At 71.7% G+C, this 225905-nt stretch carries 200 protein-coding genes, 3 rRNA genes and 1 pseudogene (2 of these 204 only partly in view); 85 read left to right on the top strand and 119 right to left on the bottom strand.

The genetic code is table 11. From position 1 onward, the window contains the following. The 5 genes from ACQUQD_RS32470 to ACQUQD_RS32450 form a co-directional block, all read left to right on the top strand. A protein-coding gene (locus tag ACQUQD_RS32470; RefSeq protein WP_428955737.1) for a YidH family protein crosses the window boundary here: on the top strand, positions 1–236 show its 3' portion. The gene continues 157 nt to the left of window position 1, outside the view; only the last 236 of its 393 coding nucleotides appear in the window; the start codon falls outside the window, past its left edge; the stop codon is at positions 234–236. Further along, the gene (locus ACQUQD_RS32465) at positions 233–559 is read left to right on the top strand and encodes a DUF202 domain-containing protein (protein ID WP_428955736.1); all 327 of its coding nucleotides are present in this window, start codon (positions 233–235) and stop codon (positions 557–559) included. The genes ACQUQD_RS32470 and ACQUQD_RS32465 overlap by 4 nt, the downstream gene beginning before the upstream one ends. An 82-nt stretch (positions 560–641) precedes the next feature. Continuing rightward, positions 642–938 carry a hypothetical protein gene (locus tag ACQUQD_RS32460; RefSeq protein WP_428955735.1) on the top strand — a complete coding sequence of 99 codons (297 nt, stop codon included), beginning with the start codon at positions 642–644 and terminating at the stop codon, positions 936–938. Positions 939–1121: 183 nt separating this feature from the next. Further along, on the top strand, positions 1122–2150 hold the full coding sequence (locus ACQUQD_RS32455) for a phosphotransferase family protein (protein ID WP_428955734.1): 1029 nt from the start codon (positions 1122–1124) through the stop codon (positions 2148–2150). 8 nt (positions 2151–2158) lie between these two features. Next, a complete protein-coding gene (locus ACQUQD_RS32450; protein WP_428955733.1) occupies positions 2159–3373 on the top strand; it encodes an acyl-CoA dehydrogenase family protein in 1215 nt (404 codons plus the stop codon). A 1-nt stretch (position 3374) separates the two neighbouring features. Here ACQUQD_RS32450 and ACQUQD_RS32445 read toward each other — a convergent pair whose 3' ends face one another. Continuing rightward, on the bottom strand, positions 3375–3521 hold the full coding sequence (locus tag ACQUQD_RS32445) for a hypothetical protein (protein ID WP_428955732.1): 147 nt from the start codon (positions 3519–3521) through the stop codon (positions 3375–3377). 76 nt (positions 3522–3597) lie between these two features. On the opposite strand from ACQUQD_RS32445, the gene ACQUQD_RS32440 reads away from it, so the two are divergent. Then, positions 3598–4518, top strand: coding sequence for a LysR family transcriptional regulator (locus ACQUQD_RS32440; protein WP_428955731.1), 921 nt, complete (start codon positions 3598–3600; stop codon positions 4516–4518). On the opposite strand, the gene ACQUQD_RS32435 is transcribed toward ACQUQD_RS32440, so the two are convergent. The 3 genes from ACQUQD_RS32435 to ACQUQD_RS32425 are packed head-to-tail and all read right to left on the bottom strand — an operon-like array spanning position 4457 to position 7549. Beyond that, the gene (locus tag ACQUQD_RS32435) at positions 4457–5050 is read right to left on the bottom strand and encodes a TetR/AcrR family transcriptional regulator (protein WP_428955730.1); all 594 of its coding nucleotides are present in this window, start codon (positions 5048–5050) and stop codon (positions 4457–4459) included. The genes ACQUQD_RS32440 and ACQUQD_RS32435 overlap by 62 nt on opposite strands. A gap of 34 nt (positions 5051–5084) precedes the next feature. After that, a complete protein-coding gene (locus tag ACQUQD_RS32430) occupies positions 5085–6752 on the bottom strand; it encodes a class I adenylate-forming enzyme family protein (RefSeq protein ID WP_428955729.1) in 1668 nt (555 codons plus the stop codon). After that, complete coding sequence (locus ACQUQD_RS32425; RefSeq protein WP_428955728.1) at positions 6749–7549, bottom strand: SDR family oxidoreductase; 801 nt, start codon at positions 7547–7549, stop codon at positions 6749–6751. Before ACQUQD_RS32425 ends, ACQUQD_RS32430 begins: the two co-directional genes overlap by 4 nt. 214 nt (positions 7550–7763) lie before the next feature. On the opposite strand from ACQUQD_RS32425, the gene ACQUQD_RS32420 reads away from it, so the two are divergent. The 3 genes from ACQUQD_RS32420 to ACQUQD_RS32410 all read left to right on the top strand — a co-directional run bounded on the left by ACQUQD_RS32420 (position 7764) and on the right by ACQUQD_RS32410 (position 11837). Beyond that, entirely contained in the window at positions 7764–9020 is a 1257-nt protein-coding gene (locus ACQUQD_RS32420; protein ID WP_428955727.1) for an exo-beta-N-acetylmuramidase NamZ family protein, read from the top strand. 127 nt (positions 9021–9147) lie between these two features. Further along, positions 9148–10473, top strand: a complete 1326-nt coding sequence (locus ACQUQD_RS32415; RefSeq protein ID WP_428955726.1) for an MFS transporter — start codon at positions 9148–9150, stop codon at positions 10471–10473. A 92-nt stretch (positions 10474–10565) separates the two neighbouring features. Further along, a complete protein-coding gene (locus tag ACQUQD_RS32410) occupies positions 10566–11837 on the top strand; it encodes a serine-threonine protein kinase (RefSeq protein WP_428955725.1) in 1272 nt (423 codons plus the stop codon). A gap of 70 nt (positions 11838–11907) precedes the next feature. On the opposite strand, the gene ACQUQD_RS32405 is transcribed toward ACQUQD_RS32410, so the two are convergent. Continuing rightward, the gene (locus tag ACQUQD_RS32405; RefSeq protein WP_428955724.1) at positions 11908–14772 is read right to left on the bottom strand and encodes a penicillin acylase family protein; all 2865 of its coding nucleotides are present in this window, start codon (positions 14770–14772) and stop codon (positions 11908–11910) included. A 267-nt stretch (positions 14773–15039) separates the two neighbouring features. Between ACQUQD_RS32405 and ACQUQD_RS32400 the strand changes: the two genes are divergently transcribed. Continuing rightward, a complete protein-coding gene (locus ACQUQD_RS32400) occupies positions 15040–15642 on the top strand; it encodes a hypothetical protein (RefSeq protein ID WP_428955723.1) in 603 nt (200 codons plus the stop codon). Positions 15643–15743: 101 nt separating this feature from the next. Here the strand turns inward: ACQUQD_RS32400 and ACQUQD_RS32395 are convergent, their stop codons facing one another. Genes ACQUQD_RS32395 through ACQUQD_RS32380 form a run of 4 tightly spaced genes read right to left on the bottom strand, consistent with a single transcriptional unit; the run spans position 15744 to position 18826 of the window. Then, positions 15744–17468 (bottom strand): immunity 49 family protein, encoded by a 1725-nt coding sequence (locus ACQUQD_RS32395; protein WP_428955722.1) that lies wholly within the window; start codon positions 17466–17468, stop codon positions 15744–15746. Beyond that, positions 17446–17847: a DUF4180 domain-containing protein gene (locus ACQUQD_RS32390; protein ID WP_428955721.1), complete on the bottom strand. Its 402-nt coding sequence runs from the start codon at positions 17845–17847 to the stop codon at positions 17446–17448. The genes ACQUQD_RS32395 and ACQUQD_RS32390 overlap by 23 nt, the downstream gene beginning before the upstream one ends. After that, on the bottom strand, positions 17844–18275 hold the full coding sequence (locus ACQUQD_RS32385) for a helix-turn-helix domain-containing protein (protein WP_428955720.1): 432 nt from the start codon (positions 18273–18275) through the stop codon (positions 17844–17846). Before ACQUQD_RS32385 ends, ACQUQD_RS32390 begins: the two co-directional genes overlap by 4 nt. Positions 18276–18313: 38 nt before the next feature. Continuing rightward, on the bottom strand, positions 18314–18826 hold the full coding sequence (locus ACQUQD_RS32380; RefSeq protein WP_428955719.1) for a hypothetical protein: 513 nt from the start codon (positions 18824–18826) through the stop codon (positions 18314–18316). 48 nt (positions 18827–18874) lie between these two features. On the opposite strand from ACQUQD_RS32380, the gene ACQUQD_RS32375 reads away from it, so the two are divergent. Beyond that, entirely contained in the window at positions 18875–19591 is a 717-nt protein-coding gene (locus tag ACQUQD_RS32375) for a 3-keto-5-aminohexanoate cleavage protein (protein ID WP_428955718.1), read from the top strand. Positions 19592–19678: 87 nt separating this feature from the next. Then, on the top strand, positions 19679–20746 hold the full coding sequence (locus tag ACQUQD_RS32370) for an RNA ligase (ATP) (RefSeq protein ID WP_428955717.1): 1068 nt from the start codon (positions 19679–19681) through the stop codon (positions 20744–20746). 1 nt (position 20747) lies between these two features. On the opposite strand, the gene ACQUQD_RS32365 is transcribed toward ACQUQD_RS32370, so the two are convergent. Further along, complete coding sequence (locus ACQUQD_RS32365; RefSeq protein ID WP_428955716.1) at positions 20748–21260, bottom strand: helix-turn-helix domain-containing protein; 513 nt, start codon at positions 21258–21260, stop codon at positions 20748–20750. Between the two features lie 113 nt (positions 21261–21373). On the opposite strand from ACQUQD_RS32365, the gene ACQUQD_RS32360 reads away from it, so the two are divergent. Then, positions 21374–22492, top strand: a complete 1119-nt coding sequence (locus ACQUQD_RS32360) for an aryl-sulfate sulfotransferase (RefSeq protein ID WP_428955715.1) — start codon at positions 21374–21376, stop codon at positions 22490–22492. Beyond that, a complete protein-coding gene (locus ACQUQD_RS32355) occupies positions 22489–23817 on the top strand; it encodes a uracil-xanthine permease family protein (RefSeq protein ID WP_428955714.1) in 1329 nt (442 codons plus the stop codon). The genes ACQUQD_RS32360 and ACQUQD_RS32355 overlap by 4 nt, the downstream gene beginning before the upstream one ends. Here the strand turns inward: ACQUQD_RS32355 and soxR are convergent. Continuing rightward, positions 23765–24241 carry a redox-sensitive transcriptional activator SoxR gene (gene soxR, locus ACQUQD_RS32350; protein WP_428955713.1) on the bottom strand — a complete coding sequence of 159 codons (477 nt, stop codon included), beginning with the start codon at positions 24239–24241 and terminating at the stop codon, positions 23765–23767. The genes ACQUQD_RS32355 and soxR overlap by 53 nt on opposite strands. Before the next feature lie 92 nt (positions 24242–24333). Here soxR and ACQUQD_RS32345 point away from each other — a divergent pair, with 92 nt between their 5' ends. Then, entirely contained in the window at positions 24334–24795 is a 462-nt protein-coding gene (locus ACQUQD_RS32345; RefSeq protein WP_428955712.1) for a MaoC family dehydratase, read from the top strand. On the opposite strand, the gene ACQUQD_RS32340 is transcribed toward ACQUQD_RS32345, so the two are convergent. The 3 genes from ACQUQD_RS32340 to ACQUQD_RS32330 form a co-directional block, all read right to left on the bottom strand. After that, positions 24786–25427 (bottom strand): TetR/AcrR family transcriptional regulator, encoded by a 642-nt coding sequence (locus ACQUQD_RS32340; RefSeq protein ID WP_428955711.1) that lies wholly within the window; start codon positions 25425–25427, stop codon positions 24786–24788. The genes ACQUQD_RS32345 and ACQUQD_RS32340 overlap by 10 nt on opposite strands. A gap of 85 nt (positions 25428–25512) precedes the next feature. After that, entirely contained in the window at positions 25513–25803 is a 291-nt protein-coding gene (locus ACQUQD_RS32335; RefSeq protein WP_428955710.1) for a YiaA/YiaB family inner membrane protein, read from the bottom strand. Positions 25804–25896: 93 nt separating this feature from the next. Next, positions 25897–27048, bottom strand: coding sequence for an acyl-CoA dehydrogenase family protein (locus tag ACQUQD_RS32330; protein ID WP_428955709.1), 1152 nt, complete (start codon positions 27046–27048; stop codon positions 25897–25899). A gap of 81 nt (positions 27049–27129) precedes the next feature. Here ACQUQD_RS32330 and ACQUQD_RS32325 point away from each other — a divergent pair, with 81 nt between their 5' ends. The 4 genes from ACQUQD_RS32325 to ACQUQD_RS32310 all read left to right on the top strand — a co-directional run bounded on the left by ACQUQD_RS32325 (position 27130) and on the right by ACQUQD_RS32310 (position 30681). Continuing rightward, positions 27130–27780 (top strand): TetR/AcrR family transcriptional regulator, encoded by a 651-nt coding sequence (locus tag ACQUQD_RS32325; RefSeq protein WP_428955708.1) that lies wholly within the window; start codon positions 27130–27132, stop codon positions 27778–27780. A 43-nt stretch (positions 27781–27823) separates the two neighbouring features. Then, on the top strand, positions 27824–28531 hold the full coding sequence (locus tag ACQUQD_RS32320; RefSeq protein WP_428955707.1) for an ArsR/SmtB family transcription factor: 708 nt from the start codon (positions 27824–27826) through the stop codon (positions 28529–28531). A 191-nt stretch (positions 28532–28722) separates the two neighbouring features. Continuing rightward, positions 28723–29637 carry a DMT family transporter gene (locus ACQUQD_RS32315; RefSeq protein ID WP_428955706.1) on the top strand — a complete coding sequence of 305 codons (915 nt, stop codon included), beginning with the start codon at positions 28723–28725 and terminating at the stop codon, positions 29635–29637. Positions 29638–29778: 141 nt separating this feature from the next. Continuing rightward, on the top strand, positions 29779–30681 hold the full coding sequence (locus tag ACQUQD_RS32310; protein WP_428955705.1) for an urea transporter: 903 nt from the start codon (positions 29779–29781) through the stop codon (positions 30679–30681). Positions 30682–30706: 25 nt separating this feature from the next. Here ACQUQD_RS32310 and ACQUQD_RS32305 read toward each other — a convergent pair whose 3' ends face one another. Both ACQUQD_RS32305 and ACQUQD_RS32300 read right to left on the bottom strand, forming a co-directional pair. Continuing rightward, positions 30707–31789 (bottom strand): Zn-dependent alcohol dehydrogenase, encoded by a 1083-nt coding sequence (locus ACQUQD_RS32305; RefSeq protein WP_428955704.1) that lies wholly within the window; start codon positions 31787–31789, stop codon positions 30707–30709. A 39-nt stretch (positions 31790–31828) separates the two neighbouring features. Next, complete coding sequence (locus ACQUQD_RS32300) at positions 31829–33217, bottom strand: aldehyde dehydrogenase family protein (protein WP_428955703.1); 1389 nt, start codon at positions 33215–33217, stop codon at positions 31829–31831. A gap of 165 nt (positions 33218–33382) precedes the next feature. On the opposite strand from ACQUQD_RS32300, the gene ACQUQD_RS32295 reads away from it, so the two are divergent. The 3 genes from ACQUQD_RS32295 to ACQUQD_RS32285 all read left to right on the top strand — a co-directional run bounded on the left by ACQUQD_RS32295 (position 33383) and on the right by ACQUQD_RS32285 (position 42304). Next, on the top strand, positions 33383–35962 hold the full coding sequence (locus ACQUQD_RS32295; RefSeq protein ID WP_428955702.1) for a S8 family serine peptidase: 2580 nt from the start codon (positions 33383–33385) through the stop codon (positions 35960–35962). Continuing rightward, positions 35962–38922, top strand: a complete 2961-nt coding sequence (locus ACQUQD_RS32290; RefSeq protein WP_428955701.1) for an FG-GAP repeat domain-containing protein — start codon at positions 35962–35964, stop codon at positions 38920–38922. The genes ACQUQD_RS32295 and ACQUQD_RS32290 overlap by 1 nt, the downstream gene beginning before the upstream one ends. A 91-nt stretch (positions 38923–39013) precedes the next feature. Next, on the top strand, positions 39014–42304 hold the full coding sequence (locus ACQUQD_RS32285; protein ID WP_428955700.1) for an ATP-binding protein: 3291 nt from the start codon (positions 39014–39016) through the stop codon (positions 42302–42304). Here ACQUQD_RS32285 and ACQUQD_RS32280 read toward each other — a convergent pair. The 5 genes from ACQUQD_RS32280 to ACQUQD_RS32260 all read right to left on the bottom strand — a co-directional run bounded on the left by ACQUQD_RS32280 (position 42301) and on the right by ACQUQD_RS32260 (position 48574). Next, complete coding sequence (locus ACQUQD_RS32280) at positions 42301–43548, bottom strand: MFS transporter (protein ID WP_428955699.1); 1248 nt, start codon at positions 43546–43548, stop codon at positions 42301–42303. The two genes, ACQUQD_RS32285 and ACQUQD_RS32280, sit on opposite strands and share 4 nt — an antisense overlap. Before the next feature lie 4 nt (positions 43549–43552). Beyond that, on the bottom strand, positions 43553–44974 hold the full coding sequence (locus ACQUQD_RS32275) for a CitMHS family transporter (protein ID WP_428955698.1): 1422 nt from the start codon (positions 44972–44974) through the stop codon (positions 43553–43555). A gap of 136 nt (positions 44975–45110) precedes the next feature. Continuing rightward, positions 45111–47315 (bottom strand): molybdopterin oxidoreductase family protein, encoded by a 2205-nt coding sequence (locus ACQUQD_RS32270; protein ID WP_428955697.1) that lies wholly within the window; start codon positions 47313–47315, stop codon positions 45111–45113. A 106-nt stretch (positions 47316–47421) separates the two neighbouring features. Further along, positions 47422–48030 carry a TetR family transcriptional regulator gene (locus ACQUQD_RS32265; RefSeq protein ID WP_428955696.1) on the bottom strand — a complete coding sequence of 203 codons (609 nt, stop codon included), beginning with the start codon at positions 48028–48030 and terminating at the stop codon, positions 47422–47424. Between the two features lie 10 nt (positions 48031–48040). Then, positions 48041–48574 (bottom strand): hypothetical protein, encoded by a 534-nt coding sequence (locus tag ACQUQD_RS32260; protein WP_428955695.1) that lies wholly within the window; start codon positions 48572–48574, stop codon positions 48041–48043. 130 nt (positions 48575–48704) lie between these two features. Between ACQUQD_RS32260 and hmgA the strand changes: the two genes are divergently transcribed. The 3 genes from hmgA (at position 48705) to ACQUQD_RS32245 (ending at position 52137) form a co-directional block, all read left to right on the top strand. Beyond that, positions 48705–50027 carry a homogentisate 1,2-dioxygenase gene (hmgA, locus tag ACQUQD_RS32255; protein ID WP_428955694.1) on the top strand — a complete coding sequence of 441 codons (1323 nt, stop codon included), beginning with the start codon at positions 48705–48707 and terminating at the stop codon, positions 50025–50027. Positions 50028–50150: 123 nt separating this feature from the next. Continuing rightward, entirely contained in the window at positions 50151–50900 is a 750-nt protein-coding gene (locus ACQUQD_RS32250; RefSeq protein WP_428955693.1) for a GntR family transcriptional regulator, read from the top strand. Positions 50901–50922: 22 nt separating this feature from the next. Beyond that, positions 50923–52137 carry a type ISP restriction/modification enzyme gene (locus ACQUQD_RS32245; protein ID WP_428955692.1) on the top strand — a complete coding sequence of 405 codons (1215 nt, stop codon included), beginning with the start codon at positions 50923–50925 and terminating at the stop codon, positions 52135–52137. Positions 52138–52185: 48 nt separating this feature from the next. Here ACQUQD_RS32245 and ACQUQD_RS32240 read toward each other — a convergent pair whose 3' ends face one another. Beyond that, positions 52186–52911: a TetR/AcrR family transcriptional regulator gene (locus ACQUQD_RS32240; RefSeq protein WP_428955691.1), complete on the bottom strand. Its 726-nt coding sequence runs from the start codon at positions 52909–52911 to the stop codon at positions 52186–52188. A 63-nt stretch (positions 52912–52974) separates the two neighbouring features. On the opposite strand from ACQUQD_RS32240, the gene ACQUQD_RS32235 reads away from it, so the two are divergent. Beyond that, positions 52975–53946 carry an ATP-binding cassette domain-containing protein gene (locus ACQUQD_RS32235; protein ID WP_428955690.1) on the top strand — a complete coding sequence of 324 codons (972 nt, stop codon included), beginning with the start codon at positions 52975–52977 and terminating at the stop codon, positions 53944–53946. Next, entirely contained in the window at positions 53943–54728 is a 786-nt protein-coding gene (locus ACQUQD_RS32230) for an ABC transporter permease (protein WP_428955689.1), read from the top strand. Before ACQUQD_RS32235 ends, ACQUQD_RS32230 begins: the two co-directional genes overlap by 4 nt. A gap of 16 nt (positions 54729–54744) precedes the next feature. On the opposite strand, the gene ACQUQD_RS32225 is transcribed toward ACQUQD_RS32230, so the two are convergent. From ACQUQD_RS32225 to ACQUQD_RS32210, 4 genes are all read right to left on the bottom strand, one after another. Continuing rightward, on the bottom strand, positions 54745–56484 hold the full coding sequence (locus tag ACQUQD_RS32225; RefSeq protein ID WP_428955688.1) for an amidohydrolase: 1740 nt from the start codon (positions 56482–56484) through the stop codon (positions 54745–54747). A gap of 278 nt (positions 56485–56762) precedes the next feature. After that, positions 56763–57032 (bottom strand): hypothetical protein, encoded by a 270-nt coding sequence (locus tag ACQUQD_RS32220; protein ID WP_428955687.1) that lies wholly within the window; start codon positions 57030–57032, stop codon positions 56763–56765. A 126-nt stretch (positions 57033–57158) separates the two neighbouring features. Then, positions 57159–57905 (bottom strand): anti-sigma factor domain-containing protein, encoded by a 747-nt coding sequence (locus ACQUQD_RS32215; protein WP_428955686.1) that lies wholly within the window; start codon positions 57903–57905, stop codon positions 57159–57161. Further along, entirely contained in the window at positions 57902–58459 is a 558-nt protein-coding gene (locus ACQUQD_RS32210) for a sigma-70 family RNA polymerase sigma factor (protein WP_428955685.1), read from the bottom strand. Before ACQUQD_RS32210 ends, ACQUQD_RS32215 begins: the two co-directional genes overlap by 4 nt. Before the next feature lie 181 nt (positions 58460–58640). On the opposite strand from ACQUQD_RS32210, the gene ACQUQD_RS32205 reads away from it, so the two are divergent. From ACQUQD_RS32205 to ACQUQD_RS32190, 4 genes are all read left to right on the top strand, one after another. Continuing rightward, entirely contained in the window at positions 58641–60179 is a 1539-nt protein-coding gene (locus tag ACQUQD_RS32205) for a DUF4331 domain-containing protein (protein WP_428955684.1), read from the top strand. A gap of 88 nt (positions 60180–60267) precedes the next feature. Next, on the top strand, positions 60268–61575 hold the full coding sequence (locus ACQUQD_RS32200; RefSeq protein WP_428955683.1) for a hypothetical protein: 1308 nt from the start codon (positions 60268–60270) through the stop codon (positions 61573–61575). Then, entirely contained in the window at positions 61575–63047 is a 1473-nt protein-coding gene (locus ACQUQD_RS32195; RefSeq protein ID WP_428955682.1) for a nickel transporter, read from the top strand. Before ACQUQD_RS32200 ends, ACQUQD_RS32195 begins: the two co-directional genes overlap by 1 nt. Before the next feature lie 31 nt (positions 63048–63078). Further along, positions 63079–64791: a serine/threonine-protein kinase gene (locus ACQUQD_RS32190; RefSeq protein ID WP_428955681.1), complete on the top strand. Its 1713-nt coding sequence runs from the start codon at positions 63079–63081 to the stop codon at positions 64789–64791. A 16-nt stretch (positions 64792–64807) separates the two neighbouring features. On the opposite strand, the gene ACQUQD_RS32185 is transcribed toward ACQUQD_RS32190, so the two are convergent. After that, positions 64808–65617, bottom strand: a complete 810-nt coding sequence (locus ACQUQD_RS32185) for an SGNH/GDSL hydrolase family protein (protein WP_428955680.1) — start codon at positions 65615–65617, stop codon at positions 64808–64810. Positions 65618–65905: 288 nt separating this feature from the next. Between ACQUQD_RS32185 and ACQUQD_RS32180 the strand changes: the two genes are divergently transcribed. The 6 genes and pseudogenes from ACQUQD_RS32180 (at position 65906) to ACQUQD_RS32155 (ending at position 74747) form a co-directional block, all read left to right on the top strand. Further along, on the top strand, positions 65906–67123 hold the full coding sequence (locus tag ACQUQD_RS32180; RefSeq protein ID WP_428955679.1) for a S8 family peptidase: 1218 nt from the start codon (positions 65906–65908) through the stop codon (positions 67121–67123). A gap of 164 nt (positions 67124–67287) precedes the next feature. Beyond that, a complete protein-coding gene (locus ACQUQD_RS32175) occupies positions 67288–67701 on the top strand; it encodes a hypothetical protein (protein WP_428955678.1) in 414 nt (137 codons plus the stop codon). Between the two features lie 393 nt (positions 67702–68094). After that, positions 68095–68928 carry a glycosyltransferase family 2 protein gene (locus ACQUQD_RS32170; protein WP_428955677.1) on the top strand — a complete coding sequence of 278 codons (834 nt, stop codon included), beginning with the start codon at positions 68095–68097 and terminating at the stop codon, positions 68926–68928. Between the two features lie 74 nt (positions 68929–69002). Beyond that, positions 69003–70007, top strand: a pseudogene (locus ACQUQD_RS32165) (glycosyltransferase); the annotation flags it as partial. Next, positions 70004–70825, top strand: a complete 822-nt coding sequence (locus ACQUQD_RS32160) for a polysaccharide deacetylase family protein (protein ID WP_428955676.1) — start codon at positions 70004–70006, stop codon at positions 70823–70825. The pseudogene ACQUQD_RS32165 and the gene ACQUQD_RS32160, both read left to right, overlap by 4 nt. Beyond that, the gene (locus tag ACQUQD_RS32155) at positions 70818–74747 is read left to right on the top strand and encodes a lipopolysaccharide biosynthesis protein (RefSeq protein ID WP_428955675.1); all 3930 of its coding nucleotides are present in this window, start codon (positions 70818–70820) and stop codon (positions 74745–74747) included. The genes ACQUQD_RS32160 and ACQUQD_RS32155 overlap by 8 nt, the downstream gene beginning before the upstream one ends. A gap of 59 nt (positions 74748–74806) precedes the next feature. On the opposite strand, the gene ACQUQD_RS32150 is transcribed toward ACQUQD_RS32155, so the two are convergent. Next, on the bottom strand, positions 74807–76225 hold the full coding sequence (locus ACQUQD_RS32150) for a GH39 family glycosyl hydrolase (RefSeq protein ID WP_428955673.1): 1419 nt from the start codon (positions 76223–76225) through the stop codon (positions 74807–74809). Positions 76226–76414: 189 nt separating this feature from the next. On the opposite strand from ACQUQD_RS32150, the gene ACQUQD_RS32145 reads away from it, so the two are divergent. Then, positions 76415–77524 (top strand): DUF5925 domain-containing protein, encoded by a 1110-nt coding sequence (locus tag ACQUQD_RS32145; protein ID WP_428955672.1) that lies wholly within the window; start codon positions 76415–76417, stop codon positions 77522–77524. A 14-nt stretch (positions 77525–77538) separates the two neighbouring features. Here ACQUQD_RS32145 and ACQUQD_RS32140 read toward each other — a convergent pair whose 3' ends face one another. Continuing rightward, positions 77539–77904 (bottom strand): GntR family transcriptional regulator, encoded by a 366-nt coding sequence (locus tag ACQUQD_RS32140; RefSeq protein WP_428955671.1) that lies wholly within the window; start codon positions 77902–77904, stop codon positions 77539–77541. Positions 77905–77975: 71 nt separating this feature from the next. Between ACQUQD_RS32140 and ACQUQD_RS32135 the strand changes: the two genes are divergently transcribed. Together ACQUQD_RS32135 and ACQUQD_RS32130 are read left to right on the top strand one after the other, a co-directional pair. Beyond that, positions 77976–78911, top strand: coding sequence for a GNAT family N-acetyltransferase (locus ACQUQD_RS32135; protein WP_428955670.1), 936 nt, complete (start codon positions 77976–77978; stop codon positions 78909–78911). Then, on the top strand, positions 78889–79398 hold the full coding sequence (locus ACQUQD_RS32130; protein WP_428955669.1) for a DUF402 domain-containing protein: 510 nt from the start codon (positions 78889–78891) through the stop codon (positions 79396–79398). Before ACQUQD_RS32135 ends, ACQUQD_RS32130 begins: the two co-directional genes overlap by 23 nt. Positions 79399–79413: 15 nt before the next feature. Here the strand turns inward: ACQUQD_RS32130 and ACQUQD_RS32125 are convergent, their stop codons facing one another. After that, complete coding sequence (locus ACQUQD_RS32125; protein WP_428955668.1) at positions 79414–80016, bottom strand: class I SAM-dependent methyltransferase; 603 nt, start codon at positions 80014–80016, stop codon at positions 79414–79416. 108 nt (positions 80017–80124) lie between these two features. Here ACQUQD_RS32125 and ACQUQD_RS32120 point away from each other — a divergent pair, with 108 nt between their 5' ends. After that, positions 80125–80265, top strand: coding sequence for a hypothetical protein (locus ACQUQD_RS32120; protein WP_428955667.1), 141 nt, complete (start codon positions 80125–80127; stop codon positions 80263–80265). Between the two features lie 100 nt (positions 80266–80365). Here ACQUQD_RS32120 and cimA read toward each other — a convergent pair whose 3' ends face one another. From cimA to ACQUQD_RS32095, 5 genes are all read right to left on the bottom strand, one after another. After that, positions 80366–82009 (bottom strand): citramalate synthase, encoded by a 1644-nt coding sequence (gene cimA, locus ACQUQD_RS32115; protein ID WP_428955666.1) that lies wholly within the window; start codon positions 82007–82009, stop codon positions 80366–80368. A 104-nt stretch (positions 82010–82113) separates the two neighbouring features. Beyond that, a complete protein-coding gene (locus ACQUQD_RS32110) occupies positions 82114–82776 on the bottom strand; it encodes a hypothetical protein (RefSeq protein WP_428955665.1) in 663 nt (220 codons plus the stop codon). Between the two features lie 123 nt (positions 82777–82899). Next, positions 82900–84408 (bottom strand): tripartite tricarboxylate transporter permease, encoded by a 1509-nt coding sequence (locus ACQUQD_RS32105; RefSeq protein ID WP_428955664.1) that lies wholly within the window; start codon positions 84406–84408, stop codon positions 82900–82902. 4 nt (positions 84409–84412) lie between these two features. Further along, positions 84413–84943 carry a tripartite tricarboxylate transporter TctB family protein gene (locus ACQUQD_RS32100; RefSeq protein WP_428955663.1) on the bottom strand — a complete coding sequence of 177 codons (531 nt, stop codon included), beginning with the start codon at positions 84941–84943 and terminating at the stop codon, positions 84413–84415. Continuing rightward, positions 84940–85923: a Bug family tripartite tricarboxylate transporter substrate binding protein gene (locus ACQUQD_RS32095; RefSeq protein ID WP_428955662.1), complete on the bottom strand. Its 984-nt coding sequence runs from the start codon at positions 85921–85923 to the stop codon at positions 84940–84942. Before ACQUQD_RS32095 ends, ACQUQD_RS32100 begins: the two co-directional genes overlap by 4 nt. 139 nt (positions 85924–86062) lie before the next feature. Between ACQUQD_RS32095 and ACQUQD_RS32090 the strand changes: the two genes are divergently transcribed. From ACQUQD_RS32090 to ACQUQD_RS32080, 3 genes are all read left to right on the top strand, one after another. Continuing rightward, positions 86063–86752, top strand: coding sequence for a response regulator (locus ACQUQD_RS32090; protein WP_428955661.1), 690 nt, complete (start codon positions 86063–86065; stop codon positions 86750–86752). 135 nt (positions 86753–86887) lie between these two features. Next, entirely contained in the window at positions 86888–88261 is a 1374-nt protein-coding gene (locus tag ACQUQD_RS32085) for an FG-GAP and VCBS repeat-containing protein (RefSeq protein WP_428955660.1), read from the top strand. 165 nt (positions 88262–88426) lie between these two features. Continuing rightward, positions 88427–89431 (top strand): lytic polysaccharide monooxygenase, encoded by a 1005-nt coding sequence (locus ACQUQD_RS32080; RefSeq protein WP_428955659.1) that lies wholly within the window; start codon positions 88427–88429, stop codon positions 89429–89431. A 75-nt stretch (positions 89432–89506) separates the two neighbouring features. On the opposite strand, the gene ACQUQD_RS32075 is transcribed toward ACQUQD_RS32080, so the two are convergent. The 3 genes from ACQUQD_RS32075 to ACQUQD_RS32065 form a co-directional block, all read right to left on the bottom strand. After that, positions 89507–90370 carry an esterase/lipase family protein gene (locus ACQUQD_RS32075; protein ID WP_428955658.1) on the bottom strand — a complete coding sequence of 288 codons (864 nt, stop codon included), beginning with the start codon at positions 90368–90370 and terminating at the stop codon, positions 89507–89509. 235 nt (positions 90371–90605) lie between these two features. Beyond that, positions 90606–91592 carry a DNA polymerase Y family protein gene (locus ACQUQD_RS32070; RefSeq protein WP_428955657.1) on the bottom strand — a complete coding sequence of 329 codons (987 nt, stop codon included), beginning with the start codon at positions 91590–91592 and terminating at the stop codon, positions 90606–90608. Positions 91593–91597: 5 nt separating this feature from the next. Further along, on the bottom strand, positions 91598–95029 hold the full coding sequence (locus ACQUQD_RS32065) for a DNA polymerase III subunit alpha (RefSeq protein WP_428957713.1): 3432 nt from the start codon (positions 95027–95029) through the stop codon (positions 91598–91600). Positions 95030–95181: 152 nt separating this feature from the next. Between ACQUQD_RS32065 and ACQUQD_RS32060 the strand changes: the two genes are divergently transcribed. The 3 genes from ACQUQD_RS32060 to ACQUQD_RS32050 all read left to right on the top strand — a co-directional run bounded on the left by ACQUQD_RS32060 (position 95182) and on the right by ACQUQD_RS32050 (position 98089). Continuing rightward, positions 95182–96204 carry a DUF3533 domain-containing protein gene (locus tag ACQUQD_RS32060; RefSeq protein WP_428955656.1) on the top strand — a complete coding sequence of 341 codons (1023 nt, stop codon included), beginning with the start codon at positions 95182–95184 and terminating at the stop codon, positions 96202–96204. Between the two features lie 83 nt (positions 96205–96287). Continuing rightward, positions 96288–96941, top strand: a complete 654-nt coding sequence (locus ACQUQD_RS32055; RefSeq protein WP_428955655.1) for an acetate uptake transporter — start codon at positions 96288–96290, stop codon at positions 96939–96941. Further along, a complete protein-coding gene (locus ACQUQD_RS32050) occupies positions 96938–98089 on the top strand; it encodes an AAA family ATPase (RefSeq protein WP_428955654.1) in 1152 nt (383 codons plus the stop codon). The genes ACQUQD_RS32055 and ACQUQD_RS32050 overlap by 4 nt, the downstream gene beginning before the upstream one ends. On the opposite strand, the gene adhE is transcribed toward ACQUQD_RS32050, so the two are convergent. The 12 genes from adhE to ACQUQD_RS31990 form a co-directional block, all read right to left on the bottom strand. Next, positions 98090–100705, bottom strand: a complete 2616-nt coding sequence (gene adhE / locus ACQUQD_RS32045; protein WP_428955653.1) for a bifunctional acetaldehyde-CoA/alcohol dehydrogenase — start codon at positions 100703–100705, stop codon at positions 98090–98092. A gap of 251 nt (positions 100706–100956) precedes the next feature. Further along, complete coding sequence (locus ACQUQD_RS32040) at positions 100957–102039, bottom strand: S1 family peptidase (RefSeq protein WP_428955652.1); 1083 nt, start codon at positions 102037–102039, stop codon at positions 100957–100959. Between the two features lie 337 nt (positions 102040–102376). After that, positions 102377–103231 (bottom strand): slipin family protein, encoded by an 855-nt coding sequence (locus ACQUQD_RS32035; RefSeq protein ID WP_428955651.1) that lies wholly within the window; start codon positions 103229–103231, stop codon positions 102377–102379. 183 nt (positions 103232–103414) lie between these two features. Further along, entirely contained in the window at positions 103415–104320 is a 906-nt protein-coding gene (locus ACQUQD_RS32030) for a S1 family peptidase (RefSeq protein WP_428955650.1), read from the bottom strand. Between the two features lie 252 nt (positions 104321–104572). Further along, entirely contained in the window at positions 104573–105313 is a 741-nt protein-coding gene (locus ACQUQD_RS32025) for a DUF1684 domain-containing protein (RefSeq protein WP_428955649.1), read from the bottom strand. Then, entirely contained in the window at positions 105310–106623 is a 1314-nt protein-coding gene (locus ACQUQD_RS32020; protein ID WP_428955648.1) for an LLM class flavin-dependent oxidoreductase, read from the bottom strand. Before ACQUQD_RS32020 ends, ACQUQD_RS32025 begins: the two co-directional genes overlap by 4 nt. Continuing rightward, on the bottom strand, positions 106620–107699 hold the full coding sequence (locus ACQUQD_RS32015) for an LLM class flavin-dependent oxidoreductase (protein ID WP_428955647.1): 1080 nt from the start codon (positions 107697–107699) through the stop codon (positions 106620–106622). The genes ACQUQD_RS32020 and ACQUQD_RS32015 overlap by 4 nt, the downstream gene beginning before the upstream one ends. A gap of 40 nt (positions 107700–107739) precedes the next feature. Further along, positions 107740–108711 carry an ABC transporter substrate-binding protein gene (locus ACQUQD_RS32010; RefSeq protein ID WP_428955646.1) on the bottom strand — a complete coding sequence of 324 codons (972 nt, stop codon included), beginning with the start codon at positions 108709–108711 and terminating at the stop codon, positions 107740–107742. A 90-nt stretch (positions 108712–108801) separates the two neighbouring features. After that, a complete protein-coding gene (locus ACQUQD_RS32005; RefSeq protein WP_428955645.1) occupies positions 108802–109572 on the bottom strand; it encodes an amino acid ABC transporter ATP-binding protein in 771 nt (256 codons plus the stop codon). Next, positions 109569–110474, bottom strand: coding sequence for an amino acid ABC transporter permease (locus tag ACQUQD_RS32000; protein ID WP_428955644.1), 906 nt, complete (start codon positions 110472–110474; stop codon positions 109569–109571). Before ACQUQD_RS32000 ends, ACQUQD_RS32005 begins: the two co-directional genes overlap by 4 nt. 38 nt (positions 110475–110512) lie before the next feature. Next, a complete protein-coding gene (locus ACQUQD_RS31995) occupies positions 110513–112303 on the bottom strand; it encodes an FAD/NAD(P)-binding protein (RefSeq protein WP_428955643.1) in 1791 nt (596 codons plus the stop codon). After that, entirely contained in the window at positions 112300–113151 is an 852-nt protein-coding gene (locus tag ACQUQD_RS31990) for an amino acid ABC transporter permease (protein ID WP_428955642.1), read from the bottom strand. Before ACQUQD_RS31990 ends, ACQUQD_RS31995 begins: the two co-directional genes overlap by 4 nt. A 515-nt stretch (positions 113152–113666) precedes the next feature. Here ACQUQD_RS31990 and ACQUQD_RS31985 point away from each other — a divergent pair. Beyond that, complete coding sequence (locus ACQUQD_RS31985; RefSeq protein ID WP_428955641.1) at positions 113667–114608, top strand: ABC transporter substrate-binding protein; 942 nt, start codon at positions 113667–113669, stop codon at positions 114606–114608. A gap of 155 nt (positions 114609–114763) precedes the next feature. Here ACQUQD_RS31985 and ACQUQD_RS31980 read toward each other — a convergent pair whose 3' ends face one another. The 5 genes from ACQUQD_RS31980 to ACQUQD_RS31960 all read right to left on the bottom strand — a co-directional run bounded on the left by ACQUQD_RS31980 (position 114764) and on the right by ACQUQD_RS31960 (position 119927). Then, on the bottom strand, positions 114764–115357 hold the full coding sequence (locus ACQUQD_RS31980; protein WP_428955640.1) for a GTP-binding protein: 594 nt from the start codon (positions 115355–115357) through the stop codon (positions 114764–114766). Next, the gene (locus ACQUQD_RS31975; protein WP_428955639.1) at positions 115341–115697 is read right to left on the bottom strand and encodes a DUF742 domain-containing protein; all 357 of its coding nucleotides are present in this window, start codon (positions 115695–115697) and stop codon (positions 115341–115343) included. The genes ACQUQD_RS31980 and ACQUQD_RS31975 overlap by 17 nt, the downstream gene beginning before the upstream one ends. Further along, entirely contained in the window at positions 115694–116122 is a 429-nt protein-coding gene (locus ACQUQD_RS31970; RefSeq protein ID WP_428955638.1) for a roadblock/LC7 domain-containing protein, read from the bottom strand. Before ACQUQD_RS31970 ends, ACQUQD_RS31975 begins: the two co-directional genes overlap by 4 nt. Further along, complete coding sequence (locus ACQUQD_RS31965) at positions 116119–118401, bottom strand: nitrate- and nitrite sensing domain-containing protein (protein ID WP_428955637.1); 2283 nt, start codon at positions 118399–118401, stop codon at positions 116119–116121. The genes ACQUQD_RS31970 and ACQUQD_RS31965 overlap by 4 nt, the downstream gene beginning before the upstream one ends. Before the next feature lie 230 nt (positions 118402–118631). Further along, entirely contained in the window at positions 118632–119927 is a 1296-nt protein-coding gene (locus tag ACQUQD_RS31960) for a DUF5685 family protein (protein WP_428955636.1), read from the bottom strand. Between the two features lie 356 nt (positions 119928–120283). Here ACQUQD_RS31960 and ACQUQD_RS31955 point away from each other — a divergent pair, with 356 nt between their 5' ends. Continuing rightward, positions 120284–120730, top strand: a complete 447-nt coding sequence (locus tag ACQUQD_RS31955) for a cell division protein SepF (protein ID WP_428955635.1) — start codon at positions 120284–120286, stop codon at positions 120728–120730. A gap of 106 nt (positions 120731–120836) precedes the next feature. Here the strand turns inward: ACQUQD_RS31955 and ACQUQD_RS31950 are convergent, their stop codons facing one another. Continuing rightward, positions 120837–122456, bottom strand: a complete 1620-nt coding sequence (locus ACQUQD_RS31950) for an MFS transporter (protein ID WP_428955634.1) — start codon at positions 122454–122456, stop codon at positions 120837–120839. Between the two features lie 247 nt (positions 122457–122703). On the opposite strand from ACQUQD_RS31950, the gene ACQUQD_RS31945 reads away from it, so the two are divergent. Both ACQUQD_RS31945 and ACQUQD_RS31940 read left to right on the top strand, forming a co-directional pair. Continuing rightward, positions 122704–123840, top strand: coding sequence for a hypothetical protein (locus ACQUQD_RS31945; RefSeq protein ID WP_428955633.1), 1137 nt, complete (start codon positions 122704–122706; stop codon positions 123838–123840). Between the two features lie 279 nt (positions 123841–124119). Further along, on the top strand, positions 124120–125127 hold the full coding sequence (locus ACQUQD_RS31940) for a phosphatase PAP2 family protein (protein ID WP_428955632.1): 1008 nt from the start codon (positions 124120–124122) through the stop codon (positions 125125–125127). 91 nt (positions 125128–125218) lie between these two features. On the opposite strand, the gene ACQUQD_RS31935 is transcribed toward ACQUQD_RS31940, so the two are convergent. Further along, a complete protein-coding gene (locus ACQUQD_RS31935) occupies positions 125219–125434 on the bottom strand; it encodes an I78 family peptidase inhibitor (protein WP_428955631.1) in 216 nt (71 codons plus the stop codon). Positions 125435–125858: 424 nt separating this feature from the next. Here ACQUQD_RS31935 and ctaD point away from each other — a divergent pair, with 424 nt between their 5' ends. Continuing rightward, entirely contained in the window at positions 125859–127541 is a 1683-nt protein-coding gene (gene ctaD / locus ACQUQD_RS31930) for an aa3-type cytochrome oxidase subunit I (RefSeq protein WP_428955630.1), read from the top strand. 12 nt (positions 127542–127553) lie between these two features. Here ctaD and ACQUQD_RS31925 read toward each other — a convergent pair whose 3' ends face one another. The 4 genes from ACQUQD_RS31925 to ACQUQD_RS31910 form a co-directional block, all read right to left on the bottom strand. Continuing rightward, positions 127554–128390: a hypothetical protein gene (locus ACQUQD_RS31925; protein WP_428955629.1), complete on the bottom strand. Its 837-nt coding sequence runs from the start codon at positions 128388–128390 to the stop codon at positions 127554–127556. Next, positions 128387–129634 (bottom strand): glycosyltransferase family 4 protein, encoded by a 1248-nt coding sequence (locus tag ACQUQD_RS31920; protein WP_428955628.1) that lies wholly within the window; start codon positions 129632–129634, stop codon positions 128387–128389. Before ACQUQD_RS31920 ends, ACQUQD_RS31925 begins: the two co-directional genes overlap by 4 nt. Before the next feature lie 202 nt (positions 129635–129836). Next, positions 129837–131135: an ABC transporter substrate-binding protein gene (locus tag ACQUQD_RS31915; protein WP_428955627.1), complete on the bottom strand. Its 1299-nt coding sequence runs from the start codon at positions 131133–131135 to the stop codon at positions 129837–129839. Continuing rightward, positions 131110–131652, bottom strand: coding sequence for a hypothetical protein (locus ACQUQD_RS31910; protein WP_428955626.1), 543 nt, complete (start codon positions 131650–131652; stop codon positions 131110–131112). The genes ACQUQD_RS31915 and ACQUQD_RS31910 overlap by 26 nt, the downstream gene beginning before the upstream one ends. Before the next feature lie 143 nt (positions 131653–131795). Between ACQUQD_RS31910 and ACQUQD_RS31905 the strand changes: the two genes are divergently transcribed. Genes ACQUQD_RS31905 through ACQUQD_RS31895 form a run of 3 tightly spaced genes read left to right on the top strand, consistent with a single transcriptional unit; the run spans position 131796 to position 135595 of the window. Next, positions 131796–132257, top strand: coding sequence for a hypothetical protein (locus tag ACQUQD_RS31905; protein ID WP_428955625.1), 462 nt, complete (start codon positions 131796–131798; stop codon positions 132255–132257). A 3-nt stretch (positions 132258–132260) separates the two neighbouring features. Beyond that, entirely contained in the window at positions 132261–134927 is a 2667-nt protein-coding gene (locus ACQUQD_RS31900; protein WP_428955624.1) for an ABC transporter permease subunit, read from the top strand. Then, positions 134924–135595: an ATP-binding cassette domain-containing protein gene (locus tag ACQUQD_RS31895; RefSeq protein WP_428955623.1), complete on the top strand. Its 672-nt coding sequence runs from the start codon at positions 134924–134926 to the stop codon at positions 135593–135595. Before ACQUQD_RS31900 ends, ACQUQD_RS31895 begins: the two co-directional genes overlap by 4 nt. On the opposite strand, the gene ACQUQD_RS31890 is transcribed toward ACQUQD_RS31895, so the two are convergent. Continuing rightward, positions 135579–136136 (bottom strand): transglycosylase family protein, encoded by a 558-nt coding sequence (locus ACQUQD_RS31890; protein WP_428955622.1) that lies wholly within the window; start codon positions 136134–136136, stop codon positions 135579–135581. The genes ACQUQD_RS31895 and ACQUQD_RS31890 overlap by 17 nt on opposite strands. 113 nt (positions 136137–136249) lie before the next feature. Then, positions 136250–136870, bottom strand: a complete 621-nt coding sequence (locus ACQUQD_RS31885) for a transglycosylase family protein (protein WP_428955621.1) — start codon at positions 136868–136870, stop codon at positions 136250–136252. Positions 136871–137240: 370 nt separating this feature from the next. Here ACQUQD_RS31885 and ACQUQD_RS31880 point away from each other — a divergent pair, with 370 nt between their 5' ends. Continuing rightward, positions 137241–138038: a hypothetical protein gene (locus ACQUQD_RS31880; protein WP_428955620.1), complete on the top strand. Its 798-nt coding sequence runs from the start codon at positions 137241–137243 to the stop codon at positions 138036–138038. Between the two features lie 182 nt (positions 138039–138220). Then, positions 138221–138514 (top strand): hypothetical protein, encoded by a 294-nt coding sequence (locus ACQUQD_RS31875; protein ID WP_428955619.1) that lies wholly within the window; start codon positions 138221–138223, stop codon positions 138512–138514. A gap of 48 nt (positions 138515–138562) precedes the next feature. On the opposite strand, the gene der is transcribed toward ACQUQD_RS31875, so the two are convergent. The 6 genes from der to ACQUQD_RS31845 all read right to left on the bottom strand — a co-directional run bounded on the left by der (position 138563) and on the right by ACQUQD_RS31845 (position 143560). After that, positions 138563–140041, bottom strand: a complete 1479-nt coding sequence (gene der, locus ACQUQD_RS31870; RefSeq protein WP_428955618.1) for a ribosome biogenesis GTPase Der — start codon at positions 140039–140041, stop codon at positions 138563–138565. Positions 140042–140121: 80 nt separating this feature from the next. Next, positions 140122–140709 carry a lysophospholipid acyltransferase family protein gene (locus ACQUQD_RS31865; protein ID WP_428957712.1) on the bottom strand — a complete coding sequence of 196 codons (588 nt, stop codon included), beginning with the start codon at positions 140707–140709 and terminating at the stop codon, positions 140122–140124. A 59-nt stretch (positions 140710–140768) separates the two neighbouring features. Continuing rightward, positions 140769–141464, bottom strand: coding sequence for a (d)CMP kinase (gene cmk, locus ACQUQD_RS31860; RefSeq protein ID WP_428955617.1), 696 nt, complete (start codon positions 141462–141464; stop codon positions 140769–140771). 88 nt (positions 141465–141552) lie between these two features. Beyond that, positions 141553–142638, bottom strand: a complete 1086-nt coding sequence (locus tag ACQUQD_RS31855) for a prephenate dehydrogenase (protein ID WP_428955616.1) — start codon at positions 142636–142638, stop codon at positions 141553–141555. Beyond that, positions 142635–142997 (bottom strand): chorismate mutase, encoded by a 363-nt coding sequence (gene aroH, locus ACQUQD_RS31850; protein WP_428955615.1) that lies wholly within the window; start codon positions 142995–142997, stop codon positions 142635–142637. Before aroH ends, ACQUQD_RS31855 begins: the two co-directional genes overlap by 4 nt. 119 nt (positions 142998–143116) lie before the next feature. After that, entirely contained in the window at positions 143117–143560 is a 444-nt protein-coding gene (locus ACQUQD_RS31845) for a YidB family protein (RefSeq protein ID WP_428955614.1), read from the bottom strand. Between the two features lie 131 nt (positions 143561–143691). Here ACQUQD_RS31845 and ACQUQD_RS31840 point away from each other — a divergent pair, with 131 nt between their 5' ends. Genes ACQUQD_RS31840 through ACQUQD_RS31825 form a run of 4 tightly spaced genes read left to right on the top strand, consistent with a single transcriptional unit; the run spans position 143692 to position 146184 of the window. Next, positions 143692–144351 (top strand): hypothetical protein, encoded by a 660-nt coding sequence (locus ACQUQD_RS31840; protein WP_428955613.1) that lies wholly within the window; start codon positions 143692–143694, stop codon positions 144349–144351. Positions 144352–144408: 57 nt separating this feature from the next. Further along, positions 144409–144993 carry a DUF6529 family protein gene (locus ACQUQD_RS31835; RefSeq protein ID WP_428955612.1) on the top strand — a complete coding sequence of 195 codons (585 nt, stop codon included), beginning with the start codon at positions 144409–144411 and terminating at the stop codon, positions 144991–144993. After that, positions 144990–145448, top strand: a complete 459-nt coding sequence (locus tag ACQUQD_RS31830; RefSeq protein WP_428955610.1) for a Rieske (2Fe-2S) protein — start codon at positions 144990–144992, stop codon at positions 145446–145448. The genes ACQUQD_RS31835 and ACQUQD_RS31830 overlap by 4 nt, the downstream gene beginning before the upstream one ends. Positions 145449–145470: 22 nt before the next feature. Then, a complete protein-coding gene (locus tag ACQUQD_RS31825; protein WP_428955609.1) occupies positions 145471–146184 on the top strand; it encodes a nucleotidyltransferase domain-containing protein in 714 nt (237 codons plus the stop codon). Here ACQUQD_RS31825 and ACQUQD_RS31820 read toward each other — a convergent pair. The 12 genes from ACQUQD_RS31820 to ACQUQD_RS31765 form a co-directional block, all read right to left on the bottom strand. After that, entirely contained in the window at positions 146155–146916 is a 762-nt protein-coding gene (locus ACQUQD_RS31820; RefSeq protein ID WP_428955608.1) for a nucleotidyltransferase domain-containing protein, read from the bottom strand. The genes ACQUQD_RS31825 and ACQUQD_RS31820 overlap by 30 nt on opposite strands. Positions 146917–146957: 41 nt before the next feature. After that, complete coding sequence (locus ACQUQD_RS31815) at positions 146958–147971, bottom strand: ADP-ribosylglycohydrolase family protein (RefSeq protein WP_428955607.1); 1014 nt, start codon at positions 147969–147971, stop codon at positions 146958–146960. Continuing rightward, positions 147968–148702 carry an NUDIX hydrolase gene (locus ACQUQD_RS31810; RefSeq protein WP_428955606.1) on the bottom strand — a complete coding sequence of 245 codons (735 nt, stop codon included), beginning with the start codon at positions 148700–148702 and terminating at the stop codon, positions 147968–147970. Before ACQUQD_RS31810 ends, ACQUQD_RS31815 begins: the two co-directional genes overlap by 4 nt. 78 nt (positions 148703–148780) lie before the next feature. Beyond that, positions 148781–149905, bottom strand: coding sequence for a pseudouridine synthase (locus ACQUQD_RS31805; RefSeq protein ID WP_428955605.1), 1125 nt, complete (start codon positions 149903–149905; stop codon positions 148781–148783). Positions 149906–149915: 10 nt separating this feature from the next. Further along, positions 149916–150560, bottom strand: coding sequence for an SMC-Scp complex subunit ScpB (scpB, locus tag ACQUQD_RS31800; protein ID WP_428955604.1), 645 nt, complete (start codon positions 150558–150560; stop codon positions 149916–149918). Further along, positions 150557–151687, bottom strand: a complete 1131-nt coding sequence (locus ACQUQD_RS31795) for a segregation and condensation protein A (RefSeq protein WP_428955603.1) — start codon at positions 151685–151687, stop codon at positions 150557–150559. Before ACQUQD_RS31795 ends, scpB begins: the two co-directional genes overlap by 4 nt. 27 nt (positions 151688–151714) lie before the next feature. Beyond that, positions 151715–152305, bottom strand: a complete 591-nt coding sequence (locus tag ACQUQD_RS31790) for a hypothetical protein (RefSeq protein WP_428955602.1) — start codon at positions 152303–152305, stop codon at positions 151715–151717. Then, positions 152290–153471, bottom strand: a complete 1182-nt coding sequence (locus ACQUQD_RS31785; protein ID WP_428955601.1) for a ParA family protein — start codon at positions 153469–153471, stop codon at positions 152290–152292. Before ACQUQD_RS31785 ends, ACQUQD_RS31790 begins: the two co-directional genes overlap by 16 nt. A gap of 353 nt (positions 153472–153824) precedes the next feature. Beyond that, positions 153825–154940, bottom strand: coding sequence for an alanine dehydrogenase (ald, locus tag ACQUQD_RS31780; RefSeq protein WP_428955600.1), 1116 nt, complete (start codon positions 154938–154940; stop codon positions 153825–153827). Between the two features lie 145 nt (positions 154941–155085). After that, the gene (locus tag ACQUQD_RS31775; protein ID WP_428955599.1) at positions 155086–157218 is read right to left on the bottom strand and encodes a tetratricopeptide repeat protein; all 2133 of its coding nucleotides are present in this window, start codon (positions 157216–157218) and stop codon (positions 155086–155088) included. 315 nt (positions 157219–157533) lie between these two features. Next, on the bottom strand, positions 157534–158163 hold the full coding sequence (locus tag ACQUQD_RS31770) for an NUDIX domain-containing protein (protein ID WP_428955598.1): 630 nt from the start codon (positions 158161–158163) through the stop codon (positions 157534–157536). Between the two features lie 105 nt (positions 158164–158268). Beyond that, positions 158269–159942, bottom strand: coding sequence for a CTP synthase (locus ACQUQD_RS31765; RefSeq protein WP_428955597.1), 1674 nt, complete (start codon positions 159940–159942; stop codon positions 158269–158271). A gap of 575 nt (positions 159943–160517) precedes the next feature. Between ACQUQD_RS31765 and ACQUQD_RS31760 the strand changes: the two genes are divergently transcribed. Both ACQUQD_RS31760 and ACQUQD_RS31755 read left to right on the top strand, forming a co-directional pair. Further along, complete coding sequence (locus ACQUQD_RS31760) at positions 160518–162320, top strand: glycoside hydrolase family 15 protein (protein ID WP_428957711.1); 1803 nt, start codon at positions 160518–160520, stop codon at positions 162318–162320. 44 nt (positions 162321–162364) lie between these two features. Further along, positions 162365–164032 (top strand): PucR family transcriptional regulator, encoded by a 1668-nt coding sequence (locus ACQUQD_RS31755; protein WP_428955596.1) that lies wholly within the window; start codon positions 162365–162367, stop codon positions 164030–164032. A gap of 22 nt (positions 164033–164054) precedes the next feature. Here ACQUQD_RS31755 and ACQUQD_RS31750 read toward each other — a convergent pair whose 3' ends face one another. The 3 genes from ACQUQD_RS31750 to recN form a co-directional block, all read right to left on the bottom strand. Continuing rightward, positions 164055–165188, bottom strand: coding sequence for a glycosyltransferase family 4 protein (locus ACQUQD_RS31750; RefSeq protein WP_428955595.1), 1134 nt, complete (start codon positions 165186–165188; stop codon positions 164055–164057). A 124-nt stretch (positions 165189–165312) separates the two neighbouring features. After that, positions 165313–166095 carry a hypothetical protein gene (locus ACQUQD_RS31745; RefSeq protein WP_428955594.1) on the bottom strand — a complete coding sequence of 261 codons (783 nt, stop codon included), beginning with the start codon at positions 166093–166095 and terminating at the stop codon, positions 165313–165315. A 26-nt stretch (positions 166096–166121) separates the two neighbouring features. After that, positions 166122–167846, bottom strand: coding sequence for a DNA repair protein RecN (recN, locus tag ACQUQD_RS31740; protein ID WP_428957710.1), 1725 nt, complete (start codon positions 167844–167846; stop codon positions 166122–166124). 213 nt (positions 167847–168059) lie between these two features. Here recN and ACQUQD_RS31735 point away from each other — a divergent pair, with 213 nt between their 5' ends. Continuing rightward, on the top strand, positions 168060–169406 hold the full coding sequence (locus ACQUQD_RS31735) for an FtsX-like permease family protein (protein ID WP_428955593.1): 1347 nt from the start codon (positions 168060–168062) through the stop codon (positions 169404–169406). A 149-nt stretch (positions 169407–169555) separates the two neighbouring features. Here ACQUQD_RS31735 and ACQUQD_RS31730 read toward each other — a convergent pair whose 3' ends face one another. Genes ACQUQD_RS31730 through ACQUQD_RS31720 form a run of 3 tightly spaced genes read right to left on the bottom strand, consistent with a single transcriptional unit; the run spans position 169556 to position 171547 of the window. After that, complete coding sequence (locus ACQUQD_RS31730; RefSeq protein WP_428955592.1) at positions 169556–170461, bottom strand: NAD kinase; 906 nt, start codon at positions 170459–170461, stop codon at positions 169556–169558. Next, a complete protein-coding gene (locus ACQUQD_RS31725) occupies positions 170458–171273 on the bottom strand; it encodes a TlyA family RNA methyltransferase (protein WP_428955591.1) in 816 nt (271 codons plus the stop codon). The genes ACQUQD_RS31730 and ACQUQD_RS31725 overlap by 4 nt, the downstream gene beginning before the upstream one ends. A 7-nt stretch (positions 171274–171280) precedes the next feature. Next, positions 171281–171547, bottom strand: a complete 267-nt coding sequence (locus ACQUQD_RS31720; protein WP_428955590.1) for a hypothetical protein — start codon at positions 171545–171547, stop codon at positions 171281–171283. 42 nt (positions 171548–171589) lie between these two features. On the opposite strand from ACQUQD_RS31720, the gene ACQUQD_RS31715 reads away from it, so the two are divergent. Beyond that, complete coding sequence (locus ACQUQD_RS31715; protein ID WP_428955589.1) at positions 171590–171937, top strand: SCP2 sterol-binding domain-containing protein; 348 nt, start codon at positions 171590–171592, stop codon at positions 171935–171937. On the opposite strand, the gene ACQUQD_RS31710 is transcribed toward ACQUQD_RS31715, so the two are convergent. The 4 genes from ACQUQD_RS31710 to ACQUQD_RS31695 form a co-directional block, all read right to left on the bottom strand. Then, a complete protein-coding gene (locus ACQUQD_RS31710; RefSeq protein ID WP_428955588.1) occupies positions 171921–172805 on the bottom strand; it encodes an ABC transporter ATP-binding protein in 885 nt (294 codons plus the stop codon). The two genes, ACQUQD_RS31715 and ACQUQD_RS31710, sit on opposite strands and share 17 nt — an antisense overlap. Beyond that, positions 172802–173830 (bottom strand): FecCD family ABC transporter permease, encoded by a 1029-nt coding sequence (locus ACQUQD_RS31705; RefSeq protein WP_428955587.1) that lies wholly within the window; start codon positions 173828–173830, stop codon positions 172802–172804. The genes ACQUQD_RS31710 and ACQUQD_RS31705 overlap by 4 nt, the downstream gene beginning before the upstream one ends. Beyond that, positions 173827–174873, bottom strand: a complete 1047-nt coding sequence (locus ACQUQD_RS31700) for a FecCD family ABC transporter permease (RefSeq protein WP_428955586.1) — start codon at positions 174871–174873, stop codon at positions 173827–173829. Before ACQUQD_RS31700 ends, ACQUQD_RS31705 begins: the two co-directional genes overlap by 4 nt. A 272-nt stretch (positions 174874–175145) precedes the next feature. Beyond that, the gene (locus ACQUQD_RS31695) at positions 175146–176198 is read right to left on the bottom strand and encodes an HAD hydrolase-like protein (protein WP_428955585.1); all 1053 of its coding nucleotides are present in this window, start codon (positions 176196–176198) and stop codon (positions 175146–175148) included. A 71-nt stretch (positions 176199–176269) separates the two neighbouring features. On the opposite strand from ACQUQD_RS31695, the gene ACQUQD_RS31690 reads away from it, so the two are divergent. Continuing rightward, the gene (locus tag ACQUQD_RS31690) at positions 176270–177544 is read left to right on the top strand and encodes a DUF1015 family protein (protein WP_428955584.1); all 1275 of its coding nucleotides are present in this window, start codon (positions 176270–176272) and stop codon (positions 177542–177544) included. Between the two features lie 48 nt (positions 177545–177592). Here the strand turns inward: ACQUQD_RS31690 and ACQUQD_RS31685 are convergent, their stop codons facing one another. The 6 genes from ACQUQD_RS31685 to ACQUQD_RS31660 all read right to left on the bottom strand — a co-directional run bounded on the left by ACQUQD_RS31685 (position 177593) and on the right by ACQUQD_RS31660 (position 186005). Further along, positions 177593–178360, bottom strand: coding sequence for a tetratricopeptide repeat protein (locus ACQUQD_RS31685; protein WP_428957709.1), 768 nt, complete (start codon positions 178358–178360; stop codon positions 177593–177595). After that, positions 178252–179055 (bottom strand): hypothetical protein, encoded by an 804-nt coding sequence (locus tag ACQUQD_RS31680; RefSeq protein WP_428957792.1) that lies wholly within the window; start codon positions 179053–179055, stop codon positions 178252–178254. The genes ACQUQD_RS31685 and ACQUQD_RS31680 overlap by 109 nt, the downstream gene beginning before the upstream one ends. Before the next feature lie 546 nt (positions 179056–179601). Beyond that, a 5S ribosomal RNA gene (gene rrf, locus ACQUQD_RS31675) occupies positions 179602–179718 on the bottom strand. A gap of 136 nt (positions 179719–179854) precedes the next feature. Further along, positions 179855–182977: ribosomal RNA gene (locus tag ACQUQD_RS31670) — 23S ribosomal RNA — on the bottom strand. A gap of 313 nt (positions 182978–183290) precedes the next feature. Further along, positions 183291–184816 (bottom strand): 16S ribosomal RNA (locus tag ACQUQD_RS31665). Together the 16S, 23S and 5S rRNA genes form the textbook arrangement of a ribosomal RNA operon. A gap of 547 nt (positions 184817–185363) precedes the next feature. After that, positions 185364–186005, bottom strand: a complete 642-nt coding sequence (locus ACQUQD_RS31660; protein ID WP_428955583.1) for a DNA-3-methyladenine glycosylase — start codon at positions 186003–186005, stop codon at positions 185364–185366. 133 nt (positions 186006–186138) lie between these two features. Between ACQUQD_RS31660 and ACQUQD_RS31655 the strand changes: the two genes are divergently transcribed. From ACQUQD_RS31655 to ACQUQD_RS31645, 3 genes are all read left to right on the top strand, one after another. Further along, positions 186139–186921, top strand: a complete 783-nt coding sequence (locus ACQUQD_RS31655; protein ID WP_428955582.1) for a sporulation protein — start codon at positions 186139–186141, stop codon at positions 186919–186921. Between the two features lie 47 nt (positions 186922–186968). Further along, complete coding sequence (locus ACQUQD_RS31650; RefSeq protein ID WP_428955581.1) at positions 186969–187511, top strand: YbhB/YbcL family Raf kinase inhibitor-like protein; 543 nt, start codon at positions 186969–186971, stop codon at positions 187509–187511. A gap of 143 nt (positions 187512–187654) precedes the next feature. Further along, a complete protein-coding gene (locus tag ACQUQD_RS31645; RefSeq protein WP_428955580.1) occupies positions 187655–188167 on the top strand; it encodes an HNH endonuclease in 513 nt (170 codons plus the stop codon). 75 nt (positions 188168–188242) lie between these two features. On the opposite strand, the gene ACQUQD_RS31640 is transcribed toward ACQUQD_RS31645, so the two are convergent. From ACQUQD_RS31640 to ACQUQD_RS31630, 3 genes are all read right to left on the bottom strand, one after another. Beyond that, positions 188243–189181, bottom strand: coding sequence for an SPFH domain-containing protein (locus tag ACQUQD_RS31640; protein ID WP_428955579.1), 939 nt, complete (start codon positions 189179–189181; stop codon positions 188243–188245). A 126-nt stretch (positions 189182–189307) separates the two neighbouring features. Then, positions 189308–189739: an NfeD family protein gene (locus ACQUQD_RS31635; protein ID WP_428955578.1), complete on the bottom strand. Its 432-nt coding sequence runs from the start codon at positions 189737–189739 to the stop codon at positions 189308–189310. A 70-nt stretch (positions 189740–189809) separates the two neighbouring features. Next, positions 189810–190607 (bottom strand): ABC transporter ATP-binding protein, encoded by a 798-nt coding sequence (locus ACQUQD_RS31630; protein WP_428955577.1) that lies wholly within the window; start codon positions 190605–190607, stop codon positions 189810–189812. A gap of 167 nt (positions 190608–190774) precedes the next feature. Between ACQUQD_RS31630 and ACQUQD_RS31625 the strand changes: the two genes are divergently transcribed. Continuing rightward, positions 190775–191557: a hypothetical protein gene (locus ACQUQD_RS31625; RefSeq protein WP_428955576.1), complete on the top strand. Its 783-nt coding sequence runs from the start codon at positions 190775–190777 to the stop codon at positions 191555–191557. Positions 191558–191662: 105 nt separating this feature from the next. Here the strand turns inward: ACQUQD_RS31625 and ACQUQD_RS31620 are convergent, their stop codons facing one another. From ACQUQD_RS31620 to ACQUQD_RS31605, 4 genes are all read right to left on the bottom strand, one after another. Beyond that, entirely contained in the window at positions 191663–191902 is a 240-nt protein-coding gene (locus tag ACQUQD_RS31620; protein ID WP_428955575.1) for a chaplin, read from the bottom strand. A gap of 198 nt (positions 191903–192100) precedes the next feature. Beyond that, the gene (chpE, locus tag ACQUQD_RS31615) at positions 192101–192346 is read right to left on the bottom strand and encodes a chaplin ChpE (protein WP_428955574.1); all 246 of its coding nucleotides are present in this window, start codon (positions 192344–192346) and stop codon (positions 192101–192103) included. A gap of 170 nt (positions 192347–192516) precedes the next feature. Further along, positions 192517–193158: a response regulator gene (locus tag ACQUQD_RS31610; protein ID WP_428955573.1), complete on the bottom strand. Its 642-nt coding sequence runs from the start codon at positions 193156–193158 to the stop codon at positions 192517–192519. Next, positions 193151–194296, bottom strand: a complete 1146-nt coding sequence (locus tag ACQUQD_RS31605; RefSeq protein WP_428955572.1) for a GAF domain-containing sensor histidine kinase — start codon at positions 194294–194296, stop codon at positions 193151–193153. The genes ACQUQD_RS31610 and ACQUQD_RS31605 overlap by 8 nt, the downstream gene beginning before the upstream one ends. Positions 194297–194507: 211 nt before the next feature. On the opposite strand from ACQUQD_RS31605, the gene ACQUQD_RS31600 reads away from it, so the two are divergent. From ACQUQD_RS31600 to ACQUQD_RS31590, 3 genes are all read left to right on the top strand, one after another. After that, complete coding sequence (locus tag ACQUQD_RS31600; protein ID WP_428955571.1) at positions 194508–195206, top strand: SDR family NAD(P)-dependent oxidoreductase; 699 nt, start codon at positions 194508–194510, stop codon at positions 195204–195206. Further along, the gene (locus ACQUQD_RS31595) at positions 195203–196285 is read left to right on the top strand and encodes an S-adenosylmethionine:tRNA ribosyltransferase-isomerase (protein ID WP_428955570.1); all 1083 of its coding nucleotides are present in this window, start codon (positions 195203–195205) and stop codon (positions 196283–196285) included. The genes ACQUQD_RS31600 and ACQUQD_RS31595 overlap by 4 nt, the downstream gene beginning before the upstream one ends. 318 nt (positions 196286–196603) lie before the next feature. After that, a complete protein-coding gene (locus ACQUQD_RS31590) occupies positions 196604–197341 on the top strand; it encodes a transglycosylase SLT domain-containing protein (protein WP_428955569.1) in 738 nt (245 codons plus the stop codon). Between the two features lie 115 nt (positions 197342–197456). Here the strand turns inward: ACQUQD_RS31590 and ACQUQD_RS31585 are convergent, their stop codons facing one another. Beyond that, positions 197457–200000 carry an FHA domain-containing protein gene (locus ACQUQD_RS31585; protein WP_428955568.1) on the bottom strand — a complete coding sequence of 848 codons (2544 nt, stop codon included), beginning with the start codon at positions 199998–200000 and terminating at the stop codon, positions 197457–197459. 270 nt (positions 200001–200270) lie between these two features. On the opposite strand from ACQUQD_RS31585, the gene ACQUQD_RS31580 reads away from it, so the two are divergent. Then, positions 200271–202022, top strand: coding sequence for a streptophobe family protein (locus ACQUQD_RS31580; protein ID WP_428955567.1), 1752 nt, complete (start codon positions 200271–200273; stop codon positions 202020–202022). Positions 202023–202108: 86 nt separating this feature from the next. Further along, positions 202109–203362, top strand: coding sequence for a phosphoserine phosphatase SerB (serB, locus tag ACQUQD_RS31575; protein ID WP_428955566.1), 1254 nt, complete (start codon positions 202109–202111; stop codon positions 203360–203362). A 68-nt stretch (positions 203363–203430) separates the two neighbouring features. Here serB and ACQUQD_RS31570 read toward each other — a convergent pair whose 3' ends face one another. The 4 genes from ACQUQD_RS31570 to ACQUQD_RS31555 form a co-directional block, all read right to left on the bottom strand. Further along, positions 203431–203949: a SixA phosphatase family protein gene (locus ACQUQD_RS31570; RefSeq protein ID WP_428955565.1), complete on the bottom strand. Its 519-nt coding sequence runs from the start codon at positions 203947–203949 to the stop codon at positions 203431–203433. 97 nt (positions 203950–204046) lie between these two features. After that, positions 204047–204253 (bottom strand): hypothetical protein, encoded by a 207-nt coding sequence (locus tag ACQUQD_RS31565; protein ID WP_428955564.1) that lies wholly within the window; start codon positions 204251–204253, stop codon positions 204047–204049. A gap of 172 nt (positions 204254–204425) precedes the next feature. Then, on the bottom strand, positions 204426–204545 hold the full coding sequence (locus ACQUQD_RS31560) for an SGM_5486 family transporter-associated protein (protein ID WP_428955563.1): 120 nt from the start codon (positions 204543–204545) through the stop codon (positions 204426–204428). Positions 204546–204574: 29 nt separating this feature from the next. Beyond that, entirely contained in the window at positions 204575–205873 is a 1299-nt protein-coding gene (locus tag ACQUQD_RS31555) for a CynX/NimT family MFS transporter (protein ID WP_428955562.1), read from the bottom strand. 118 nt (positions 205874–205991) lie between these two features. Between ACQUQD_RS31555 and ACQUQD_RS31550 the strand changes: the two genes are divergently transcribed. Next, positions 205992–206684: a FadR/GntR family transcriptional regulator gene (locus tag ACQUQD_RS31550; RefSeq protein WP_428955561.1), complete on the top strand. Its 693-nt coding sequence runs from the start codon at positions 205992–205994 to the stop codon at positions 206682–206684. Here ACQUQD_RS31550 and ACQUQD_RS31545 read toward each other — a convergent pair. The 3 genes from ACQUQD_RS31545 to fabG all read right to left on the bottom strand — a co-directional run bounded on the left by ACQUQD_RS31545 (position 206662) and on the right by fabG (position 208600). Then, positions 206662–207024: a hypothetical protein gene (locus ACQUQD_RS31545; protein WP_428955560.1), complete on the bottom strand. Its 363-nt coding sequence runs from the start codon at positions 207022–207024 to the stop codon at positions 206662–206664. The genes ACQUQD_RS31550 and ACQUQD_RS31545 overlap by 23 nt on opposite strands. 77 nt (positions 207025–207101) lie before the next feature. Next, positions 207102–207878, bottom strand: coding sequence for an enoyl-ACP reductase FabI (gene fabI, locus ACQUQD_RS31540; protein WP_428955559.1), 777 nt, complete (start codon positions 207876–207878; stop codon positions 207102–207104). 5 nt (positions 207879–207883) lie between these two features. Next, the gene (fabG, locus tag ACQUQD_RS31535) at positions 207884–208600 is read right to left on the bottom strand and encodes a 3-oxoacyl-[acyl-carrier-protein] reductase (protein ID WP_428955558.1); all 717 of its coding nucleotides are present in this window, start codon (positions 208598–208600) and stop codon (positions 207884–207886) included. A 188-nt stretch (positions 208601–208788) separates the two neighbouring features. Between fabG and ACQUQD_RS31530 the strand changes: the two genes are divergently transcribed. From ACQUQD_RS31530 to tyrS, 3 genes are read left to right on the top strand one after another with little or no spacing between them, the layout of a single operon-like run. Beyond that, positions 208789–210312, top strand: coding sequence for a TldD/PmbA family protein (locus ACQUQD_RS31530; RefSeq protein ID WP_428955557.1), 1524 nt, complete (start codon positions 208789–208791; stop codon positions 210310–210312). Further along, entirely contained in the window at positions 210309–211703 is a 1395-nt protein-coding gene (locus tag ACQUQD_RS31525) for a metallopeptidase TldD-related protein (protein ID WP_428955556.1), read from the top strand. Before ACQUQD_RS31530 ends, ACQUQD_RS31525 begins: the two co-directional genes overlap by 4 nt. Before the next feature lie 52 nt (positions 211704–211755). Continuing rightward, entirely contained in the window at positions 211756–213027 is a 1272-nt protein-coding gene (gene tyrS / locus ACQUQD_RS31520) for a tyrosine--tRNA ligase (protein ID WP_428955555.1), read from the top strand. Between the two features lie 58 nt (positions 213028–213085). Here the strand turns inward: tyrS and ACQUQD_RS31515 are convergent, their stop codons facing one another. Next, positions 213086–213361, bottom strand: coding sequence for a GlsB/YeaQ/YmgE family stress response membrane protein (locus ACQUQD_RS31515; protein WP_428955554.1), 276 nt, complete (start codon positions 213359–213361; stop codon positions 213086–213088). Positions 213362–213586: 225 nt separating this feature from the next. Here ACQUQD_RS31515 and ACQUQD_RS31510 point away from each other — a divergent pair, with 225 nt between their 5' ends. Both ACQUQD_RS31510 and ACQUQD_RS31505 read left to right on the top strand, forming a co-directional pair. Beyond that, complete coding sequence (locus tag ACQUQD_RS31510) at positions 213587–213937, top strand: DUF3099 domain-containing protein (protein WP_428955553.1); 351 nt, start codon at positions 213587–213589, stop codon at positions 213935–213937. Between the two features lie 230 nt (positions 213938–214167). Next, entirely contained in the window at positions 214168–214416 is a 249-nt protein-coding gene (locus tag ACQUQD_RS31505) for a hypothetical protein (RefSeq protein ID WP_428955552.1), read from the top strand. Positions 214417–214440: 24 nt separating this feature from the next. On the opposite strand, the gene moaA is transcribed toward ACQUQD_RS31505, so the two are convergent. From moaA to ACQUQD_RS31490, 3 genes are all read right to left on the bottom strand, one after another. Then, positions 214441–215439: a GTP 3',8-cyclase MoaA gene (gene moaA / locus ACQUQD_RS31500; RefSeq protein WP_428955551.1), complete on the bottom strand. Its 999-nt coding sequence runs from the start codon at positions 215437–215439 to the stop codon at positions 214441–214443. A 157-nt stretch (positions 215440–215596) separates the two neighbouring features. After that, complete coding sequence (locus ACQUQD_RS31495) at positions 215597–217222, bottom strand: solute symporter family protein (RefSeq protein ID WP_428955550.1); 1626 nt, start codon at positions 217220–217222, stop codon at positions 215597–215599. Beyond that, positions 217219–217587 (bottom strand): DUF485 domain-containing protein, encoded by a 369-nt coding sequence (locus ACQUQD_RS31490; protein WP_428955549.1) that lies wholly within the window; start codon positions 217585–217587, stop codon positions 217219–217221. Before ACQUQD_RS31490 ends, ACQUQD_RS31495 begins: the two co-directional genes overlap by 4 nt. 365 nt (positions 217588–217952) lie before the next feature. On the opposite strand from ACQUQD_RS31490, the gene ACQUQD_RS31485 reads away from it, so the two are divergent. The 4 genes from ACQUQD_RS31485 to ACQUQD_RS31470 all read left to right on the top strand — a co-directional run bounded on the left by ACQUQD_RS31485 (position 217953) and on the right by ACQUQD_RS31470 (position 223726). Continuing rightward, a complete protein-coding gene (locus ACQUQD_RS31485) occupies positions 217953–219482 on the top strand; it encodes a S8 family peptidase (RefSeq protein ID WP_428955548.1) in 1530 nt (509 codons plus the stop codon). A 91-nt stretch (positions 219483–219573) separates the two neighbouring features. Continuing rightward, entirely contained in the window at positions 219574–221127 is a 1554-nt protein-coding gene (locus ACQUQD_RS31480; protein WP_428955547.1) for a S8 family serine peptidase, read from the top strand. An 89-nt stretch (positions 221128–221216) separates the two neighbouring features. Beyond that, on the top strand, positions 221217–222626 hold the full coding sequence (locus ACQUQD_RS31475) for a CoA transferase (protein ID WP_428955546.1): 1410 nt from the start codon (positions 221217–221219) through the stop codon (positions 222624–222626). 107 nt (positions 222627–222733) lie between these two features. Continuing rightward, the gene (locus ACQUQD_RS31470) at positions 222734–223726 is read left to right on the top strand and encodes a CopD family protein (RefSeq protein ID WP_428955545.1); all 993 of its coding nucleotides are present in this window, start codon (positions 222734–222736) and stop codon (positions 223724–223726) included. Between the two features lie 15 nt (positions 223727–223741). Here the strand turns inward: ACQUQD_RS31470 and ACQUQD_RS31465 are convergent, their stop codons facing one another. The 3 genes in view from ACQUQD_RS31465 to ACQUQD_RS31455 are tightly spaced (at most 40 nt apart) and all read right to left on the bottom strand, a layout consistent with a single transcriptional unit that may run on beyond the window. Continuing rightward, positions 223742–224785, bottom strand: coding sequence for a zinc-dependent alcohol dehydrogenase family protein (locus ACQUQD_RS31465; protein WP_428955544.1), 1044 nt, complete (start codon positions 224783–224785; stop codon positions 223742–223744). Positions 224786–224825: 40 nt separating this feature from the next. Further along, positions 224826–225500, bottom strand: coding sequence for a lysoplasmalogenase (locus tag ACQUQD_RS31460; RefSeq protein ID WP_428955543.1), 675 nt, complete (start codon positions 225498–225500; stop codon positions 224826–224828). Then, on the bottom strand, positions 225497–225905 hold the final stretch of the coding sequence (locus ACQUQD_RS31455) for a sterol desaturase family protein (RefSeq protein WP_428955542.1). 476 nt of this gene lie beyond the right edge of the window; only the last 409 of its 885 coding nucleotides appear in the window; its start codon lies off the right edge, out of view; its stop codon occupies positions 225497–225499. The genes ACQUQD_RS31460 and ACQUQD_RS31455 overlap by 4 nt, the downstream gene beginning before the upstream one ends.

The following is a 225905-nucleotide window of genomic DNA, read 5'->3' as shown; positions in this document are numbered from 1 at the left end:
TGGACCAGTTCCTGCCGGACCTGCGCTGGGCCTGGCGCGTCGGACTCGCGCTCGCGCTGCTCGCCGCCGGTGTCCTCTGCGCACTGCGGGCGGTGAGCCACTGGGTGCGCTGCGAGCGGGCGATGCGGCGCGGTGAGGACCTGCCGGTGTCGCGGTTCCCGGCGCTGCTGAGTCTGGTGGTCGCGCTGGTCGCCGTGGCGATGGTCGTCGTGGTGATCGTCGGCTGGGAAGGATGAGCGGGGCAAACGGGGGCGCTCGCGACCCCGGGTTGCAGCCGGCCAGGACCCGGCTGGCGTGGCGGCGGACGACGCTGTCGTGCACGGTCGCGGCCGTGCTCGCCGTGAAGACCGTGCTGCACGGCGGGACCGGGCCGCTCGGGATCGTGGCCGCGGCGCTGTGCCTGGGGGTGTGGCTGGGGTTCCTCGGGGTCGCGCACCGCCGGATCACCGGGCTCGCGCTGAACGAGGCGGCGCCGCCGCTGATGTCCCGGCGGGGTGCGACGACGGCGGCGCTGTGCACGGTGGCGCTGGCCGTGTTCGCGGCGGCACTGGTCGTGTGAAGTCACCGCATAACGCAACTATCGGGACATTCAGGTCTAGCCTGTGCGGGGTAAGCCACGGACGTCACCGAAGGTGAGCACGATGACCACCCTCCATCAGGAGCACCCCGTCCACGAGCACGCGCACGGCCCGTCCTGCGGGCACCGGGCGGTACCGCACGGGGACCACGTCGACTACGCGCACGACGGGCATCTGCACGCCGAGCACGACGGCCACTGGGACGAGTGCGAGCCCGGCCGGCACGTCGCGCACGAGGGGCATGAGCACCGGCACGGAGCGGACTGCGGGCACGAGGCGGTCCCCCACGGCGACCATGTCGACTATGTGCACGACGGCCACCGGCACGCCGAGCACGACGGGCACTGGGACGACCACTGACCCCGTACGGACACGGAAAGGGCCCGGCACCTCGTGCCGGGCCCTTTCGCTTGCCGATGCGGCAGGGCACCGTAAGAACGATCACGTTTCCGTGGGTGACTGGACGACATACCGACTGGTCGGCATGATGATGCCCGTCACTGCTTCCGTCCCCTGACCCACCCGGACCTCCGGAGGACCCCGATGAGTCACCCCCCAGGCCTCGACCTCGACCAGCTGCGCGCCCACCTCGACCGTGAGCGGCCCGGCCTGGTCGGCGGTCCGCTGTCCGGGCGGCTCATCGAGGGCGGTCGCTCCAACCTCACGTACGAGGTCAGCGACGGGACGACGAAATGGGTGGTCAGGCGGCCGCCGCTCGGGCACGTGCTGGCCACCGCGCACGACATGAAGCGCGAGCACCGGGTGATCGCCGCGCTGCACCCGACGGCCGTGCCGGTGCCGGAGCCGCTGCTGCTGTGCGAGGACGACAGCGTGCTCGGGGCGCCCTTCTACGTCATGGAGTTCGTGGACGGCACCCCGTACCGGACCGCCGAGGAGCTGGCCCCGCTCGGGGCCGGGCGGACGCGCGCGGCGGTGCTCGGGCTCGTGGACACCCTGGTCGATCTGCACGCCGTCGACCCGGCCGAGGTGGGTCTCGGTGACTTCGGGCGGCCGGAGGGCTTCCTCGACCGGCAGCTGCGCCGCTGGGGCAAGCAGCTCGACGCGTCCCGCAACCGGGACCTCGCCGGGATCGACGAGCTGCAGGCGGCGCTCGGCCGCTCGCTGCCGGATTCCCCGGCGCCGACGATCGTGCACGGCGACTACCGCCTCGACAACGTGCTCGTACGCCAGGACCCGGACGGCGTCGACCGCATCAAGGCGATCCTCGACTGGGAGATGTCGACGCTCGGCGATCCGCTGACGGACGTAGGGCTGCTCGTGATGTACAGCGCTCCGCTGGAGCTGCCCGACTCCCCCATCTCCACGACCGCCACGGCCGCCGGGCACCCCGCCCCGGCCGAGCTGGTCGAGCGCTACGCCGCGCGCTCGGGGCGCGACGTGTCCGCGGTCAACTGGTACACGGCGTTCGCCTGGTTCAAGCTCGCCGTGATCCTCGAGGGCATCCACTACCGCTACACGCTCGGCCAGACGGTCGGCGCCGGCTTCGACCGGATCGGCGAGCTGGTCCCGGTCTTCATCGAGCACGGCCTCACCACCCTCAAGGAAGGCTGATCCACCCCATGGACTTCGCATTCGACGCCCGTACGCAGGAGTTGCGGGACAAGCTGCTCGCCTTCATGGACGCGTACGTGTACCCGGCCGAGGCCGTCGCCGCCGAGCAGCGCGCCGCGCTCGACTCGCCGTGGGACACCCCGGCCGTGGTCGAGGAGCTGAAGGCCGAGGCGCGCAGGCAGGGCCTGTGGAACCTCTTCCTTCCGGACGCCGAGCACGGCGCGGGCCTGACCAACCTCCAGTACGCGCCGCTCGCCGAGATCACCGGGCGCAGCCCGCAGTTGGCGCCGACCGCGCTGAACTGCGCCGCGCCGGACACCGGGAACATGGAGGTGCTCGCCCAGTTCGGCACCGAGGCGCAGCAGAAGCAGTGGCTGGAGCCGCTGCTCGCCGGGGAGATCCGCTCGGCGTTCGCGATGACCGAGCCGGAGGTCGCCTCCTCCGACGCCACGAACATCACGACGCACATCGAACGCGACGGCGACGACTACGTCATCACGGGGCGGAAGTTCTACATCTCGGGCGCGATGAACCCGAACTGCAAGGTCTTCATCGTGATGGGCAAGACGGACCCGGACGGGCCGGACATCCGCCGCCAGCAGTCGATGGTCCTGGTGCCGCGCGACACCCCGGGCGTCGAGGTGCGCCGGGCCATGCAGGTGTACGGCTTCGAGGACCACTGGCACGGCGGGCACGCCGAGGTCGTCTTCGACCACGCGCGCGTGCCGGCGAGCAATCTGATCGGCGAGGAGGGCGGCGGCTTCGGCATCGCGCAGGCGCGCCTCGGCCCGGGCCGGATCCACCACTGCATGCGGCTGATCGGCATGGCCGAGCGCGCGATCGAGCTGATGTGCCGGCGGGCCGTGGCCCGCACCGCGTTCGGCAAGCCGCTCGCCCAGCAGGGCGTGGTGCAGGAGTGGATCGCGGACGCGCGCGTGGCCGTGGAGCAGGTGCGGCTGCTGGTCCTGAAGACGGCCTGGCTGATGGACACGGTCGGCAACCGCGGGGCCCACACGGAGATCCAGTCCATCAAGATCGCGACGCCGCGGACGGTCGTCGACATCATCGACAAGGCGGTGCAACTGCACGGCGCGGGCGGGGTGTCGCAGGACTATCCGCTGGCGGAGCTGTGGGCCGGGGCGCGGACGCTGCGCCTGGCCGACGGGCCCGATGAGGTGCACCAGCGCTCGTTGGCGCGGCGCGAGTTGAAGCGGTACCTGTAGGTCAGTATCCGCCACCGCCGACGTGGTCCATCAGGGCCAGCCTGCGCAGGAAGCAGCGTGCGCGCAGGAGTCGGCGGGCCAGGGCCCGGGTGAGCGGCGGGCGGCCGGGGGCGTGGGCGGCGGTCCAGAGAAGCGGTACGTGGTCCATGGGGTCCAGCCTTCCGCCGGCCCCCTCCCCGGGTCCAACAGATCGTTTCGCTCGCTGCCATCCATAGAATCGATGGGTGGAGATACGTCAGCTGCGCCACTTCGTGGCGGTCGTGAACGAGGGCGGTTTCACCGCGGCGGCCCGCGCCGAGCTCATCGTGCAGTCCGCGCTCAGTACGTCGGTCCGGAATCTGGAGCGCGAGCTGGGCGCGGAGCTGTTCGACCGGACGGGCCGCCGCGTCGTGCTCACGGAGGCCGGGCGGGCGCTGCTGCCCCAGGCGCGGCAGCTGCTGGCCGGGGCCGCCGCGGCGCAGCAGGCCGTGGCCCGGGTGGCCGGGCTCGGGGCGGGGCGGGTGGCGGTCGGCACCATCCAGACGCTGACCTGTGTGGACCTGGCGGCCGAACTCGCCGCTTTCCACCGGGAGTTGCCCGGCATTCAGGTGTCGGTGCGGGAGGCGCCGGTGGAGGAGCTCATCGAGGGGCTGCGGGCCGGGGAGCTGGACCTCGCGTTCCTGGCGCCGGACGCCCGTCGGCTCCCCGACGGGCTGGCCTCGTTCGGGACGTGGCAGGAGGACCTCGTCCTCGTGACGGCCCCCGGGCATCCCCTCGCCCGCGCCGGGCGCACGCTCATCAAGGATCTCGCCGACGAGCCGTTCGTCGACTTCCGGGCCGGCACGGGCCTGGAGACGGCGGTGCGGCGGCTCGCCGCGCACTGCGGCCTGGAGCGGCGGATCACCTGTGACGTGACGCAGATCGGGCTGCTCGTGGAGCTCGTACGGGCCGGGATCGGGGTGGCGATCGTGCCGCGGCGGATCGGCGAGGCGGCCGGGCTGCCCTGTGTGGCCATCCGGCAGCCCGAGCCGGGGCGCGCGATCGTCCTCGCGGGCCGGGCGCCCCGGCCGCGCAACCCGGCGGCCGAGGCGCTGCTGGACCGGCTTACGGGCGCAGCGCCCGCAGCAGCAGGTCGGCCAGCTGGTCGGCGAGCTGCTGCGGGGTGAGCGGGCCGCCCGGCCGGTACCAGGTGGACAGGTGGTGGACCGAGCCGAAGTGGTAGTCGACGACGAGGTCGGCCGGGGTGGCGGTGGAGAAGACGCCGTTCTTCTGGCCCTCCTCGATCAGCGCCCGGAACCGCTCGTGGTAGCGGCGCCGCTCGGCCCGTACCTGCTTGTTCTTCTCGGGGCTGAGGTGGTGCATGGAGCGGAAGAAGATCGCCGCGTCGTCGAGGTTGTCGATCGTCGTGACGACGACGTCCGCCGCCGCCTCGCGCAGCCGCTGCTCGACCGGCTCGTCCCGGTCGGCGAAGGCGTCGAGCCGCTCCTGCTGGAGGCGCAGGACCCGCGCGTACACCTCGTGCAGCAGGTCGTCCTTCGAGCCGAAGTAGTGGTAGAGGGCGCCCTTGGTGACGCCCGCCGCCTCCACGATCTCCTGCACCGACGTGCGGTCGTAGCCGCGCTCGGCGAACAGCCGGGTGGCGGCCGCGAGGAGTCGTTGCGGAACGGGCGTGCCGTCGCCGTCCGTCGCCTTGGGCACTGCCGCCACCTGCCTTCCGTACCTGGTGTGTCACTCAGCTCTGTACCGACGGGGAACGCAGTTCCCGCCGGAGGATCTTCCCACTTGCCGTCTTCGGCAGCTCGCGCAGGACCTCCACCTCGCGCGGGTACTTGTACGCGGCGAGCCGGTCCTTGCAGTGGGCGGACAGCTCGTCGGGGGTGGCGTCCGCGCCCGGGCGCAGGCTCACGTAGGCCTTGACGCTCTCGCCACGGTACGCGTCGGGGATGCCGACGACGGCCGCCTCGCGCACGGCGGGGTGGGTGTAGAGCACGTCCTCGACCTCGCGGGGCCAGACCTTGAAGCCGGACGCGTTGATCATGTCCTTCTTGCGGTCGACGACGTAGAGCCAGCCGTTCGCGTCCATGAAGCCGATGTCGCCGGTGCGCAGTTCGCCGTCGGGGAAGGCCTCGGCGGTGGCGTCGGGGCGGCGCCAGTAGCCCGGCACGACCTGCGGGCCGCGGACCGCGATCTCGCCCTGTTCGCCGAACGGCACCTCGTTGCCGAGGTCGTCGAGGATGCGGACGACCGAGTCGGGCCCGGGCACGCCGACCGCGAGGGTGCCGGACACCGGGTCGACGGGCGCCTCGACACCGGGCGGCACGGACGCGCAGGGCGCGGTGCACTCGGTCAGGCCGTACCCGTTGTGGATGTAGGGGCCGAAGGCGGCGCGGAACTTCTCGACCAGCGCGGGCGGCACCGGGGCGCCGCCCGAGGAGATGGAGACGAAGGACGCGAAGTGCTCGCGGGTGGCCTGCGGCTGGGCGCCGAGCGCCATGAAGGCGGTGGACGGGCCGACCGTGTAGGCGGGCCGGTGCTCGGCGAACGCGTCGAGGACGACCCCGGGTTCGAAGCGGTAGACGAGGGCCAGGGTGCCGGTGTTGGCGAAGCTCGCGACGAGTTCCGCGACCATGCCGGTGATGTGGAACAGCGGCGCCAGCGCGAAGTAGGTGGCGCCCTCGGGCAGGCCGAGTCCGGTGCGCTGCCGTTCGGCGTTGTACATGATGTTGCGGTGCAGGTTGGTGGCGCCCTTGGGGGTGCCGCTCGTGCCGGACGTGTAGCTGATCAACGCGATGTCGTCCGGGGCGAGTTCACGGTCCGCGGGGGCCGTGAGGCCCAGGCGTGCGACGGCCACGAGGTCGTCGGCGTCGGCGGGCTGCGGGGTCACGCGCTCGAACTTCAGCACCCGCTCGTCGTTGCGGGTCTGCAGGTCCAGTTCGCAGGCGGTGAGCACGACGCGGACGGAAGAGCCGGCCGCCGTCTCGCGCAGATACGAGTCCCAGGCGCGGTCCGTGCAGACCAGGCCGGTCACCTCGGCGTCGTGCAGGACGTGCCCGACCTCGCCCGACTTGTACATGGGGTTCACGGGGACCACGACCGCGCCCGCCTTGAACGCGCCGAGCAGCGCGAGCACGAAGTGCGGGGTGTTCTGCAGCATGATCGCGACGCGGTCGCCGCGGCGCAGGCCGCGGGCGGCGAGATGACCGGCCACCGAGTCCGACAGGGCGTCCACATCGGCGTACGTGAGGCGGCCGTCGAAGTAGGCGAGGGCGGCGCGGTCGGGGGCGCGGCGCACGGCGTCGGCGAAGACGTGGGCGATGGTGGCGACCGGGGTGACGGGGGCCTTCTGGGCGTCGCTGAGGACGCCGAGCCAGGGCCGGGCCGCGTAGATCGAGTCCGTCACTGTGCGGCCTCCCACTTCTGCTGGATGTGGTTCATGCCGGTCAGCCAGCGCTCGGGGGTGGCGGCGCGGGCCGCGTAGTACTCGGCGACCTCCGGGTGCGGCAGGATCAGGAAACGGTCCTCGGCGATCCCCGCGAAGAGCGCGTCGGCGACGTCCTCCGGCTCGATGGCGGTCGGCGCGAGGACCAGGTCGCCGGCCGAGCCCGCCGCCGTGAGCATGTCGGTGCGTACGCCCTGCGGACAGATCGCGTGGACCTTGAGACCGCGGTGCCGGTACGTGAGGGAGAGCCACTCGGCGAAGGCGTACGCGCCGTGCTTGGTGACGCTGTACGGCGCGGCGCCGACCATGGTGAGCAGGCCCGCGGCCGAGACCGTGGAGACGAAGCGGCCGCTGCCGCGCTCCAGCCAGCCGGGGAGCAGGGCGTGGGCGGCGCGGACGTGCGCCATGACGTTCACGTCCCAGGCCGACGCCCACACCTGCTCGGCGGCGGCCTCGGTGCCGCCCGAGGCGAGGCCGGCGTTGGCGCAGTAGATGTCGACGGTGCCGCCGAGGGCGTCCCGGGCGTCGTCGATGATCGCGGAGGCGTCGCCGGGGACGGCCGTCGCGCCGAGTTCCCCGGCGACCGCCTTCGCCTTGTCGGCGTCGAGGTCGTTGACGACGACACGGGCTCCGGCGGCCGCGAACCGGCGGGCGAGGGCGGCGCCGATGCCGCCGCCCGCGCCGGTGACGACGACTCCCTGATCCCGCAGGTCAGGCTGTCCCTGTGGCCCTTGTGGTCCCTGAGGGCTCTCCACCATCGGGTCTCCTTCGACGCGACGCGAAACACGGCTCGGTTGCCTCAGCAGACTAACCAGTCGGTATGGAGCCGGGGAAGGGGTTCCCGGGGTTGATCCGGGCCAGGTTCGTTCCCCGCCGCCGGTCCGGGCGATAGCGTGCATGGCCATGCCAGTTCCGGTGATCACGGAGCGGGCCGGCCTGGCGCACCATTCCCTTTCCAGGAGGTCGACTGCAGTGAATGTGTCCAGACGGATGCTGCTCGCGGCGAGTGCGAGCGCGGGTGCGGCGGGCGCCCTGAGCGCCGGCGCCGGGACGGCGAGCGCCTCGTCCGGCGGTGGCGGCCGGCGGCTGCGGACCGGTTTCGAACGCCTCGCGGCGGACGGCTACCGGCTGCTCGACGGCCAGAAGGTCGGCATCGTCACCAACCCGACCGGCGTCACCCGCGACGTGCGGCACATCGTCGACGTGATGCATCCCGACGAGCGGGTGAACCTGGTCGCGGTGTTCGGGCCCGAGCACGGCTTCCGGGGCACGGCCCAGGCGGGCGGTTCGGAGGGGCGCTACGACGACCCGGCGACCGGACTCCCCGTCTACGACACGTATTTGAAGAGCGGTCAGGCGCTGGCGGACATCTTCACGGCGTCCGGTGTCGACACGGTGGTCTTCGACATCCAGGACGTCGGCGCCCGCTTCTACACGTACATCTGGACGCTGTACGACTGCATGGAGGCGGCGCAGCTCGCGGGCAAGAAGTTCGTCGTCCTCGACCGGCCGAACCCGGTGACCGGCCGGGGCGCGTACGGGCCGGTCCTGCACAAGGAGTTCGCGACCTTCGTCGGCCGCCGGGAGATCTCCCAGGCGCACGGCATGACGGTCACGGAGCTGGCCCGGCTGTTCAACGGCGAGTACCTGGCGCGCCCCGTCGAGCTCGCCACCGTCACCATGACGGGCTGGAAGCGCGGCGACTTCTACGACGCCTCGGGACTGCCGTGGGTGCCGCCGAGCCCCAACATGCCGACGGTGGACAGCGCGCTGGTGTACTCCGGGACGTGCCTGTTCGAGGGCACGAACCTGTCCGAGGGGCGCGGCACGACCCGCCCGTTCGAGCTCCTCGGCGCCGACGGGATCGACGGGCGCTGGGCCGCCAGGGCCAATGAACTCGCCCTGCCCGGCGTGCACTTCAGAGAGGCGTACTTCGCGCCGACGTTCTCCAAGTTCCAGGGCAAGACGATCGGCGGCGTGCAGATCCACGTGGACGACCGGGAGACGTACGACCCGGTCCGCACCGGCATCGCGCTGCTCGTGACGGCCAAGGCGGTGTGGGGCGACTTCGCCTGGCGCTCGGACAACTGGATCGACAAGCTCACCGGTTCCACCCAGGTCCGCACGATGATCGACGCGGGGGCGTCGACGGACGAGGTGGTGGCGGGGTGGCAGAAGGAGCTGACGGCGTTCCGCACCGTGCGCCGCCGCTATCTGACCTACAAGTAGACCCGGCCGGGGGCGCGGGGAACTGCGCGGCCAGCCACCCGGCACGCGCGTACCGGCGGTCTCAGAACACGAGACGGCGCGTCCCAGGCATTGACTGCACTATGCAGCTACCGCGACAGTGCACGACGTGCTCAAAGACGACTCAACCAGGGAAGACGCGGCCCCGACGGCATCGGCGCAGGCCCCCCGCCCGGAGGGCTTGCGCCGCGTCGCCGTGGCGAGCTTCATCGGTACGGCCATCGAGTTCTACGACTTCTACGTCTACGGAACGGCCGCCGCCCTCGTCCTCAACGACGCGTTCTTCCCGAACCTCTCCTCCCTGAACGCCACCCTCGCCTCGTTCTCGACGTACGCCGTCGCGTTCGCGGCCCGCCCGATCGGCTCGCTGGTCTTCGGGCACTTCGGCGACCGGATCGGCCGCAAGTCGGTCCTGGTGGTCTCGCTGCTCCTGATGGGCCTGTCGACGGCGTGCGTCGGTCTGCTGCCCGGCTACGACACGCTGGGCGTCTGGGCGCCCCTGCTCCTCGTCCTGCTCCGGTTCCTGCAGGGCGTCGGCCTCGGCGGCGAGTGGGGCGGGGCGGCGCTGCTCGCCGTGGAGCACGCGCCGCGCGGCAGGCGCGGCATGTTCGCCGCGTTCCCCCAACTCGGCCCGTCCGTCGGCTTCTTCGCGGCGACCGGCATCTTCTGGCTGCTGTCGGAGACCCTGTCGGACGACGCGTTCCAGTCCTGGGGCTGGCGCATCCCGTTCCTGCTGTCCTTCCTCCTCGTCGCCGTCGGCCTGTTCGTACGGCTGAAGATCAGCGAGACGCCGGTCTTCGCGAAGGTGATGCGGGATCAGGAGGCCAGCAAGGCACCGGCGTTGGAGGTCTTCAAGCGCCACCCGAGGGAGATCCTGCTCGGCGCGGGCGGCATGGTCGTCGCGTACGGCCTCTTCTACACGGCCACCACCTACTGCCTCGCGTACGGCACGAAGACGCTCGGCGTGCCGCGCAGCACCATGCTCGCGGTGTCGCTGGTGGCCTGTCTGTTCCTGGCGGGCGGCACCTGGCTCGCCGCGACGCGCTCCGACGCGGGCGGCCGGCGGAAGACGGTCCTGGCCGGTTCCGGACTGGCGGTCGTGTGGGGCCTGGTGCTGTTCCCGCTGATGGACACCGAGCAGCCGGCCCTCATCGCGCTCGCGCTGGGCGGCGCCCTGTTCTGCATGGGCGTGGTGTACGGCCCGATGGGCGCGTATCTGCCGGAGCTGTTCGGCGTGCGGGTGCGCTACTCGGGCGCCTCCTTCGCGTACAACCTGGGCGGTGTGCTCGGCGGCGCGGTGGCCCCGCTGGTGGCGACCCGGTTGCAGAGCGCGTTCGGGTCGTCGTCGGTGGGCTGGTACGTGAGCGCGATGGCGGTCGTCTCGCTGCTGTGCGTGCTGGCCCTGCCGGAGACCCGGGAGCGCGAACTCTCCTGATTTCCCCGTCCTGTGACGGAGCGTATGGCCAACCCCCGGCCGCGGCAGGACGATGCGGCACACCGCACGGACGACTGCCACGGGGGTTGGCCATGGCCGTACCGGAAGTACATGTACGTCCCTACTGGGAGCTGGTGTTCGACGCCGAAGGGGACCCGGAACCGGGGCGGCGCGGCCGGCTGCTGCACGAGGTCCGCGAGCGCGGGGTCCGCGATCTCGTCGTGCTCACCCACGGCTGGAACAACGACCGGTCCATGGCGACGCGCCTCTTCGACCGCTTCTTCGCGCCGTTCCCCTCGCTCGTCCCGTCGGCCCGGCTCGGGTACGTGGGCGTGCTGTGGCCTTCCATGCGATTCACCGACGAGCCGATCCCCGACTTCGAGCCGTCGCTCGCGACCGCGTCCACGACGCCGCGCACCACCCTGGCGCGGGGCACACAGCGCGCGCTCGTCGAGGCCTTCCCGGACAGCGGCCCGGTCGTCGACGAGCTGGCCCTGCTCCTCGACCGGCAGTCCGACGAGGAGAGCGCGTTCGACCGGTTCGGCGAACTGGTCCTCCGGTTGGTCGGCGACCGTCCGACCGCCCTGGACGCGGACACCCGGTACGACAACCCGCCGGGGGCCGCTCCCGCGATGCTCCAGGAGAACACGCACGCCGTGTGCCTGGCGTTCGCCGCGGCGCTGGAGGCCGCCGAGGGCCCGGCGGCCTTCCGGCTGCCCGGCGGCCTCGCCAAGGCGTGGCAGGGCGCGCACGAACTGCTGCGCCAGGCCACGTACTACGTGATGAAGAGGCGCGCGGGAAAGGTCGGGCAGGACGGGCTCGGGCCGCTGCTGGGACGCCTCGCGCACGACGCGCCGGGCGTGCGGGTCCATCTGGTGGGCCACAGCTTCGGGGGGCGTCTCGTGTCGTTCGCGCTGCCCGGCCTCCCGGCGGCGGTCCGCGTCGTGAAGTCGGTGACGCTGCTCCAGGGCGCCTTCTCGCACTACGCGTTCGCTCCCCGCGGCGTACTCAAGGGGCAACAGGACCGGATCGACGGCCCGTTGGTGTCGTGCCACTCGCACTTCGACACGGCGTTGAGCACGATGTACCCGCTGGCGTCCCGGCTCGCCGGGGACGACCGGGGGCTCCTGGACCTCGGCGCCCGCTGGGGCGCCCAGGGCTTCGACGGCATCCTGGACGTGCCCGGCGCCGTCCGCCTCACCCTCGCGGACGCGCTGCGGGCGGGCGTCCCCGGCACGGGATGCGTGAGCGTGGACGCGGCCCAGGTCGTCCGGCGCGGGCCGCCTCCGGCGGGGGCGCACAGCGACATCTGCCACGAGGAACTGGCCCGGGTGATCCTCGCGGCGGGGCGGGTGACCGGCTGAGACGCCGCGGACGTGTCCGCCCCGGTTCCGGGCGGGCACGTCCGCGGCTGCCCCTCGGGGCACCGACGGACTACCGGTGGGCCGGGAACTCCACGACCTGCTGGTACGTCGGGCGGTTCTGCCACTGGATCCCGCGGTGCGTGATCCCGCCCAGCGCCCGGTGCACGATGGTGTCGGCGCACCACTGGTCACCGGCCTTGCAGCTGTCGTCGCCGGGATAGACCTCGGTGGCCGGTTTCGCCGCGGCGGTGGCCAGCGTGGTCAGGAGAGCGTCACGGCAGGCCGAGAGGTCCCCGGCGCCGCAGTACGTGTCCCCCAGCTTGCCCTGCACCGGCTGTCCGAGCACCGTGCGCAGATCCTTGTCGACATAGCCCCACCAGCCGTACTGGAACGAGGACCCGGCGTGCGAGCCGGTCGGTCCGTGCCCGGCCGACGGCGCCTCGTCGACGCTGAGCTGACCGGTCAGCGCCTGGTACAGGCCGTCCCCGAGCCCGGGCTTGAACTCGGCCTGCACCAGCAGCGGCCACCACGCGTCCATGATCCGCACCGCGTCCGGATGGGCGTACGTCTTCGCGCCCGCCGCCGTCTGGTTGCGCTGGGCGCCCGCCTTGCGCCAGGCCTCCAACTGCTGTACGGCCTTGGCGAGTTGCGGGTCGTCGACCGGCTTGCTGCGGATGACCTTGAGGATCTCCGGCAGCACCTGCTCACCGCGCAGGTCGGTCACGGCGGCCTCTTCCATGGCCTGGGTGAGCGAGGCCCGGGTGACGCCGCCCTCGGCGGTCAGCTTCTTCACGCGGTCGTCCAGGAGGTTGCCGCGGTGCACGGCGCCCAGACTGAAGTTGGCCGCGGTGAAGTCCTTGGCCTGCTTGTTGTTCCAGGAGATGTAGTAGTCCTGGTTCAGCGAGTTGGGGTGCTGGGACGGGGGCGTGTAGGCCGCCGTGTTGTCCTTCGGGTCGAAGTCCTGCCACTCATAGGCCTGTTCACCCTTGACCGGCAGCGACATGTCGACGTCCTTGGCCCGCACCGGGTTGTCACCGCTGTTGTAGTAGGCGACGTCGCGCGAGTCGGCGTAGAACCAGTTGAAGGCGTAGCTGATGTGCTGCGCCGCCTTCTCGAAGGTCGCGGCGTCCTTCACGTACGACGGGTCGTTCAGCATCTGGAAGCCGATGATCGAGTCGGCCTCGTGGCGGTACGTCGAGCGCAGCGACGTGTACGCGACGGGTTTGCCGTCGACCGTGGCGCGGTGCGTCACGATGCCGTACTGGGTGCGCAGGACCTGCATCCGGTAGGAGCCGGCGGCCGTCGAGTCGGCGACCGTGGGCTTCCAGGAGTTCTTCCTCTCCAGTTTCTCCATCGGGGTGCAGGTGCCCCGGTACAGGTACGAGGTCGACTGCTTGGTGGGCGTCCCGCCGCCCGGCTCGCACAGCGGCACCGCGTAGGTGTCGGTGATGTCCTGGCCGGCGGAGGTCGCCGACCAGGCGTAGTCCTGGCCGCGGCCGAGCTGGATGTACATGCCGACGCCGGCGAAGGAGACACCGCGCGCGCTGATCCCGGGGCCCTGCAGCTCCTGCATCATCAGCAGCTGTGGCGCGAAATAGCCGGTCTGCGGTCCGAACACGGCCACCGGATGGCCGGAGGCGGTGTGCTTGCCCGAGACCAGGAGGGCGTTCGACATGCCCTTCTTGGCGGCGGAGTCCTTGAACATGTCGGCGGGCAGCACCCCGTCGTCGTACATGCCCTGCAGCGGCTTGAGCCTGGCCGGGGCCGTCACGGGCTTCTTCGCGACGGTGCCGGACTTCGCCGCGGTCGCCGCGGAGCCCGTGCGGTCGTGGACGAGGGGTTCCTTCTCGACGGAGTCCTTGTCGGGGAGGGCCTGGCCGCGGGCGTTCTCCGGCTTCTCGCCGTACGGGAAGCTCGTGCCGTCGTGGATGGTGGTGACGGCCTCGGGGTCGTTGCGGCCGCGGAAGGACTCCCAGACCCGGGTGCCCTTCTCGACGCCGTACTTCTCCTGGGACTTCATGAGCGAGAGGGCCGCGTCGACCTCTCCCCCGCCGCCGTTGCCGAACAGCCCGCCGACCACCGAGGCCAGCGCGATCATGTCGGTCACCTTGAACGGCTGGATCTCGCCGATGTTCGTGATGGCGTCGATCTTGCCGGTGAGGACGTACTCGCCCGGGAAGTAGCGGCCGTTCTTGGACTTCACGCGGTAGGCGTTGAGGCCGTCGATATAGGCCTGCGCGTCGTCCATGGCCTGTTTGCCGCGCTCGCCGCCGGAGTTCTTGATGAAGTCGACCTGCTTCTGCAGGTCTTCCTCGGTGTACGGGGCCTGCGGCCAGAACTCCTGCTCGAGGCCCTGGTTCGCGAGGGCGCCGCCGGCGAACGACGTCAGCTCGCCGCGGCCGATGTGCCGGAACAGGTCGATCAGCCAGAGGCGGTCCTGACCTGCGGCGAAACCGGCGCCGAACTCGGTTCCGTAGCGCGTGGAACCTTTGATGTGGGGTACGCCGTTCTTCTTGTCACGGGTGATCGTCACATCGTCCCGGGGACGGGTGACGGAGGCCACCTGATCGTCCCGGACACCGAAGGAGGAGTCGTTGAAGAAGTTCGAGAGCGTTTCGTCCGTGAGCGACGGGTAGCCGGACGACAGGGCGTCATAAGGACCGAGTTGATCGTCGGCGTGTGCGGGCTGGGTGCCGAACAGCTTGTTGCCGAGGATCTCCGCGAGCGTGGCGCTGCCGTTCGCTCCGGGCGGCAGGATGTCCGCGCACTGTCCCTTGCAATAGTCGCTGACGGGTGCGGGTTCGTCGGCGGCCGTGGCCGTCGAGAGAGGGGAGAGCAGTCCCGCGGTGAGCACGAGCGCCGCGGCGGCCGTAAGTCTCCGCAAAGGGCTACTGGGCTTTCTGTTCAGGGTGGTTCGTGGGATGCGTCGTCGCATGCCTGGTCCTCCCGACGATGGTGAGCCGGAGGTTACCGGCGGTTAGCCAACGACAGAAGATGAACATGCGTCACGTTTTCGGAATCACCACAGGGATCACTCAGCGACTCCCCCGCCTCAGAAGGTGCCGGTGATGGCTCCCATCGGAAATCGGATGGGGCCGACCGCCCGGAAGAGGGATCCGATTCGCGTGTCGATACGTCTACTCGGCGACGTCGCTTCATGGCTGCGGCGACGCCGACGTACGTGTGACGGAGGTGCAGGGCGATGGCTGGATTCCGAAGTCTGGCGAGACAGGTGCGAGATCCGCTGAGCGATCTGGCACTGCGGCGTTACTCACTGCGCAAGTGCCTGGAGAGATTCGCTCCCTACGGCCACCGGGCGACCTGGGACCATCTGTGCTCCCGGGCCGGGTTCGGCCCCGAGGACCGCTCCCCCGACCCGGCCCGCCTGGTGGCGGCCCTGGAGGAGCTGGAAGAGGCGCGGGCCGTCTGGCTCGCGTACGAAGTCGCCTTCGCGGAGCGCAGGCGCAAGGAGAAGCACGACGGGCTGCGCCGCCCGGGCAGCGTGGACGACTGGCACCGGCTGACCTGGGGCGGCTTCGGAGTCGCCTGGTGCGACGACCCGTCGGTGCACCCCGGCGGACCGCTGGCCGACGTGCTGCGCCGGCTGATCGCGGCCCTGGAGCGCGACCCCGGCGAGACCTGCCCCGTCTGCGCGGGTACCGCCCTCGTCTGGAAGCACGACCTGGCGCACGAACCGTCGTCGGGCCCCGTCTGTTCCCACTGCGGCGTCGTGGTACCGCGCCCCGTCCTCACGCCCGCGGCGCTGGCGGAGGCCAGGCGGGCCCGGCTGCTGGTGTCCGCGTAACACTCCGCCCGGGTCGGTGCGGAGCACAGAGCACACGTAGAGAGCGCGACGGGGGTGCGGTCCGGTCATCTGCGCACCCCCGGATGCATGGTGCGCGCCCGTCAGCCGGGAATCACCTCCAGCCGTTCGCGGTTGAGCAGGTGCTTCGGCAGATACGGCGCGTCGAGCCGGACCGGGAAGTCCATGTCGTACGCGAGGCAGGCCAGCGCGAGCGGGCCGAGAGCCACGCGCGCACGCGGCGCGGCCGAGTCCCCCCAGTACGTTCCGTGCTGCGCGAGGGCCTCGGTGAGGGCCTCGCCGAAGGCGTCGTGGTCCTGGGTGAGCAGCCGGTGGAACAGGGCGACCGGCTGGTACTCGACGGAGTTCAGGAAGTCCTTCGGGGCGAGGGTCGCGGTGTCCGGGTGCGAGGTCTCCATCGTGGTGACGAGCTTCTGCACGACGTCGTCCACGGGGCGGCGCAGCCAGTGGCTCTGCAGGACGTCGATCCAGTGCAGGACGTAGTCGTCGACCGGGGTGTCGCCGCGCAGGTCGTCGAGCGGCACCTGGCACAGCCGCGTCGTGCGCTCGCGCTCGCGGGTCACCAGGGTGAGGTAGAAGGCGTCGAGCCAGGCGCGGGCGTCCGGGTGCGCCCCGGGCCCGGCGGCGGGCACGGTCAGCTCCCGCTCGCCGAGCGGGCAGGCGACGGCCTTGGTCTCGGTGAACAGGGCGGTGCCGAGCCGGAGGGCGGCCACCCAGGCGTCCCAGGTCTCGACGCGGTCGGCGTCGGGGTCGGCCGCGGCGTGCGCGTGGGCCAGGGCGACGGCGGAGGCGAAGGCGTCGCCGAGGCGGCCCGGGTCCGCTTCCAGGCCGCTGATCAAGTCGGCTGTCGTGGCCGTGAGTTCCTCGGCGCCGGACAGCGCGGTGGCCGGCGCGGCGAGGCGTCCGGCCCGGTCGAGCCCGACGAGCGCCCGCATCACGTCGAGGAGTTCGGCCGGCGGCCGCAGCGAGAACGTGCGGGTGTCGTGGTCGATCTCGGTGAGCGAGGTGAGCCGCCCCTTGTGCCACCAGTACACGCGCGGTGAGAGCGAGCCGGGGCCGTCCTCGTGGGCCTTGAAGGCGTATGTGGCCAGGTCGTTGACCGCGTCGGCGACGCCGCCGTCGACGATGGGGTGGAACGCGAGAAGGTGCCGGGTCGGTACGACCACGAGCGCGCCCGCGTCGGGCATGCGGCGGCCGGTGACCTCGGCCACCAGCTCCGGCAGGATCAGTGCCTTGGTGGAGACGAACGGCGAGTCGCCGTAGACGGAGTACAGCACGGGGTGCCCGTCGAGCCGCACTTCCTCGTACCGCAGCGGTTCCCGCACCAGGTTGCGCTGTGCCGCGGCCCAGAGCGCGTCGGCGCCCGCACGCGCCACGTCCTGGTCGGTGAGCAGGCGCACGGAGGCGGGTCCGTCGAGGGCGAGCGCGAGGTTCAGCCCCTCGGCCACCTTGCGCGTGTACTGGAACCCGTCGGCCGCGTCGGCGGGGACGGCGCCGGGCGGCACCAGGCGCAGACACGTCCGCTCCAGCAGCTCCTCGGCGCTCTCGCCGCCCCGGGACGCCGCGTCCAGGCGCGCGAAGAACTCCTCGACCAGCTCCGGCCAGGCGTCCTCGGGGGCGGTGCGGCACAGCTGCGCCAGGTTCGTCAGCGGGTGGCGGTGGCCGTCGGCCTCCGCCGTGTCACCGGTGACCGTGGGGCGCACCCCGGTGCGGGCGTGCAGTCGGTCGGCGACGAGGCCGCGCAGCCGGTCGGCCTGCGCGACGGTGAGCAGGGGCAGATGAGGGTCAGGCGCGTCGTGTGGTGTCACGCTCCGACTCTACGAGGCGCGCCTCCAACGCGTCGGTGTCGGGCAGGAACCACAGCTGGCGGCCACGGTTGCTCTCGCGGACGAAGTCGCGAAGTGCCGTACTGGCGGCGGTCCTTGTGCCGATGTCGCCGAGGATCGCGAGCCCGGTCCGGTAGGTGGCGAACTTCTGCACGATGTCGCCCGCGAGCCGCGTGCGCAGCCGGAAGAAGTCCGCGCCGCACCGCTCGGCCGGGACGGCGACCCAGGCGGCGCCTCGGTATCCGGCGTCGCCGATCAGGTCGAGGGCGGCGCGCTCGCCGTCGAGGGGCGGGCCGTCCGGGGAGCAGACGAACACGGGAACACCCGCCAACTCCCGCATCTCGTCGGTCGGTTCGGTCATCGCGAGTCCTCCACCACCACGTCGACGATCTTCAGCAGCTCGGCCGCCTCGGCCAGTCCGCCCAGCACGACGATCTTGAGCACGGCGCGCTCCTCGTCGTAGACGGTCTCCACGCGCAGCCGCCCGCCGCTCCGGTCGGCCCCGGCACTGTTGGCCGTGGCGACGACGGTGTTGCCCAGCCGCATCGCGGCCTGCGGGTCGACGCCGTCGACCTGGACGATGACGGACGCCTCGGCGTGGACCACGGCCGTCGGGACGGCCGTGGCCGGGGCGCCCGTGAAGGCCTCCAGGTCGTCGCGGGTGACGCGGTACCGGCGGCCGACCTGCGTGGCCTTCAGCCGCCCGTCGCGCACGTAGCCCCGCACGGTACGGACATGGAGACCGAGCAGTTCGGCGACCTGATCCAGGGAGAAATACTGTCGCTGCACTCCCTCAACGTACCCCTAAAAGGTAATGCGAGGTAATTTCAGGGTCGGATCACGTCGGTCTGGATCGCGAGCTTGAACTCGGCGAGGATGATCGGCACCGCGATCCCGGCGTCCCCCCGGCGGGCCGAGACCTTCAGACCGACCGGCGTTCCCGGGTGCACGAACATCTGCCAGGTGTAGGAGCGGTACTGCCCGCCGCCGGTGGCCGAGATGTCGGTGGTGGCGGTCGAGTCGTAGCGGGTGGAGAGGTTCAGCGGGTCGCGCACGAAGCGGGCGCGGTACTCGGTGGCCCGGCCGTCGGCCTTCCAGAAGACGAGCGCGGACAGGGTGCCCCAGCCGTCGTGGCTCGGCCAGATCAGTCCGGAGCGGGCGTCGGGATACTTGGAGGCGCCTGCGCCGCCGGCCGGGTCGTGCATCTTCCACGGGTCGTACGACTCCTCGCCCGCCGTGTACGGGAAGCGCACGAGGTGGTAGCCGTCGCTGTCGTAGGTGATCTTCTGCGCGCCCGAGTGCGCGGACTCGTACTTGAGTGAGCTGATCGCTACTGGCATGTCGTTTCCGGTCCCCCGTTGTCAGTGTCTGCTGGCACCATCGCCTTCATGGTGTTCGTGCAGGTGTGTCCGAACGGTGCGCGTGGTGCGCAAGACGGGGCGGCGGTGCCGCTGTCGCCCGGCGCGCTGGCGGAGGCCGCCGGTGCGGCGGTCGTGGCCGGTGCGTCGGATGTGCATGTTCACCCCAAGACCCCTTGTGGGCAAGACACGTTGTCGCCACGTTCGGTTGCGGCGACGCTGACGGCGATCCGGGCGCGGGTGGCGGTTCCCGTCGGCGTGACGACGGGCGCGTGGGCCGAGCCGGACCCGGCGGCGCGGGTGGCGCGGATCCGCGCGTGGACGGTGCTGCCCGACCACGCCTCGGTGAACTGGCACGAGGAGGGCGCGGAGGCGGTGGCCGCCGCGCTCCTGGACCGGGGCGTCGGCGTCGAGGCGGGGATCTGGTCGGGCACGGACGGGGCGGAGCGGTTCGCGGCGTCACCGCTCGCGCCGCGGGTCCTGCGGGTGCTCGCCGAGGTGACCGATCCCGGCCCCGGGACGGCCGAGGCCACGGCGCGTACGTTCCTGGACTCGCTCGGCGACACGCACGGGCGGCCGGTGCTGCTGCACGGGGAGGAGGGCGGCGCGTGGCCGGTGCTGCGGCTCGCGCTCCGGCGGGGCCTCGCGACCCGGATCGGGCTCGAGGACACGCTGCGCATGCCGGACGGATCACGGGCCGCGGGGAGCGCCGAGCTGGTGGCGGCTGCGCTGGCCGGGCGACCATAGCAGGCGGAAATCGGCTCGCTCCACCCCTTTGCGCCGCGGACAGTTGAGGCCGATGAGCCCCGACCGATCCTGAGGAGAGCCGTCGCCATGTCGACGCTGCGCGTCACCGCCGAGACCCTGATCGTCCATCCGCATCCGAACGCCGACGCGCTGGAGCTGGCGCAGGTGGGCCTGTACCGGGCCGTGGTCGCCAAGGGCGCGTACCGCACCGGGGACACCGCCGTGTACATCCCGGAGCAGTCGGTGCTGCCGGCCGGTCTGATCGAGGAGCTGGGGCTCACGGGACGGCTCGCGGGCGGGAACGCGGACCGGGTCAAGGCGGTGCGGCTGCGCGGGGAGCTGTCGCAGGGGATCGTGTGCCGCCCGGCGGCGCTCGACGGCGTGGACCTCGGTACGGCCGCCGCGGACGGGACGGACTTCGCGCCGCTGCTCGGGATCACGAAGTGGGTGCCTCCGGTGCCGCCGACGATGAACGGCGAGGTGGAGTCCGCGCCGGAGCTGTTGCCGTGGGTCGACATCGAGAACATCCGGCGCTACCCCGACGTGTTCGCGCCGGGCGAGCCGGTGGTCGTCACCGAGAAGCTGCACGGCTCGGCCTGCCTGGTGACGTTTACGGCCGCGGACGGCCGCCTGTACGTCTCCTCGAAGGGGTTCGGGGCCAAGTCCCTCGCCCTGAAGGAGGATCCGCGGAACCTGTACTGGCGTGCCGTGCGCGGGCACGGCGTCGCCGCGGTCGCCGCCCGGCTGGCGGAGCGGCTCGGCGCCTCGCGCGTCGGGATCTTCGCGGAGGTGTACGGCGCCGGGGTGCAGGATCTGACGTACGGCGCGGACGGCCGCCGGGACACGCTCGGTTATGCCGTGTTCGACGTGGCGGCCGAGATCGACGGCACGGTCCGCTGGCTGGACGCCGCCGCGCTGCTGGACGGTGAACTGCCCGTGGTGCCCGCCCTGTTCGCGGGGCCGTACGACATCGACCGCATCCTGGAGCTGGCTTCCGGGCGGGAGACCGTCTCGGGCGGCGAGCTGCATCTGCGGGAGGGTGTCGTGGTCCGTGCGGCCACCGAGCGGTACAGCCCGGTCACGGGCGGGCGGGCCGTCGTGAAGGCGGTCAGCCCCGCCTACCTGACCCGCAAGGGCGGCACCGAGTACGAGTGACCTAGGGGGCCGTGACACCCACCAGCAGCACGCGGGTGCCGGGCTCCAAAGGCCGCCAGCGGTGCGGGAGTTCGGCCGCGCAGTAGAGGGTGTCACCGCGCTCCAGGACGTAGCGCGCGCCGTCCGCCTCCACCTCCGCCGAGCCGTCGGCCACGTAGAGGATCTCGTCCCCGGCGTGCCGGTACTCGCGGCTCCAGTCGTGTTCGCCGGTGAACTCCAGGGCGTGGAGCTTCTGTTGGCCGCGCACGAGAGGGCGGACCCCGTCCGGTGTCGTGGACGGGGCCGCCGCCCGGACCACGTCGACCGGGCGCGGGGCCTCGGCCGCGGCGAGCAGGGCGACGGCCGTGGTGTCGAGCGCGTCGGCGATGCGCTGCAGCGAGCTCATGCTGGGGCGCGAGCGGCCGTTCTCGACCTGGCTCAGGAACGGGACGGAGACCTCCGCCCGCCGTGCCACGTCGGCGAGCGTCAGCTCCAGGGCGCGCCGCCTGCGCCGGATGCCCGGTCCCACGTTCATGAACTTGTAACGCCCTTTCGCTGCTCGGCCTGTTCCTGGGCACCCTATCGCCGTGCTTAACTCCTTCACCGTCACTTAAAAAAGTTAACCAACCAGCGACGGAGGGGGCCTCCATGGCTCGTGTGGACCAGAACCAGCGGCGTCGCCGCGGCACCGGACTGATCGCGCTGGACGAGGACGCGGCGTACGGCGGCTACACGCTGTTCGCGCCGCTGACCGGCACCGGCGAGGTGTATCTGATCGACCTGCGCGGCGAGATCGTGCACCGCTGGGACCTGCCCCACCGCCCCGGCCGGCACGCCCGCATCCTGGCGAACGGGAACCTCGCCTACAGCGGCGTCCTGCCGGGCGAGCCCGCACTGTTCCCGATGTGGCACAAGTACCGCGGCGGTCTGATGCAGGAGATCACCCCGGACGGCACGGTGGTGCGCGAGCACCGCGACCCGCTCCAGCACCACGACGCGCACCACTACGGCGACGGCCGGATCCTGTACACGGCCCTGGAGCCGCTGACGGGCGACGCGGCCGCGGCCGTGCGCGGCGGGGTGCCCGGTTCCGAGGCCGGCGGCGACACCGTGTGGGCGGACACGATCGTCGAGGTGGACGCCGACGGGAACCGGACCTGGGAGTGGAAGGTCTCCGAGCGGCTCGACCGGGCGGAGTTCCCGCTGCACCCCGACTACGCGCGCGAGCACTACCCCCTCATCAACAGCGTCCTGCCGCTCGCCGACGGGAACGTGCTGGCCAGCTTCCGCTCGGTGTCGGCGGTCGTCGTCATCGACCGCGCCACCGGTGACATCGTCTGGCGCTCGGAGCCGGGCGTCGTCTCGCAGCAGCACTGCCCGACCGAACTGCCGAACGGCAATTTCCTCGTCTTCGACAACGGCGTCTTCCGGCCGCGCTGGGACGTCCCGTTCAGCCGCGTCATCGAGATCGAGCGGTCGAGCGGAAAGGTCGTGTGGGAGTACCACGACCCGGCGCGCGAGTCGTTCTTCGCGCCGTTCATGGGCAGCGCCCAGCGCCTCCCGAACGGCAACACCCTCGTCACCGACTCCCCCGCGGGCCGCCTCTTCGAGGTGACCGCGGACGGCTATCTGTGCTGGGAGTACGTGGTGCCGTTCTTCGGGGGCTACGCGGAGGAAGAGGTCCGCAAGCTGTTCCCGTCCGAGCCCAACGCCGTGTTCCGCGCCTACCGCTACTCCGCGGCCGAGCTGCCCTGGCTGACCCGGTGACCGCCACGGCGGCACCACCGGTGGCGCCGGTCGACGAGCGCCTGCCGCTGCGGCGCCTCGTCCCCCTCGCCTGCCAGCACCTGCTGGCGGGCGTGGCCGCCCCCGTCTCGTCCGTCGTCCTCATCGCGACGACGCTGCGCCTCCCGGCCGGGCGGACCGCGTCGCTGCTCAGCGCGACGCTGGTGCTCTGCGGGGTCGGGGCGCTGCTGCAGTCGCTCGGCGTGCGCGTGCTGCGGGTGGGCGCGCGGCTGCCGTTCCTGATGCTGCCGGGCGGCGCCGCGGTGGCGATCTTCCTGCAGATCGCGCGCGAGTACGGACCGGCGACGGCGTCGGGCTCGGTCCTGGTCGCGGCCGCCTTCCTGCTGTGCGTCCTGCCGTTCTACGGGCGTCTGGTGCGGCTCTTCCCGCCGCTCGTGATGGGGACGACGGTGGTCCTGATCGGCATCAACATGATCAAGGTGACCGCGCCGATGGTCGCGTCGGGCCCGGCTCTCGGCTTCGCGACGCTGGGCGTGATCGCCGTCTTCTTCCTCGTCCTGCGGGGCGTGTGGCGGCAGCTGGCGGTGCTGCTGGGGCTGGTCGGCGGCACCCTGATCGCCGTCCTCACCGGCACCGGGCTGCACATCGCGCACGGCGGCACGTTCGCGCTGCCGGACCCGTTCCCGTACGGCACTCCGCACGTCGACCTCCTGGCGGCCGTCCCGCTGCTGGTCTTCGCGCTCGCCTCGCTGGCCGAGGCGACCGGGCAGACCGTCCTCAACAGCGAGGCCGTCGGCCGCGCCCCGGACCCGGGCCGGGACGTGCCGCGCATCGCCCGGGCCGACGCACTGGTCTCGCTCGGCTCCGGGATCTTCGGTACGTCGCTGATGGTGACCAGCGCCGAGAACATCGGCATCGTCCAGCTCACCCGCGTACGCAGCCGGTTCGTGACGGCGGCTGCCGGGGCGCTGCTGATCGCGTGCGGGCTGCTGACACCGCTGACCCGGCTGCTCGCGGCGATCCCCGAACCCGTGGTGGGCGCCGCCGGCCTGGTCATCTACGCGGTGATCGCGGTGATGGGCTTCGGGATGCTCGCGCGCATCGACCTGTCGGGCGGCACCGACGGCATCGTCGTCGCCCTCGCCCTGGTGGTCGGCATGCTGCCGATCGTGGCGCCGGAGATGTACGCGGGCCTGCCGTCATGGGCGCGCACCCTGTTCGGCAGCGGCGTGGCGGCCGGGGCGATCGCGGCCGTGGTGCTCGGCGCGGTGTTCCGGGGCCTGGGGCCGAGGCTCACGACGCCGTCGGACGCTCCCGGCGCTCCCCCATCAGCCGGGAGCCGGTGAGCCGGTCGCCGAAGACGTCGTCCGGGTTGGACAGCACACAGGTCTCCAGGGAGAGACAGCCGCAGCCGATGCAGTCGGTGAGGTGGTCGCGCAGGCGGCCCAACTGCTTGATGCGTTCGTCCAGTTCGGACCGCCAGGCCTGCGAGAGCCGGGCCCAGTCCTCGTGGGTCGGGGTGCGCTCCTCGGGGAGCTCGGCGAGCGCGTCCCGGATGGTGGCGAGCGGGATGCCGACGCGCTGCGCGGCCCGGACGAAGGCGACGCGGCGCAGGGTGTCGCGGCAGTAGCGGCGCTGGTTGCCGGAGGTGCGGCGGCTGGTGATCAGGCCCTTGGACTCGTAGAAGTGCAGGGCCGAGACGGCGGCGCCGCTGCGCGCCGACAGCTGGCCGACGGTGAGCTCGTGGATCTTCTCCGGGATCTGGGGCACCCGGCCGAGCCTAGCTCCCCGGCGGCCGCGTTGTTAGCATGCCAAGAGCTCTGAGCAAGCGCTTAGACATTTGGCTATGGAGGTCACGGAACATGGCGGAGCCGCGGGTTTTCAAGAATGTCGACGAGCTGAAGGCCGCCGTCGGCGAGCAGCTCGGACACAGCGACTGGGTCGAGGTCGGACAGCAGCGGATCGATCAGTTCGCCGAGGCCACCGGTGACCACCAGTGGATCCATGTCGACCCGGAGCGCGCCAAGGCCGGGCCGTTCGGCACGACCATCGCCCACGGTTATCTGACGCTGTCCCTGCTGCCCCTGTTCGGGCCGCAGCTGATCGCGGTCGAGGGCGTGAAGATGGGCGTCAACTACGGGACGAACAAGGTGCGCTTCCCCGCCCCGGTGCCGGTCGGCTCGCGACTGCGGGCGACGGGCACGATCACGTCGGTGGACGACGTGGCGGGCGGCGTGCAGGTGTCCGTGGCGTTCACCGTGGAGCGCGAGGGCGGCGACAAGCCGGTCTGCGTCGCCGAGTCGGTGTCCCGGTACTACCTCTGAGCCCGGTCGGCTCCCACCATCCTGAGGACGAGGTCGGCGTAGAGCGCGCCGACCTCGTCGGGCGTGCGGCGGCCCTCGGTGTTGAACCAGCGGGCCACGTCGATGCAGAGGGAGAGCACGGCGAGAGTGGTGCCGGGGACGTCCGGGACGTCGAACTCCCCTGCCTTCACACCATCGTTGATGATGTCGCGGACCGCGGCGTCACTCTGCCGGCGCAGGGCCACGACACCGGGGCGGTGCTCCTCGCCGAGCGAGTCCAGCTCGTACTGGACGACGCGGGCCGTCGTGTGGTGACCGGCGTGCCAGCGCACGAAGGAGCGGACGGCCTCGGCGAGGCGCTCGCTCGGGGTGCCCTCGCCGGCGGCCGCGGCGCGCAGAATGTCGAGCGCCTTCTCGTGGCCGATGCGGCTGATCCGGAGGAGGAGCTCCTCCTTGGTCTTGTAGTGGATGTACAGCGCGGCCGGACTCATCCCCGCGCGGCTCGCGATGTCGCGGGTCGTGGTGGCGTGGTAGCCGCGCTCGGCGAACGCCTCGACCGCCGCGACGAGCAGCCGCCGGGCCGCGTCGGGGGTGACCTCGGCCCACGGCATCTCGTCGAGTGCCTGGTCCTCGACCCGCTCGTCCTGCGTCATCGGTCCGCTCACATCCTCCCGGGTACCTGCGCCCACACCATACCCCCCGGGGTGAGCGGGCGCTTAGCCCGGCGGGACGGCGGCCTCAGACGACCGGCTTGAAGGGGTCGTGGTCGGCGAGGATCTTCTCCAGCCGGGCCTGGTCCACCCGGCTCACGATCTGGTCCGCCTCCTGGCGGTCCCTGATCACCTTGGCCAGGGTGAAGGCCGAGGTCGTGAGGTAGAGGACCGAGATCGCGAGGAACGCCCGGATCCAGCCGCTGGCGTCGAGGCTGTAGATCCCGACGGAGACCGCGGCGAGCGCCACGGCGAAGGATGCGACGGCCTGCCCGTAGAAGGCCGTGGTGTTGCGCTGCTTGACCGATGTCTCACTCATGGCGACAGCATGGAGCGGATGTGGCCGCAGTCACATCCGCTCCGCTACCTAGGTACGTACTCAACGGCACGGCACGTACGCGAAGGCACGTGGTCAGAACGCCGAGACCCCCGTCAGCGCACGGCCGATGATCAGCTTCTGGATCTGGCTCGTGCCCTCGTACAGGGTCATGACGCGGGCGTCGCGCAGCAGTTTGCCGACCGGGTACTCGTCGATGTAGCCGTAGCCGCCGAAGACCTGGAGGGCGTTGTTGGCGGCGCGGACCGCGGCCTCGGACGCGAAGAGCTTCGCCTTCGAGGAGGCCGTCGCGAAGTCCTCGCCGCGGTCGATGAGATCGGCGACGCGCCAGGTGAGCAGGCGGGCCGCGTCCACGTCCACCGCGATGTCGCTGATCAGCTCCTGGACCAGCTGGTACGAGGCGATGGACTTGCCGAACTGCTCGCGCTCGCCCGCGTAGCCGACCGCGGCGTCGAGCGCCGCCTGGGCGATGCCGACGCAGCCGGCGGCCACCGACATCCGGCCCTTGGCCAGGGCGGACATCGCCACGGAGAAGCCCTTGCCCTCGGGGCCGAGCATCGCCGAGGCGGGGACGCGGACGTCCTCCAGGACCAGTTCGGCCGTCGCCTGGCCGCGCAGGCCGAGCTTGCCGTGGATCGTGCGACGGGTCAGACCGGGGGTGTCGGTGGGGACGAGGAACGCCGATACGCCCTTGTGGCCGGGGGCGTCCGTGGAGCGGGCGAAGAGGAGGACGACGTCGGCCCAGGTGCCGTTCGTGATGAACATCTTGGAGCCGTTGATCACGTAGTCGTCGCCGTCCCGCACGGCCCGCGTCGTCAGACTGCCCGCGTCCGAACCGGTGCCGGGCTCGGTGAGGCCGAAGCAGCCGAGGGCCTCGCCCGCCGTCAGCCGCGGCAGCCACTCCCGCTTCTGCTCCTCGGTGCCGTACGACTGGATCGTCTTGGTGACCAGACCAAGGGAGACCGAGACGATGCCGCGGACCGAGGAGTCGCCGCGCCCCAGCTCCTCGGTGACCAGGCAGTACGCGAGGTGGTCGCCGCCGGAGCCGCCGTACTCCTCGTCGATGGTGAGCCCGAGGAACCCGACCTCGCCGAGCTTCTTGACGACTGCGCGGTCCACCTCTTCGGCGCGGTCCCACGCCACCACGTTCGGCGCGATCTCACGGTCCACGAAGTCCTTGGCCAGCCGGCGGACAGCCGTCTGCTCCTCGCTCAGCTCCAGATTCATGGACGACTCCCCAGGCACGTGCGGCAGATACCTTTAAATTAGCACTGCTAGTTTTCGGCGGACAGCCCTACTATGTGCCGCATGGCCCGACCGCGCAAGCCCCTGCTGAGCACCGACCGCATCGTCGACGCGGCCCGCGCCCTCGTCGACGCCGAGGGGCTCGCGGCCGTCTCCACACGGCGGCTCGCGGCCGAGCTCGGGGTGAGCGGCCCGTCCCTGTACAACCACTTCCGTACGAAGGACCAGATCCTGGAGGCGGTCGCCGACTCGGTGAGCGCGCAGGTCGATCTGTCGATGTTCGACGCCGGCGATCCGCGGGACTGGCGGACCGCGCTGCACGACTGGGCCGTCTCCTACCGGGCCGCCCTGCGCGAGCACCCGAACATCGTTCCCGTGCTGGCCCAGGGGCCGGGGCGGCGGCCCGCCGGACTGCGGCTCGCCGACGCCGTGTTCGGGTCGATGACCGACGCCGGGTGGCCGCCCGCGCAGGCCACGTCGATCGGCGCGCTCATGCGGTACTTCGTGATGGGCTCCGCGCTCGGCTCGTTCGCCGGCGGGTTCGTCGACGACGAGACGGCGTACGACCCGGCGGACTATCCGCACCTCGGCCAGGCCCATCTGCTCGCGGAGCGGCAGGACATCGTCGACGACCGGGCGTTCGAGACCGGGCTCGCGGCGCTGCTCGACGGGCTCTCCGTCCAGTACGCGCAGGTCGCGGCGGCCACGCACTGATACTTCGGCCGCCGCCGAACCGTACCCGGCGCATCCTTGGGTCATGGCTGCTTCCAAGGAACCGGGCGCCCCGCGGCTCGCCGCGCTCGCCGCGCTGATCGCCGACGAGACCCGCGCCGCCTGTCTGCTCGTGCTGCTCGACGGGCGGGCCTGGACGGCGGGCGAACTCGCCCGGCACGCGGGCGTCGCCGCGTCCACCGCCAGCGAGCATCTCGGCAAGCTCGTCGCGGGCGGGCTGCTCGCGGAGGAACGGCAGGGCAGGCACCGGTACGTGCGCCTGGCCGACGGGCAGGTCGCACAGCTCGTGGAAGGGCTCGCCGCGTACGCCGCGCCCGGCGGCGGCGAGCGGCCCGCCACCCTGCGGGCGTCATCGGCGCGCGATGCGATGGCGCGGGGCCGCACCTGTTACGACCATCTCGCGGGGCGGCTCGGGATCGCCGTGACCGACGGGATGGCGCAGCGGGGGCTGTTGCGGGTCGACGCCGGGTTCGCGCTCACGGACGCGGGGCTCGGCTGGTTCCGGGGGCTCGGGGTCGTGCTCGACACGGGCGGGCGACGGCCGGTCGCGCGCGGGTGCCTGGACTGGACGGAGCGGCGGGTCCATCTGGCCGGGGTGGCGGGGGCGGCGCTGTGCCGCCACGCGTTCGCCTCCGGCTGGGTGGAGCGGATCGGGTCCGAGCGGGCGGTTCGGGTGACCGGGGCCGGGGCCGGGTTCTTCTCGGCGGAGCTGGGGGTGCGTGCCCCTCTTTGAGCCGCCCGCCTCCTCGCCTGCCGGATCCGTTCCGGTCGGCGAGTGCCGCTCTCGTCGTGGGAGGCGGCAGCGAAGCTGCATGCCTCAGGGGCGCGGGGAACTGCGCGAGAAGCCCCATCGGCCCGCACCCGCCGACGACGCAAACCCCCACCCACACCTCCCCCACACACCCACACCTTGGAGAAGACCTCATGCCGACCTCTCGTTCCGGCACCGCAGCGGCCGGCGTCACGGTGCTGCTCTGGGCCTCCGCCTTCGTGGGCATCCGGAGCGCGGGTGCCCACTACTCCCCCGGCGCCCTCGCCCTGGGCCGGCTGCTCGCGGGAGCCCTGGTGCTCGGGGCCGTCTGCGCCGTGCGGCGCGAGGGGTGGCCGCCCCGTGAGGCCTGGCGCGGCATCGTCGTGTCGGGTGTGCTCTGGTTCGGGGTGTACATGGTCGCCCTCAACTGGGGCGAGCAGCAGGTCGACGCGGGCACGGCCGCGCTGGTCGTGAACATCGGCCCGATCCTGGTCGCGCTGCTCTCCGCCCGCTTCCTCGGCGATCCGCTGCCGCCGCGGCTGCTGGCCGGGATGGCGGTGTCGTTCGCGGGGGCGGTCGCCGTCGGGTCCTCCATGTCCGGCGACGGGAGGGCGTCCGTCGTGGGCGTGCTGCTGTGCGTGATCGCCGCGATCGGGTACGCCTGCGGGGTCGTGGCGCAGAAGCCGGCGCTGGCGCGGGCGAGCGCCTTGCAGGTGACGACGTTCGGGTGCCTCATCGGGGCGGTGGCGTGCCTGCCGTTCGCCGGGCGGCTGGTGCACGACGTGGCGCACGCGCCCGCCTCCGCGACGCTCAACATGGTGTACCTGGGGGTGTTCCCGACCGCGCTCGCCTTCACGACCTGGGCGTACGCCCTGGCCCGTACGACCGCGAGCCGCATGGGCGCGACCACGTACGCCGTGCCCGCCCTGGTCGTCCTGATGTCCTGGCTCGTCCTCGACGAGGTGCCGGGGCTCGTCACGCTCGGCGGGGGCGCGCTGTGCCTGGCCGGGGTGGCCGTGGCGCGTTCCCGACCCCGGAAAACGGTGGAATCGGTACCCGCGCCCGTCCCGTCCGGGAAGGAGCTGTAAGGTCCGTCCGCCGGGTGGGGAAACATCGTCGTAACGCGGGAGCGGCGGATGGTGCAGGTGGCTGGGGCCGCAATTCGTCCTGAAACGGGGCGTAGTCGGACGGGCGATTGTAGGCAGTTCGGGCTGCGGGTGCTGCGCGGGATGGGGCAGGTGACGTTCCTGCCGCGGGCGCTCACCGGGGCGCTGTTCGCTCTCGCGCTGTTCGCCGCCGGGTGGGAGTACGGGCTCTACGGGGTCGGCGGCGCGGCCGTCGGTACCGCGGTCGCGTGGCTGCTCGGGGTGGAGCCGGAGCGGCTGGCCCAGGGCATGGAGGGGTTCAACGCGTGCCTGGTGGGCCTGAGTTGTGCGGTGTTCCTCGGGGCCGGCCGTGCGTCCACCGTGCTCGTCGCGCTGCTCGGCTGCGCCGTCGTCACCGTGGCCACGGCCGCGGCGGGGCGGGCGTTCGGGGCGTGGGGGCTGCCCGCGCTGACGCTGCCGTTCTGCGCCGTGGCGAGCGCGATCACGCTGGCCGCGCCGGGGCTGGGGCGGGTGTGGGGCGCGGGCGGGGCCGGGCTCACCGCCCTGCCCAAGCCGGTGGAGGGCGCCGCCATGGGGCTCCAACCGACCGACGCCGCCCGGGGGTTCCTCGCCGGTTTCGGCCAGATCTTTCTGATGCCGCAGTGGTACGTGGGGGCGCTGGTGCTCGCCGGGCTGCTCGTGGCGGGCCCGCGCGTGGCGGGGGTGGCCTGTCTCGGGAACGTGGCGGGGATGACGGCCGCGTGGCTGCTCGGGGTGCCCGCGGTGCAGGTCGCCGACGGGACGACCGGGTACAACGCGGTGCTCGTCGCGCTCGCGTTGTGCGGGGTCTTCCTGCACGGAGGGGTGCGTACGCTGGTGTACGCGCTGGTGGGGTCCGTCGTGGCGACGGTCTTCGCGCCGGCGTTCGGCGCGCTGGTCGCGCCCGTCGGCGGGCATGTCCTCACCTGGCCGTTCGTGGTGACGACCCTGGTCTTTCTGGTGGGGGCGCGCTCGTTCCCCCGGCTGGCGGCGCCGCCCCGCGGATGAGGCGGAGCGGCGCGCACAAGAACCTCTAGAAGACCACCAGCGCCCGGCCGCCCTTGCCCGCGACCATGTTCTCGAACGCGGCGGGGATCCCGTCCAGCGCGATGCGTTCCGTCACCAGCGCGCCGGGGTCGAGGCGGCCCGCGCGGATGTGGTCGGCGAGGACCGGGAGGTCCCGGGCCGGGTCGCAGTTGCCGTAGACGCAGCCGGCGAGCGTGCGGCCCCAGTGGAAGATCTCCAGGGCGTTGAAGGTGACCTGCTGGTCCTTGCCGCCGATGCCGACGACCGTGGTGCGGCCGCCGCGGCGGGTGGACTCCCAGGCCGTGCGGATCGTCACCGCGCGCCCGACGCACTCGACCGCCACGTCCACACCCTGCTTGCCGGTGAGGGCGCGGATCTCCCGGGCGGTGTTCTCGGAGGCGACCACGTAGTCCGTGGCGCCCGCCTGGCGGGCCAGCTCCTCCTTCTCCGGGGAGACGTCGACCGCGATGATCTTCGAGGCGCCGGCGATGCGTGCGGCCTGGAGCGTGGCGAGGCCGACGCCGCCGACGCCGTACACCGCGACGGTCTCGCCCTCGCGGACCTGCGCGGAGTGGTGGATCGCGCCGTAGCCGGTGAGCACGGCGCAGCCGAGCAGCGCCGCGTCGGTGAGCGGGACACCGGCCGGGGCCGGCAGGACGCAGTTCGCGGCGACGACGGTCTCCTCGGCGAACGCGGCGACGTTCAGTCCGGGGTGCAGGTCGGAGCCGTCGGACGAACGGCGCGCGTACACGTTCCCGGCGCCGGCCAGCGCGTTGGCGCAGAGCCAGACCTCGCCGAGCGCGCACGCGGGGCAGCTGCCGCACGCGGGCGCCCAGTTGAGGACGACGTCGTCGCCGGGCCCGACGTGCGTGACGCCCTCGCCGACGGAGACCACGGTGCCCGCGCCCTCGTGGCCGAGGACGGCGGGGACCGGCACGCGCATGGTGCCGTTGGTCAGGGACAGGTCGGAGTGGCAGACCCCGGCTGCGGCGAGCTCGACGCGGACCTGGCCGGGGCCCGGCTCGGGCAGGTCGATGTCGGCGATCTCCAGCGGTGAGCCGACGGCGGGCAGTACAGCGGCGCGGACCATGATGGGCATAACTCCCTGCGGGACTGGCTGCGAACGGACTCAGAACTGGAGGGACTTGGTCTGGAGGTACTCGGACAGGCCGTGGGAGCCCAGCTCGCGGCCGACGCCCGACTGCTTGTAGCCGCCGAACGGAGCCAGGGGGTTGAAGCGGCCGCCGTTGATGTCGACCTGTCCGGTGTCCATCCGGCGCGCGAAGGCGACGGCCTCCGCCTCCTCGCCCGCCCAGACCGCGCCCGCGAGTCCGTACACGGTGCCGTTGGCGATGCGCAGGGCGTCGTCCTCGTCCTCGTAGCGGATGAGCGAGACGACGGGGCCGAAGATCTCCTCCTGGGCGATGGTCATCTCCGGGGTGACGTCGGCGAAGACGGTGGGCTGCACGAAGTAGCCCTGCTCGCGCGGGGCTTCGGGGCCGCCCGCCACGATGCGTGCGCCCTCGGCGACGCCCTTCTCGATGTAGCCGCGCACGCGCGCCTGCTGCTTGGCGTTGACGAGCGGGCCGATGCGGTCGCCGTACTTCGCGGCGGCGGCCGCGGCGAGCTCCACGGCCTCGTCGTACTGGTCCGTGTGGACGAGCATCCTGGTCCAGGCGCTGCACGTCTGGCCGGAGTTGCCCATGACGTTCGCGACGCCGACGTTCACGGCCTTGGCGAGGTCGGCGGACGGCAGGATGACGTTGGCGGACTTGCCGCCGAGTTCGAGGGCTACGCGCTTGACGGCGGCGCCCGCCGTCGCGCCGATCTGCCGGCCGACCGCGGTGGAGCCGGTGAAGGACACCAGGTCGACGTCGGCGTGCTCGGCGAGCGCCTGGCCCGCGACCGCGCCGATGCCGGTGACCAGGTTGAAGACACCGGCCGGGAGGCCCGCCTCGTGGACGGCCTCCGCGAAGAGCTGGGCGGTCAGCGGGGTGTCCTCGGCGGGCTTGAGCACGACCGTGCAGCCCGCGGCGAGGGCCGGGGCGACCTTCGCGACGATCTGGTGGAGCGGGTAGTTCCAGGGCGTGATGGCGCCGACGACGCCGACCGGCTCGGCGTAGACGGTCGAGTTCCCGACCTTCTCCTCGAAGGGGTACGAGGCCGCCAGTTCGGCGTACGAGCCGGACACCAGGATCGGTACGCCCGCGTGCACCGTCTGCGAGAACGGCAGCGGGGCGCCCAGCTCGGCCGTCACCGTCTCGGCGACCTCGTCCTTGCGCGCCACCAGTACGTCCCGCAGCGCGGCGATCCGTGCGGCGCGCTCGGCGGGCGGGGTCGCGGCCCAGCCGGGGAAGGCGGCGCGGGCGGCGCGCACGGCCGTGTCGACGTCCTCGGCGGTGCCCGCGGGGACATGGCCGATCACCTGCTCGTCGACCGGGTTGACGACGGCGATGGTGTCGCCGCCCGCGGCGGCCCGCCACTCTCCGCCGATGTACATCCCCTCGTGGGCCTTCATGACTCTCCTCCGCACTGCCTGGTCACTGCTGTCGTCCTGGCACCCAAACTAGCGGTGATAGTTTTCGGGCGCCAGAGACCCCCGTCACGCTGCCGGTAATTCCTCAGTAACGGCGGCTTTCTAGCGTGCGGACTCCCCCGTACCGTTCCCGGAGGAGCACCCCCGATGCACCTGCCCCGACCGCCACGGCGCAGATCAGCCGTTTGGGCGGCGGCCGCGTTCACCGCGACCGCACTGGCCGCCGGCGTCATGCCGGCCGTCGCCGCCGACACCCCGCCCGCCGCCACCGCGAAGATCGACTCGTCGCTGAGCAGCGCCGTCGCCAAGGGTGGCGACGCGACGTTCTTCGTCACGCTGAAGGACCAGGCGGACCTGTCCGGCGCCAAGAAGCAGAAGACGCACGCCAAGAAGGCCACGGCTGCCTACAAGGAGTTGCGCTCCCACGCTGCCGACAGCCAGGCGTCACTGAAGTCCTTCCTCGACAAGAAGAAGGCCGGCCACAAGGACTACTGGATCGCCAACACGATCCGGGTCACCGGCGACCAGGACCTCGTCAACGAGCTCGCCAAGCGCTCGGACGTCGCCTCGATCGTCAAGGCGCGCAGGTACAAGCTCGACGACATCGAGACGTCCGACGCCAAGGTCACCAAGTCGCGCACCTCGGCGAAGACCGACTCCTCCGCCGACGGGGACGACACCCCCGAGTGGGGCATCTCCGACATCAAGGCCGACCAGGTCTGGGACCAGTACAAGGACCGCGGCGAGGGCATCGTCGTCGCCAGCGTCGACTCCGGCGTGCAGTACGACCACCCGGACCTGGTGCAGCAGTACCGCGGCAACAACGGTGACGGCACCTTCACCGACGACTACAACTTCTACGACGCGTCGGGCGACTGCCCCACGACCGCTCCGTGTGACACCCAGGGCCACGGCACCCACACGATGGGCACGATGGTCGCCAAGAACGGCATCGGTGTCGCGCCGAACGCGAAGTGGATGGCCGCCAAGGCCTGCGACTCGGCCGGCTACTGCTACGACGACCAGCTGCTCGCCGCCGGCCAGTGGATCCTCGCGCCGACCGACCACAACGGGCAGAACCCGCGCCCGGACCTCGCCCCGAACATCGTCAACAACTCCTGGGGCAGCGACGGCGACACCACCTTCTACACGGACATCCTCAACGCCTGGAACTCCGCGGGCATCTTCGAGGCGTTCGCGGCCGGCAACGACGGCGACGGCACGACCTGTTCGACGACTCACCCGCCGGGCTCGCAGGCCGAGTCCTACGGTGTCGGCGCCTACGACGCGAACGGCAAGATCGCACCGTTCTCCGGCTTCGGTCCCTCGCCGATGGACGGCTCGGCCAAGCCGAACATCTCCGCCCCGGGTGTCAACATCGAGTCCACCTGGCCCGGTTCCTCGTACAACACCGAGCAGGGCACGTCGATGGCGACCCCGCACGTCGCGGGCGCGGTCGCGCTGCTGTGGTCGGCGGCCCCCTCGCTGATCGGCAAGATCGACGAGACCCGCGAGCTCCTCAACGAGGGCGCCCGTGACGTCGACGACACGCACTGCGGCGGCACCGCCGGCATGAACAACGTGTGGGGCAACGGCAAGCTCGACATCCTCGCCTCCGTCGACAAGGCCCCGCACACCGCGGCCACCGTCACCGGCAAGGTCTCCGACAAGGCGACCGGCGCGGCCCTGAACAACATCACCGTGACGGCCACCGACACCGCCGGCTCCGTCCGCACGGTCAAGACCGGCGCCGACGGCACCTACCGTCTGCCGCTGGCCCCGGGCACGTACTCCTTCGCCTTCAGCGGCTACGGCTACGCGAACGGCTCGACGACCGGTGTCACGCTCACCGAGCAGCAGGCCTACACCCAGGACATCGCGCTGACCGCGGTCGCCTCGCACAAGATCTCCGGCACCGTCCTCGACGTCACCGGCACGGCTCTGGCGGGCGCGAAGGTCGAGCTGACGGGCACCCCGCTGGACGCCGTCACCACCGACGCCAAGGGCAAGTACACCTTCGCCAAGGTTTCCGAGGGCTCCTACGGCGTGACGATAAAGCCGGCCGCCCCGGTCCTGTGCAACGGCGTCTACAACGGCTCCGCCACCGTCGCCTCGGCCGACCTGACGAAGAACGTCCAGGTCCCGAACCGCACGGACAACTCCGGCAACACCTGCGCCCCGGCCACCTACGCGTGGATCGCCGGCTCCAAGAAGGTCGCCCTGTCCGGTGACGAGGACTCCGCCTCCGTCGCCCTGCCGTTCTCGGTGAAGCTGTACGGCGTCTCGTACTCCTCGGCCTCGGTCACCACCGACGGCCTGGTCAACTTCCTGTCCTCGCGTGTCGGCGACTTCGACAACACCGCGCTGGCGACGACCGGTGTGAACGGCGTCAAGGGCATCGTCGCCCCGCTGTGGGACGACCTCACCCTCGACAAGAAGTCGTCCGTGCAGACGGCCACCACCGGCACCAAGGGCAGCCGCACGTTCGCCATCGTGTGGAACAACGCCGCCTACGCGAACGGGACTTCGGGCCGCGCCACCTTCGAGGCCGTCTTCGACGAGGCCACCGGCGCCGTGACCCTGCAGTACCGGTCCGTCGCGGACAAGGGCGCGGGTGCCACCGTCGGCATCGCGAACCAGTCCGGCACCGACGCCCTCCAGTACTCCTACAACCAGTCCGTGCTCGCCGACGGCACCGCCGTCCGCTTCACGCAGGGAGCCAAGTGATGAGAGCCCACCACTCGCGGCGGGCCCTGGCGCTCGCCTCCGGCCTGGTCGCGGCGGGCCTGTGCCTGACCGCCGTGCCGCAGGCCCTGGCCGCCGACGGCGACAGCGGTTCGGCGATGAAGCTGACCAGCACCGAGGCGAAGAAGCTCGCCGCCAACGTGTCCCTCGACCCGTGGGTCTCGGCCGAGGACACGGCTGCGGACACGACCGGCGCGAAGAAGGACGACGCCTCCGCGGCGACGGACTCCGGTTCCGGCTCCGCCGACGGTTCGTCGTCGACCGACGCCTCCACCGCCGTCGACCCGACCACCAAGGTCACCATGACCGCGAAGTCCACGCTGGAAGGCGTGCGCGGCATGGGTGCCACGGTCCCGGTCGGCAAGAACGGCGACTACTACTCCGTCAACAGCATGGGCTACGTGCAGCTCCACGCCGCCGACGGCAGCGCGAAGTGGGAGCGCACCAGCAGCTCGTTCTACCCGGACTGGCAGGTCAAGCCGCTCCAGGTGTGGCGGACCGAGCCGTACCCGGCGCAGATCCTCATGGGCTACAACGCGGTCTCGCCCTTCGCGCCCAACTCGGACTCCGGGTATTCGGCGGGCGACCTGACCGGCGACGGCGTCCCGGACCTGGTGTTCTCGGCGCAGGTCGGCACGCCCCCGTACCCGCGTGCCTTCACCTCCCCGGGCTCGTCGCTCACCACCGGCACGTTCGTGACGGTCCTCGACGGCAGGACCGGCACCACGGTCTGGTCGAAGCTGTACAACCACGCCTCCATGGTGAAGATCGTCGACGGCACCCTGCTGGTCGCCGACGCGCCCCGGATGAGCGGCGACGCGAAGGTCCCGGCCGACGCGACGCTCACCCTGACGGGCATGCGCTTCTCGGCCGGCTCGGACGGCAAGCTGACCCCGGCCTCCACGTGGACGTACGACTCCAAGGAAGCCCGGTACGCGAACTGGGGCGACATCCAGGACCTCGGCAAGGGCAAGATCGCCGTCTCCTGGAACCTGGAGAAGGACGACGGGGTCGACGCGCGCGGCCGCACGCTCGTGCTCGACATCGCCGACGGCTCTGTCACCTGGCAGACCGACAGCATGCTGTACGCCCGCAAGATGCGTCTGGACGCCGGCCGCAAGCGGATCGTCGCGATCGAGCAGACGGACGCCGCGGACGGTGTGCGCTACGAGGTCGCCTCGTACGACCTGAAGACCGGTCACCGCACCACCCTGCAGAGCCGGGAGAACGTGGTCCCCACCGCGCTGACGGTCGGTGACCTCGGTGGCAGGGCCGGCGACGAGTACGCGGTCGCGGAGTCCTCGTTCGACGAGAACTTCTACGTCAACGCCAGCACCGTCCGCGTCGTGGGCGGCGACAGCGCGGACACGCTCCGGTGGTCGAACTCGGTCAAGCGGGACGACGACGACGGCAACAGCGCGCCGAACACGTTCGGTCTCTCGGTGGCCGACGGCAAGCTGATCGCTGCCGGCCAGGACAACGACGGGTTCGACGTGCCCGAGAACCGGGGCGGCACCCGGTACGCCTCGCTGACCGTGTTCTCCGGCAAGGGCGACCTCGCGTGGCAGTCCAAGGGCGTCGCCGGCACGGCGATGTACACGGACCTCTACAGCAACGCCCAGGGCACGCACCTGCGCGTGATCGACCCGGGGCAGAACATCCGGACGTTCAAGCTCACCAACGGCAAGGCCGAGAGCGTCACGCCGCTGCAGGGCGACATCTCCTACGCCAAGAGCGCCGATCTGAACAAGGACGGCAAGAACGACCTGATCATGGGCGGCTCGTCGAACGGCCTGTGGGCGTACTCGGGACCGTCGCTCGTGAACGGTGCCAAGCCGGAGAAGCTGTGGCAGGCCACGCTGCCCGGCGCGGTCCACGACATCGAGATCGGCGACGTCAACGGCGACGGCAAGGACGAGATCGTCGTCGCGGCCGACACCGCGACGGTCGTGCTCAACGGCAGGACCGGCAAGACGCTCGCCACGATCGACGGCGGCGGCCAGTACGTCCGCACGGCGACCCTGGCCGACCTCGACGGCGACGGCGAGCAGGACATCCTCGTCCCGACCGACGCGTTGCACGCCTACTACGGCGACGGCCACGCCATCTGGACGTACAACGCCCCGAAGGACGCGGGCGACGTGCGCTTCGCCGACCCGTCGGTGAACGACGGCCGGGTCTACGCCTCGTACGCCAGCCACAACGCGGTCGAGCTGACCTCGCCCGTGACGAGCGCGGTCGCGCTGAACGCCAAGACCGGCAGGACCAAGTGGTCGGCCGCGCCGAAGGCACCGAGCGGCGCGACCAGCGGGATCCGCACCCTCTCCCCGAACGAGGGCGTCCTCGCCTCCAAGGAGATCCCGTACGCCGACGGGCACGCGGTGGCCTACGTGTGGGACGTCGACGCGCCCCTCACCGTCGCCGGCACCACCTCGATCGTCACGCAGAACATGATCGAGATCCGCGACGGCCGCACCGGTGAGGTGCTGCACACCTCGCTCAGTGGCGGTCTGTGGACGCACAACAGCCTCTTCGCCAAGGACGGGGCACTGTACGAGGGCGGTGTCGCCTCGTTCCGGCGGTTCCGCGCCAACGGCGACGACACGGAGCAGGGCGTCTTCCCGATGTCGTACGGCGGCGGTTTCCTGACCGGGCCCGGCGGCCGTCAGCTGCTGTTCGCCGGTACGGACGGCGGCCTGTACCTGTGGGACCCGAGCATCTTCGAGTCCGAGGACTCATGGGCCGGGGCCGTCGGCCAGATCCCGACCCTCATGGGCGCCCACAACGCCTTCGCGGGCGACCTCGACGGGGACGGTGTCGACGAGGCGCTGTCCCTCAACGACGACCTCAACGGCCGCGACCGTCTCGTCGGTGAGTTCGGCGGCGGGTACTACTCGGGCAGCTACGCCATCCACCAGGTGACGACGTACAAGCTGTCGTGACCTGAGCCGTACTGCGGTACTGACGCACTGACGGAACCCCCTGGGCCTCGCCCAGGGGGTTCTCAGTCTGCTCGGTTAGAGTTGCGCCCTCATGAACGAGCAGCAGCCAGACAGTACGATTCCGGCCACTCCGCTGCTGCGCCTGCACCTTTTCGGCGGTTTCACGGCGACTCGTGACAACGGGCCCGCGCCCGCCGGACGTTGGACCCGGCCCAGCGCCCAGACCCTGGTCAAACTGCTCGCCGTCGTCCCCGACCACCAGCTCCACCGCGAGCAGGCCATGGACATCTGCTGGCCGGACGCCGACCAGCAGTCCGCGACCGGAAGTCTGCGGGTCGCCCTGCACGCCGCGCGCCGCGCCCTCGAACCCGAACTCGCACCGCGCGCCAGCTCCTCGTACCTGATATCCGACGGCGCCCTGCTGCGGCTCGATCCGGCCACCGTGCGGATCGACGCCGACGAGGCCGAGGCGGCGGCGCGGGCCGCGCTCGGCTCCCGCGACGCGGGCGAACTGGCCGCCGCTCTGGAGCTGTTCGCCGGAGAGCTGCTGCCCGAGGACCGGTACGCGACCTGGGCGCAGGCCCGCCGCGAGGAGCTCGTCGCCCTGCGCGCGGAGGTGCTGCTCGCGCTCGCCGCCGCGCACATGGCTCAGGGGTCCCACGCCGAGGCGGTCACCGTGGCCGAGCGGATTCTGGCCACCGCTCCCGCCGAGGAGGCCGCCCACCGGATCCTGATGGAGTCGTATCTGCGCCAGGGCCTTCGGCGGCTCGCGGTGCGCCAGTACCACCTGTGCCGGGAGGCGCTCGACGCCGAGCTGGGCGTGCGGCCCGACCCGGAGACCGAGCGGCTGCACCGGCTCGCGCTGACCGACTCCCCCGCGCCCGCCCTGAGCGCACCCGCGCCGCCCGCCCCGCTGCGCGCGCCGACGGAGGGTCCGCTGCGCGGCCGTGACAACGTTCTCCAGCGGCTGCTCACCGCCGACCGGCCGCCGGTCACCCTGCTCACCGGCGAGGCCGGCGTCGGCAAGACCAGCCTCGCCGCGGAGGCCGCCCGGCGGGCCGCCGCGGCCGGGACCGCCGTCCTGTGGGGCGGCGGGCACGACGCCGAAGGACACACGCCGTACGGGGCGTTCGCCGAGGCCCTCGACGGCTGGCTCGCCGAGTGGGACGCCGGGGAGCGGGCCCGGGTGAGCACCGAGTATCCCGAACTGGCGGCGTTCCTGCCGTCGTTGGGGCGCGTCAGGATCGAGGGCGAGCGGTCACCGGAGGAGGAGCGGGACCGGCTGTTCCGGGCGGCGGGCGCGCTGCTCGGTGAACTCGCCGCCACCCGGCCCGTGTTGGTGGTCCTGGACGATCTGCACGCGGCCGACGAGGGCTCGTTCCAGTTGCTGAGCCATCTGGCCCGGCGGGCCGCGGGCGACGGCCCGAACGTGCGGTTCCTGGTGACGTACCGGGACGAGGAGGTGCCCGACGGCGACCCGCGCCGGTCGGCGCTCGCCGCGCTGCGGCGTGCGCGGCTTTCCGTGCGCGAGGACGTGGGGCGGCTCGACCGGGACGCCTGTCTGGCCGTGGCGCGGGACGGCGGCGCCCCGGCGCAGCGGCTCGGCCGGGTCTGGGAACTCTCCCTCGGCAACCCGCTGTTCGCCCTGGAACTCGCCCGGGGCCCCGTCGGCGAGGAAGCGCCCGACGGGGTACGGCAGCTGGTGGGCGAGCGGCTCGGCCGGCTCGGGCGCGGGACCCGGCGGGTCGTGGAGGCGCTGTCCGTCGCGGGCGGCGAGGCCGCGCTGGCCGAGCTCCTCGACGTGGCCGCGCACGGGCTGCGGCCCGCGGTCGACGCGGCGGCCGCCGCCGACGCGATCGAGGACGCCATCGGTGCCGCGCTCGTCGAGGAACGCAAGGTCGTCGTCGCGGGCCGGGCGGAGGCCGGACTCGCCTTCCGGCATCCGCTGGTCCGCCTCACCTGCTACGAGCAGCTGAGCGACGTACGCCGACAGCAGCTGCACGCCGCGTTCGCACGGACGGTGCTGCGTCGCCGGCCCGACGCCGTGGACACGCTCGCCGCACACTTCGCACGGGCCGACGATCCGCGCGCCGCCGAGTATCTGCGCCGGGCCGCCGAACGGGCCGCCGCCGTGTACGCGAACGACACCGCCGACCGCTACTACCGCGACCTGGTCGCGCGGCTCGACGTGGACGCGGCGCGGGCCCGGCTCGCGCACGCCCAGGTCCTGCGCCGCATGGGCCACTTCGCGCAGGCGGCCGACGTGCTGCGGCGCGCGCTCGCCGAGTTCGTGCGGCGCGGCGACCACGACGACACGGTGCTCGCGGCGGCCCGGCTCGCGGAGACCCTCGTCAAGTCCGAGGACACGGACGCGGCCCATCGGGTCCTTGCCGCGCATCCGCCCACCGCGCACACCGCGCCCGAACCGACGGCCTCCCATCATCTGGCGCGGGCGGTGGTGCTGAGCGTCCAGGGACGGTACGCGGACGGGTACGCGGCGGCCCGGCAGGCACTCGCGCCCACCCTGCGGGTGCCCGGGCTGACCGGCCAGGGGCTCCTGGCGCGCTGCCGCTCCGGGCAGGCAACGAATCTGGCGCTCGCGGGCCGGTTCAACGAGGCGCGTGAGGCCGCCGATCTGGCCCTCGCGCCCGCCCGCGCGTACGGGGACTCGGCGTTGCTCGGCTCGGTGCTGTCCGTGCTGCGGGAGAACGCGCGGCGCAGCGGGCGGCTGCGCGAGGCCGTCGGCACCGGGCTGCGGGCGCTCGACCTCGCGGAGGAGTCGGGCGATCCGACGGCGGCCGCGTTCGAACGGGCCAATCTGGCCGAGCTGCGGCTGCTCCTGGAGGAGTTCGGCGCGGCGCGGGAGCTGGCCGAGGCGGCGGTGTCGGGGGCCGACCCGGACGACTCGTGGTCGCTGCCGTACGCGCTGGCCGCGCTGGCCCGGGTGCGGATGCGGGACGACGCCCCGGAGCGGGCGGCCCCGCTGCTCGACCGGGCCGAGCGGGTGGCCGGCACGCACCGGGACCGGCAGGCCCGTTTCGAAGTGCGCACCGCCCGCGCCGAACTGGCGCTGCTCCAGGGGAATCCCGGGCACGTGGCCGCGCTGTTGCCGGACGACGAGGCCCCGGTCCTCGCGGCGTGGGGGCGGCTCCTCGCCGGGGACCCGGAACGGGGGCGGAGGGTCGCGGCCGCCGAGGTGGACCGGGCCCTGGGCACCGGGGAGCGGCTCGCGGAGGTGGAGGCGCGGGTCGTGCACGCGGTGTCCCTGCCGGGGGTGTCCGGGCGGGCGGCACTCGCCGAGGCGGAGGCTCTGGCGCTGGCCCTGCCGTACCCTGCGGGGCTTCGGCGGGTCGAGCGGGCTCGGGGGCTTCTTCGGGCCTAGGCCCCGTTGCCGGAGGGCGATTCGCCGGCGGGCACGGCTCGGGGGTGGTTGCTCGCGCCGTTCGCCGCGCTCCTTGCGGGGCTGCCCTTGCCGGGGCCCCGGAATCCCAGGGTCGCCGCCAGCAGCAGCAACCCGCCCAGCATCACGAACGGGGCCGCCGTGCCGGCCACGCCCGCGATCAGGCCCGCCGACGCGGGCGCCGCGACCTGGCCGAGGCGGTTGCCGGTCAGGCGCAGGGCCAGGGCCGTGGAGCGGGCGTCCGGTGGGGCCGCCTGGACGACCGTGGTCATCGACAGGGGCTGGCCCACGCCCAGGCAGAAGCCGAGCAGGACCAGCATCACGCCGAGGGCCCACACGGGGACGGGAAGCGCGATGCCCGCGCACAGCAGGGCGGCCAGCAGGCAGGTCGTGGCGATCAGCGCGGACCGGCCGAGCCAGGTGATGAGCGGGGTCATCACCAGACGGCAGGCGATCGTGGCGCCCGCGCGCAGGCTCAGCAGGACGCCGATGACGGACGGCGCGATGCCCCGGTGCTCGCCGACCACCGGCAGGTAGGCGGTGAGGATGTCGGTGGCCGACAGCACGGCGAGGCTGATGAAGATGCCGCCGGGGACGCCGCGGGTGCGCAGGATGCGGTGCACGGGGACGCGCGGCGCCCGTTGCCGCGGGCCCGGACTCGTGGGCGTACGGGGGGATTCGATGCGCCAGAGCGAGGTGAGGGCCACCGCGCACACGCCGGCCGACACCAGCAGCGCCAGCGCGCTCGTGCCCGCCATGTCCGGGCCGCCGATCAGGGCGCCCGCGGCGATCGGGCCGACGAGCTGGCCCAGTGACGCGCCGATCGTGAAGTGGCCGAAGTTGCGGTCCTGTTCGTCGGGCCCGGACTGCCGGGCCACGATCGACTGGGCGCCGATGACGAAGCAGAGGTGGCCGAGGCCCATCACGCCGCTCCACGCGGCCATCCAGGCGAGGGAGTCCGCGGTGCCGCTCAGCGCGCAGCCGCCGGCGATCAGCACGACGCCGGCCGGAAGGAGCGGAGCGCAGCGGCCGTGGTCCGTGCGGCGGCCGAGCGGGACCGCCGCGAACAGCGGGAGCAGGGCGTAGACGCCCGCGACGACGCCGACCGCCCGCTCGTCGGCGCCGAGCGCGAGGGCCCGGTAGGAGACGGCGGGCCGCGCCATCGACACCGCCCCCTGCGCGAAGCTGAAGGCGATGACGAGGCGCAGCAGCCATGTCCGGCTCATCCGGTCACACGATCCCGAACAGCAGGCCCGCGCCGAGGACCGCCAGGGCGGTCAGCGCGGCCCATTTCACGGTGAACTTGGTGTGGTCGCCGAACTCGACCTTGGCCATGCCGACGAGGACGTACACGGCGGGCACCAGCGGGCTCGACATGTGCAGGGGCTGGCCGACGAGGGAGGCGCGGGCGATCTCCAGGGTGGAGACGCCGTGCGCGTTCCCCGCCTCGGCGAGGACCGGCACGATGCCGAAGTAGAAGCCGTCGTTCGACATGAAGTACGTGAACGGGATGGAGAGCACGCCCGTGACCAGGGCCATGTGCGGGCCCATCCAGTCGGGGATGCCGCCGACGACCCACTTCGCCATGTGGTCGACCATGCCGGTGCCCTGCAGGACGCCGGTGAAGACGGCGGCGGCGAAGACCATGCCGGAGACGTTGAGGACGTTCTCGGCGTGCGCGCCGATGCGGGCCTTCTGGTCGGCCATGTGCGGGAAGTTGACGGAGAGGGCGAGCGCGGCGCCGAGCATGAACAGCACCGGGATCGGCAGCCATTCCATGATCATGGCGGTCAGCAGCACGACCGTGAGCAGTGCGTTGAACCAGTACAGCTTCGGGCGCAGGGTGGCGCGGTCCGGGTCGAGGCCGGCGAAGGTCTCGCCGTCCTCGTTCTCGTACGAGGAGGCGGCGTGGTCGCCCCCGCCGGTGGCCGCCCTGCCGCCGCCGGAGCCGCTGCCGCCTCCGGCACCGACCAGGACCTTCTCGTCGGCGGTCTCGGTGACGGTCTCGGCGTCGTCGACCAGGGTGTCCAGCGAGAGATAGCCGAGCCGCTTGCGCTCGCGGCGGCCGAGGACGTACGCGAGGGCGAGGACGAAGACCAGGCCGACGCCGAGCGCCGGGATCATCGGTACGAAGATGTCGCTGGCGTCGACCTTGAGGGCGGTGGCGGCGCGGGCCGTCGGGCCGCCCCAGGGCAGGGTGTTCATGACGCCGTTGGCGGTCGCGGCGACGCCGGTCATCACGATGAGGCTCATCTTGAGGCGCTTGTACAGCGGGTACATCGCCGACACGGTGATCATGAAGGTGGTGGAGCCGTCGCCGTCGAGGGAGACGATCGCGGCGAGCACGGCCGTACCGACGACGATGCGCACCGGGTCGGCCTTCGCGAAGCGCAGGATGGCGCGCACGATCGGGTCGAAGAGGCCGACGTCGATCATCACGCCGAAGTAGACGATCGCGAACATCAGCATGGCGGCGGTGGGCGCCAGGTCACCGATGCCGGCGATGACGTAGTCACCGAGGTGCGCCCCCTTGCCCACCAGGACGCAGAACAGCGCCGGGATGAGCACGAGCGCCGCGATCGGCGACACCTTCTTCATCATGATCAGCACCAGGAAGGTGGCGATCATGCCGAATCCGAGGATGGTCAGCATGGAGTGGGTCCCTCACGTTCGCCCTTGAACTGCCGCCCGGGGGTGGCGGTCAGCGAGACGTTAGGGGCCCGTCGATCGCGTTAACAAGATGTTGACGTGTGAGCAATAAGCGCAAAACTCCAGGTCACGGCTTTGCTCAGGGGTGGGCCCTGACGTCGACGGGGATGCCGTTGAGGACGGCGGTGCCGGAGAGCGGGTCGAGGAGGGTGCCGTCGAGGAGCTGGTTGACGTTGACGCCGGGGGTCCGCGCGGCGACGCCGAGGCGGGTGCCGGGCCGGTCGTGGCCCCAGCCGTGCGGCAGGCTGACGACGCCGGGCCGCACCTCGTCGGTGACCTCGACGGGGACGCGGACCTCTCCCCCGGCGGCCACGACGAGCGCGTCGGCTCCGTCGGCGAGGCCGAGCCGGGCCGCGTCGTCGGGATGCAGGTGCAGGGTGCACCGGTTGGTGCCGCCGACGAGGGCGGGGATGTTGTGCATCCAGCTGTTGTTGGAGCGCAGATGGCGCCGCCCGACGAGCACGAGGTCCTCGGCGGGTGCGTGGAGCGCGCGGCGCAGCCGGGGCAGGTCGTCGGCGATCGGTGCGGGGAGCAGTTCGACGCGGCCGCTGCGGGTCCTGAGGTTGCCGGGCAGCCGCGGCCGCAGCGGGCCCAGGTCGACGCCGTGCGGCTGGTCGACGAGCCGCTCCAGGGTGAGGTCGTAGGGGCCGAGGCGGAGCATCATGTCGAGGCGCCGCTCGGCTCCGGTGGCACCGGTCAGCGAGCGGGCGATCTCCTCGGGGTCGGCGCCGTGGACGGGTGAGTGGGGCGTCGTCACGGCCTTGGCGAGGGTGGTGCGGATGACGAGGTCGTCGACGGCGCCGGCCGGCGCCCCGTGCTGCCCGCCGACGGCGAGGATCAGCCGGGCGTGGATCTCGCACTCGTCCGGCCGCCCGGCGTCGAGCGGGATCGCGGCCGGGCTGTACCGGGCCTGGTTGCGCACGGCGAAGGAGTTGAACGCGAAGTCGTAGTGGGGGCTGCGGGACGGCGGGGGCGGCGGCAGGACGACGTGCGCGTGCCGGGAGGTCTCGTTGAGGTAGGGGTCGACGCTGACCATGAAGTCGAGGGAGGCGAGCGCCTTGTCGAGGCGGTCTCCGTCGGGGGCGGAGAGGACCGGGTTGGCGGCGATGGCGACGACGGCCCGCAGGGCGCCCTCGCCGGGGGTGTCGATCTCCTCCGCGAGCGCCGCGAGCGGCAACTCGCCCTTGGCCTCCGGATGCCGGGACACGCGGCTGGTCCAGCGCCCGAGCGTGAAGCCCTTGCCGGGGCCGGCCGTGGTGCGGGGTGCGGGCACGGTGGCGGACAGCGGGAACAGGGCGCCGCCGGGCCGGTCCAGGTTGCCGGTGAGCACGTTCAGGACGTCGACGAGCCAGCTCGCGTGCGTGCCGAAGGCGACGGTGGTGCTGCCGATGCGGCCGTAGACGGCGGCAGTGGGCGCGGCGGCGAGTTCGCGGGCCAGGGTGCGGATGGTGGCGGCGTCCACGTCGCAGCGCGCGGCGACGGCTTCCGGCGTGAACTCCCGCAGGGCGTGGGCGAGTTCGTCGAGCCCTTCGACATGCTCCGCCAGATGGTCCCCTACGTCGACGAGCTTCTCCTCGAAGAGGGTGCGGGCCATCGCGGCCAGCAGCAGGGCGTCCGTGCCGGGCCGGATGGCGACGTGCCGGTCGGCCAGCCTGGCGGTGCGCGTGCGGCGCGGGTCGACCACGGTGACGGTGCCGCCGCGCCTGCGGATCGCGCGGAGCCTGCCGGGGAAGTCGGGGGCGGTGCACAGGCTGCCGTTGGACTCGAAGGGGTTGGCGCCGAGCAGCAGGAGGTGGTCGGTGCGGTCGAGGTCGGGCACGGGGATGGCGTTCGGGTCGCCGAAGAGGAGCCCGCTGGAGACGTGCTTGGGCATCTGGTCGACGGTGGAGGCGGTGAACAGGGCGCGGGTGCGCAGGGTCTTGAGGAGGACGGGCGGGTAGAGGGCGCCGGCCATGGTGTGCACGTTCGGGTTGCCGAGCACGACGCCGACGACGCCCGGCCCGTGCTGTTCGACGAGCGGCGCGATCCCGGCCGCCACGGCGTCGAACGCCTCGTCCCAACTGGCTTCCCGCAGCCGTCCGTCGCGGCGCACGAGCGGCCCGGTGAGCCGGTCGGGGTCGCTGTCGACGGCGCCGAAGGAGGCGCCCTTGGGGCAGATGAACCCCTGGCTGAAGACGTCGTCGCGGTCCCCGCGGGCGCCGGTGACCCGGCCCTCCTCCACGGTGACGGTGAGCCCGCAGGTGGCTTCGCACAGGGGGCAGATGCGCAGGGCGGTGCGGGGCATGCGGGTCTCCCAGGGCGACGGCGGCGCGGGCGCGTTGAGCATACCGACCGGTATGCATGAAGGGGAGGGGGTCGGCGGAACCGTTCGCCGGGCGGGGCGGCGGGCCTCAGTCCAGCACGCGCGCCAGATAGGCCCGGAGCAGCTCCCGCGTCTCCCCGATGATCGCCTCGTCGCCCGCCGGGTCCGTCCGGAAGGCGAGGCGGACCAGCGCGTCGGCGGACTCCACGGCGACCAGGAAGGTGCGGCGCAGGGCGGCGTCGGGGGTGCGGCCCAGATGAGGCGCGAGGAGGTCGGTGAGGGTGTCGGCGACGTGCTGATTGGGGTCGGCGTCGGGGTCGCCGACGGGGATCTGGGTGCCGAAGTCGACGAGGGAGAAGCCGGGCGCGGTGCGCTTCATGGCGAGGTACTCGTCGAGGACGGCGTCCATGGCGCCGCGCCAGTCGTCGGCCGGGATGGCCGCGAGCCGTTCGGCGACGCGCTCGGCGTAGCGCTCCAGGTTGCGCTGGGCCAGCGCGTCGACCATGGCGCGCTTGTTGCTGAAGAAGCGGTAGACGGAGCCGATGGGGACGTCGGCGCGGGTCGCGACGGCCCGGGTGCTGAGATCGTCGTAGCCCGCCTCGTCGAGGAGCTCGGCACAGGCGTCGAGGATCCGGCTCAGCCGCTCGGCGCTGCGCTGCTGAACGGGCGTACGCCGCAGGGGCGTCGGGTGGGGCATGGCGGTCAGCCTAGGGCCTTCCGGCGAGGGGCGAGACCTGCGCGGGGGACGTGGTCTCGGCGCCGGAGGCGGTGAGGTCGGCGGTGGCCTCGACCGGTCTGCCGTCGACGGCCCAGACCGTGTGGTCGTCGGCGTAGAGGCGGGCGGTGAGGTGGTGCGTGCCGCGCGTGACGCGGCCGCCGGGCAGCCGGTAGCCGGCGGCGCGGAGCCGGGCGAGGCGCTTGCCGTCGAGATAGAGCTGGACGTAGCCACGGCCGTGCACGGCGTCGGCCGGGGCGTCCTGGGGGCTGAGGCGGAAGTGGCGTACGCGGATCCGGACGTCCCAGCCGCCGGACGGGGCCGCGTCCGGCTGGACGACGATGCCGATCTCCGGTGCGCCCTCCGCGGGGACCTGCCGGTACCGGCGGCCCTGGTCGTCGGTGCGGTCGAGGACCGTGCCGATCCGCCGCGGCCCTTCGCCGTCGTCCCCGCATCCGGCGAGCCCGGCGAGCAGGGCGCACGTCAGGAGGACGGCGACTGTGCGGGCCTGCGGGCGTCTGGGCATGCTCAGGACAGTAGAGGAACCCTCACGTTCGCGGATCCGTCTCGAGGAGGACGCCTTGGGAGGGACTTCTTGCGCGGGGTCCCGCCGAATCCTACGGTTGAGCATAGGAATCAGGGACGAGGGAGCGCTGATGAGCGGGGACGCACGCAAGACGGCCGAGGGTCTGGCCTATCTGTCCGGTTTCGGGAACGAGCACGGCTCGGAAGCGGTGCCGGGCGCCCTGCCCGAGGGGCGGAACTCCCCGCAGCGCGCCCCGCTCGGCCTGTACGCGGAGCAGCTCAGCGGCACCGCCTTCACCGAGCCCCGCGCGCACAACCGCCGCTCCTGGCTGTACCGGATCCGCCCGTCGGCGGCGCACCCGGAGTTCACCCGCGCGGACAACGGCGCGCTGCGCTCCGCCCCGTTCACCGAGACCGTCGCCGACCCGAACCGGCGCCGCTGGAATCCGCTGCCCGCGCCCGCCCCCGGCACGGACTGGCTGGCCGGCCTGTGGACCCTGGGCGGCAACGGCGACGTGACGCAGCGCGCCGGCATGGCCGTGCACCTCTACCACGCCGATTCCTCCATGACGGACCGGGTGTTCAGCGACGCCGACGGGGAACTGCTGATCGTGCCGGAGCACGGCGGACTGCTGCTGCGCACGGAGTTCGGGCTGCTCGCGGCGGAGCCGGGCGAGGTCGCGCTGATCCCGCGCGGGGTGCGCTTTCGGGTCGAGCTCCTCGGCGACACGGCCCGGGGCTACGTCTGCGAGAACTACGGCGCCCCCTTCCGTCTCCCCGACCTCGGCCCGATCGGCGCCAACGGCCTGGCGAACGCGCGGGACTTCAGGGCGCCGACCGCGGCGTACGAAGAGGTCGAGGGCCCGGTCGAGGTCGTCAACAAGTTCTGCGGCAACCTCTGGACGGCCACCTACGACCACTCCCCGCTCGACGTCGTCGCCTGGCACGGCAACCACGTCCCGTACGTGTACGACCTGCGGCGCTTCAACGTCATCGGGACGATCTCCTACGACCACCCGGACCCGTCGATCTTCACGGTGCTCACGTCGCCGTCGGACACCCCCGGACTCGCGGGCGTGGACTTCGTCGTCTTCGCGCCGCGCTGGCTGGTCGGCGAGGACACGTTCCGGCCGCCGTACTTCCACCGGAACGTGATGAGCGAGTACATGGGGCTCATCGAGGGCGCCTACGACGCGAAGACCGCAGGAAAGGGGGGCTTCGTGCCCGGCGGTGGCTCGCTGCACAACATGATGTCGGCGCACGGCCCCGACCGGGAGACGTTCGACAGGGCGAGCGCCGCCGAGCTCGTGCCGCAACGGGTGGACGACGGGTTGGCGTTCATGTTCGAGACACGCTGGCCGATCATGGCCACCGCCCAGGCGGCCGGAGCGGGTCACTTGCAGCGGGCCTACGACGAGGTGTGGCGGGGCCTGGAACGCCATTTCAGGGTGTGACCGGCTCGCCGTGGAAGGTTGCGGCTTCGCCGCAGCCGCCCGCCCGGTGGAAACGGCAGACGAGAAGGCGCCCCCGCCCAGGCCGCCATTGCATCCCAGCCCCGCGACCGATACGGATAGCCCGTGACGTCATTCGCCCCGGACTCGATCGTCCTGAACCGCAAATTGCCGCTCTGGTATCAGGTGTCGCAGTCCCTGCGCGCCTCCATACTCGGCCGGTCACCGCAGGACCCGCTCCGGCTGCCCACCGAGGAACAACTCGCGGGCCACTACGGGGTGTCCGTCCTCACCATGCGGCAGGCCCTGAAGGAGCTGGAGGACGAGGGGCTGATCACCCGGCACCGGCGCCGCGGCACGTTCATCGAGCCGACGGCCCAGCAGGGCGCGCCGGTGCGCCTGCTGGGCTCCGTCGACGCGATCGTGGCGCAGCAGTCCGGGATGACGACGGAGCTGCTCGGGCACGGCACGTCACCGGTTCCGGTGGCGTACGCCGAGCTGTTCCCCGGGACCGGGTCCGTCGCGATGTACCACCGGCTGCGCAGCGACGAGAAGACCGGCGAGCCCACGAACCACGCCCGCAACTACATCCGGCCCGAGCTGGGCGAGCAGGTCGACGTGGCGGATCTGGCGCGCTGGCCGATGACGAAAGTGCTGCGGGACGTGGTCGGCGTGCGGATCAGCCGGATCACGGACTCGGTGGAGGCGCGCCTCGCGGACCCGGAGACGGCCCGGCTGCTCCAGGTCCCGCTGCTCAGTCCGATCCTGCACTACACGGGCATCACCTACGACGAGGAGGGGAAGGTGCTCGACGTGGCGGTCATCCACTACCGCGGGGACCGCTTCTCGTTCACGGTGACGCTGGACGCCCACTGACCTCGCGCGCGAGGGACGTAGCATGCCGGGCGTGACGAACGACGGGCCGCTCCTCGACACCTTGCCGCTCCCGGACCTCATGCCGTGGTCCGTGGCGCCCCTGCGCCTGGGCCGCGGCTGGCCCGTCGCGCCGGACGCCGCGTCGCTGAAGGCCCGTTGGGACGCGTTCGTGCGCTCCCCCCAGGACCGGCGCGAGGCGCTGCTCGAACCGTCGCGGTCCCGGACCCTGCACACGGCCGCCGCCCAACTGCCCGGTCAGCGCGCGGGGACGGAGCCGCTGGCGCACGCCGAGGGGGCGTGCCCGGAGCCGGTGCGGGTGCTGCACGGGCCGTTCGACGAGCAGTGGCTGATCCCGGACCAGCGGCTGATCGACGCGGCCCGGCCCGAGCTGTGGCGGGTGGCGGACGAGCGGCAGCTGTTCCTCGTGGAGCAGGGGTACGTGCCCGAGGCCGGCGGTCCCGCGGTGATCGCCTGCGCCGTCCTGCCCGAGGGCCGCTCCCCCGCCGGACGGCCGGGCCGGATCCGCCCGTTGTACCGCCGCCCCGGCGGCGCCGAGCCGAACGTCGCCCCGGGTCTGCTCATGCACCTGTCGGGCACGTACGGCCAAGAGGTGCGCCCCGAGGACCTGTTGGCCTGGGTGCTGGCGGCGGGCGATCGGGACGCCAAGGGGTGCCGGGTGCCGCTGCCGGCCGACCCGGAGGTCTGGGCGCGGGGCGTCGCACTGGGCCGCCGCGCGCTGTGGCTGCACCGGCGCGGCGTGGGCGCCGACCGGCCCAAGCTGCCCGGCGGCCGCCGCCCCTACGTCCGCGCCCCGCTGCCGGCCCGCCCGGCCGAGCTGCTCTACGACCGCGAGGAGGAGGCCCTTCTCGTCGGCGACGGCCGCATCTCGCCGGTCCCGGCCGCGGCCTGGGACTTCCACGTCAGCGGGGTCCGGGTGCTGGAGCAGTGGTTCGCGCGTCGCACCGCGCCGGCCGAGCCCGGCACCCTGGCGGCGGTGCGCCCGGCGACGTGGCCGCAGCCGTGGACGTCGGAGCTGCTCGAACTCGTCGCGGCGCTGGCCCTGCTGGCGCAACTGGGCCCGCTGCAGGACGAGTTGCGGGCCGGCCTGGGGGATCTGATCGGCCCGGACGAGCTGCGGCGGGCGCGCGTCCTGCCGGTGCCGGAGAGCGCACGCCGCCCGGCGTCGGTCCTGGATCTCCCCGAGGAAGGCCCCGGGGGCCAGTTCGCCCTGCTCTGACAGGGGCGCCCGCGAGGGGCACCGCCGCACGGGCGTGCGGCGCCCCGGTCAGCCATCCTCCGTCGGCGGCGCGACGAACCCGTCCAGCGTGCGCCGCAGCGCCCGCTCGAACACCGCCTCCAGATCGATCGGCCCGGCGTCCTCCGCGAAGGCCGCCGCGAGCCGCGGATAGCGCCCGGACGCCACCTGACCGCCCAAGTAGGCGATCCGCACCGCCTGTTCCTGCTCCTCGCTCCACGGCAGTGAACGGGTGCGCTCGGCGGTGGCGATCTCGTTGGCGACGTAGGTCGTCACCACGCTCGTCACGGAGGCGATCAGCTCCAGCTTCGCTCCGTAGGGCCGCTCCAGCGGGTCCAGGCAGGACAGGCAGTACTCCAGGTACCTGAGCGCGTTCGGGCTGAAGCCGTACACCGGCGACATCAGCCGGGGCATCCACGGATGCCGGTGCATCAGCCCTCTGGCCTGCCGGGCCAGGCCCAGAACGTCCTCGCGCCAGTCCCCGGTCGGCTCCGGATACGTGTACTCCGCGCTGACGGCGTCGACCATCAGCTCGTACAGGTCCTCCTTGCGCGGCACGTAGTTGTAGAGCGACATCGTGCCCATGTCGAGCTCGGCGGCGATCTTCCGCATGGAGACCGCGTCGATGCCCTCTGCGTCGGCCACGCGCACGGCCGCGGCCGCGATGTCGGCCCTGCTGTGCGCGGGCCGGGGGCCTCGTCCGGTGCGCTCGGGGCGCGCCCAGATCACCTCGGGTACGGCCGGTCGGACCGCCATTGATCATCACCTCGCGAACCATCCTAGTTACGTACGGCGTACGTAGTGCGCTAGGGTGAGGCCATGACTTCTACGTACGCTGTACTTAGTGAAGGTCTGGAGAAGCGCTTCGGCTCAGGCGCCAAAGCCGTGCACGCGGTGCGTGGCCTCGATCTGGCGGTGCGCGAGGGCACGGTGTGCGGTCTGCTCGGGCCGAACGGGGCGGGGAAGACGACCGCGGTCCGGCTGCTCGCCACGCTGCTGGGCCCGGACGCCGGCACCGCGCGTGTCGCGGGGCACGACATCACGCGCGCCCCGGACGCCGTCCGGCGGAGCATCGGGGTCACGGGGCAGTACGCGTCGGTCGACGGGGACCTGACCGGCCGGGAGAACCTGCGCCTGTTCGCCCGGCTGCTGCGCGCGCCCCGGTCCCGGGCCGACGAGCTGATCGAGCGGTTCGCCCTGGCCGACGCCGCCGACCGGCCGGCGCGCACGTACTCCGGCGGTATGCGCCGCCGCCTCGACCTGGCGTCGAGCCTCATCACCCGGCCCACGGTCCTCTTCCTCGACGAGCCGACGACCGGCCTCGACCCGCACAGCAGGAACGCCATCTGGGACGCGGTGCGCGAGCTGGCCCGGGCGGGCACGACCGTGCTGCTGACCACGCAGTACCTGGAGGAGGCCGACCAACTGGCGGACGAGATCGTGCTGATCGACGAGGGCCGCGCCGCGCACTCGGGCACGCCGGCCGAACTCAAGGCGCAGATCGGGCACTACGCGGAGGTCGTCGTCCCGGACGACGCGGGCGAGCAGGCGCTGCACGCCGCCGCCGTGGTCCTCGACCAGCTCACCGGAGCGCGGCCCGAGCTGGACGCCGAGCGGCGCACGGTCGGTGCGGTCGTCCTCGACCCGGCCGTCACGCTCCCCCGTGTCGTCCGTGAACTCGACGCGTCCGGCGTCCCGTTGACGGACGTCACCCTGCGCCCGCCGACGCTGGACGAGGTGTTCCTGCGCCTGACCCGCACCCACCACAAGAGCCGGGAGGTCGCCGCATGAGCACCGCGATCCTGTACGACGGCACGGCGATGCTGGGCCGCCATCTCCAGCGCGTCCGGCACGCCCCGGCGATCCTGATCATGACGCAGACGATGCCGATCGTGTTCCTGCTGTTCTTCGGGTACGTCTTCGGCAGCGCGCTGGCCATGCCGGGCGCCGACTACCGGGCCTTCCTGGTGCCGGGCATGCTGGTGGCGACGGCGGCCAACGGCATCATGACCGGCATGTTCACGGCCGCGCAGGACTCGCACCGCGGCGTGATGGACCGGTTCCGCACGCTGCCGATGAGCCGGGCAGCGGTGCCGCTCGGGCAGGCCGTCGCCGATCTCCTGACGACCGCGGTGGGGCTGGTGCCGCTGGTGCTCGTCGGCCTCGCGATGGGGTGGCGGATCGAGGGCGGGGTGCCGGACGCGCTGGCCGCGTTCGGGCTGCTCCTGCTCTTCCGGTTCGCGACGACCTGGGTGGGGATCCTGCTCGGCCTCGCGTCGCAGAGCGAGGAGGCGGCGGGCCAGTTGGGCAGCGCGACGTTCATGCTGCCGCTGCTGTCGAACGCGTACATCCCGACCGACGGGATGCCCGGCTGGGTGCGCACGCTGGCCGAGTGGAACCCGATCAGCGCCGTGTGCACGGCGGTGCGCGATCTGTTCGGCAACGCACCGGTGCCGCACGGTGCCTCGTGGCCGGTGACGCACCCGGTGGCCGGTTCGCTCGCCTGGTGCGCGGTGCTGCTCGCGCTGTGCGTGCCGCTCGCCGTCCGCCGCTACGCACGCGGCGAACGGTGAGCGGGACATCGGCCCCTCAGGTCTGGGGCGCCAGTTCCGGCCCCAGCGAGGAGAACTTCTCCTTCGACACGACCCGCTGCGGCGGCCAGGTGATGTTGTTCGGGGGCCACTTCTGCCCGGTCTTCTTCAGGAACCAGGCCGGCGGTTCGTACATGGGCGGCTCGTAGCCCTCCGGCAGCGCCGTCTTCCACTCGACGCCCTTGGTCCGCTCCTTGAACTCGTCCTTGACGGCCTTGAGCCGGGCGGGCTGGGTGATCAGGTCCATCGCCGTCGCCGCCAGGTACTTGGCGGCGGCCACGACCGCCGCCTGTCCCGGGGCGGCCGCGGCGCAGGACGCGGTGGACCAGGTGTGCATCTTGGTGCCGATCGGGGCGAGCGCCGCGCCCATCGACACGGTCGGCACGTTCCAGCTGATGTCGGCGACATCGGTCGAACCGCCGCCGAGGAAGGCCGGGTTGGGCGGGGTGAGGTCGCCGATCCTGGCGTGCATGCCCTGCTGCGGCAGGCCGAGCGACTCCTGCAGCTCCTTGGCCAGCGTGTGCGCCTCGTCCGGGAATGCGGGCGGTCCGATCTGCCGCATGTTCTCGTGCAGCAGTTCGGCGAAGGACTTGGACGGCAGCTGGTTCCAGCACGCGGAGGTGATCCGGTGCTGCACCTTGGTCTGCGAGGCCTTGGCGGCGGCCTCGGCGACGGCGACGACCTTGTCCAGCAGGACCTGGACGCGGGCCGGGCTGCCCTCGCGGACGTAGTAGGAGATCTCCGCGATCTCCGGGGTCACGTTCGGGATGTCGCCGCCGTTGTTGATGACCCAGTGCAGGCGGCCCGACGGCGCGAGGTTCTCCTCGCGCAGGAACTCCGACATCGTCGCCATCATCACGGCCGCGTCGAGCGCCGACTTGTTGCCGAGCGGGGTGCCGCCGTGGCCCGCGACACCGAGGAAGGTGAAGGTCACGGCGGTCATGGCGGTCGTCGTGCCCCAGCCCGTGGCGTTGGCCGTGGAGGGGTGCCAGTCGAGGAACGCGTCGAGCCCCTTGTACACGCCCCGGCTGACCGCGTACGTCTTGCCGATCAGGGTCTCCTCGGCCGTGGAGCCGAAGAACTTCACGGTGACCGGCAGCTTGTGCTTCTTGGCCGCCTGGGCGACGGCGGCGGCCGCGGCGGCCGCCGCCGTGCCGAGCGCGCTGTGCCCGCAGCCGTGCCCCGGACCGTAGCCGGGGGCGAAGGGGTCGTGGACGTACTCGCGCGGATCGTGGTGCCCGACGCCCTTGTTCTGGGAGAGGCCGGGCAGCGCGTCGTACTCGCCGCTGAAGCCGAGGACCGGTCCGCCGCTGCCGTACGAGAAGGTCGCGGTGAACGCCGTCGGGAAGCCGGCCGTCCCGAACCGCACGTCGAATCCGGCCCGTTCGAGGAACTGCGCCTCGGCGATCGACGACTTCCACTCGCGCAGCGACAGCTCCGCGTTCTCCCAGATCTCGGCATTCAGTCCGGTGATGCGGGAGGTGTTCGAGGTGATCCAGGCGAGGGCGGCGGCCTTGCCCGGGCTGTCCTCGGCGAGACCTTCGGGCGCCCGGTACGCGGCGGGGGCCTCGTCCGCGCTCTCGGACGCCGCGGCCATCGCGGGGTCGGCCTCGGCGGTCATGGCGGCGGCGGTCACTCCGGCCGCGCCGAGCAGCTGCATGATGCGGCGCCGGCTGAGCTGTGGGCCCGACGCCATCAGCGCCGTGTTGTGCTCGTGCTGGTCGTGCAGGTCACACACGCGCACCTCCGGGGGTGAGGTTGGTGTAGCTGTATCGGCCATCGACGATCAGGCGACACACTGGACCCCAGAAGTTGCTCCGTCAACATCCTTGCATGACAGGGGTGTTACGGCGATCACGCGAGCCCCGCACGGAACCGGAAAGGCCCGCACCCGACTCCCCCGCCGGGACGCCCGCCGCATGCCGTGGGGATGACGGTCGCGGAGATGCGCAGCGGTACGCCGGACGGCGCGGAGGTCGGATACGGGCCTGAGCCCTTGCTGGACGGGCGGCCGGTCTAGTGGCCGCCGAACAGCGAGCGGCGCAGCCGTCGCAGAGGTGCGAACAGCGAGACCCGCCGCACGCGTGCGCCCCTGCCGCTGCGCTCGTGCGCGGTGTCACGCGCGGTCAGCTCACGCATCAGTGTCGTCGCCTCGACCGTCTCGCGCTGCGGGACGGCAGGGCCGCCGAGCACCGAGAGATGGCGGTCGAGCCGCGAACTGGTCGCGCTGCTCCCGCAGGTGATCGCAGGCACACGAGGCCTGCTGCGCACTGTTATCTGTTCCATGTCACTCCCCACCCGTACGAGGGCACCCGGCCCGGGCAGGTTAACCCTATCGCCCCAGCGCGACACTCGTGTATCCCGGTCCGGGGATTCACCTACCCCGTAGGGAGGTTGACGTACCCCTGATGGTTACTCTCCGAATCCGACTGATTCCAGGGCGAGTTGGACAAGCGGGGCACTTGTGGGGTGCGCGGAGCCGCCGTCCGGCTCGGTCGTGACAGCGAGTGAGGAAGCCGTCGAGGTCAAGCCGGAGGCGACCATGGGCGTGTCGGGGCCCTGGTCGGGCAGCACGGCGAGGGAACGCGGCGGTGCCGAGGCGGACATCAGCCAGAGCTGGTGGTCGCTGCCGCGCGGCGGGGCGGGGGGATCCGTGACGGTGATCACGGCGCTGCGGCGCTCGGCCGAGGCGACGACGGACAGCCCGTCGGCGCGCGCCGCGCGGGCGTCCGGCGCGGCGAGAACGTGGGCGATCTCACGTGCCGCGGACCGCTCCGCGTCGAGCCTGTCCTGAGTGCGGGTCAGTTCGGCCCCGAGCAGCGCCGCCGCGACGAGCGCGAGAACGGCGGCGCCCGCGGCGAGCGGCACGAGGAGGGCGCGGCGCGGCCGGGCCACCGGGGCCGACCGTGCGGGGGCCGGTTCCTGTTCCAGGACGCGTGCGGCGGCCAGGACGCGGTCGCGCAGGCCGGGCGGGGCCGGGGCCGCACTCGCGCGGGCGAGCCGCAGGGCGCCGGCGGCGTGCTCCCGCACCTCGGCGGAGCAGGGCTCGCAGCGGGCCAGATGCCGTTCGAAGCGGGCGAGTTCGCGCGGGGCGAGCGCGTCGAGGGCGTACGGGGCCGCCAGTGAGTGGAGGCCACGCGGCCGGAAGGGGCGGCTCACGCCGCGGCCCCTTCCAGGCAGGCGCGCAGGCGCAGCAGCCCGTCGCGCATCCGGGTCTTGACGGTGCCGAGCGGCACGGACAGACGGCGGGCGACCTCGGTGTAGGTGTAGCCGTCGTAGTAGGCGAGGGTGACGGCCTGGCGCTGGAGGTCGGTGAGGCGGCCGAGGCAGCGGCGCACCCAGTCCCGCTCGAGGCGGCTCTCGACCTCCTCGGCGACCTGGTCGAAGGCGGGGGTGTCCGCGCGTCGGGCGACGCGCTGCTCGCGCTCCCCCGCGGCGCGCACGCTGCGCACCCGGTCGACGGCCCTGCGGTGGGCGAGCGTGAGGACCCAGGAGAGGGCGGCGCCGCGGGCGGGGTCGTAGCGGCCGGCGGTGCGCCACAGTTCGAGGAGCACCTCCTGCGTCACCTCCTCGGACTGCGCGGGGTCGCGCAGCACCCGCCGTACGAGCCCGAACACGGGGCCCGACACCTTCTCGTACAGCTCCTCGAAGGCGCGGTGGTCGCCGCGTCCGACCCGGACGAGCAGTTCGTCGGTGGTGTCCACCCCGTCCATGCGGTCCCCCATCGTTCCCGTCCGCGCACACAGTCTGCCGCCGGAGGTGGTTCGGAGGCAGGGGTACGGGCGGATGGGTGCGGCTCGCCGGAATCCCGGACCAATCCGTCGCGCCCCCGGTCCCGAATGGCCGTCGAGAGGCTCGCGCGGTGCGGGCGCCGAGTACGGAGGATCGGACGCGATGAAGTCAACTACCGCGAATCGCCGGGGAGTTCGTTCCCTGGCCGCGCTCGTCACCGGCGCCCTGGCCGCAGGGGGGCTGGCGGCCGCCGGGTCGACCGCACTGCGGCCCGGGACGGCCCACGCCTCCAGTCACCGGGAGGCCCCGTTGATCTCGGGGGACCCGCAGCACGACAACACGGACGTGTACGCGTTCGTCAGCCCCGACAGGCCGGACACGACGACGCTCGTCGCGAACTGGCTGCCGTTCGAGGAACCCGCGGGCGGACCGAACTTCTATCCGTTCGCCGAGGAGTCCCAGCACGACATCCACATCGACAGCGACGGCGACGGGCAGGGCGATCTGATCTACCGCTGGACGTTCGACACCCGGACGAAGAACGGCGACACGTTCCTCTACAACACGGGCCCGGTCACCGGCCTCGACGACCCGGACCTCAACGTCACGCAGACCTACGCCATCGACCTCCTGAAGCTCAAGGACCAGAAGGTGGTGTCCACTTCGAGGGTCGCGCACGACGTGCCGGTCGCGCCGTCGAACGTGGGCAAGGCCTCGATGCCGGACTACAAGACGCTGCGCGACCAGGCGATACGCCCGGTCAAGGGCGGCGGCACCGCGTTCGCCGGGCAGGCCGACGACCCCTTCTTCCTCGACCTGCGGGTGTTCGACCTGCTCTACGGCGGCAATCTGTCGGAGGTCGGCCGCGACACCCTCGCCGGCTACAACGTCAACACGATCGCGCTCCAGGTCCCGACGGCGTCCCTGCGGCAGTCGGCGCGGCAGCCGGTCATCGGCGTCTGGTCGACGACCCAGCGCAAGAACGCGAAGGGCGGCTGGACCCAGGTGTCCCGGCTCGGCTCGCCGCTGGTCAACGAGCTGGTGATCCCGCAGAAGGACAAGGACGAGTTCAACGCCTCGCACCCGTGGAACGACGCGGACTTCCTGCCCTACGTCACCAAGCCCGAGCTGCCGAGGCTCCTGGAGTCCGTCTACAAGCTGAAGGCCCCGGCCGAGCCCCGCGACGACCTGGTGTCGGTGTTCCTCACCGGCGTGAAGGGCCTGACGCAGCCGCCGGGCGTGCGGCCCGCCGAGATGCTCCGGCTCAACACATCTGTCGAACCGGCGAGTTCGCCCAAGCGGCTCGGTGTGCTCGACGGGGACAACGCAGGGTTCCCGAACGGGCGCCGGCTCACCGACGACGTCGTCGACATCGAACTGCAGGCCGTCGAGGGCGAACTCCTCGGGAACAAGAACGACCTGGGCGACGCGGTGAACACCAACGACCGGAAGTTCGGCGACTCCTTCCCGTACGTGGCACTGCCCGCATCCGGGTCGCGCGGCCCGCTGGCCACGCGGCGCAGCGGCGACGAGACGGGCCGCAGCGCCCTCAACGGCGGTGCCCTGAGCGGGACTTCGACGTCCGACGACGACGGCACCCTGGTGCTCGCGTCGGCCGCGGCCGGGGTCGCGGGCGTGCTGCTCGTCGGGCTCGGGCTCGCGTGGTGGCGGGCACGGGGGCGGCGGCGCACCGCCGGCTGACCCCTCCACATACGGCGCGGTCCGTGTGAGGTCCCCCCGCGGGCCGCGTCTTCCCCTCCTTCGCGGATCACACAGAAAGGCTCGGTCCATGGCTCCGCGCTTGTCAGGACGCACCGCCGTCGCCGCGTGCGCGCTGGCGCTCGCGCTCACCGGGGGCGCGGTGGCGATCGGCGGGAGCGGCGGACAGCCCTCCGCGCCCGCCGCCGTCGCGCCCGCCGCACCGCTGCCGGGCCTCGGCACCGGCGGACTCGACGAGGGCGTGCGCGCGTTGCAGGCCCGGCTGCGCTCCCAGCCCCGGGACTTCGCCGGATGGGCGGCCCTGGGCACGGCGTACGTCGAACAGGCCCGCACCCAGGGCGACCCGTCGCGGTACGCGGAGGCGGACCGGGCCCTGGCCCGCTCCCTGAAGCTGCGCCGCGACGACAACGACGCCGCCCTCGCCGGACGCGCCGCCCTCGCCGCGGCCCGGCACGACTTCCAGGGGGCGCTGCGCGAGTCCCGCCGGGCGCTCGCCGTGAATCCGTACGGCGAGCGCGCCCTGTCCACCCGGATCGACGCGCTCGTCGAGCTGGGCCGGTACGCGGAGGCGGAGCATGCCGCGGACGAGGCGGACGCGCGGCGGCCCGGGGTCCCCGTCCTCACCCGCTTCTCCTACGTACGCGAACTGCGCGGCGACGTGGCCGGGGCGCGGCGCGCGCTGGAGCGGGCCCTCGCCGGGGCGACGGCGCCCGGCGATGTCGCGTACGTCGCGACCTCCCTGGGTCAGCTCGCCTGGCGCCAGGGCGACACCGGCACGGCGCTGCGCCAGTGCGGTCGGGCCTTGCGCGCGGACCCGGGGTACGTGGCGGCGCTGGAGTGCCGGGCGCGGGCGCGGGCCGGGCGGGGTGACACGGCCGGCGCGGTGCGGGACCTGCGGGACGTGGTGGCGCGGTACCCGCTGCCGGGCCCGCTGGTCGCGCTCGGCGAACTGTACGAGGCGCGGGGCGAGAGGGCGTCGGCCCGGGAGCAGTACGCGCTGGTGTCGGCGTGGACCGGGCTGGCCCGGGCCAACGGCGTGGACGTCGACCTCGACACGGCGCTCGCCGCGGCGGACCACGGGGACCGGGCCGCCGCGCTGCGGGCCGCGCGGGCCGAGTGGGACCGGCGGCACACCGTGCACACGGCGGACGCGCTGGCGTGGGCGCTGCATGTGAACGGGCGGGACGGCGAGGCCCTGCGCTACGCCCGCATCGCCACGCGGACCGGGTTCCGCGAGGCGTCCTTCTTCTACCACCGCGGCGTGGTCGCGCGGGGTGCGGAGCGGCGGGAGTGGCTGGGCCGTGCGGTGCGGCTGAACCCCGGGTTCTCGCCGGTGGGGGCCGTCGAGGCGCGTCGTCTGCTGCGGGGTGCGTCGTGATGTCGTCGCTCCCGCCTGGGGGCCGAAGGAGGCGTCCGCCGGGGTGGGCCGCCCTCACCCTCGTCGCCGCCCTCACCCTCCTCCTGCTGCTCCCCGCCGCCCCCGAGGCGCACGCCCACCCCCTCGGGAACTTCACCACCAATACGTACGACGGCCTCGTCACGGCCCCCGGCCGGCTCCGCGTCAGCCACGTCGAGGACCTCGCCGAGATCCCCGCGACGCAGGCCGGACCGGCCATCGAGCGCTCGGGAACGGCGAGTTGGGCCCGGGAACGGTGTCTGGCCGCGGTCCGGGACACCCGCCTCCGCGTCGACGGCAGCCGCACGCCCGTCGCGCTGCGCTCCAGCCGCGCCACGTACCGCCCCGGCCAGGCCGGCCTGCGCACCCTCCGCGTGGAGTGCGAGGCGACCGCCCCGCTGCCCCGGGACCGGGACGCCACGGCCGTCTCCTTCCGAGCGCCGCCGCGGCCGGGTCCCGGCTGGCACGAGATCACCGCCCGCGGCGACCGCACCACCCTCAGCCGCAGCGACGTCCCCCGCGTCTCCGTCTCGCAGCGCCTCACCCGCTACCCGCGGGACCTGCTGAACTCGCCGCCGCGGACCACCGCGGCCGCGCTGCGCGTCACCCCCGGTGGACCGGCACTGCGCGACGGCGGACCGGACGGGCCCGCGGCGACGAACGTGCTGCCACGCGGCGCCGACCGGTGGACGAGCGCGCTGACCGGGCTCGTCGCCCGCCACGACCTCACTCCGGGGTTCGCCGCGCTCGCGCTGGCCGCCGCCCTCGTGCTGGGCGCCCTGCACGCGCTGGCACCGGGCCACGGCAAGACCCTGATGGCGGCGACGGCGGCCGCCCGCGGCCGGGCCCGGCTGCGCGACGTCCTCCCGCTGGCCGCCTCGGTCACGGTGACGCACACCCTCGGCGTGGTCGCCCTCGGCGCCCTGGTCGTCGGCGGCTCGGCGGCGGCACCGTCCGTCGTGGCCTGGCTCGGTGTCGCCAGCGGCGTCCTGGTGTCGGCGGCGGGCGTGACGCTCGTCCGCAGGGCCTGGCGCAACAGGAGCCGTCCGCACGGCCCTTCACACCCGCACGGTCACCACCATGACCATGATCACGGCCATGCGCACCACCACCCCTCGGGGCCCGGCCTGCGCGGCGCGCTCTTCCTCGGCTTCGCCGGTGGTCTCGTCCCCAGCCCGTCCGCCGTCGTCGTACTGGTCGGCGCCGCCGCGCTGGGGCAGGCCTGGTTCGGGCTGCTGCTCGTGGTCGCGTACGGGGCCGGGCTCGCGGTCACGCTGACCGCGGCCGGGTTCGTCGTCGTGCGGGCGGGGGCGTTCGCGGCCCGCAGGATCGCTGGGACCCGCACACGCACCCGTCGGGCGGCGCAGCGCCTCGTGCCCTTCGGCTCGGCGTGTGTCGTCCTCGCCCTCGGGTGCGGATTGGTCTTCAAGGGGGCTGCAACGGCGCTCGGTTGAGCTACTTTTGTTCAGACTTGTCTTGCCGCGAATGGGGGCACCCGTGGGTGAGCGTGTGGTCGCGGGGCGGTACCGGCTGTTCGACCCGCTCGGCGAGGGCGGGATGGGCACCGTGTGGCGGGCCCGCGACGAGGTGCTCGGGCGCGAGGTCGCCGTGAAGGAGGTGCGGGCCCCGCACGGGCTGCCGACGGCCGATGTCGAGCGGATGTACGCGCGGCTGGAACGGGAGGCGTGGGCCGCCGCCCGTGTCGCGCACCGGAACGTGGTGACGCTGTACGACGTCGCCACCGAGGACGGCCGGCCGTGGATCGTCATGGAGCTGGTGCGCGGGGTCTCGCTCGCCGACCAGCTCGACGCCGAGGGTCCCGTGTCCCCGCAGCGCGCCGCGCACATCGGCGCCGAGGTCCTGGCCGCGCTGCGCGCCGCGCACGACGCGGGCGTGCTGCACCGCGACGTGAAGCCCGGGAACGTCCTGCTGTCGAACGACGGCCGGATCGTGCTCACCGACTTCGGCATCGCCATGGTCGAGGGCACCCAGGCCCTGACCATGACCGGGGAGGTCATCGGATCGCCCGAATTCCTCGCTCCGGAGCGGGCGTTGGGGCGTACCCCGGGCCCCGAGTCCGACCTGTGGTCCCTGGGGGTGCTGCTGTACGCGGCCGTGGAGGGGCATTCGCCGTTCCGGCAGGACACACCGCTGAGCACACTGCGGGCGGTCGTCGACGAGGAACTGCCGCCGCCGCGCCGGGCGGGGGCGCTCACGCCGGTCATCGAGGGCCTGCTGCGCAAGGATCCGGCCGAGCGGACCTCCGCGGCGGACGCGGAGCGCGACCTGCGGGTCATCGGCGCGGGCGGGACCCTGCGCGGGGGCCCGGTGCAGGCGTCGCCCACGGCGGGCATGCCGACGGTGACCTCGCTGCGGCGGCCGACGCTCCCGCCGCCCGGGCCGGTCGCGGCGCCGCTCGGCGCCGGGGCGGCGACCACCGCGACGACGGACACCGCCGACACGGCTCAGCGCTCCGCGCGGCGCGCCTCGCTCGCCCTCATGTCCGGCATCGTGGTCCTGCTGCTCGCCATCGGCGGCCTCACGTACGCGCTGGTCAACCGGGACGACGGCGGCGGAGGGACCGGCGGGGGCACGTCGGACGGGGGCGGCAGCGGCGGCTCCGGCGGGGGCGGTTCGAGCGGCGGCGGGAGCTCCGGCGGCGGCTCGGGCGGCGGGAGCTCCGGCGGCGGCTCGGGCGGCGGCAGCTCCGGTTCCGCCGACGGCAGCGGCGGCTCGGGGGGCGGCACCAGCGGTTCCGGCGGGAGCAGTTCGAGCGGGAGCGGTGCGAGCGGGGGCGGGCACACCACGACCCCGGCCCAGTCCGTGCGGGTCAGCGTCAGCGCGGTGCGGGACAGCTACTCCGGGGCGTGTCCGCCACCGGCGGCGCAGGCACCGGCGTTCGCGGCGACGATCACGGTGGGGCGCACTCCGGCCGTGGTCGAGTACCGGTGGGTCACGAAGAGCGGGGAGCCGTCGGAGCCGGGCTGGAAGACCTTGCGTCTCGGCTCGGGCGACGCGCGGAGCCGTACGGTCGACACCACGGAGACGGCGTACGAGGTGGGCGGGACGCTGCGCAACCAGATCGGCGTCGAGGTACGCAGCCCGGTCGCCGCCACCTCCAACTATGTTGCCTATTCCGTCACTTGTGAGGTGGTGACCCCGTCGACCGGAGCCACCACCGGTTCACCCGGTTACTAGGGCGCGCGCACGGATCTCAGGCAGCGGACGTGAGCACGGGCAGGTAGCCGCCCGACTGTCCCGCGGCGGTCGGGTGGTAGGACTCGCCGATGTTCGTCCAGTTCACGCTGTGCAGCCAGGAGCTGCCGGAGCAGATCTCGTGGCCGCTGAATTTGGCGGCCACGTCGCCGAAGGTGAAGCCGTGGTCGGCGGCGCGCTTGGCGGTGGTGGAGTTGAGCAGGTCGGCGGCCGAGTTGATCGCCGAGCGCTCCGCCTCGGACAGGCCCGCGATGCAGGACCCGCCGAGCTTGTAGAAGCGGGGGTAGCCGAGCACCACCACGTGGGCGGCCGGGGCCTTCGCGGTGATCGCCGAGTACACCTTGTCGAGGTTGCCGGGCAGGGTCGACGTGACGTACGAGCGCGCCTGGTTGACGCGGTTGATGCAGGTGGACTCGGACTGCAGGACACAGGTCGTCATGACGTCGGCGAAACCGGCGTCGTTGCCTCCGATGCTGATGGAGACGAGGCCGGTGCCGGAGCCGAGCGGGCCGAGCTGACCGGAGAGAACATCACCCGTACGAGCGCCCGAGCACGCGGTGAAGTTGAAGCTGGAGGGTGAGTGGGCCGCCGCCCACAGGGCCGGATACGCCTTGGTGGAGCGTTTGCAGTCGCCGCTGCCGCTGTCGTAACTGCCGGACCCGACCCCGGAGGAGTACGAGTCACCGAGGGCCACATAGCCGGTGGCGGCGGCACTTCCGGCCGCCTGCGCGGCCGTCGCCCCGGTGAGGGCGGCGGTCGCGGCGAAGAGGAACGAGGTCACGTATGCCGCAAGTCGGAAACGTCTCATGGAACCTCCCTTAGCAGGATTTCTGCCACAACTGTGGTAGCACGTCACACAGTTACCGGGAAGTACCTTTGACGGACATTCGTCGATCGTTCAATTGCAGGTACATGTCAGGGTTATGACATACCCTCAATTTCCTTGAGCTACGCCCGTAGACACCGGGAGTCTGCTGATCGGGCCGGGAACGGAACACCGCACTCCCACGGCCCGTGCGCGCCACCCAGCGCGCACCCCCCACTGACGTGCGCCGGTCGCCCGGCGCGCGCCGCCCATGAGGAGGACTCCCTCGTAATGGCACTCTCCAAAGCACTCGTGACCGCGGCCGCTTCCACCGCGGCGGCCGTCGGCCTGCTCGGCTCGCTGACCGCCCTGCCCGCCCAGGCCGCCGCCCCGGCCACGGGCAAGGTCCTCACGGCGGGCTCCGCCGAGGCGGTCAAGGGCAGCTACATCGTCACGCTTCGCAAGCCCGCGCAGAGCCCGGCCGGCGTCACGGCGGCCTCGGCCGACGGCAAGGACCTGATATCCGGGTACGGCGGCACGGTGAGGAAGACCTTCCGCACCGCCCTCAACGGCTACTCCGTCAGCGGTCTGTCGGCGGCCGAGGCCGGCAGACTCGCGGCCGACCCGGCCGTCGCCTCCGTCGAGCAGAACCAGCGCGTGCACGTGGACGCCACCCAGTCCGGCGCGCCCTGGGGCCTGGACCGCATCGACCAGAGCGCCCTGCCGCTGTCCGGCACGTACACCTACCCGGACTCGGCGGGCAGCGGCGTGACGGCGTACGTCATCGACACGGGCGTACGGATCACGCACTCCCAGATCAGCGGGCGCGCCTCGAACGGCTACGACGCCGTCGACGGGGACAACGTCGCCCAGGACGGCAACGGCCACGGCACCCATGTGGCCACCACCATCGCGGGCACCACCTACGGCGTCGCCAAGAAGGCGAAGATCGTGGCGGTGCGCGTGCTCGACAACAACGGATCGGGCACGACCGCGGGCGTCATCGCCGGCATCGACTGGGTCACCAAGAACCACAGCGGACCGTCCGTCGCCAATCTGTCGCTCGGCGGCGGCACCAGCACCACCCTCGACACGGCGGTGCGCAACTCCATCGCCAGTGGCGTCACGTACGCGATCGCGGCCGGCAACTCCGGTGCCAACGCGTCCACCTCGTCGCCCGCCCGCGTCACCGAGGCCATCACCGTCGGTGCCACGAGCAACACCGACGCGAAGGCCTCGTGGTCCAACTACGGCTCCGTGCTCGACCTGTTCGCGCCCGGCGTCTCGATCACCGCGGGCTGGAACACCAGCGACACCGCGACCAACACCATCTCCGGCACGTCGATGGCCACACCGCACGTCGCGGGCGCGGCCGCGGTCTATCTGGCGGGCCACACCAGTGCCACGCCCGCCCAGGTCGCCGCGGCGCTGGTGAACGGCGCCACCTCGGGCGTCGTCACCAGCCCGGGCTCCGGATCGCCGAACAAGCTGCTGAAGATCGTCCAGTAGTCGCGGCTGAGGATCCGTCAACTGAACTATGACGTAAGGGAGTTCCCCGGAGGCATCCGACGCCTCCGGGGAACTCCGCACATACCCGCCGCATCTTGACGCCGCCCCCGCCGCTGCGCGACATTGAAGCCCGGCATCCGGCGCGTCGGGGGGCAAAGTCGCCAATGCAGACCATAGGGATCAAGCAACCGTCGTCCGACGGTGCGGGGGAAGCGCCGTCCGGCAGAGACGCGCTGCACCTGCTCGCGGGAGCGGGCGTCGTCGCGGGAGGCGCGGGCCTCGTCCTGGCGCTCTCGGGCGCGCAATCACCGCTGCGCGGACCGCTCACGCTCTTCTTCCTGCTCGCCGCGCCCGGCGCCGCGTTCGCCGCGGCCCTGCGCGGCTTCGACCCATGGGCCCGATGTCTCGTTTCCGCCGCCGGCGCGATCGCCGTGGTGATGCTCGTGGCCCAGGGCATGCTCGCGACCCATCACTGGTCGGTCGACGGCGGGGTGATCGCCGTGGGGGCGTCGAGCGCCCTCGCCTTCCTCCTTCAATGGAGTTTCCGATTCCGTAAACGAATGGGCAAATTCCACTAGAGGTACAGCAGTTCAGGTAAAGGTCAAAACAACAAAAACGTGAGGCCTCGTTCCAGGTCTTGCCATACAGTCTCAATCATCAATACCGTCTTACATCCACCCGCATCGGTCCATCACGCAATGCGATCTAGGGGAGGGCTCAAGATCGCGACGGTCCGGCGCGGGGCGCGGTAGGGGGGTGCCGTGCTCGGTGAGCCGCTCATCTCAGCTGTGTGGGTCGTCGAGTCGCGTGCCGCGCGACCGGTCCAACCAACCGGTGTGTTTTGCCAGCTCACCCGGCGTGCGCGGAGAGTCGTTCCGCCATGGCCGTAAGTGAGAACCCCCCTTTCGAACCGGACTTCCAGCCGGACCGCCCGGGGGCGGGCGGTCCACCGGACGAGAGGGACCAGACTCATGACCAGTTCCGTTGTGCGCCCGGAGATCCCTGACGGGACCGCTCCGTCGCCGTCGCGCATACCCGCCCAGTACCGGGCTATCTCCACGCACCTGGCCATCGCGCCACGGGTCAGCGTGGTCATTCCCGCCATGAACGAGGCGGAGAATCTTCCCTACGTTTTCAAGACACTGCCGGAATGGATCCACGAAGTCGTTCTCGTGGACGGGAATTCCACCGACGACACCGTCGAGGTCGCCCGCGATCTGTGGCCCGAGGTCGTCGTCGTGCCGCAGAGCGGGAAGGGCAAGGGGGATGCCCTGATCACCGGCTTCGAGGCCTGCTCCGGCGACATCATCGTGATGGTCGACGCGGACGGCTCCGCCGACGGCCAGGAGATCGTCTCCTATGTGTCGGCGCTGGTGTCCGGCGCCGACTTCGCCAAGGGCTCGCGGTTCGCCAACGGCGGCGGCACGGACGACATGACCCCGATCCGCAAGCTCGGCAACTGGGCGCTGTGCTCGGTCGTCAACGCCAAGTTCGGGGCGCGCTACACCGACCTGTGCTACGGGTACAACGCGTTCTGGCGGCACTGCCTCGACGAGATCGACCTCGACTGCACCGGGTTCGAGGTGGAGACCCTGATGAACATCCGGGTCGTCAAGGCGGGCCTGCGGGTCCAGGAGATCCCGAGCCACGAGTACCTCCGCATCCACGGCGCCAGCAATCTGCGCGCCGTGCGGGACGGGCTGCGCGTGCTGAAGGTGATCCTCAAGGAGCGGTCGAACCGCCGGGCCCTGCGCCGGCGCTCCGCTCCGGGTCAGCTCAACCTGGCCCGGGGGGAAGGGTCTTGACGGACAGTCATGGGGCGAGGTCGCGGGGCGCCGCCCCGGACCCCGCTCCTCCCCCGCCGCGGAGGCCTGATCCGCCGACCGTCTCCGTCGTCATCTGTGTGTACACCGAGGACCGCTGGACCGACATCCTCGCCGCCGTCGACTCCGTCCGCGCCCAGTCGTACCCGGCGCTGGAGACCCTGCTCGTCGTCGATCACAACCAGGCGCTGCTCGACCGCCTCGTCAAGGAGTACAAGGAGACGGCAGGCGTCCGGGTGCTGGCGAACGCGGGGCCGCGCGGCCTGTCCGCCGGGCGCAACACCGGCATCGCCGTCTCGGCCGGGGAGATCGTCGCGTTCCTCGACGACGACGCGGTGGCCGAGCGGAACTGGCTGCGGCATTTCGCCGACGGGTACAGCGACCCGCGGGTCATGGCGGTCGGCGGGCGCACCGAGCCCATCTGGGCGTCGGGGCGCCGGCCGGTCTGGTTCCCCGAGGAGTTCGACTGGGTCGTGGGCTGCACCTACAAGGGGCTGCCGCGCGGCAAGGTCGAGGTGCGCAACGTGCTGGGCGGCAACGCGTCGTTCCGGCGCACCGCCTTCGATGCGGCGGGCGGCTTCGCCACGGGCATCGGCCGGGACGGCGACAAGCGCCCGCTGGGCTGCGAGGAGACGGAACTGTGCATCCGTCTCAGCCGGGCAAGACCGGACGCGGTGCTGCTGATCGACGACCGCGCCGTGATCCATCACCGGGTGCCGGCCGGGCGGGAGCGGTTCGCCTACTTCCGTACGCGGACCTACGCCGAGGGCCTGTCGAAGGCCCTGGTGGCCCGAAGTGTCGGCGCGGACAAGGGACTTGAGTCCGAGCGTGCGTACACCACACGGGTACTGCCGTCCGGTGTGGCCCGCGGGGTGCGCGACTTCGTGCTCGCCCGGCCGGGCGGCGCGGGACGGGCCGGGGCCATCGTGGCCGGAGTGGCGGCGGCGGCCGGTGGGTACGTTCTCGGGAGTTTTCGGGCGCGCAAGGGGGGCGCGAGCTTCTCCGTGGTGGAGATCGGCGGGGACGCCGAGGGGAGAGCGGAAGCGGAGGCGACGGCATGAGTGGGCGGCGGACGGCGGACGGGGCGCCCGTCCCGATCCTGATGTACCACACGGTCGCCGACGAGCCGAGCCTCGCGACCCGCGGGCTCTCCGTCTCCCCCGGCCAGTTCGCCGAGCAGATGGAGATCCTGGCCGATCACCGGTGCACCCCGCTGACCACCGCCGACCTCGCCGCGATCTGGCGCGGCGGCGGCCGGGTGCTGCCCGACCGGCCCGTCCTGATCACTTTCGACGACGGGTACGAGGGCGTGCACCGCCACGCCCTGCCCGTCCTCGCCAAGCACGGCTTCGCGTCCACTCTGTTCGTCTCGACGGGATGGCTGCGCGGCACGTACGACACCGGCGGCGGGCTCGACACGATGCTCGACTGGGACCAGGTGCGGGCACTGGCCGCGCAGGGCACGGAGATCGGCGGCCACAGCCACACCCATCCGCAGCTCGACCAACTCGATGACGCGGAGCTGGAGTTCGAGCTACGGCGGTGCAAGGAGATCGTCGACGGGGAGCTGGGCGCGCCGCCCGTCTCCTTCGCGTACCCGTACGGTCACTCCGACCGCCGGGTGCGGCAGGCGGTGCGCGCCCGGGGCTTCGCCCAGTCGCTCGCCGTCGGCAACGGTCTCGCCCGCCGCCGTCAGGGCCCCTACGCCCTGGAGCGCGTCACCGTGCGCCGGTCCACCGGCCCCGCCGAGTTCGAGCGGCTGGTCGAGGGCCGCGCGATCGGCCGCACCTTCGCCAAGGACCGTGCCCTCACCAAGGGGTACGCCCTGGTCCGCAGAGCCCGACAGACCCGCCGGAAGGCAATCCGTACCCGTGTCTGACACGACGACCACCGCCGAGGCCGCGTCGGCCGCGCCGACGAAAACCACGACCGAGCCGCAGGCACCGCCCGGTCGCAGACTCAGGCTGCCCGGCATGGGCCGCGGCAGGAAGGGCAACAAGGACGCCATGGGGCAGGGGGGCGGTAACCAGCTGTTCCGCAACGCCTATGCGCTGATGCTGAACACCGGCATCTCCGGCGTCCTGGGCGTCGGCTTCTGGCTGGCCGCCGCGCACTACTACTCGGCGGACTCGGTCGGCCAGGGCTCCGCCGCGATCGCGGCGATGAAGTTCCTCGCGGGCCTCACCGCCGTGACGCTGACCGGCGCGCTCGCCCGCTTCATCCCGATCGCCGGACGCGCCACCGGCAGATTCATCTTCCGTACGTACGCGGGCAGTTCGCTCGCCGTCGCGTGCGCGGCGCTGGTCTTCCTGCTCACCCTCGACATGTGGGGGCCGTCCTACCGGTTCCTGCACGGTCCGGTGAACGGGATCGGGTTCATCGCGGCCGTCATGGCCTGGTCGCTGCTCACGCTCCAGGACGGGGTACTGACGGGGCTGCGCAGCGCGCTGTGGGTGCCCGTCGGCAACACCGTGTTCTCGACGGTGAAGCTGGGCCTGCTCGTGGCGTTCGCCGTGGCCGTACCGACGACCGGCGTGTTCGTGTCGTGGGTCGTCGCGATCGCGTTCTCCGTGGTGCCGCTGGGCTGGCTCGTCTTCCGGCGGCTCGTGCCCCGGCACATCAAGGCCACCGACGGCAAGGCCGATCCGCCGACGCTGCGCGAGATGGGGCGTTTCCTCGCGGGCGACTACACGGGCTCGCTGTTCTCGCTGGCCGTGGTCTATCTCGTGCCCGTGCTCATCGCCTCGCAGGTCAGCTCCGCCGACAACGCGTACTTCTACATCACCACCACGATCGGCGGCACGGTCAATCTGCTGGCGATCAACATGGGTGCGTCGCTGACCGTGGAGGGCTCGCACGACCCGGCGCAGCTCGCCGCGAACACCCGGGCCGCGCTGCGCCGGATGGCCCGCATCATGATCCCGATCTGCGTGCTGCTGTTCGTCCTCGCGCCGTACGTGCTGCACGTGTTCGGGCGGGACTACGCGGAGGCGGCGACGCCGCTGCTGCGCTGGTTCGCGGTCGGCGCGGCGCTGCGCGTGGTCATGGAGACGTACTTCGCGGTGCTGCGCGCGCAGAGCCGGACGTCCGGACTCGCCTGGCTGCAGGGCCTGTTGTGCGTGCTGGTGCTCGGTCTGACGCTGCTGCTCCTGCCCCGGATGGGGCTGACGGGGGCGGGCGTCGCGGAGATCTCGTCGCTGGCCGTGATCGTGGCGATCGCGGCGCCCCGGCTGTGGCGCGTCGTGCGCACCGCTCCCGCCCCGTCGCCGCTCGCCGACGACGCGGCGCCCGACGGCGACCTGGCCGATCTGGGCACCCCGAAGGTACCGGCGGGCCCGGCGGAGAAGCACGGCCCCAAGTGGGCCCTGCGGAACGCGATGGACTCGGACACCCTGCAACTCGCGGTGCAGCTCAACCTGGACCATCAGGAGCGCCGCCCGGACATCCGGCCGGGCCCGGTCACCCCGGCCCGCGGCACGCACCGGCCGACCTGGGCGGTCACGTCACCGCTGCCGGAGCGCGCTACGGCGTCGCCGGACGAGCCCGCCTCGGCGTCACAAGCGTCGCAGGCGTCGAGCGGCGGGCACAGCGAGGGCGGGTCCGGGGGGCCGGGGGCGCGGGACACCGTGCATCTGTCGGCGGGCCGGGTCACCGAGGACCCCGGGCCGGACGAGGGCGTCGACGCACCGTTCACCACGGAGAAACCGGCGGAGCCCGCGTCCGGTCTCCCCGCGGAGCCGGCCGAAGCCGTCGAACCGGCCGGACCGGACCGCCGCGGCGCCCGGCTGACCCCGGCCGTCGCCGTCCTGGCGCTGCTGCTGGTCGCGGCGCTCGGCCTGTACTGGGGTCCGGTCCTCGGGATGAGCGACGCGGACCTGGACGAGATGGGCGGGCTCGGCCTGATCTCGGTCCTGTCCCCGGTGACGCTGCTCGGCGCCGCGCTGCTCATCGGCGTCTTCGCGTCCCTGCTCTGGCTCGAACGCCCGCACAAGCGGCTGTTGTTGCTGACGCTGCTCGCGACGGTCGTGTCGCTGCACGCGCTGCCCGCCGTCATCGAGACGGAGCCGCGGTTCGCGACGGCCTGGCAGCACCTGGGCTTCATGGACTACATCGACCGGACCGGCTCGGCGGTCCCCGACCTGGACGCCCGCTGGAGCTGGCCCGGCTTCTTCGCGGCGGCCGCGTTCCTGGCGAAGGCGTGCGGCGTCAGCGATCTGGGCGAGGTCATCCGCTGGTGGCCGCTGGCCATCCAACTCCTCTACCTGGCACCGATGTTCCTGTTGCTGCGCTCGGTCCGGGCGAGCTGGCGGGCCAAGTGGAGCGGCCTGTGGATCTTCGTGCTGAGCGGCTGGGTGGGCCAGGACTACTTCTCGCCGCAGGGCTTCACGTACCTCCTGTACCTGGTGTTCGTGGCCGTCCTGCTCGTGTGGTTCCGGGCGCCGCGCGTGCTGTGGACCAAGCGGCGGCCGGGCGAGACGGAGGTCGCGCCGACGGACCGCCGGCAGCGTGCGGTGCTGCTCGTCGTGCTCGTCGCCCTGTTCGCCGCGACGGTCCCGGCGCACCAGCTCACTCCGTTCGTGATGCTGGGCGTCCTCGCGGTGCTGGTCCTGGTGGGCCGCTGTGAACTGCGCGGTCTGCCCCTGCTGTTCGGCGTCATCGTCGTCGTCTGGCTCGGGTTCCTCGCGGAGCCGTACTGGTCGGGCCACTTCAACGATCTCTTCGGCGGTGTCGGCGGCGTGGGCGGCAATGTCTCGTCCTCCGTCTCCGGCCGGATCCAGGGCGGCAGTTCGACCCACAAGCTCGTCCTGTACACCCGGGTGCTCCTCGCCGGCGGTGTGATGGCGTTCGCCTGCTACGGCTGGTGGCGGCGGCGCGACTGGAAGTACCGCGAGCGGTCACTGGTCGTGCTGACCTTCGTCCCGTTCCTGGGCTTCGGCATGCAGTCGTACGGCGGCGAGATGGCACTGCGGGTCTTCATGTTCGCCCTGCCCGGCGCCGCGCTCCTGGCCGGCCTCGCGCTCTTCCCGCGCACCGGCGCGACCTCGAAGGAGCGCGACCGGGACCGGGTCAGTCTCGCCCCGCTGGCCGCGCTGATGGCGGGGCTGCTGCTGATGGGCGGCTTCCTGGTGGCCCGCTGGGGCAACGAGCCGTTCGAGCGGATCCGGCCCGGCGAGGTCGCGGCGATGGACTACGTCTACGCCCACGACAAGCCGACCGTACGGCTGCTGTGGATGAGCAACGACACCGTCGAGAACGTGACGCCGTCGCTGCCGTGGGGCGCCCGCGACATGGAGCGGGTCCAGTACGTGCCGACGCTGGCTCCCGTCGATCCGGTCCTGGTCGGCGGCCTGGTGAAGGCGCTCAAGAACGCCGGCCCGAACTCGTACCTGATGATCAACAAGAGCCAGGTCGTCTATCTGCAGCTGGACGTCGGCTACTCGAAGACGTGGCAGACCCGGCTCGTCCAGAACCTCGACGGGCGGCGGGAGCTGAAGAAGGTCTACGTCAACGAGGACGTGACCATGTACCAGCTGCGCACGGAGCCGTCCGGCGCGGTCGAGAAGGCCGACCCGGGCCCGGTCGGCCCCCAGATCACCTGGACGCCGTGGTCGGTGGTGGGCGGCCTCGCCGCGCTCGCCCTGATCGTGCTGCTGACGGCGCGCGAGGTGGTCCGGGTGGCGGCGCGTCCGAGTGTGCGTCGACTGCGCTGGCTGCAGAGCACGTTCTGGTTCTCGCTGCCGCTGCTCGCGGTGGTCCTGGCGTCGCTGATCCAGCGGTTCCTCACGATGGGCCTGCAGTAGGCCGGTCCGGCGGTGGGGCCGGACGCCTCACCGCCGCAGCGGTTGTGCGGCCGGACGCCTCACCGCCGCAGCCACTTCACCTCGTACCCCTGCATCTGGAACCGTCTGCCGTCGACCTTCGCGCTGATGGCCCGGTTCAGGGTGTTCACCACCAGGACGGCTTTGTCGTCGGCGAGGACCCGCACGTTGGGCCGGTCGTCGGCGGCGACCTTCACGCTCTCGTACCTCGTCCCCGGTCCGAACTCCTCGTTGAACCGCGACACCAGGTCGTACATGGGAAGCGGTCCGCCCCCGGAGGCGCGGTCCGTGGGCCGCCACATGCATCCGGCGCACGAACCGCCCTTCTCCGTCTCGGGGTTCCAGTAGAACCCGGAGACGGCGCCGCCCTTGGCCATGGCCATCAGGCCGGCCGCCTGGACGGCGACGCGGTGCGGCTCGCTCCAGCCCTTGCGGTCGTCGTTGCTGTCGGCGGGTTCCACGTAGTACTCGGCCCACCACAGCGGCAGGTTCCCGGTCTCCCGCTCGATCCACTTGCCGACCGCCGTGAACTTGTCGGTGGCCGCGAACTCGTCGGGCAGCATCTCGTCGTCGTTCGTGTAGCTGGAGCCGTCGACGACGACGAAGTCGGCGCCCGCCTTGTTCTTGTTCCAGTAGTCGAAGGCGTCGACGATCCGCCGGTCCATGCGCCCCCAGGCGCCCTTCGCGACGTCGGACGTGCCCTCGGTCTGCTTCGGGCTGAGGCTGTCCATCACCAGGTAGGGGCCGCCGACGTTGATGTCCTTGTCGACCTTCTTCAGCGCTCTGTGGACCAGGTTGTAGAGCTTGGTGTAGCCCTCGTAGTCCCAGCGGTCCTCGTCGTCGTTCCAGAAGCCCTTGAACTCGTTCCACACGATGAAGTGCCGTACGTCGGGGTAGCGCTTGGCGACCGTGGCCGCGAGGTTCGCGTAGTCCTGGAAGTGCTCGGGGTCGGGAGCCTTCTCCAGATTCGACTGGCTCCAGTTCGTGTGGTCGACGCCGGATCTGCCGCCCTTCATCCAGTCCGGCGCGCAGCACAACGTCATCACCGGAGTGCCGCCGGAGTTGCGGATGAAGGCCATCCGGCTGTCCAGCGCATCGAAGTCGTATCTCCCCTTCACCGGCTCGGGGTTGTCCGCTCCCCAGCCCATGATGGCCTCGTTCTGCGGCAGCGGCCGTTCACCGAGCAGCTTCTGGGCGCGCTCGGTGGCCGCGCCGGAGCCCTCGTCGGCGGAGTGCTCGGTGTGGGTGAAGCCCCATCCGACCGCGGGGCCCGTCGCGGAGGGCACGGCCGGCGTGCCGTACACCTTGTCGCCGTCGGGCGTGGTGCCCGCGATGCTGCCCTGGTTGTCAGGAAGGGTGCTGATCACCGTCAGCACCAGAGCCAGAGCGGCCGCCCCCACGCCGAGCAGAGCGGCGAGCCGCCACCGCCCTACCCCCGAATTCCACTCATGACGTCCCATCAAGGGCAAGGGTAACGAGACCAGTTGACGGAGGAACAGGCTCCGTTGCAACAGGATCGTCACAGGCCGCCCGCGGACGCCGCCCCCGGGTGCGATCGTCACGCCGGTGCGTGCGTCGTGCCGCGGTGCGCCTGTGACGCGCTGCGCAATTCCCGTGCGAGCGGGCCGTTCGTGCCGGATCATGGCGGCATGTCTGCGAACCCATTCGACGCGCTCCCGGTCAGGCTGGGCGTCGACGACAGCGACTCGCCCGCCGATGTCGTCGACGCGCTGTTCCTCGGCCGCTTCGCCACGGGCGAGCAGCCCCACTCGCACGCGGTGAACATCGACCGGGTCCGGTCCGGGGTCACGCTGCTCCCGCCGGACGCCCGCATCCTGCGCTCCGCGCGCGACGACGACCGCAGCGCGACGCTCGCCGAGGGCGACGGCTGGACCCTGCTGATCTCCCGGTGGAACCGCGGCGCGGACGTCACCGTGACGGCGACGACGCCCGAGCTCGCGGAGAAGGTCCTCGGGCAGGCGACGGACGGCGCGACCGACGAGCCGGAACCGCAGCCGGAGAACGTGACGATGGGGTTCTGGTACGTGTCACCGCGGCGCGGCCCGCACCGCACGACCCGGCAGATCTCGGCGGGCACGTGGGACGAGGTGCGGTCCAACTACACGCAGCCGGTCGCCGAGGCCATGGGCCGGCTGATGAAGACGCGGCCGGACGACATCGCGGGCCGGCTGCTGTTGCTGCACGGCCCGCCGGGCACGGGCAAGACGTCCGCGCTGCGCACGCTGGCCCGCTCCTGGCGCGACTGGTGCCAGGTCGACTGCGTGCTCGACCCCGAGCGGCTGTTCTCCGACGTCGGCTACCTGATGGACATCGCGATCGGCGAGGACGACGGGACGGCGAAGGGCCGCTGGCGGCTGCTGCTCCTGGAGGACTGCGACGAGCTGATCCGCGGCGAGGCGAAGCACACGGCGGGCCAGGCGCTCTCCCGGCTGCTGAACCTGACGGACGGCCTGCTCGGCCAGGGACGCAACGTCCTGGTGGGCGTCACCACCAACGAGGACCTGGAGCGCCTGCACCCCGCCGTGGTCCGCCCCGGCCGCTGCCTGGCCCGCATCGAGGTGGGTTCGCTGACCCGCCGCGAGGCGCTGGACTGGCTGGGCGAGGACGTGCCCGGCCGGGAGGAGGCCGTCGGCCGCGACGGCGCGACCCTCGCCGAGCTGTACGCGCTGCGCCGGGGCGTCTCCCCGACGGCGGTGCCGGACCAGCGGGGCGGGGCGGACGCGGGGCTGTACCTGTAGCCGCCGGACACGGCCTAGGAGTAGGCCGCGCGCACCGCGTCCCGGGCCGCGGCCAGTGCCGCCGCCTCGGACAGGCCGAGGCGGCGGGCCCGTTCGGCGTAGGCCTGCGCGGCGGCCGACGCCTCGCGCTCGGCGGCGTCCCCGGCGGCGGCGACGAACGTGCCGTTGCGCCCGCGCGTCTCGATCACCCCGTCCGCCTCCAGCGCCCGGTACGCCTTGGCCACGGTGTTCGCGGCGAGTCCCAGCTCCTCGGCGAGGCCGCGGACGGTGGGCAGCTTGTAGCCGACGGGCAGGGCACCGGCCCTGGCCTGCTCGGAGATCTGGGCCCGCACCTGCTCGTAGGGTGCGGCGCTGTCGTCAATGCGGATCTTCAGGGTCACGCGCCCGATTGTCCCGCAGCGCCGGAAAATGAGAGGCACCCGGGCGGGGACGGCGCGTAGCGTGCGACGCCATGACCGTGATCGTCCGCGCCCTGCGCCCCGACGACCCGGCGGACACCGGGGCCTTCGCCCGGATCCGCCGCGCCTGTCTGCCGTGCATGCTCGCCACTCCCGCCTCCGTCGCGCACGACGCGGCGCACACTCACCCCGGCGCCCGCTACCTTCAGCTGGTGGCGGTGGCCGACGACGGCGGGCCGATCGGGACGGCGCAGGTCGGTGTCGCGCACGACAGCCCGGAGCCGGGCCAGGGCTACGCCAACGTGTACGTGGACCCGCGGCACGAGGGCCGCGGCGCGGGCAGCCTGTTGCTGCGGACCGCGGAGGAGCACCTCGCTCGGCACGGTGCGACGCGGGTGTACTGCTGGTCCCTGGACGGCCCGCGGAACCTGGCGTGGGCGGCGGCCCGCGGTTACCGCAGGAGCCGCTCGGCGCACTTCCTCCGCCTCGATCTGACGGCGGACGCCCTGCCGCCCCTGCAACCCGCGCCGCCGGGCGTCGAGTTGCGTACGGCGGCGGACTTCGCGGCCGACCCGCGCCCGCTGTTCGCGCTGGACGCGGAGACGGTGGCGGACGAGCCGAGCGACCTCGGGGCCGAACCGGCCGACTACGAGGACTGGTTGACGCACACCTGGCGCCATCCTCTGTTCAGCCCCGGGCTGACGACGGTGGCGGTGGTGGACGGCCGCCCGGCCGCGTTCACGCTGGCCCGTACGGACGGCGAGGGCCGCTACGCGACCGGGATGACCGGCACGGCCCGCGCCTTCCGCGGCCGGGGCCTGGCCAAGCTCGCCAAGAACGACTCGCTGCACCGGGCCCGCGCGGCCGGCTGCGCGGTGGCGTACACGGGCAATGACGCGGGCAACGAGCCGATGCTCGCGATCAACCGATGGTTCGGCTACGAGATCGACGCGACGGAGGTTCGCCATGTTCGCACCCTCGACTCCTGATCCGGTTCCCGGGCCGGTGAAGGTGACGCTCGTCAAGGCGGGCCGCACGAAGATCGGTTATCCGGCGGAGCTGTTGTCGGACGACGGCACGCACATCGCCGTGCGCGCCGCCTGGGCGGGCGAGGGCGTACGGGACTTCGGCTTCGTGCGCTTCGAGCCGGGCGATGTGTTCACGGAGCACTACTGGCGCGACCGCTGGTACGCGGTCAAGGAGGTGCGGGCGGGCGACGGCACGGTGAAGGGCTGGTACTGCGACATCACCCGCCCCGCGGTCCGCGACGGCAGCGGTGACATCGTCTGCGAGGACCTGGACCTCGACCTGTGGGTGTCCGCCGACGGCACGCGGGTGATCCGGCTGGACGAGGACGAGTTCGCGGACAGCGGCCTCGCCGAGCGGGACCCGGCGGCCGCCGCCGCGGCGACGCGGGCCCTGGACGAGCTGGAACTCCTCGCGCAGGGCGAGGAGTTCACTGCGCTGCTGCGCTGAGCGGACCGTGGCCGGTCAGCGCACGGTGGCGACGACCGCGTACCGCTCGTCCGTCACCGGTGCGCCCCACAGGCGCGCGTCCGCCGACAGCGCCTCGTGCCGTACGTCGCCGGCCACGTCCCGCACCAGGCCGGTCAGCCGGGTCGCCGGGATCCCGGTCGGGTCCAGCCGCCCCCACACCCCCTCAACCAGTACGAGCCGTCCCCCGGGCCGCAGCAGCGTCGCCCAGTGGCGCAGGGCGGCCGCCGGGTCCGGCAGGGCCCACAGCACGTGCCGGGCGAGCACCACGTCGTACGAGCCCGTCGGCACCGGTGGTGACGCCGCGTCCCCGAGGAGGAACGCGGCGTCATGGCCGGCCAGCTTGCGGCGGGCCCGCTCCAGCATGTTCGGCGCGAAGTCCACGCCGGTCACGCGGTGTCCGCGCTCGGCCGCGAGGAGCGACAGCGTGCCGGTGCCGCAGCCCAGGTCGAGCACTTCGCCCGGTGCCTCGGGCAGCCAGTCCGCGAGGCGGGCGGCCCAGGCGGCACGGACCTCCGGGTCCCGCATGCCGTGGTCGGGTTCGTCGTCGAATGCGGCCGCCGCCGCATCCCATTCGGCGCTGGCCTGTGAGTACGTCATCCCCTCATCGTGACAACCGCCACTGACAATTGCGCTTCGATGAGCGACCCTCCGGGAACAGGTCTACAACGGCACCACGTTGGATTCCGTGTAGGTACAGGAGGCACGATGCGCCGAGTGACCATGCACAAGCCCACCGGAGCGAGCACCGTCACGCGCCGGCTGCGGGAAGAGGCGGCCGCCGAGCGCGTGCGGGAGCGCCCGGAGGTCCGTAAGGACGTGCGCAAGACGTGGTGGCCGGACGAGTAGGCGGGCGGGTCGCATGAGAGCCAGACGCTCGCGGTAGCGGATGCGGTCGCCGGGGCGCCGCTCGGGCGCTCCGCGGCCTCGTGTCCGTACCGCGGACGGATCAGCTGCCGGGCGAGGTGAACGCGGGCTCCGCGAGCTGCTCCGCCCCGGATTCCGTCACCGGCCCGGCGCTGTCGCGCAGCGTGTACCGGAACGCGTCCAGCAGTGCGTGCCACGAGGCGGTGACGAGGTTGTCGTCGACGCCGACGGTGCGCCAGCGCCGCCGGCCGTCGAAGAAGGTGGCCAGGACCCGGGCGGGGGCGGCGGTGCCGCGCTCGCCGGTGGGGATCCGCACCTGGTAGTCGGTGAGTTCCAGCCCGGCCAGTGCGGGGAAGAGCGTGTCGAGGGCCTGGTGCAGCGCGCGGTCCAGCGCGTTGACCGGTCCGCTGCCCTCGCCCACGGCCACGACCGGCTCGCCGCCGGGGATCCGCAGCCGTACGCGGGCCTCGGTCGCGGCGTCGGCGGAGCCCTGCTCGACGGTGACGCGCCAGTGGTCGACGGCGAACGGCTGTCCGGCGGCCGCCTCCCCGAACAGCACGTCGCGCAGCAGCAGTTCGAAGGAGGCGTCGGCGGATTCGAAGCTGTAGCCCTTGTTCTCCAGTTCCTTGACGCGCGCCGAGGCGCGGGCCACTGGCTCGGAACCGGCCGCCACCGTGTAGCCGAGTTCGCGGGCCTTCAGTTCGACGGACGAGCGGCCGCCCATGTCGGAGACGAGGGTGCGCATCCGGTTGCCCACGACGGCCGGGTCGATGTGCTGGTACAGATCCGGGTCCACCCGGAGCGCCGACGCGTGCAGGCCCGCCTTGTGGGTGAAGGCGGAGGACCCGACGTAGGGGTCGGCCGGCCGGCCCGGGTGGCCGGTGAGCTCACTGATCGCCCGCGCCGTGTCGGCCATCCCGGCGAGCCGCGTGGCCGGCATGGCCTCGATGCCCCGCTTGAGCACGAGGTCGGCGGCGACGGTGAACAGGTTCGCGTTGCCGCACCGTTCGCCGTATCCGTGGGCGGTGCCCTGCACATGGGTCGCGCCCGCGTCGACGGCGGCGAGGGTGTTGGCGACGGCGCAGCCGGTGTCGTCGTGGCAGTGGATGCCGAGCCGGGCGCCGGTCTGCTCCAGTGTGTCGGCCACGGCCGCGTGGATCTGGTCCGGCAGCGAGCCGCCGTTGGTGTCGCACAGCACGACGGCGTCGGCGCCGGCCTCCGCCGCCGCGCGCACGCATTCATGCGCGTAGGCGCGGTTCACGCGGTGGGCGTCGAAGTAGTGCTCGGCGTCGACGAACACCCGCCGGCCCGCGTGGACGAGGTGCCGCACGGTGCTGGAGATCATGGCCAGGTTCTCGGCGAGCGAGGTCCGCAGCGCCCGTTCCACGTGCCGGACATCCGTCTTGGCGACCAGGGTGATCACGGGCGCGCCCGAGGCGAGCAGGGCCTGTACCTGGGGGTCCGTGGCGGCCGCGCCGCCGGGGCGTCGCGTCGCCCCGAATGCGGCCAACTCCGCTGTTTCCAGGGTGAGTTCGGTGCGGGCACGACGGAAGAACTCGGTGTCCTTGGGTACCGCGCCCGGCCATCCGCCCTCGATGAACCCGACGCCGAAGGCATCCAGGTGGCGCGCGACGGCCAGCTTGTCCTGCACCGTCAGCACCATTCCCTCCTGCTGGGTGCCGTCTCGCAGAGTGGTGTCGTAGAGCTCCACGCCTTGCACTGCCATCACCGTGACCCTCCTGGATAGCTCACTGGGGCGCCACGGTCCGGCAGAGTCCTCAAGAATCGCTTGACCGGTGCCTGTCGGCACCGGCGGAGCGTGTCCGGCGGCTATTTCAGGAGGGACATTTCCACGTCCACATAAAGGGATCCCCCATTGTCCTTTCTGTCTTTCTCCACCTTCAGCAACACGTAGTCGTCTTCTGTCGTCTTGACGCAGACGTATTCCCCTGGGCGCAGATTCACCCTTCCCGGTCCCGCTTCCCCTCCGAGGCCCTCTTTGCATTGCCCGGGTGTCGGCGGATCGAGTCCCATGCCCTTGACCCGCGACGGGTGCGCCGTGTCGGACGATCCGGACAGCCTGTGCCCCGTGACCTCAATGTCCTTGAAATCGAGCGCATAGGGCGACCAGAGGGTGTCCACGTCGTAATTGTTGCTGTACAGCCCCACCGTTACGGGATCGCTCCAGGCTCCCGCCGTGAGAGTGGGCGACGAGGACGGAGGAGGCGCGTTGGCGTTTCCGTTGGCCTCCTGATCGGCACCCCCTTTCCCCTTCGGCTCGGAGGTCTGTTTGCCCGGAGGGTCCGGACGGTCGTCGCCGCTCTGCCAGAACGCCGCGATAAGGGCCGCCGCGACGGTGGCCGCCGCGCCGATCAGGGCCGTGACGACGACCCAGAGGGGGCGATGCGAAGGGTCGGACGGCGCAGGATGGTCATCAGGTGTCCCCGCGTCCGGAGGGTTCGGCGGTTCACCGCCCGGATCCTGCTGTGACACTGCGTCCTCCAGCGGCTTTCCACGGCGTGCTGCCGTCTTCGACCGTAGCGACACCGGCGGCGGGTGCGCTGCGGCCGAGAACCGACGATCCACACCATTTCGAGCCGCGGCGTACAGCGCCGCTCACGCCGTCCTGTCCGCGTCGCTCCTTCCGCCCCGCACCACCAGCTTCTTCACCAGCGGCCACGCCACGATGACCAGCACGACCGCGTACACGGTCACGGAGAAGGGCGTGTCGACGAGGCCGCCGACGCTGCCGTCGCTGATCTGGAGGGCGCGGCGCAGTTGTTGTTCGGCGTTCGGGCCGAGGATGACGCCGATGACGGCGGGCAGGACGGGCAGTCCGTAGCGGCGCATGCCGAAGCCGATGAGGCCGATGATCAGCAGGATGACGAGGTCGACGGCCTCGCCGCCGACGGCGTACGCGCCGACCGCCGCGAAGAAGAGGATGCCCGCGTAGAGGTAGGGGCGGGGGATGCGCAGGAGCTTCGCCCAGACCGGGGCCAGCGGCAGGTTCAGGGCCAGGAGCAGCACCATGCCGACGAAGAGGGACGCGATCAGGCCCCAGACCAGCTCCGGTTCGCGTTCGAACAGGAGGGGGCCCGGCTGGATGCCGTACTGCTGGAACGCGGCGAGCATGACGGCGGCGACGGCCGTGGTGGGCAGGCCGAGCGTCAGCATGGAGACGAGGGTGCCGGCCGCCGACGCCGAGGACGCCGACTCGGGTCCCGCGACGCCCTCGATGGCGCCCTTGCCCCACTCGTCCTTGTGCTTCGACAGGCGCTTCTCGGTGACGTAGGAGAGGAAGGTGGGGATCTCGGCGCCGCCCGCGGGGATCGCGCCGAACGGGAAACCGATGAGCGGGCCGCGCAGCCAGGACTTCCAGGTGCGCTTCACGTCGGAGCGGCCGAGCCAGGGGCGGCCGACGGGGATGGCCTCGCCGCTGGTGCGGCGCAGGTGCGCGGCGACCCACAGGGCCTCGCCGATCGCGAAGAGTCCGACGGCGACGATGACGACGTCCACGCCGTCGGCGAGCTGCAACGAGCCGAAGGTGAGGCGTTGTTGGCCGGTCATCTGGTCGAGGCCGACCAGGCCGATGGTGAGGCCGATGAGGAGCGAGGCGAGGCCGCGCACACGGGACGAGCCGAGGACGGACGTCACCGCGATGAACGCGAGGACCATGATGGCGAAGTAGTCGGGCGCGCCGATGTCGACGGCGAGCGAGGCCACCTTGGGCGCGAGCGCGACGAGCAGCACCGTGCCGATCATGCCGCCCGCGAAGTGCCCGATGGCGGCGGCCGCGAGGGCCTGCGCCCCGCGCCCGGACTTCGCCATCGGATTGCCTTCCATGGCGGCGACGACGGCGGCGCTCTCCCCCGGGGTGTTGAGCAGGATGGAGGTCGTCGAGCCGCCGAACATGGCGCCGTAGTAGATGCCCGCGAACATGATGAACGCGCCGGTGGGTTCGAGTCCGTACGTCACCGGGAGCAGCAGCGCGACGGCCATGGCGGGGCCGATGCCGGGCAGCACGCCGATGGCCGTGCCGAGCAGGACGCCGACGGCGGCCCACAGGAGGTTGATCGGGGTGAGGGCCGTACCGAAGCCGTCCAGAAGGGAGTTGAAGGCATTCATGGCGTCACAGCACTCCCATCAGGGGGCCGCCCGGCAGCGGGACGCCGAGCAGGTTGTTGAAGACGACGAAGGTGAGCAGGGACAGGCCCGCGGCGATCAGGGGGTCGCGCCGCGGGTGGCGGCTGCCGAGCGCGTACGCGGCGCCCCAGAACAGCAGGGCGCCCGCGACCGGGAAGCCGAGCGGTTCGATGAGGACGGCGGTGGCGAGGAAGACGCCGGCGAGCAGCAGTACGGTGCGCCAGTCGGCGGGTTCGGAGAGGTCGATGTCCTCGCCGCCCTCGGCCTCGCCGCGGCCGCCGCGCAGCACGTCGACGGCGAGGAGCACCGCGACGACGAGCAGGCCGGTGCCGACCACGATCGGTACGGTTCTCGGTCCGACGGGTCCGCGCTGGGTCAGGTCGACGTCCATGGTGAGCGCGTCGGTGAGGACGAGCGCGCCGAGCGCCAGCAGCAGGACGCAGACGCCGAGTTCGGAGTGTTCGCGCAGCCAGGACGTCCGGGTCGTGGGGCGGTCCCGGTTTTCGGGGAGGGTCACAGTCCCAGCTCCTTCAGTACGGAGACCACGCGCTTGTCCTGGGCGTCGAGGAACGTCCCGAAGTCGTCGCCGACGAGGAACGCGTCGTCCCAGCCGTTCTTCTTCAGGGACTGCTTCCATTCGTCGGAGGCGTGCAACTTCCTTACGAGGTGGGTGAGTTTGTCGCGCTGGGTGCCGGAGAGGCCGGGCGGGGCGACGATGCCGCGCCAGTTGGTGAAGTCGACGTCGTAGCCGGACTCCTTGAGCGTGGGGCCGTCGAGGCCGGGGACGCGCTCGGGGCCGGTGACGGCGAGGAGGCGCAGTTCGCCGCTCTTGATCTGGTCGAGGTACTCGCCGACGCCGGAGACGCCGAAGGCGACCTTGTTGCCGAGGATGGAGGCGAGGAGTTCGCCGCCGCCGTCGAAGGGGATGTAGTTGACCTTCTTCGGCGCGATGCCGGCGGCGCGCGCCATCAGCATCGGGGCGAGGTGGTCGGGCCCGCCGGGCGAGGAGCCGCCGCCCACCGGGAGCTTGCCGGGGTTCTTCTTCCAGGCGTCGACGAGCTGCCCGATGTCCTTGTACGGGGAGTCCTTGGCGACCACGACGACGTCCGCCTCCTCGGTGAGGCGGGCGATGGGCGTGGTGTCGGCGAGGGTCGTCGGGGCGTGGTTGGAGCGGGCGGCGCCGACCACGCCGAGCCCCATGGACATCGCGAGCTTGCCGTTGCCGTGTTCGCCGACGAGCCGGGTCAGGCCGACGGTGCCGCCGGCGCCGGGCAGGTTGAACACCTCGATGGTGTGGGTGAGTCCGGCGTCCTCGGCGTTCTTCGCGGCGGTGCGCGCCGTGATGTCGTAACCGCCGCCGGGCGTGTTGGGGACCATGAGGCGCAGGCCGGGGATCTGGGTGCCGGCGTCGGCGCCGCTGCCCGTGGTGAGCAGCGGCGGCCCCACCAGGACGAGCAGCGCGGCCCCGAGCAGGGCGAGGGGTGTGCGCAGGCGCACGGGTGCCACCACCTGTCGAGATACGGAGGGTCAGGGGGTTGTGAGGTGGCCCACATGTTGCCTACGCGTTAACGAGCTGTCTCTCTTCCGCGCTTAAGGAACGTTGTGGTCCTTGTGGTCGCGCCCCTACCCTGCGCCAGTGACGAAAGTGCTGGTCGTGGACGACGACTTCATGGTCGCCAAGCTGCACAGTCGGTACGTGTCCGGCCTTGACGGATTCGTGGTGGCCGGCGTGGCGCACAGCGGCGCCGAGGCGTTGCGCGCGGCCGAGGCGGTACGTCCCGATCTGGTGCTCCTCGATGTGTATCTGCCGGACATGGACGGGATCGAGGTGCTGCGGGAGCTGCGGTCGGCGGAGGAGCGGGATCCTTCGCGTGCGCCGGTGGACGCGCTGTTCATCACGGCGGCGCGGGACGCGGAGGTCGTGCGGGCCGCGCTGCGGGCCGGGGCGCTGCACTACCTGATCAAGCCGTTCAACCAGGCGGCGCTGCAGGAGCAGTTGCGGCACGTGGCGGCGCTGCGGGCACGCCTCGACGACCTCGACGAGGCGCGGCAGGAGGACGTCGACCAGATCTTCGGTGCGCGTCCGCCGGGTTCCAGGGAACTCCCGAAGGGCCTCGCCGCGCACACGGCGGATCTCGTCGAGCGCACCCTGCGCGCGCACCCGGAGGGCCTGTCGGCCGCGGAGTGCGCCGAGCGGGCGGGCTCGCTGTCCCGGGTGAGCGCGCGGCGGTACCTGGAGTTCTTCGCGGGGACGGGGCGGGCGCGGGTGTCGCTCCGCTATGGGGGCACGGGGCGGCCGGAGCGCCGTTACCGGTGGGTGGCCTAGGGGCCGGCCGGCGGTTCAGGTCGCGTCCGGGTGGCCCGTGCTGTTCTGTGCCGGATCCCGCGCCCGCGGCCGGATCCGCCGGACAGGCCCCTGGGGCAGGTCGGCTCGGAGGGGGCTGGAGTGCGAGGAACGATCATGAGCGCCGCGGCGGCGCTGGCGGCCGTGCTGGTGGCGACGGTGTGCGTCGCCGACCGGCCGGCCGGTGGCGGCGGGGAGCGGCCGGTGTCCGGGGCCCAGCGGCCGCCGGCCGGAACGCCTTCGGCGCATCCCCGGCCCGGGGACCTGAACGGCGACGGCTACGACGACTTCGCCGTGGAGGCGGGCGACCACTTGGTGGTGGTGTACGGGTCGGCGGACGGCCTGGATCCCCGGCTGCGTACGGTCGTCGCGACGCCGCCCTCGAAGTGGAGCGAACAGCGGCGGCTGCTGCGCGTCGACCTGGACCACGACGGCTTCACCGATCTGGTGCGGGCCCCGGAGATCAGCCGCCCGGCCGTCCTGTGGGGCGGGCCGCGCGGGCTGAGCGCCCCGCGGCCGCTCACCGGTGCGTCCAGGAGCCCGGCGGCCACCGGCGACTTCGACGGGGACGGCAACGCAGATCTGTTCGTCCCGGGCGGGGCCGAGGGTCCGCAGGGCACGGTCTGGTACGGGCCCGTCGGGCGGGACGGCACCCCGGCCCGCCGCCAGGAACTGACCGACGGGCACGCCCGGGACTCGATCCCCGACCGGTTCCTCGCCGGCGACTTCGACGGCGACGGGGCGACCGATCTGGCCCTGTGGTTCGTCTGGACCGACCCGGAGATGGAGGGCGACGGCGACGTCTCCGTCCGGGGCGCGCACTATCTGCGCGGCGGCCCGCGCGGGCTCCGGCTCGTCGAGCGCCGCGAGCAGCCGGACATCGGCCTGGAGGGACAGCCCGGGGACGTGGACGGCGACGGCATCGACGACCTGTACTCGGCGAACTTCGGTGCGTACGAAGGGAAGCTGGGGGCGGGGTACTGGCTCAGCACCCGCTCGGGACCCGAGACCGGCGAGAAGGGAGGCGTGGGCACCGGCTCCCCGCCGGGGCTCGGGGACGCGCCCGACTACGGCGGCATGGGCGGCACGGCCCTCGGCGATGTGACCGGCGACGGCAGGGCGGATCTGGTCACCTCGGCGACCGGTGCCGACGACAACAACGGCGCGGTCTGGCTGATCCCGGATCTGCTCGGGGCGCGGGCCGCGGACATCCGGGCGGTGACCCTCGACAGTCCGGGCGTCCCGGGCAGCAACACGCCCTCCCCCGGCCGCGGTCCGACGCGCAACCGCATCACCGTCGAGGGCCCGCTGCTCGACACCGACGGCGACAGGCACCTGGACGTGGTGTTCAGCGCCTCGGGCTACGTGCGGCGGAACGGACGGGACCCGGACGCGTTCTGGGTACTGCGGGGCACCGACACGGGGATGCGGTACCAGCGGCATTTCACGTCCGAGGACCTCGACCGAGGCCGCGCGCAGCACGTTCTCTGATCACAGCCTGAGCCCGGCCTTAAGTGCGCCATAAAGATCGACTCAGGACGCCCACAGGGGCCGACCGGGGCTGTTTCCCGGGCTAACTTGCATGTCACCGGGGCCCGTTCACCTGACGGAACGGAGCTTCCCCCCACCCCTGTCGTCCCACCGAGGAGATCCCCCATGCCCGCACGCCGCAAGGTCGCCGCTCTCGCCGCCACCGGCGTCGTCCCGCTCGCCCTGACCGCCCTGTCCGCCTCGCCCGCCGCGGCGCACGGCACGCTCGGCGACCCGGTCAGCCGGGTCGCGGCCTGCTACGCCGAGGGCGCCGAGAGCCCCACGTCGGCGGCGTGCAAGGCGGCGGTCGCGGCGGGCGGCTCGCAGGCCCTGTACGACTGGAACGGCATCCGGGACGGCGAGGCCGGCGGCAAGTCCGAGGAGCGCATCCCCGACGGCAAGCTGTGCTCGGCGAACTCCGACGAGTTCAAGGGCATGGACCTGGCCCGCGCCGACTGGCCGGCCACGAAGGTCTCGGCGGGCTCGTACACCTTCAAGTACAAGGTGACCGCCCCGCACAAGGGCACCTTCAAGCTCTACATGACGAAGCAGGGCTACGACGCGTCGAAGCCGCTGGCCTGGTCGGACCTGGACCTGCAGAACCCGGTGGCGACGAGCACCGACCCGGCGGCCGAGGGCGGCTTCTACACCTTCTCCGGCAAGCTTCCCGAGCGCACCGGCCGCCAGCTGATCTACGGCGTCTGGCAGCGTTCGGACAGCCCGGAGGCGTTCTACTCCTGCTCGGACGTGACGTACGGCGGCAGCTCGTCCGCGGGCGCGGCCCCGGCGGCGTCGGCGCCGTCCGACGAGCAGATCGAGCAGGACGCCGACAAGTCGACGATCGACCACAGCGGCATGGACATGGGCGACGGCTCCGCGACGCACGAGGGCCACGAGTCGGCGGCCCCGGCGGCGCAGGACGCCGGCACCCCCAACGCCCCCGAGGTCAACGGCGGCGGCAGCAAGGAGCTGGCGGGCCAGGACGCTTCGGAGAACCTCGCCGAGACCGGTGGTGACTCCACCACCCCGTACATCGCGATGGGCGGCGCGGCCGCGCTGGCGATCGGCGCGGCGGGCCTGTTCGCCTCGGTGCGGCGCCGCGCGGTGACGGGCGGCCGGCACGGCCGCTGATCCCGCACGCACGACCGGACCGCCGTCTCCCTGCCCTGCGGGAGGCGGCGGTCCTCAACTGCATCCGAGGGAATGTCAGTTGAAGCAGTCGGTCGGGGTGGCGTGCGCGGGGTCGAGGGCGTTGGCGACCTCGTGGTACGCGACGAGGTCGACGGTCCCGATGGTCACGTGCTCGGAGAGGTCGGCGGGGCACAGGTCCTGCACGACGACGTTGCGCACGTCGGGCCCGTCGAGGAACTGGGTCCGGTAGGGGGTGACGACCTCGTCGTACTTGGTGGCGATGACGGTGTAGTGGACGCCGGGCACGGTGTCGCCGCCCGCGTTGAGCTTCTTGACGAAGTCCGATCCGGCGATCTGGTCGGCGAGGGACGGTGTCGCGAGCGTCAGCAGCGGCTCGATGCCCGGGAAGTAGGGCAGGAGTTTGGTGAGTCCGCTCAGGGTGGTGCCGTGGTTGTCGGGCGCGATGCCGACGAGGGCGTTCACCTCGGCGGCGCCGCCGAGGAACTTCAGGTAGTAGCGCGGCATCATGCCGCCCTGTGAGTGCCCGACGAGGTCGACCTTGGCGACGCCGGTGGCGCCGCGCACCTTGTCGACGAAGGCGTCCAGCTGCTCGGCGGACTTGGCGATCGGACCGAGCCCGTTGAAGAGGGGGACGCCGGGCAACTGTCCGTAGTCCAAAGAGAAGACGCAGTACCCGCGCTTGACCAGGTACGGCGCGAGGACGAGCCAGTTGTCGACGGAGTTGCCGAACGTGCCGTGGACGAGGACGACGGGCCTCGGGTGCGCGGCCGACGGCTTGCAGGAGTAGTCGTTCCAGCCGCTGCTCGGCGCGGCGGCCGTGGCGTGGGCTGCGGTGAGGGGGGTCGCGGTGGCGGCGAACAGGGCGGCGGCGACGGTCACGGCGCGCAGTGCCCGCCTCCATCTGTTTCTGGGCAGCATCGTGAATCTCCTCGCGGCTCAAGGGAGTTGCACGGAGCTTGCTGTGCCCATGCCAAGTTACGCGTGAGTAGTAGAGGCGTGAAGTTACGCGTCGGTAAAAATTTCTAGCACGGATTGCGGGTGACAGTCCTGATGGGGTGTCACCAGAGGGGCCGGATGGGCGCGTCGGGCGCCAACGCCCGGCCGCACACCACCCGCAGAAGCGATCTTGGCCCGCGCCCCACGGCGAGCGGGCTCACGCGGCCAGCGAGGCCGGCACGATGACCCCGGCCCCGAACTTCGCCCGGGCCCGGTCGGCCACCGCCTCCAGCACCCGGGCCCGCTCGTCCACCGGGTCGAAGGTCAGCTGCCGGGCGGCCCCTTCGGCCGGCCCGAGCCCCTCCGCCCGCAGGGAGACGCCCCGCACCCTGGCCCGCTGCAGTCCCAGTGCCTCGTACATCCGGTACGCGGCCCCGGCCAGGGAGACGGAGTGGGCGGTCGGCTCGGGGAGCACCCGGCTGCGTACGGTCGAGGACCGGTCGGCGTAGCGCACCGTGAGGGTGAGCGAGCGGCACACCTGCTCCTCGTCGCGCATCCGGGCGCCCAGCTCGTCGGCCACGGCCAGCAGGGCGCGCCGGTGCCGGAACGGGTCCAGCTCGTCGCGCACGAAGGACCGTTCGGCGGCGAGTGAGCGCGCGGCCGCGTTCGGGGTGACCCGGGCCCGGTCGATGCCGCGCGCCTTGTCGTGCAGCTCGCGCCCGACGCGTGCCGTGGTGAGGCGCTGCAGGGTGGACAGCGGCGCGGCGGCGAGCCGGCCGACCGTGTCGAGCCCGTACTCGCACAGGGTCCGCGCGGTGGCGGCGCCGACCCCGGGGAGCGCGCCGACGGGCTGTCCGTCGAGGAACTCCGGTACGTCCCGCACCACTTCGGTCACGCCGGTCGCGGCCCCGCGCGCCGCCATCCGCGCGACCATCGGCCCGGGTCCGGCCCCGATCACGCACTCCACGCCGTACAGGGCGACGGCCCGCACCCGGATCACCGAGGCGATCCGGCGCGCGTCCCAGCCGAAGTAGCGCACGGCACCGCGCAGGTCGACCAGCGCGGAGTCCGGCGGCAGCGCCTCGACGACCGGGCTGAACTCGCCGAGCAGGGAGAGCAGTTGTGCCAGGTACGCCTCGTGGGCGGGCGGCAGCAGGAACCGCACGCACAGCACACCGCCCAGCTCGTCACGTTCATGTTCCACCGAACTCACCCCGCACTTCCCGGACTGCGATGCCACAACTTGCGCTGACTGCCCGGCACTCCGTCGCCGGCCGGTTTCAGGTCGGCCCACGGGTGCATCTCGTAACCGGTGGACAACCGGATCCGCCGCCCGTCCGCGCCGTCCGGCGCCGGGTCCTCCTCCGGTCCCGGCGCGGCCATCCGCCGCGCCACCTCGTCGAGCCCTTTCTCCCGGTACACCTCCGTCAACTCCGCGAGATTCCATGCCGCTTCCCCCACGACGCTCAGGCTGCGCGGCCCGCGCCGCTGCACGGTGCCGCGCACGAGCAGCAGCCACGAGTGGAAGACGGTGTGCGCGCAGGCGGCGTGCGCCTCGTCGAAGAACGCGAGGTCGACGAGGCCCGTACCGTCGTCGAGGGTGGTGAAGACGACCCGCTTCCCGGACCGGATCGGCGGGGTCTGCGTGGCCGCCTTGGCCCCGGCCACCAGCACGGTCCGGCCATGCTCGGCCTCCCGCAGCCGCCGCGCCGACACGACCCCGAGCTCCCGCAGGAACTGCTCGTAGTCGCCCATGAGATGCCGCGACGCGTCCATCCCGAGCACCCCGAGCTCGGCGCTGAGCCGTTCCGTGTCGCCGAGGTCGGGCAGCCCGGCCGGGGCCGTGTGCCGCCCGCCGGCCAGGGGCAGCTGCGCGCCGCGCGCGCCCCGCCCGGAGCGCTGCAGCTCCGCCAGGTGCAGTTGCAGATCACGGCGGTTGGCGCCGAACGCGTCGAGCGCGCCGACCTGTGCGAGCCGGGTGGCGAGCGGGCGGCTCGGCCGGGCCCGCTCCCAGAAGTCGAGCAGCGAGGCGTACGGCTGCCCCGCCTCGATCCGGGCGGCCTCCGCCTCACTGATCCCGTACACATCGGACAGGGCGAGCCGTACGCCCCATACGTCCCGTTCGTCATCAGACACCAGTTCGATACGGTGGGCGACCGCGGACCGGTTCACGTCCAGCGGGAGCACCGGCACCCCCCGCCGCCGCGCGTCGGCGAGCAGCAGCCGTTTCGGGTACATCCCGGGATCGTGCGTGAGCAGCCCGGCATAGAACGCCGCCGGGTGATGGGCCTTCAGCCACGCCGACTGGTAGGTGGGGACGGCGAAGGCCACGGCGTGCGCCTTGCAGAAGCCGTAACTGCCGAACGCCTCGACGATCTCCCAGGTCCGCGCGACGGTCTCGGCGTCGTAGCCGCGCGCCGTCGCGTGCTGTGCGAACCAGAACCGGATGCGCCCCTGCGACTCGGGGTCGGAGAGCCCTCTGCGCACCCGGTCGGCCTCGTCGCGCCCGCAGCCCGTCATGATGTCGACGATCTTGATGATCTGTTCGTGGAAGACGACGACGCCGTAGGTCTCCTTCAGCGCGTCCGCCAGGTCCGGGTGCGGGTAGCGGATCGGCGCGCGTCCGTGCCGCGCCTCGATGAAGGGCCGCACCATGTCGGCGGCGACGGGCCCGGGGCGGAACAGCGAGATGTCCACGACCAGGTCGTGGAAGGTGGCGGGCTGCAGCCGCCCCACCAGGTCCCGCTGGCCCGGCGACTCGATCTGGAAGCAGCCCAGCGTCTCGGCGGACTTGATGAGCCGGTACGTCTCCGGGTCGCCCGGCGGTACCGCGTCGAGGTCCACGGAGGTACCGGTCGCCCGCTCGATCTCGCCCGCGGCGTGCGCCATCGCCGACTGCATCCGCACACCGAGCACGTCCAGTTTGAGCAGCCCGAGGTCCTCCACGTCCTCCTTGTCGAACTGGGACATGGGGAAGCCCTCGCCGCTGGTCGGCACGACCGGGGTGCGGGCGAGCAGCGAGGCGTCGGAGAGCAGTACCCCGCACGGATGCATGGCGACGCCGCGCGGCAGCGCGTCGAGCGCCTCGACCAGGTCCCACAGGCGGGTCTTGTCACCGAACTCCCCGGCGATCTCCTTGAGTTCGGGCAGTTCCGCCATGGCCGAGCGGGCGTCGCGCGCCCGGATGTGCGGGAACGCCTTGGCGATCCGGTCGATGTCGGCGGGGTCCATGGACAGGGCCGCGCCGACGTCGCGTATCGCGTGGCGCACCCGGTAGGTCTCCGGCATCGCGACGGTGGCGACGCGCTCGGCGCCGAACCGGTCGAGGATCGCGCGGTAGACCTCCAGGCGGCGCGCGGACTCGACGTCGATGTCGATGTCGGGCAGGACGGAGCGCCGCTTGGACAGGAAGCGCTCCATGAGCAGGCCGTGCTCGACGGGGTCGGCGTTGGCGATGCCGAGCAGGTAGTTGACGAGGGATCCGGCGCCGGATCCCCGGGCCGCGACCCGGATGCCCATGTCCTTCACGTCGTCGACGACCTGAGCGACCGTCAGGAAGTAGGAGGCGAAGTCGTAGTGGGCGATGATGTCCAGCTCGCGGTGCAGCCGCTCCCAGTGGGCACGGTCGTCCGCGTGGCCGAGGCGGACCATGCCGGCCGTCGCGCGCGAGGCGAGGACGCGCTGCGCGGTGCGCCGCCCGGCGCCGACGAGGTGCGGTTCGGGGAAGCGCACGGAGCCGATGCCCAGGTCGTCCTCGGGGTCGACGCGGCAGGCGGCGGCCGTGTCCCGGGTCTGTTCGAGCAGCCGGTGGGCGGTGTCGCGGCGGAACCCGGCCGCCTCCACGACCCGCTCGGCCTCGCGCAGCATGGCGTCGGTGTCCTTCAGCCAGCGTTCGCCGCTGTCGAGTTCCTTGGTCGGGTCGACGGGCACGAGGCGGCGCGCGGCGTCCAGCACGTCGGCGACGGGGCCCGCGCCCGGGTCGGCGTACCGGACGTCGTTGGTCAGGACGGGGCGCACGCCCTGCTCGGCGGCGAAGCCCACGGTGCGGGCGGCGAGGCGCAGCGAGCCGGGCCCGGTGCCCTTCCTGCCGTGGTGGACGGCTTCGAGGCGCAGGGCGTCGCCGTGGATCTCGCGCCAGGGCGCGAGCAGCACGGCCGCCTTGTCGGGGCGTCCGGCGGCGAGCGCGCGGCCCACGTCGGAGGCGGGCCCGAGCAGCACGGTGAGGCCCTCGCCGTGGTTCTCCTCCCACGGCAGCCGTACGTCCTGGGAGCCGTCGGCGTGCGCGGCGGTGATCATGCGGCAGAGTTCGGCCCAGCCGCGCGCCCCGTCCCGGGCGAGGAAGGTGACCCGGGGGGTCGACTCGTCGATGAAGGCGCCGCCGCGCACCGGTGGCCTGCGCCGGCCGCCGTCCCGTCGAAGGACCGGCGTGCCGACCGCGAGCTCCGCGCCGAACAGCGGGCGCACCCCGTGCTTGGCGCACGCCTTGGCGAACCGGACGCTGCCGGCGACGGTGTCCCGGTCGGTGAGGGCGAGGGCGTCCATGCCCCGCTCGGCGGCGCGCTCGGCCAGCCGCTCCGGGTGGGTGGCGCCGTAGCGCACGGAGAACCCGGACACGGTGTGCAGATGCGTGAAGCCCGGCACACGCACCTCCAGCACACCTCGAGCCAATCGGATCTCACCTCCCCCACCTCCACCATAGACCAACTTTCGAACGCGTGTACGACAGTGAGCGAGGGGCACCCGTTCGGCCCACCCCGACTGCATGACAGGGACCGCCACCGGACCGTGGGGGCATGAAGTTCGCCGACGAGTTCAAGAACGCCGTCACTCCCCGAGCCGCGCTCCTCGTCATCGGCGTGCTCGCCCTCCAGCTGCTGTTCATCGCCTCGTACGTGGGGGCGCTGCACAACCCGAAACCGAAGGACGTGCCGTTCGGCGTCGTCGCCCCGGTGCCCGCGGTCGCGCAGCAGACCGAGCAGCAGCTGTCGAAACTGCCGGGCTCCCCGCTGGACCCGCGGGTGGTCACCGACGAGAAGACGGCGCGGCAGCAGATCATGGACCGCACGATCGACGGCGCCCTGGTCGTCGACCCGCGGGGCACCAAGGACACCCTGCTCGTCGCGTCCGGCGGCGGCACCGTGCTGGCCAGCGCGCTGGAGACGCTCGCCACCAAGGTCGACGGCGCCGAGCAGCGGACCGTCCGGACCGTCGACGTGGCGCCCGCGTCCGCGCAGGACTTCGACGGGCTCTCGGCGTTCTATCTCGTCGTCGGCTGGTGCGTCGGCGGATACCTGTGCGCCTCGATCATGTCGATCAGCGCCGGGTCCAGGCCCGCGAGCCCGCAGCGCGCGGCGATCCGGCTCGGCGCCATGGCGCTCGTCGCGATCGTCGGCGGCATCGGCGGCTCGCTCATCATCGGCGACTCGATCCTGGGCGCGCTGCCCGGCTCCTTCTGGGCGCTGGCCGGGCTCGGCGCGCTGGTCACCTTCGCGGTCGGCGCGATCACGCTCGCCCTGGAGGAGCTGACCGGCATCGTCGGCATCGGCCTGGCCGTGCTGCTGATCGTCGTCGCGGGCAACCCGAGCGCGGGCGGCGCGTTCCCGCTGCCGATGCTGCCGCCGTTCTGGCAGGCGATCGGGCCCTGGCTGCCGCCGGGCGCGGGCACCTGGGTGGCGCGCTCCATCGCGTACTTCCAGGGCAACGACGTCACGAAGTCGCTGCTGGTCCTCTCCGCGTGGGCGGTGGTCGGTGTGGCGGTGACGCTGCTGGTGTCGGGCCTGCGCGACAGACGACGCAGGGTGAGTACGGCTCCCTAGGGGCGCGGGGAACCGCGCGACCGGCCAGCGACACCCCGCACCCGCGCATCCGGACAGACCAGGCAGACGAGAGGGCGCCCCCGTTGAACTTCCCGCACCGCTCAGGACCGGCGGCCCAGGCCGTCTCCGTCAAGCGCATGGAGCCGACCGCGCAGGCCCAGCTCGGCCCGCTCGGGCTGACCGGCTTCATCGTCGTCACGATGATCGCCACCGGAATCGACGCGGGCATCTTCCCCGAGAAGCTGGCCGCCGCCGACGTCCCGGTGGTCGGCTTCTTCATCGGCGGCCTCGCGCAGCTGCTCGCCGGGCTCTTCCAGGCCCAGCGCGGCGACACCTGGCACGCCACGGTCTTCGGCGGCTTCGGCCTGTTCTGGATGGCGAAGGCGCTCATGCTGCTGTGGGTGCTCCCCTCCCTCGATCCCTCGCTGCGCGGCGACGCGATGGGCCTGTTCACGCTGCCCTGGGTGTTCGTCGTCTTCGTGCTGTGGCTGGCGAGCTGGCGCATCCATCTGGTGCTGTTGCTGACGTTCAGCTGTGTGCTCGTCGTGTTCGTCGCGATGACCTGCAACGGCTTCACGGGCCTGGTCGGCTGGAACCGGGTCGCGGGCTGGTTCGGGCTCGGCGCGACGCTGGGGGCGCTGTATCTGCTCGCCGGGCAGGTCATGGCGTCGACGTGGGGGCGGCCCGTGCTGCCGATGGGCCGGTTCCTGGCCCCGCCCGACCCCACCGAGTCGTGATCACCACTCTCGCCGTCGAGAACTACCGCTCCCTGCGGCGGCTGATCGTCCCGCTGGACCGGCTGAACGTGATCACCGGCGCCAACGGCACCGGGAAGTCCAGCCTGTACCGGGCGCTGCGGCTGCTCGCCGCGTCGGCACGCGGCGGCGCGGTCGCGGCGCTCGCGCAGGAGGGCGGTCTGCCGTCGGTGCTGTGGGCCGGCGAGCGCGACGCGGGCCCGGTCGGCCTCCGGCTCGGTTTCGCGGGCGACGAGTTCGGCTACGCGGTCGACTTCGGACTGCCCCAGTCCAGCGGCTCCCGGCCCGGCGGCGGGCAGTCCATGTTCCGGCTCGACCCGGAGATCAAGCGCGAGTGCACCTGGGCGGGCCCGGTGCTCCGCCCCGCCGCCCTGCTCTGCGACCGCGCGGGCCCCGCCGTACGCAGCCGGACCGCCGACGGCGGCTGGCACCGCACGCAGGGCCTGCGCCCGTACGACAGCATGCTCAGTGAGATCGCCGACCCGCAGCTGGCCCCCGACCTGCTGCGGCTGCGGGAACTGATCCGGTCCTGGCGGTTCTACGACCATGTGCGCACCGACGCCGACGCCCCGGCCCGTGCCGCCCGCATCGGCACCCGGACCCCGGTCCTCGCGTCCGACGGCGCGGACCTGGCGGCCGCCCTCCAGACGATCCGCGAGACCGGCGACGACGAGGCGCTGGACGAGGCCGTCGCGGACGCGTTCCCCGGCAGCCGGGTGCGGGTCGTGGACGGTACGGGCGGCCGGTTCGAGATCCAGCTCACGCAGCGCGGCCTGAAGCGTCCGCTGGGCCCGGCCGAGCTCTCCGACGGCACCCTGCGCTATCTGCTGTGGGCGGCCGCGCTGCTCACCCCGCGCCCGCCCGGGCTGCTGGTCCTCAACGAGCCGGAGACCAGCCTGCATCCCGAACTCCTCGCCCCGCTGGCCCACTTGGTCCTCGCCGCGGCCAAGGACTCCCAGGTCGTCGTGGTCACGCACGCCCGGCCGCTGGCCGACGCGCTGGCACGCGAAGCGCCCCGCCACCGTGTCGACCTGAACTCCGTGGAACTGCTCAAGGAGTCCGGCCGGACGACGGTGGCGGGGCGTGAGGGACTGCTGGACGAACCGCTCTGGTACTGGCCCAAGCGGTGATCAGCCCTGCGGGGCACCCTCCGGGTTCCCGTAGTACGCCTGCCGCATCAGCTGCTTCATGTCGTCGATCATCGGCATCCGCGGGTTGGCGGGCGCGCACTGGTCGGCGTAGGCGTTCATGGCCTGCTGCGGCAGGGCCTCGATGAACGCGGCCTCCTCGACGCCCTCCGCCTGGAAGGAGGCCGGGATGCCGCAGCGGTCGCGGAGTTCCTCGACGGCCCGGGCGTACGACTCCACGCCCTCGGCCGGGGTCGCGGCCGGCAGGCCCAGCATCCTCGCGATCTCCTGGAGCCGCTCGGGCGCCCGGTAGGTCTCGGCCTTCGGCCACGGGGTGGCCTTGTGGGAGACGGTGCCGTTGTGCCGGATGACGTGCGGCAGGAGCAGCGCGTTGGTGCGGCCGTGGGCGACGTGGAAGGTGTTGCCCAGGGTGTGCGCCATGGCGTGCACCAGACCGAGGAAGGCGTTGGCGAAGGCCATGCCCGCGATGGTCGACGCGTTGTGCATCTTCTCGCGCGCCTCGGGGTTCTTCGCGCCGTCCGTCACGCACGCTTCCAGGTTCTCGAAGATGAGCTTGATGGCCTGGAGGCACTGGCCGTCGGTGAAGTCGTTGGCGTAGACGGAGACGTACGCCTCGGTGGCGTGGGTCAGCGCGTCGAAGCCGGAGTCGGCGGTGACGGTCGGCGGCAGGTTCATCGGCAGCATCGGGTCGACGATGGCGACGTTCGGGGTGAGCGCGTAGTCCGCGAGGGGGTACTTCTGGGCGGCGGCCGGGTCGGAGATGACGGCGAACGGCGTGACCTCGGAGCCGGTGCCCGAGGTGGTCGGGACGGCGACGAGCTTGGCCTTCTGGCCCAGCTGCGGGAACGTGTAGGCCCGCTTGCGGATGTCGAAGAACTTCTCCTTGGTGTCCGCGAACTCGATCTCCGGGTGCTCGTACATCAGCCACATGATCTTCGCGGCGTCCATCGGGGAGCCGCCGCCGAGCGCGACGATCGTGTCGGGGCGGAAGTCCCGCATCGCGGCGGCACCGGCCTGCACGGTGGCCAGCTCCGGGTTGGGCTCGACGGTGTCGATGACCTGCAGAGTGACCGGCTCCTGGCGGGAGTTGAGGATGTCGGTGACCTTCTGGACGAAGCCGATCCGTCCCATGGTCCTGTCGGTGACGATCGTGACCCGGCTGACGCCGTCCATCTCGCCGAGGTACTTGATGGCGTTGCGCTCGAAGTAGATCTTCGGCGGGATCTTGTACCACTGCATGTTGGTGTTGCGCCGCCCGATCCGCTTGATGTTGAGGAGGTTGACCGCCGAGACGTTGTTGGACACCGAGTTGTGGCCGTAGGAGCCGCAGCCCAGGGTCAGCGACGGGAGGAAGGCGTTGTAGACGTCGCCGATGCCGCCGAAGGTGGAGGGCGAGTTGACGATGACACGGACCGCCTTGACGCGCCGGCCGAACTCCTCGGCGAGGGCCTCGTCCTCGGTGTGGATGGCGGCGGAGTGCCCGAGCCCGTTGAACTCGACCATCTGCGCGGCGAGTTCGAGGCCGTGCTCGGTGTCGCGCGCCTTCAGGGCGGCCAGGATCGGGGAGAGCTTCTCGCGGGTGAGGGGCTCGCCGGGGCCGACCTCGGCGCACTCGGCGACGAGGACCGCGGTGCCGGCGGGCACTTCGAAGCCGGCCTGCTCGGCGATCCACTCCGGCGACCTGCCGACGACCGCCGCGTTGAGCTTGGCGCCCGCGCAGTCGGTCCCGTAGGCGGTCGTGCCGAAGACGAACTCCTCCAGCTTGGTCTTCTCGGCGGCCGTCAGGATGTGGGCGTTCAGCCGCTTCAGCTCGGCGATGCCGTCCTCGTAGATCTCCTGGTCGAAGATCACGGCCTGTTCGGAGGCGCAGATCATGCCGTTGTCGAAGGCCTTGGAGAGGACGATGTCGTGGACGGCGCGCTGCAGTTTGGCGTCCTTGGCGACGTAGGCGGGGACGTTGCCCGCGCCGACGCCGAGGGCGGGCTTGCCGCAGGAGTAGGCGGCCTTGACCATGGCGTTGCCGCCGGTGGCGAGGATGGTGGAGACGCCCGGGTGGTTCATGAGGAGGCCGGTGGCCTCCATCGAGGGCTGCTCGATCCACTGCACGCAGTTCTCCGGGGCTCCGGCCTCGACCGCGGCGTCACGGACGATGCGGGCGGCCTCGGCGGAGCACTGCTGGGCGCTGGGGTGGAAGGCGAAGACGATCGGGTTGCGGGTCTTCAGGGCGATCAGCGCCTTGAAGATCGTCGTCGAGGTGGGGTTGGTGACGGGGGTCATCGCGCAGATGACGCCGACCGGCTCGGCGATCTCGGTGATGCCGTTGATCTCGTCGCGGGCGACGACACCGGCCGTCTTCAGGCCGCGCATCGAGTTCACGACGTGCTCGCACGCGAAGAGGTTCTTGACCGCCTTGTCCTCGAACAGACCGCGCCCGGTCTCCTCGACGGCGGCCTTCGCCAGGTCCCCGTGGTGGGAGAGCGCCGCGAGCGACGCCTTCTTGACGATGTGATCCACCTGCTCCTGGTCGAACGTCTCGAACCGGGCGAGCGCCGCCCGCGCCGCTGCGACCAGTTCGTCGACCTTGCCCTCGGTTTCCACGGCAGGCTCCCTTTTTCGCGCCCTTTTCGCTGATGGTTCAATTCCACACCTCAGCGCTTCGCCTGTGGGGCCGAAAAGGGCCTGACCAGGCAGGCACAAGGTCCCTTCAAGATCACGGCACGCCCTCTCGAACCCTCCCCCACCTGCGGCGATTCACAGGGACCAAAGCCCCTTGCGAGCTTGTGAAAACTTTCACAAGAATTTCCGCGAAAAAGGGCACCCCGTGGATACGGGGTGCCCTCAGACGTGGATCAGCCGATTTCGGCGCCGAACGTGGAGAGCGCTTCCGGCACCGGCTGGAAGAACGTCTCGCCGCCCGACGTGCAGTCGCCGCTGCCGCCGGAGGTGAGGCCGAGCGCCGTGTCGCCGGCGAAGAGCGAGCCGCCGCTGTCACCGGGCTCGGCGCAGACGTCGGTCTGGATGAGACCGTTGACGATGTCGCCGTTGCCGTAGTTGACCGTGGCGTCCAGGCCGGTCACCGTGCCGTCGTGGACCTGGGTGGTGGACCCGGAGCGGGTCACCTGCTGGCCGACGGTCGCGTCACCGGCCTTGGTGATCTGCTGCGAGGAGCCGTTGTAGAGGTTGACCTCGCTCGGGTGCGCGACGTCCGCGGTGTACTTCACGAGACCGAAGTCGTTGTCCGGGAAGCTGGACTGCTCGTTCGTGCCGATCTCCTGGCCGCTGGAGTCGGACCAGGTGGAGATCGCCTCGGTGCAGTGTCCCGCCGTGATGAAGTACGGCTCGCCGCCCTTGACCACGTTGAAGCCGAGGGAGCAGCGGCCACCGCCGCCGCTGATGGCGTCGCCGCCCGCGACGAAGGGCTTGAACTCGCCCTGGGTGCGCTTGAGTTCGGCCTTGGCGCCGAGGCCGTCGACGACCTTGCTCAGCTTGTCCCAGGACGCGCCCTTGACCGTACGGTCGGCGGTGACGACCACCTTGTTGGTGGCCGGGTCGGTGGCCCAGGACGTGCCGGGGATGGTGGCGTCCTTCTTCAGCGTCGTGCGGGCGCTCTTGAGCGCGGAGAGCGAGTTCTCCACGACTCTGGCCTTCGCGCCGGCCGCCTCGACCGCCTGTGCGGCGTCCGCGTTCAGGACGTTGACCACGAGGTGCTTGGCGCGGGCGTCGTAGTAGCTGCCCGCCGAGTCCGCGCCGAGGTCCTTCGTCAGGGTCGAGGCGAGATTTCCGGCCTTCGCGACGGAGAGGGTCCGCGGCGCGACATCCGGCGTATCCGTACTGGCGTTCGCAGTCTGGAAGGTGATGCCCGCGGCGACCAGGGCGGTGATTCCCGCTCCGACCACGGCGGCGCGCCGCTTGGGTATGCGTCGGTGCTTCAACTCACGTCCTCCTGTGGGGGGTTAGGAACAGGCCCGATGTGGGGGTGGGCCGGATCCGTGAGGCTGACGCGCCCACTATCCCGAGCGTCACAGGGGGCACACAAGGTCGACTTCAGGACGCGCGTACGACAACCCCCGGGCGCCCCTGCCCGCCGGACAGCCACCGCTGCACCGCACGTCGATCCCCTTTGCAAACACCCTGTGCACAGGGGAACCTCCAGGGGGTGAGGACTAGTCCTGTCCGGTAATCGCCCCTTGCCAAAGGCGCGGAACTGCGCCGCCGCAGGCTCCGTCCAGGGGCACGGGACGAGGGAGACACCGGCGTACGCGGGTGTTCCTACGGTGCGTCTCTCTTCTCGGGCCGGGGCTCCTTGTCCAGGTCGAGCTCCGTCAACTGCTGGACGGCCGCCTCGGCGGCGCGCCCCGCGTCGCCGGGAGCGGCCCGCTCCAGGAAGCGCAGCAGCTCCACCGGGAAGGGCAGCACCAGCGTCGAGTTCTTCTCTGCGGCGACCGCCACCACGGTCTGGAGCAGCCGGAGTTGCAGCGCGGCGGGCTGATCGGACATGACCCCGGCGGCCTCGGCGAGCTTCTTCGACGCCTGCAGTTCGGCGTCTGCGTTGATGACGCGGGCCCGCCGTTCCCGGTCGGCCTCCGCCTGCCGGGCCATCGACCGCTTCATGGTCTCCGGCAGCGACACGTCCTTGATCTCGACGCGGTCGATCTGCACGCCCCAGCCGATGGCCGGACTGTCGATCATCAGCTCCAGGCCCTGGTTGAGCTTCTCGCGGTTGGAGAGCAGGTCGTCGAGGTCGCTCTTGCCGATGATCGACCGCAGCGAGGTCTGCGCCATCTGCGAGACGGCGAACCGGTAGTCCTCCACCTGCACCACGGCCTCGGCGGCGTCGACGACCTTGAAGTAGATGACGGCGTCCACCCGCACGGTGACGTTGTCCCGCGTGATGCCGTCCTGCGCGGGCACCGGCATCGTCACGATCTGCATGTTGACCTTGTGGAGCCGGTCCACCAGCGGCACGATCATCGTGAACCCCGGCCCGCGCACGGCCGGCCGGAGTCTGCCGAGCCGGAACACCACACCGCGCTCGTACTGCCGGACCACTCTGGCCGCGGCCATCCCGTACACCGCTCCGGCACAGACGACGGCCACTCCCGCGGCCACGAGCTCCTCGACCATCTCACGGCCCCCCAGGGTCCGAAGTGGGCGCAACCGGCCTCTGCTTCGACCGTAACCCCGCCGGGGGCCGGGGCGGGAGAGCCGGGTGACGGGAGAAGCCCCCGCCGGACGGATCGGCCGGCGGGGGCTTCCTGCTGCTGGCTGCGGTTCAGTGACGTACGTGACGGCTCACGGACGGCGGGGTCAGTAGACGTGCACCCCGTACGCGCTGAGCGCCTCGGTGACCGGCTGGAAGAAGGTCGTGCCGCCGGACGTGCAGTTGCCGCTGCCGCCGGAGGTCAGGCCGTACGCGGTGTTGCCGCCGTACAGCGGGCCGCCGGAGTCGCCGGGCTCGGCACAGACCGTGGTCTGGATGAGGCCGGAGACGATGTCGCCGCCGCCGTAGTTGACGGTGGCGTTCAGGGCGGTGACCCGGCCGCTGTGGATGCCGGTGGTGGAGCCGCGCCGGGTGACCGTGGTGCCCACGGACGGCGTGGCGGCGCGCGTGATGTCCACGCTGCCGACGGTGCCGGACTTGGTCACCGAGCTGTTGGTGTACTTCACGAGGCCGTAGTCGTTGCCGGGGAAGCTGGACCCGGAGGTGGTGCCCAGGGTCGTCGTGTGCCCCGAGTTGGACCACCAGGTACCCGCACCGTCGGTGCAGTGACCGGCCGTCAGGAAGTAGTAGTTCCCGCTGTTGTCCTGGACGTTGAAGCCGAGCGAGCAGCGCCAGCTACTCGCATAGATGGCGTCGCCGCCGGAGATCAGCTTCTTGAAGGTGCCCGCCGTGCGCTCGATCTTGAGCGCGCCCGCGGTGGCGCCGGCCTCCTTCTGGATGCGGCTGATCTCGGCCTGCGAGACCGAGTCGTCGACGGTGACGACGACCTGCTTGGTCTTCGCGTCGACGGCCCACGCGGTACCGGCGATGTCGGCGCTGCGCACCGCGTCGCTGGTCTGCGTGAGTTCGGCGGCGCTGAAGGCCTGGGGCGCTTCGGCGGCGTGGGCCGAGGGGACGGCGAAAGCTGCCGCGGCAAGGAAGCCGGAACCTGCGGCGATCAGCCTGGTCCGTCTCGCTATGCCGGAGCGGGGGGTGGTGCGCTTGATCCTCACTGCTCGTTCCTCCCGAGGGGAAGTCGGGGGCCCGCGTGGGGTCGGGGCCCGTGAGGCGCAGCCAGGATGACGGCGGAATCCGGATTCCGGACACGCCGTGCTCCTGACAAGCGCTGTTCGGGAGTATTCAGAGGGTCAACTGATCGGCACAAGAGTGCCTTTCGGACTTCCGCCAGATCTCCGCATCCACGACGGCATGCCCCGACGGCTTCCCACGTACGTTCCGTACGCCGCCGGGGCTGGGCTCCTGTGTCAGACGGCGACGGGCCCCGTCAGGTTCCGTTCGCCCGCCTCGACGCCCACGGAAAGCGTGTTGCCCGGGGGCGGGAACGGGCAGATGAAGTGGTCCGCGAAGGCGCAGTTGGGGAGCACCGCGCGGTTCAGGTCGACGGTGGTGCGGCCCTGTGCGTCGGGCGCCGGCGGATACAGGAAGCGGAACCGGAAGGTGGTGCTTCCGCCGGTGGTGTCGGCGAACACGGCCCACAGCCGGCCGTCGCCCTGCCGCGCCACCTTCAGCACGTGTTCCCGCCCCTCCAGCGTGAAGGCCAGCTCCCCGGCGAGGCCGAGTCCGCGCTCGACCCCGTCGGCGTTCTCGACACGGACCTCCCGTGCTGTGTCGTACGGGGTGAAGCGGCCCTCGACCGACCAGCGCGGGTCGTAGGGGCTGGTGTCGATGCCGGTGAAGGCGGTGCGGGCGGGCGCGGCCGGGTCGAAATCCCGTACCGCCCACAGGCCTTCGCGCGCGATGACGACGAGCCTGCGCTCACCGAGCGCCACGACGTCATCGGCGGCGAGCCGCGTCTGCTGTCCGTCCAGGGTGTGCACGACCGCGTCGCCGTCCACGCGCCACTGGCCGGGGATGGCCGGAAGTCGGCCCTCCGGATGATCCTCGAGCCAGTGGGTGCCGACGAGCGAGAGGGGCCCGTGGGGCGCGGAGACGGCGGCGATCCTCTCTTCGTGCCACTGCTTCCAGAGGTCGGCGGCGTCACTCATGCCGTGGTCCTTTCGTGGTGCGGTGCGGGTGTGGGCAGTCCCAGGTGGGAGCGGAGCGTGCTGCCCTCGTATTCCGTGCGGAACGCGCCACGTTCCTGGAGCAGCGGAACGACCTTGTCGACGAAGTCGTCGAGCCCGCCGGGCGTCAGATGCGGGACGAGGATGAAGCCGTCGGCGGCGTCGCCCTGCACGAACGCGTCCAACTCGGCGGCGACGGCGTCGGGCGTCCCGATGAACGACTGGCGGGTGGTCGTCTCGATGACGGTCTGCCGGATGGACAGGCCCTTGGCGCGGGACAGCTCCCGCCACTTCTCGGCGACGGCGAGCACGTCGCCGCGGTGCGTACGCCCCTGGGACAGGCCGGAGCCGACGACCGGGTCGATGTCGGGCAGCGGTCCGTCCGGGTCGTACGAGGAGAGGTCGACGCCCCAGATCTGTTCCAGGGCGAGGATCGCGTTCTGCGGGGAGACCTGCTGCCGGCGGATCTCGGCGGCCTTCTCCTGCGCCTCGGCGGCGGTGTCGCCGAGCACGAACGTGACGCCCGGCATGATCTTGAGGTCGTCCGCCCGGCGCCCGTACTGCGCGAGCCGCGCCTTCACGTCGGCGTAGAAGACCCGTCCCGCCTCCAGGGTGCCGTGCCGGGTGAAGATGACGTCGGCGGCGGACGCGGCGAACTCGCGGCCCTCGTCGGAGTCGCCCGCCTGGATGACGACGGGGTGTCCCTGGGGCGGGCGCGGGACGGTGAAGTTCCCTTCGACGGTGAAGTGCTGTCCGTCGTACCGGAACGGACGCTCGGTGCCCGCGTCCCACAACTCCCGTGCCACGGCGACGAATTCGGCGGCCCGGGTGTAGCGGTCGGCCCGGTCGAGGTAGCCGCCGCGGCGGAAGTTCTCGCCGGTGAACGCGTCGGAGGAGGTCACCACGTTCCAGGCGGCGCGGCCCGCGCTGAGGTGGTCGAGGGAGGCGAAGCGGCGGGCGGTCTCGTACGGCTCGTTGAAGGTGGCGTTGACGGTGGCGGCGAGCCCGAGCCGGTCGGTGACGGCGGCGAGGGCGTTGAGGACGGTGAGGGACTCGGGCCGGCCGACCACGTCCAGGTCGTGGATGCGTCCCTTGTGCTCGCGCAGCCGCAGCCCTTCCGCGAGGAAGAAGAAGTCGAACAGGCCGCGTTCCGCGGTGCGGGCGAGGTGTTCGAAGGACGCGAAGTCGATCTGGGACTTCGACCGGGGGTCGGCCCAGACGGTGGTGTTGTTGACGCCCGGGAAGTGGGCGGCGAGGTGGATCTGCCGGCGTGCGGACTGGGTGGAGGTCATGACGGGTCCCCCGCGAGGGCTGCGAACTGGTTGACGGGCCGGGCGAGCCCCAGGTGCTCCCTGAGCGTGCTGCCCGGGTAGAACGTGCGGAACAGGGCGCGGTGCTGGAGCAGTGGCACGGTGCCGTTGACCAGGCGCTCCAGGTCACGGCGGGGATCGAGCGGCGTCAGGTGGAAGCCGTCGACGGCGCCCGAGCGGTGCCAGTCGGTGATGAGTTCGGCGAGGTCGACGGGGCCGCCGCGGTACAGCGGGCCGTCCTCGGTGGGCAGCGGGCCGCCGCCGTGGCCGGGCTGGGCGGCGTGCTCGCCGCTGCCGAGGTCGATCCGCAGGGCGGCGAGGACGCGCAGGCCGTCGGGGTCGCGGCCGTGCTCGGCGGCGCGGCGACGCAGCCCGGAGCGGGCGGCGGCGAGCTGCGCGGGTTCGGCGACGCCGACGAGGGCGACGTCGGCGTGCCGGGCCGCGACGTCGTACGCGTACGGCTGGGTGGCGTCGACCACGACGACGGGGTTGCCCTGCGGCGGGCGCGGCACGATGGACGGGCCGCGCACGGAGAACGTCCGCCCTTCGAAGTCGGCGTGGTGGAGCTTGCCGCGGTCGACGAACCGTCCGGTGGCGACGTCCCGGATCTCGGCGTCGTCCTCCCAGCTGTCCCACAACTTCCGTGCGGCGTCGACGACTTCACCGGCCTCGCGCCAGAGGTCGGCGGGGGCGGCGGCGTCCCTGCGCCCGAAGAGGCGGGCTTCCTCGTCGCTCGTCGAGACGTCGGGCCGCCAGCCGGCCCGGCCGCGGCTCACCCAGTCGAGCGTGGCGACGGCGGCCTGCACGTGGAAGGGCTCGGTGTGGGTGGTGGTGACGGTCGGCACGAGCCCGATGCGCGAGGTGTGCGGGGCGATCCTGGACAGCACGGAGAGGCCGTCCAGGCCCGGCGCGGCGAAGGTGTCGTGGAGCGTGACGAAGTCGAGGGCGCCGTGCTCGGCGAGCCGGGCCAGCTGGAGGTAGGGCTCGGCGTCATGGGTGCCGGGCAGGTCGACGGCCGCGGCGAGGTGCAGCAGACCCCGGCCGGGTTGGCTGGTCATGGGTGAGTAACCTTTCGGCAGGACAGACGAGTTGAGGGCCCTACGGCTTGGGCAGGCCCTTGGGGTTGATCTCGGACTTCGGCACGGCCTCGCTCGACAGGCCCCAGCGCTTGAGCACGCGCGCGTACGAGCCGTCCTCGATCACGTGGTTCAGCGCGGCGGCGTACGCGTCGACGAGCCCGCTGTCCTTCTTCGTGGTCGCCGCGATCTTGCCCTGCACCAGGTCGCCGCCGCCGGAGATGGTGCCGATGATCTGCGACTGCCCGGCGGACGCCACGTGGTAGGCGGCGGACGGGTTCGGGCCGAGGTAGGCGTCGATGCGGCCGGACTGGAGCGCCAGATAGTAGTCCGTGTCCTTCTGGAAGTACTTGATGGTGACGGGCTTCAGGCCCGCCTTCTCGTCCTGCTTGCTCCAGTCGACGAGGATCTTCTCCTGGTTGGTGCCGGAGGACACGGCGATGGTCTTGCCCGCGACGTCCTTGGGCCCCTTGACCCGCCAGCTCGTGACCTTCTTCGCCTCGAAGGCGATGTTGTCGAGCCGGTACGTCGCGAAGTCGTACTTCTCCTTGCGCTCCTCGGTCACCGTCACGTTCGAGAAGACCGCGTCGAACTTGCCGCTGTCGAGGCCGACGAACAGGTTCTCCCAACTCACCTGCTCCGGCTGGAGCTTGAGGCCGAGCGTGTCGGCGACGAGCGTGGCGATGTCCAGCTCGGAGCCGATCCGGGTCTTGTCGTCGGTGGCGAAGAAGCCGAGCGGTGGCGAGGCGTCGGCGCTGCCGCCGAGCCGCAGCGTGCCGCGCTCGCGGATCGCCTCGGGCACCAGGGCGGCGATCTTGTCGACCTTCTTGCCGCGGATGCGGTTCTGGTCGGGGCCGATGTTGATGTTCCCGACCTTCTTCGTGCCGGCGCCGCCGGTGGTCGTGGCGGCGTCGCTGTCACCTCCGCAGGCGGCGAGCAGCGGGGCGACGGCGAGCGCGGCGACGGAGGCGGCGAGGGTACGACGGGACAGCATGGGAGTACTCCTGAGGTGCTCGGTGTGCGGGCGGGGTGACGGGGGGGGACGAGGGGGGAACCAGGGGGGACGAGAGGGGACGAGGGGAGCTCAGAGGACCTTCGACAGGAACGCCTTGGTGCGCTCCTCGCGCGGGGCGTCCAGTACGTCGCCGGGGGCGCCCTGCTCGACGATGCGGCCCTCGTCCATGAAGACGACGGTGTCGGCGACCTCGCGGGCGAAGCCGATCTCGTGGGTGACGACGATCATCGTGGTGCCCTGGTGCGCCAGGTCCTTGATGACGTCGAGGACCTCGCCGACCAGTTCGGGGTCGAGCGCGGACGTCGGCTCGTCGAACAGCAGCAGCTTCGGCTCCAGGGCGAGCGCACGGGCGATGGCGACGCGCTGCTGCTGGCCGCCGGAGAGCTGGCGGGGGTAGGTGTCGGCCTTGTCGCCGAGCCCGACCCGGTCGAGGAGCCGGCGGGCGCTCTCGACGGCCTCGGCCCGGGGCCGCTTGAGCGCGGCGACCGGGGCCTCGATGACGTTCTCCAGGACCGTCAGGTGCGGGAAGAGGTTGAAGTTCTGGAAGACGAAGCCGATGTGGGTGCGCTGCTTGAGGATCTCGCGTTCGCGCAGCTCGTACAGCTTGTCGCCGGACCTGCGGTAGCCGACGAGGGCTCCGTCGACGCTGATCCAGCCGCTGTCGACCTTCTCCAGATGGTTGATGGTGCGCAGCAGCGTCGACTTGCCGGAGCCGGACGGGCCGAGCACGACGGTGACCTCGCCGGTGCGCACCTCCAGGTCGATGCCGCGCAGCACCTCCAGCGGTCCGAAGCTCTTGTGGACGGCCTTGATGTCGACCATGGCGGGGGCGGCGCTCATCGGGTCGTGCCTTTCGCGAAGTGGCGCTCCACGTAGTACTGGAGTACGGAGAGCGCGCTGGTCAGGAGGATGTACCAGGCGGTGGCGACCATGAGGAGGGGCACCACGCGGCCGTTGCGGCCGTAGATGACCTGCACCTGGTAGAAGAGTTCGCCGATCGCCATGACGGAGACGATCGAGGTGCCCTTGAAGAGGGAGATGACCTCGTTGGCGGCGTTCGGCAGGATCGAGCGCATCGCCTGCGGCAGCACGATGCGGCGGATCTGCCGAAGGCGCGGGATGCCGAGCGCGGCCGCGGCCTCCAACTGGCCGCTGTCCACGGCGAGTACGCCGCCGCGCACGATCTCCGCGGCGTACGCGGCCTGGTGCAGGGCGAGCCCGAGGACGGCGGCGCTCATCGCTCCGACGAGCCCCATCGTGTCGAAGGAGAAGAAGCCGGGCCCGAAGGGGATGCCGAACTGCAGCTCCTTGTAGAGGTAGGCCAGGTTGAACCAGAACAGCAGCTGCACGATCAGCGGGATCGAGCGGAACGCCCAGATGTAGCCGAAGGCCACCGCCTTCAGGAACCGGCTCTGCGACAGCCGCATGAAGGCGATGACGATGCCGAGCGCGAAGCCGAGGGCCGTGCCGTAGAAGGTGAGCTGAAGGGTCGTCCAGACGGCCTTGAGGATGACGTCCGCGGTGAAGAACTCGCCGAACACCTCCCATTCCCAGCCGGAGTTGGTGACCAGGCCGTGGACGAACTGGGCGAGCAGCACCGCGGTCGCGGCGATGGCGACCCAGCGCCACGGGTGGCGTACGGGGACGACTTTCAGCTGGGCGTGATCGGCGGCGGGCGGTGCGGTGGCGGCTGCATCGACTGTGGCGCCTTTGTTGACGGGTGGGTCACTGGTCAGGGACATAGGGGTACCTCATGAGGGAGTCGAGGGAAGGGCGCTGCTCAGGCCGCGGTGGCGCGACAGGACAGGTCGCGCAGGAACGCGAGGACCGCGCGCGCGGTGGCGTCGTTCTGCCGCAGCGACGGGCTGTTCGTCCGGGGCCGGGTGAAGGCCCCGGCGCCGCGCGCGTTGGTGTGCGGGCCGAGCGCGAAGCGTCGCGGGTGGGCGCTGCCGTCGCGGTGCAGGACGCGTCCGTCGTCCGGGTGGACGGCGAGCAGGCCGGCGGCGGTGGACAGGGCGCCCTCCTCGTACAGCTCGCGCAGCAGGCGGTCGCGGGTGCGGGCGAGGGTGGGCTCCGGCAGGCGGGCCTCGACCAGCGCGCGGGCCTCGACGACGGCGCCCGGCACGGTAGCGCCGGTGGCGCGGAAGACCCCGTCCTCGGCGCTGACCCGCATGTCGGCGCCGAGGAACTTCACGACGCCCGCGCGGGACAGCGCGAGCAGCTGCCGCAGCCGCGGTCCGGGCGGCCCGGACGCCAGGTAGCTGAAGTAGCCGTGCCACCAGGTGCCGATGTCGCCGAGCCGGACGAGCTGTCCGTACACGGAGAGCAGCCCGAGGAAGACGGCGAGGTCGGGGCTGTGCGCGGGGTCGTGGCGGCGCTCCAGATCAGCGGTGATGTACCCGCGCAGCCCTTCCTGGAGTTCCTCGTGCGAGGTGTACCGGATGCCGTCGAGGGGGTGGTCGAGGGCGGTGAGGTCGAGCCGGTCGGCGGGGTCGGGCACGGCGGACGCGACGAGGGCCCGCAGGTCGGCGCCGAGCGGTGCGGCGGCGGCATACTTCTCCTCGAAGTCGGCCCAGGCGACGGTGGTGCGCTCGGGGTGCGCGGTGAACAGGCGGTGGTAGTGCGCGTAGCCGAGTTCCTTGTCGATGAGCGGCCACACGTCGGCCCGGAAGTCGAACCCGCCTTCCCTGCCCAGGAGTTCGTCGATCTGCCGCGGTCCGAGGAAGCGGGGCAGCGGCGGCCGCTCCCCCGCCGCCGCGTCCCAGTCGTAGCCGATCTTCGAGTGGTACGGGACGCCGCGCCGCGATCCGACGTGCAGCACGGGCTCGCGCCCCGACGGGATGTACCGGTCCCCCTCGTACCGTCCGCCGCGCCCTTCCGTGAGGAGCACCATCAGGTCGACGAAGGCGAGTCCGAAGCCGCGGACGAGGACGTCCTGGCCGGGGGCGAGCGCGCTCAGGTCCGTGTCCGCGGTGAAGTCCGGCGGCAGGTGGACGAGCCCGTGCAGCTCCGCGTAGGCACTCAACTCGCGCTGTTCCTGGTCCAGTTCGGCGTCGAGGTGACCCTGGGCGAGGATCACGGCATCGCCGAGCAGCGGCCTCGGGCGGTCCTCCAGCCACACCTGCTGGCGTCCGTGGCGCGGCCCGCTGACCCGCAGCGCGCGCCGCGCGTGGTGGTGGACGACGACACCGGCGGGCAGGTCCGCGACGGCCTTCTCGTAGACCCAGCGCAGATAGCGGCCCTGGCTTCGCCGGTCGGCGAAGGTGCGCCCGTCGATCCCGGCCCACTCGTGCAGCGCGGGTCCGGGCAGCACGGGCCCCTCGGCCTCCACGGTGTCGTCGGTGAACAGGGTGACGTCCTGGGCCTGCGAGTTCATCCACAGCAGCGGCGACTGCTCGCGCCGCCAGATGCGTCCGCCGCCCGGCGGGTACGGGTCGACGAGATGGATGTCGAGCTCCAACGGCCCCTGCTCGTCACCAGTGTTGGCGGCGATGCGTTCGAGGATGCCGGTCCCCCGCGGCCCGGCGCCCACGATCACCAGGGACTGCCGCCCGGGGCGCCCGGAGCTCATCGGGTGGTCCCGCGGGCGTAGTGCCGCTCGATGTAGTACTGGCCGACGCTGAGCAGCGAGGTGACGACGATGTACCAGATGGTGGCGACCAGGAGCAGCGGGATGACCTGGTACGTGCGGTGGTACACGAGCTGCACCGAGTACAGCAGGTCCTGTACGGCGATGACGCTGACGATGGAGGTGCCCTTGAGGGTGCCGATCAGCATGTTCCCGGCCGGCGGCACGATGGCGCGCATGGCCTGCGGGAGGACGATCCGGCGCCAGCGCCGCAGCCGGCTGAGCCCGAGCGCCTGGGCGGCCTCGATCTGGCCGCGCTCGACGGAGAGGATCCCGCCGCGCACGACCTCGGCGGCGTACGCGGCCTCGTGCAGGGTCAGTCCGATGATGGCGACGGTGACGGGGCCGAACAGGTCGACGGTCTTCACGCCGAGGACCGTCGGGTACAGGGCGCCGATGTTGAACCAGAACAGCAGCTGCACCAGGATCGGCATCGACCGGAACAGCCACACATAGCCCCAACTCACGGCGCGGAGAACGGGGTTGGCGGAAAGCCGCATGACGGCGAGCAGCGTGCCGAGGGCGAAGCCGAGCGCCATGACGAGGGCCGTCAGCCACAGCGTGAGCCCGAGTCCGCGCAGCACGGACGTCGAGGTGAAGTACTCCGCGACGACGCCCCATTGGAACGCCTCGTTGCGGAGCACCGAGTTCACGGCGAGGCCGAGCAGGACGAGGACGAGGCCCGCGGCGATCCACTGGCCGGCCCGGCGCTGCGGGACGATGCGCGGCACGGCGGCGTCGGCGGGCGGGGCGGCCGAGGGCGGGACTTTGGCGAGGGTGTCTGAGGACATGGGAAGGCTCCGTGAGGCTGGAAGTCCAGCACGGCCTTGCCTTCACACCTGTTGTTCGCGCGTTGTGCGCGGTAGTTCGGCACCGGAGCCCCTCAGCAGCGGTACCGCCACTGAGAGTACGGGGCGGTTCGCGTGCCCTGTCAAGGGTGTCCAGAGTGTGAGCCGTACGTCTCAAGTGAGTTGACGCGGAAACGGATGCCTGTTCCACTTGGCCCATGCATCCGCAGCAGTGGCTGGTCACGCGCTCCCACATCGACTTCGGTCGAGTGTGGTCCGCGTCTTGTTGATGCCCTTCTGACGCCTTCTGCGCGCGTCACCTCTCTTGTTTTTCCCCGCTTCACTTCCCCGCGTCCCGGTGCGCGCTGTCCCGCGTACCCGTCCGCGCCTTCACCCTGCTGCCCCCTCCCCTCGCCGTACCCGCGTTTCTGCGTACCTGCGTTTCTCCGTACCTGTGCGCCTGGTCGCACCGCTGCACCCTGCGTTCTTGTCGTCACCGAAGGGCAGAACCCCACGCCATGCGCACCACATCCCTGACTTCCGCGTTCGCGCTGATCACCGTCGCCGCCCTGGGTCTGACCGCCTGCGGCTCCGGGGACGGGACGGGCGCCGCGGCGCCCGCCGCCGCCAAGAACGCCAAGATCCCCACGACGGACGTGGTGTCCGCCGTCGCCAAGGACCCCGCGGCGGCGAAGCTGCTGCCCGCGGACGTCCGCGAGAGCGGCAGCCTCAAGATCGCGGTGAGTGTCGGCGGCAGCCCGCCCAACTCCACGTATCTGCCCGACGGAAAGACGATCGTCGGCCAGGACATCGACTTCGCGAACGCGGTCGCCAAGGTGCTCGGGATCACGCTGGACCAGCAGGTCGCGAGCTTCGAGGCGATCCTGCCGGCCCTGGACAGCGGCAAGTACGACCTCGGCACCGGGAACTTCGGAGTCACCGACGAGCGCCGCAGGACGATCGACTTCGTCACCTACATCAACGACGGCCAGGGCTTCGCCGTCCGCAAGGACAGCGACCTGAAGAAGGTCACCGACCTCAAGCAGCTGTGCGGGCTGAACGTGGCGACGGGCGCGGGCACGACCTTCGAGGCCACGCTGGAGGAGAACAAGGGGGCCTGCAAGGCGGCGGGCAAGAAGGCGTACGACGTCAAGACGTACTCCGAGCCGAGCGCCATCTGGTCCTCGCTCCAGCAGGGCCGCTCCGACGTGGTGATGAGCACGATCAACGGCCTGCGGTACGCGGTGGCGCAGCAGGAGGGCCTGAAGTTCCTCAACGAGTTCCACCGCCTGGACGTCGGCTTCGCCTTCAAGAAGGGCACGCCCCTGGCCCCCGCGTTCCGGGCCGCGGTGAACGAGCTGATCAAGAACGGGACGTACGCGAAGATCCTGAAGAAGTGGGGCACGGCCCCGTCGGCGATCGACACGTCCCGGATCTCGCCGCCCGAGATCAAGGACTAGGGCCTGCCGGTCGGGGCGGGTCCTTCGGGTGCGGGTTGGGTGGGGGCCGCAGTTCCCCGCGGGCCTGAGACGGCGCACGCAGTGCGCGTCTCAGGGGCGCGGGGAACTGCGCGAGAAGCTCCACCGGACCCGCAGCCGCCCACCCTCAAGAACCCCTACGGCGATCCGACGAGCCGCCGCGACCGCGTCCGCACCCCGATGACCTGATCCATCAGGGCCCCGAGCACATCCCGCACCGAGCCGCGCGCCCGCGCGTCGCACTCGACGACCGGCACCTCGTCCCCGATCCCCAGCGCCTCCCGGATCTCGCCGAGGTCGAACCGCTCCGCCCCGTCGAACCGGTTCACGGCGAGCACGAACGGCGCCCCTTGCGTCTCGAAGTAGTCGAGCGCGGGGAAGCACTCCTCGATGCGCCGGGTGTCGACCAGCACGACGGTGCCGAGGGCGCCCTCCACCAGGTCGTCCCAGAGGAACGAGAACCGGTCCTGCCCGGGGGTGCCGAACAGATACAGCGCCAGCGTCGGATCGAGCGTGATCCGCCCGAAGTCGAGCGCGACGGTCGTGGTCGTCTTGCCCTCCACCCCGTCCAGCGAGTCGACGCCCACCGAGACCTGCGTGATCGCGGCCTCCGTGTCCAGCGGTTCGATCTCCGAGACCGCCCCGATGAAGGTGGTCTTGCCGACCCCGAGCCCGCCGCTGACCACGATCTTGACGGCCAGCGGCGCGAGGCGTTCAGAGCGCCCTGACATGGTCCCTGATCCTTTCGAGCGTGTGGAGCGACAGCTCCGCGGGTTGCGAGCACGACAGCCGGCCGCCGACCACGAGGTCGGCGACGAGCACCTTGGCGACACCGAGCGGCACCCCCACCGCCTCCGCGATCTGCGCGACGTTGGTGGGCTCCTGACACAGCGTCACGATGCGCTGGTGCTCGAGCGCGAGCGGCGCGGCCCCCTCCGCCGCGTCGAGCGCGACGACGAGGGTCTCCAGGCGCAGATCGGCCTGCGCGGGCAGCGCGCGGCCGCCGGTGATGATGAACGGGCGGACGAACTGGGCGTCCGCCGTGTCCTCCGCCTCCGATGGTCCACTCATCGCGGCAGCGTCTCCCGCAGATCGGCGATGAGCGCCGGGGTGAGCAGATCGCCCGCGCGCTCGGCGAGCACGGCCATCTCGTAGCCCACGAGGCCGAGTTCACCGCTGCTGTCGGCGAGCACGCCGAGGCAGGAGCCGTCCCGGATCGCGGAGACGAGCAGGAACCCGCGCCCCATCTCGATCATGATGAGCTTGACGCCGTCGAAGCTGTACCGCTTGGACGCGCTGCGCGCGAGACTCGACAGGCCCGACACGATGGCGGACAGATGGTCCGCCTCGGTGCGCCCCAGTCCGTCCGAGACCGCGATGAGCAGCCCGTCGGAGGAGACGGCGACGGCGTCGCGCACCCCGTCGGTGCTGCGCACGAAGTTGGCGAGCAGCCAGTTGAAGGTCTGCGAGTCGCCCCGCGTGTCGACGGTGGTCACTTGTCGTCCTGCCCCTCGGTGCTCTTGTCCGTGCCGTTGTCGGCGGCGGCCCGTTCCTTCTCCACGCTGATGGCGCCGCGCATATGGGCGCTGCGCAGACCCGCGAGCATCCCGGACACACCCTCGGGGGTGCGTTCGACGGCGGGTCCTTCGGGCGCGGGCCGCCGGGGCGCGTCGGACTCGTGCACGGCCTTCGAGATGGCGCTCCGCTGCGGGCGCTTGACCAGCCCGTTGCGGGTGCGGGCGGCGGACGAGCCGGACGCGGGCCGCCCCTTGGGCTCGGCCGCGGCGGCGGCCAGCGGCTCCTGCTCCTTGCGCGGGGCGGGCAGCCTGGCGGGCTCCTCGGCTGCGGCCCTGGTCCCGGCCGGCGCCGCTGCCGCGACGGCCGGCTCGGTGAGCAGCGCGGCCGGGACGAGCACGCGGGCGACGACGCCGGCGGCGGGCGCCTCCCCGAGCCGTACCTCGATGCCGCACTTGCGGGCGAGCGCGCCCACCACGAAGTGACCGAGGAACTTGGTGGGTTCGGCCATGAAGCTGGCGGTGCCGGACAGTCGTACGTTGGCCTCGGCGAGGGCCTGGGTGTCCATGCCGAGCCCGTGGTCGACGATGGCGATGAGGTACCCGGCGCTGGTGCGGCGCCCCTCGACCTCCACATCGGAGTCCGGCGGCGAGAAGCTGAGCGCGTTCTCCACCAACTCGGCGAGCAGGTGGGCGAGTTCGGCGACGACGGCGCCGCTGACGTGCGCGGGCTCGACCCGTCGCAGCGTGACGCGGCGGTACTCCTCGACCTCGGACAGCGAGGCCCGCAGCACATCGGTCACGGACAGGGGGGTCGACCAGGTGCGCGGGCTGGACTCACCGGCCAGCACGAGGAGCGACTCGGCGTTGCGGCGCATACGGGTGGCCAGGTGGTCGAGTTCGAAGAGGTTGGCGAGGGTGTCCGGGTCGGCGTCCTCGTGCTCCAGCTTGTTGATGAAGCCGATCTGGCGGCGCACCAGGTTCTGGTTGCGGCGGCCGAGGCTGACCAGCGACTCGGTGGCGTTCCTGCGCAGCACGGCCTGCTCGGTGGCGAGGTCGAACGCGGCGCGCTGCACCCGGTCGAAAGCCTCGGCCACGTCCCGGACCTCGGCCCCGGCGCGGCGGTCGAGGGCGAGCGGTGCGGGCGGCGCGGGCGCCTCTCCGGCGGCGGCCTGCACCGCGGCGACGGCCTGCGGAAGGCGCGCTCCGGCGACCTCGCGGGCCTCCTCGGCGAGCCCGCTGAGCGGTGCGGAGACGGAGCGTACGCAGTCGTAGGCGAGGGCGCCGAGCGCGGCGATCACGGCGAGCGCCAGCAGCAGGAACAGCAGGAGGTCGCGCTGAGCGGCGCTCTCCAGTTCCGCGGCGCGGTTCTCGACGTCGGCGCCGATGGAGATCTGCACGTCCCGCAGGCCGTTGATGGTCGACGTCATCGTGTCCCACCAGGCCATGGGCGGCACGTCGCGGGAGGCGAGCCGGCCGGCGCCGCGCACGGCGGTCGACTCGTAGCCGAGGGCCCGTTCGGCGTCGGGCGTGGCGAGGGCGTCGGCCAGACGGCGCCGCTGCGCGTCGCTCGCGGTGCGCGGGAACGTGTCGAGCGAGGCGAGCCGGCCCGAGCGGATCTCCATGAAGCGGCTGTAGTCGTCGCCGCGGAAGCGGCCGCCGGCTCGCACGGAGCCGAGCACGATGGCCCGCTCCTCTCCCATGAACTCCTTGGCGTTGCCGAGGACCTGAAGGCTCTGGTAGGCGTCGCGCAGCCGTCCGTCGCGCACGTCGTCGAGGCCGAGGCCGAGCCGGTCGAGGCCGGTGATGGTGGTGGTGAAGTAGTCGAAGGTGGCCTTCACCTGGCCGCTGCCGTCGTCCGCGCTCTTGCGGATCCCGGCGAGCCCGCCGAGCCGCCCGAGCGACGCGCGCACCGAGTCGGCGGCGGCGTCGTCGCGCCCGGCGAGCGCCTCGTCGAGGGCAGTGCGGGCGGTGTCGGTGGCCTTGCGCTGCGCGGGCAGTTTGGCGCTGAACTGCTGGACGCCGCCGACGTACCCGGTGGTGAGACCGCGCTCCTTCTGGAGCTCGTGGACGAGGCCCTGAAGGGTGATCTCCAGGCGGGCGTCGGCGGCGGTCGCGGAGGCGTTGCGGTAGTCGGAGCCCTGCTCGGCCGCGAAGACGCCGAGCAGGGCGAGCAGCACGGTGAGGGCCAGACCGAGGATGCGCAGCAGCCGGGTCCGGATGGTTCTGGTACGGGCGGGGCCGCTGACGGTGGCCGCCACCGGGGAGAGTGAGCGAACAGAGGAGAGGAGATCCACGGAAATGCCTTATGGAGAGGGCGAGTTGACGGGGCAGAAACGGTGCATCTGCGCCCGGCCAACGAGCCCTCTCCGACCCCGGTCACCGGATCATGTGCGTGTTTTACGCCCCGGAAACCGCGCCCGCCCAACGGGCCAGGTGGCCCGTCGTCACTCCTTCGGGGCATCGCCCGGCCGTATACAGGGCCAGCGCCTCACAGCCCGCAGTCACAGCACGAGCAGCATTCGCAGCACGAGCACGCCTCGCAGCACGAGCAGTCACAGTTGCAGTCGCCGCACCCGTTGCAGGCGCCCTCGCGCTTCTTGCGGGACCAGGGCCCCTCGAACTCGTCGGCGCAGCAGACCTTGCAGGTGCAGCAGAGCCCGATCGCGACGGCGCACCCGGCGAGGAAGCCGCGCTTGCCGGGCTTGGGCGGCTGGAAGGACGGCCCGCCGCCGAACCCGCCCGGACCGCCGGGCCCACCGGGGCCGCCGGGATGCCCGCCCCCGTAGGGATTGTTGGAGGTGTACGCACCCGAGCCGGTCGGCGCGTACGGGCTGCCCGGCGCACCGGTCGGCGCCCAGCCGTCCCGGCCGCCGCCCTGCTGGGGCGTGGACGCCGCACCGGCGTGCGCGCCGTGCCCGCTCGCGCAGGCGCCGGTCCCGAACGCGCGGTCCACCGACCGGCCCAGCTCGTGCGCGAGCAGCAGATGCGCCAGCTTTCCGTCCACGAAGTCGACCTCGCGCAGCGCGAGCCGGATGCCGTGCACGGCGTCGTCGGCGAGCCGGCGGGCCTCGACGAGCGGGGTACCGGTGGCGGTCAGCGGGTTCCAGGCCCCGGCGGCGGCATCGGCGCTCCGGTCCTCCACGGCGTCCAGGAGGTGGGCGAGCCGCCCGAACAGGCGGCCCGCCTCGGCGAGCGGCTCGGCGTTGTGCGGCCGTCCGGCGAGCCGGGCGGTGTGCGCGAACGCGGCGGCGGTCGCGGTCTCGGTCGGCTCGGTCACGGTCAGCACGGAGGTGCCGGGCCCGGCCAGCGCCTCGATCCCGGCCTGCCGCTCGACGGCGTCGACGAGCACCGCGGTGTCGAACCCGACGTCGGAGCCGGTACGGGCCCCGGCCCGGCCCCAGCTCGCGGCGACCTTCCGCGCGGCGGCGGCCACCGGGCGGCGGGCGAACAGGCCGTCCCGGTCGTCGACATGGTCACGCACCTTCGCCGACGCGAGCACCAGCGAGACGGCGGCGGCGAGGCGTGCGCCCTCGCCCTGCGCGACGGACGCGGTGCGCATCCCGCGCAGGGGGCAGGGCCCCGCCTGCCTGCGCCCGCCGCCGGACCGCTCGGTCTGAGCCTCCGTCAGAACCGAGACCAGCAAACCGTCGTAGTTCGTGACGACCCGGGCGAACTGCCCGTGGTCGCCGCGCAGGGCCAGGCACAGCCCGCAGAGATGGGCCATCCACTGGGTCTTGAGGCCCTCACCGAGCCGATGACTGCAGGGCCGGACAATTCCGAACAAGGCGACTCCCCCGTACACCGGATGACGGTCCGTCAACAAGCCGACACGCTGCGTCAACCCGTCATTGACCGAGAACGTCGGCATGCTATCGAGCCGCCCCGAACGCCCCCTCGTTCACCCGTACGCACCGCACATCACCCAAACGCCGTGAAGAATCATATTTCACTCACTGTCAGCAGCCGTACCCCGTACAGCCCTTGGGAACTCCGGGGCAACACCGTGTTGACTGTGCACCAGTACCGTCACGAAAACCCCGCGCGGCGACTATCCACTTGGCGCGGGATCCGCATCATGGATGAACATTGGGGATGCAGGACATGCGGAACGCAGAGGAACCGCTGTGAGAGGAGGCGTCCATGGGATCGGTGCGCAAGGCGAGTGCCTGGCTTGGCCTCGTCGACGACAACGATGACGAGCGTTACTACGACGACGACTACGACGAGGGGCCCGAGCCCGCTGCAGGAGCAGCCGCCTGGGTGACGGATCCGCGCGTGAAGGTTGCCGCGGAGGAGGCCGAGCAGGAGGGCCGCCGGATCGGCACCGTGACCCCGGACAGCTTCCGGGACGCGCGGCGGATCGGTGAGATGTTCCGGGACGGCACCCCGGTCATCATGAACCTCACCTCCATGGAGCCGTCCGACGCCAAGCGCGTCGTCGACTTCGCGGCGGGGCTCATCTTCGGTCTGCGCGGCTCGATCGACCGGGTCGCCACCCGGGTGTTCCTGCTGACCCCCGCGGACACGCAGATCGTCTCGGGCCGCGAGGCCGGGACCCAGCCGGATGGTTTCTTCAACCAGAGCTGAGACGCTCCGCAAGGGGTGCTGCCCCTCCCGTCCATCCGACGGTGGAACCGGTGGGCGGGAGGGGTAGCACCGCTCGGCCGCAGGCCGGGCGCACCACCACGGTCGGTCAGACGACCGACGACTCCGCCCGGGACGGCTGCCGCTGCGCGGCCACGTCCGCATCGCCCGCCGCGGGCGCCTCGCACTCCATCCGGAGCGGCAGTCGCAGCGCGGCCACCGCGCCGAGGAACAGCAGTACGGCGCTGACGATCAGGGTCACGTGCAGCCCGTGCACGAACGCGGCCCGCGCGGCGTCCCGCAGCGCCCCGCCCGCCGCGCCCCCGAGCTGCGCGGCGACCTGGTACGCCTCCCCCAGCGAGTGCCCGGCGGCCTCGCTCGCCGTGCCGGACACACCGGTCACATGGGCGAGCCCGGGCGCGTACGCCGCGTTCATGACGGATCCGAGCAGCGCGATGCCCATGCCCGCGCCGAGCTGGTACGAGGTCTCGCCGATCGCGGCGGCGCCGCCGGCGTCGTCGGCCGGCGCCTCGGTGAGCATCGACTCGTAGGCCCCGAACAGCGTGGTCTGGAAGCCGAAGCCGAGCAGTATGAACCCGGTGCCGAGCAGCCACGGCCGGTCGTGCTCGCCCATCAGACAGAGCAGCAGGACGGCGCAGGCGGTGAGCGCGAAGCCGCAGGCGACCATGGCGCGCGGCCCGAACCGTCGCAGGTTCGCGGAGCCCATCACGCCCGCGACCATCGCGGCGAAGGTCAGCGGCAGCATCCGCAGACCGGTCTCCAGCGGGCTGAGCTCCAGCACCAGCTGCAGGTACTGGACGGCGATGAGTTCGAGTCCGACCAGCGCCAGCATCGCGATGACGATGCAGCCGACGGACGTGGAGAACGCGGCGCGGGAGAACAGCCGCATGTCGATCAGCGGGTGCTCGCGCCGGCGCTGCCGGCGCACGAACAGCGCGAGGAGCACGATGCCCGCGAGGAACGGCAGCACGGCGCCCGCGTCGAGCAGATCGCGGTCGATGCCCAGTTCCTTGATGCCGTAGACGACGCCGAGGACGCCGAGCGCGGCGAGGACCGCGCCGAACAGGTCCCACGGCCCGTCCGCGCGCCCCTTGGACTCGCGCACGAGGATCCGGCACAGCGGCAGCATGACCGCCATCAGCGGGATGTTGATGAGGAAGACGGAGCCCCACCAGAAGTGCTCGACGAGGAAGCCGCCGAGGACGGGTCCGGTGGCGGCGCCGATCGCGGCGACCGCCGTCCACACGCCGATGGCGACGGCCCGCTCGTGCCGGTCCGGGAAGACGTCCCGCAGGATCGACAGGGTCGCGGGCATGATCATCGCGCCGCCGATGCCGAGCAGGGCGCGGGCCAGGATCAGCACCTGGGCGGTGTCGGCGAAGACGGCGAGCGCGGAGGCCGCGCCGAACAGCGCGTAGCCGAGCAGGAGGATCCGTCTGCGGCCGACGCGGTCGCCGAGTGTGCCGAAGAGGATCAGCAGCGAGGCGCAGACCAGCGGGTAGGCGTCGCCGATCCAGAGGAGCTCGACGGAGGTGGGCTTCAGGTCCTCGGTGACCGAGGGCAGGGCGACGTAGAGGATGGTCGAGTCGAGCGCGACCAGAAGCAGGCTTGTGCACAGGACGACGAGGACGACCCAGCGGTTCGTGCGGACCCCCGTGGCGGCCAGCCGATGACGCAGGCGTCCGGCGGCCGTGCTCGTCCCGGACATGTGCGAACCTCCCAGTGGTCCTCGCGTTCGGCGGATCCGGGGGCTGGGGATGCCCATGGTCTCCGGCTCGGGAGGAGCGGCCTCCCGGCCCCGCTACGAAAGGCGAGTGAGCCGTCAGAGTACGCGAGTTCAGGCCAGTCTCACGTGGCGGACCTCTCACGAATTCCCTGGACCCGTGTGGTGTATGCCACTCGCGCGCCGAGGGCGGCGGACGGATCCGCCGGGGCCGACGCCGATAATCGGGGCCGTGAACGACGTCGACCGACAAGACCGGCCGCCCTCCCTGCGGCGGGCGCTGCCCGCGCTGCTCGGCTACGCGGGGGTGCGGGCGCTCGGGCTGCTCGCGCTCGCCCTGTGGAGCGCCGCCGCGGACAAGAGCCCGCACACGCTGCTGACCGCGCGCTGGGACTCCCTCTGGTACACGCGGGTCGCCGGGCACGGGTACGGCTGGTCGGTGACCCTGCCGGACGGCAGCGTCCACTCGAACCTCGCGTTCTTCCCGCTGCTGCCCTGGCTGGAGCGCCTGGTCGCCGCGGTGAGTCCGCTGTCGTACGCCGATGCGGGTCTGGTCGTGAGCTGGCTCGCCTCGCTCGCGGCGGCCTGGGGGACCTTCGCCGTCGGTGACCGGCTGTACGGGCGCCGGGCCGGAGTGTGTCTGGCCGTGCTGTGGGGCGCGCTGCCCGTCGGGATCGTGGCGTCGATGGCGTACAGCGAGGCCCTGTTCACGGCGCTGGCGGCGTGGGGACTGTACGCGGTCGTGCGCAAGCACTGGGTGAGCGCCGGTCTGCTGGCCTCGCTGGCGGGTCTGACCCGGCCGATCGGCGCGGCCGTCGTGGCGGCGGTGTGGGTGGCGGCGGCGCTGTGGATCGCGCGCGAGCGCAGCGCGCCCTGGCGTCCGGTGCTGGGCGTGCTGCTGGCGCCGGTGGGGGCGGCGGCGTACGTGCTGTGGGTCGGGCACCGGACCGGCGGCGGACTGTTCGGCTATCTCGACGTGCAGGGGCAGTGGGGGAACGGGTTCGACGGCGGCGCTGCGTTCGCCCGCTTCATCGGCGACAAGTTCACGTCACCGGCCGGCGCGCCGGCCGGGATCGGGCTGATCGTCGCAGTGGCGCTGGTGCTCTGGCTGTACGTGGCCGGGGTGCGGCAGCGACAGCCGGTGCCGCTGCTCGTCTACACCGGCATCGTCGTCGTGCTTGCCCTGTGCGCTTCGGGGTACTTCGGATCCAAGCCGCGTCTGCTGCTGCCCGCGTTCCCCCTGCTGCTGCCGATCGCGGTGGCACTGGCCCGGTGGCGTACCGGCAGGTCGGCGTGGCTGCTCGGCACACTGGCCCTGGCCTCGGCGGTCTACGGGGCGTTCTGGCTGAACGGGTCCGGCCCTCCGTGACCGGCCCCGCGCGACCTTGATCGACCTTGATCGACCTTGATCGACACCGACGGGCCCGATGAGCGGACGGAGAATTCCGTGCCAGCAAGCGGTGAACGCATTCCCCATCGCGCCAAAACCGGCCCTCGGAAACGATCAGTGAATTCGCAAGGACTTCCGTTACCGGTTACCGGAATCCCGGGAATAGATGGAGTCCTGAGATCAATCCCACATCACATCGTCATCACAAAGCCACTGTTTCGTCCTGGTCCGCAGCGCGCCCGCTGTAGCGTCGATTGGGTGCGTACCGAACGAAACCTGACCCGCCGCCTCGAGCGGGTCTTCGCCCGGCTCGACCGCGAGCCCGAACGACCGGTCAACCTGGACATGCCCAGGATGAGCCGGCACCGGGTCGTGCTCTTCGGGCTGACCCTGTCCTTCTACCTCGCCATCGTGGTGGCGGTCCTGGCCACGACGTGGCTGGTCACCTTCGACTGGCAGGTCATGTTCTTCCGGCCCTACCAGCAGTGGCCCGAGGTGCACGCCTTCCTCGACTACTGGGTCGTCCTCGGCCAGCGCGGCCCGACCGCGGTCATGGTGATGGCGTGGCTGGGGTGGCGTTCGTGGCGGCAGCACACGCTGCGCCCGCTGCTGATGTTCGGTACCGCACTGCTCCTGCTCAACGCCACGGTGGGCGCCGCCAAGTACGGCATGGGCCGCGCGGGCCCGCACTACGCCACCGTCATCGGCTCGAACGAGATGTGGAAGAACGGGGATATATTTCCCTCCGGCCACACCGCGAACGCGGTGGTGACCTGGGGCATCCTCGCCTACCTGGCCTCCACGCCGCGCGCCCGCCGCTGGCTGTCCGCCGTCTCCGCGGTGATCTCCCTGAGCGTCGGCCTGACCACCGTCTACCTCGGTACGCACTGGCTGAGCGACGTGCTTCTCGGCTGGGCCGCGGGCCTGCTCATCCTGCTCGCGCTGCCCTGGTTCGAGCCGCTGGTCGCCCGGGTCGAGGCCGTCGTCCTCGCGGTCCGCGCGCGCCTGCGCGACCGCCGCACCGGTGCCACCGCGCCCGCGCCCGTCCCGGCGCCCGCGCGGGTCCGCACCCCGGTTCCCGCCGACGACGGGGTCCGGGCGCGCGAGCCGGTGAGCACGGGACGCTCCACGGTCCGCCCCTCGACGCTGCTCGCGCCGGGGCCGCACACCCCGCGCGGCGAGCGCACGCCGGTCACCCCGGCCGGCAGCCGCCGCCCGGCGACCGAGAGGCTCCCCCGCACCGCACCGACGGCCAGGCCTCTCTAGGTCCCACGATCAGCGGGGCCGGTACGCACAACCACCCCGCACGGCGAAGGGCCCCGGAACCTCCCAGAGGTTCCGGGGCCCTTCGCCGTGCTCAGCCCTTCCAGCAGCGCGTCACCGTGCCGTTCGTGACCTCGAAGTTCAGCCGTCCCGCGCGGTACTCCATGGTGATGATCGCCCCCGGCGGCAGCTGCCGGACGCTCGACCAGCCGCGGCCGTGCGCCTGCCGCTCGGCTCGCTCGGCGTCGAGTCCGACGTACGTGTCGGGGCTGTCCTGGGGTTCTGCGGGCGGGGTCGGAATGGGTGCCATACGGCCACCGTAGGCCGTGCGCACAGGTGACGCCAGGCCCGCTCGCCCAGCCCGCCGCGCTCTTGTACGGTCACGCTTTCGTCACAAGATCACGACAGTTGTTTCTGCCGAACTTCCTCACACGATCGAGGGGCTCCTTACTTCTTACGCCGTTCTTACATGCACCCACCGATGCCCGGCGCGCGAAATTCCGGATTCCTTCGGGACCCCTTCTTCGCCCCGCGCGTCCCTTTACCGGGAGCACCTCGCACGAATTCTTCGCCCATTCCGAATCCGGCGGCGCGGCACGCGAGTTGAGATCGTCCGGGAATTGCCTGTCCATGCCACAAAGAGCCGTTCGCCCCCTGTCGCGGCGACGGCTGCGCGCGCATCATGGCGGGAGTTCGGAAGCAGGCCCGAGGCGCGCGCAGCGAGGGGGCAAGCGATGGGAACCACCGGGGTGCGGGCCGGGCCCGCGGCGGCCGGACCGGCCCGGGACCGGCGACCCGGCCGCGTGATCGTGGACTGGCTGACCACCACGGACCACAAGAAGATCGGCCACCTCTACCTGATCACGGCCTTCGGATTCTTCCTGGCCGGCGGGCTGATGGCGCTGGTGATGCGGGCCGAACTCGCCCGTCCCGGCCTCCAGATCGTCAGCAGCGAGGAGTACAACCAGCTGTTCACGATGCACGGCACGATCATGCTGCTGCTCTTCGCGACGCCCACGTTCGCCGGCTTCGCCAACGAGATCATGCCGCTGCAGATCGGCTCGCCCGACGTCGCGTTCCCGCGTCTGAACATGCTCTCGTACTGGCTGTTCCTCTTCGGCGGCCTGATCGTGCTCGGCTCGCTCGTGGTGCCCGGCGGGGCCGCGGACTTCGGCTGGTTCGCCTACGCGCCGCTGAACAGCTTGACCCGCTCCCCCGGCATCGGCGCCGACATGTGGATCATGGGCCTCGCGCTGTCCGGGTTCGGCACGATCCTCGGCTCGGTGAACTTCCTGACCACGATCATCGGGATGCGGGCGCCCGGCATGACGATGTTCCGGATGCCGATCTTCACGTGGAACACGCTGTTCACGTCGATCCTCGTGCTGCTCGCGTTCCCGGTCCTGGCGGCCGCGCTGCTCTGCCTGGAGGCGGACCGGCGGTTCGGCTCGGTGGTCTTCGAGGCCCAGTACGGGGGCGCGCTGCTGTGGCAGCACCTCTTCTGGTTCTTCGGGCATCCCGAGGTCTACATCATCGCCCTGCCGTTCTTCGGCATCATCAGCGAGATCCTGCCGGTCTTCAGCCGCAAGCCGATCTGGGGCTACACGATGCTGGTCGGCGCGACCATGGCGATCACGGGTCTCTCGGTCGTCGTGTGGGCGCACCACATGTTCGTGACGGGCGGCGTGCTGCTGCCGTTCTTCTCGTTCATGTCCTTCCTCATCGCGGTGCCGACCGGGGTGAAGTTCTTCAACTGGACGGGCACGATGCTGAAGGGCTCGCTGTCCTTCGAGACGCCGATGCTGTGGTCCGTCGGCTTCCTGGTCACGTTCCTGTTCGGCGGCCTGACGGGCGTCATCCTGGCCTCGCCGCCGATGGACTTCCACGTCTCGGACACGTACTTCGTCGTGGCGCACTTCCACTACGTGGTGTTCGGCACGGTCGCCTTCGCGACGTTCGCCGGGTTCTACTTCTGGTGGCCGAAGCTGACCGGGAAGATGCTCGACGAACGGCTCGGCAAGATCCACTTCTGGACGCTGTTCGTCGGCTTCCACACCACGTTCCTGGTGCAGCACTGGCTGGGCGCGGAGGGCATGCCGCGCCGGTACGCCGACTACCTCACGGCGGACGGCTTCACGGCCCTCAACAGCATCTCGACCATGGGCTCGTTCCTGGTCGGGCTGTCGACCCTGCCGTTCCTCTACAACATCTGGAGGACGGCCAGGTACGGCACGCCGGTCGAGGTCGACGATCCTTGGGGCTTCGGCCGCTCCCTGGAGTGGGCGACGTCGTGTCCGCCGCCCCGCCACAACTTCACGACGCTGCCGAGGATCCGCTCGGAATCCCCGGCGTTCGACCTGCACCACCCCGAGTTCGCCGCGTTCGAGGACCGCCCCCTCAAGGCCGCGGACACCTGAGCCGCCGGGCGCTCAGACCGAAGTGACGTGTACCGAAAGGTCGTTGTCGACGGTGTAGTACGGCTCGGCCGACAGGTCCCGGCCGGCGACGGTCACCTGGACGACCGGATACGCGAAGATCGGCTTCTTGTCGGCGATGTCGTCGAGGATCCGGGCCACCCGCACCTCGGGCCCGTCGTCCCCGCCGGGCCGCACCCACAGGTCCCAACGGCCCTCGGAGAACTCGTCGTACCCGATCCGCAGAGTGAACTCGGGTCCGTCGACGGCCAATTCCGCCCGAAGCGCCGGACCGGAGACGGCGCGGGAACGTATCTCCGCGTACGCCTTGGCCGTGAACTGCGTGCCGTAGACCCGCCCGTGCACGGTCAACTCACCGTCCACGATGCGCAGTTCACCGGCCTCCGCGTGCGGCGTCCGCAGCCAGCTGCGCACGGTGAGATTGCCGTGCTTGGTGGCGTACGGGATCCGCACGGCGACATGGCCGCGCGATCCGCTGGGCGCGCGGTCGACCAGCGAGCGCAGATCGTTCACGCCCGGCATGAGCCGCACCGGCTCGTCCCCGGCGACCTGCGCGTACGTGTCCCAGCGCCCCTCGGGCAGGCCCACGCTGATCGGCAGCGAGGCGCGCAGGCGCCCGTCGCCCATCGGCGTGAGCGGCAGCCGGACCTCCTCCCCGGTGGCCCGGTCGATCAGCACGAGGTGGGCCGGGTCCGTCGAGACCCCGTGGTCGGTGACGTCGAAGGTGAGGCCGCCGGCGGAGTCGGCGATGCAGTCGGCGCTGGGTGCCATACGGACGGTCCTGTCGTCAGGCGCGGGCAGCGGTGCGGGCGTGGCCAGCGGCGTCGTCATGCGGTGCGCCCCTTTCCCGGGGACTTGAAGGCGTCCCGCACGGCGTGGGCGCCGCCCAGCAGGGTTCCGCGGGCCCGGTTCAGCAGTCCTACGGAGCCGCCACGGCCGGTGAGCGAACCGAAGAGGTCCTCGTAGCGCTCGGCGATCCGCGCGGGATCGAAGCGCTCGGAGTGCGTGAGGGCGCGCGCCGCCATCTGCCGGCGCAGCGGTTCGTTGTTGATGAGTTCGAGCAGGCCGCCGGCGATCGCGTCGACGTTGCCGACCTCGACGAGGCGCCCGTCGACACCGTTGTCGATGATCTCGCCGGGGCCGTGCGGGCAGTCGGTGGAGACGACGGGCAGACCGCACCGCATCGCCTCGACGATCGTCATGCCGAACGACTCGAAGGTCGACGTCACCGCGGCGACGGAACCTTTCGCCCACTCCGGTTCGATGGGGTTGGCGGGTCCCATGAGGAACACGTGGTTGTACAGGCCGAGCTGATCGATGAGGCGGCGCAGCTTGTCCTTCTGCTTGCCGCCGCCGTAGATCCGCAGGCGCCAGTCGGGGCGCTCGGCGCGCACCTTGTCGAAGGCCCTGATCAGCAGGTCGTACCGCTTCACGGGCGCGAGCCGCCCCGCGGCCACGACCCACTTGCCGCTGCCGTCGGCCGGCGCGACACCGGGCGCGGGCACCGGGTTGGGCATGGCCTCGATGCGCACGCCGGGCAGCCGCATCCGGTCGCGGTAGGCGTGGGCGTCGGCCTCGGTGGTGGTGGTGAGGGCGTCGAGCCGCGGGTAGACGCTTTGCAGTTCGCGGCGCAGCCCCACGGAGTGCGTGTCCAGCGTGAGGTGCTCCTGGCCGACGCGCAGCGGGCCGCGCCTGGTCTGCCGGGCGAGGTGCACGTTGAGGCCGGGCCGCGTTCCGACGACCACGTCCGTCTCGACACCGGCCAGGTACTCGGCGATGCGCCGGTCGGTGAGCGCGCTGTACTGGTCGTAGCGCCCCTCCTGCCGGGGGAAGACCGAGGCGGCCTGCTCGGCCTCGGGATCGTCGCCCTCGTACCCTGCGGAGCCCTTGCGCAGATCCACGAGGTGACGGAGCCGTACGCGCTGGTCAGGCGCGAAGACCGGCTCGTCACGGTGCCGGAACACGGAGACGACTTCCACGTCGTGCTGCTCGGCCAGGGTGTTGGCGAGGTTGTACGTGGTGCGGATCGTCCCTCCGATCCCGTACGCATTGTGAATCAGGAAAGAAATCTGCATGCGTCCCCGTATCCCACCATTCCTCGCGGACAGTCCGGACAGTCTGAAACGGTCTGAACAGCCCGGGTGCTCCGCCTACCGGATGGTTAGACAGAGATGCCCCGGCGAGGGTTGTTCTTCATCATCATCTTGTTCCAGAACAGTTGCCGTATTGGTAGGCAATATCGGGAACCCTTTGGCCATTTAGTCCATCGGAGCCACGTCACGGCTGGTAGGAGAGCTGCGGAACGTCAAAGCAGGTACGGCTCATGTCACCGTTCTGGGTGACCCAGCCCCGGCTGTCCCTCCACCGTGCCACCGAGAGGCACGTTCTTCGGGTCGCGGGCGGCTCGGCGAGGGTGCGGTACGTCACGGGCAGCAGGAGTCCGTCGGCCGTGTAGGGGGTGCCGCGCGTCATGAAGCGGTCGAGGCACGCGCGCGTGACGTCGTCCCCGTCCTCGGCGCAGGAGCGCGCGGCGTCGGTGAACCACATCGCGGCGGCCCAGCCCTCCAGCTGCCACTGCGTGTGGGTTCCCAGCGACGCGGTCGCGGCGCGGAAGGCGCGCACGGCGGGGTGCCCGGTGTCCTCGAAGTTGCGGCTCGCGCCGGTCACCCACAGGGACGCGCGGCAGTGCGGCGCGTCCTTGTAGTCGGCGGCGACGGACGACGTCCAGTTCTGCACGTTCGTGACCTTCGCGGTGACGCGGGCCCCGACCTGGTCCATGGCCCGGCACAGCCGTGCGTTGCCGTGCGCGTCGATGGCGTCGAGGACCAGGTCGACACCCTGGTCCTTGAGGTCCGCGGCGACGGCGCGGAAGTTCGGCAGGGCGAAGTCGACCTGCTCGGTGATCACCCGATAGCCCTCGGCCTCCAGGCCGCGCCGCACGAGCCGCGCGTACGCCGCCGAGGCCGCCTGGTTGTACGAGACGACGGCGGCGGTGCGGGCGCCCCGCTCCCGCTTGAAGTAGCGGTAGACCTCCGTGCCGCCGTACAGCTTCCCGTCCCAGCCGGGCGTGCCGTCGCGGGGCGCGAGGCTGCCGTAGATCCCGTACAGGTGCGGGTACGTGTCGTACGCGGCGCCGATCGGCTGGCCGCCGATGTCGGGCACGCGCGCGTGGGAGACCTGTTCCGCGCCCGCGTAGTCCAGGGACGTGGTGGCGACCAGCGCGACGACCTTCTCCTCGTCGATCAGTTTGTGCACGCATTCGTTGTTGCCGACGCCGCTGCCCCCGTCGTCGCACAGGCGGACGTCGACACGGCGCCCTTGGATGCCGCCCCTGTCGTTCAGGTTCCGGAAGTACGCCTGTGCGCCGTCGCGGGTGTCGGTGAAGGTGGCGCCGCCGACGGGGCTCGTCGCGCTCGTGATGATCCCGACGCGGATCGGCGCCGCCGCGTTCACAGGCGCACGCCGCGGCGCCCCGTCCCCGAAGTCGCTCTCCGGCAGCCGCGAGCCGCAGCCGGTGAGCACGAGGAGGGCGAGTCCCGTGGCGAGCGCCTCAGCAGCCCGGGCCCGGCGACGCATTGCCGCTCAGCTGCACCAGCGCGCACAGGGTCTTGACGGACACCTTCCATGTGCCGCCCTGCTCGACGGAGGTGCCCTTGGCGCCGGGCAGCACCGTGGCGCCCTTCAGGGCCAGCGAGTACGTGACGTCGGCGGCGGTCGGCGAGGTGAAGGTGACGGTGTCGACGTTCGCCTCGACCTGGCCGCCGCGCTTGTCGCCGTTGAAGCTCTCCAGGACCGGCCGCATCGCGGCGCCGTTCTCCAGGACGTCCTGCTTCTCCTTCACGGGCACGTCCGGATCGAAGAACTTCTTCCAGTTCGCCGTGATCTCCTTCTTCGCCGCGGCCTCGTCCGCGGGCCCGGTCGGCGCGGGCTCCTTCGAGGAGGGCCCCTGCGAGCTGGGGGTGGGCGGGTCGCTCTCGTTGCCGCCGCTGTCGTCGCCGCATGCGGTCACGGCCGTGCCGAGCGCCAGGACCGCGGCGAGGGCGAGGGCCGCACTCCGCCCGCGACCCGTCCCGATCTTGTTCCCGAGAACCATCTGGCTCACCACCGGATGTCGGTCCGGACCCCAACTGCGCCCGGAGTTTTCAGGGTTGGCCTCCAGAAGGCATAGTGCAAGCGATCGGCCGACAAGACCAGACACACAGACAGACACACGACATCACGACGTGGGGGCCACCGATGCGGACTGTCCGGCTACGAACCGTGGGCCCCGTCCTGTGGGCGGGCCTCGCCGCCCTCACCGCGGGTGCCGTGCTGTGCGTGGTCGGATGGTACGGGATGTCCGGCGAGCGCTTCGCCGAGCGCCAACTGCCCTATCTCGCCTCGTGCACGGTGCCCGGAGCGGCCCTGATCATCGCGGGCGCGGTGCTGCTCACGTACGGCAGGAGCGCCCTGGCCAGGTCCCGGGTGGAGGAGCTGTACGCGCTCCTGGTCACCGTCGACCCGCCGGCGGCGCCCCGGGCGGCCGCCCCGCTCGCCGTCGACGGCACCCTCCTCATGGTCCCCGGCGGCACGCTGTGGCACCGCGCGGACTGCCCGCTCGTCGAGGGCAAGCCGGAGGCCGTGCCCGCCGACGCCGGGGCCGTCGCGGCCGGCGGTCTCGGGCCGTGCCCCATCTGCGAGCCGCCCGCGGGGAGTTGAGGCGTGGCCTCCCTGACGTACGACCTCACGCTGGCCGGCCTCTCGGTGGGTGCGGCGGCGGCGCTCACCGGGACCGGCCTGATCGTCACGTACCGGGCGACCGGCGTCCTGAACTTCGCGCACGGAGCGATCGCGATGCTCTGCGCGTATCTGCTGCGGCAGTGCGTGGTGGTGTGGTCCTGGCCGCTGTGGGCGGGCGCGGCGCTGGTCCTCCTGGTCGTCGCCCCGGCGCTCGGACTGGCGCTGGAACGCGGGGTGTTCAGGCCGCTCGCGACGGCGGGGAGCGACCCGGCCCGCACCCTCGTCGCCTCGCTCGGCGTCTTCGTGCTGCTGGTCGGGGCGGCGGCCCTGTTGTGGGGCACGGGGGCACGGGAGGACGCGCCGACGCTGATCGCGGCCGATCCGTGGGGGCAGCTCGCGGTGGCCTGCGCGATCGCGGTGACGGTGTGGGCGGTGACCCGGTGGACCCGGTTCGGCGGGGAGCTGCGGGCCGTCGTCGACAACCGCCCGCTCGCCGTGCTCGGCGGCATCGACGCGGACCGGGTCGCGGCGGCGGGCTGGGCCTTCGGCGCGTTCACGGCGGGCCTGACCGGAGTGCTGCTGGCCCCCTATGTGCGCCTCGACCCGTACGGGCTGCCGCTGCTGGTGATGGAGGTCGTGGCGGTCGCGGTCGCGGCGCGGATGCGGTTCCTGTCGGTGGCCGTGCCGGTGGCGCTGGCGATCGGGGTGGCGCAGAGCCAGCTGACCCGGCTGCACCCGGGCGGCCGGGCGGAGCCGCTGCTGCAGGCGGTCGGGGCGAACCTGTTCGTGGTGGCGCTGCTGGTCGCGGCGCTCGCCCTGCCGGGGATCGGCGGGCGCGGGGCACTGCCGCGGGCGGTGACCCGGCGGGTGGTGCCGGCGCCGCCGGGCGCGTGGCCGGTGGCGGCGGTGCTGTTCCTGCTGCCGTTGGGCTTCGCGGGCTCGGACCTGCATACGTCGGTCCAGGTGCCCGCGCTGGCGCTGATCCTGCTGTCGCTGGTCGTCGTGACCGGCCGTGCGGGCCAACTGGCGCTGGGACAGGGGGCGTTCGCGGGACTGGGCGCCCTGTTCGCGACATTGGCAGCACTGGGTCGCTTCCCGGGAATCCCCCAACTCCCCGGTTTGGTGGCGCTGTTGCTGGCGGTGGTCCTGGTGGCGCCCCTGGGGCTGCTGACGGCCGTGCCCGCGATCGGCCGGCACGGTCTCGCCCTGGCCCTCGCCACGTTCGCCGTCGGGGTGGGGGTGAGCCGGTTCGTGTTCGCGCAGCCGTACGCGGCCTCGGGCCTGGCACCGGGCAGGCCGGCCGGATTCGCCGGGGACCGGGCGTACTACCTCCTCGAACTCTGCTTGCTGAGCGGCGCGTTGGTGCTCGTATGGGCGCTGCGCCGGGGCCGGGTCGGCCGGGCACTGGCAGCCGTGCGGGACCACGAGGCCGGGGCGTCGGCGGCCGGGGTGCGGGTGTCCGCGCTCAAGGCCGCCGCCTTCGTGGTGGGGGCCGGGCTCGCGGCGCTGGGCGGCGGGCTGCTGGCGTTCGGGGTGCGGTCGTTCGACCCCGGGGCGTACGACCCGGTGCGCGGGCTGCTGTGGTTCGCGGCGATCGTGGCCCTCGGGGCGGACAGCCTGCTCGCCGCGCCGGCCGGGGCGGCGCTGCTGGTCGGCCTGGACGCGGGGACGCGCGGCGGGGTCGCGGCGGCGGCCGTCGGGGTGCTGGCGCTGCTGGTGGGACGGTTCCCGGAGGGGCCGTACGAGGCGGCTCGGGGCCTCGTCGCACGGGTACGGGGGCCTCGGCGGCCGACCGCGCGGGGCGCCGCGGTGCGGGATGCGCTGCGCCGGGGCGAGCGCCGTCCCGGTCCGGCGCCCTCGGACGGGCTTGATGAGCCCGCCGGCCCGGGGAGTGCCCCGGCGCCGAGGCGGACCCGGAGGGCGAGAGCGGGCGGACCGCCCCAGGCGGCCGGACGACCCTCACCGCCGCCCGTGCTGTCCGGCGCGCGCCTCACCGTCTCCTTCGACGGCCACCCCGTTCTGCACGGCGTCGACATCGCCGTGCCGCCCGGCCGGATCGTCGCCGTCGTCGGGCCCAACGGCGCGGGCAAGAGCACGCTGTTCCACTGCCTCGCCGGGACGGTGCGGCCGGACGCGGGGCGCGTACGGCTCGGGGACCGGGACATCACGGCACTCCCCGCCCACGCACGGACCCGGCTCGGCGTGGCCCGCACGTTCCAACAGCTCGCCGTCTTCCCGTCGTTGACCGTGGCCGAGAACATTCGCGTCGGCGCCGAGCAGGGCCGCGTACGGGACCGGCACGCCACGCGGCGTCTGCTCAGGCTGTTCGGCCTGCGGGGCGGGCGGTTCCCCGCCGATCTGCCCACGGGGACGCTGCGCCGCGTCGAACTGGCCCGGGCCCTCGCGGGCCGACCGCACGTCCTGCTGCTCGACGAACCGGCGGCGGGCCTCGACGACGCCGAAGTCGCCGCTCTGGCACGCCTGCTGAAGGCGCTGGCCGGAGACGGGACGGGCCTGCTCGTCGTCGAGCACGACCTGGACCTGGTGACGGAGCTGGCCGACACGGTGCACGTGATGACGGCGGGCCGCATCGTGGCGTCGGGTCCACCGGCGGCGGTCCTCGACCGCACGGCCGGAGCGCGCCCGTGAAGCACGGCATCGAACTGCGCGCGGCACACGTCCGCTACGGGCCTCTCGAAGCACTCCACGGCATCAGCCTCGCCGCACCCACCGCGGCGGTCACCGTCCTGCTGGGCCGCAACGGATCCGGCCGCACCACCGCCCTGCGCGCCCTCGCGGGCACCGCCCCGCTCACCACCGGGACCGTCGTGTGGGACGGCATCGACGTCACCCGGCAGACGCCCCGCGCCCGCGCGGCCGCGGGCCTGTGTCTCGTCCCCGACCGGCAGGCCGTCTTCGCCGCGCTCGGGGTCGCCGAGAACCTCCGCCTCGCCGCGCCCGACGGCGACATCGCCCCGGCGCTCGACGCCTATCCGGAGCTCCGCCCGCTCCTCGCCCGCCGCGCCGGCACGCTCTCCGGCGGCGAACAGCGGATGCTCGCCGTCTCCCGCGCCCTGCTCTGCCGGGCCCGCGTGGTCCTGGTCGACGAGCCCGCCCAGGGCATGTCATCCGGGGTGGCCGCCCGCACGTACGCCCTGCTGAGCGGGCTCGACGCCTGCGTGGTCCTCGCCGAGCAGCGGCTGCCGCCGGGCCTGCGCCCGTCCGGCCCGGGCGGGGCGACGGTGCTGGTGTACGAACTCGGGCGCGGCGCCGTGGTGTTCAGGGGCGAGGCCGGCGAGGTCACGCCGTCGGGATGACCAGCTGGGTGCCGGCGTTGAGCCGGTCCGGGTGCGGGCCGATCATCTGCCGGTTGGCCTTGTACAGCGCCTCCCAGCCACCCTTGACCTTGAAGCGGCGGGCGATCGAGGTCAGGGTCTCGCCGCGCTGCACCACGTGGACGCGGCCGGCGAGCCGCAGCTTCTTCGAGCACGCGGGCCAGGCCCGCCAGCCCTGGCTGCGCAGGACGTTCTCGGCGACCTTGATCTGCTCGGCGCGGGTCGCGAGATCGGCGCGGGGCGCGTACTTCAGGCCGCCGTGCTCCTCCCAGGTGGGCTGCCAGAACTGGAGCCCGCCGTAGAAGGAGTTGCCGGTGTTCGCGTTCCAGCGGCCGCCGCTCTCGCACTCGGCGAGGCAGGACCACGGCCACTGGTCGCGTGCGCAGTCGTAGGGCTTGCGGGCGGCGCTCCCGCTGCCGGGGGCGGCGGACGCGGCGGGCGGCGTGAGGACCAGGGCGAGCAGCCCGCCCAGGAGGGCCACCGCCCACATGTGCATCTTCGGCTTCGTGGGCATCAGGTGCATCGCGTCACGCTAAGCAGCGGGTACCGGCCTCTCCCGGCGCCGCGCCGCAGTGACCGCGGCCCCACCCGGTCGGCGCACCGGGCAGGACCGCGGGGCATCGCCGCGGCCGGGGCCTACCCGACCAGCAGCCGCTGTCCCGGGAGGATCAGGTCCGGGTCGCCGCCGATCACCGCTTTGTTGACGGCGTACAGGCGCTGCCAGCTGGTGCCGTGGGCCGCCGCGATGCGTCCCAGGGTGTCGCCGCTGCGGACGACGTAGCCGCCGCTCCGGGCAGTCCCGCGGCCCGCGCCCGACGAGGCGCGCTCCACCGGGGCGGACTTCGGTTCGGCCGACCGGGGCGCGGCGGAGCGGGGCTCGGCGGCGGCCGCCGCCGGTGCGCCGCCGTACGCGCCCGCCCGCGCCGAGCAGACGGGCCAGGCGCCCCAGCCCTGCCCGCGCTGCACCTTCGTGGCCACGGCGATCTGCTGGCCCTTCGTGGCCCGGTCGGCCGTGGCGGCGTAGGCCCCTCCGCCGTACGCGCGCCAGGTGCCGGCGGTGAACTGGAGCCCGCCGTAGTAACCGTTGCCGGTGTTGATGTGCCAGTTGCCGCCGCTCTCGCAGCGTGCGATGCGGTCCCAGACGCCGGAGTCCGCCGCGTGGGCGGAGCCGCCGGACGCGAGGAGGCCGAGGGGGGCGAGGAGAACCGCCCCGGCGATCACCGCTGTCGTGCGAGCCGTACGAATCGGCACGGACATGAGAATCCCTCTCGTGGACTGCTGCTCGGTGCAGACGGCGGTGGAATCTAGGCAGCCCGAGAGGTTTGCATCAACCAAGTCCCTGTCACTCCAGGCCAGTTGGCCGTTACCGAAAGTAGTGATGAAAACGCGCCACCCACTTCATTCGCTGATTTCATGATTTGTCGACCTGCCACCTCGGTGATCTGTGACCCACTTCACCCCCTCAACTTGCTCGGAGTACCTACAAGTTGGCGTGGAGTGACAGATTCCGGGTTCCTTCTCACGGTGCGCTTCGGATGAGTGAATTCCGTTCGCCTTCGGGCGTGACTCCCGCCACAGATCACCCGTTGTTCCTTCATAAGTACGCATCCGATCCAGAGGAGCCCCCGTGTCGCGCTTGCTCGACGTCAGTGACGACGTACGCGCCGAGATCGGCGACGAAGAAGCCGACCGGCTGCTCGCCGGTGAGAACGCCCCCGGCGGTTACGACTGCACGTCCTGCCGCACGCCGGGCGACTCCGCGCAGGAACGCACCAGCACGGTCCTGTTCGTCGGCGACGAGACCGCCGTGCTCGCCTTCGCCCATGCCGCCTGCCTGCCCTCGCAGGTCGTCCAGGTCGCCGAGGACCAGCTCCAGGGCGCCGTCCGGTCCATGACCGGGTCCCCGGACGCGCCGGCCGGCGGCGGGCCGCAGGTGGCCGCCCCGACCCAGGCCGTGCTCGGGGTGACCAGCGGCCTGCTGCTGATCGCGGGCGAGCTGCACCCCGCGCTCGTCGTCGAACCGACCGGTCCCATCTCCCGTCCCGGCGCCGAGCCCGGCGGTGGCGACGACTTCCTGCCGCTCCTGATCGAGCAGGGCTTCATGCCGGTCAGCGAGCTCAACGAGGCACCGCGCGTGCTGCCCGGCTGGTCGGTGCTGCTCGCCATGGGCCAGCTGCACGCCGTGCTGCAGCCCGGCACCGGCGGCACCTCCTCCCAGGTCGCCTGGTGGCAGGCGCACCAGGCGCTCCAGGTCACCGACGGCTGGCGGGCCGCGGCCAACAAGACGCACACCGTGCTCGTCCTGGCCGCCCCCGTCGGTTCGATCGGCCGGCAGCCCCGCGAGGACCTGCTGCGCGACGCCCTCGACAAGGCCGCGGCGAACGGCCGGCTGGTCGCCGCCGCGATGCCGCTCGCGGGCACCTGAGCCGACGGGTCCCCTTCCGGACCCCCGACGAATGCGCCGGTCATCCTCCTGACGCCTCGCATAAGCCGAGGCCAAGGGCGCATCCGTCGGGGGTCCGGGTCGTTGGCACAGACGTGCACCCATACGACCCCACCTCATCCCCCTCCGGGCGGCGTCAGCCGTATCCGACCCCCATTCCGGCCATGCGTCCCGCGGAGGACCATGCGGGCAACCGCTCGGCGACTCCGATCTACGACGCCCTGTACGCGGAGTACCGCCGGTCCTTCCGGGCCCTGCCCGGCGACCGCAGCGGCGAGGAGGATCTGGGGTTCACGGCCTTCGGGACGGGGCCCTACGGGGCACGGCAGCACACCCCGCACTACCCGGCGGCGGTCCAGCACCACCAGTACTCCTACTGGCAGACGAACGGGCGGCAGCACGCCCAGGGAGGTCATCTCCCGGCCGCGCTGCCGCCCGCACCGCGCCGCGAGCACTGAACCCGCGGCGCCTGGACCGTCGTAGCGGTACGGCTGTCCCGTACCGCTCTACTTCTTCTTCCCGCGCTTCTCCCGCACGCGCACGGAAATGTGGATCGGCGTCCCCTCGAACCCGAACTCCTCGCGCAGACGCCGCTCCACATAGCGCCGGTAGCCGTGCTCGATGAACCCGGAGGCGAAGAGCACGAACCGCGGCGGCTTGGTGCCGGCCTGCGTACCGAAGAGGATGCGGGGCTGCTTGCCGCCGCGGATGGGGTGCGGGTGGGAGGCGACGAGCTCACCGAGGAACGCGTTCAGGCGCCCGGTCGGGACGCGGGTCTCCCAGCCCGCCAGGGCCGTCTCGATGGCCGGGACCAGCTTCTCCATGTGGCGGCCGGTGCGCGCCGACACGTTCACTCGCGGCGCCCACGCGATCTGACCGAGCTCGGTCTCGATCTCGCGCTCCAGGTAGTAGCGGCGCTCCTCGTCGAGGGTGTCCCACTTGTTGAACGCGACGACGATCGCGCGGCCCGCCTCGACCGCCATCGTGACGATCCGCTGGTCCTGCACGGAGATCGTCTCGGAGGAGTCGATCAGGATGACCGCGACCTCCGCCTTCTCGACGGCGGCGGCCGTGCGCAGCGAGGCGTAGTAGTCGGCGCCCTGCTGGAGGTGGACGCGCTTGCGGATACCGGCGGTGTCGACGAACTTCCAGGTGACGCCGCCCAGTTCGATGAGCTCGTCGACCGGGTCGCGGGTGGTGCCCGCCAGCTCGTTCACGACGACGCGGTCCTCGTTCGCCACCTTGTTCAGGAGCGAGGACTTGCCGACGTTCGGACGGCCGATCAGGGCGATGCGGCGCGGGCCGCCGACGGCGGTGCCGAAGGTCTGCGCGGGCGCCTCGGGCAGCGCCTCCAGGACGGCGTCGAGCATGTCGCCGGTGCCGCGGCCGTGCAGCGAGGAGACCGGGTGCGGCTCGCCGATGCCGAGGGACCACAGGGCGGTGGCGTCGGCCTCGCCGCTGGGGCCGTCGACCTTGTTGGCGCAGAGCACCACCGGCTTGTTGGCCTTGCGCAGCAGGCGGACCACGGCCTCGTCGGTGTCGGTGACGCCGACCGTGGAGTCGACCACGAAGACGACCGCGTCGGCGGTCTCGATCGCGTACTCGGCCTGCGCGGCCACCGACGCGTCGATGCCGAGCACGTCCTGCTCCCAGCCGCCGGTGTCGACGACCTTGAAGCGGCGGCCCGCCCACTCGGCCTCGTAGGTGACGCGGTCGCGGGTGACGCCCGGCTTGTCCTCGACGACGGCCTCGCGGCGGCCGATGATGCGGTTCACCAGGGTCGACTTGCCGACGTTCGGGCGGCCGACGACGGCGAGGACGGGCAGCGGACCGTGGCCGGCGGCCTCGATCGCGCCCTCGACGTCCTCGATGTCGAAGCCCTCTTCCGCGGCGAGCTCCATGAACTCCGCGTACTCGGCATCGCCAAGCGCCCCGTGGTCGTGCTCGGCGAAGCCGTCATCCTCGGGCTGGATCTGGTCGTTCATGAAGTCCGTACCTCGTCGTTCATTCGTGGTGATCGGTGCGCCCGCCTCGGTCAAGGCCGGTGCACTACTGAAAGTCTCGCTCAGCGCCCGGTCAGGCGCCTGGCGTCCGCCAGGTGGGCGGTGAGCCGCTCCTGGATGCGCACGGTCGCCGCGTCGAGCGCCTTGCGCGTACGCCGCCCGCTGCCGTCGCCCGCTTCGAAGGGGTCCCCGAAGACGACGTCGACCCGGCTGCGCAGCGGAGGCAGCGCCTTTATCAACCGTCCGGGCCGCTCCGTGCTTCCCAGTACGGCGACCGGAACGATCGGCGCCCCGCCGCGCACCGCGAAGTACGCGAGGCCGGCCCGCAGCGACGCGAAGTCGCCGTCGCCGCGCGTGCCCTCGGGGAAGATGCCGAGCACTCCCCCGTCACGCAGGACGTCGAGGGCCCGCGTGATGGCCGTCCGGTCCGCGCTGGTCCGGTCCACCTTGAGCTGTCCGATGCCTTCGAGGAAGGTGCCGAGCGGCCCGACGAACGCCTCCTGCTTGATCAGGAAGTGCGTCGGGCGCGGGGCGACGCCCATGACCATGGGGCCGTCGATGTTGTGGGAGTGGTTGACCGCGAGGATCACCGGGCCGGTCGCGGGGACCCGCCAGGACCCGAGCACACGCGGCTTCCACAGCCCGTACATCAGGCCGACGCCGATGCGCCGCCCGACCTCGGCCCCACGTTCCGGAGGGCTGACAGGACTCACTTGGAGGCCCGCTTCTCCTCGACGAGGGTCACGACGCACTCGATGACCTGCTGCAGCGTGAGCTCCGTGGTGTCGACCTCGACGGCGTCGCCGGCCTTGGCGAGCGGCGACGTCTTGCGGCTGGAGTCGGCCTGGTCGCGCTTGATCAGGGCCTCCTGCGTGGCCTTGACGTCGGCGCCCTTCAGCTCGCCGGAGCGGCGGGCGGCACGGGCCTCGGGCGAGGCGGTGAGGAAGATCTTCAGGTCGGCGTCGGGCAGCACGGTCGTCCCGATGTCCCGGCCCTCGACGACGATGCCCGGGCCCTCGGCGGCGGCAGCGGTCGCGATGGAACGCTGCAGCTCGGTGATGAGGGCGCGCACCTCGGGGACGGCGCTGACGGCGCTGACCTTGGAGGTGACCTCGGTGGTCCGGATCGGGCCCGCGACATCGGTGCCGTCGACGGTGATGGTGGGCGCGGACGGGTCGGTGCCGGAGACGATCTCGGCCTTGCCGGCGACCGCGGCGACGGCGGACGGGTCGGTGAGGTCGATCCCGTTGTTCACCATCCACCAGGTGATCGCCCGGTACTGGGCGCCGGTGTCGAGGTAGTTCAGGCCGAGCTGGGCGGCGACGGCCTTCGAGGTGCTCGACTTGCCCGTGCCGGAGGGTCCGTCGATGGCGACGATCACAGCTGCCGGGGCGGCGGTTTCCACGGTGACGGACACCTTTCTGAGTACACGGGGCAGGAGTGCGGGGCGCGAAAGCACCCCGCACAAGGTTACTGGCTCCCGCAGGCGCCTCTTACTGCCGCATGGCCCAGCCGCGCTCGCGCAGCGCCGCCGCCAGTTTCGGGGCCGCCGCGGGCTGCACCATGAGCTGCACGAAACCGGCCTGCTGCCCGGTCGCGTGCTCGATCCGCACGTCCTCGACGTTGACGCCGGCGGCGCCCGCGTCCGCGAAGATGCGGGCCAGCTCGCCGGGCTGGTCGGAGATGAGGACGGCCACGATCTCGTACGCCGCCGGGGCCGCGCCGTGCTTGCCGGGGACCCGGCTCTGGCCCGCGTTGCCCCGGCGCAGCATCGTCTCGACGCCGGCGACGCCCTCGCGGCGCTTGGCGTCGTCGGCGGACTGCAGGGAGCGCAGGGCCTGGACCGTCTCGTCGAGGTCGGCGGAGACCGCCGAGAGCAGGTCGGCGACCGGTCCCGGGTTCGCGGAGAGGATGTCGATCCACATGCCCGGGTCCGAGGCCGCGATCCGGGTCACGTCGCGGATGCCCTGCCCGCACAGGCGGACGGCGCTCTCCTCGGCGTTCTCCAGACGGGCCGCGACCATGCTGGAGACCAGGTGCGGCATGTGCGAGACGAGCGCGACCGCCCGGTCGTGGGCGTCGGCGTCCATGACGACGGGGACGGCGCGGCACAGGGCGACGAGTTCGAGGGCGAGGTTCAGGACCTCGGTGTCGGTGTCGCGGGTCGGGGTCAGCACCCACGGCCGGCCCTCGAAGAGGTCAGCGGTCGCGGCGAGCGGGCCGCTGCGCTCGCGGCCGCTCATCGGATGCGTGCCGATGTACGCCGTGAGGTCCAGGCCCAGCGCTTCGAGGTCGCGGCGCGGGCCGCCCTTGACGCTGGCGACGTCGAGGTAGGCGCGGGCCGTGCCGCGCCGCATCGTGTCGGCGAGGGTCGCGGCGACGTGCGCGGGCGGCACGGCGACGACGCAGAGGTCGACGGTGCCCTCCGGGGCCTCGTCGGTGCCGGCGCCGAGCGCGGCGGCGGTGCGGGCCTGCGCCGTGTCGTGGTCGGCGAGGTGCACGGTGACACCGCGCGAGGCGAGGGCGAGGGCGGCGGAGGTGCCGATGAGGCCGGTGCCGATGACGAGTGCGGTTCTCACTGGGCGATGTCCTTGCGCAGGGTGGCCGCGGCGCCGAGGTAGACGTGGGCGACCTCGGACTTGGGCAGCTCGGTCTCGACGTGCGCGAGGACGCGGACGACGCGCGGCATGGCGCCCGCGATGTCCAGCTCCTGAGCGCAGATCAGCGGTACGTCGACGATGCCGAGCTTGCGGGCGGCGGCCGCCGGGAAGTCGGAGTGCAGATCGGGCGTGGCCGTGAACCAGATCGATATCAGGTCGTCGGAGGTCAGCTCGTTCCGCTCGAGGACGGCGGTGAGCAGGGCGCTGACCTGCTCGTCCATGTGCCCGGCCTCGTCCCGTTCGAGTTGGACGGCGCCCCGGACCGCTCGTACCGCCACGGTGTCACTCCTTGATCATGTCCGTACGTCTGCCGGCGTCCAGCGTAGTTGGGGCGGTACGCGCGGGTGCGCGGCGCCCGTCCTTCGAGACGGCCGCCGCGCACCCGGTGACGTACGGATCAGAGCTGCTGCTGCTTGATCAGGTCCTCCAGGGAGCCGCTGCTGGGCACCTGTCCCTCGGGGGTCAGCTTGTCGACGACCTGAGGCAGCTGCTGCGCCACCTCCTGGGCCACCTGGTCGCGGCTGACGCCCGCGTCGGTGGCGACCTTGTCGAGGGTCTCGTCGGGGACTGCTTCCTTGACCTGGTCGGGGGTGAGCGGTTGGTTGTCGCCCTTGCCGACCCAGGAGTCGAGCTGGTCCTGGCTGACCAGGCCGGACTTCGTGATCATGTCCATCAGGCCGCCGAGCGGATTCGAGCCTCCGCCGGATCCGGCCGCGCCGCCCGCGCCGCCGAGCAGGCCGCCCAGGATCTTTCCGAGGTCGAGACCCCCGCCGGAGGCCCCGTTCTGGCCGCCTCCGCCCAGGAGACCGCCGAGCAGACTGCCCAGATCGTTACCCGCCATGGTCACGCGCCTTTCGGACATTCGGAAAACCCGTTTCACCTCAATGTCACCCCATTCGCCCCCTGTCGCCACTCGGCCGGAACTGCTTGCATGGATGGCGCCATCGTGTGCTGCCTCGGGGGAGGCCCGCCATGAAGTCCTCAGGACCCCTCTACACGCTGTTCGCCGGTCTGGCTCTGGGCCTGGTCATGCTGTCGCTGAACGCGACGACGGGTGAAGGTGCCTCTCCGTCCGGTGGTGCGCCGGCCGCCACGGCGATCCCGTCGCCCGCGCCGACCCGTACGACGGCGGGCCCGAGCACCGGTCCGAGCCCGTCGAAGCCGGCCGCTGCGAAGACCAGCTACGCGGGCCGTACCGACGACGACACCGCGGCCGTCTCCGTCTCCGTACGCGACGACAAGGCGGTGGCCTACTTCTGCGACGGCCGTTCCAAGGAGTCCTGGCTGAAGGGGGACGTCGAGGACGACGGCTCGATGAAGCTCAGCGGCAAGCACGGTGCCGAGCTCACGGGCACCCTCGCCGACGAGCGGATCCGCGGCACCGTCGAGATCGAGGACCGCCCGTACGCCTTCACGGCACGCAAGGCCGTCAAGCCGTCCGGCCTGTACCGGGCCACCACCGAGGTGCGCGGCGCGGAGATCGACGGCGGCTGGATCGTGCTGCCCGACGGCCGTCAGGTCGGCATCGTCACGCGGGACGACGAGCCGTCGAAGGCACCTCCCATCGATCCGGAGACCGGCGCCGTCACGGTCGACGGCGAGCACGTGACCGCGCGCCCCGTCGTGCCCTGACCTGTGTGGAGGGGTTGCCATGACCGTCGACCCGATGACCTGTGTGGAGGGGTTGTCATGACCGTCGATCCGAATGCCGCCACCCAGAGCTTCCCCGGCCCCGATCCCGGTCACCGCCGCCCGCACCCGGCCCGCTATCTGGTGCCCGCCGCCGTCGCGGCGCTGGTGGCCGTGGCGCTCGGGGCGTACGGCAAGGTCCACGACCCGGCGGGCACGGCCTTCAACCTGGCGGGGTTCTCCAGTACGAGCGCGGTGAAGTCCTGGCTCGCGACGGTGGCCTTCGTCTTCGCGCTGGTGCAGGTCGTCTCGGCCTTCATGGTGTACGGGAAGCTGCGCGGCCCGTCCTGGGCGCCCGCCCTGCACCGCTGGTCGGGCCGGATCGCGTTCCTGGTGGCGGTGCCGGTCGCGGTGCACTGCCTCTACGGGCTCGGCTACCAGACGTACTCGGACCGCGTCATGTGGCACTCGTTCCTCGGCTGCTTCTTCTTCGGCGCGTTCAGCGCCAAGATGCTGCTGCTGCGCGCGGAGCGGCTGCCCGGCTGGCTGCTGCCGGTGGTGGGCGGCCTGGTGTTCGCGGTCCTGACGCTGCTGTGGCTGACGTCCGCTCTGTGGTTCTTCCGGACGGTGGGGGTGACGACATGAAGCCTGCGGCGACCCGACGCAGCGTGCTCCTCGCGGGCGCGGCCTCGCTCATGGCGGGGTGCAGCAAGTACGGCGACGAGAACGGCGGGGACGGCGACACGGCTCGGCCGCAGCCGTCGCCGACCGGGTCCGGCACGCCCACGAAGCGGTCCCAGGAGCCACCCGCGGCAGCCGAGCTGGCGAAGACGTCCGATGTCCCGGTCGGCGGCGGGAAGGTCTTCGCCGACAAGAAGGTCGTGGTGACGCAGCCGGCGCAGGGCGACTTCAAGGCGTTCTCCGCGGTCTGCACGCATGAGGGCTGCACGGTCGGGTCGGTGTCGGACGGCACGATCAACTGCCCGTGCCACGGTTCGAAGTACCGGATCGCGGACGCCTCGGTGGCGGGCGGCCCGGCGCCGCGCCCGCTGCCGCCGCAGAAGATCACGGTCACCGGAAATTCGATCTCGCTCGGCTGAGGGCACGCCTTACGCTCCCCGCATGGAACCGGAACACCCGCGGCCGCACGACCTGGTGCGCGACCACACGGTCTACTCCTGCGTGATGGGCTCGCGCGCCTTCGGTCTGGCCACGGACGCCAGTGACACGGACCGCCGCGGCGTGTACCTGGCGCCGACGCCCCTGTACTGGCGGTTCGAGAAGCCGCCCACGCACGTCGAGGGCCCGGCGCAGGAGCAGTTCTCCTGGGAGCTGGAGCGCTTCTGCGAGCTGGCCCTGCGCGCCAACCCGAACATCCTGGAGTGCCTGCACTCCCCGCTCGTCGAGCAGGTCACGGACACCGGCCGCGAGCTCCTCGCCCTGCGCGGGGCGTTCCTGTCGCGCCGGGCGCACGAGACGTTCGCGCGGTACGCGGCCGGCCAGCGCAGGAAGCTGGAGGCCGATGTCCGCACCCACGGCGCCCCGCGCTGGAAGCACGCGATGCACCTGCTGCGGCTCCTGATGTCCTGCCGCGATCTGCTGCGCACCGGCGAGCTGACGATCGACGTGGGCGATCAGCGCGAGGCGCTCCTCGCGGTCAAGCGCGGCGAGGTGGCGTGGCCGGAGGTGGAGGCCCGGATGGAGCGGCTCGCGGCCGAGGCCGAGAAGGCGGCGGCCCGCACCCCGCTCCCCCTCGAACCGGACCGGGCCCGCGTCGAGGACTTCCTGATCCGCACCCGCCGCGGCTCAGCCCTCCAGGCGGGCCCTGACCACTAGGTCGTGCAGGGCGTCGTGGGCGTGGGGCTCGTCGGGCAGCTTCGACGCGGTCTGCGCCGCGTCCAGCTCGGCGTGCAGCGCCTCGATGTCGGCGGCCACGCGCGCGTGCTCCACGTCGGCACCGCCGTGCTCGGCGGCCGCCTTGGCCTCGATGAGGTCGGGCAGATAGGCCGGCGCCGTCAACTCCCCGAGGAGCGTGGGCAGATGGGCCTGGACCTCGCCGCTGCGCATCAGATGGACTCCGGTGAGCAGCACGCGGAACGCGTACAGCAGCGGCTTGAGCTCGCGGGTCTTCTCGTAGAGCCGCCACTGGGTGCCGGCGAACCCGCGGTAGTGATGGGCGTGGTGCCGGGTGACGACGTCCGGCGCGAGCGCGACGAGTGCGCGGTGGGTGTCCGTGGTGTGCACGACGAGCGGTGACAGCAGCTGCTCCAGCACATAGCCGTTGCGCCGCAGCATCAGCCGTACGAACTTCCGCAGGTCGTGGGTGACGAGGTCCATCTCGACGCCGTCGGTGAACCACATCCGCGACCGGGTCTCCTCCGGCGCGCGCAGCCCGAGGAGCGCGGCGGCGGGCAGCAGGTGGACGCCGCGCAGGTCCACGTCGGAGTCGCGGGAGGGGAACCCGTACAGGTGGGCGCCGGAGACCGTGGCGAACAGCAGCGGGTCGGGCTCGTCCGCGACGACCGAGGTCAGGTCGACGGAGGCGGGCAGGTGCGCGTCGGCGATCATCCGGCCATACTGCCGGACCGCGCCGCCGCGCACCCGCGCATTCACGCGTCCCAGCCGGCGCCGAACGCGATCAGCTCGTCCCGGTGCTCGATGCGCTCCACCCACTTCGCGGGCCAGGCGTCGGCCCCGAGGTGGGCGCCCGCGAAGGCGCCGGCGAGCGCGGCGATCGAGTCCGAGTCGCCGGAGGTGCAGGCGGCTCTGCGCAGCGCGAGCACCGGCTCGTCCACGAAGAGCAGGAAGCACTGCAGGGCGGTGGCGAGCGCCTCCTCGGCGATCCAGCCCGCGCCGGTGGCGAGGCACGGGTCGGTCTCCGGCGAGGGGGACGCGAGGGCGTCGCGCAGCCGGTCGAGCACGTCGAGGCACTCGTCCCAGCCGGCCGCGGCGAACGCCTCGGGCGTGGCCGCGCCGCCGCGCGTCCACAGGTCGCCGAGCCACCGCTCGTGGTAGGTCTCGCGGTTCTCGTACGCGTACGAGCGCAGCAGTCCCACGAGCCCGGTCGGTTCGGCACCCTCGGCGAGGAGGCGTACGGCGTGCGCGGTGAGGTCGGAGGCGGCGAGCGCGGTCGGGTGGCCGTGGGTGAGTCCGGCCTGCAACTGGGCGGCGCCCGCCCGCTGTTCGTCGCTCAGGCCGGGGACGAGGCCGAGCGGGGTGACCCGCATGTTGGCGCCGCACCCCTTGGACCGCGGCTGACTGGCGTCCTGCCAGGCCCGGTCCTCGGCCTTGAGCAGGTTGCACGCGCGCAGGCAGGTGTTGCCGGGCGCGCGGTTGTTGTCCGGCGACTGATACCAGTCCACGAACTCCTCGCGCAGCGGCCGCTCGAACCGCTGCGGGTCGAGCGGGCCCCGCCCCATGGCGGTGCGCAGGCCGCGCGAGACGGCGAGTGCCATCTGGGTGTCGTCCGTGATGTGGGCGACGGGGGGTCCCGGCAGTTCCATCTCCCGCCAGGGCCCGCACTTGGCGAGGATCGCCGGTACGTCGTCGAACTCCGTCGGGAATCCGAGCGCGTCCCCGAGGGCGAGCCCGAGGAGCGATCCGGTCGCGGGACGCTTGGTCATGAGCGGGTTCCTTCCGAGGGGTCGGGCGCGGGCCTGAGCAGCGGCGGGAGCAGGGCGTCCGCGCCGCCGGCCCGGTACAGCGCGGCGGGCTTGCCGCGGCCGCCGGTCAGCCGGGACGCGCCGGGCACCTGCTCGACGAAGCCGGGGGTGGCCAGCACCTTGCGCCGGAAGTTCGCCGGGTCGAGCTCGGCCCCCCACACGACCTCGTAGACCTGGCGCAGCTCGCCGAGCGTGAACTCGGGCGGGCAGAAGGCCGTGGCCAGACAGGTGTACTCGAGCTTGCCGCCGATCCGCTCGTAGGCGTCGGCGAGGATCAGGTCGTGGTCGAAGGCGAGCGGGCCGTGCGCGCCGGAGGCGTGCGGCAGCCACGCGGCGCGGGCGGCGTCACCGCCGCCCCGGGCCTGCGGCGCGTCCGGGACGAGCGCGGCGAAGGCGACGGAGACGATCCGCATCCGGGGGTCGCGGTCCGGTTCGCTGTAGGTGCGCAGCTGCTCCAGGTGCAGTCCGGCGACATCGCTCAGTCCGGTCTCCTCGGCGAGCTCGCGCCGGGCCGCGGTCTCCGCGGACTCGTCGGGCTCCAGGAATCCCCCCGGCAGCGCCCAGCGCCCCGCGTACGGGTCCTGGCCGCGCTCGACGAGCAGGATGTGCAGCCGGCCCGCGCGGATGGTGAAGACCGCGAGATCGACGGTGACGGCGAAGGGCTCATAGGCGTGCTTGTCGTAGCCGTGCATGCGACAGCCCCCTCCTTTATTGGTCTAAGCGACCTTAAAAGGAGGGGGCCGGAGCGCACAAGCCCTGCGCGGGGCGACCTACAGGTCGACTTCCTTCATCAGCATGCCGACCTCGGTGTTCGACAGCCGGCGCAGCCAGCCCGACTTCTGGTCGCCGAGCGTGATCGGCCCGAAGGCCACCCGCACCAGCTTGTCGACGGGGAACCCGGCCTCGGCCAGCATCCGCCGCACGATGTGCTTGCGGCCCTCGTGCAGGGTCACCTCGACCAGGTAGTTCTTGCCGGTCTGCTCGACGACGCGGAAGTGGTCCGCCTTCGCGTACCCGTCCTCCAGCTGGATGCCGTCCTTGAGCTGCTTGCCCAGGTCGCGCGGGATCGGCCCGACGATGTGCGCGAGGTAGACCTTCTTCACGCCGTACTTGGGGTGGGTCAGCCGGTGCGCCAGCTCGCCGTGGTTGGTGAGCAGGATGACGCCCTCGGTCTCGGTGTCGAGCCGCCCGACGTGGAACAGCCGCGTCTCACGGTTGTTCGTGTAGTCGCCGAGGCACTGCCGGCCTTCGTTGTCCTCCATCGTGGAGACGACGCCGGCCGGCTTGTTCAGCGAGAAGAACTGGTACGACTGCGTGGCCACGGTCAGCCCGTCGACCTTGATCTCGTCCTTCTCGGTGTCGACACGCAGACCCTGCTCCAGCACGATCTCGCCGTTGACCTCGACGCGGGCCTGGTCGACCAGCTCCTCACAGGCGCGCCGCGAGCCGTAGCCGGCGCGGGCGAGCACCTTCTGCAGCCGCTCGCCCTCCTGCTCGGCACCCGGGAACGTCTTCGGGAGCTTCACTTCCTTCTTGCCCGCGTACCGGTCGCGGTTGCGCTCCTCGGTCCGCGTCTCGTACTCACGGGAGCGCGAGGGGGCCGTCCGGCCGCCGGACTGCTGGCCGCGCCTGGGGCCGCCCTTGGCGCCGCCGCGCGCCGAGGCGCCGCGGCCCGACTTCGGGCCGTCCTGGGTGCCGCCGGGGCCCACGTCGTAACGCCGCTCCTCCGGACGCGGCTTCTTCGGACGGCCGCTGCCGCCCTGCTTGTCGTCGCGGTTGTTGCCGGCCCCGCGGTGGTTACCGCGGCCGCCGCTGTTCCCGCCGCGGCCGCCGCTGTTGCCACCACGGCTCCCGCCGTTGTTTCCGCTGCTGTTCCTGCCGCTGCTGCTTCGCATCAAGTTTCCGTTAGTCGGCTGTGTACTCGGTGTACTCGGCACCCGGCGCATCGGGTGCGTCCGGGTCGAACGACGGAACCCCTTCCAGCGTGTCCGCCTCGATCGCGTCCGCCTCGGGGAGGAAGGGCGCGAGCTCCGGCAGCTCGTCCAGGCCGCGCAGGCCCATCCGCTCCAGAAAGTAGTTCGTCGTCCTGTACAGGATCGCACCTGTTTCGGGTTCCGCGCCCGCCTCCTCCACCAGACCGCGCTGGAGCAGGGTTCGCATGACCCCGTCACAGTTCACTCCGCGCACGGCGGAGACCCGCGATCGGCTCACCGGCTGGCGGTACGCGACGACCGCCAGGGTCTCCAGGGCCGCCTGGGTGAGCCGGGCGACCTGCCCGTCGAGCACGAAGCCCTCGACGGCGGCGGCGTACTCGGGCCGCGTGTAGAACCGCCAGCCACCGGCGACGAGCCGCAGCTCGAAGCCGCGGCCCTGCACGGTGTACTCGTCGGCCAGCTCCCGCAGCGCGTCCGCGACGGCCCGTCGGGGCCGCTCCAGGATCCTGGCGAGGTGCTCCTCGGTGGCGGGCTCGTCGACGACCATGAGGACGGCTTCGAGGGCGGGCTTGAGCGCGAGCCCGGCCACGGCGGTGCTGTCCGTCTCGGCGCTCATACCGCGCCCTCCTTCTGCTGGTCCTTGTCGCCGCCCGGCACCTCGGGGGCCCGGTCGAACTCGTCCGTCACGACGGGCTCCGTCGCGTCCTCGCCGCCGGTCCAGCGCACGAGGAGCTCGCCGAGCGCGGTCTCCTGGTCCAGGGCGACGGCCTTCTCGCGGTACAGCTCGAGCAGCGCCAGGAACCGGGCCACGACGGTCAGGGTGTCGTCGGTGTCCGCCACCAGGTCCCGGAAACTGGCCTCGCCGAGCTCCCGCAGCCTGGCCACCACCACGCCGGCCTGCTCCTGCACGCTGACCAGCGGGGCGTGGATGTGGTCGACGTAGACCTGCGGCTTGGGCCGGGGCTGCATCGCCTTCACGGCGAGCTCGGCGAACCCTTCCGCCCCGATGCTGATGACGACGTCGGGCAGCAGGTCGGCATGGTGCGGCTCCAGGCCGACGGTCCGCGGGTAGCGCCGCGCCTCCGCGTCGAGCCGTTCGCTGAAGATGTCGGCGATCCGCTTGTACGCGCGGTACTGCAGCAGCCGCGCGAACAGCAGGTCACGGGCCTCCAGGAGCGCGAGGTCGGCCTCGTCCTCCACCTCGGCGGCGGGCAGCAGCCGGGCCGCCTTCAGATCGAGCAGTGTCGCGGCGACGACGAGGAACTCGGTGGTCTGGTCGAGGTCCCAGTCCGGCCCCATGGCCCGGATGTGGGCCATGAACTCGTCGGTCACCTTGGACAGCGCGACCTCGGTGACGTCGAGCTTGTGCTTCGAGATGAGCTGAAGCAGCAGGTCGAAGGGCCCCTCGAAGTTGGCGAGCCGCACTTTGAAGCGCCCGTCGTCGACCTCGGGCTCACCCTCCGGATCAGCCACCGCCTCCGGACCGGCTTCGGCTTCGGCTTCGGCTTCGGCTTCGGCTTCGGCTTCGGCTTCGGCTTCGGCTTCGGCTTCGGCTTCGGGCGGAGCATGCGGCTCGGGCGCAGCCACCGCTTCCGGCTCGGGCGGAGCCTCGGGTCCGTCCCCGGCAGCCTCCGGATCCGGGGCCACGGGAGCGTCCGGTTCGACCGGCGGAGCCACCCCGCGGCCCAGCACACGCCGACGTGCGCCCCGGCCGGGCGGAAGGGAGGAATCGTTCACGGGCATCAACGCCGGAGGCTACCGCGAACGGTGCTAGCGCCCGCGCAGCCGGCGTACGAGAATGCTCGCGTCCCCGCGGGACTCCAGATCGGCCAGGACCACGGCGACCGCCTCACGGACGATGCGGCCCCGGTCGACGGCGAGCCCGTGCTCCCCGCGCAGCACCAGCCGCGCGTGCTCGAGGTCCATCAGCTCCTCGGCGGAGACGTACACGGTGATCTTCTCGTCGTGCCGCTCACGCCCGCTGGGGCGCCGGTTGGCGGCGCGGGACCGGCGCCGGGCGGCCGCGGTCGAGCCGCGCCCACTGCCAGAACCTTCCTGCGCGCCACCGGAGGAACGCCGGGCCGGCTTCTCCCCGTTCTCCGCGGCGGCGGCCCGGCTGCGCGAGCCGGCGTCCGACTCGGCCTCGGCGGCCGTGTGCTCGGGGGACGGCGCCGACGCGGTGTCCGCGTCGCCCTCCTCCGCGGCGGGTGACGCGGCGGCGGCCTCGTCGCTCTCGCCGGCCGGACCCGGCACCCGTGCCTCACCGTTCGCCGGACGTCTCGGCGACGACGACTGCAGTGCCATTCCCCCGGTCGTACGGAACAGTTCGTCGGCCCCGGGCAGACTCACTCGGCGTGACACCGGGCGAGCACCTCCCTGGCGAGCTGACGATAGGCCGCGGCACCGACCGAGTTCGAGGCGTACGTGGTGATCGGCTCGCCGGCGACCGTGGTCTCCGGGAAGCGGACCGTGCGCCCGATGACCGTGTGGTAGACGTGATCGTCGAAGGCCTCGACGACGCGCGCCAGCACCTCACGGCTGTGCACCGTGCGGGAGTCGTACATCGTGGCGAGGATGCCGTCGAGCTCCAGCTCCGGGTTGAGCCGCTCCTGGACCTTCTCGATGGTCTCGGTGAGCAGGGCCACACCGCGCAGCGCGAAGAACTCGCACTCCAGCGGCACGATCACCTTGTGAGCGGCCGTCAGGGCGTTCACCGTGAGCAGACCGAGCGAGGGCTGACAGTCGATCACGATGTAGTCGTAGTCGGCCATCAGCGGCTTCAGCGCCCGCTGCAGCGTGGACTCGCGCGCGACCTCGCTGACCAACTGCACCTCGGCAGCGGACAGGTCGATGTTGCTGGGGAGCAGGTCCATGTTCGGGACGGCGGTCTTGAGGAGGACCTCGTCGGCCGACATGCCCCGCTCCATGAGCAGGTTGTAGACCGTGAGGTCGAGCTCCATCGGGTTCACACCCAGGCCCACCGACAGCGCGCCCTGCGGGTCGAAGTCGACGAGCAGGACCCGGCGGCCGTACTCGGCGAGCGCGGCACCCAGGTTGATGGTCGACGTGGTCTTGCCGACGCCGCCCTTCTGGTTGCACATCGCGATGATCTTCGCCGGGCCGTGGTCGGTCAGCGGTCCTGGAATCGGGAAGTACGGCAGCGGACGCCCGGTGGGGCCGACGCGCTCGCGGCGCTGACGGGCAGCGTCCGGGGCGAGCGTGGCCGCGTACTCGGGGTCGGGCTCGTATTCGGCGTCGGGGTCGTAGAAGTGCCCCTCGGGGGACAGTTCGTCGTAGTCGGCGAAGTGGCTGTGTGTGTCGCCGCTTCGGTCGCCGGCCATGGCGTTCACGTGATGGCCATCCATGCTCTGGTGTGCTGTCTGCGTCGGCTTCTGCTGGGGGCTGCTCTGGTAGCCGCTCTGGTGGGCCGCGAAGGTACGCACAGCGACGGAGCCGACAGCTTGAAGCCCCGTGGGTCCCTGTCCACCTGGCTGGCCACCTCCGGGAGTAAATGTCGACTCATTCACAAGTCGTCTTACCTCCTTGGATGTGACCAGGAACATTTATCGATAGGTCAGCGTGGCACCATGCCGACGGTTGGCGACTCTATGGCGTGTCACCACTCCGCAGCAACACAATCCGCCGGACCCGGCACGATGTGTCGGCACTTCAGCGACTGCGGAACACCCTCATGTCAAGGGCGTGCGACGGTTCTTCGGCGCGTTTCGCGGGTGCGCGAATCGGTTAAAGGGTTACGTTCAAGGCGAGTTGACCAAGTCCGGATGCATGCGCCTACGGCCGGACCCCTCGCAAGGTCCGGCCGTAGGCGTGAGATTGACGACTTTCGTTGACGTCGCCCCGGATTGTGCGCCGGGCGGGCTCAGCCGAGCAGCGTCTCCAGCTCGACGTGCTCCAGGCCGTGCGCCTCGGCGACCTCCTTGTAAACGACCTTGCCGTCATGGGTGTTGAGGCCCAGGGCGAGCGCGGGGTCGCGGCGCAGGGCCTCGGCCCAGCCGCGGTTGGCCAGCTCGACGATGTACGGGAGCGTGGCGTTGGTCAGCGCGTACGTCGAGGTGTTGGGCACGGCGCCGGGCATGTTGGCGACGCAGTAGAAGACCGAGTTGTGGACCGGGAAGGTCGGCTCGGCGTGCGTCGTCGGGTGCGAGTCCTCGAAGCAACCGCCCTGGTCGATCGCGATGTCGACAAGGACACTTCCCGGCTTCATGCGCGAGACGAGCTCGTTGGTGACGAGCTTCGGGGCCTTGGCGCCCGGGATGAGGACGGCGCCGATGACGAGGTCGGCCTCGAGGCAGGCCTTCTCGAGCTCGAAGGCGTTGGAGACGACGGTCTGGATCTTCGTGCCGAAGATCTTGTCGGCTTCCTTGAGCTTGTTGATGTCCTTGTCGAGCAGGGTCACGTGGAAGCCCATGCCGATGGCGATCTGCGCCGCGTTCCAGCCGGAGACGCCGCCGCCGATGACGACGGCCTTGCCGGCCGCGACACCCGGGACACCGCCGGGCAGCACACCGCGGCCGCCGTTGGCGGCCATCAGGTGGTAGGCGCCGACCTGCGGGGCGAGGCGGCCCGCGACCTCGGACATCGGGGCGAGCAGCGGGAGCGCGCGGTTCGCGGTCTCGACCGTCTCGTAGGCGATGGCGGTGGTGCCCGACTCCAGGAGCGCGTCCGTGCACTCCTTGGACGCGGCCAGGTGCAGGTAGGTGAAGAGCGTCTGGTCCTTGCGGAGGCGGTGGTACTCCTCCGCGATCGGCTCCTTGACCTTCAGGAGCAGGTCGGCGGTGGCCCACACCTCGTCGGCGGTACCGAGGATCTGCGCGCCCGCGGCGACGTACTCGGCGTCCGTGATCGAGGAACCCACACCGGCGTTCTGCTCGACGAGGACCTGGTGGCCGTGGCGCACGAGCTCATGCACGCCGGCGGGGGTGATGGCCACCCGGAACTCGTTGTTCTTGACCTCGCGGGGGATGCCGACCTTCATCGTCGATCACGGTCCTTGGCTCAGGGGATATCTCGGGCAATGCACTACATACCAGTGCGCAGACAGACACACCGGGAGACGCCACGGAAGGACGCGGCGGAGCCAGTCTAATGAAGGTTTTCTAGCTGTCTAGCCTTTCGATGCATCAATCTTCCGCAGAAGCACTACGGATTTCGCAGGTGTTAGTGGCTTGTTCCGAAGGGATTGCTGTCTCCGGGGGGCCACCACCCGCCCCGCCGGGCATCTCCTCTCCCAGCATGCGCTCGGCCGCACCCCTGTGCAGCTTGGCCGCGGCCGGGTCGCCGAGCCGCTCCAGCGTGTCGGCGAGCCGCAGCTGGAGCGCGGCCTGCAGCCGTACGTCCTTGGCCTGCCTGGCCCACTCGACGGCCTCCTGACAGGTCCGCAGCGAGTCCTCGGGCCGCCCCGCGTACTCCTGCACCCGGGCCAGCTCGCTCAACGCCCGTGCCTGGGCCGGGACATCGCCCTCCTTGCGGTATCCGGCCACGGCCGAGCGCCAGCCGCGCAGCGCCTCGCCGTAGCGGCCCGCGTACGTGTGGACGGCGGCGATCCGCCCGTGCAGGCGCGCCGCGTCGGCCCGCTCGCCCCGGGCGAGCCGCTGGGCGAGGGCCCGGCCGTACCAGTCGGCGGCCCGCTGCCAGTCCCCCAGCTCCTGATAGGCGCCGCCTACGGATTCCATCGCGCGGCCGGTCGCGTACGGGTCCTGCGCGGCCCGTCCGGCGTCCAGCGCGGCCCGGTACCGGGCGAGCGCCTCCTGGGTCCGCCCGGTCCCGGCGTCGAGGTCGGCGAGGTTCAGCAGTGCGGCGGCCTTCTCCCGCGGCAGGTCCCGGCGCTCGGCCACGTCGAGAACCAGCCGGTGGATCCCGTACAGCTCGGGCGCGGCGGCCTCGGTGCCCCGGTGGACCACCATGGCCCGCACCAGCGCGGCCATCAGCCGCCGGGCCAGGGTGTCCAGCTCCCCGTCCGCCACGGCGAGCCGGGCCGCGGCGAGCAGCGCGGGCTGCCGCACGCGCAGCCACTCGGCGCCCGCCTCCGGGTCCGCGAACCGCAGGGCGCTGGGCAGCCCCGCGAGCTTCTTGCGGGCCGGGGAGCCGTCGGGCTCGGTGATCGCGCGGCAGGAGGTGAGCAGCCGGACGGTCCGCTCCAGCATCCGGGCGCGGGCCAGCTGCACCTCGGCGGGCCGGTCCAGCGTCTCGGTGAGCCCGCGCAGCAGCGGCACCAGGGAGCCCGGCACCTCGTACTGCGGCAGCTCCGACTCGACGGCCCGGACCAGGCCCAGGGTGACGAAGTCGTCGAGGGTGGTGCGGGCGGCGGACACGGAGCAGCCGGCCAGCGCGGACGCGGTGTGCGGGTCGACGTAGCCCTCGGGGGCCAGCGACAGATATCGCAGTATCCGCGCGGCGGGCCCGGGGAGCGTGGCGTAGGAGTGCCGGAAGACCCGGGCGAGGGCGGGGCCGTCCCCGGCGTCCTCGGCGGAGTGCAGCTGCTTGGCCAGGTCGGCCACGGACTCCTTGGGGCGCGCGGCGAGCCAGCCGCCGGCGATCTCCAGGGCGGCGGGTTCGGCTCCGCACAGCTCGACCAGGGACTCGGCGGAGCGCGGGTCGCAGGTGATCCGGACGGACCCGGTGTGCCGCGTCAGGAGTTCGAGCGCGGACTTGGTGTCGAGCCCGCCGAGCGTGCAGGGCCGCACGTCCGGGATGCCGGTGAGCGGTCCCTCGGCCACGGCCACGACCAGGCAGTCCGGGGTGTCGGGCAGCAGCGGGTCGACGTTCTCGGCGTCGCCCGCGTCGTCGAGCAGCAGCACGACCCGCCGCACGGACAGGCCCTCGCGCAGCCGCTCGGTCAGGTCGTCGGCCGACTCGCCGGGGGGCGCTGGCAGTTCGAGCGCGTTCAGCAGGTCGCGGGCGACGCGCTCGGTCGGCACGGGGGTGCCGTCGGGGGCGGTGAGCCGGGTGCGCAGCGCCCCGTCCGGGTACTGGTCGGCGACCTGGCCCAGGAGTTCCTCGGCGAGGGCGGTGCGGCCGGTGCCGGGGCGGCCCGCGATCAGCAGGACGCGGGCCCGGGGTGCCTTGCGGCCGGACAGGGTGTCGAGCCCGGCCCGCTCGATGTCGGACCGCAGCTCCTTCAACTCGAGCCTGCGCCCCAGGAACTGATGCTCCGTCACATCCTGGCCCCGGCGGGTGCGGCGCCGTTTGCGGGACGACCCCGAGGACGCCTCGACCGCCGTCACGTCGTCCGACTCGACCGCCTGATCCGTCACGGGCCACGCTCCGTCTCACCCAGCCCCTCCGGGGGTCGGCAGGGGCGGTGCCGAGCCTAGTTCAGCGGGTGCCGGTGCCCTTGGCGAGCGGCGCGCGCGAGTCCCCTGATCGGATCAGCGGATCGTCGCATTAAGCGGCTGTTCGTGGCTGGTTTCGTCGGCTGTCTCGTTGGCGGCTGCGGGCCGGTGGGGCTTCTCGCGCGGTTCCCCGCGCGGCGAAGCCGCGTGCTTCCAGGGTGCGGGGAACTGCGCGACCGGCCACGACGAAAGCCGCAGCCGCCGACGAGACATCAACGAGGCGGACGAGTAAGCGGATCAGGCCTCGAACGGCCGCGCAGGCCACTCCGCCTCAGCCGGACGCAGACCGTCGACCCCGTCACCCGCGAGCGCCGCGGCCAGCGAAAGCGCCCCCACGACAAGGCAGTTGTTGTGCAGGTCACCGGCGAGCGCACCCCGGACCAGCTCGGCCAGCGGTACCCGCGCGAACTCCATGTCGGCCTCTTCGTCCTCCACCTCGAAGCGCTCCCCCTCCGCCTCGGAGAGGTCCCGCGCGAGGAAGACGCGGACGGCCTCGGAGCAGCCGCCCGGGGTCGTGTACACATCAGTGAGGACCCGCCAGTCCTCGGCCTTGACGTGCGCCTCCTCGTACAGCTCGCGCTGCGCGGCGTGCAGCGGGTTCTCCCCGGGGATGTCGAGGAGCCCGGCCGGGATCTCCCAGAGCTTCATGCCGACGGGGTGACGGTACTGCTTGAGCACCAGCACCCGGCCCTGGTCGTCCAGGGCGAGCACGGCCACCGAACCCGGGTGGACCTGGTAGTCGCGGCGGGCCACCGACCCGTCCGGCATGACGACGTCGTCCGTGCGCACCGAGGTCTTGTTCCCGACGAACGGGGTCTCGGTCGCCCGGACCTCCCACGCCTCGGCGGTGTCCTTGATCGTCGTCATGTCGACACGTCCTCCCACGCACACGAAAGAAACCGGGGCACGTGCCGCATAAGGCACGCACCCCGGTAACCGTACATCGCTTGTGTTACAAGCCCCTCAGAGCCCTTACTTGGCCTTCTTGGCCCCTGCGGCGGCCGCGACCTTGCGCTCCACGGCGGCCTTCACCAGACCGGCGAACAGCGGGTGCGGACGCGTCGGGCGCGAGCGCAGCTCCGGGTGCGCCTGGGTGGCGACCAGGTAGGGGTGGACCTCGCGCGGGTACTCGACGTACTCGACGAGCTTGCCGTCCGGGGAGAGGCCGGAGAACTGCAGACCGGCCTTCTTCTCCAGCTCGGAGCGGTACGCGTTGTTCACCTCGTAGCGGTGACGGTGGCGCTCCTCGACGTACTCCTTGCCGTCGTACACCTCGCGCACGATGGAGCCCTCGGCGAGCTTGGCCGGGTACATGCCCAGGCGCATCGTGCCGCCCATGTCGCCCTCACCGGCGACGATGTCGAGCTGCTCGGCCATGGTGGAGATGACCGGGTGGGCGGTGGCGGCGTCGAACTCGGTGGAGTTGGCGTCCGGGATGCCGGCCAGGTTCCGCGCGGCCTCGATCACCGTGCACTGCAGGCCGAGGCAGAGGCCGAGCAGCGGGATCTTGTTCTCGCGGGCGAACTGGATGGCGCCGACCTTGCCGGACACACCGCGGTCGCCGAAGCCGCCGGGGATGCAGATCGCGTCGACGTCGCCGAGCTGCTTCTTGGCGCCGGCCGGCGTCTTGCAGTCGTCCGACGTGACCCACTTGATCTTGACGCGGGCCTTGTTGGCGAAGCCGCCGGCGCGCAGCGCCTCGGTCACCGACAGGTAGGCGTCGGGCAGGTCGATGTACTTGCCGACCAGGGCCATGACGATCTCGTGGTCGGGGTTGTGGACGCGGTCGAGCAGGTCGTCCCAGGTCGTCCAGTCCACGTCGCGGAACGGCAGGTCCAGCTTGCGGACGACGTACGCGTCCAGGCCCTCGCCGTGCACGGTCTTCGGGATGTCGTAGATCGAGCGGGCGTCGGGGCAGGCCACGACGGCGTCCTCGTCGACGTCGCACATCAGGCTGATCTTGCGCTTGATGGCGGTGGGGACCTCACGGTCGCAGCGCAGCACGATGGCGTCCGGCTGGATACCGATGTTGCGCAGGGCCGCGACACTGTGCTGGGTGGGCTTGGTCTTCAGCTCGCCGGAGGGGCCGATGTAGGGCAGCAGCGAGATGTGGACCACGAACACGTTGTCCCGGCCGACCTCGTGGCGGACCTGGCGGACCGTCTCCAGGAACGGCAGCGACTCGATGTCGCCGACCGTGCCGCCGACCTCGGTGATCACGACGTCGACCTCGTCCGTCGCCATGCGGCGGATGCGGTGCTTGATCTCGTTCGTGATGTGCGGGATGACCTGGACCGTGTCGCCGAGGTACTCGCCGCGCCGCTCCTTGGCGATGACCTGCGAGTACACCTGGCCTGTAGTGACATTGGCGCTGCCGTCCAAGTCACGGTCGAGGAAGCGCTCGTAGTGTCCGATGTCCAGGTCCGTCTCGGCGCCGTCGTTCGTGACGAACACCTCGCCGTGCTGGAAGGGGTTCATCGTGCCGGGGTCGACGTTCAGGTACGGGTCGAGCTTCTGCATGACGACGCGGAGGCCCCGTGCCTTGAGCAGCATCCCGAGGCTGGAGGCGGTGAGGCCCTTGCCGAGGGAGGAAGCGACACCCCCGGTGACGAAGATGTGCTTGGTCGTCGTGGATTTGGGCGTCATGGCCAAGAGGGGGCTCCCGTGGTCGCGGTCTGGGGGTGCGTACCGGCGTGCTCTCCTGACTTTCGGGGGGAGGCGCCGTCGCTGCGGTTCGGGGGTTCTAGGACCACCGGCTCACGGGCTACCAGGGTATCAGCGACGGGACGAGGGTGCTTCCGGCCACGCTCCGCGCACGCGTCACCACGGGCACACGACATCGTCACCCGGCGCTCACTCGTTCGGCTCAGGCACGTTGCCAGGAGGGGCGCGCAGATCACTTGGCCGCGTCGTATCCTGCTCGGACACTCGGCTGGCGAGTCACACAGGAAAACGGCACCACAACGGCAACACCCCCGTCCGTTCGAGACCGTTCACCGGAACACGAAGTCCGATCGCCGGTGCCGCAGCCGGAACAACCGGCTCGTCAGTTCGTTTGACAACGACGTATCAGGACGACGTATCAAGACGATCCGTTGACCCCCCTTTGACCGTTGACCGATCTAGACCGTTGACCGCTGAGACCGCATTGCGATCGCCCCTCGACACACTGTCGCAGTTCAGGTTCAGGGGCGTACGTGGCCGTTCGACTGGAGATGCACGTGGCCGGGCGCATCGAGGATTACGCACTTATCGGAGACATGCAGACCGCCGCCCTGGTCTGCCGGGACGGCACCGTCGACTGGCTGTGCCTGCCCCGCTTCGACTCGCATGCCATTTTCGCCGGACTGCTCGGCACCGAGGACCACGGGTTCTGGCGCCTCGGCCCGGCGCACGCCGCAGACGCGGAGCCACCGACGGCGGCCCGCCGCCGTTATGTCGGTGACTCGCTGATCCTCGAATCCGAGTGGGACACCCCGCGCGGCACCGTCCGCGTCACCGATTTCATGCCGCCGCGCGACGGCGCGCCCCAGCTGACCCGGATCGTGGAGGGCGTCAGCGGGCGCGTCCCGATGCGCTCGGTGCTGCGTATGCGTTTCTCGTACGGGCGCATCACGCCGTGGGTGCACAAGGTGGACGGGCGTACGGTCGCGGTGGCCGGTCCCGACTCCGTGTGGCTGGACTCGGAGGCGGAGACGTACGGCAAGGACCTGACGACGTACTCCGACTTCACGGTGGCCCCCGGTGACCGGGTCGCGTTCACCATCCAGTGGCAGCCCTCGCACAAGGACCAGCCGCCGCTGCCGGACCCGCAGGGCTCCCTGGCGGCGACGCGGGACTTCTGGCGCGAGTGGGTCGAGCACTGTACGTACCACGGCCCCTACCGCGAGGCCGTGGTGCGCTCGCTGATCACGCTGAAGGCGCTGACGTACGCGCCGACCGGCGGCATCGTCGCCGCGCCCACCACGTCGCTGCCGGAGGAGATCGGCGGCGTCCGCAACTGGGACTACCGGTACACGTGGCTGCGTGACGCGGCGATCACGCTGTCCTCGCTGCTGCGCACCGGGTACCGCGAGGAGGCCCGCGCCTGGCGCGAGTGGCTGCTGCGGGCCGTGGCCGGTGACCCGGAGAACCTGCAGATCATGTATGGCATCGCGGGCGAGCGGGAGCTCGGCGAGGCGGAGCTCGACTGGCTGCCGGGGTACGAGAACTCGGCGCCGGTGCGCGTCGGCAACGGGGCGGCGCACCAGCTCCAGCTCGACGTGTACGGCGAGGTCACCGAGGCCCTGCACCTCGCGCACATGACGGGCCTGGCCCGCAACGACTACGCCTCCCTGCTCCAGCTGAAGCTCATCCGCTACCTCGAAGGTCACTGGGACGAGCCGGACGAGGGCATCTGGGAGGTGCGCGGCCCGCGCCGCCACTTCGTGCACTCGAAGGTCATGGCCTGGGTGGCGGTCGACCGCACCATCAAGCTCATCGAGTCCGGTGACGCGGACGGCCCGCTGGAGAAGTGGCGCGAGCTGCGCGACGACATCCACCGGGACGTCTGCGAGAAGGGCTACGACAAGGAGCGCAACACCTTCACGCAGTCCTACGGCAGCAAGGAGCTCGACGCGTCGCTGCTGCTGATTCCGCAGATGGGCTTCCTGCCGCCCGACGACAAGCGCGTCATCGGCACCATCGAGGCGATCCAGCGGGAGCTGTCGACGACGGACGGCTTCATCCTCCGGTACCCGACGGACGGCGACAACGCCGGTGTGGACGGGCTTCCGGGCGACGAGGGGGCGTTCCTCGCCTGCTCGTTCTGGATGGCGGACGACCTGGCGATGATCGGCCGGGTCGACGAGGCCCGCAAGCTCTTCGAGAAGCTGCTCGCGCTCCGCAACGACCTGGGGCTGCTCGCCGAGGAGTGGGACCCGCGCCTGCAGCGTCAGGTCGGCAACTTCCCGCAGGCCTTCAGCCATGTCCCGCTGATCGACACCGCCCTGCGGCTGACCGCTTCGGGGGCGTACGCCGGCTGACCCCGGGATGCCGCCGGGGCGGGCGCGCCGGTACCGTCCGCTGCATGGACAGCGCCACCCCCACCCCGTCGGCCTCGCAGAACACCCCAGGCGGCATCACCGTGCAGCGCGCCCTGGAGCTGCCGGGGCTGCGCAGCGGGCTGCCCGAGGTGGTGGCGGGCGGGGACCGGCTGCAGCGGACGGTGCGCTGGGTGCACGCGGGCGAGGTGCCGAACATCGCGTCGCTGCTCAAGGGCGGCGAGCTGCTGCTGACCACGGGGTACGGCATCGGGACGCGGCCCGCCGAGCAGCGGGCGTTCGTGCGCAAGCTGGCCGAGCGGGGCATCGCGGCGCTGGTGATCGAGCTGGGGCAGCGGTTCGCGCGGCTGCCCGCGGCGTTGGTGGAGACGGCGCGGACGGCGGGCCTGCCGCTGGTGCAGCTGCACCGCGAGGTGCCGTTCGTGACGGTCACCGAGGAGATCCACACCGAGATCGTCAATGGGCACTATGCCCTGCTGCAGCGCGCCGAGGAGGTGCACCGGCGGTGCACGGACGCCCTCCTCGGCGGTGGCGGTGTCCCTCAAGTGCTGCGCATTCTCGCCGAGTTCAGCGGCAACCCGGTGTTCCTGGAGACCGCCGACGGGCAGCTCCTGTACGCGGCCGGGGTGGAGGCCGACGTGGCCGATCCGCTCCAGGTGTGGGAGGGCATGCGCGGTACGCACAAGGACGAGCCGCCCGTCGGGGCGGTCCTCGTGGACGTACCGGGCGGCGGTCCCGGGGCCGGTTCGGTGCGGGCGCGGCTCGTGCTGCTGCCGGTGTCGGCGCCGCTCGCGCCGGTGCACCGGATCGCGGCCGAGCGGGCGGCCGGTTCGCTCGCCGTGGTGCTGATGCAGGCGCGGCAGGAGGAGGAGCTGGCGGCGCGCGGGCGCGGTGACTTCCTCACGGACCTCGCCGAGGGCCGGATCACGCCGGAGGACGCCCCGGCGCAGGCCCGGGTCCTCGGTTTCAGGCCGACCGGTCAGGGGCCGCTGCTGCCGGTGGTGATGCGGCTGCCGGAGGCGTCGGCCGGATCGGTGGGCCTGTCCCCCGGCGGCGGCTGGGCCGTCCTCGCGCGGGCCGTGTCGGAGGAGCTGGCGTCGGTCGGCGTCCCGGTCCTGCTCGGCGTGCGCCCTGTCGAGGGGAGGGTGCCGCTGCTGCTCGGGCTGCGCTCGGAGTCGGAGCGCACGGCGGTCGCGGACCGGGTCGCGGCGGCGCTGCGGGCCGGGGTGGAACGGGCCGGGATGCAGCGGGCGGGGACCCTGCCGCCGGTCGTGGTGGTCGGCGGGGCGGGCGGCTGGGCCGCGGCGGCCGCCGGTCTGCGGCACGCGGCGGAGACGGCGACGGCGGCGCAGGGCCTGGACGACCGGCCGTGGTACGACGCGCGGCGCCTGGACATCGATCTGCTGCTGTGGCGGCTGCGCGACCATCCGGATCTGGCGGCGTTCGTGGAGCGGGCGATCGGTCCGCTCCAGGACCACGACAAGCGCGCGAAGCCGCCGCTGCTGCCCACGCTCCAGACGTATCTGGCACACGCGGGCCGCAAGGCGGAGACGGCGCGCGAGCTGCATCTGAACCGGCAGACCCTCTACAACCGCCTGGCCCGTATAGGGGAGTTGCTCGGCACGGACCTCGATGACCCGCAGACGGTGCTGGCGCTGAGCCTGGCGCTGCGGGCCCGCCGTCACGTGCCGTGACCGAGGAGCGGTCCGCGGACGGTCAGACGGCTCCGGTCAACTCGTCGTAGACGCTGAGGACTTGGGCGATGGTCGCGTCCTCGGTCGGCCAGGACGCGGCCTGTGCGCTGCCCAGGTCCTTGAGTTCGGCGCGGCGCCCGGGATCGGACAACAGCCGCTCGACGGCGCGGGCCAGCGCCGGGGCGTCCCCGTACGGCACCAACTCGGCCGCTTCCCCGACGAGTTCGGGGATGCCGCCGACCTCGGTCGCCACCAGCGGCACCCGGGCGTGCAGCGCCTCCTGCGCGAGCAGCGAGCGCGACTCCCAGCTGCTGGGCAGTACCGCGACGTCGGCGGCGGGCAGCAGTTCGGCGACGTCGTCCCGCCGGCCCGCGAGCCGCACCGGCAGCCCCTCGCTCTCGATGCGCCGCTGGAGCGCGGCCCGCTCGGGCCCCTCACCGGCGATGACGAGCAGCGGCGCGGGGTCGAGGGCCATCCAGGCGTGGGCGGCGTCGAGCAGTACGTCGTAGCCCCGGTGCCGCTGCAGGCTGCCCACGGCCATCAGCAACGGGCGGTCCACGGCGCCGAGTTCGGCCCGGGTCTTGAGGCGGGCGCGCTCGGCGTCGGCATCGTCGAAGGGCTCGGGGTGGCGCGGCAGCGGGAAGGAGACGGCGGCGAGCCGGGCGTCGCGGGCGCCGCGCGTCCGGGCCCGGTCCACCAGGTCGGAGGAGGTGCCGAGGACCACGGACGCGGCCCGGGCGACGCGTCGCTCCAGCATGCGCAGCAGGTGGGCGCGGGCCCCTTCCGCGTACCCGCGGGTGTGCCAGGTGACGACGAGCGGGATGCGGCGGCCGCTGAGCGCGAGGGAGGCGCGCAGCGCGGCGTGCAGGCCGTGCGCGTGCACCAGGTCGGCGTCGGCGCAGGCCACCCGGAGCGCGGCGACGGACGCCGGGTCGCTGCTGCGCGGCACGGCGAGATGGTGGGCGCCGACGTCGCCGAACCCGTACGCACGCTCGGCCTCGGACGGCGCGCACACCGTGACGCGCACCCCGCGGGCCACCAACCCGGCGGCCAGCGAACGGACATGGGCGCTGCTGCCCGCACTGCCGCCGCCCAGCACCTGCACGGTGCGCAGCGGCGTCTGTCCGTTCGATGAGTGGCTGCTCACGTGGCTCACGCGGCCGGGCTCCTGGTGGTCGGTTCGAGTGGTCTGGGCCAAGGATGCCAGTCCGTACGGTCGTTCCGGCACCGGCCACGGTCCCCCACCGCGCGGCGACGGGCAACACGGCGCACCGGACCACTCACACGGGTGAGTTGGCCGCCTGCTTCGAATCCTTGCGGGCCCATGCGCTCACGCGCTCCCCGTAGGCGGCCGCCGCCACGAGTCCGGCGGCGTGCGCGAGGAGCCCGGCCCTCGTGTTTCCCGCGACGATCGCCACGCCGAGCGCGGCGCCGAGGGCGTGCGCCCCGGTGTCGCCGAGCATGCCGCGTTCGGCGAGGTCGTCGGGGAGCACGGCCGCGGCGGCGCCCATCGGCGCGGCCGCGAGGGACCCGCGCAGCAGGCCGGGAGCGCCCAGCGCGAGGACCGCCTGGGCCGCGCGGCCGGGGCGTACGTCGACGAGGTTGACGAAGTGGGCCGTGCCCGCGATGACGACACCCGCGAGCGCCCGGTCGACATGGCGCTCCTTCAGCAGCGCGCCCGCGACGAGCCCGGCGGCTGAAATACCGAACAACTTCACGGCGCCGCTGGTGAGTTCGCCGTTCCGCAGCGCTCCGAGGTGTGCGCGGAAGCCGCGTCGCTCGTCGCCCGCTCCGGCCACGTCGTCGTACGCGCCGCAGGCCCCGGCGGCGAGCGTGGCGACGAGGGCGGCGCCCCGTGTGCCGGGGTCCGCGGCGAGCGCGCCCGCCGCGACGCCCAGCGCGGCGGCCGGGCCGGGGCACAGGTCGACACCGCGACCCGCGTGGTTCTTGCGGTCCCACGACCCCGCGCCGCCCGGCTTCGTGCGGCGCAGGGCGGTGCGGGCGACTCCGGTGACGCTCGCGGCGAGCGCGGCGGAACGGAGGGCGCGGGTGACGTCGGTCATGCGGTCACCCTAGGGCCCATGGGGACCTAGGCGTCGGTCCGGGCCGCAGCGAGGAGTTCCTCCGCGTGGGCGCGCGCCGTCTCCGAGTCCTCCTGTCCCGCAAGCATGCGCGACAACTCCCGTACCCGGTCCTCGCCTTCGAGCACCGTGACGCCGGAGCGCGTCACGGTCCCGTCGTTCGTCTTCTCGACCAGCAGCTGCCGGTCGGCGAACGCCGCGACCTGCGGCAGGTGCGTGACGACCACGACCTGCGCGGACCGGGCGAGCTTGGCGAGGCGCCGGCCGATCTCGACGGCCGCCTTGCCGCCGACACCGGCGTCGACCTCGTCGAAGAGGTACGTGGGGACGGGGTCGGTGCCCGCGAAGACGACTTCCACCGCGAGCATGACCCGGGACAGCTCACCGCCGGACGCGCCCTTGGCGATGGGCCGGGGCGGCGCCCCGGGGTGCGGCGCGAGCAGCAGTTCGACCTCGTCGACCCCGCTGGGCCCGCACGCCACGGTCCGCCCGTCGACCTCGACGCCGTCGGCCGCGTCGGTCTCCGTCTGCCGGATGTCGAAGGAGACGCGGGCGTGCGGCATGGCGAGCGAGGCCAGCTCGTCGGTGACGGCGGCCGCGAACCGGGAGGCGGCCTCGGTCCTGGCGTTGGTCAGTTCCTGCGCCAGTGAGCCCAGTTCGCCGCGGAGCGACGCCAGCTCGGCGGTCAGCTCGCCGATCCGCTCGTCGTCGCCGTCGAGTTCGAGGAGCCGGGCGGCGCTCGACTCGGCCCAGGCGAGCACGCTCGCGATGTCCTCGCCGTACTTCCGCGTCAGCTGGGTGAGCGCGGCGCGGCGCTCCTCGACGGCCGACAGCCGCAGCGGGTCGGCGTCCAGGTCGTCGGCGTATCCGGCGAGTTCGGCGGCGACGTCGGTGAGCAGGATCGACACCTCGCCGATCCGCTCGGCGAGCGTGGCGAGGGACGGGTCGTGGGAACGGACGGCTTCGAGGGCCCGGTGCGCGCCGCCGACCAGCGTCGTGGCGTCGACTCCCTCCGGGTCCTCGGGGTTCCCGGCGAGCGCGGCGTGCGCGGCGGCGGCCGCCGAGGCGAGCGCCTCCGCGTGTCCGAGCCGCGAGGCCTCCTCGGCCAGCTCGACGTCCTCACCGGCGCGCGGCTCGACCGCGGCGATCTCGTCGAGCCCGAACCGCAGCAGATCCGCCTCCTGCGCCCGCTCCCGGGCGCGCGTGGTGATCTCCTCCAGCTCGGCGCTGACGCTTCTCAACCGCTTGTACACGGCCGCGTACTTGGCGAGCGGCTTGGCGACGGCGTCCCCGGCGTACCGGTCGAGCGCCTGCCGCTGCCGCCCGAGCTTGAGAAGGCCCTGCTGGTCGGTCTGTCCGTGCACGGCGACGAGTTCGTCGGCGAGCTCGGCGAGGACTCCGACCGGTACGGACCGCCCGCCCAGATGCGCCCGCGAGCGCCCCTCGGCGGAAACGGTACGGCTGACGAGCAGCACCCCGTCGTCCAGCTCGGCCCCGGCCTCTTCCGCGCGGGCCAGCGCGCCCGAGCCGGCGGGCACGGCGACGCGCCCCTCGACCACCGCGTTCTTCGCGCCGATCCGCACGAGCGCGGGGTCGGCCCGCCCACCGAGCAGCAGCCCGAGGCTGGTGACGACCATCGTCTTGCCCGCGCCGGTCTCGCCGGTCACCGCCGTGAATCCGGGTGACAGCTCGACCACCGCGTCGTCGATGACTCCGAGCGACCGTATCCGCATCTCCTCCAACACGGACACGACCTTACGAGGTCGGGGGCCACCTGTGCGACGGGCCCTGGTCCAGTGGACCGAATCGGCAGGTGGCGTGGGGCCGGTGTGAAGGCCTTGTCACCCTCCCGAGTGCCCGTCGCGTCCGCGGTGGGGTTGTCCCCCGCACGCATCGACCGGTCCGCCCCATGGGGCGGCGTGCCCGGCGCCGGAACACTGGATCACATGAGTACGGCACTGGCACGGGCAGCGCTCACGGCCCACCGTCCGGCGTTCGTGGGGACGGCGGTGGCCGCGCTGTTCGCGGCCGTGGTGGTGAGCGCCTCCACCATGGTGCTCGCGGCGACGGGCACGCACGAGATCCCGGCCGCGGACCGCCGCCGCATCACGGCGAACGGCGTCGGCGACATCGCCGCCGTGCTCCTCATCGGCTCGGTCTACATGTCGATCTTCGTGGTGGTCTCGACCCTGGGCACGGCCGTCGCCCAGCAGAACCGCGAACTGGCCCTGGCCCGCGCGATCGGCGCCCGTCCGCGGCAGGTGCGCCGCGCGGTGGCGGTTCAGGCGCTGGCGGCCTCCGTGCCGGCGGCCCTGATCGGTTTCGCGGCGGGCGGCGCGCTGGCCCGGTTCTGGTTCGGCGGCATGGTGGCCCACGGTCTGGTCCCGGCCGGGGTCCCGTTCCGCTTCTCCTGGCTCGCCCTGCCGGTCTGTCTGGCGGTCGCGGGGGTGACGTCCACGGTGGCCGGGCTGCTGGCCTCGCTCCGCTTCTCGCTGCTCAGGCCGGCCCGCGCCCTGGACGAGGCCGCGGCGGGCCGGCGCTCCCTGGGGCCGCTGCGCGCGCCGCTGGGGGTGCTGGCGGTCGGGGGCGCGACGCTCCTGTCCGCGCTGCTGGCCCGGCAGCCGGCGGAGGACGCGAACGCGGGCGCGTTCCTGGTCCTGATCCTGTTCTGCGTGGGGGTGGGCCTGCTCGGGCCGCGTCTCGTCGGCCCGGCGGCCTGGCTGGTCTCCACGCTGATCGGGCGGATCGGGCCGACCGCGCGGCTGGCGATGCTCAATGTCCGTTCGCAGCCGCGCCGTTTCTCCGCCGCGGTGGTGCCGCTCGTCCTGGTCGTCGGCTTCGGCGTCACGAAGATCGCCCAGCACACGACGGCCGAGCACGTGACGGGCTCGGCCGGCAGCACCGGCGAGGTGTGGCTGGACTACATGGGGACGGCCCTGTACGCGGGCTTCGCCGCCATCGCCTCGGCCAACACGCTGGCGATGATCTCGCTGGAGCGCCGCCGCGACGTGGCCCTGCTGCGTGTGGTCGGCTCGCAGCGCCGCCAGATCCGCGCGATGGCGTTCTGGGAGGCCCTGGTGGTGGCCGGCACGGCACTCCTCCTCGGCTCCCTGATCGCCCTGGCGACACTGGCCCCGATCCTCGACAGCGCCTTCGGCTCACCGCTGCCGTACGTGCCGTGGCCGCTGGGGGTGGCGGTGGTCCTGGCGACGGTGGCGCTGACGGCCATGTCGACGGGGGTGCCGGTGCGCAGGGGGATGCGCGGTCCGGCGATCACCGTGGTGAGGGAGTGAGCGGGTCGTGCCCCGGGTGCGGGGCTGCACCCGAGGACCGGGCCTCAGGCCTGTCCGGCGGATCGTGTCGCGGGCGCGGGGCCCGGCACGCCGACCTGCACAGATCGGCGCGGGCCACCCGGACGCGGCCTGAATCCGCCGGACTGGCCCTAGTGCGGCGCCCCGCGCCACCCGGCGACGGGCAGGGCGAACTTGGCGACCAGCCGGTCGGTGAACACGGCATGGTGCAGCCGCGCCAGCCGCACCGGCACGGCACCGCGCCGTACTTCGACCCGCGCTCCGGCCGGCAGTTCCACGGTCCGCCGCCCGTCGCACCACAGCACCCCGTGCGGTGTGTGCGGCTGCACCTCGACGGCGAGCACCGACTCCGGTGACGTCACCAGCGGCTTGGCGAACAGCGCGTGCGCGCTGATCGGCACCATCAGCAGCGCCTCGACCTCGGGCCACACCACGGGCCCGCCCGCCGAGAACGCGTACGCCGTCGATCCGGTCGGCGTCGCGCACACGATCCCGTCGCAGCCGAACCCGGTGACGGGCCGCCCGTCGATCTCCAGGACGACCTCGAGCATCCGCTCGGGCTCGGTCTTCTGCACGGCGGCCTCGTTCAGGGCCCAGTCGCGGTGCACGACATCGCCGTTGCGGTGCACGACGACGTCGATCGTCATGCGCTCCTCGACCTCGTACTCCTTGGTGACGACCCGGTCGACGACCTTGTCCAGGTCGTCGCGCTCGGCCTCGGCCAGGAACCCGACACGGCCCAGGTTCACGCCGAGCATCGGCACCCCGGAGGCCCGGGCGAACTCGGCGCCGCGCAGCAGCGTCCCGTCACCGCCCAGCACGATGAGCAGCTCGCATCCGTCGAGGCAGGCCGGGGTGGCCTCCTTCACCAGCTCCACGGAGGACGGCAGCGGCAGATCGGCCGCCTCCGACTCCAGGACCCGCACGCCGAGGCCGCTGCGCAGCAGCCCCTGGACGACGAGTTCGGCGCTGCGGATGGCCGCGGGCCGCCCCGTGTGCGCGAGCAGGAAAACAGTACGAGCTCGGGTCTGTGTCAACGCGGCCCCTCCGCCACTGCACGGTCGATGTCGGCCGGGTCCGGTTCGGGTGCCCCGGCACGCAGCCACAGAAAGTACTCGACATTTCCGGAGGGCCCGGGCAGGGGGCTCGCGGTCACCCCGCGCACGCCGAGCCCGAGCTTCCACGCCTGCGCGGCGACCCCGCGCACCGCTTCGGCCCGCAGCTCGGGGCTGCGCACGACGCCGCCGCTGCCGAGCCGCTCCTTGCCGACCTCGAACTGCGGCTTGACCATCAGCACGAGGTCCGCGTCCGGCGCCGCGCACCGCGCGAGGGCGGGCAGCACCAGGCCGAGCGGGATGAAGGAGAGGTCCCCGACCACGATGTCCACGGGGACGTCATCGATCGCCTCCAGCGTCAGTTCGCGTACGTTCGTACGGTCCTTGACGGTGACGCGTTCATCGCTCTGCAGTGACCACGCGAGCTGCCCGTACCCGACGTCGACGGCGACGACGTGCGCGACACCGGCCCGCAGCAGCACATCGGTGAAGCCGCCGGTCGACGCCCCGGCGTCCAGCGCCCGCCGGCCCTCGACCACGAGCCCCTGCGGGACGAACGCGGCCAGCGCGCCCGCGAGCTTGTGCCCGCCGCGCGAGACGTACTCGGGATCCCCGTCGTCCTGCGCGACGACGATCGCCGCGGCCGTCTCCACCTGCGTCGCGGGCTTGGTCGCGACGGTCTTGCCGACGCTGACCCGCCCCGCGGCGATCAGCTGGCTGGCGTGCTCGCGCGAGCGGGCCAGCTTGCGGCGGACGAGTTCGGCGTCGAGGCGGCGACGTGCCACACCTGCCACGGTCGGTTCAGCTCCTGTGGTCGTACGAGGGCGAAGGCTGGGGCCGTGCGTCGAGCGCGGTCAGCGCGCCACGCAGGCCCTGATGTACATCCTCGTACACCTCGACGTGCCCGTCCGCCGCGAGGTGGTCCACATCGCCGAGCCGCTCCAGCTGGGCGTCCACGTCGGCGTTGCCGGTGGGGGTCCGCTCGATGCCGAGGGGGGCGGGGGCCGCGGGCTCGTACGACGGTTCGTCCGGGGCCGGGACCTCGGCTTCGGCGGGAGTCTCACTCATGCCCAGACGCTACCTCGGAAGGCCGGTGTACCGTCGATCACGATGGCCACGATGGAGGAGTGCCGGGCGGCACTCGAGAAACTCTCGGACAACATGGCGGGCGCCGACGGGGACGTCCGCGCCGCCGCGGCGCTCGACCGCTCGCTGAGCTGCCGCATCACGGACCTGGACGTCACGTTCTCCGGCCGTCTCGCCGACGGCCGGATCGAGGTGCTGGACACCCGCCCCGGGCCGCCCGTCGAGAAGGCGCAGATCCGCCTCTCGATGACGGGCGACGACCTGGTGGCGATGGTGGACGGCCGGCTGAACTTCGCGAAGGCCTGGGCCGCGGGCCGGGTCAGGCTGGAGGCCTCGTTCCGCGACCTGCTGCGTCTCAGGACGCTGCTTTAGCCACGGCCGGGGTCTTCTGCCGCGCCTTCCGCGCCGCCGGCACCACCAGCGGGGTGCCCGTCTCCGGGTCGTCGATGACCTGGCACTTCATTCCGAAGAGCCGCTCGACGAGGTCGGCGGTCACGATGTCCTTCGGGGCCCCTTCGGCGATCACCTCGCCGCCGCGCAGCGCGATGAGGTGGGTCGCGTACCGGGCCGCGTGGTTGAGGTCGTGCAGGACGGCGACGAGCGTGCGGCCCTGCTCCTCGTGCAGCTCCGCGCACAGGTCGAGGACGTCGATCTGGTGCTGGATGTCGAGGAACGTGGTCGGCTCGTCGAGCAGCAGCAGCGGCGTCTGCTGGGCGAGCGCCATGGCGATCCACACCCGCTGGCGCTGACCGCCGGAGAGCTCGTCGACGTACCGGTCGGCGAGTTCGGCGACGCCGGTGGACTCCATGGACTCCCGTACGACCTGCTCGTCCTGCGGCGACCACTGGCGCAGCAGGCCCTGGTGCGGGTAGCGGCCGCGGGCCACCAGGTCGCCGACGGTGATGCCGTCGGGCGCGACGGACGACTGGGGCAGCAGGCCGAGCGTCTTGGCGACCTTCTTCGCGGGCATCGACTGGATGACGCTGCCGTCGAGCAGGACCCGGCCGGCGCTCGGCTTGAGCATCCGCGACAGGGCGCGCAGCAGCGTGGACTTGCCGCAGGCGTTCGGGCCGACGATCACCGTGAAGGAGTTGTCGGGGATCTCCACGGACAGCTTCTCGGCGATGACGCGCTGGTCGTACCCGAGCGTCACGTCGTCGGCTATCAGCCTGTTCACAGCGGTGCTCCTTCGGTTCTGGTGCGGCTGGTCCGCCTGGGAGGTGTGCGTGCGGGCGCTCATATCCGGCCCGCCTTGCGCTCGGTGACGAGCAGCCACAGGAGATAGGCGCCGCCGACCACGCCGGTCACCACGCCGACGGGCAGCTGGTCCGCGCCGAACATCCGCTGCGAGGCCAGGTCGGCGACGATCAGCAGCGTCGCGCCCATCCAGGTGGCGGCCATCAGGTTCGGGCCGGGCGACTTGGTCAGGCGCCGGGCGATCTGCGGGGCGGTCAGCGCCACGAAGGTGACCGGGCCGGCCGCTGCGGTCGCGGCGGCGGTCAGGAAGACGGAGGCGGTGAGCAGCAGCAGCCGGGTGCGCTCGACGCGGATGCCGAGTGCGCCGGCCGAGTCGTCGCCCATCTCCAGCATGCGCAGCGGACGCCCGAACGCGGCGACGACCGGGGCGAGGACGGCGAACAGGATCAGCAGCGGCCACACCTGCTCCCAGCCGCGGCCGTTCAGCGACCCGGTCATCCACACGGTGGCGCGGGCGGCGTCCACGAAGTCGGCCTTGGTGAGCAGATAGCCGTTGACGGCCGTGACGAACGCGGAGACGCCGATGCCGACGAGGACGAGCCGGTAGCCGTGCACGCCCCGCTTCCAGGCGAGGACGTAGATCGCGAAGCCGGTGACGAGGCCGCCGACGAGCGCGCCGAGCGCGACCTGCGCGGCGCTGCCGCCGAAGATCACGATCATCACGAGCGCGCCGGCGGTCGAGCCCTGCCCGAGTCCGAGCACGTCCGGGCTGCCCAGCGGATTGCGGGAGATGGACTGGAAGAGCGCGCCGGACAGGCCGAGCGCGCCGCCGACCAGGAGGCCGACCAGGACCCGCGGCAGCCGCAGGTCGTTGATGATGAACTCCTGCCCGGCGTCGCCGTGGCCGGTCAGGGTGCGCAGCACGTCGAGAGCCGGGATCGGGAAGTCGCCGGTGCCGATGAGGACGACGCTCGCGACGAGCGCGGCCACGACCAGGATCCCGACGACGACGGTCGCGCGGACGTCGAGCCGGACGGAGAGCCCGCCCGGGGTGCGTATCGCCTTCACAGCTGGGCCAACTTTCGGCGTCGTACGAGAACGATGAAGACCGGGGCGCCGATGATGGCGGTGACGATGCCGACCTGGAGTTCGGCCGGGCGGGCCACGATCCGGCCGACGACATCGGCGCCGAGGAGCAGGACGGGCGACAGGACCGCCGCGTACGGCAGGATCCAGCGCATGTCGGGGCCGGTGAACGAGCGCACGATGTGCGGCACCATCAGGCCGACGAAGACGATGGGGCCGCAGGCCGCGGTGGCGGCGCCGCACAGCAGGGTCGCGGCGGCCATGCTCAGGGCGCGGGTGCGGCCGAGGTGGGCGCCGAGGGCGCGGGCCGTGTCGTCGCCCATGCCCATCGCGTTGAGCGGCCGGGCCAGGCCGAGGGCGAGCACGGCGCCGACGGCGATGAACGGCAGCACCTGCTGGATCGTGTCCATCTTGGCGCTGGCCAGCGAGCCGACCTGCCAGAACCGCATGCGGTTGAGCGCGACGTCGTCGGTGATCATCACCGCGTAGACGTAGCCGGACAGGGCCGCGGTGATCGCGGTACCGGCGAGGGCGAGCCGCACGGGGGTCGCGCTGCGCGTGCCGCCGAGCACGTACACGAGCGCACCGACCGCGGCCGCGCCGAAGAAGGCGAACCACACATAGCCGCTGAGCGAGGTCACCCCGAAGACACTGATGGCGGTGACGACGGCGGCGGAGGCGCCCATGTTGATGCCGAGGATGCCGGGGTCGGCCAGCGGGTTGCGGGTCAGCGCCTGGAGGACGGCGCCGGCGAGGCCGAGCGCGAGTCCGGCGAGCAGACCGAGCAGCGTCCGTGAGACGCGCTCGCCCACGACGATGTCCGCGTACGCACCGGTGTCATGGAACAGCCCGTGCCAGACCTGGTCCAGGGAGAGCGGCTTGGCTCCGACCGCGATGCTCGCCACGAGGACGACGAGCAGCACGAGAGCCGCGGCGAGGAGTCCGGCCGTGCGTATCGCCGCACGGCGGCCGGGGGGCGCGGGAGCGGTGTCCGCGCTCGTTTCTGGGGGACTGTCGACCAACACTCGGTTAGGTTAGCCTACCCTCCGATTCGGTCACATCCGCGCTGCGCTGAGAGAAGCGTCTCCCCCGTCTCCCGTGCCGCCCGCCGCTCCGCCCGCGGACTTCTGGCGACCGGCGGAGCGATCGGTCCCGGTGCACTGCTCACCGCGTATGGCGACGGCAAACCTCCGGCACGGTCAAGTCGATCCACCGCCACTTGGTGGCGGCCCCCGGGATCGACCGCAATCGCGTCAAGTTCCCGGGGACACCGGCGCGGGCCCCCGCCGCGCCGTCGCTACAGCTCCAGCCGCGCCAGCGCCTTCGCCGCGTCCAGCGCACACGTCCCGTCGCCGGCCGCCGTCCACGCGGCAGCGCACAGCGCGCGCAGCCCGTCGAGCGCGTCCCCGTCCCCCTCCAGTTCCAGGCGCTCGTCACCGGCCACGGCGGTCCACCCGCCGCACCGGAACCCGTCCCGCTCCTCGGTCACCTCCGGCTGCCCGGTCAGCACCCCGCGCAGATCCCGGTCCACATACGTGGGCCGGTGCTGCGGCGGCGCGGCGAGCAGCTGCGCCCCGTCCGTGACGCCGGTCAGCACGAGCAGCGAGTCCACTCCCCCGTTGAACGCGCCCTCGATGTCGGTGTCCAGCCGGTCCCCCACGACCAGCGGCGTCTTCGCCCCGGTGCGCAGAATGGTCTCCCGGTGCATGGGCGGCAACGGCTTCCCCGCGATCTGCGGCTCCGCCCCCGTCGCGATGCGCACGACCTCCACCGCCGCCCCGTTCCCGGGAGCGATGCCCCGGGCACTCGGAATGGTCAGGTCAGTGTTGGAGGCGAACCACGGCACACCCCGGGCGATCGCGTAACAGGCCTCGGCGAACCGCCCCCATGCCATGTCGGGCCCGCCGTACCCCTGAGCGACCGCGACGGGATCGTCGTCCGCGGAATCGACGGGCACCAGCCCCCGCTCCCGCAGCGCGACCCGCAGCCCTTCCCCGCCGATCACCAACACTCGCGCCCCTTCGGGCACTTGGTCGCTGATGAGCCGAGCGACGGCCTGCGCCGACGTGATGACGTCGCCCGCCTCGGTCGGGATCCCGAGCTCGGTCAGATGCCCGGCGACGGCGTCCGGGGTCCGCAGCGCGTTGTTGGTGACGTACGCCAGCCCCATCCCCCCGTCCCGCGCGACGGCCAGCGACTCGACGGCGTGCGCGATGGCCCGCCCACCCGCGTAGACGACGCCGTCCAGGTCCAGCAGCGCGGTGTCGTACGCCTCGCTCAACGCCCGCGCACTGCCGTCGGGCCGCACCCGCGGCCCGTCGCCGACCGCACCACTCGCACTCTGGCTCATTCCGTATCGCCCTTCCTCGATCGCACTCCCCCGATCATCCCCCACGCCACCGACACTCGTACGATGCACGGATGAACCCTGCAGGTGACGGCTTGGATCTGCGCCCCTTCCACGGGGTGCGCTACGTCCCCGGGCGCATCGGCAGCCTCGCCGCCGTCACGTCGCCCCCGTACGACGTCGTCGTCCGCCCGGACGGCCTGCTGCACCTGGAGAGCGCGGATCCGCACAACATCGTCCGGCTGATCCTCCCGCAGGCCACGTCCCCGCAGTCGCGCAACGACCAGGCGGCCGACACGCTGCACCGCTGGCTCACCGAGGGCATCCTCGCCCACGACCCCGAACCGGCTCTCTACGTGTACGAACAGCGCAGCGGCGACCTGCTGCAGCGCGGCCTCATCGGCGCCCTGCGCCTCTCGGAGGCCTCCGCAGGCGTGGTGCTGCCCCACGAGGACGTCATGCCGCACGTGGTCGAGGACCGCGCCGGCCTGATGCGCACCACGGCGGCGAACTTCGAACCGCTCCTGCTCACCTACCGCGGCAACGGCGACGCGACGGGCGCCAACGCCGTCATCGAGGAGACGGTCCGCCGTGCTCCGCTCCTGTCGACGACCACGGAGGACGGCTACAGCCACCGTCTGTGGTCCCTCACGGATCCGGCGGAGGTGCGCAAGGTCCACGACGACCTGGCCCACCACCAGGCGCTGATCGCCGACGGCCATCACCGCTGGGCGACCTATCTGCGGCTGCGCGCCGAGCATCCGTCGCCCACCCCGTGGGACCACGGCCTGGTCCTCCTCGTCGACACGGCCCGCTACCCGTTGCGCGTCCGCGCCATCCACCGCCTCCTCAACCGTCTCCCGATCGACCAGGCGCTGGCGGCCGCCGCCCCCTTCTTCCGTGTACGGGAAGTCGCGGGTCCTGTGACGCGGGCACTGGAGTCCCTCGCGGACGCCGCGAACGACGGCAACGCCTTCCTCCTGACCGGCGCCGCCGACACGTACCACCTGGTCGACCGTCCGGACCCGGCCCTGCTGGACCGTACGATCCCGACGGGCCGCCCGGAGGCCTGGCGCACCCTGGACGCGACGGTCCTGCACTCCACGCTCCTCGGCCATGTCTGGGGCATCCCCGAGGACTCGCCCGCCGACATCGCGTACATCCATGACACGGAGGCGACGGTCGAGAAGGCACGGCGTGACGGCGGCACGGCGGTCCTCATGCACCCGGTCCGCGAGGAAGTGGTGCGTGAGCTGGCCCAGCAGGGTGTGACGATGCCCCGCAAGTCGACGTCGTTCGGCCCGAAGCCCGCCACGGGCCTGGTCCTGCGGACGCTGACGAACGACTGACGGGCGGGTCCCGAAGGAACCCGCCCGTCACCTCACGCGAGGTCCGGCCTACTTCTCGCCCGCCTCTTCGCCTTCTTCGTCGTCATCGGCTGCGTCGACGGCCGGCGCCGCGACCTCGTCGGCGGCGTCGTCATCGTCGTCGAAGGCATCGACGAACTCGACGCCGTCCAGCTCGGCCAGCCGGTCCGACGCGTCGGTGCTGCCGTCCTTGTCGGACTCCACGGCCTTGGCGAACCACTCGCGGGCCTCGTCCTCGCGCCCGGCGGCCAGCAGCGCGTCGGCGTACGCGTACCGCAGGCGCGCGGTCCACGGCTGTACGGAGCTGGAGGCCAGCTCGGGGCTCTGCAGCGTCACGATGGCGGCGTCCAGCTGCCCCATGTCGCGCCGGGCGCCGGCGGCGACGAGCCGCATCTCGACCTGTCCGGCCTTGTCGAGCTTCTGCACCTCGGGCGCCCCGGCCATGTCGAGGGCCTTCTCGGGCCGCTCGAGCCCGCGCTCGCAGTCGGCCATCACGGGCCACAGCTCGACGTTGCCGGTCATGCGCCGCGCGGCCCGGAACTCGGCCAGGGCCTCGCTGTACTTCTGGTTCGCGTACGCGGCGAATCCGGCGGCCTCCCGCACGGCGGCGACGCGGGACGCGAGCCGCAGCGCGACCTTCGAGTACCCGTAGGCACCCTCGGGGTCCTCATCGATCAGCCGGGCCACCATCACCAGGTTCTTGGCGACGTCCTCCGCAAGCCCCTTCGGCAGGGACTGGAGCTCCTGCTGCACGTCCTTGTCGAGCTCGAAGCCGGAGACGTCCTCGGGGATCGGCAGCCGCTTGATCGGCTCGCGATCCCGCTCGTCCCGGAACCGGCCGCCACCACGGCGGTCGTCCCGCCGGTCATCACGCCGATCGTCCCGCCCGCGGTATCCGCCACCCGGTCGCCCGCCCCGGTCGTCGCGCCCACGGAAGCCGCCGCCACGGTTGTCATCGCGCCGGTCGTCGCGGCCACGGAAACCGCCGCCACCACGGTTGTCGTCACGCCGGAAGCCGCCACCGCGGTTGTCATCACGGCGGTCGTCACGGCCACGGAAGCCACCGCCACGGTTGTCATCGCGCCGGTCGTCACGACGGAACGGGGGACGGTCACCATCACGACGCGGCCCACGATCCCGGTCACGGTCGCCGCCACCGTACGGACGGTCATCGCGCCGGTCGTCGCGGCCACGGAAACCGCCGCCACCACGGTTGTCGTCACGCCGGAAGCCGCCACCGCGGTTGTCATCACGGCGGTCGTCACGACGGAACGGGGGACGGTCACCATCACGACGCGGCCCACGATCCCGGTCACGGTCGCCGCCACCGTACGGACGGTCATCGCGCCGGTCGTCACGACGGAAGCCGCCACCGCGGTTGTCGTCCCGACGGTCATCGCGCCCGCGGAAACCGCCGCCACCACGGTTGTCGTCACGCCGGTCGTCACGGCCACGGAAGCCGCCACCGCGGTTGTCATCGCGCCGGTCGTCACGACGGAACGGGGGACGGTCACCATCGCGACGCGGCCCACGATCCCGATCGCGGTCGCCGCCACCGTACGGACGATCGTCCCGGCGGAAGCCACCGCCGCGGTTGTCGTCACGGCGGTCATCGCGCCCGCGGAAACCGCCGCCGCGGTTGTCGTCACGGCGGTCGTCCCGGCCACGGAAGCCGCCACCGCGGTTGTCGTCCCGACGGTCGTCCCGACGGAAGCCGCCGCCACGGTTGTCATCACGGCGGTCGTCACGACGGAACGGGGGACGGTCACCATCACGACGCGGCCCACGATCCCGATCGCGGTCACCCCGCGGAGCGCCACCGCTGCGGTAGCCGCCCCGGTCACCACTGTCCCGGCGGCGCTGCTCGCGCTCCGGTCGCTCGTCGGGAGAGTTGGGGGACATCGGTGACTCCTGTCTTCGGTACCGCAGTCATTCTCGCGCAGCCGGGGTGCCGGCGCGCTCCGAGAAGAGCTCTGAAAATACAAAAAGGACCTTTGGTCCCAGCATGTGTGCCGGGACCAAAGGTCCTCTCAATAATAGTTCGGCGGCGTCCTACTCTCCCACAGGGTCCCCCCTGCAGTACCATCGGCGCTGTAAGGCTTAGCTTCCGGGTTCGGAATGTAACCGGGCGTTTCCCTCACGCTATGACCACCGAAACCCTTTCAGACATCCCTCATGAAGGGACGTAAGAACAGGGCGGCGAACTAGCACACTCTTCAATTGATTAGTGAAACTGTTCAGCCAGCACAAACTGTTCGTTGTCTGGGAACAACACAGTGGACGCGAGCAACTGAGGACAAGCCCTCGGCCTATTAGTACCAGTCACCTCCACACCTTACGGTGCTTCCAGATCTGGCCTATCAACCCAGTCGTCTACTGGGAGCCTTAACCCCTCAAAGGGGGTGGGAGTCCTCATCTTGAAGCAGGCTTCCCGCTTAGATGCTTTCAGCGGTTATCCTTTCCGAACGTAGCCAACCAGCCATGCCCTTGGCAGGACAACTGGCACACCAGAGGTTCGTCCGTCCCGGTCCTCTCGTACTAGGGACAGCCCTTCTCAAGACTCCTACGCGCACAGCGGATAGGGACCGAACTGTCTCACGACGTTCTAAACCCAGCTCGCGTACCGCTTTAATGGGCGAACAGCCCAACCCTTGGGACCGACTCCAGCCCCAGGATGCGACGAGCCGACATCGAGGTGCCAAACCATCCCGTCGATATGGACTCTTGGGGAAGATCAGCCTGTTATCCCCGGGGTACCTTTTATCCGTTGAGCGACGGCGCTTCCACAAGCCACCGCCGGATCACTAGTCCCGACTTTCGTCCCTGCTCGACCCGTCGGTCTCACAGTCAAGCTCCCTTGTGCACTTACACTCAACACCTGATTACCAACCAGGCTGAGGGAACCTTTGGGCGCCTCCGTTACCCTTTGGGAGGCAACCGCCCCAGTTAAACTACCCATCAGACACTGTCCCTGATCCGGATCACGGACCCAGGTTAGACATCCAGCACGACCAGAGTGGTATTTCAACGACGACTCCCCCTGAACTGGCGTCCAGAGTTCACAGTCTCCCACCTATCCTACACAAGCCGAACCGAACACCAATATCAAACTGTAGTAAAGGTCCCGGGGTCTTTCCGTCCTGCTGCGCGAAACGAGCATCTTTACTCGTAGTGCAATTTCACCGGGCCTATGGTTGAGACAGTCGAGAAGTCGTTACGCCATTCGTGCAGGTCGGAACTTACCCGACAAGGAATTTCGCTACCTTAGGATGGTTATAGTTACCACCGCCGTTTACTGGCGCTTAAGTTCTCAGCTTCGCCAAGACGAATCTTGACTAACCGGTCCCCTTAACGTTCCAGCACCGGGCAGGCGTCAGTCCGTATACATCGCCTTACGGCTTCGCACGGACCTGTGTTTTTAGTAAACAGTCGCTTCTCGCTGGTCTCTGCGGCCACCCCCAGCTCAGAGTGCAAGACTCATCACCAGGAATGGCCCCCCTTCTCCCGAAGTTACGGGGGCATTTTGCCGAGTTCCTTAACCATAGTTCACCCGAACGCCTCGGTATTCTCTACCTGACCACCTGAGTCGGTTTAGGGTACGGGCCGCCATGAAACTCGCTAGAGGCTTTTCTCGACAGCATAGGATCATCCACTTCACCACAATCGGCTCGGCATCAGGTCTCAGACTCATGTGAACCGGATTTACCTGGATCACGTCCTACACCCTTACCCCGGGACAACCACCGCCCGGGCTGGACTACCTTCCTGCGTCACCCCATCACTCACCTACTACCAACTTGGGCCGGCGGCTCCACCACTTTCCATTCCCCGAAGGGTCCGGAACGGCTTCACGGCCTTAGCATCACTGGATTCGATGTTTGACGCTTCACAGCGGGTACCGGAATATCAACCGGTTATCCATCGACTACGCCTGTCGGCCTCGCCTTAGGTCCCGACTTACCCTGGGCAGATCAGCTTGACCCAGGAACCCTTAGTCAATCGGCGCACACGTTTCTCACGTGTGTATCGCTACTCATGCCTGCATTCTCACTCGTGAACCGTCCACCACTAGCTTCCGCTGCAGCTTCACCCGGCACACGACGCTCCCCTACCCATCACAGCAGGCGTTGGCCCTCTTGCTGCAATGACACGACTTCGGCGGTACGCTTGAGCCCCGCTACATTGTCGGCGCGGAATCACTAGACCAGTGAGCTATTACGCACTCTTTCAAGGGTGGCTGCTTCTAAGCCAACCTCCTGGTTGTCTCTGCGACTCCACATCCTTTCCCACTTAGCGTACGCTTAGGGGCCTTAGTCGATGCTCTGGGCTGTTTCCCTCTCGACCATGGAGCTTATCCCCCACAGTCTCACTGCCGCGCTCTCACTTACCGGCATTCGGAGTTTGGCTAAGGTCAGTAACCCGGTAGGGCCCATCGCCTATCCAGTGCTCTACCTCCGGCAAGAAACACACGACGCTGCACCTAAATGCATTTCGGGGAGAACCAGCTATCACGGAGTTTGATTGGCCTTTCACCCCTAACCACAGGTCATCCCCCAGGTTTTCAACCCTGGTGGGTTCGGTCCTCCACGAAGTCTTACCTCCGCTTCAACCTGCCCATGGCTAGATCACTCCGCTTCGGGTCTTGAGCGCGCTACTGAATCGCCCTATTCGGACTCGCTTTCGCTACGGCTTCCCCACACGGGTTAACCTCGCAACACACCGCAAACTCGCAGGCTCATTCTTCAAAAGGCACGCAGTCACGAGATGAAGCACAAGTGCTCCATCCGACGCTCCCACGGCTTGTAGGCACACGGTTTCAGGTACTATTTCACTCCGCTCCCGCGGTACTTTTCACCATTCCCTCACGGTACTATCCGCTATCGGTCACCAGGGAATATTTAGGCTTAACGGGTGGTCCCGCCAGATTCACACGGGATTTCTCGGGCCCCGTGCTACTTGGGTGTCTCTTAAACGAGCCGCTGACGTTTCGACTACGGGGGTCTTACCCTCTACGCCGGACCTTTCGCATGTCCTTCGCCTACATCAACGGTTTCTGACTCGTCCCACGGCCGGCAGACCGTGGAAAAGAGATCCCACAACCCCCACGACGCAACCCCTGCCGGGTCTCACACGCCGTAGGTTTGGCCTCATCCAGTTTCGCTCGCCACTACTCCCGGAATCACGGTTGTTTTCTCTTCCTGCGGGTACTGAGATGTTTCACTTCCCCGCGTTCCCTCCACACTGCCTATGTGTTCAGCAGCGGGTGACAGCCCATGACGACTGCCGGGTTTCCCCATTCGGAAACCCCCGGATCAAAGCCTGGTTGACGACTCCCCGGGGACTATCGTGGCCTCCCACGTCCTTCATCGGTTCCTGGTGCCAAGGCATCCACCGTGCGCCCTTAAAAACTTGGCCACAGATGCTCGCGTCCACTGTGCAGTTCTCAAACAACGACCAACCACCCATCACCCCGAACCAGTAGTCCGAGTGCACTGGGGCCGGCATTGAGGTCGGGAACAAGTCCGTACCCTCAGATACCCAACAGCGTGCCCGACACCCTCGCCCCTCGTGGTCTGCGTTCCACGCTCCGAAGAGCAGTACTTGCAGCCCGAGTTGACTGACGGTGCCGAATAATCAACGTTCCACCCATGAGCAACCACCGTCGAACGTTTGCCGACGTAATGGCCCTGGACCACCGAGCAAGCCCGGCGGCCTAGATGCTCCTTAGAAAGGAGGTGATCCAGCCGCACCTTCCGGTACGGCTACCTTGTTACGACTTCGTCCCAATCGCCAGTCCCACCTTCGACAGCTCCCTCCCACAAGGGGTTGGGCCACCGGCTTCGGGTGTTACCGACTTTCGTGACGTGACGGGCGGTGTGTACAAGGCCCGGGAACGTATTCACCGCAGCAATGCTGATCTGCGATTACTAGCAACTCCAACTTCATGGGGTCGAGTTGCAGACCCCAATCCGAACTGAGACAGGCTTTTTGAGATTCGCTCCACCTCGCGGTATCGCAGCTCATTGTACCTGCCATTGTAGCACGTGTGCAGCCCAAGACATAAGGGGCATGATGACTTGACGTCGTCCCCACCTTCCTCCGAGTTGACCCCGGCGGTCTCCTGTGAGTCCCCATCACCCCGAAGGGCATGCTGGCAACACAGAACAAGGGTTGCGCTCGTTGCGGGACTTAACCCAACATCTCACGACACGAGCTGACGACAGCCATGCACCACCTGTACACCGACCACAAGGGGGGCACTATCTCTAATGCTTTCCGGTGTATGTCAAGCCTTGGTAAGGTTCTTCGCGTTGCGTCGAATTAAGCCACATGCTCCGCTGCTTGTGCGGGCCCCCGTCAATTCCTTTGAGTTTTAGCCTTGCGGCCGTACTCCCCAGGCGGGGCACTTAATGCGTTAGCTGCGGCACGGACAACGTGGAATGTTGCCCACACCTAGTGCCCACCGTTTACGGCGTGGACTACCAGGGTATCTAATCCTGTTCGCTCCCCACGCTTTCGCTCCTCAGCGTCAGTATCGGCCCAGAGATCCGCCTTCGCCACCGGTGTTCCTCCTGATATCTGCGCATTTCACCGCTACACCAGGAATTCCGATCTCCCCTACCGAACTCTAGCCTGCCCGTATCGACTGCAGACCCGGGGTTAAGCCCCGGGCTTTCACAACCGACGCGACAAGCCGCCTACGAGCTCTTTACGCCCAATAATTCCGGACAACGCTTGCGCCCTACGTATTACCGCGGCTGCTGGCACGTAGTTAGCCGGCGCTTCTTCTGCAGGTACCGTCACTTTCGCTTCTTCCCTGCTGAAAGAGGTTTACAACCCGAAGGCCGTCATCCCTCACGCGGCGTCGCTGCATCAGGCTTTCGCCCATTGTGCAATATTCCCCACTGCTGCCTCCCGTAGGAGTCTGGGCCGTGTCTCAGTCCCAGTGTGGCCGGTCGCCCTCTCAGGCCGGCTACCCGTCGTCGCCTTGGTGAGCCACTACCTCACCAACAAGCTGATAGGCCGCGGGCTCATCCTGCACCGCCGGAGCTTTCAACCCCCTCAGATGCCTGAAGGAGTGTCATCCGGTATTAGACCCCGTTTCCAGGGCTTGTCCCAGAGTGCAGGGCAGATTGCCCACGTGTTACTCACCCGTTCGCCACTAATCCACCCCGAAGGGCTTCATCGTTCGACTTGCATGTGTTAAGCACGCCGCCAGCGTTCGTCCTGAGCCAGGATCAAACTCTCCGTGAATGTTTCCCCGTACTCGGGGTGACACCACGAGAGCGGAACAAGGAGAGGAATAATCTCCCTGTTCACAGCGTCCTCGCTGTGCGCCTACCAGCCACCAGGACCGGCAGGACTTTTTCAAAGGAACCTCAACTCACCGAAGTGAGTCGGGGTATCAACATATCTGGCGTTGATTTTTGGCACGCTGTTGAGTTCTCAAGGAACGGACGCTTCCTTTGTACTCACCCTCTCGGGCTTTCCTCCGGGCGCTTCCCTTCGATATTTCGTGTTTCCAACCTTACCAGATCCGTTTTCCCGTTCCGTTTCCGGTTCGGAATTCATTTCCGGTGGCCGTTGGAGGGCCTTTGCCTTTCGGCGTGTCCACTACGTTAGCCGATTCCCTTGGCAACTCATAATCGAGTTCCGCGAGTTCGAATTTCGACATGCGGGCACGTCGAAAAGATCCCGCTCAGGGAGGTTGTAGATAGTGGTTTGGCCGCTTCCGGTTGTTGGCTGAAGGCCGGACCCGGTTCAACGGCTCGGGCTACATTACGGATCCCGCAGCACCGCGTCAAGTTCGGCGCCGGCGCGGGGTGTGGGCCCGATAGGGGCTCACCGTCGGGTCGTTGGCGATCCAGAAGCGCCACGGGTGGACCGCGCCGTCGCCGGAGACTCCGGTTCGTGGGCCGTTGAGCACCTCGTCGGCGGAGGCCGGGGTGCCGTACAGGATCGTCAGTGGGGAGTCCGCGGGGGCGCAGGCGTCCGTGCCGTCGAGGGCCCGGTCCACTCCCAGGGCTGTGGCCAGGCGCGCAGGGCCCTTGGCCAGTTCCCTGTCGGTGCGGGCCGAGAGTCGACGCTTGCGGGCGAGTTCGGCGCCTTCGATGATCTCGCCGGCCCGCAGGAGGACTCCGCTTGCCGTGCCCGAGGGACCGCACACCAGGTTCATGCAGTGCCACATGCCGTACGTGAAGTAGACGTACACGTGTCCTGGCGGACCGAACATCACGCCGTTGCGAGCCGTGCGTCCTCTATAGGCGTGGGAGCCGGGGTCGTTCGCCCCGTCGTACGCCTCGACCTCCGTGAGGCGGAGCTCGATCGGGCCGTCGGCGGTCCGGCGCACCACGGTGCGCCCCAGAAGGCCGGGGGCGACCTCCAGAACGGGTCGGTCGAAGAACTCCCGCGTGAGGGGCGTACGGTCAGGGGCCGCGATCATGCCGTCCGAGGGTAGTGGAGCGGGCGGCGGGGCAGGCGCGGAACCGGGCGCGGCTGTCCCGCGTTTGTAGTCAGCAGGACCAGCGGGTCCGGTCATCGCGAGATCACGGTTCACCGACGGAGGAGATCGAGTCATGGGCTTCAAGCGACTGTTGGCAAGTCTTGGTGCGGGCGGGGCGTCCGTCGAGACGGTGCTCACCGAGGCCAATGTCGTGCCCGGTGGTGTCGTCCAGGGTGAGGTGCGGATCCAGGGCGGGTCCGTCGACCAGGAGATCGAGGGCCTGTCCGTCGGGCTCCAGGCGCGGGTCGAGGTCGAGGGCGCCGACCAGGAGACCAAGCAGGACATCGAGTTCACCAAGGTGCGGCTCGGTGGTGCCTTCGAGCTGAAGGCGAACGCGGTGCACGCGGTGCCGTTCGGGCTCGAGATCCCGTGGGAGACGCCGGTCACGACGATCGACGGTCAGCAGCTGCGGGGCATGAACATCGGCGTCACGACCGAGTTGGAAATCGCCCGGGCCGTCGACTCCGGGGACCTGGACCCCATCAACGTGCACCCGCTGCCGTCGCAGCAGGCGATCCTCGACGCGTTCATCGGGCTCGGGTTCCGCTTCAAGAGTGCGGACATGGAGCGCGGGCACATCCGGGGTACGCGGCAGAAGCTGCCGTTCTACCAGGAGATCGAGTTCTTCCCGCCGCAGCAGTACCGGGGGCTCAACCAGGTCGAGTTGAGCTTCGTGGCCGACGACCGGGAGATGGACGTCGTCCTGGAGATGGACAAGAAGCCGGGGCTCTTCAGCGAGGGCAGCGACACGTTCCGCTCGTTCGTCGTCGGGCACCACGACTTCCAGGGGACCGACTGGTCGGCGTATCTGCACCAGTGGCTGTCGGAGGTCGGCAGCCGCAAGAACTGGTTCTAGGGTTTCAGGGTCAGGCTCTGTAGCCCCGTGATCCAGGAGGTGCCGTCGTGACCGAGCAGCCCAAGAGGGCGCCGCTACCGCATGACTTTCATCCGCAGGTGCCGTCGTTCACCGTCGTGAGCGAGGACTTCGAGCCGGGTGGGGTGCTCGACGACGCTCAGGTCCTCGCGGCCGGGAACACTTCGCCGCATCTGCGGTGGGAGGGTTTCCCGGCGGGGACCAAGAGCTTCGCCGTGTCGTGCTTCGACCCGGACGCGCCGACGGGCAGTGGGTTCTGGCACTGGTCCGTGTTCGACATCCCGGTCTCGGTGACCGAGCTGGCGACGGGTGCGGGCAGCGGCACGTTCGAGGGGCTCCCCGAGGGTGCCGTGCAGGTGCGCAACGACTACGGGTCCAAGGAGTTCGGTGGCGCCGCGCCGCCGCCCGGGGACCCCGCGCACCGTTATGTCTTCACCGTGTACGCGGTCGATCAGGAGAAGCTCGGCCCCGATTCCGACGCGTCGCCGGCCGTCGTCGGGTTCAACCTGCGGTTCCACACGCTCGCGCGGGCGCAGGTCCTCGCCGAGTACGCGGCTCCCGCGGAGAGTTAGCGTTCACAGAAAGTTTGCCCGCCTCTGGTCTTGGAAGTGATCAGGGGCGGGCATTTTTATTGCGTTGTCCATCTCGGCGTGCACGGCCAGAGTTGACGCACGGACGCCGAGGGGTGATCCGCTGCGTACGGGAGGTGGGCAGGGTGCGGGACACATTGGTGCTGAACGCGAGCTTCGAGCCGCTCTCGACGGTGACGCTGAACCGAGCCGTCGTGCTGGTGCTTACGGACAAGGCCGTCGTCGAGCAGGCCCACCCCGATCTGCGCATGCGCGGTGTCGCGGTCGACATACCGGTGCCACGGGTGATCAGGCTCTGCAGGTACGTCCGGGTGCCGTTCCGAAGACGTGCGCCGTGGTCGAGGCGGGGTGTGCTCGTGAGGGACCAGCACCGGTGCGCGTACTGCGGGCGGCGGGCGACGACCGTGGACCACGTGGTGCCGCGGTCGCAGGGTGGCGCGGACTCCTGGCTGAACACGGTGGCGTCCTGCGCCGAGGACAATCACCGCAAGGCGAACCGGACACCGGAGCAGGCGGCGATGCCGCTGCTCAGGCAGCCGTTCGAGCCGACGCCCGCCGACGCGATGCTGCTGTCGCTGGGGGCGGACGGTCGTGAGGCGCTGCCGGTGTGGCTGGGCCAGCAGAAGGCGGCGGCGTAGGCCGACCGACACGGATGTGACAGAGCGGGCCCGCCGACCTCGAGGTCGGCGGGCCCGCTCCGCTGTCTGCCGGGCTCACTCGATGGGAGGCTGCTCCCTGCGCTCCTTCGGCGTCGCCGACGGGGTCGGGGCACCCGCCATCGGGCCGAAGTTCCCGATGGCACCGGAGAGGCCCTTGAGCGCGTCGCCGATCTCGCTGGGGACGATCCAGAGCTTGTTGGCGTCGCCCTCGGCGATCTTCGGGAGCATCTGGAGGTACTGGTACGAGAGCAGCTTCTGGTCCGGGTCGCCTGCGTGGATGGACTCGAAGACCGTACGGATCGCCTGGGCCTCGCCCTCCGCGCGGAGGGCTGCCGCCTTGGCCTCACCCTCGGCCCGTAGGATCGCGGACTGCTTCTCGCCCTCGGCCGTGAGGATCTGGGACTGGCGGATGCCTTCGGCGGTGAGGATCGCGGCGCGCTTGTCACGGTCGGCGCGCATCTGCTTCTCCATCGAGTCCTGGATGGAGGTGGGCGGCTCGATCGCCTTGAGCTCGACCCGGTTGACGCGGATGCCCCACTTGCCGGTGGCCTCGTCGAGGACTCCGCGCAGGGCCGCGTTGATCTCCTCGCGGGAGGTCAGGGTCCGCTCGAGGTCCATGCCACCGATGATGTTGCGCAGGGTGGTCACCGTGAGCTGCTCGATGGCCTGGATGTAGCTGGCCACTTCGTAGGTGGCCGCCCTGGCGTCGGTGACCTGGTAGTAGATGACGGTGTCGATGTTGACGACCAGGTTGTCCTGGGTGATCACCGGCTGCGGCGGGAACGGCACGACCTGCTCGCGCAGGTCGATGCGGTTGCGGATCGAGTCGATGAAGGGGACGACGATGTTCAGGCCCGCGTTCAGCGTGCGCGTGTAGCGGCCGAAGCGCTCCACGATGGCGGCGCTGGCCTGTGGGATGACCTGGATGGTCTTGATCAGGGCGATGAAGACCAACACCACCAGAATGATCAGGACGATGATGATCGCTGACATCGCGTCTCCTGTGCCCTTCGTGCCGTTGTCCTTCCGGCGCCGTCCCGCCGGAAGATCATGGGATCTTGCTCGTCGAGTCTGTCAGAACAGCCCATGTGGTGTGGGGGGTTCGGATCACCTGCGGGCTCATATGACGATCGCGGTGGCTCCCTCGATGTCGACGACGTCGACCTGGCGGCCCGGTTCGTACTCCGCGTCGCCGTCGAGCGTGCGGGCGGACCAGATCTCGCCGCCGAGCTTGATCCGGCCGCCGCTGCCGTCGACGCGCTCGACCACGACGGCCTGTTTGCCCTTCAGGGCGTCGATGCCCGTGGCCAGTGCCGGTTTCTGCGCGCGTTGCCGTGCGGCGATGGGGCGTACGACGGCGATCAGCGCGCACGAGACGACGGCGAAGACCAGGACCTGAAGGATCACTCCGCCACCGAGTCCGGCCGTCACGGCGCCGGCGACGGCGCCCACGGACAGCATGCCCAACTCGGGCATGGCGGTGATGACAAGAGGAATTCCGAGCGCGGCCGCCCCGATCAGCCACCACACCCATGCGTCGATGTCTGCCACACGGTCATGGTAGATCCGCGGGCGGTCGTGCGGACAGGGGACGATCGGCCCGCACGACCGGACGAACGCGTCAGCTCAGCGGGAGGCCCGTGGCCGTCCAGCGGTCGTTCTTCTGCTCGACGACCAGCGGGAGGCCGAAGCAGCGGGAGAGGTTGCGGGAGGTGAGCTCCAGCTCCAGGGGGCCCGCGGCGAGGACCTTGCCCTGGCGGATCATCAGGACGTGCGTGAAGCCCGGGGCGATCTCCTCGACGTGGTGCGTCACCATGATCATCGAGGGGGCGATCGGGTCGCGGGCGAGACGGCCGAGGCGGCGGACGAGGTCCTCGCGGCCGCCGAGGTCGAGGCCCGCGGCGGGCTCGTCCAGGAGCAGCAGCTCGGGGTCGGTCATCAGGGCGCGGGCGATCAGGGTGCGCTTGCGCTCGCCCTCGGAGAGCGTGCCGAACTTACGGTCCAGGTACTCGCTCATGCCGAGGCGGTCGAGGAAGGCCCGGGCGCGCTGCTCGTCGATGTCCTCGTACTCCTCCTGCCAGCCGGCCGTCATGCCGTACGCGGCGGTGAGCACGGTCTGCAGGACGGTCTGGCGCTTGGGCAGCTTCTCGGCGAGGCCGTTGCCGGCGACGCCGATGCGCGGGCGCAGCTCGAAGACGTCCGTGCCCGGCCTGCCGAGGGTCTCGCCGAGGATCGTGGCGGTGCCGCTGCTCGGGAAGAGATAGCTCGAGGCGATGTTCAGGAGGGTGGTCTTGCCCGCGCCGTTGGGTCCGAGGATGACCCAGCGCTCCCCCTCCTTCACCGACCAGGAGACCTGGTCCACCAGAGCCCGGCCCTCGCGGACCACGGATACGTCCTCCAGCTCCAGCACATCGCTCATGAGCGCGTTGTCTCCCATTGCAGTCTCGGCCGTCTCGCGTGCGTCCGTAGAGGTTCGGCTTGTTTGTCGCTGAACGCAGCCCCCAGGGAAAACCTACGCCACTGGTCCGGTGGTCCATTCCATCGGTCGGGGTTTTGGCACCGTCGGGTGCTTCTAAGGTGGGGCCCATGCTCTCGGAACCACGCTCTGGACGGCTCGCGGCCTGGGGAAATGCCCTTCTTGCCGGTTTTGTTGCACCTGATGACGCGGTGCTGGCGATTGTCGGGGACGACGCGCTGCACCGGGTCGAGGGGATCCCCGGGGAGACGGGCCCGGTCGGGCTGACGCTGGCGCTCGGGCGGCTGCGGGCGCTCGGGGTGGGCGGGCTGCGGGTCGCGCTGCCCGCGCCGGGGCATCCGCTGGGGTTGAGCGGGCCGCCAGAGTTCAACGCGCGGGCCGTGGAGGCCGAGGAGGCGGTCGTGTGTTCCGGGGCGGCGCTCGGGCTGGTTCCCGAGGTGTACGAGGCCGGGCCCGACGGTGACGTCCACGTCGAGGTGCTGTGGCACTGCCTGCCGGTGCGGGAGGCGCCGCCCGCGGACGTGCCGTCGCTGGGTGAGGCGGAGCGGGAGCTGGCGGAGGCGCTGCGGGAGGCGACGGAGGTGCTGACGCGGCTGGACGTGGCCGGGTCGGGGCCGGTGGCCGAGGCCGCCGTCGACGCGTACCGGGCCCGCGCCGAGCGGGGGCGGGAGGCGCTGGCGCCCGGGTATCCGCCGCGGGCCGTGCGCGTGCTGGAGCTGGCGCAGCGGGTGGGGCTGCTGGTGGACGTGGCGTACGAGAGCGGGCACGGCGGGGCCGTGAGCGCGTCGGAGATGGGAGCCCGGGCGGTGGCGCTCAGACCGGTGGAGCGGACGGCCCGGCGGGCCCAGGTCGCCGCCTACAACGCGTTCGTGGAGGAACGGGAGCGGGGGTGACCCCGGTCCGCTCCGGCATATGAGGAGCGGCTCCCGGGAGGTGCATGACGAGGCCCCCACGGACGGTGTCCGTGGGGGCCTCGCACTGCCTGTGCGGCGGGAACGTCAGAGGTTCGACGCGGTGTTGCCGAAGGCCGGGTTCAGCACGCCGATCACGTTGGCGGAGTTGCCCGAGAGGTTGACCGGGATGTGGATCGGCAGCTGCGCCTGGTTGCCGGAGGCGACACCCGGGGACTGCGCGGCCGCGCCCTCGGCCTCGGAGTCGGCGAAGGCGGCACCGGAGGAGGCGCCCGCGGCGATACCGGCGACGGCGACGGCCAGGGCGGCCTTCTTTGCGATGTTCATGTGAAGTGTTCCTCCAGATAGGGCGTTTCCGACCCCAGCCGCGGGGTCGCACGCTGAGAACGCTTGGGCCAGGTGGACGACACGGGGTGACCCGGCGATACGCCCGTTTGGATCAATGGGCCGAAGGGGCCGCGCAAACGGACCGGCCCCTCGGGGAGTACCCGAGGGGCCGGTGGTCCTGGGGACCCTGAGCTTGTGTCAGCCGTTGAAGCCGGCGTTGCCGAAGGCCGGGTTCAGCACGCCGATGACGTTCACGCTGTTGCCCACCGCGTTCACGGGGATGTGGATCGGGGCCTGGACCAGGTTGCCCGAGCCGACGCCGGGCGAGTGCACGGCCTTGCCGTCCGCGTGCGCACCGTCAGTGGCAGAGGCGAGACCGGAACCGGCGGCGATGAGCCCGCCGGCGACGAGGGTGACAGCCGCGGCCTTCTTCAGGTTCTTCACTTCGTGATCCTCCTAGCGATTGCCACGGCCAGCCGCCGCAGCACGCACTGGAGAACGCGGCCCCGTCCGGCGGGATACGCCGGACGGGGGACGAATACACGACAGTATGAATCTACGAACGGAGTGGAACCTTCCGTGTTGTCGTGCAGTAGTGCGCCGGAGCACTCGGGTCAGCCCGCGGCGCCGTGCCGTACGGCCCACAGGGCGGCCTGGGTGCGGTCCGCCAGGTCGAGCTTCATCAGGATGTTCGACACATGGGTCTTCACCGTCTTCTCGGAGAGGACGAGAGCACGGGCGATCTCCCGGTTCGACCGGCCGTCCGCGATCAGACCGAGGACCTCGCGCTCCCGCTCGGTGAGCGAACCGCCCCTGCCCTGGCCGCTGTTGGCCTCTTCCTGGGAGAGCAGGGCGCCGGCCACCTCGGGCTGGAGCAGGATGTGGCCCGCGTGGACGGAGCGGATGGCGCCGGCCAGCGCGTCGGGGTCCACGTCCTTGTAGACGTATCCGGCGGCTCCGGCGCGCAGGGCCGGGACCACCGTGCGCTGCTCGGTGAAGCTGGTCACGATCAACACCCGTGCGGGGTTGTCCAGTTCACGGAGTCTGCGCAGCGCGTCGACGCCGTCCATGCCCGGCATCTTGACGTCCATGAGGACGACATCGGGCTGCAGTTCCTCGGCGCGGGCGACTCCTTCGGCGCCGTCCGCCGCCTCGCCGACGACTTCGATGTCGTCCTGGACCTCCAGGAACGTGCGCAGACCCCGGCGGACCACTTGGTGGTCGTCGACCAGAAGCACCTTGATTGCGTCAGCCACCGGGGACCTCCATGTCGATCGTGGTGCCCTTGCCGGGCTCCGATTCCACTGTGAGCCGGCCGCCGACGCCGCCGGCCCGGTCGCGCATGGAGACCAGGCCCAGATGGCGCCCGGCGCGGCGGATCGCCTTCGGGTCGAAGCCGGTGCCGTCGTCGGTGACGCGGAGCGCGGCGCCCGCGCCCCGCTTGTCGACCGTCACCTGGACGTGCTCCGCGCCGGAGTGGCGCAGCGCGTTGTGCAGTGCTTCCTGGGCGACGCGCAGCATCGCCTCCTCCTGTGCGGCGGGCAGGGCTCTGAGGCCGCCAGTGGCGAAGGTGACGTGGGCGGAGTGGGCGCGGTCCAGGACCTGGATCTGGGTGCGGAGCGTGGCGACGAGGCCGTCCTCGTCGAGGGCGGCGGGGCGCAGCTCCACGACGGCGGCGCGCAGTTCGTCCGCGGCCTCCGCGGCGAGCTCCACGACGTGCTGCAGCTCGCCCTTGGCGCGGGCGGGGTCGCGGTCCATGAGCTTGGCGGCGGCCTGGGCGGTCAGACGCAGCGAGAACAGCTTCTGGCTGACGGCGTCGTGCAGTTCGTGGGCGAGCCGGGAGCGCTCCTCGGCGATGGTGAGCTCGCGGCTGCGCTCGTACAGCCGCGCGTTCGTCAGGGCGATCGCCGCGTGCTGGGCGAGGATCCCGAGCAGTTCCTCGTCGTCCTCCGTGAAGCCGCAGCCTCCGGCCGGCCCGGGGCACCGCTTGTTGGCGAGGAAGAGCGCGCCGATGACCTCGTCGCCGTCCTTGATGGGCAGGCCCAGGAAGTCGGACATGTCCGGGTGGGCCGACGGCCAGCCCTCGAAGCGGGGATCCTTGCGGACGTCGGTGAGGCGCTCCGTCCGGGCCTCGCGCAGCATCGCGGCGAGGATGCCGTGCTGGCGCGGGAGCGGGCCGATGGCCTTCCACTGCTCCTCGGTGACGCCGTCGACGACGAACTGGGCGAAGCCGCCGTGGTCGTCGGGCACCCCGAGCGCCGCGTACTCGGCGTCGAGCAGCTCGCGGGCCGAGGCGACGATCGTCTTGAGGACGTCGCGCACCTCGAGATGCCTGCTCATGGCCAGCAGCGCGGCGCTCACCGCGGCCAGGCCTGTCCGTGGACCGTGACTCATGGCCTCACGGTACCGGCGGGGTGTGACAGGGCGTATCCGACCTGTGGCGGCTGCCGCCTAGGGCCGTGGGCCTAGGCCGGAAGGCCCTGGGGCCGTGGGCGTACGCCGAAGGGCCCGAGGGGGTTGCGGCCCGCGCACGAGGTGCTCGGGGCCCTCGCGTTCCTACGTTGAGGGCAGTACGCGGGAACGGCTGATCAAGGGGACGGTTGCCATGGCAGTAGCGATCATCACGGGGGCGTCGCGGGGGTTCGGGCGGGCGCTGGCCACGGCGCTGGCCGAGCGGGGGTGGGACCTCGTACTGGATGCGCGGGCCGCGGAGCCGCTGGAGGACGTCGCGGCCGCGCTGCGCAAGCACGGCGGGGCGGTGACGGCGCTTCCGGGGGATGTGGCCGAGGGCGGGCACCGGGTCGAGCTGATCTCGGCCGCCTGGGAGCTCGGCGGGCTCGATCTGCTGGTGAACAACGCGGGGGTGCTGGGCGCCGCTCCCCTGGTTCCGCTGGAGCAGCAGGCGCTGAACGACTTCCGGGCGGCGCTGGAGATCAATGTGGTGGCGCCGCTGGGCCTGCTCCAAGAGGCGCTTCCGCTGCTGCGCGCGGCGCCGGCCGGGGCGGTGATCAACATGAGTTCGGACGCTGCGTCGGAGGCGTACCGCACCTGGGGCGGCTACGGGGCGACGAAGGCGGCGCTCGACCAGCTGTCGGCGGTGCTCGCGGTCGAGGAGCCGGGGCTGCGGGTGTGGGCGGTGGATCCGGGCGGGATGCGGACGGACATGCTGGCGGCGGCCGAGCCGGACGAGGACCTGAGCGGGGTGCCGCGCCCCGAGGACGTGGTCCCCGCCTTCCTGCGCCTGCTGGAGCGGCGGCCCGCGTCCGGGCGTTACGCGGCTCCTTCTCTGCTGGAGGCGCGATGACGCTCGCACTGCGGGTCCCGCAGGAGCTGTCGGCCCGGGTGCCGGCCGAGCAGCGGGGCCCGGGCCGGGACAGATCGTCCGTGCGTCTGCTGGTGTCGCACGGCACGGAGGTCGCGCACCGTCGGTTCGCCGAGCTGCCGGATGTGCTGCGGGCCGGGGACCTGCTCGTGGTGAACACCTCTCCCACGCTGGCTGCCGCGGTCGACGGGACGACCGGGGACGCGCGCGTGGTCGTGCATGTCTCGACGCGGGGCGACGACGGGCGCTGGGCCGTCGAGATGCGGGATCCGGACGGCCGGGGTACCACGCGCCCGCGCCCGGGCGGGCCCGCGGGTTCAGTGGTGTCGCTGCCCGGCTGCGTGCTCCTCGTGCACGAGGAGCCGGTCGAGGCCGGGAGCGAGCGGCTGTGGTGGGTGCGGGCGACCGGGGACGTGCCGGCGCTGCTGCGGCGGCACGGGCGGCCGATCCGTTACGCGTACACGGAGCGGGACCAGCCGCTGTCCGCCTACCAGACCGTGTTCGCGCTGCCGTACGCGGACGGGGCGGGCAGCGCCGAGATGCCGAGTGCGGCGCGGCCGTTCACGGAGGCGATGGTGGCGGGGCTGGTGAGCCGGGGTGTGCAGTTCGCGCCGATCACGCTGCACACCGGGGTGGCGTCCGCCGAGGCGCACGAGCCGCCGTACGCGGAGTGGTACGAGGTGCCGGAGCCGTCGGCCCGGCTCATCAATGCGGCGCGGGCGGGCGGGGGCCGGGTCGTCGCCGTCGGGACGACGGCCGTGCGGGCCGTCGAGTCGGCGGCCGGCGACGACGGGGTGGTGCGGGCGGCGCGCGGCCGGACCGAACTCGTCGTGACGCCGGAGCGCGGAGTGCGGGTGGTGGACGGCCTGCTGACCGGGCTGCACGAGCCGGCGGCCTCCCATCTTCTGATGCTGGAGGCGATCGCGGGGCGGGCCGCCGTGAGCCGCACGTACGAGGAGGCGCTGCGGGGGCTCTACCTGTGGCACGAGTTCGGGGACGTGCACCTCATCCTTCCGAAGGAGGGGCCTCACGCTGCGCGTTGCAGTGGCAACTACAGGTGAGATCAGCAGTGACCCGATGTGACGCCGCGCATAGGGCGCAGGTCACGTACGAAGGTCCCTAGTGGAGAGATAAGGGACTTAAGTCCCGAGGCTGTGCGGGGGCTGGGAGTCGAGAGCCGACTTCTGGCCCCCTTTTCCGTGCGCCCGATCCACTACCCGACTTCGTACGTCACACCTTTGCCACGGAATTTTGCTGCCGCTAAGAATGGCCCCCGTTGCTCGGCGCCGACGGGTTCTACCCGCGGCGTTCGTGTCCCAAACACGGCCCGTCCGAATCGGTCGGCGAGCGACTTCCCGCTTCGAGAGGTCCCCGTCTCCATGTCCAAGCACAGCATCCCCGGCCATAGTCAGCTGACCCGCACCCACAAGTTCTCGATGGCCGGTGTCGCCGCCCTCGGTGCCGCCGCCCTCGCGGTGACGCTGGTGCCGGGTCACGACACGCAGGCGCAGGCCGAGCAGGTCTCCGCCGCTCCGGTCGCGTTCACCACGAACGCGGGTGCGCAGCAGATCAAGGACGTGCAGGCGAGCGTCACCGACCAGCAGGCCAGCGCGTCGGAGAAGGCCAAGGCCGTCGCCGCGAAGCTGAAGGCCCAGCAGGCGGCCGAGGCGAAGAAGAAGGCGGACGCGGAGGCCAAGGCCAAGGCCGAGGCGCAGGCCCAGGCGGACGCCAAGGCGAAGAAGGAGCGCGAGGCCAAGGAGGCCGCCTCCCGCGCCGCCGCCCGCAAGCCGGTCTACGCGAACAACCTGGACGGCTGGATCAAGCAGTCCCTGGACATCATGAAGTCCAAGGGCATCCCGGGCACCTACAACGGGCTCTACAGCAACATCATGCGTGAGTCCACGGGCAACCCGAACGCCATGAACGGCTGGGACGTCAACGCCCAGAACGGCACGCCGTCGATCGGCCTGCTGCAGGTCATCCAGCCGACGTTCAACGCGTACCACGTCGAGGGCACGTCGACGAACATCTACGACCCGGTCGCCAACATCACGGCCGCCGCGAACTACGCGGCCGACAAGTACGGCTCGATCGACAACGTGAACAGCGCGTACTGAGACTCATTGACGGGACCTCTGAGTCCGGAGCACGCTGACCCCCACGACGGAGAAGGGCGGCACCCCCGCGGGTGCCGCCCTTCTCCGTCGTTCGTGTCCCTCGTCCGTGACAGGACTACTTGCGCATGACCTCGGGCTCGTGGCGGCGCAGCAGGCGGGCGACCGCGAAGCCGCAGATCACGCCGAGCGCGACCAGGACCGTGAGGTTGATGCCCCACTGGCTGACCGAGTGCTCCCAGAGCGGGTCGAGGTCGTTCGGCTTCTTCGGGTCCCACGGCGGCATCAGGTGCGCCAGGTCCAGCGTGGCGCCGGCCGCGCCGATCGCCCAGCGGGACGGCATCAGCCAGGCGAACTGCTCCAGGCCGATCGAGCCGTAGATCTGGAAGAGGACGCCGGTGAAGACGACCTGGACGATCGCGAACATGACCAGCAGCGGCATCGTCTTCTCGGAGGTCTTCACCAGCGAGGAGATCACGAGGCCGAACATCATCGATGTGAAGCCCAGCGCGATGATCGAGACGCACAGCTCGATCGCCGGCGGCATCAGAAGACCTTCCTCGGGAAGGTCGCGCGGCGCGAAGGCGATGGCGCAGATGATGACGCCCTGGACGGCCGTGATCACGCCGAGGACGATGACCTTGGACATCAGGTACGCGGAGCGGGACAGGCCGGTCGCCCGTTCCCGTTCGTAGATGACGCGTTCCTTGATCAGCTCACGGACCGAGTTGGCCGCGGCCGAGAAGCACATGCCGACGGCGACGATCAGCATGATCGTGCCCGCGTCGCCGTTGAACTTGGACGGCGGTTTGGGCGGTGCCAGGCCGAAGTCGGCGGGGATGACCACGGAGACGACGCCCAGGACCGCGGGCAGGATCACCATCAGCCCCATGAAGCCCTTGTCGGACGCGATCACCGACACATAGCGGCGGATCAGCGTGATGAGCTGGGCGCCCCAGGGCTGCGGCTTGGGCGGTTTGATCGCGGCGGGCGGCGGCATCTGCACCGACTGCGCGGCCACGGCGTCGATGTCGGCCGCGTACATCTGGTAGTGCTGCGAGCCCTTCCAGCGGCCCGCCCAGTCGTAGTCGCGGTAGTTCTCGAACGCCGAGAAGACGTCGGCCCAGGTCTCGTAGCCGAAGAAGTTGAGGGCTTCCTCCGGCGGGCCGAAGTACGCGACGGAGCCGCCCGGCGCCATCACGAGCAGCTTGTCGCAGATCGCCAGCTCGGCCACGGAGTGGGTGACGACGAGGACCGTGCGGCCGTCGTCGGCGAGGCCGCGCAGCAGCTGCATGACGTCGCGGTCCATGCCCGGGTCGAGGCCGGAGGTGGGCTCGTCCAGGAAGATGAGCGACGGCTTGGTCAGCAGCTCCAGGGCCACGGAGACGCGCTTGCGCTGGCCACCGGAGAGGGAGGTGACCTTCTTCTCCTTGTGGATGTCCAGCTTGAGCTCGCGCAGCACCTCGTCGATGCGCTGCTGGCGCTCCTGCTCGCTGGTGTCCGCGGGGAAGCGGAGCTTGGCCGCGTACTTCAGGGCCTTCTTGACGGTCAGCTCCTTGTGCAGGATGTCGTCCTGCGGGACCAGACCGATGCGCTGGCGCAGCTCGGCGAACTGCTTGTACAGGTTCCGGTTGTCGTAGAGGACGTCACCCTGGTCGGCGGGGCGGTAGCCCGTGAGCGCCTTGAGGAGCGTCGACTTGCCGGAGCCCGAGGGGCCGATGACGGCGATCAGCGACTTCTCCGGGACGCCGAAGGAGACGTCCTTGAGGATCTGCTTGCCGCCGTCGACGGTGACCGTCAGGTGGCGCGCGGAGAAGGAGACCTCACCGGTGTCGACGAACTCTTCGAGCCGGTCGCCGACGAGGCGGAACGTGGAGTGGCCGACGCCGACGATGTCGTTCGGGCCGAGCAGGGCGCTGCCGCCCTTGGGGATCGGCTGGCCGTTGACGTACGTGCCGTTGTGCGAGCCGAGGTCACGGATCTCGAAGCGGCCGTCGGGCGTCGCGTGGAACTCGGCGTGCAGGCGCGAGACCTGGAGGTCGGAGACGACCAGCTCGTTCTCCAGCGCACGGCCGATGCGCATGACGCGGCCGAGCGAGAACTGGTGGAACGTCGTCGGGCTGCGGTCCCCGTAGACCGGCGGAGCCCCCGCGACGCCGCCGGGTCCCTGCTGGTTCGGCACCTTCTGGGGCTGAGGCTGCTGGTGCTGCTGCCACGCCTGTTGCTGCTGAGGCATCTGCGACTGCTGCGGCGCCTGCTGCTGCCAGCTCGGCGCACCGCTCTGCGGCTGCTGCTGCGGCGGTGGCTGCTGCGCCAGGCCGGCGGCCTGCTGCTGCGCCTGCTGCGGCGTCGCCACGGCGGCGGCCTGGGCGCTGCCCTGCACGTTCACGCGCGGGCCGTCGGTCGAGTTGCCCAGGTGCACGGACGAGCCGGGGCCGATCTCCATCTGATGGATCCGCTGGCCCTGGACGAACGTGCCGTTGGTCGAGCCGTGGTCCTCGATGACCCAACTGCGGCCGCCCCAGCTGATCGTGGCGTGACGCCAGGACACCCTGGCGTCGTCGAGCACGACGTCTCCCCCCGGATCGCGTCCGAGGGTGTACGACCGGGACGGATCGAGCGTCCAGGTCCTGCCATTCAATTCCAGTACGAGTTCAGGCACTCCATGCCCCACTGAGTTGTCCCCCGAGTATTGCCCCCGTCATGGGGAGTCTAGGGATGTCGAACATCGTGAGGAACTATTTCAGGAACGCCCCCGTGACCGAAAGTCGGGCCTTGCGGCTTAGGTTGTGAAGACTTCCGGTCGGCGCCCCCGCCCGCGCCGTTGACGGGGCAGATACAGCCCCGGAGAGTAGTAAGCGCCCACAACTCCCAACGGATCATGAGCAAATGGGATATCCGGGGCGTTGCGGTACGGATCAGGGGGGGCCTGATGAAGACCGGCCACGACACGACTCGGCGCGGCGGCGTGCCCGTCGGCGATGTGCTGCTCTCGGCCATCGCCGCGGTGAGCTGGGCATTCATCGGGATGGCGGGTGTCGCGGCGCTCGGTCTGCATCTGCTGGAGGCGGATTCGGCGGGTTCGCTCGGACCGATGACGGCCGCCGTCGTGGCGATCGGGGTCGGCGGGCGCGTGACGCCGTCCGGCGACGTGTCCGCCTTCGGTCTGGACGGCGCGCAGGCGCACACCGCCATCGATGTCGCGCCGCTGGGCGTGGGCCTGGTGGGCGCGGTGCTGATGAGCTGGTTCTTCCTACGGTCCTTGCGTGCGGCGGGAGTTGAGATCTCTCCGGGCGAGCTGATGGCACGTGCGGGGGCCGTGGTGGTGCTCTTCGTGGCGATGCTGGGCGGGCTCGTCTGGGCGGGTCACGACATCATCACGATTGACGGTTCGAAGCTGGGGCTGAACGACATTCCGGGCGCAGGCGGGCTGCCGGACGACATCGGGGACAAGCTTCCCGGCGGCATCGGGGGGCTGCTCCCCGACCGGCTCGGGGACCTCGTGAACGCGAAGGCGTCGGTCGGGTTCACGGTGCAGACGGGCGCCACGCTGCTCGGCGGCGCGGCCTTCGTGACCGGGGTGCTGCTGATCGCGCTGCTCGCGTCGCGGCGCACTCCCCTGCCGCGCGCCCTCGCTCCGGTGCACCGGGTGGTGCGGCCCGCGGCGTCGGCGCTGGTGACAGTCCTGCTGGTGACGGTCGTCGCGGGCCTGGCCGCGGCGGCGTACGCCATGATCGGCGACGACCACCCGAAGCGCATCGCGGGCGCGGCACTGCTCGGCGCGCCCAACGGGGCATGGCTGGCGGTGCCCCTGGGCCTGTTCGTGCCCTGGGACGGGCAGGCGACGGGAGAGCTCGCGAAGCTGCTGCCCGATCCGCTGGACGATCTGCTCAGGGTCTCGTCGGACCAGCCCGTGACGCTGGCCCGGCTGGCCGAACTCGACGGCAGGGTATGGCTGTTGGCCGTCGCGACGGCCCTGATGATGCTGTTCGCCGGGGTGCTCACGGCGGTGCGGACGCCGTCGGCACAGGGGCAGGGAGCGGTGGGTTTCGCGGGGCGCTGCGCGCTGCGGCTCGGCGTCGTGACGGCGCTCGCGCTGCCGCTCCTGGTCCGGCTGACGGACGTCTCGGCGGACGCGTCCCTGTCGGTGCTGGGCTTCGACGCGTTCGGCGCGGGCATCGAACTGCACGGGCACCTCGGCATGGCCCTGCTGCTGGGCGCGGCGTGGGGCGCCGCGGCCGGGGCGCTCGGTGCGCTCCTCGCCCGTGCGACCGGGGCCGCCGGTGGGCGGGTGTCCCCGCTGGCCGCCGGGGCGGGCGTGCCGGAGCCGCCTTCTTCCGCGCCGGCCGGCCCGTACCGCCCGAGCCGCCCGTACCGTCCCTCCAACGCGGACACGAACCCGTACCTGAAGGCGTACGACGCCAGGCAGTACGAGGAGACCGTGCACGGCCAGGATGCGTACGACCGGGATGTTCAGGACGGCGCTGCGTACGGCCGGAATCCGTACCGCGACCCGTCGCACGACGGCATGCCCGGTGCCCCCACGATCGCGGGACCGCTGCGGCCCGAGCAGCCCCGTCCTCGCGGCAAGGAGGGCGGGCCGCCGCCTCCACCGCCACCGCCGCCGGCTCCGGGGCGGGACAAGGAGAGGCGACGCCGGAGGGACGACCGGGGCGGGCGCTGACGCGGGGGGCCCGACGGCGGCCTCCCTGTCCGGTACGCGGACCGCGGCCGCGTGCCCGTGCAGGAGCCCGATACCGTAAGGGCATCATGAGCGCTCCGCAGCCCCAGCACCCCGCTGATGCCCCGAACGTCGACGGACACGTGTCCGTGCCGGCCGACGTCCCGACCCTTCTGGTCAAGATCTTCGGCAAGGACCGGCCCGGTATCACCGCCGGGCTCTTCGACACCCTCGCCGCCTACTCCGTCGACGTCGTCGACATCGAGCAGGTCGTCACGCGCGGCCGTATCGTGCTCTGCGCCCTGGTGACCGAGCCGCCGGCCGGTCTGGAGGGGGACCTGCGGGCCACCGTCCACAGCTGGGCGGAGTCCATGAGGATGCAGGCCGAGATCATCTCGGGCATCGGTGACAACCGGCCGCGCGGCCTGGGCCGTTCCCTGGTGACCGTGCTCGGGCACCCGCTGACCGCCGAGTCGACCGCCTCGATCGCCGCCACCATCACCGGGACCGGCGGCAACATCGACCGCATCTTCCGGCTCGCCAAGTACCCCGTCACCGCGGTCGAGTTCGCGGTGTCCGGCACCGGGACGGAGACGCTGCGCACCGCGCTCGCCACCGAGGCCGCGAAGCTGGGCGTGGACATGGCCGTCGTCGCGGCCGGTCTGCACCGGCGCGCACAGCGGCTCGTCGTGATGGACGTCGACTCGACGCTCATCCAGGACGAGGTGATCGAGCTGTTCGCGGCGCACGCGGGCTGCGAGGACAAGGTCGCCGAGGTGACGGCGGCGGCGATGCGCGGCGAGCTGGACTTCGAGCAGTCGCTGCACGCGCGCGTGGCGCTGCTCGCGGGGCTCGACGCGTCGGTCGTGGACAAGGTCAGGAGCGAGGTACGGCTCACGCCGGGTGCCCGCACCCTGATCCGTACGCTCAAGCGGCTCGGCTACCAAGTGGGCGTCGTCTCCGGCGGGTTCACGCAGGTGACGGACGATCTGCAGGAGCGGCTCGGGCTCGACTTCGCGCAGGCCAACACGCTGGAGATCGTCGACGGGAAGCTGACCGGCAGGGTCACCGGCGAGATCGTGGACCGTGCGGGCAAGGCGCGGCTCCTGCGGCGGTTCGCCGGGGAGGCGGGGGTCCCGCTCGCGCAGACCGTGGCGATCGGCGACGGCGCGAACGACCTCGACATGCTGAACGCGGCCGGGCTCGGCGTCGCCTTCAACGCCAAGCCGGTGGTCCGCGAGGCCGCGCACACCGCGGTGAACGTGCCGTTCCTCGACACCGTGCTGTATCTGCTGGGCATCACGCGCGAAGAGGTCGAGGCGGCGGACGCCCAGGAGGTCTGAGCCACACAGCGGGGCCCGGCACCGGCCTTCGGTACCGGGCCTTTGCTGTGTGCGGATCCGGCCGCTCGTCAGTCGTTCGGCGACCAGTAGTCGGTCAGGGTGGCGGTGCCCGGCTCCAGGGACTTCCAGGAACCGGTGAAGGACAGGACCGCGAACGCGGCGGTCGGGAAGCCGCCCCGGTTCATCCGCCGGAGCGCGTCCGCCTCGCCGTCACCGGCCAGGACCTCGGCGAGTCCGTGCACTCCGGGGTTGTGGCCGATCAGGACGGCGTCCCGGACGTCGTCCGGCGTCTCGTTGAGCACGGCGATCAGCTCGCCGGGGGACGCCTCGTAGATCCGCTCCTCGTAGACGGTCCGGGGCCGCTCAGGCAGTTCGGAGACAGCCAGCTTCCACGTCTCGCGGGTGCGCGCGGCGGTCGAGCAGAGGGCCAGGTCGAGGGCGATGCCGGAGTCGGCCAGCTTGCGGCCGGCGATCGGGGCGTCCTTGCGCCCTCGCTCGGCGAGCGGCCGCTCGTGATCGGACACCTGAGGCCAGTCCGCCTTGGCATGCCGGAAAAGGACAATCCTGCGGGGTTCTGCGACGCTCATGGGTCCCAGCTTCGCACGAAATCTGCCATGGGGCGCTGGGAGTTGACGGGCTCGCCCGGCACGGGTGAACGCGGGCCGAAAGCTGCCGGGAGAGGGGCTAGCGGAGCACCAGTTCCTTGGCGCGCTCCAGGAGGTGGCCGATGGTCGGGTCGGCGGTGGCGGCCTGGGCGTCGACCGGGTTGAGGATCAGCAGCAGGAGCGCCACGAAGGCGACGGCCGGCAGCGCGATCGCCCACCAGGGCAGCCGGATGTCGACGCCGCCCGTGGCTGCCGGGTGGGTCCGGGGGTGCGTGGGGGCCGACATGGCTTCCTCCGTGGTCCGTCGTCCTCGTCGGTGCGCCGACGGTCTCGGCGACACTTCGAAGGTACGGATCCGGCGGCCCCCGGCCCATCCGGTGATCCACCCACTCGACCCTGACACTGGCCCCCTAGGGGACGGTGGAGTTAACCCCACCCCCGGGTCCGGGGCGCGGGTGTCAGGGGGAGGCGATGGTCGCGATGATGGCCACGATCACGGTGACGGCCATCATCGCGCCGAACACGAGGAGGAGCTTCTTCTGACTGTTCTGGGGGTTCGGCTCGAGCACAGGCGACATGCCGCAAGTGTCGCACCCGTCCCCGGTCGTCAGGACGCCGGGGCGGCGGCGGCCGCCTGTTCCGCCTCGTCCTCGATCGTGCGCTTGCGGCCCGCGAAGACGCCGACCACGATCTGCGGCACCATCAGCGCGGCCATCAGGGCGATGGGCACGCCCCAGCCGTCGGTGGCCTGGTAGAGGACGCCGACGAGCAGCGGCCCCGGGATCGAGATCAGGTAGCCGGTGGACTGGGCGAACGCGGAGAGCTGGGCGACACCGGCGCCGGTGCGGGCCCGCATGCCGACCATCGTGAGGGCGAGCGGGAAGGCGCAGTTGGAGATGCCGAGCAGGACCGCCCAGGCCCAGGCGCCGGAGGACGGCGCGAAGTACAGGCCCGCGTAGCCGGCGAGTCCGCACACTCCGAGGGCGATCACGATCGGGCCCTGGCTGGGCAGCCGCGCCGCGACGCGCGGGATGACGAAGCCCAGCGGCACGCCCATCACCATGGTGACGGCCAGCAGCACGCCGGCGGTCGACGCGGAGACCCCGGAGTCGCGGAAGATCTGCGCCATCCACCCCATCGTGATGTACGCGGCCGTGGCCTGGAGCCCGAAGAAGACGGCGAGCGCCCAGGCGGTGCGGCTGCGGGCGATGCGCAGTCCGTCGCCCTCGGACGAGGCCCGGGCCGGTTCGGCGGAGGCGGCGCTCCGGTCGCGGACGAGCGGGAGCCAGGGCAGCACGGCGGCGGCGCCGAGCGCGGCCCACACGGCGAGGCCGGTCTGCCAACTGCCGCCCAGGGCCTCGGTCATGGGCACGGTCGCGGCGGCCGCGAGGGAGGTGCCGGCCGCGAGGGCCATCGAGTACAGGCCGGTCATGGAGCCGACGCGGTCGGGGAACCAGCGCTTGACGATGACCGGCATCAGCACGTTGCTGACGGCGATGCCCATCAGGGCGAGGGCGCTGGCCACCAGGAAGCCGACGGTGCCGCCCGCGTAGGGGCGGATGATCAGGCCGGCGGCGATCGCGGCCATGCCGGCGCAGACGACGGTGCTCGCGCCGAAGCGCTTGGCGAGCCGCGGGGCCATCACGCCGAAGACCGCGAAGCACAGCGGGGGCACGGAGGTGAGCAGTCCGGCGACGCTGCCGCTCATGCCGAGCCCGTCGCGGACCTCTTCGAGGAGGGCCCCGAGGCTGGTGATCGCGGGCCGCAGGTTCAGGGCGGCGAGGACGATGCCGACGATCACCAGGCGTACGGCCCACGCGCCGGGGGCGGCGCTCTTCCCGGTGGGTGTCGGGGGCTCCGCGGTCGGTGGTGCCATCGTCGGGGTCGGGGTTTCCTCACTAGCCATGAGACCCATCTTAGAATCATGGGATGATTGGCTGTCCAATCCGTTTGCGTCACACTGTTGCCGACCGCCCCGCACACCCCGCGTCACGTCACGTACGAGCAAGGACGAAGGACCGTCGATGCCACTGACCTCCCCCCGCCGCTCGGCCCTGTCCGAGCAGGTCATCTCCGCCCTGCGTGCCCAGATCTCCTCGGGCGAGTGGCCGGTGGGGTCCCGGATCCCCACGGAGCCGGAGCTCGTCGAGCAGCTGGGCGTCGCCCGGAACACGGTGCGGGAGGCGGTGCGCGCCCTCGCGCACAACGGGCTGCTCGACATCCGGCAGGGCTCGGGCACGTACGTCGTGGCGACGAGCGAGCTCGCCGGGGTGATGCAGCGCCGGTTCGCCGAGGCCGATCCGCGGCACATCGCCGAGCTGCGCTCCACGCTGGAGTCGAGCGCGGCGAAGCTGGCCGCCGAGCGGCGCACCGAGCGCGATCTGAAGCAGCTGGACGCCCTCCTCGTACGCCGTGAGGAGGCGTGGGAGTCGGGTGACGCGGAGGCGTTCGTGACGGCGGACGCGACGTTCCACATGGCCGTGGTGGCGGCGTCGCACAACGACGTGATGACGGCGATGTACGCGGATCTGGGCGAGGTCCTGCGGGACTGGCTGCGGGACGACGTGCGCGGCGGGCTCACCGCCGAGAACCACATGGACCACACGCGGCTGGTCGACGCGATCCGGGAGGGGGACACGGAGGCGGCCGCGACCGAGGCGGCGGGCTATCCGTTCCTGTGCCGTCCGAGCCGGTTCACGGCGCCTTCCGGTGACTGACCCAGGCGATCCGCACGTCCTTCCAGCACCGCCCGTCGAGGCGCACGGTCTGGGCCGGGCCGACCTCGGCCGGCGCCGAGTCCGTGTCGATGTCCCACCACGGGTCGCACTCGATGTGCAGGGCGACCCGGTCGACCTCGGGGTACTGGTTGTGACAGGTGGCGCTCACCCGCGTCCCGTCGACGCGGACCCGGCATCCGGCTCCGAAGGGTCCGGGCTTCTTGGCGGCCACGCGCGCGTGGCCGGATTTCTCGGGGGTGTCGGACGCCGCGTCGTACGGCAGCGCGACCAGCAGGACCAACGCGGTGAGGGCGGGGGCTATGCGGTGGGTCAGGCGCACAAAGGGACCTCCTCGCACCCAGCGTGCGTGAAGGTCCCTTCGCCTCGCCCGGCCGGTGGGCCGAACGAGCTACGTATCTAGGCGCCGATCGCGTGCAGGCCGCCGTCGACGTGGATGATCTCGCCGGTGGTCTTCGGGAACCAGTCCGACAGCAGGGCGACGATGCCCCGGCCCGCCGGCTCGGGGTCGGCGAGGTTCCACTCCAGCGGGGAGCGGCTGTCCCACACCGCGGCGAGCTCGGTGAAGCCGGGGATCGACTTCGCGGCCATGGAACCGAGCGGGCCCGCCGAGATCAGGTTGCAGCGGACGTTCTGCTTGCCGAGGTCACGCGCGATGTAGCGGCTGGTGGCCTCCAGGGCGGCCTTGGTCGGGCCCATCCAGTCGTACTGCGGCCAGGCGAACTTGGCGTCGAAGGTGAGGCCGACGACGGACCCGCCGTCGCTCATCAGCGGCAGCAGCGCCATCGTCAGCGACTTCAGCGAGAAGGCCGAGACGTGCATGGCGGTGGCCACGGACTCGAACGGAGTGTTCAGGAAGTTGCCGCCGAGCGCGTCCTGCGGCGCGAAGCCGATGGAGTGCACGACGCCGTCGAGCCGGTCGCCCAGCTGCTCACGGACCTGGCCCTCCAGGCGGGCGAGGTGCTCGTCGTTCGAGACGTCGAGCTCCAGGACCTTGACCTTGTCGGGCTGGGGCAGCTTCTTGGCGATGCGCTCGGTGAGCGTCGGCCGCGGCCACGCGGTGAGGATGATCTCCGCGCCCTGCTCCTGGGCCAGCTTCGCGGTGTGGAAGGCGATGGAGGACTCCATCAGCACACCGGTGATGAGGATCTTCTTGCCCTCGAGGATTCCAGCCATGGTGTTCAGTGACCCATTCCCAGTCCGCCGTCAACCGGAATGACGGCACCAGTGATGTACGAAGCGTCGTCGGAGGCGAGGAACGTCACCGCCGAGGCGATCTCCTCGACCTGCGCGTACCGGCCGAGCGGCACCTGCGACATGATGTTCGCGCGCTGCTCGTCCGTGAGCGCCTGGGTCATGTCGGTGTCGACGAAACCGGGCGCGACGACGTTGAAGGTGATGTTGCGCGACCCGAGCTCACGGGCCAGGGAGCGCGCGAAGCCGACGAGGCCCGCCTTCGAGGCGGCGTAGTTCGCCTGTCCCGCCGAGCCGAGCAGGCCGACGACGGAGGAGATCAGCACGACGCGGCCCTTCTTGGCGCGCAGCATGCCGCGGTTGGCGCGCTTCACGACCCGGAAGGTGCCGGTGAGGTTGGTGTCGAGGACGGACGTGAAGTCCTCCTCGGACATGCGCAGCAGGAGCTGGTCCTTGGTGACGCCGGCGTTGGCGATCAGGACCTCGACGTTGCCGTGCTTCTCCTCGATCTCCTTGTAGGCCTGCTCCACCTGCTCGGCGTCCGTGATGTCGCACTTGACGGCCAGGAAGCCCAGCTTTTCGAACTCTGCCGGGTCACCCGAGCGGTACGTGATCGCGACCTTGTCGCCGGCCTCTGCGAACGCGCGGGCGATGGCGAGGCCGATGCCCCGGTTTCCTCCGGTGACGAGAACCGAGCGGCTCAACGGATCACCCTTTCGATAGCAGTGGTGGTACTTCGAAAACCTATCGGTACGACCCTGGGTACGGAGAATCGACCACCGACAGTGGCGTACTCGACTCGCTGTCGGGTCCCTACAGAAAACTCTGGCCGCGCACCCCCGCCGCGCGACATGATCGGGGCGACGACGTGACGGACGACAGGGAGACATTCGTGCCTCATACGATCGATGAAGCCTTCACGGCGCTCCCGCTGAGGGCCCTCGCCGACGCGGCCCTCGCCCGCGCGCGGGCGCTGGGCGCCGAGCACGCGGACTTCCGCCTGGAGCGGGTGCGCGGCGGGGCGGTGCGGCTGCGGGACGCCCGGCCGGCCGGGTCGTCGGACACCACGGACCTCGGGTACGCGGTGCGCGTGGTGCACGGGGGCACGTGGGGGTTCGCGTCCGGCGTCGACCTGACCATGGACGCCGCGGCGAAGGTGGCGTCCCAGGCCGTGGCGATGGCGAAGCTGAGCGCACAGGTCATCGAGGCGGCCGGCTCGGACGAGCGCGTTCAGCTGGCGGACGAGCCGGTGCACGCGGACCGGACGTGGATCTCCTCCTACGAGATCGACCCCTTCTCCGTGCCCGAGGAGGAGCGCTTCGCGCTGCTGGCCGACTGGAGCGCGCGGCTGCTCGCGGCCGACGGGGTCAGCCACGTGGACGCCTCGCTGCTCTGCGTCCACGAGAACAAGTTCTACGCGGACACCGCGGGCACGGTCACGACGCAGCAGCGGGTGCGGCTGCATCCACAGCTGACGGCGGTGGCCGTGGACGACTCGAGCGGCGAGTTCGACTCGATGCGCACCATCGCGCCGCCGGTCGGCCGGGGCTGGGAGTACCTGACCGGAACCGGCTGGGACTGGGAGGGCGAGCTCGCGCGGATCCCCGAGCTGCTCGCGGAGAAGATGCGGGCGCCGAGTGTGCGGGCGGGCTCGTACGACCTGGTCGTGGACCCGTCCAATCTGTGGCTGACGATCCACGAGTCGATCGGGCACGCGACCGAGCTGGACCGCGCGCTCGGCTACGAGGCGGCGTACGCGGGCACGTCCTTCGCCACGTTCGACCAGCTGGGCAAGCTCAAGTACGGCTCCGAGATCATGAACGTCACGGGCGACCGCACCGCCGAGCACGGGCTCGCGACCATCGGCTACGACGACGAGGGCGTGGCCGGGCAGTCCTGGGACCTGGTGAAGGACGGGACACTGGTGGGGTATCAACTCGACCGCCGGATCGCGAAGTTGACGGGTTTCGAGCGGTCCAACGGGTGCGCCTACGCCGACTCCCCCGGGCACGTCCCCGTACAGCGGATGGCGAACGTGTCGCTGCAGCCGGATCCGGGCGGGCTCTCGACGGAGGATCTGATCGCCGGGGTCGACCGCGGGATCTACGTCGTCGGGGACCGGTCCTGGTCGATCGACATGCAGAGGTACAACTTCCAGTTCACCGGGCAGCGCTTCTTCAAGATCGAGAACGGGCGGCTCGCCGGGCAGCTGCGCGATGTCGCCTACCAGGCGACCACCACCGACTTCTGGGGTTCGATGGCGGCGGTCGGCGGCCCCCAGACCTACGTCCTCGGCGGCGCCTTCAACTGCGGCAAGGCCCAGCCGGGCCAGGTCGCGGCCGTCTCCCACGGCTGCCCCTCGGCCCTCTTCAAGGGCGTCAACATTCTCAACACGACGCAGGAGGCGGGTCGATGAGCCCTCGTCAGAACAAGCCGCACGAGATCGTCGAGCGCGCTCTCGAACTGTCCCGGGCCGACGGCTGCGTCGTCATCGCCGACGAGTCGTCCAGCGCCAACCTGCGCTGGGCGGGCAACGCGCTCACCACGAACGGCGTGACCCGCGGCCGCACCCTGACCGTCGTCGCGACCGTCGACGGGAAGGAGGGCACCGCGTCCGGCGTCGTGTCCCGGTCGGCCGTGACCGCCGACGACCTGGAGCCGCTGGTGCGGGCCGCGGAGGAGGCCGCCGCGAAGGCCGGGCCCGCCGAGGACGCGCAGCCGCTCGTCGACGGCGTACCGCACTCCCCCGACTTCACGGACGCGCCCGCCGAGACCTCCTCGACCGTCTTCGCGGACTTCGCGCCCGCGCTCGGCGAGGCCTTCGCCCGGGCCCGGGCCGGCGGACGCGAGCTGTACGGCTTCGCGAACCACGAGCTGACGTCGAGCTACCTCGGTACGTCGACGGGCCTGCGGCTGCGCCACGACCAGCCCAACGGGACGCTGGAGCTGAACGCGAAGTCGCCGGACCGCAAGCGTTCGGCATGGGCGGGGCGCTCCACCCGGGACTTCAAGGACGTCGACCCGGCGGCGCTCGACGCGGACCTGGCGACGCGGCTCGGCTGGGCCGAGCGGCGCATCGATCTGCCGGCCGGGCGCTACGAGACGCTGCTGCCGCCGACGGCCGTGGCGGACCTGCTGATCTACCAGCTGTGGTCGGCGGGGGCGCGGGACGCGGCCGAGGGCCGGACCGTGTTCTCGAAGCCGGGCGGCGGGACCCGGGTGGGCGAGCGGCTGAGCGAGCTGCCGCTGTCGCTGCGCAGCGACCCGCACGAGCCGGGCCTGGAGTCGTCGCCGTTCGTGCTCGCGCACTCCTCCGGGGACGACGCGTCCGTCTTCGACAACGGGCTGCCGATCGGTGCGACCGAGTGGATCGCGGGCGGCGAGCTGAAGCACCTGACGACCACCCGGCACAGCGCGGGGCTCACCGGCCTGCCGGTCGCGCCGGCCGGCGACAACCTGATCCTCGACGGGGGCTCCGGGAAGTCGCTGGACGAGATGGTCGCCGCCACCGGGCGCGGACTGCTGCTGACCTGCCTCTGGTACATCCGCGAGGTCGACCCGGCGACGCTGCTGCTGACCGGGCTGACCCGGGACGGCGTGTACCTCGTGGAGAACGGCGAGGTCGTCGGCGAGGTGAACAACTTCCGGTTCAACGAGTCGCCGGTCGACCTGCTGAAGCGGGCCACCGAGGCCGGGCGGACGGAGAAGACGCTGCCCAGGGAGTGGGGCGACTGGTTCACCAGGGCCGCCATGCCGGCCCTGCGGGTGCCGGACTTCAACATGAGCTCGGTCAGCCAGGGCGTGTGACGCCCATAGACTGGCAGGGACCCATCAGCACTGTTCAAGGAGACACGGCACCGTGACCGACATCGTCGACGAGCTGAAGTGGCGCGGCCTGTGGGCCCAGTCCACTGACGAGGACGCCCTGCGCAAGGCGCTCGCGGACGGTCCGGTCACGTTCTATTGCGGCTTCGACCCGACCGCCGCCTCCCTGCACGTCGGCCACCTGGTCCAGGTCCTGACGATGCGCCGCCTCCAGCAGGCGGGCCTGCGCCCGCTGGCGCTGGTCGGCGGCGCGACGGGCCAGATCGGTGACCCGCGCCCGACGGCGGAGCGCACGCTGAACGATCCGGAGACGATCGCGAACTGGGTGACCCGGCTGCGCTCGCAGATCGAGCCCTTCCTCGACTTCGAGGGCGAGAACGCGGCGGTCATGGTGAACAACCTGGACTGGACCGCCGGGATGTCCGCGATCGAGTTCCTGCGCGACATCGGCAAGCATTTCCGCGTGAACAAGATGCTGACCAAGGACTCGGTCGCGCGGCGCCTGGAGTCGCAGGAGGGCATCAGCTACACGGAGTTCAGCTACCAGCTGCTGCAGGGCATGGACTTCCTGGAGCTGTACCGGCGCTACGGCTGCACGCTCCAGCAGGGCGGCTCCGACCAGTGGGGCAACCTCACGGCCGGGCTCGACCTGATCCACCGCCTGGAGCCGGAGGCGTCGGCGCACTGCATCGCGACGCCGCTGATGGTGAAGGCGGACGGCACCAAGTTCGGCAAGACCGAGGGCGGCGCCGTCTGGCTGGACCCGGAGATGACGTCGCCGTACGCGTTCTACCAGTTCTGGCTGAACGTGGACGACCGGGACATCTCGACGTACATGCGGATCCTGTCCTTCCAGTCCCGTGCGGAACTGGAAGCGCTGGAGGCGCAGACCGCGGAGCGGCCGCAGGCCCGCGCCGCGCAGCGCGCGCTGGCCGAGGAGCTGACGACGCTGGTGCACGGCGCCGACCAGACGGCCGCCGTGATCTCGGCGTCGAAGGCGCTGTTCGGGCAGGGCGACGGGAACCTGGCGGACCTGGACGAGGCGACGCTGGCCGCGGCGCTGTCCGAGCTGCCGAAGGTCCAGGTCGCCGAGCTCGGTCCGGTCATCGACCTGTTCGCCGAGGTCGGTCTGGTCGCCAGCAAGTCCGCGGCGCGTCGGACCGTGAAGGAGGGCGGCGCGTACGTGAACAACGTCAAGGTCGCCGCCGAGGACTTCGTCCCGGGCGCCGACGAGCTGCTGCACGGGCGGTGGCTGGTGCTGCGGCGCGGCAAGAAGAACCTGGCCGCGGTCGAGGTCACGGCCTGACCCGGACGCCCCGAAGGGGGCCACGTCCCGTCCGGGACGTGGCCCCCTTCGTCCGTTCCTAGGCTTTCTTCTTGTTGCCGCGCAGGGCCACCCAGGCCATGTCGCCCACGCCGACCACCACCAGGGCACCGATCAGCTGGAGCAGATGGCGGGTCCAGTCGATGCCCCTGGTGTCGTTGACGCCGAGGCCGGTGGCCGCCCAGTTGCCCAGCACGCTGCCGAGGATTCCGAAGACCGTCGTCAGCCACAGCGGGATCTGCTGCTTGCCCGGCAGGATCGCCTTCGCGATCAGTCCGAGCACGAATCCCACGATGATCGCCCACAACCAACTCATGCCGTCGCCTCCTCATGCGGCGTGAGGGTGCGCGCCTGCGCACCGTGCGTTCAGTCTCGGTCCGTACGCCATACGGCGCATGTCGGGCAGCTCCATACGTGGTGGGGCGCAGGCCACACGCCCGGCCGGGACCCGCCCCGGTCTCGTAGCCGACGCACCCCGGGCGTAACGTGGAGGCAGTCCGGTCCGGGGAGAGTCCGGCGAATGGTCGGGTGGTGGAATGTGATGCGGAAGCGCAGCAGCAACGGCGGAGCACAGGTTTTCCGGATCACAGGGGCCCGGCAGGGGCTCGCCGAGGATGTGCGCGCACGGCAGCGCAAGTACGTCATCTCGATGTCGGTCCGCACCCTTTCGGTGATCCTCACGGCGGTGCTGTGGAACGTCGAGCGGCACGTCGCCATCGTGACACTGGTGCTCGGCGCCCTGCTCCCCTATGTCGCCGTGGTCATCGCCAACGCGGGCCGGGAGAACGCGCCGGGGCTGCCGTCGACGTTCGTACCTGCGCCGTCGCGCCCGATGATCGCGCCCACCCCGGCGACCGGTCCGGCGGAACCGGCACCGGAGGACCGCGCCTGAGCGGCGCCTGCGCGGACGCCCGGAGCAGGCCCGGGCAACCGGTCCACAAAGCTCAAGAAAAGCTCAGATCAATCATGTAGTTGAGGTGCCGGGTAGCGGGTCCCGCGTGACATACTGCGTACGCGCTCCGCATCCCCCGTCGGAGCGACGGACCGACGCCGGGCAGCTCCCCCCGTGGCTGCTCGGCGTCGCCATTTCCAGGGCTTTTTCCGGGCGTCTAAGGTTGACGCGTGAACCTCGCGAACCTCTCCGGATCCCCGTCGCAGTCCCCCACGACACCCCAGTGCTCGGCCAAGGGCTGCCGTGCCGACGCGGTGTGGGTGCTCGCGTGGAACAACCCGAAGCTGCACACGCCGGAGCGCCGCAAGACGTGGCTCGCGTGCGAGGAACACCGTGAGCATCTGACCCAGTTCCTCGGCGTGCGCGGGTTCCTGAAGGATGTCGTGACGCTGGCGGAGTGGGACGCCCGCGAGGCGTGAGCCACGCGGGTCCGATGTCGGGGGTCAGCCGCCGATCGCCGACATGGGGCGGTCGGGCTGCAGGAACGACGGGTCGTCCAGGCCCGAGCCGGCCTTCTTGCCCCACATGGCGAGCTTCCAGATACGGGCGATGTTCTCGTCGGTGCTCTCGGGGCCCTCGGCCCTGAGCGCCGCGCGCAGGTCCGTCTCCTCCGTGGCGAACAGGCAGGTGCGGACCTGTCCGTCGGCGGTGAGCCGGGTGCGGTCGCAGGCCGAGCAGAACGGGCGGGTGACCGAGGCGATGACGCCGACCCGGTGCGGGCCGCCGTCGACGACCCAGCGCTCGGCCGGGGCGGAGCCCCGCTCCTCGGAGCCCTCGGCGGTGAGCTCGAAGCGCGTACGCAGGGAGGCCAGGATGTCGCCCGCGGTGATCATGCCGTCGCGCTTCCAGCCGTGCTGGGCGTCGAGCGGCATCTGCTCGATGAAGCGCAGCTCGTAGTCGTGCTCGACCGCCCAGGCCAGGAGGTCGGGGGCCTCGTCCTCGTTCAGCCCCGGCATCAGGACCGAGTTGATCTTCACCGGGGTGAGGCCCGCCTCGTGGGCGGCGGCGAGACCCTCGATGACGTCCTTGTGGCGGTCGCGGCGGGTCAGGGTCTTGAAGACGTCGGCCCGAAGGGTGTCGAGAGAGACATTCACCCGGTCCAGGCCGGCTTCCTTCAGGGCCTTCGCGGTGCGCTTGAGCCCGATCCCGTTCGTCGTCAGGGACATCTTGGGGCGGGGGTCGAGCGCGGCGACCCGCTCGACGATGCCCACCAGGCCGGGGCGCAGCAGGGGCTCGCCACCGGTGAAGCGGATCTCGGTGATGCCGAGGTGCGTGACGGCGATGCGGATGAGGCGGACGATCTCGTCGTCCGTGAGCAGGTCGGGCTTGGCCAGCCACTGGAGGCCCTCTTCGGGCATGCAGTACGTGCACCGCAGATTGCACCGGTCGGTCAGTGAAACCCGCAGGTCGGTGGCGACCCGGCCGTAGGTGTCGATGAGCACGTGGGCCCCCTCCCTCATACGTGTTCTGCCTTCTACCGACCGAGCCTACGTGACGGGTCCGACAGAGGCAGGCCGGTGATCCCACGAGTGTGCCGCGCCCCCGTCGTAGAGAGCTACGAGCGCTCTGCGACGGGGGCTCGGGGCGGAGGAACCGCGGTCAGTGGGCTCCGGTGCCGGTGAGCGAGCGCACTTCCAGCTCCGCGTACTTGCCCTTGTCGGCCTTCTCCCTGGCGACGTACGTGCCGATGATGCCGAACAGGAAGCCGACCGGGATCGAGATGATGCCGGGGTTCTCCAGCGGGAACCAGTGGAAGTCGACGCCCTTGAACATGGAGGTCTTCGGGTTGCCGGAGACGACCGGGGAGAACAGGACGAGGAAGACGGCGGTGAAGAGGCCGCCGTAGATCGACCACAGGGCGCCGTTGGTGTTGAACCGCTTCCAGAAGAGGCTGTAGAGGATCGTCGGCAGGTTCGCGGACGCGGCGACGGCGAACGCGAGGGCGACCAGGCCCGCCACGTTCAGGTCGCGGGCGAGCGCGCCGAGCCCGATCGAGACGATGCCGATGAAGACGGTGGCCCAGCGGGCGGCCTTCATCTCGTCCTTCTCGGACGCCTTGCCCTTCTTGATGACGTTCGCGTAGATGTCGTGTGCGAACGAGGAGGACGAGGCGAGGGTGAGGCCCGCGACGACCGCGAGGATCGTGGCGAACGCGACGGCCGAGATGGACGCCAGCAGGATCGCGCCCCAGTTGGAGTCGACGCCGCCGAGATGGAGGGCGAGCAGCGGGGCCGCCGTGTTGCCCGCCGGGTTCGAGGCGATGATCTCGGCCGGCTTGATGAGGGCCGCGGCGCCGAAGCCGAGCGCGATCGTCATCAGGTAGAAGGCGCCGATGATGCCGATGGCCCAGTTGACCGACTTACGGGCGGCCTTGGCGGTCGGCACCGTGTAGAAGCGGATCAGGATGTGCGGCAGGCCCGCGGTGCCGAGCACCAGGGCGATGCCGAGCGAGATGAAGTCGATCTTCGAGGTGGCCGTGGCCCCGTACTTGAGGCCCGGCTCCAGGAACGGGGCGCCCTTGCCGCTGTTCTCGGCGGCGGTGCCGAGCAGGTCGGACACGTTGAAGTCGAACTTCAGCAGCACCAGGAAGGTCAGCAGGATGGCGCCGGCGATCAGCAGGACCGCCTTGACCATCTGCACCCAGGTGGTGCCCTTCATGCCCCCGATGGTGACGTAGACGATCATCAGGACGCCGACGAGGGCGACGATGAGGATCTTGCCCGCGTCGGAGGTGATGCCGAGCAGCAGCGAGACGAGGACGCCGGCGCCGGCCATCTGCGCGAGCAGGTAGAAGATCGAGACGACGATCGTGGAGGTGCCGGCCGCGGTGCGGACCGGGCGCTGGCGCATGCGGTAGGCGAGGACGTCGCCCATCGTGTAGCGGCCGGAGTTGCGCAGCGGTTCGGCGACCAGGAGGAGCGCCACGAGCCAGGCGACCAGGAAGCCGATCGAGTAGAGGAAGCCGTCGTAGCCGAAGAGGGCGATGGCGCCCGCGATGCCGAGGAACGACGCGGCGGACATGTAGTCGCCGGAGACCGCGAGGCCGTTCTGGAAGGCGGTGAACTGGCGGCCGCCCGCGTAGAAGTCGGAGGCGCTCTTGGTCTGGCGGCCGGCCCAGACGGTGATGACGAGGGTCGCGAGCACGAAGACCGCGAACAGGCTGATGATCAGCGGCCGGTGCTCGCTGGCCTCCTGGGCCGCGAGCACGTTCAGTGCGGGGCTCATGCGCCGCCCTCCATACGGGACTTGATGGCCTCGGCCTTGGGGTCGAGCTTCGCGGCGGCGTGCCGCGAGTACCACCAGGCGATGAGGAACGTGGTCAGGAACTGGGCGAGGCCGAGGATGAAGGCGACATTGACGTTGCCGAAGACCTTGGTGCCCATGAAGTCGCCCGCGTAGTTGGAGAGCAGGACGTAGAGCAGGTACCAGGCGATGAACGCGATGGTGAGCGGGAAGGCGAACGAGCGGTGCGCGCGGCGCAGTTCGCCGAACTCCTCGCTCTGCTGCACCTCGATGAACTCCTCGGTCGAGGGCAGTGCGGGACCGGCGTCCGTGCTGCCCTTCTGGGGTGGTGGTGCGTCGGTGGCCACGGAGTCTCCTCGCGATGCGGGTGCGGTCGGGGACGGGGGTGGGGGGCCGGCGGGGGTGCCGGGTGGTGCGGACATACGGGTTCTCGACTCTCACAGTGACGTGGATCACGTGAGCCGGGTCGCGATGGTAGAGCTCCCCGACCTGATCCAACAGGGGGCCGGATCGTGCACGTGCCCCCTTGCACAACGTCACGGGGACACGGGCGCCGTGGTTCAACTCCCCTGATTTCTTTCGGAACTCGTTGATGACCTGCGGCGACTAGAGATACGTTCGCAGCGCACCACGCGTCATGTACCTGCCCGAGCACCACTCGTGTTCGGGCTTTTCCGTATTCGCCCTTCACGACGGATGATGTGGAGATCCCATGGCTCATCTGCCTGCCAGACGCCGCCTGGCCCTCGCCCTGCCGATCGGCATCGCACTGACGGCCTCCTTCGGCTTCCTGCCGTCCGCGGCCGCCGTGCCCGCCGACTCCCCGGCGGTGACGGCCGGTTCGACGGATTCGGCGGCGCTCGCGTACGTGGTGAACACGCGCAGCACCGACGGCCGCACCCTCGCCTCCGTGCAGAAGGCGATATCCGCGGCCGGCGGCACCACGGTCGAGACGTACGGGAAGATCGGCGTCATCGTCGTGCATGCGTCGAACCCCGACTTCGGCAAGCAGATACGGGCCGCGCGCGGCGTGGCCTCGGCGGGCGCGACCCGCACCGCCCCGCTCAGCCTCGCCGGCACCACCGACGAGGGCGCCGTGCAGAAGCTCTCGAAGGCCGACGCGAAGTCCCTTGCGGCGAAGGCCGGTTCGGGCCAGGAGCCGCTCGAGGCGGACCAGTGGGACCTGCGGGCGATCGGCGCCGACAAGGCCGCCACGGTCAACCCGGGCAGCAAGCGCGTCACCGTCGGCGTGATCGACACCGGCGTCGACGACACCCACCCCGACCTCGCCGCGAACTTCTCGGCGTCGCAGTCGGCGAGCTGTGTCGGCGGCAAGGCGGACACCTCGCCGGGGGCCTGGCGGCCCGCGAACCCGGACCACTACCACGGCACGCACGTCGCCGGTGAGATCGCCGCCGCGCGCAACGGGGTCGGCGTCGCGGGGGTCGCGCCCGGCGTGAAGGTCGCGGGCATCAAGGTGGCCGACCCGGTCAGCGAGCTGTTCTACCCGGAGAGCGTCGTGTGCGCCTTCGTGTTCGCCGCCGACCACGGCATCGAGGTCACCAACAACAGCTATTACGTGGACCCGTGGATGTACAACTGCATGGACGACCCGGACCAGCGGGCCATCGTCGACGCGGTGAACCGGGCCCAGCTGTACGCCCAGAAGAAGGGCACCCTGAGCTTCGCCTCCGCGGGCAACTCCAACCACGACCTCGACTCCGACGCGATCCTGGACGACTCCAGCCCGGACGACTCGACCGCGGTGGAGCGCACCATCGACCCGCACACCTGCCTCGACGTGCCGACCCAGCTGCCGGGTGTCGTCACGGTCAGCTCGACCGGTGTGACCAAGTCCAAGGCGTACTACTCCAGTTACGGCAACAACGTCATCGACATCGCGGCGCCGGGCGGCGACAAGTACCAGATCCCCTCGGACACCCCGTCGAAGAACGGCCGCATCCTGTCCACGCTGCCGAACGGCGAGTACGGCTGGCTCCAGGGCACCTCGATGGCGTCGCCGCACGCCGCCGGCGTCGCCGCGCTCCTCAAGTCGACGCACCCGTGGGCGTCCCCGGCGCAGCTGCAGGCGCTGATGAAGGCGCAGGCGAACGAGGAGGTCTGCCCGGCCTCCTACGACGGTGACGGGGACGGCGTCGTCGACGCCACCTGCGAGGGCGGCAAGCAGCGCAACGGCTTCTACGGCTACGGCATCGTCGACGCCCTCAAGGCCGTCAAGTAGCCCTCCGCCGACGTCGAGCAGTCACCGCGCGGGCCGTCCGACGGCCCGCGCGGCTCCGGCCTCACGCATCCTCGAACGAACGGGAGATCCCATGACGGCGCCTCATCCGCGTCCCCGGAGCGCGCGGCGCTCCCTGTCCGTGCCGCTCGGCATCGCCGCCGCCACGGCCCTGGCCTTCCTGCCGAACGCGGCCGCCTCCGCGGCGCCCGCCGTGGAGACCGCCGGCGGCGCCTCCGTCGCCGCGACGGACGGCCCCGATCTCAGCTATGTCGTCAACGTCCGCCCCGGAAAGGGTGGTTCGGCCGACGTACGGAAGGCCATCGGCAAGGCCGGCGGCACCGTCGTCATCGCGTACGACAAGATCGGCGTCATCGTCGTCCACTCGAAGAACCCGGACTTCGCGAAGACGATCCGCACCGCGCGCGGCGTCCAGTCGGCCGGCGCCACGCGCACCGCGCCGTTGGCCGCGCAGTCCAGCGACGACCTCGACACCGAGCAGGTGCTGACCGCCGCCGAGGTCAAGAAGGCCTCCGCGGCGGCGACTTCGGCGCAGGACCCGCTGGAGCCACTGCAGTGGGACCTGCCCGCCATCAAGGCGGACCGGGCCCACGAGAAGTCGCTGGGCAGCTCCAAGGTGACCGTCGGCGTGCTCGACTCGGGCGTGGACGACACCCACCCCGACATCGCGCCGAACTTCGACAAGAACGCGTCGGCCAGCTGCCTGGGCGGCGTGCCCGTGCAGAAGGACAGCGCGTGGCGCCCGGTGGCCGGCGAGTCCGACCACGGCATGCACGTGGCGGGCACCATCGCCGCCGCGAAGAACGGGGTCGGTGTCACCGGCGTCGCCCCCGGTGTGAAGGTGGCGAGCCTGAAGGTGGCCGAGCCGGCCACCGGCATGTACTACACGGAGGCCGTGGTCTGCGGCTTCATGTGGGCGGCCGACCACGGTGTGGACGTCACCAACTCCAGCTATTACACGGACCCCTGGCTGTTCAACTGCAAGACGGACGCCGACCAGAAGGCGCTCGTCACGGCGGTCACGCGGGCCACCCAGTACGCGGAGCACAAGGGCGCCGTGAACGTCGCGGCGGCCGGCAACGCGGCGACGGACCTCGCGCAGGACGAGATAGTCGACGACTCGTCGCCCGACGACACCACGCCGGTGCCGCGGACCATCAGGACCAAGGACTGCTTCGACATCCCGTCGCAGCTGCCCGGCGTGGTCACGGTCTCGGCGACGGGCGCCAAGGGCATCAAGGCGTCGTACTCGAACTGGGGCAGGAACGTCATCGACATCGCCGCGCCGGGCGGTGACAGCACCGCCTACCAGACGCCCGCTCCCCCGGCGACCAGCGGACTGATCCTGTCGACGCTGCCGGGCGGCAAGTACGGCTACAAGGCCGGTACATCGATGGCGTCGCCGCACGTCGCGGGGGTCGCCGCGCTCATCAGGTCGACGCACCCGCACGCCTCGGCGGCGCAGGTGAAGGCGCTTCTCTACAAGGAGGCCGACGCGACGCCGTGCACCGACCCGTACGACATCGACGGCGACGGCACGGTCGACGCGGTGTGCGAGGGAGGCAAGAACAAGAACAGCTTCTACGGAGCGGGGACGGCGGACGCGCTGGACGCCGTGACCAAGTAGGCGGCTGACGGACGTTCACCGGGGGCGAGTGGCGCAGGCCACTCGCCCCTTCCGCGTGCGGTGGCCCGGACCTGCGCGATAGTGCCTGCATGACACACACACCGGGTACGGCGACCGCCTGGCAGGCGCTCGGCGGCGATCCCGTCCTGCTGTCCCGTATCTCCGCCCTCACGCGCGCGGGTGCGCTGCCCGCGCGTCTGCCCGTGATCGAACTGGCCCGCGCCTGCGTCGGCGCGTGCGCCCTCGCGGCAGCGGAACTGGGCGCCACGCGCGCGAGGCGCCCGGTCCGCGACGTACAGGTGCGGGTCGACGACGGGGCGGTCGCGACTGCCTTCACGAGCGAGCGGCACCTGCTCGTCGACGGACGCGAGCCCGTCGCCTTCGCGCCGCTGTCGCGGTTCTGGCGCACCGCGGACGGCTGGCTGCGCACCCACGCGAACTACCCGCACCACCGGGCGCGGTTGCGCGCGGCGCTCGGTGTCGGCGCGGACGCGACGGCGCAGGACGTGGCGGAGCTGCTCGCCGGACGGTCGGCGCACGAGGTCGAGGAGACGGTGTATGCGGCCGGGGGCCTGGCCGTCGCGCTGCGCACGCCCGAGGAGTGGGCGGCGCATCCGCAGGGCGCCGCGGTGGCCCGGCACCCGCTCCTGACCCGGGAACGGCCGGACGCGGCCGCCCCGCGCTCCTGGTCCACGGATTCCGGGCTGCCCGCGGCCGGTGTCCGCGTCCTCGACCTGACCCGGGTCATCGCGGGCCCCGTCGCCACCCGCACGCTGGCGCTGCTCGGCGCGGACGTGCTGCGGGTGGACGCCCCGCAGTTGCCGGAGGACCCGGACGCGCACGCCGACACCGGTTTCGGCAAGCGCTCGACGCGGCTCGACCTGACGGCGGGCGCGGACCGGCGGACCTTCGAGGAACTGCTGGCCGGCGCCGACGTGGTGGTCACGGGCTACCGGCCGGGCGCGCTCGACCGGTTCGGGCTGAGCCCGCGGGCGCTGGTCGAGCGGCGTCCGGGGCTCGTGGTGGCGTCCCTGTCGGCGTGGGGCGCGTACGGGCCGTGGGGCGGGCGGCGCGGATTCGACAGCCTCGTCCAGGTCGCGACCGGGATCGCGGCGGTCGAGGGCGCGGTGGACGAGCCGGGTGCCCTGCCCGCGCAGGCCCTCGACCACGGCACCGGCTATCTGCTGGCGGCGGGGGTGCTGCGCGCCCTCACGGAGCAGACGCGGGAGGGCTCGTCCCGGGTGCTGCGGTACGCGCTCGCCCAGACGGCGCACTGGCTGGTCGACGGGCTGGGCCGGGCGGACGACGGGCAGCAGGGAGAGCCGTACGACGCGCGGGATCCGGCCGCCTGGCTCAGCACGGCCGACGGGCCGACGGACCGGCTGCGGTACGCGCTGCCGCCGCTGTCGTTCGCCGGGGGCCCGGCCGACTGGGCGCGTCCGCCCGGGCGTTGGGGCGCGGACGCGGCCGCGTGGACGGACCGGGCCGCGCCGGTCTGATCCGGCAACGTCCGGATCGCTCTGCTCCAGTTGTTCCTCTGGACTTGCCCTGCTCTGTCCCGGCTGGTGAAGATCCAACAGTGAGTTCGATACCACCCTCCACCGAGATGTCCGCACCCGCGGGGGCGGACGTGTCCGTTCGCAGACCCGGCGCCGGGTCTGCCGTCGCCGTGCTCGTGCTCGTCGCCGCCGCCGCGCTGATCCCGCTGTTCGGGCCGCGGGCGGCGCTCGACGGCACGGGTGAGGCGGCGGCGCCCGGCGTCGGGGGGATCGCGCTGCTGCGCACGGTGCTGTTCGCTGCGTTGAGCGTGCAGGCCGGCGAGGTGTTCGCCGGGCTCCTCGCGCGCAGGGCGGCGCCCGCGCAGGAGGCGCCGCGCGCCTGGTCGGCGTACGCGGCCTGGTCGGGGTTCGCGGCCGCGCTCGGGCTGGCCGCCGTGGTGGCCTCCGGGAACCTGATCCCGCACAGCCTCGCCGCCCTGGACATCGGCGGCCTGTACGGGACGCGGGACGGCACGCTCGCCCTGGTGGAGGTCAACGCCTTCCTGGTGGCCGCCTTGTGCGCCCGCTCGCGCCGCCCGGCGACCGCGCTGCTGCCGCTGGCTGCCGTGGCCGTCGGGGAGGCGCTGCGCGCCCATCCGCCCGTCGAGGACACCCCGCTCGTCGGGTCGGGGCTCACCCTCGTCCATCTGACGTGCGCCGCGCTGTGGGCGGGCGGCCTGCTGTATGTGCTGCGCACGCTGCGTGCCTGGCGTTCGACCGCCCCGGAAGCGGGCACGGCGCTGCTCGGCCGCTACGCGTGCGTGGCCGCGCTGCTGCTCGCGGCGATCTCCGCGACGGGGGTGTGCAGCACGCTGCGCCGGATGCCGCCGGGCACCGTCCTCGACCAGCTGACGACGACGGCCTACGGGCGCACCCTGCTGGCGAAGGTGCTGCTCGTGGCCGTCGTCGCGGTGCTCGCCCTGGTGGCGCGGCTGCGCCTGCGCGGGGCGCGGGACCGCACGAGTGCGTACGTTCCCGCGCGCGCGGAGGTCGTGGTGCTGGCGGTCGTCGTGGCGGTGTCGGCGGTGCTCACGGCGCTGCCGCTGCCGATCCGCTGGTGAGCCGCCGGTCCGGGCTCAGTTGGTGACGAGGACCTTCAGGGCGGTGCGCTCGTCCATCGCCTTGTAGCCGTCCGGGACGCCTTCGACGTCGACGGTCATGTCGAAGACGGGCGAGGGGTCGATGGTGCCGTCGAGGACGTCGGGCAGCAGTTCCGGGATGTAGCTGCGGACGGGGGCGACGCCGCCGCGCAGCGCGATGTTCCGGTCGAACATGACGCTCAGGTCGAGGCCGGTGCCGCTGCCGTGCGGGACGCCGACGAAACCGATGGCGCCGCCGTCGCGGGTGATGTTCACGGCGGTGTTCATGGACTGCTCGGTGCCGACGGCCTCGATCACGGCGTGCGCGCCCTGGCCGCCGGTGAGTTCACGGATCGCCGCGACGGCCGCGTCGCCGCGCTCGGCGACGACGTCGGTCGCGCCGAAGCGCCGGGCGATGTCCGTACGCACCTCGTGGCGCCCGAGCGCGATGATCCGCTCGGCGCCGAGCCGCTTGGCCGCGAGGACGCCGCACAGGCCCACCGCGCCGTCCCCGACGACGGCGACGGTCGCGCCCTTGCGCACACCCGCGCCGAGCGCCGCGTGGTGGCCGGTGCCCATCACGTCGGAGAGCGTGAGGAGGGCGGAGAGCAGGTGGTCGTCGGAGGCCGCGTCGGCGGGCAGCTGCACGAGGGTGCCGTCGGCGTACGGGACGCGTACGGCCTCGCCCTGTCCGCCGTCGTGGCCGACCGCGCCCCAGAAGCCGCCGTGCTCGCAGGACGTGGTCAGGCCCTCGCGGCAGTAGTCGCACACGCCGTCCGACCACATGAAGGGCGCGACGACCAGGTCGCCGCGCCTGAGCGTGGACACCTCGGAGCCCGTCTCCTCGACGATGCCGAGGAACTCGTGCCCGATGCGCTGGCCCGGCTGCCGGGCGGCCTCGCCCCGGTAGGCCCACAGGTCGCTGCCGCAGATGCAGGCGCGCAGCACGCGGACGACGGCGTCCGTGGGCAGTTCGACGACGGGCTCGGGGACGTCCTCCACCCGCATGTCGTACGGGGCGTGGATGGTGGTGGCGCGCATGGGGGTGGTCCTTTGTGCAGATCAGTGCAGTAGGTGCAGGTCAGTGATGGGTGCGCCGGGTCTCGGCGCGCCCTTCACGGTACGCCGCATCCGGCACGGCCCGCTCCCCGAGCACGCCCCGGGCCAGCAGGTACTGGGCCGCCACGTACGTCAGCATGATCCAGAAGTCGGCCGGCGGCAGGCGCGGCCAGTCGGCGATGCCCATCGCGATGAGCGCGTCGGAGAGCAGGAAGAGGGCGCCGCCGACGCCCGCGACCGTTCCGAGCCGCGAGGCGCCGTACGCCATGGCGGTCAGCAGCACGCTGTACGCGGCGACGGGCCCTCGCATGCCCGCGGGCAGGTCCGGCCACAGCGACCCGATCATGGCGACGAGCACGACGGCGTACCCGGCGCCGAGCAGGCGGCCACGCGCGCGTGGCCGGCCGTGCCGCCGGAAGAGCACGAGGTAGCAGACGTGCCCGGCGGCGAAGCAGCCCATGCCGGCGAGGAACGCGGCGTCCTGGTCGAACAGCAGCAGGACGTCGCCGCCCCACCCGCACAGCAGGGCGGCCCACAGCAGCCGGGGTCCGCCACTGGCGACGACGTAGGCGACGAGGACGAGCATGAGCAGCGGCTTGACGGCGGTGTGCACCGCGTCCGCTCCGGCGAGGAGCGCGCCGAGATCGACGGCGCACACGGCGAGGAAACCGGCGCGCAGAGCCCGGGACAGGGTCACGCGGCGCCCTCGGTGACCTTCTGCGGGGCGTTCGGCGTGCTCAGGGGCTCCGGCTGCCAGCCGGGACCGCGGAAGACCCGCCCGGCGCGCTCGCGCCAACTGGTCGCCGCCTTCAGGTCCTTGGCGATCGCCGCGTACTCGTGGGTGGCGACGCGCAGCGGGTTGTAGGTGCTGATGTTCTTGGTGAGCCCGAACACCGGCCGCTCGGCCTCGCCCACCCACGACTTGAAGAGGCGGTCCCACACGATGAGGATGCCGCCGAAGTTCCGGTCCAGGTAGCCGCCCTGGGAGGCGTGGTGGACGCGGTGGTGGGAGGGCGTGTTGAAGACGTACTCGATCGGGCGGGGCAGCTTGTCGATGCGCTCGGTGTGGATCCAGAACTGGTAGACGAGGTTGGCCGACGAG

It is taken from the genome of Streptomyces sp. cg35 (assembly GCF_050410835.1).
GTDB lineage: Bacteria > Actinomycetota > Actinomycetes > Streptomycetales > Streptomycetaceae > Streptomyces.
The sequence above is the reverse complement of the archived record's forward strand: the minus strand, read 5'-3'. Positions and strand labels throughout refer to the sequence as shown.

Coding starts and splice junctions, on each gene's coding strand:
- ACQUQD_RS32245 (WP_428955692.1), top strand. CDS start 50,923: ATGCCGGGCGTGACGAACGACGGGCCGCTCCTCGACACCTTGCCGCTC.
- ACQUQD_RS32390 (WP_428955721.1), bottom strand. CDS start 17,847: ATGACCGAACCGACCGACGAGATGCGGGAGTTGGCGGGTGTTCCCGTG.
- ctaD (WP_428955630.1), top strand. CDS start 125,859: ATGGGAACCACCGGGGTGCGGGCCGGGCCCGCGGCGGCCGGACCGGCC.
- ACQUQD_RS32105 (WP_428955664.1), bottom strand. CDS start 84,408: ATGAATGCCTTCAACTCCCTTCTGGACGGCTTCGGTACGGCCCTCACC.
- ACQUQD_RS31820 (WP_428955608.1), bottom strand. CDS start 146,916: ATGATCGCCGACGCGCACCTGCCCGCCTCCGTCGACCTGACCTCGGTC.
- ACQUQD_RS32340 (WP_428955711.1), bottom strand. CDS start 25,427: ATGACGCAGGACGAGCGGGTCGAGGACCAGGCACTCGACGAGATGCCG.
- ACQUQD_RS31485 (WP_428955548.1), top strand. CDS start 217,953: ATGGCTCATCTGCCTGCCAGACGCCGCCTGGCCCTCGCCCTGCCGATC.
- ACQUQD_RS32330 (WP_428955709.1), bottom strand. CDS start 27,048: ATGAATCTGGAGCTGAGCGAGGAGCAGACGGCTGTCCGCCGGCTGGCC.
- ACQUQD_RS31925 (WP_428955629.1), bottom strand. CDS start 128,390: ATGACGACGCCGCTGGCCACGCCCGCACCGCTGCCCGCGCCTGACGAC.
- scpB (WP_428955604.1), bottom strand. CDS start 150,560: ATGAGCGCCGAGACGGACAGCACCGCCGTGGCCGGGCTCGCGCTCAAG.
- ACQUQD_RS31655 (WP_428955582.1), top strand. CDS start 186,139: ATGGGCTTCAAGCGACTGTTGGCAAGTCTTGGTGCGGGCGGGGCGTCC.
- ACQUQD_RS31735 (WP_428955593.1), top strand. CDS start 168,060: ATGAGTACGGCACTGGCACGGGCAGCGCTCACGGCCCACCGTCCGGCG.
- recN (WP_428957710.1), bottom strand. CDS start 167,846: ATGCGGATACGGTCGCTCGGAGTCATCGACGACGCGGTGGTCGAGCTG.
- ACQUQD_RS32290 (WP_428955701.1), top strand. CDS start 35,962: ATGAGAGCCCACCACTCGCGGCGGGCCCTGGCGCTCGCCTCCGGCCTG.
- ACQUQD_RS31550 (WP_428955561.1), top strand. CDS start 205,992: ATGCCACTGACCTCCCCCCGCCGCTCGGCCCTGTCCGAGCAGGTCATC.
- ACQUQD_RS31875 (WP_428955619.1), top strand. CDS start 138,221: ATGCGTCCCGCGGAGGACCATGCGGGCAACCGCTCGGCGACTCCGATC.
- fabI (WP_428955559.1), bottom strand. CDS start 207,878: ATGGCTGGAATCCTCGAGGGCAAGAAGATCCTCATCACCGGTGTGCTG.
- ACQUQD_RS32120 (WP_428955667.1), top strand. CDS start 80,125: ATGCGCCGAGTGACCATGCACAAGCCCACCGGAGCGAGCACCGTCACG.
- ACQUQD_RS31525 (WP_428955556.1), top strand. CDS start 210,309: ATGAGCCCTCGTCAGAACAAGCCGCACGAGATCGTCGAGCGCGCTCTC.
- ACQUQD_RS31470 (WP_428955545.1), top strand. CDS start 222,734: ATGTCCGCACCCGCGGGGGCGGACGTGTCCGTTCGCAGACCCGGCGCC.
- ACQUQD_RS32235 (WP_428955690.1), top strand. CDS start 52,975: ATGACTTCTACGTACGCTGTACTTAGTGAAGGTCTGGAGAAGCGCTTC.
- ACQUQD_RS32205 (WP_428955684.1), top strand. CDS start 58,641: ATGAAGTCAACTACCGCGAATCGCCGGGGAGTTCGTTCCCTGGCCGCG.
- ACQUQD_RS32000 (WP_428955644.1), bottom strand. CDS start 110,474: ATGTCCCTGACCAGTGACCCACCCGTCAACAAAGGCGCCACAGTCGAT.
- ACQUQD_RS32465 (WP_428955736.1), top strand. CDS start 233: ATGAGCGGGGCAAACGGGGGCGCTCGCGACCCCGGGTTGCAGCCGGCC.
- ACQUQD_RS32445 (WP_428955732.1), bottom strand. CDS start 3,521: ATGGACCACGTACCGCTTCTCTGGACCGCCGCCCACGCCCCCGGCCGC.
- ACQUQD_RS31890 (WP_428955622.1), bottom strand. CDS start 136,136: ATGCACCTGATGCCCACGAAGCCGAAGATGCACATGTGGGCGGTGGCC.
- ACQUQD_RS32015 (WP_428955647.1), bottom strand. CDS start 107,699: ATGACCAGCCAACCCGGCCGGGGTCTGCTGCACCTCGCCGCGGCCGTC.
- ACQUQD_RS31845 (WP_428955614.1), bottom strand. CDS start 143,560: ATGGCGGGTAACGATCTGGGCAGTCTGCTCGGCGGTCTCCTGGGCGGA.
- ACQUQD_RS31955 (WP_428955635.1), top strand. CDS start 120,284: ATGGGATCGGTGCGCAAGGCGAGTGCCTGGCTTGGCCTCGTCGACGAC.
- der (WP_428955618.1), bottom strand. CDS start 140,041: ATGAACGACCAGATCCAGCCCGAGGATGACGGCTTCGCCGAGCACGAC.
- ACQUQD_RS32270 (WP_428955697.1), bottom strand. CDS start 47,315: ATGCCCCGCACCGCCCTGCGCATCTGCCCCCTGTGCGAAGCCACCTGC.
- ACQUQD_RS31825 (WP_428955609.1), top strand. CDS start 145,471: ATGGAACCGGAACACCCGCGGCCGCACGACCTGGTGCGCGACCACACG.
- ACQUQD_RS32315 (WP_428955706.1), top strand. CDS start 28,723: ATGCCGACCTCTCGTTCCGGCACCGCAGCGGCCGGCGTCACGGTGCTG.
- ACQUQD_RS31495 (WP_428955550.1), bottom strand. CDS start 217,222: ATGAGCCCCGCACTGAACGTGCTCGCGGCCCAGGAGGCCAGCGAGCAC.
- ald (WP_428955600.1), bottom strand. CDS start 154,940: ATGAAGGTCGGCATCCCCCGCGAGGTCAAGAACAACGAGTTCCGGGTG.
- ACQUQD_RS31475 (WP_428955546.1), top strand. CDS start 221,217: ATGACACACACACCGGGTACGGCGACCGCCTGGCAGGCGCTCGGCGGC.
- ACQUQD_RS31815 (WP_428955607.1), bottom strand. CDS start 147,971: ATGACCAAGCGTCCCGCGACCGGATCGCTCCTCGGGCTCGCCCTCGGG.
- ACQUQD_RS31910 (WP_428955626.1), bottom strand. CDS start 131,652: ATGGTTCTCGGGAACAAGATCGGGACGGGTCGCGGGCGGAGTGCGGCC.
- ACQUQD_RS32345 (WP_428955712.1), top strand. CDS start 24,334: ATGGCGGAGCCGCGGGTTTTCAAGAATGTCGACGAGCTGAAGGCCGCC.
- ACQUQD_RS31565 (WP_428955564.1), bottom strand. CDS start 204,253: ATGTCGGCCCCCACGCACCCCCGGACCCACCCGGCAGCCACGGGCGGC.
- ACQUQD_RS31595 (WP_428955570.1), top strand. CDS start 195,203: ATGACGCTCGCACTGCGGGTCCCGCAGGAGCTGTCGGCCCGGGTGCCG.
- ACQUQD_RS31590 (WP_428955569.1), top strand. CDS start 196,604: ATGTCCAAGCACAGCATCCCCGGCCATAGTCAGCTGACCCGCACCCAC.
- cimA (WP_428955666.1), bottom strand. CDS start 82,009: ATGGCAGTGCAAGGCGTGGAGCTCTACGACACCACTCTGCGAGACGGC.
- ACQUQD_RS31630 (WP_428955577.1), bottom strand. CDS start 190,607: ATGAGCGATGTGCTGGAGCTGGAGGACGTATCCGTGGTCCGCGAGGGC.
- ACQUQD_RS31695 (WP_428955585.1), bottom strand. CDS start 176,198: ATGAGCCAGAGTGCGAGTGGTGCGGTCGGCGACGGGCCGCGGGTGCGG.
- ACQUQD_RS31710 (WP_428955588.1), bottom strand. CDS start 172,805: ATGAGCGCCCGCACGCACACCTCCCAGGCGGACCAGCCGCACCAGAAC.
- ACQUQD_RS31975 (WP_428955639.1), bottom strand. CDS start 115,697: ATGAGTGGACCATCGGAGGCGGAGGACACGGCGGACGCCCAGTTCGTC.
- ACQUQD_RS31690 (WP_428955584.1), top strand. CDS start 176,270: ATGAACCCTGCAGGTGACGGCTTGGATCTGCGCCCCTTCCACGGGGTG.
- ACQUQD_RS32150 (WP_428955673.1), bottom strand. CDS start 76,225: ATGGGACGTCATGAGTGGAATTCGGGGGTAGGGCGGTGGCGGCTCGCC.
- ACQUQD_RS31480 (WP_428955547.1), top strand. CDS start 219,574: ATGACGGCGCCTCATCCGCGTCCCCGGAGCGCGCGGCGCTCCCTGTCC.
- hmgA (WP_428955694.1), top strand. CDS start 48,705: ATGAGCGGGGACGCACGCAAGACGGCCGAGGGTCTGGCCTATCTGTCC.
- ACQUQD_RS31660 (WP_428955583.1), bottom strand. CDS start 186,005: ATGATCGCGGCCCCTGACCGTACGCCCCTCACGCGGGAGTTCTTCGAC.
- ACQUQD_RS32060 (WP_428955656.1), top strand. CDS start 95,182: ATGAAGTTCGCCGACGAGTTCAAGAACGCCGTCACTCCCCGAGCCGCG.
- ACQUQD_RS32325 (WP_428955708.1), top strand. CDS start 27,130: ATGGCCCGACCGCGCAAGCCCCTGCTGAGCACCGACCGCATCGTCGAC.
- ACQUQD_RS32240 (WP_428955691.1), bottom strand. CDS start 52,911: ATGGCGGTCCGACCGGCCGTACCCGAGGTGATCTGGGCGCGCCCCGAG.
- ACQUQD_RS31765 (WP_428955597.1), bottom strand. CDS start 159,942: ATGACGCCCAAATCCACGACGACCAAGCACATCTTCGTCACCGGGGGT.
- ACQUQD_RS32135 (WP_428955670.1), top strand. CDS start 77,976: ATGACCGTGATCGTCCGCGCCCTGCGCCCCGACGACCCGGCGGACACC.
- ACQUQD_RS32075 (WP_428955658.1), bottom strand. CDS start 90,370: ATGCTGCCCAGAAACAGATGGAGGCGGGCACTGCGCGCCGTGACCGTC.
- ACQUQD_RS31805 (WP_428955605.1), bottom strand. CDS start 149,905: ATGCGAAGCAGCAGCGGCAGGAACAGCAGCGGAAACAACGGCGGGAGC.
- ACQUQD_RS31770 (WP_428955598.1), bottom strand. CDS start 158,163: ATGACGACGATCAAGGACACCGCCGAGGCGTGGGAGGTCCGGGCGACC.
- ACQUQD_RS32160 (WP_428955676.1), top strand. CDS start 70,004: ATGAGTGGGCGGCGGACGGCGGACGGGGCGCCCGTCCCGATCCTGATG.
- ACQUQD_RS31795 (WP_428955603.1), bottom strand. CDS start 151,687: ATGCCCGTGAACGATTCCTCCCTTCCGCCCGGCCGGGGCGCACGTCGG.
- ACQUQD_RS32360 (WP_428955715.1), top strand. CDS start 21,374: ATGGCTCGTGTGGACCAGAACCAGCGGCGTCGCCGCGGCACCGGACTG.
- ACQUQD_RS31990 (WP_428955642.1), bottom strand. CDS start 113,151: ATGTCCTCAGACACCCTCGCCAAAGTCCCGCCCTCGGCCGCCCCGCCC.
- ACQUQD_RS32010 (WP_428955646.1), bottom strand. CDS start 108,711: ATGCTGTCCCGTCGTACCCTCGCCGCCTCCGTCGCCGCGCTCGCCGTC.
- ACQUQD_RS31830 (WP_428955610.1), top strand. CDS start 144,990: ATGAAGCCTGCGGCGACCCGACGCAGCGTGCTCCTCGCGGGCGCGGCC.
- ACQUQD_RS31620 (WP_428955575.1), bottom strand. CDS start 191,902: ATGAACATCGCAAAGAAGGCCGCCCTGGCCGTCGCCGTCGCCGGTATC.
- ACQUQD_RS32220 (WP_428955687.1), bottom strand. CDS start 57,032: ATGGAACAGATAACAGTGCGCAGCAGGCCTCGTGTGCCTGCGATCACC.
- ACQUQD_RS32455 (WP_428955734.1), top strand. CDS start 1,122: ATGAGTCACCCCCCAGGCCTCGACCTCGACCAGCTGCGCGCCCACCTC.
- ACQUQD_RS32370 (WP_428955717.1), top strand. CDS start 19,679: ATGTCGACGCTGCGCGTCACCGCCGAGACCCTGATCGTCCATCCGCAT.
- ACQUQD_RS31640 (WP_428955579.1), bottom strand. CDS start 189,181: ATGTCAGCGATCATCATCGTCCTGATCATTCTGGTGGTGTTGGTCTTC.
- ACQUQD_RS32460 (WP_428955735.1), top strand. CDS start 642: ATGACCACCCTCCATCAGGAGCACCCCGTCCACGAGCACGCGCACGGC.
- serB (WP_428955566.1), top strand. CDS start 202,109: ATGAGCGCTCCGCAGCCCCAGCACCCCGCTGATGCCCCGAACGTCGAC.
- ACQUQD_RS31555 (WP_428955562.1), bottom strand. CDS start 205,873: ATGGCTAGTGAGGAAACCCCGACCCCGACGATGGCACCACCGACCGCG.
- ACQUQD_RS32320 (WP_428955707.1), top strand. CDS start 27,824: ATGGCTGCTTCCAAGGAACCGGGCGCCCCGCGGCTCGCCGCGCTCGCC.
- ACQUQD_RS31865 (WP_428957712.1), bottom strand. CDS start 140,709: ATGTACGGGCTGTGGAAGCCGCGTGTGCTCGGGTCCTGGCGGGTCCCC.
- ACQUQD_RS32380 (WP_428955719.1), bottom strand. CDS start 18,826: ATGCCAGTAGCGATCAGCTCACTCAAGTACGAGTCCGCGCACTCGGGC.
- ACQUQD_RS31625 (WP_428955576.1), top strand. CDS start 190,775: ATGCTCTCGGAACCACGCTCTGGACGGCTCGCGGCCTGGGGAAATGCC.
- ACQUQD_RS31885 (WP_428955621.1), bottom strand. CDS start 136,870: ATGTCCGTGCCGATTCGTACGGCTCGCACGACAGCGGTGATCGCCGGG.
- ACQUQD_RS32280 (WP_428955699.1), bottom strand. CDS start 43,548: ATGAGCCGGACATGGCTGCTGCGCCTCGTCATCGCCTTCAGCTTCGCG.
- ACQUQD_RS31510 (WP_428955553.1), top strand. CDS start 213,587: ATGCGGAAGCGCAGCAGCAACGGCGGAGCACAGGTTTTCCGGATCACA.
- ACQUQD_RS32020 (WP_428955648.1), bottom strand. CDS start 106,623: ATGACCTCCACCCAGTCCGCACGCCGGCAGATCCACCTCGCCGCCCAC.
- ACQUQD_RS32400 (WP_428955723.1), top strand. CDS start 15,040: ATGGCTGGATTCCGAAGTCTGGCGAGACAGGTGCGAGATCCGCTGAGC.
- ACQUQD_RS31465 (WP_428955544.1), bottom strand. CDS start 224,785: ATGCGCGCCACCACCATCCACGCCCCGTACGACATGCGGGTGGAGGAC.
- ACQUQD_RS31560 (WP_428955563.1), bottom strand. CDS start 204,545: ATGTCGCCTGTGCTCGAGCCGAACCCCCAGAACAGTCAGAAGAAGCTC.
- ACQUQD_RS31580 (WP_428955567.1), top strand. CDS start 200,271: ATGAAGACCGGCCACGACACGACTCGGCGCGGCGGCGTGCCCGTCGGC.
- ACQUQD_RS32125 (WP_428955668.1), bottom strand. CDS start 80,016: ATGACGTACTCACAGGCCAGCGCCGAATGGGATGCGGCGGCGGCCGCA.
- ACQUQD_RS32005 (WP_428955645.1), bottom strand. CDS start 109,572: ATGAGCGCCGCCCCCGCCATGGTCGACATCAAGGCCGTCCACAAGAGC.
- ACQUQD_RS31920 (WP_428955628.1), bottom strand. CDS start 129,634: ATGCAGATTTCTTTCCTGATTCACAATGCGTACGGGATCGGAGGGACG.
- ACQUQD_RS32260 (WP_428955695.1), bottom strand. CDS start 48,574: ATGCCCAGACGCCCGCAGGCCCGCACAGTCGCCGTCCTCCTGACGTGC.
- ACQUQD_RS31755 (WP_428955596.1), top strand. CDS start 162,365: ATGGACAGCGCCACCCCCACCCCGTCGGCCTCGCAGAACACCCCAGGC.
- ACQUQD_RS32210 (WP_428955685.1), bottom strand. CDS start 58,459: ATGGACGGGGTGGACACCACCGACGAACTGCTCGTCCGGGTCGGACGC.
- ACQUQD_RS31600 (WP_428955571.1), top strand. CDS start 194,508: ATGGCAGTAGCGATCATCACGGGGGCGTCGCGGGGGTTCGGGCGGGCG.
- ACQUQD_RS31905 (WP_428955625.1), top strand. CDS start 131,796: ATGCGGACTGTCCGGCTACGAACCGTGGGCCCCGTCCTGTGGGCGGGC.
- ACQUQD_RS32190 (WP_428955681.1), top strand. CDS start 63,079: ATGGGGGCACCCGTGGGTGAGCGTGTGGTCGCGGGGCGGTACCGGCTG.
- ACQUQD_RS31935 (WP_428955631.1), bottom strand. CDS start 125,434: ATGGCACCCATTCCGACCCCGCCCGCAGAACCCCAGGACAGCCCCGAC.
- ACQUQD_RS32450 (WP_428955733.1), top strand. CDS start 2,159: ATGGACTTCGCATTCGACGCCCGTACGCAGGAGTTGCGGGACAAGCTG.
- ACQUQD_RS32180 (WP_428955679.1), top strand. CDS start 65,906: ATGGCACTCTCCAAAGCACTCGTGACCGCGGCCGCTTCCACCGCGGCG.
- ACQUQD_RS32295 (WP_428955702.1), top strand. CDS start 33,383: ATGCACCTGCCCCGACCGCCACGGCGCAGATCAGCCGTTTGGGCGGCG.
- ACQUQD_RS31995 (WP_428955643.1), bottom strand. CDS start 112,303: ATGAGCTCCGGGCGCCCCGGGCGGCAGTCCCTGGTGATCGTGGGCGCC.
- ACQUQD_RS31720 (WP_428955590.1), bottom strand. CDS start 171,547: ATGAGTGAGACTCCCGCCGAAGCCGAGGTCCCGGCCCCGGACGAACCG.
- ACQUQD_RS32130 (WP_428955669.1), top strand. CDS start 78,889: ATGTTCGCACCCTCGACTCCTGATCCGGTTCCCGGGCCGGTGAAGGTG.
- ACQUQD_RS31515 (WP_428955554.1), bottom strand. CDS start 213,361: ATGAGTTGGTTGTGGGCGATCATCGTGGGATTCGTGCTCGGACTGATC.
- ACQUQD_RS32035 (WP_428955651.1), bottom strand. CDS start 103,231: ATGGTCGAGGAGCTCGTGGCCGCGGGAGTGGCCGTCGTCTGTGCCGGA.
- ACQUQD_RS32335 (WP_428955710.1), bottom strand. CDS start 25,803: ATGAGTGAGACATCGGTCAAGCAGCGCAACACCACGGCCTTCTACGGG.
- ACQUQD_RS31950 (WP_428955634.1), bottom strand. CDS start 122,456: ATGTCCGGGACGAGCACGGCCGCCGGACGCCTGCGTCATCGGCTGGCC.
- ACQUQD_RS32170 (WP_428955677.1), top strand. CDS start 68,095: ATGACCAGTTCCGTTGTGCGCCCGGAGATCCCTGACGGGACCGCTCCG.
- ACQUQD_RS32230 (WP_428955689.1), top strand. CDS start 53,943: ATGAGCACCGCGATCCTGTACGACGGCACGGCGATGCTGGGCCGCCAT.
- ACQUQD_RS31810 (WP_428955606.1), bottom strand. CDS start 148,702: ATGCACGGCTACGACAAGCACGCCTATGAGCCCTTCGCCGTCACCGTC.
- ACQUQD_RS32145 (WP_428955672.1), top strand. CDS start 76,415: ATGTCTGCGAACCCATTCGACGCGCTCCCGGTCAGGCTGGGCGTCGAC.
- ACQUQD_RS32375 (WP_428955718.1), top strand. CDS start 18,875: ATGGTGTTCGTGCAGGTGTGTCCGAACGGTGCGCGTGGTGCGCAAGAC.
- ACQUQD_RS32080 (WP_428955659.1), top strand. CDS start 88,427: ATGCCCGCACGCCGCAAGGTCGCCGCTCTCGCCGCCACCGGCGTCGTC.
- ACQUQD_RS31745 (WP_428955594.1), bottom strand. CDS start 166,095: ATGACCGACGTCACCCGCGCCCTCCGTTCCGCCGCGCTCGCCGCGAGC.
- ACQUQD_RS31915 (WP_428955627.1), bottom strand. CDS start 131,135: ATGCGTCGCCGGGCCCGGGCTGCTGAGGCGCTCGCCACGGGACTCGCC.
- ACQUQD_RS32365 (WP_428955716.1), bottom strand. CDS start 21,260: ATGAACGTGGGACCGGGCATCCGGCGCAGGCGGCGCGCCCTGGAGCTG.
- ACQUQD_RS31570 (WP_428955565.1), bottom strand. CDS start 203,949: ATGAGCGTCGCAGAACCCCGCAGGATTGTCCTTTTCCGGCATGCCAAG.
- ACQUQD_RS32285 (WP_428955700.1), top strand. CDS start 39,014: ATGAACGAGCAGCAGCCAGACAGTACGATTCCGGCCACTCCGCTGCTG.
- ACQUQD_RS32300 (WP_428955703.1), bottom strand. CDS start 33,217: ATGAAGGCCCACGAGGGGATGTACATCGGCGGAGAGTGGCGGGCCGCC.
- ACQUQD_RS31985 (WP_428955641.1), top strand. CDS start 113,667: ATGCGCACCACATCCCTGACTTCCGCGTTCGCGCTGATCACCGTCGCC.
- ACQUQD_RS31835 (WP_428955612.1), top strand. CDS start 144,409: ATGACCGTCGATCCGAATGCCGCCACCCAGAGCTTCCCCGGCCCCGAT.
- ACQUQD_RS31605 (WP_428955572.1), bottom strand. CDS start 194,296: ATGAGTCACGGTCCACGGACAGGCCTGGCCGCGGTGAGCGCCGCGCTG.
- ACQUQD_RS31980 (WP_428955640.1), bottom strand. CDS start 115,357: ATGTCAGGGCGCTCTGAACGCCTCGCGCCGCTGGCCGTCAAGATCGTG.
- ACQUQD_RS32265 (WP_428955696.1), bottom strand. CDS start 48,030: ATGCCCCACCCGACGCCCCTGCGGCGTACGCCCGTTCAGCAGCGCAGC.
- ACQUQD_RS32185 (WP_428955680.1), bottom strand. CDS start 65,617: ATGAGACGTTTCCGACTTGCGGCATACGTGACCTCGTTCCTCTTCGCC.
- ACQUQD_RS32275 (WP_428955698.1), bottom strand. CDS start 44,974: ATGCTGACCATCCTCGGATTCGGCATGATCGCCACCTTCCTGGTGCTG.
- ACQUQD_RS32200 (WP_428955683.1), top strand. CDS start 60,268: ATGGCTCCGCGCTTGTCAGGACGCACCGCCGTCGCCGCGTGCGCGCTG.
- ACQUQD_RS32310 (WP_428955705.1), top strand. CDS start 29,779: ATGGGGCAGGTGACGTTCCTGCCGCGGGCGCTCACCGGGGCGCTGTTC.
- ACQUQD_RS32305 (WP_428955704.1), bottom strand. CDS start 31,789: ATGGTCCGCGCCGCTGTACTGCCCGCCGTCGGCTCACCGCTGGAGATC.
- ACQUQD_RS32175 (WP_428955678.1), top strand. CDS start 67,288: ATGCAGACCATAGGGATCAAGCAACCGTCGTCCGACGGTGCGGGGGAA.
- ACQUQD_RS32025 (WP_428955649.1), bottom strand. CDS start 105,313: ATGAGTGACGCCGCCGACCTCTGGAAGCAGTGGCACGAAGAGAGGATC.
- ACQUQD_RS32405 (WP_428955724.1), bottom strand. CDS start 14,772: ATGCGACGACGCATCCCACGAACCACCCTGAACAGAAAGCCCAGTAGC.
- ACQUQD_RS32410 (WP_428955725.1), top strand. CDS start 10,566: ATGGCCGTACCGGAAGTACATGTACGTCCCTACTGGGAGCTGGTGTTC.
- ACQUQD_RS32085 (WP_428955660.1), top strand. CDS start 86,888: ATGAGCGCCGCGGCGGCGCTGGCGGCCGTGCTGGTGGCGACGGTGTGC.
- ACQUQD_RS31840 (WP_428955613.1), top strand. CDS start 143,692: ATGAAGTCCTCAGGACCCCTCTACACGCTGTTCGCCGGTCTGGCTCTG.
- ACQUQD_RS31715 (WP_428955589.1), top strand. CDS start 171,590: ATGGCCACGATGGAGGAGTGCCGGGCGGCACTCGAGAAACTCTCGGAC.
- ACQUQD_RS32195 (WP_428955682.1), top strand. CDS start 61,575: ATGTCGTCGCTCCCGCCTGGGGGCCGAAGGAGGCGTCCGCCGGGGTGG.
- ACQUQD_RS32425 (WP_428955728.1), bottom strand. CDS start 7,549: ATGGTGGAGAGCCCTCAGGGACCACAAGGGCCACAGGGACAGCCTGAC.